This window comes from Chitinophaga sp. RAB17 (assembly GCF_052114225.1).
GTDB lineage: Bacteria > Bacteroidota > Bacteroidia > Chitinophagales > Chitinophagaceae > Chitinophaga.
Window position 1 is genome coordinate 864,798 of sequence record NZ_JBFREI010000002.1, and the last position, 230,686, is coordinate 1,095,483.

General features: G+C 43.7%; 185 protein-coding genes (2 of these 185 only partly in view). 95 read left to right on the forward strand and 90 right to left on the reverse strand.

Annotation, left to right across the window (positions count from 1 at the left end):
• The 7 genes from AB4Z08_RS09585 to AB4Z08_RS09615 form a co-directional block, all read right to left on the reverse strand.
• A protein-coding gene (locus AB4Z08_RS09585; protein ID WP_441573508.1) for an NACHT domain-containing protein crosses the window boundary here: on the reverse strand, positions 1–2,767 show its 5' portion. 1,160 nt of this gene lie to the left of the window's left edge; the window shows 2,767 of its 3,927 coding nt (coding positions 1–2,767); it begins with the start codon at positions 2,765–2,767; its stop codon lies off the left edge, out of view.
• A 348-nt stretch (positions 2,768–3,115) separates the two neighbouring features.
• Complete coding sequence (locus AB4Z08_RS09590) at positions 3,116–3,805, reverse strand: hypothetical protein (protein ID WP_441573509.1); 690 nt, start codon at positions 3,803–3,805, stop codon at positions 3,116–3,118.
• A gap of 126 nt (positions 3,806–3,931) precedes the next feature.
• Positions 3,932–4,609 (reverse strand): hypothetical protein, encoded by a 678-nt coding sequence (locus AB4Z08_RS09595; protein ID WP_441573510.1) that lies wholly within the window; start codon positions 4,607–4,609, stop codon positions 3,932–3,934.
• A 220-nt stretch (positions 4,610–4,829) separates the two neighbouring features.
• Complete coding sequence (locus AB4Z08_RS09600) at positions 4,830–5,507, reverse strand: hypothetical protein (RefSeq protein WP_441573511.1); 678 nt, start codon at positions 5,505–5,507, stop codon at positions 4,830–4,832.
• Positions 5,504–9,877, reverse strand: a complete 4,374-nt coding sequence (locus tag AB4Z08_RS09605) for a DUF6443 domain-containing protein (RefSeq protein ID WP_441573512.1) — start codon at positions 9,875–9,877, stop codon at positions 5,504–5,506. The genes AB4Z08_RS09600 and AB4Z08_RS09605 overlap by 4 nt, the downstream gene beginning before the upstream one ends.
• A 50-nt stretch (positions 9,878–9,927) precedes the next feature.
• On the reverse strand, positions 9,928–13,998 hold the full coding sequence (locus AB4Z08_RS09610) for a DUF5977 domain-containing protein (protein WP_441573513.1): 4,071 nt from the start codon (positions 13,996–13,998) through the stop codon (positions 9,928–9,930).
• Positions 13,999–14,028: 30 nt separating this feature from the next.
• Entirely contained in the window at positions 14,029–15,315 is a 1,287-nt protein-coding gene (locus tag AB4Z08_RS09615; RefSeq protein ID WP_441573514.1) for a hypothetical protein, read from the reverse strand.
• Between the two features lie 968 nt (positions 15,316–16,283).
• Between AB4Z08_RS09615 and AB4Z08_RS09620 the strand changes: the two genes are divergently transcribed.
• From AB4Z08_RS09620 to AB4Z08_RS09640, 5 genes are all read left to right on the forward strand, one after another.
• Positions 16,284–16,691: a recombinase family protein gene (locus tag AB4Z08_RS09620; RefSeq protein WP_441573515.1), complete on the forward strand. Its 408-nt coding sequence runs from the start codon at positions 16,284–16,286 to the stop codon at positions 16,689–16,691.
• Entirely contained in the window at positions 16,672–18,192 is a 1,521-nt protein-coding gene (locus tag AB4Z08_RS09625; RefSeq protein WP_441573516.1) for a recombinase family protein, read from the forward strand. The genes AB4Z08_RS09620 and AB4Z08_RS09625 overlap by 20 nt, the downstream gene beginning before the upstream one ends.
• Positions 18,193–18,334: 142 nt before the next feature.
• Entirely contained in the window at positions 18,335–18,775 is a 441-nt protein-coding gene (locus AB4Z08_RS09630; protein WP_441573517.1) for a hypothetical protein, read from the forward strand.
• 188 nt (positions 18,776–18,963) lie between these two features.
• On the forward strand, positions 18,964–22,776 hold the full coding sequence (locus tag AB4Z08_RS09635; RefSeq protein WP_441573518.1) for an ATP-binding protein: 3,813 nt from the start codon (positions 18,964–18,966) through the stop codon (positions 22,774–22,776).
• 11 nt (positions 22,777–22,787) lie between these two features.
• Positions 22,788–23,588, forward strand: a complete 801-nt coding sequence (locus AB4Z08_RS09640) for a hypothetical protein (protein WP_441573519.1) — start codon at positions 22,788–22,790, stop codon at positions 23,586–23,588.
• Between the two features lie 365 nt (positions 23,589–23,953).
• Here AB4Z08_RS09640 and AB4Z08_RS09645 read toward each other — a convergent pair whose 3' ends face one another.
• Genes AB4Z08_RS09645 through AB4Z08_RS09655 form a run of 3 tightly spaced genes read right to left on the reverse strand, consistent with a single transcriptional unit; the run spans position 23,954 to position 27,191 of the window.
• Complete coding sequence (locus tag AB4Z08_RS09645) at positions 23,954–24,898, reverse strand: hypothetical protein (protein WP_441573520.1); 945 nt, start codon at positions 24,896–24,898, stop codon at positions 23,954–23,956.
• Complete coding sequence (locus tag AB4Z08_RS09650; protein ID WP_441573521.1) at positions 24,899–25,981, reverse strand: AAA family ATPase; 1,083 nt, start codon at positions 25,979–25,981, stop codon at positions 24,899–24,901.
• A 16-nt stretch (positions 25,982–25,997) separates the two neighbouring features.
• The gene (locus tag AB4Z08_RS09655; RefSeq protein WP_441573522.1) at positions 25,998–27,191 is read right to left on the reverse strand and encodes a DUF262 domain-containing protein; all 1,194 of its coding nucleotides are present in this window, start codon (positions 27,189–27,191) and stop codon (positions 25,998–26,000) included.
• A gap of 691 nt (positions 27,192–27,882) precedes the next feature.
• Between AB4Z08_RS09655 and AB4Z08_RS09660 the strand changes: the two genes are divergently transcribed.
• Positions 27,883–28,461 (forward strand): hypothetical protein, encoded by a 579-nt coding sequence (locus tag AB4Z08_RS09660; protein WP_441573523.1) that lies wholly within the window; start codon positions 27,883–27,885, stop codon positions 28,459–28,461.
• 45 nt (positions 28,462–28,506) lie between these two features.
• Here the strand turns inward: AB4Z08_RS09660 and AB4Z08_RS09665 are convergent, their stop codons facing one another.
• Positions 28,507–32,454 (reverse strand): SMEK domain-containing protein, encoded by a 3,948-nt coding sequence (locus tag AB4Z08_RS09665; RefSeq protein WP_441573524.1) that lies wholly within the window; start codon positions 32,452–32,454, stop codon positions 28,507–28,509.
• A gap of 408 nt (positions 32,455–32,862) precedes the next feature.
• Between AB4Z08_RS09665 and AB4Z08_RS09670 the strand changes: the two genes are divergently transcribed.
• Complete coding sequence (locus AB4Z08_RS09670) at positions 32,863–33,063, forward strand: hypothetical protein (RefSeq protein WP_441573525.1); 201 nt, start codon at positions 32,863–32,865, stop codon at positions 33,061–33,063.
• Between the two features lie 18 nt (positions 33,064–33,081).
• Complete coding sequence (locus tag AB4Z08_RS09675) at positions 33,082–33,696, forward strand: helix-turn-helix domain-containing protein (RefSeq protein ID WP_441573526.1); 615 nt, start codon at positions 33,082–33,084, stop codon at positions 33,694–33,696.
• Between the two features lie 129 nt (positions 33,697–33,825).
• On the opposite strand, the gene AB4Z08_RS09680 is transcribed toward AB4Z08_RS09675, so the two are convergent.
• The 5 genes from AB4Z08_RS09680 to ubiE form a co-directional block, all read right to left on the reverse strand.
• Positions 33,826–34,986 (reverse strand): YifB family Mg chelatase-like AAA ATPase, encoded by a 1,161-nt coding sequence (locus AB4Z08_RS09680; RefSeq protein ID WP_441573527.1) that lies wholly within the window; start codon positions 34,984–34,986, stop codon positions 33,826–33,828.
• Between the two features lie 146 nt (positions 34,987–35,132).
• The gene (locus AB4Z08_RS09685; protein WP_441573528.1) at positions 35,133–36,461 is read right to left on the reverse strand and encodes a MutS-related protein; all 1,329 of its coding nucleotides are present in this window, start codon (positions 36,459–36,461) and stop codon (positions 35,133–35,135) included.
• A 173-nt stretch (positions 36,462–36,634) separates the two neighbouring features.
• The gene (locus AB4Z08_RS09690; protein WP_441573529.1) at positions 36,635–37,978 is read right to left on the reverse strand and encodes a dihydroorotase; all 1,344 of its coding nucleotides are present in this window, start codon (positions 37,976–37,978) and stop codon (positions 36,635–36,637) included.
• Positions 37,979–38,074: 96 nt separating this feature from the next.
• The gene (gene porT / locus AB4Z08_RS09695) at positions 38,075–38,776 is read right to left on the reverse strand and encodes a type IX secretion/gliding motility protein PorT/SprT (protein WP_441573530.1); all 702 of its coding nucleotides are present in this window, start codon (positions 38,774–38,776) and stop codon (positions 38,075–38,077) included.
• A complete protein-coding gene (ubiE, locus tag AB4Z08_RS09700; RefSeq protein WP_441573531.1) occupies positions 38,749–39,495 on the reverse strand; it encodes a bifunctional demethylmenaquinone methyltransferase/2-methoxy-6-polyprenyl-1,4-benzoquinol methylase UbiE in 747 nt (248 codons plus the stop codon). Before ubiE ends, porT begins: the two co-directional genes overlap by 28 nt.
• A gap of 76 nt (positions 39,496–39,571) precedes the next feature.
• On the opposite strand from ubiE, the gene yihA reads away from it, so the two are divergent.
• From yihA to AB4Z08_RS09725, 5 genes are all read left to right on the forward strand, one after another.
• Entirely contained in the window at positions 39,572–40,180 is a 609-nt protein-coding gene (gene yihA / locus AB4Z08_RS09705; RefSeq protein WP_441573532.1) for a ribosome biogenesis GTP-binding protein YihA/YsxC, read from the forward strand.
• 91 nt (positions 40,181–40,271) lie between these two features.
• Entirely contained in the window at positions 40,272–40,862 is a 591-nt protein-coding gene (locus AB4Z08_RS09710) for an RNA polymerase sigma factor (protein ID WP_441573533.1), read from the forward strand.
• Between the two features lie 69 nt (positions 40,863–40,931).
• Positions 40,932–41,900 (forward strand): FecR family protein, encoded by a 969-nt coding sequence (locus AB4Z08_RS09715; protein WP_441573534.1) that lies wholly within the window; start codon positions 40,932–40,934, stop codon positions 41,898–41,900.
• A gap of 19 nt (positions 41,901–41,919) precedes the next feature.
• Positions 41,920–45,270, forward strand: coding sequence for a SusC/RagA family TonB-linked outer membrane protein (locus AB4Z08_RS09720; protein WP_441573535.1), 3,351 nt, complete (start codon positions 41,920–41,922; stop codon positions 45,268–45,270).
• Between the two features lie 24 nt (positions 45,271–45,294).
• On the forward strand, positions 45,295–46,854 hold the full coding sequence (locus AB4Z08_RS09725; RefSeq protein WP_441573536.1) for a SusD/RagB family nutrient-binding outer membrane lipoprotein: 1,560 nt from the start codon (positions 45,295–45,297) through the stop codon (positions 46,852–46,854).
• A 63-nt stretch (positions 46,855–46,917) separates the two neighbouring features.
• Here AB4Z08_RS09725 and AB4Z08_RS09730 read toward each other — a convergent pair whose 3' ends face one another.
• The 13 genes from AB4Z08_RS09730 to AB4Z08_RS09790 form a co-directional block, all read right to left on the reverse strand.
• Entirely contained in the window at positions 46,918–47,304 is a 387-nt protein-coding gene (locus AB4Z08_RS09730) for a hypothetical protein (RefSeq protein ID WP_441573537.1), read from the reverse strand.
• Positions 47,305–47,315: 11 nt separating this feature from the next.
• Positions 47,316–47,804, reverse strand: a complete 489-nt coding sequence (locus tag AB4Z08_RS09735; RefSeq protein WP_441573538.1) for a hypothetical protein — start codon at positions 47,802–47,804, stop codon at positions 47,316–47,318.
• A 98-nt stretch (positions 47,805–47,902) separates the two neighbouring features.
• Positions 47,903–48,382: a hypothetical protein gene (locus AB4Z08_RS09740; protein WP_441573539.1), complete on the reverse strand. Its 480-nt coding sequence runs from the start codon at positions 48,380–48,382 to the stop codon at positions 47,903–47,905.
• 152 nt (positions 48,383–48,534) lie between these two features.
• Positions 48,535–49,008 carry a ribonuclease H-like YkuK family protein gene (locus AB4Z08_RS09745; protein ID WP_441573540.1) on the reverse strand — a complete coding sequence of 158 codons (474 nt, stop codon included), beginning with the start codon at positions 49,006–49,008 and terminating at the stop codon, positions 48,535–48,537.
• A 206-nt stretch (positions 49,009–49,214) separates the two neighbouring features.
• Entirely contained in the window at positions 49,215–49,592 is a 378-nt protein-coding gene (locus tag AB4Z08_RS09750) for a CoA-binding protein (protein ID WP_441573541.1), read from the reverse strand.
• An 18-nt stretch (positions 49,593–49,610) separates the two neighbouring features.
• On the reverse strand, positions 49,611–50,558 hold the full coding sequence (locus AB4Z08_RS09755; protein WP_441573542.1) for a TIGR01777 family oxidoreductase: 948 nt from the start codon (positions 50,556–50,558) through the stop codon (positions 49,611–49,613).
• Positions 50,555–50,926: a hypothetical protein gene (locus AB4Z08_RS09760; RefSeq protein ID WP_441573543.1), complete on the reverse strand. Its 372-nt coding sequence runs from the start codon at positions 50,924–50,926 to the stop codon at positions 50,555–50,557. Before AB4Z08_RS09760 ends, AB4Z08_RS09755 begins: the two co-directional genes overlap by 4 nt.
• A 55-nt stretch (positions 50,927–50,981) precedes the next feature.
• The gene (locus AB4Z08_RS09765; protein WP_441573544.1) at positions 50,982–51,395 is read right to left on the reverse strand and encodes a hypothetical protein; all 414 of its coding nucleotides are present in this window, start codon (positions 51,393–51,395) and stop codon (positions 50,982–50,984) included.
• A 57-nt stretch (positions 51,396–51,452) separates the two neighbouring features.
• Positions 51,453–51,959, reverse strand: a complete 507-nt coding sequence (locus tag AB4Z08_RS09770) for a GbsR/MarR family transcriptional regulator (protein WP_133806502.1) — start codon at positions 51,957–51,959, stop codon at positions 51,453–51,455.
• A 162-nt stretch (positions 51,960–52,121) separates the two neighbouring features.
• Complete coding sequence (locus AB4Z08_RS09775; RefSeq protein ID WP_441573545.1) at positions 52,122–53,786, reverse strand: pyruvate dehydrogenase complex dihydrolipoamide acetyltransferase; 1,665 nt, start codon at positions 53,784–53,786, stop codon at positions 52,122–52,124.
• Between the two features lie 118 nt (positions 53,787–53,904).
• A complete protein-coding gene (locus AB4Z08_RS09780) occupies positions 53,905–55,908 on the reverse strand; it encodes a DNA polymerase III subunit gamma/tau (protein WP_441573546.1) in 2,004 nt (667 codons plus the stop codon).
• A gap of 88 nt (positions 55,909–55,996) precedes the next feature.
• On the reverse strand, positions 55,997–58,114 hold the full coding sequence (locus tag AB4Z08_RS09785) for a M48 family metallopeptidase (RefSeq protein ID WP_441573547.1): 2,118 nt from the start codon (positions 58,112–58,114) through the stop codon (positions 55,997–55,999).
• 543 nt (positions 58,115–58,657) lie between these two features.
• Positions 58,658–59,824: a hypothetical protein gene (locus AB4Z08_RS09790; RefSeq protein ID WP_441573548.1), complete on the reverse strand. Its 1,167-nt coding sequence runs from the start codon at positions 59,822–59,824 to the stop codon at positions 58,658–58,660.
• Between the two features lie 62 nt (positions 59,825–59,886).
• On the opposite strand from AB4Z08_RS09790, the gene AB4Z08_RS09795 reads away from it, so the two are divergent.
• Both AB4Z08_RS09795 and AB4Z08_RS09800 read left to right on the forward strand, forming a co-directional pair.
• Positions 59,887–60,504 carry a hypothetical protein gene (locus AB4Z08_RS09795; protein ID WP_441573549.1) on the forward strand — a complete coding sequence of 206 codons (618 nt, stop codon included), beginning with the start codon at positions 59,887–59,889 and terminating at the stop codon, positions 60,502–60,504.
• A 9-nt stretch (positions 60,505–60,513) separates the two neighbouring features.
• Positions 60,514–61,029: a GNAT family N-acetyltransferase gene (locus tag AB4Z08_RS09800; RefSeq protein WP_441573550.1), complete on the forward strand. Its 516-nt coding sequence runs from the start codon at positions 60,514–60,516 to the stop codon at positions 61,027–61,029.
• A gap of 124 nt (positions 61,030–61,153) precedes the next feature.
• Here the strand turns inward: AB4Z08_RS09800 and AB4Z08_RS09805 are convergent, their stop codons facing one another.
• Positions 61,154–62,611 carry a DUF6600 domain-containing protein gene (locus tag AB4Z08_RS09805; protein ID WP_441573551.1) on the reverse strand — a complete coding sequence of 486 codons (1,458 nt, stop codon included), beginning with the start codon at positions 62,609–62,611 and terminating at the stop codon, positions 61,154–61,156.
• A gap of 333 nt (positions 62,612–62,944) precedes the next feature.
• Between AB4Z08_RS09805 and pnuC the strand changes: the two genes are divergently transcribed.
• Both pnuC and AB4Z08_RS09815 read left to right on the forward strand, forming a co-directional pair.
• Positions 62,945–63,598, forward strand: coding sequence for a nicotinamide riboside transporter PnuC (gene pnuC, locus AB4Z08_RS09810; protein ID WP_441573552.1), 654 nt, complete (start codon positions 62,945–62,947; stop codon positions 63,596–63,598).
• Between the two features lie 21 nt (positions 63,599–63,619).
• The gene (locus AB4Z08_RS09815) at positions 63,620–64,495 is read left to right on the forward strand and encodes a DUF4349 domain-containing protein (protein WP_441573553.1); all 876 of its coding nucleotides are present in this window, start codon (positions 63,620–63,622) and stop codon (positions 64,493–64,495) included.
• A 35-nt stretch (positions 64,496–64,530) separates the two neighbouring features.
• Here the strand turns inward: AB4Z08_RS09815 and AB4Z08_RS09820 are convergent, their stop codons facing one another.
• A complete protein-coding gene (locus AB4Z08_RS09820; protein WP_441573554.1) occupies positions 64,531–65,757 on the reverse strand; it encodes a metallophosphoesterase in 1,227 nt (408 codons plus the stop codon).
• Positions 65,758–66,099: 342 nt separating this feature from the next.
• Between AB4Z08_RS09820 and atpD the strand changes: the two genes are divergently transcribed.
• Positions 66,100–67,602, forward strand: coding sequence for a F0F1 ATP synthase subunit beta (gene atpD / locus AB4Z08_RS09825; protein ID WP_441573555.1), 1,503 nt, complete (start codon positions 66,100–66,102; stop codon positions 67,600–67,602).
• A gap of 8 nt (positions 67,603–67,610) precedes the next feature.
• Complete coding sequence (atpC, locus tag AB4Z08_RS09830) at positions 67,611–67,919, forward strand: ATP synthase F1 subunit epsilon (RefSeq protein WP_441573556.1); 309 nt, start codon at positions 67,611–67,613, stop codon at positions 67,917–67,919.
• Positions 67,920–68,421: 502 nt separating this feature from the next.
• Here atpC and AB4Z08_RS09835 read toward each other — a convergent pair.
• Complete coding sequence (locus AB4Z08_RS09835) at positions 68,422–68,979, reverse strand: YqgE/AlgH family protein (RefSeq protein ID WP_441573557.1); 558 nt, start codon at positions 68,977–68,979, stop codon at positions 68,422–68,424.
• A 971-nt stretch (positions 68,980–69,950) separates the two neighbouring features.
• Between AB4Z08_RS09835 and AB4Z08_RS09840 the strand changes: the two genes are divergently transcribed.
• Positions 69,951–71,324, forward strand: coding sequence for a sensor histidine kinase (locus AB4Z08_RS09840; RefSeq protein WP_441573558.1), 1,374 nt, complete (start codon positions 69,951–69,953; stop codon positions 71,322–71,324).
• Between the two features lie 15 nt (positions 71,325–71,339).
• Positions 71,340–72,152 carry a HesA/MoeB/ThiF family protein gene (locus AB4Z08_RS09845; RefSeq protein ID WP_441573559.1) on the forward strand — a complete coding sequence of 271 codons (813 nt, stop codon included), beginning with the start codon at positions 71,340–71,342 and terminating at the stop codon, positions 72,150–72,152.
• A gap of 193 nt (positions 72,153–72,345) precedes the next feature.
• On the opposite strand, the gene AB4Z08_RS09850 is transcribed toward AB4Z08_RS09845, so the two are convergent.
• Positions 72,346–73,230 (reverse strand): S66 peptidase family protein, encoded by an 885-nt coding sequence (locus AB4Z08_RS09850; protein ID WP_441573560.1) that lies wholly within the window; start codon positions 73,228–73,230, stop codon positions 72,346–72,348.
• Positions 73,231–73,387: 157 nt separating this feature from the next.
• Here AB4Z08_RS09850 and metG point away from each other — a divergent pair, with 157 nt between their 5' ends.
• From metG to lpxB, 8 genes are all read left to right on the forward strand, one after another.
• Positions 73,388–75,526: a methionine--tRNA ligase gene (gene metG, locus AB4Z08_RS09855; RefSeq protein WP_441573561.1), complete on the forward strand. Its 2,139-nt coding sequence runs from the start codon at positions 73,388–73,390 to the stop codon at positions 75,524–75,526.
• A 179-nt stretch (positions 75,527–75,705) separates the two neighbouring features.
• The gene (locus AB4Z08_RS09860) at positions 75,706–76,083 is read left to right on the forward strand and encodes a four helix bundle protein (protein ID WP_441573562.1); all 378 of its coding nucleotides are present in this window, start codon (positions 75,706–75,708) and stop codon (positions 76,081–76,083) included.
• A 26-nt stretch (positions 76,084–76,109) separates the two neighbouring features.
• Entirely contained in the window at positions 76,110–78,512 is a 2,403-nt protein-coding gene (locus AB4Z08_RS09865) for a 3-hydroxyacyl-CoA dehydrogenase NAD-binding domain-containing protein (protein ID WP_441573563.1), read from the forward strand.
• Positions 78,513–78,609: 97 nt separating this feature from the next.
• On the forward strand, positions 78,610–79,503 hold the full coding sequence (locus AB4Z08_RS09870) for an ABC transporter ATP-binding protein (protein WP_441573564.1): 894 nt from the start codon (positions 78,610–78,612) through the stop codon (positions 79,501–79,503).
• Positions 79,503–80,282, forward strand: a complete 780-nt coding sequence (locus AB4Z08_RS09875) for an ABC transporter permease (RefSeq protein ID WP_441573565.1) — start codon at positions 79,503–79,505, stop codon at positions 80,280–80,282. Before AB4Z08_RS09870 ends, AB4Z08_RS09875 begins: the two co-directional genes overlap by 1 nt.
• 84 nt (positions 80,283–80,366) lie before the next feature.
• Positions 80,367–81,143: a 5'/3'-nucleotidase SurE gene (surE, locus tag AB4Z08_RS09880; protein ID WP_441573566.1), complete on the forward strand. Its 777-nt coding sequence runs from the start codon at positions 80,367–80,369 to the stop codon at positions 81,141–81,143.
• Between the two features lie 97 nt (positions 81,144–81,240).
• Positions 81,241–81,546: a hypothetical protein gene (locus AB4Z08_RS09885; RefSeq protein ID WP_441573567.1), complete on the forward strand. Its 306-nt coding sequence runs from the start codon at positions 81,241–81,243 to the stop codon at positions 81,544–81,546.
• An 18-nt stretch (positions 81,547–81,564) separates the two neighbouring features.
• Entirely contained in the window at positions 81,565–82,668 is a 1,104-nt protein-coding gene (gene lpxB / locus AB4Z08_RS09890; protein ID WP_441573568.1) for a lipid-A-disaccharide synthase, read from the forward strand.
• On the opposite strand, the gene AB4Z08_RS09895 is transcribed toward lpxB, so the two are convergent.
• Positions 82,665–82,835 (reverse strand): DUF6728 family protein, encoded by a 171-nt coding sequence (locus AB4Z08_RS09895; protein WP_441573569.1) that lies wholly within the window; start codon positions 82,833–82,835, stop codon positions 82,665–82,667. The two genes, lpxB and AB4Z08_RS09895, sit on opposite strands and share 4 nt — an antisense overlap.
• A gap of 54 nt (positions 82,836–82,889) precedes the next feature.
• Between AB4Z08_RS09895 and AB4Z08_RS09900 the strand changes: the two genes are divergently transcribed.
• From AB4Z08_RS09900 to AB4Z08_RS09930, 7 genes are all read left to right on the forward strand, one after another.
• A complete protein-coding gene (locus AB4Z08_RS09900; protein WP_441573570.1) occupies positions 82,890–85,469 on the forward strand; it encodes a beta-mannosidase in 2,580 nt (859 codons plus the stop codon).
• Positions 85,470–85,471: 2 nt separating this feature from the next.
• Entirely contained in the window at positions 85,472–86,926 is a 1,455-nt protein-coding gene (locus AB4Z08_RS09905; RefSeq protein WP_441573571.1) for an alpha-L-fucosidase, read from the forward strand.
• Positions 86,927–87,153: 227 nt separating this feature from the next.
• Complete coding sequence (locus AB4Z08_RS09910) at positions 87,154–87,894, forward strand: response regulator transcription factor (protein WP_441573572.1); 741 nt, start codon at positions 87,154–87,156, stop codon at positions 87,892–87,894.
• A 149-nt stretch (positions 87,895–88,043) separates the two neighbouring features.
• Entirely contained in the window at positions 88,044–90,290 is a 2,247-nt protein-coding gene (locus AB4Z08_RS09915) for a RelA/SpoT family protein (protein ID WP_441573573.1), read from the forward strand.
• A 197-nt stretch (positions 90,291–90,487) separates the two neighbouring features.
• Positions 90,488–91,759 carry an adenylosuccinate synthase gene (locus AB4Z08_RS09920; RefSeq protein ID WP_441573574.1) on the forward strand — a complete coding sequence of 424 codons (1,272 nt, stop codon included), beginning with the start codon at positions 90,488–90,490 and terminating at the stop codon, positions 91,757–91,759.
• A 94-nt stretch (positions 91,760–91,853) separates the two neighbouring features.
• On the forward strand, positions 91,854–92,306 hold the full coding sequence (locus AB4Z08_RS09925) for a hypothetical protein (protein ID WP_441573575.1): 453 nt from the start codon (positions 91,854–91,856) through the stop codon (positions 92,304–92,306).
• 73 nt (positions 92,307–92,379) lie between these two features.
• Positions 92,380–93,624, forward strand: coding sequence for an anthranilate synthase component I family protein (locus AB4Z08_RS09930; protein WP_441573576.1), 1,245 nt, complete (start codon positions 92,380–92,382; stop codon positions 93,622–93,624).
• Here the strand turns inward: AB4Z08_RS09930 and AB4Z08_RS09935 are convergent.
• Positions 93,614–94,528: a TIGR01777 family oxidoreductase gene (locus AB4Z08_RS09935; protein ID WP_441573577.1), complete on the reverse strand. Its 915-nt coding sequence runs from the start codon at positions 94,526–94,528 to the stop codon at positions 93,614–93,616. The two genes, AB4Z08_RS09930 and AB4Z08_RS09935, sit on opposite strands and share 11 nt — an antisense overlap.
• A gap of 194 nt (positions 94,529–94,722) precedes the next feature.
• Here AB4Z08_RS09935 and AB4Z08_RS09940 point away from each other — a divergent pair, with 194 nt between their 5' ends.
• The 5 genes from AB4Z08_RS09940 (at position 94,723) to AB4Z08_RS09960 (ending at position 100,756) form a co-directional block, all read left to right on the forward strand.
• A complete protein-coding gene (locus AB4Z08_RS09940; RefSeq protein ID WP_441573578.1) occupies positions 94,723–96,243 on the forward strand; it encodes a hypothetical protein in 1,521 nt (506 codons plus the stop codon).
• Positions 96,244–96,258: 15 nt separating this feature from the next.
• Positions 96,259–97,236 (forward strand): hypothetical protein, encoded by a 978-nt coding sequence (locus AB4Z08_RS09945; protein WP_441573579.1) that lies wholly within the window; start codon positions 96,259–96,261, stop codon positions 97,234–97,236.
• 188 nt (positions 97,237–97,424) lie between these two features.
• On the forward strand, positions 97,425–98,117 hold the full coding sequence (purQ, locus tag AB4Z08_RS09950; protein WP_441573580.1) for a phosphoribosylformylglycinamidine synthase subunit PurQ: 693 nt from the start codon (positions 97,425–97,427) through the stop codon (positions 98,115–98,117).
• Positions 98,118–98,152: 35 nt separating this feature from the next.
• Positions 98,153–98,608, forward strand: coding sequence for a protein-disulfide reductase DsbD domain-containing protein (locus tag AB4Z08_RS09955; protein WP_441573581.1), 456 nt, complete (start codon positions 98,153–98,155; stop codon positions 98,606–98,608).
• Positions 98,609–98,713: 105 nt separating this feature from the next.
• Complete coding sequence (locus AB4Z08_RS09960) at positions 98,714–100,756, forward strand: protein-disulfide reductase DsbD family protein (RefSeq protein ID WP_441573582.1); 2,043 nt, start codon at positions 98,714–98,716, stop codon at positions 100,754–100,756.
• Between the two features lie 72 nt (positions 100,757–100,828).
• Here the strand turns inward: AB4Z08_RS09960 and hisS are convergent, their stop codons facing one another.
• Positions 100,829–102,178 carry a histidine--tRNA ligase gene (gene hisS / locus AB4Z08_RS09965; protein WP_441573583.1) on the reverse strand — a complete coding sequence of 450 codons (1,350 nt, stop codon included), beginning with the start codon at positions 102,176–102,178 and terminating at the stop codon, positions 100,829–100,831.
• Positions 102,179–102,199: 21 nt separating this feature from the next.
• Positions 102,200–102,637 (reverse strand): low molecular weight protein-tyrosine-phosphatase, encoded by a 438-nt coding sequence (locus AB4Z08_RS09970; protein ID WP_441573584.1) that lies wholly within the window; start codon positions 102,635–102,637, stop codon positions 102,200–102,202.
• 567 nt (positions 102,638–103,204) lie between these two features.
• Between AB4Z08_RS09970 and AB4Z08_RS09975 the strand changes: the two genes are divergently transcribed.
• From AB4Z08_RS09975 to AB4Z08_RS10070, 20 genes are all read left to right on the forward strand, one after another.
• Entirely contained in the window at positions 103,205–104,116 is a 912-nt protein-coding gene (locus AB4Z08_RS09975; protein WP_441573585.1) for a substrate-binding domain-containing protein, read from the forward strand.
• Between the two features lie 37 nt (positions 104,117–104,153).
• The gene (locus tag AB4Z08_RS09980) at positions 104,154–105,920 is read left to right on the forward strand and encodes a tetratricopeptide repeat protein (protein WP_441573586.1); all 1,767 of its coding nucleotides are present in this window, start codon (positions 104,154–104,156) and stop codon (positions 105,918–105,920) included.
• A gap of 161 nt (positions 105,921–106,081) precedes the next feature.
• Entirely contained in the window at positions 106,082–106,477 is a 396-nt protein-coding gene (locus AB4Z08_RS09985) for an NADH-quinone oxidoreductase subunit A (RefSeq protein ID WP_441573587.1), read from the forward strand.
• 24 nt (positions 106,478–106,501) lie between these two features.
• On the forward strand, positions 106,502–107,065 hold the full coding sequence (locus tag AB4Z08_RS09990; RefSeq protein ID WP_441573588.1) for an NADH-quinone oxidoreductase subunit B: 564 nt from the start codon (positions 106,502–106,504) through the stop codon (positions 107,063–107,065).
• 43 nt (positions 107,066–107,108) lie between these two features.
• Entirely contained in the window at positions 107,109–107,624 is a 516-nt protein-coding gene (locus AB4Z08_RS09995; RefSeq protein WP_441573589.1) for an NADH-quinone oxidoreductase subunit C, read from the forward strand.
• Between the two features lie 12 nt (positions 107,625–107,636).
• Entirely contained in the window at positions 107,637–108,857 is a 1,221-nt protein-coding gene (locus tag AB4Z08_RS10000) for an NADH-quinone oxidoreductase subunit D (RefSeq protein WP_441573590.1), read from the forward strand.
• Positions 108,858–108,889: 32 nt separating this feature from the next.
• Positions 108,890–109,393, forward strand: coding sequence for an NADH-quinone oxidoreductase subunit NuoE family protein (locus tag AB4Z08_RS10005; RefSeq protein WP_441573591.1), 504 nt, complete (start codon positions 108,890–108,892; stop codon positions 109,391–109,393).
• Entirely contained in the window at positions 109,393–109,605 is a 213-nt protein-coding gene (locus AB4Z08_RS10010; RefSeq protein WP_441573592.1) for a hypothetical protein, read from the forward strand. The genes AB4Z08_RS10005 and AB4Z08_RS10010 overlap by 1 nt, the downstream gene beginning before the upstream one ends.
• A gap of 66 nt (positions 109,606–109,671) precedes the next feature.
• Positions 109,672–111,036, forward strand: a complete 1,365-nt coding sequence (gene nuoF, locus AB4Z08_RS10015; protein WP_441573593.1) for an NADH-quinone oxidoreductase subunit NuoF — start codon at positions 109,672–109,674, stop codon at positions 111,034–111,036.
• A gap of 75 nt (positions 111,037–111,111) precedes the next feature.
• A complete protein-coding gene (locus AB4Z08_RS10020) occupies positions 111,112–112,200 on the forward strand; it encodes a 2Fe-2S iron-sulfur cluster-binding protein (protein ID WP_441573594.1) in 1,089 nt (362 codons plus the stop codon).
• A gap of 21 nt (positions 112,201–112,221) precedes the next feature.
• Positions 112,222–113,265, forward strand: a complete 1,044-nt coding sequence (gene nuoH, locus AB4Z08_RS10025) for an NADH-quinone oxidoreductase subunit NuoH (RefSeq protein WP_441573595.1) — start codon at positions 112,222–112,224, stop codon at positions 113,263–113,265.
• Between the two features lie 52 nt (positions 113,266–113,317).
• A complete protein-coding gene (gene nuoI, locus AB4Z08_RS10030; protein ID WP_441573596.1) occupies positions 113,318–113,821 on the forward strand; it encodes an NADH-quinone oxidoreductase subunit NuoI in 504 nt (167 codons plus the stop codon).
• Between the two features lie 59 nt (positions 113,822–113,880).
• A complete protein-coding gene (locus AB4Z08_RS10035; protein ID WP_441573597.1) occupies positions 113,881–114,375 on the forward strand; it encodes an NADH-quinone oxidoreductase subunit J family protein in 495 nt (164 codons plus the stop codon).
• Positions 114,376–114,434: 59 nt separating this feature from the next.
• Positions 114,435–114,752 (forward strand): NADH-quinone oxidoreductase subunit NuoK, encoded by a 318-nt coding sequence (gene nuoK / locus AB4Z08_RS10040; RefSeq protein WP_106527262.1) that lies wholly within the window; start codon positions 114,435–114,437, stop codon positions 114,750–114,752.
• Positions 114,753–114,806: 54 nt separating this feature from the next.
• Positions 114,807–116,705 carry an NADH-quinone oxidoreductase subunit L gene (nuoL, locus tag AB4Z08_RS10045; protein WP_441573598.1) on the forward strand — a complete coding sequence of 633 codons (1,899 nt, stop codon included), beginning with the start codon at positions 114,807–114,809 and terminating at the stop codon, positions 116,703–116,705.
• 33 nt (positions 116,706–116,738) lie between these two features.
• Positions 116,739–118,175 (forward strand): complex I subunit 4 family protein, encoded by a 1,437-nt coding sequence (locus tag AB4Z08_RS10050; RefSeq protein ID WP_441573599.1) that lies wholly within the window; start codon positions 116,739–116,741, stop codon positions 118,173–118,175.
• 62 nt (positions 118,176–118,237) lie between these two features.
• A complete protein-coding gene (locus tag AB4Z08_RS10055) occupies positions 118,238–119,611 on the forward strand; it encodes an NADH-quinone oxidoreductase subunit N (protein ID WP_441573600.1) in 1,374 nt (457 codons plus the stop codon).
• Between the two features lie 138 nt (positions 119,612–119,749).
• Positions 119,750–121,027, forward strand: coding sequence for an ABC transporter permease (locus AB4Z08_RS10060; RefSeq protein ID WP_441573601.1), 1,278 nt, complete (start codon positions 119,750–119,752; stop codon positions 121,025–121,027).
• Between the two features lie 49 nt (positions 121,028–121,076).
• A complete protein-coding gene (locus tag AB4Z08_RS10065; protein ID WP_441573602.1) occupies positions 121,077–122,390 on the forward strand; it encodes a gluconate:H+ symporter in 1,314 nt (437 codons plus the stop codon).
• 81 nt (positions 122,391–122,471) lie between these two features.
• Positions 122,472–123,575 (forward strand): D-TA family PLP-dependent enzyme, encoded by a 1,104-nt coding sequence (locus tag AB4Z08_RS10070; protein ID WP_441573603.1) that lies wholly within the window; start codon positions 122,472–122,474, stop codon positions 123,573–123,575.
• A 119-nt stretch (positions 123,576–123,694) separates the two neighbouring features.
• Here the strand turns inward: AB4Z08_RS10070 and AB4Z08_RS10075 are convergent, their stop codons facing one another.
• The 8 genes from AB4Z08_RS10075 to AB4Z08_RS10110 all read right to left on the reverse strand — a co-directional run bounded on the left by AB4Z08_RS10075 (position 123,695) and on the right by AB4Z08_RS10110 (position 131,193).
• Positions 123,695–124,096 carry a hypothetical protein gene (locus AB4Z08_RS10075; RefSeq protein WP_441573604.1) on the reverse strand — a complete coding sequence of 134 codons (402 nt, stop codon included), beginning with the start codon at positions 124,094–124,096 and terminating at the stop codon, positions 123,695–123,697.
• Between the two features lie 53 nt (positions 124,097–124,149).
• Positions 124,150–124,875 carry a hypothetical protein gene (locus AB4Z08_RS10080; protein WP_441573605.1) on the reverse strand — a complete coding sequence of 242 codons (726 nt, stop codon included), beginning with the start codon at positions 124,873–124,875 and terminating at the stop codon, positions 124,150–124,152.
• Positions 124,876–124,929: 54 nt separating this feature from the next.
• A complete protein-coding gene (locus tag AB4Z08_RS10085; protein ID WP_441573606.1) occupies positions 124,930–125,553 on the reverse strand; it encodes a rhomboid family intramembrane serine protease in 624 nt (207 codons plus the stop codon).
• A gap of 35 nt (positions 125,554–125,588) precedes the next feature.
• Complete coding sequence (locus tag AB4Z08_RS10090) at positions 125,589–126,464, reverse strand: hypothetical protein (protein WP_441573607.1); 876 nt, start codon at positions 126,462–126,464, stop codon at positions 125,589–125,591.
• Between the two features lie 161 nt (positions 126,465–126,625).
• Positions 126,626–127,072, reverse strand: coding sequence for a 50S ribosomal protein L9 (rplI, locus tag AB4Z08_RS10095; protein WP_079469410.1), 447 nt, complete (start codon positions 127,070–127,072; stop codon positions 126,626–126,628).
• A 6-nt stretch (positions 127,073–127,078) separates the two neighbouring features.
• Positions 127,079–127,351 carry a 30S ribosomal protein S18 gene (gene rpsR, locus AB4Z08_RS10100; protein ID WP_133806446.1) on the reverse strand — a complete coding sequence of 91 codons (273 nt, stop codon included), beginning with the start codon at positions 127,349–127,351 and terminating at the stop codon, positions 127,079–127,081.
• Positions 127,352–127,355: 4 nt separating this feature from the next.
• Entirely contained in the window at positions 127,356–127,706 is a 351-nt protein-coding gene (gene rpsF, locus AB4Z08_RS10105; RefSeq protein ID WP_245898643.1) for a 30S ribosomal protein S6, read from the reverse strand.
• A gap of 202 nt (positions 127,707–127,908) precedes the next feature.
• A complete protein-coding gene (locus tag AB4Z08_RS10110; protein WP_441573608.1) occupies positions 127,909–131,193 on the reverse strand; it encodes an Ig-like domain-containing protein in 3,285 nt (1,094 codons plus the stop codon).
• Positions 131,194–131,532: 339 nt separating this feature from the next.
• Between AB4Z08_RS10110 and htpG the strand changes: the two genes are divergently transcribed.
• Positions 131,533–133,362 (forward strand): molecular chaperone HtpG, encoded by a 1,830-nt coding sequence (gene htpG / locus AB4Z08_RS10115; RefSeq protein ID WP_441573609.1) that lies wholly within the window; start codon positions 131,533–131,535, stop codon positions 133,360–133,362.
• A 168-nt stretch (positions 133,363–133,530) separates the two neighbouring features.
• Entirely contained in the window at positions 133,531–134,328 is a 798-nt protein-coding gene (locus tag AB4Z08_RS10120; RefSeq protein ID WP_441573610.1) for a hypothetical protein, read from the forward strand.
• Positions 134,329–134,398: 70 nt separating this feature from the next.
• On the opposite strand, the gene recJ is transcribed toward AB4Z08_RS10120, so the two are convergent.
• Both recJ and AB4Z08_RS10130 read right to left on the reverse strand, forming a co-directional pair.
• On the reverse strand, positions 134,399–136,108 hold the full coding sequence (gene recJ / locus AB4Z08_RS10125) for a single-stranded-DNA-specific exonuclease RecJ (protein ID WP_441573611.1): 1,710 nt from the start codon (positions 136,106–136,108) through the stop codon (positions 134,399–134,401).
• A 63-nt stretch (positions 136,109–136,171) separates the two neighbouring features.
• Positions 136,172–137,137, reverse strand: a complete 966-nt coding sequence (locus AB4Z08_RS10130) for a polyprenyl synthetase family protein (protein WP_133806442.1) — start codon at positions 137,135–137,137, stop codon at positions 136,172–136,174.
• A gap of 314 nt (positions 137,138–137,451) precedes the next feature.
• On the opposite strand from AB4Z08_RS10130, the gene AB4Z08_RS10135 reads away from it, so the two are divergent.
• The 3 genes from AB4Z08_RS10135 to AB4Z08_RS10145 all read left to right on the forward strand — a co-directional run bounded on the left by AB4Z08_RS10135 (position 137,452) and on the right by AB4Z08_RS10145 (position 143,095).
• Positions 137,452–139,002, forward strand: coding sequence for an OmpA family protein (locus AB4Z08_RS10135; protein WP_441573612.1), 1,551 nt, complete (start codon positions 137,452–137,454; stop codon positions 139,000–139,002).
• 154 nt (positions 139,003–139,156) lie between these two features.
• Positions 139,157–141,109 (forward strand): KUP/HAK/KT family potassium transporter, encoded by a 1,953-nt coding sequence (locus tag AB4Z08_RS10140; RefSeq protein ID WP_441573613.1) that lies wholly within the window; start codon positions 139,157–139,159, stop codon positions 141,107–141,109.
• A 228-nt stretch (positions 141,110–141,337) separates the two neighbouring features.
• Positions 141,338–143,095: a glycoside hydrolase domain-containing protein gene (locus tag AB4Z08_RS10145; protein ID WP_441573614.1), complete on the forward strand. Its 1,758-nt coding sequence runs from the start codon at positions 141,338–141,340 to the stop codon at positions 143,093–143,095.
• Positions 143,096–143,228: 133 nt separating this feature from the next.
• Here AB4Z08_RS10145 and ftsZ read toward each other — a convergent pair whose 3' ends face one another.
• The 13 genes from ftsZ to mraZ all read right to left on the reverse strand — a co-directional run bounded on the left by ftsZ (position 143,229) and on the right by mraZ (position 160,007).
• Positions 143,229–145,082, reverse strand: a complete 1,854-nt coding sequence (ftsZ, locus tag AB4Z08_RS10150; RefSeq protein WP_441573615.1) for a cell division protein FtsZ — start codon at positions 145,080–145,082, stop codon at positions 143,229–143,231.
• 170 nt (positions 145,083–145,252) lie between these two features.
• A complete protein-coding gene (gene ftsA, locus AB4Z08_RS10155) occupies positions 145,253–146,656 on the reverse strand; it encodes a cell division protein FtsA (RefSeq protein WP_291922745.1) in 1,404 nt (467 codons plus the stop codon).
• On the reverse strand, positions 146,653–147,741 hold the full coding sequence (locus tag AB4Z08_RS10160) for a hypothetical protein (RefSeq protein ID WP_441573616.1): 1,089 nt from the start codon (positions 147,739–147,741) through the stop codon (positions 146,653–146,655). The genes ftsA and AB4Z08_RS10160 overlap by 4 nt, the downstream gene beginning before the upstream one ends.
• 26 nt (positions 147,742–147,767) lie before the next feature.
• A complete protein-coding gene (gene murC, locus AB4Z08_RS10165; protein WP_441573617.1) occupies positions 147,768–149,123 on the reverse strand; it encodes a UDP-N-acetylmuramate--L-alanine ligase in 1,356 nt (451 codons plus the stop codon).
• A 16-nt stretch (positions 149,124–149,139) separates the two neighbouring features.
• Complete coding sequence (gene murG / locus AB4Z08_RS10170; protein ID WP_441573618.1) at positions 149,140–150,231, reverse strand: undecaprenyldiphospho-muramoylpentapeptide beta-N-acetylglucosaminyltransferase; 1,092 nt, start codon at positions 150,229–150,231, stop codon at positions 149,140–149,142.
• Positions 150,232–150,271: 40 nt separating this feature from the next.
• Positions 150,272–151,468 (reverse strand): FtsW/RodA/SpoVE family cell cycle protein, encoded by a 1,197-nt coding sequence (locus AB4Z08_RS10175; RefSeq protein WP_441573619.1) that lies wholly within the window; start codon positions 151,466–151,468, stop codon positions 150,272–150,274.
• An 87-nt stretch (positions 151,469–151,555) separates the two neighbouring features.
• Positions 151,556–152,896, reverse strand: coding sequence for a UDP-N-acetylmuramoyl-L-alanine--D-glutamate ligase (gene murD, locus AB4Z08_RS10180; RefSeq protein ID WP_441573620.1), 1,341 nt, complete (start codon positions 152,894–152,896; stop codon positions 151,556–151,558).
• A 30-nt stretch (positions 152,897–152,926) separates the two neighbouring features.
• Positions 152,927–154,186 carry a phospho-N-acetylmuramoyl-pentapeptide-transferase gene (mraY, locus tag AB4Z08_RS10185; RefSeq protein WP_441573621.1) on the reverse strand — a complete coding sequence of 420 codons (1,260 nt, stop codon included), beginning with the start codon at positions 154,184–154,186 and terminating at the stop codon, positions 152,927–152,929.
• 87 nt (positions 154,187–154,273) lie between these two features.
• Positions 154,274–155,740 carry a UDP-N-acetylmuramoyl-L-alanyl-D-glutamate--2,6-diaminopimelate ligase gene (locus AB4Z08_RS10190; RefSeq protein ID WP_441573622.1) on the reverse strand — a complete coding sequence of 489 codons (1,467 nt, stop codon included), beginning with the start codon at positions 155,738–155,740 and terminating at the stop codon, positions 154,274–154,276.
• On the reverse strand, positions 155,741–157,849 hold the full coding sequence (locus AB4Z08_RS10195) for a penicillin-binding protein (protein ID WP_441573623.1): 2,109 nt from the start codon (positions 157,847–157,849) through the stop codon (positions 155,741–155,743). It abuts the gene before it with no gap.
• A gap of 288 nt (positions 157,850–158,137) precedes the next feature.
• On the reverse strand, positions 158,138–158,515 hold the full coding sequence (locus AB4Z08_RS10200; protein ID WP_441573624.1) for an FtsL-like putative cell division protein: 378 nt from the start codon (positions 158,513–158,515) through the stop codon (positions 158,138–158,140).
• 100 nt (positions 158,516–158,615) lie between these two features.
• Entirely contained in the window at positions 158,616–159,527 is a 912-nt protein-coding gene (rsmH, locus tag AB4Z08_RS10205; protein ID WP_441573625.1) for a 16S rRNA (cytosine(1402)-N(4))-methyltransferase RsmH, read from the reverse strand.
• A gap of 12 nt (positions 159,528–159,539) precedes the next feature.
• Positions 159,540–160,007 carry a division/cell wall cluster transcriptional repressor MraZ gene (mraZ, locus tag AB4Z08_RS10210; protein ID WP_106527296.1) on the reverse strand — a complete coding sequence of 156 codons (468 nt, stop codon included), beginning with the start codon at positions 160,005–160,007 and terminating at the stop codon, positions 159,540–159,542.
• 499 nt (positions 160,008–160,506) lie between these two features.
• Between mraZ and AB4Z08_RS10215 the strand changes: the two genes are divergently transcribed.
• The 9 genes from AB4Z08_RS10215 to AB4Z08_RS10255 all read left to right on the forward strand — a co-directional run bounded on the left by AB4Z08_RS10215 (position 160,507) and on the right by AB4Z08_RS10255 (position 168,493).
• The gene (locus AB4Z08_RS10215) at positions 160,507–161,337 is read left to right on the forward strand and encodes an outer membrane protein assembly factor BamD (protein ID WP_441573626.1); all 831 of its coding nucleotides are present in this window, start codon (positions 160,507–160,509) and stop codon (positions 161,335–161,337) included.
• On the forward strand, positions 161,306–161,647 hold the full coding sequence (locus tag AB4Z08_RS10220; RefSeq protein ID WP_079469388.1) for a DNA-directed RNA polymerase subunit omega: 342 nt from the start codon (positions 161,306–161,308) through the stop codon (positions 161,645–161,647). The genes AB4Z08_RS10215 and AB4Z08_RS10220 overlap by 32 nt, the downstream gene beginning before the upstream one ends.
• 102 nt (positions 161,648–161,749) lie before the next feature.
• Complete coding sequence (gene coaBC / locus AB4Z08_RS10225) at positions 161,750–162,973, forward strand: bifunctional phosphopantothenoylcysteine decarboxylase/phosphopantothenate--cysteine ligase CoaBC (protein WP_441573627.1); 1,224 nt, start codon at positions 161,750–161,752, stop codon at positions 162,971–162,973.
• Positions 162,966–163,895 (forward strand): DUF4835 family protein, encoded by a 930-nt coding sequence (locus tag AB4Z08_RS10230; RefSeq protein WP_441573628.1) that lies wholly within the window; start codon positions 162,966–162,968, stop codon positions 163,893–163,895. Before coaBC ends, AB4Z08_RS10230 begins: the two co-directional genes overlap by 8 nt.
• A gap of 83 nt (positions 163,896–163,978) precedes the next feature.
• Complete coding sequence (locus AB4Z08_RS10235) at positions 163,979–164,470, forward strand: DUF4296 domain-containing protein (protein ID WP_441573629.1); 492 nt, start codon at positions 163,979–163,981, stop codon at positions 164,468–164,470.
• Between the two features lie 18 nt (positions 164,471–164,488).
• Positions 164,489–165,181: a CoA transferase subunit A gene (locus AB4Z08_RS10240; RefSeq protein WP_441573630.1), complete on the forward strand. Its 693-nt coding sequence runs from the start codon at positions 164,489–164,491 to the stop codon at positions 165,179–165,181.
• A 34-nt stretch (positions 165,182–165,215) separates the two neighbouring features.
• Complete coding sequence (locus AB4Z08_RS10245; protein ID WP_441573631.1) at positions 165,216–165,872, forward strand: 3-oxoacid CoA-transferase subunit B; 657 nt, start codon at positions 165,216–165,218, stop codon at positions 165,870–165,872.
• A gap of 401 nt (positions 165,873–166,273) precedes the next feature.
• Positions 166,274–167,113, forward strand: coding sequence for an aminotransferase class IV (locus tag AB4Z08_RS10250; RefSeq protein ID WP_441573632.1), 840 nt, complete (start codon positions 166,274–166,276; stop codon positions 167,111–167,113).
• A 72-nt stretch (positions 167,114–167,185) separates the two neighbouring features.
• Positions 167,186–168,493: a cryptochrome/photolyase family protein gene (locus AB4Z08_RS10255; protein ID WP_441573633.1), complete on the forward strand. Its 1,308-nt coding sequence runs from the start codon at positions 167,186–167,188 to the stop codon at positions 168,491–168,493.
• A gap of 94 nt (positions 168,494–168,587) precedes the next feature.
• Here the strand turns inward: AB4Z08_RS10255 and AB4Z08_RS10260 are convergent, their stop codons facing one another.
• The 7 genes from AB4Z08_RS10260 to mqnB form a co-directional block, all read right to left on the reverse strand.
• A complete protein-coding gene (locus AB4Z08_RS10260; protein ID WP_441573634.1) occupies positions 168,588–169,736 on the reverse strand; it encodes a redoxin domain-containing protein in 1,149 nt (382 codons plus the stop codon).
• 6 nt (positions 169,737–169,742) lie between these two features.
• Positions 169,743–171,200 carry a RagB/SusD family nutrient uptake outer membrane protein gene (locus AB4Z08_RS10265; protein WP_441573635.1) on the reverse strand — a complete coding sequence of 486 codons (1,458 nt, stop codon included), beginning with the start codon at positions 171,198–171,200 and terminating at the stop codon, positions 169,743–169,745.
• Positions 171,201–171,211: 11 nt separating this feature from the next.
• Entirely contained in the window at positions 171,212–174,655 is a 3,444-nt protein-coding gene (locus AB4Z08_RS10270; RefSeq protein ID WP_441573636.1) for a SusC/RagA family TonB-linked outer membrane protein, read from the reverse strand.
• Between the two features lie 98 nt (positions 174,656–174,753).
• Positions 174,754–175,761 carry a FecR family protein gene (locus tag AB4Z08_RS10275; RefSeq protein ID WP_441573637.1) on the reverse strand — a complete coding sequence of 336 codons (1,008 nt, stop codon included), beginning with the start codon at positions 175,759–175,761 and terminating at the stop codon, positions 174,754–174,756.
• A 122-nt stretch (positions 175,762–175,883) separates the two neighbouring features.
• On the reverse strand, positions 175,884–176,492 hold the full coding sequence (locus tag AB4Z08_RS10280; RefSeq protein ID WP_441573638.1) for an RNA polymerase sigma factor: 609 nt from the start codon (positions 176,490–176,492) through the stop codon (positions 175,884–175,886).
• A 31-nt stretch (positions 176,493–176,523) separates the two neighbouring features.
• Complete coding sequence (locus AB4Z08_RS10285; RefSeq protein ID WP_441573639.1) at positions 176,524–177,321, reverse strand: 1,4-dihydroxy-6-naphthoate synthase; 798 nt, start codon at positions 177,319–177,321, stop codon at positions 176,524–176,526.
• Between the two features lie 27 nt (positions 177,322–177,348).
• Complete coding sequence (gene mqnB, locus AB4Z08_RS10290; protein ID WP_441573640.1) at positions 177,349–178,017, reverse strand: futalosine hydrolase; 669 nt, start codon at positions 178,015–178,017, stop codon at positions 177,349–177,351.
• Positions 178,018–178,131: 114 nt separating this feature from the next.
• Between mqnB and AB4Z08_RS10295 the strand changes: the two genes are divergently transcribed.
• The 3 genes from AB4Z08_RS10295 (at position 178,132) to fabD (ending at position 180,209) form a co-directional block, all read left to right on the forward strand.
• Complete coding sequence (locus AB4Z08_RS10295) at positions 178,132–178,545, forward strand: 6-pyruvoyl trahydropterin synthase family protein (RefSeq protein WP_441573641.1); 414 nt, start codon at positions 178,132–178,134, stop codon at positions 178,543–178,545.
• Between the two features lie 54 nt (positions 178,546–178,599).
• Positions 178,600–179,187, forward strand: a complete 588-nt coding sequence (folE, locus tag AB4Z08_RS10300) for a GTP cyclohydrolase I FolE (protein ID WP_441573642.1) — start codon at positions 178,600–178,602, stop codon at positions 179,185–179,187.
• Between the two features lie 131 nt (positions 179,188–179,318).
• Positions 179,319–180,209 (forward strand): ACP S-malonyltransferase, encoded by an 891-nt coding sequence (gene fabD / locus AB4Z08_RS10305; protein ID WP_441573643.1) that lies wholly within the window; start codon positions 179,319–179,321, stop codon positions 180,207–180,209.
• A 115-nt stretch (positions 180,210–180,324) separates the two neighbouring features.
• On the opposite strand, the gene AB4Z08_RS10310 is transcribed toward fabD, so the two are convergent.
• The 3 genes from AB4Z08_RS10310 to AB4Z08_RS10320 form a co-directional block, all read right to left on the reverse strand.
• Entirely contained in the window at positions 180,325–181,176 is an 852-nt protein-coding gene (locus AB4Z08_RS10310) for a GNAT family N-acetyltransferase (RefSeq protein WP_441573644.1), read from the reverse strand.
• Between the two features lie 73 nt (positions 181,177–181,249).
• Positions 181,250–181,717, reverse strand: a complete 468-nt coding sequence (locus AB4Z08_RS10315; RefSeq protein ID WP_441573645.1) for a GNAT family N-acetyltransferase — start codon at positions 181,715–181,717, stop codon at positions 181,250–181,252.
• An 11-nt stretch (positions 181,718–181,728) separates the two neighbouring features.
• Positions 181,729–182,865, reverse strand: a complete 1,137-nt coding sequence (locus AB4Z08_RS10320) for a serine hydrolase domain-containing protein (protein WP_441573646.1) — start codon at positions 182,863–182,865, stop codon at positions 181,729–181,731.
• Positions 182,866–182,968: 103 nt separating this feature from the next.
• Here AB4Z08_RS10320 and AB4Z08_RS10325 point away from each other — a divergent pair, with 103 nt between their 5' ends.
• From AB4Z08_RS10325 to AB4Z08_RS10340, 4 genes are all read left to right on the forward strand, one after another.
• On the forward strand, positions 182,969–183,460 hold the full coding sequence (locus AB4Z08_RS10325; RefSeq protein WP_441573647.1) for a DinB family protein: 492 nt from the start codon (positions 182,969–182,971) through the stop codon (positions 183,458–183,460).
• Positions 183,461–183,507: 47 nt separating this feature from the next.
• On the forward strand, positions 183,508–184,203 hold the full coding sequence (locus AB4Z08_RS10330; RefSeq protein ID WP_441573648.1) for an NUDIX hydrolase: 696 nt from the start codon (positions 183,508–183,510) through the stop codon (positions 184,201–184,203).
• An 84-nt stretch (positions 184,204–184,287) separates the two neighbouring features.
• Complete coding sequence (locus AB4Z08_RS10335) at positions 184,288–186,213, forward strand: tetratricopeptide repeat-containing sensor histidine kinase (RefSeq protein ID WP_441573649.1); 1,926 nt, start codon at positions 184,288–184,290, stop codon at positions 186,211–186,213.
• Positions 186,210–188,129 (forward strand): sensor histidine kinase, encoded by a 1,920-nt coding sequence (locus AB4Z08_RS10340; protein WP_441573650.1) that lies wholly within the window; start codon positions 186,210–186,212, stop codon positions 188,127–188,129. Before AB4Z08_RS10335 ends, AB4Z08_RS10340 begins: the two co-directional genes overlap by 4 nt.
• A gap of 87 nt (positions 188,130–188,216) precedes the next feature.
• On the opposite strand, the gene AB4Z08_RS10345 is transcribed toward AB4Z08_RS10340, so the two are convergent.
• The gene (locus AB4Z08_RS10345) at positions 188,217–189,230 is read right to left on the reverse strand and encodes a beta-ketoacyl-ACP synthase III (RefSeq protein WP_441573651.1); all 1,014 of its coding nucleotides are present in this window, start codon (positions 189,228–189,230) and stop codon (positions 188,217–188,219) included.
• A gap of 191 nt (positions 189,231–189,421) precedes the next feature.
• On the opposite strand from AB4Z08_RS10345, the gene ruvA reads away from it, so the two are divergent.
• From ruvA to AB4Z08_RS10370, 5 genes are all read left to right on the forward strand, one after another.
• Entirely contained in the window at positions 189,422–190,009 is a 588-nt protein-coding gene (gene ruvA, locus AB4Z08_RS10350) for a Holliday junction branch migration protein RuvA (protein WP_441573652.1), read from the forward strand.
• Positions 190,010–190,045: 36 nt separating this feature from the next.
• Complete coding sequence (gene sprA / locus AB4Z08_RS10355) at positions 190,046–197,311, forward strand: cell surface protein SprA (protein ID WP_441573653.1); 7,266 nt, start codon at positions 190,046–190,048, stop codon at positions 197,309–197,311.
• Positions 197,312–197,473: 162 nt separating this feature from the next.
• Positions 197,474–197,815 (forward strand): hypothetical protein, encoded by a 342-nt coding sequence (locus tag AB4Z08_RS10360; RefSeq protein ID WP_441573654.1) that lies wholly within the window; start codon positions 197,474–197,476, stop codon positions 197,813–197,815.
• Between the two features lie 64 nt (positions 197,816–197,879).
• Complete coding sequence (locus AB4Z08_RS10365) at positions 197,880–200,162, forward strand: TonB-dependent receptor domain-containing protein (protein ID WP_441573655.1); 2,283 nt, start codon at positions 197,880–197,882, stop codon at positions 200,160–200,162.
• Positions 200,163–200,166: 4 nt separating this feature from the next.
• Positions 200,167–201,381, forward strand: coding sequence for a sialidase family protein (locus AB4Z08_RS10370; RefSeq protein WP_441573656.1), 1,215 nt, complete (start codon positions 200,167–200,169; stop codon positions 201,379–201,381).
• A 104-nt stretch (positions 201,382–201,485) separates the two neighbouring features.
• On the opposite strand, the gene AB4Z08_RS10375 is transcribed toward AB4Z08_RS10370, so the two are convergent.
• From AB4Z08_RS10375 to dprA, 8 genes are all read right to left on the reverse strand, one after another.
• A complete protein-coding gene (locus AB4Z08_RS10375; protein WP_441573657.1) occupies positions 201,486–201,647 on the reverse strand; it encodes a hypothetical protein in 162 nt (53 codons plus the stop codon).
• Positions 201,648–201,795: 148 nt separating this feature from the next.
• The gene (locus AB4Z08_RS10380; protein ID WP_441573658.1) at positions 201,796–202,551 is read right to left on the reverse strand and encodes an SDR family NAD(P)-dependent oxidoreductase; all 756 of its coding nucleotides are present in this window, start codon (positions 202,549–202,551) and stop codon (positions 201,796–201,798) included.
• A 32-nt stretch (positions 202,552–202,583) separates the two neighbouring features.
• Positions 202,584–204,410 (reverse strand): gliding motility-associated C-terminal domain-containing protein, encoded by a 1,827-nt coding sequence (locus tag AB4Z08_RS10385; RefSeq protein WP_441573659.1) that lies wholly within the window; start codon positions 204,408–204,410, stop codon positions 202,584–202,586.
• Positions 204,411–204,576: 166 nt separating this feature from the next.
• Complete coding sequence (locus AB4Z08_RS10390; protein ID WP_441573660.1) at positions 204,577–207,195, reverse strand: PKD domain-containing protein; 2,619 nt, start codon at positions 207,193–207,195, stop codon at positions 204,577–204,579.
• Positions 207,196–207,213: 18 nt separating this feature from the next.
• On the reverse strand, positions 207,214–208,005 hold the full coding sequence (locus tag AB4Z08_RS10395) for an alpha/beta hydrolase (RefSeq protein ID WP_441573661.1): 792 nt from the start codon (positions 208,003–208,005) through the stop codon (positions 207,214–207,216).
• Complete coding sequence (lnt, locus tag AB4Z08_RS10400; protein ID WP_441573662.1) at positions 207,986–209,596, reverse strand: apolipoprotein N-acyltransferase; 1,611 nt, start codon at positions 209,594–209,596, stop codon at positions 207,986–207,988. The genes AB4Z08_RS10395 and lnt overlap by 20 nt, the downstream gene beginning before the upstream one ends.
• Before the next feature lie 164 nt (positions 209,597–209,760).
• On the reverse strand, positions 209,761–211,233 hold the full coding sequence (gene guaB / locus AB4Z08_RS10405) for an IMP dehydrogenase (RefSeq protein WP_441573663.1): 1,473 nt from the start codon (positions 211,231–211,233) through the stop codon (positions 209,761–209,763).
• Between the two features lie 153 nt (positions 211,234–211,386).
• A complete protein-coding gene (gene dprA / locus AB4Z08_RS10410; RefSeq protein ID WP_441573664.1) occupies positions 211,387–212,493 on the reverse strand; it encodes a DNA-processing protein DprA in 1,107 nt (368 codons plus the stop codon).
• A gap of 99 nt (positions 212,494–212,592) precedes the next feature.
• Here dprA and AB4Z08_RS10415 point away from each other — a divergent pair, with 99 nt between their 5' ends.
• Positions 212,593–213,393, forward strand: a complete 801-nt coding sequence (locus AB4Z08_RS10415; protein ID WP_441573665.1) for a 5'-nucleotidase, lipoprotein e(P4) family — start codon at positions 212,593–212,595, stop codon at positions 213,391–213,393.
• Between the two features lie 83 nt (positions 213,394–213,476).
• Here AB4Z08_RS10415 and AB4Z08_RS10420 read toward each other — a convergent pair whose 3' ends face one another.
• From AB4Z08_RS10420 to pckA, 5 genes are all read right to left on the reverse strand, one after another.
• The gene (locus AB4Z08_RS10420) at positions 213,477–213,938 is read right to left on the reverse strand and encodes a DUF1569 domain-containing protein (RefSeq protein ID WP_441573666.1); all 462 of its coding nucleotides are present in this window, start codon (positions 213,936–213,938) and stop codon (positions 213,477–213,479) included.
• Positions 213,939–213,959: 21 nt separating this feature from the next.
• Entirely contained in the window at positions 213,960–215,852 is a 1,893-nt protein-coding gene (locus AB4Z08_RS10425) for an OmpA family protein (RefSeq protein WP_441573667.1), read from the reverse strand.
• 183 nt (positions 215,853–216,035) lie between these two features.
• Positions 216,036–216,662 carry a 7-carboxy-7-deazaguanine synthase QueE gene (locus AB4Z08_RS10430; protein ID WP_441573668.1) on the reverse strand — a complete coding sequence of 209 codons (627 nt, stop codon included), beginning with the start codon at positions 216,660–216,662 and terminating at the stop codon, positions 216,036–216,038.
• 126 nt (positions 216,663–216,788) lie between these two features.
• Positions 216,789–217,676, reverse strand: coding sequence for a bifunctional methylenetetrahydrofolate dehydrogenase/methenyltetrahydrofolate cyclohydrolase FolD (folD, locus tag AB4Z08_RS10435; protein ID WP_441573669.1), 888 nt, complete (start codon positions 217,674–217,676; stop codon positions 216,789–216,791).
• Positions 217,677–217,904: 228 nt separating this feature from the next.
• Positions 217,905–219,506, reverse strand: a complete 1,602-nt coding sequence (gene pckA / locus AB4Z08_RS10440; RefSeq protein ID WP_441573670.1) for a phosphoenolpyruvate carboxykinase (ATP) — start codon at positions 219,504–219,506, stop codon at positions 217,905–217,907.
• A 324-nt stretch (positions 219,507–219,830) separates the two neighbouring features.
• Between pckA and AB4Z08_RS10445 the strand changes: the two genes are divergently transcribed.
• From AB4Z08_RS10445 to AB4Z08_RS10470, 6 genes are all read left to right on the forward strand, one after another.
• The gene (locus AB4Z08_RS10445) at positions 219,831–221,120 is read left to right on the forward strand and encodes an aminopeptidase P N-terminal domain-containing protein (RefSeq protein ID WP_441573671.1); all 1,290 of its coding nucleotides are present in this window, start codon (positions 219,831–219,833) and stop codon (positions 221,118–221,120) included.
• A gap of 142 nt (positions 221,121–221,262) precedes the next feature.
• On the forward strand, positions 221,263–222,027 hold the full coding sequence (locus AB4Z08_RS10450) for a CDP-alcohol phosphatidyltransferase family protein (RefSeq protein ID WP_441573672.1): 765 nt from the start codon (positions 221,263–221,265) through the stop codon (positions 222,025–222,027).
• A 114-nt stretch (positions 222,028–222,141) separates the two neighbouring features.
• A complete protein-coding gene (purS, locus tag AB4Z08_RS10455; protein WP_142683702.1) occupies positions 222,142–222,387 on the forward strand; it encodes a phosphoribosylformylglycinamidine synthase subunit PurS in 246 nt (81 codons plus the stop codon).
• A 115-nt stretch (positions 222,388–222,502) separates the two neighbouring features.
• Entirely contained in the window at positions 222,503–223,171 is a 669-nt protein-coding gene (rsmI, locus tag AB4Z08_RS10460; RefSeq protein WP_441573673.1) for a 16S rRNA (cytidine(1402)-2'-O)-methyltransferase, read from the forward strand.
• 78 nt (positions 223,172–223,249) lie between these two features.
• Positions 223,250–224,335, forward strand: coding sequence for a winged helix DNA-binding domain-containing protein (locus tag AB4Z08_RS10465; RefSeq protein WP_441573674.1), 1,086 nt, complete (start codon positions 223,250–223,252; stop codon positions 224,333–224,335).
• 66 nt (positions 224,336–224,401) lie between these two features.
• Positions 224,402–226,291 (forward strand): M1 family metallopeptidase, encoded by a 1,890-nt coding sequence (locus AB4Z08_RS10470; protein ID WP_441573675.1) that lies wholly within the window; start codon positions 224,402–224,404, stop codon positions 226,289–226,291.
• 48 nt (positions 226,292–226,339) lie between these two features.
• On the opposite strand, the gene AB4Z08_RS10475 is transcribed toward AB4Z08_RS10470, so the two are convergent.
• The 5 genes from AB4Z08_RS10475 to AB4Z08_RS10495 all read right to left on the reverse strand — a co-directional run bounded on the left by AB4Z08_RS10475 (position 226,340) and on the right by AB4Z08_RS10495 (position 229,404).
• Positions 226,340–227,332: a patatin-like phospholipase family protein gene (locus AB4Z08_RS10475; protein WP_441573676.1), complete on the reverse strand. Its 993-nt coding sequence runs from the start codon at positions 227,330–227,332 to the stop codon at positions 226,340–226,342.
• A gap of 36 nt (positions 227,333–227,368) precedes the next feature.
• Positions 227,369–227,935 (reverse strand): DinB family protein, encoded by a 567-nt coding sequence (locus tag AB4Z08_RS10480; RefSeq protein WP_441573677.1) that lies wholly within the window; start codon positions 227,933–227,935, stop codon positions 227,369–227,371.
• Between the two features lie 194 nt (positions 227,936–228,129).
• Entirely contained in the window at positions 228,130–228,339 is a 210-nt protein-coding gene (locus tag AB4Z08_RS10485) for a hypothetical protein (RefSeq protein WP_441573678.1), read from the reverse strand.
• A 12-nt stretch (positions 228,340–228,351) separates the two neighbouring features.
• Positions 228,352–228,798 carry a hypothetical protein gene (locus tag AB4Z08_RS10490; protein ID WP_441573679.1) on the reverse strand — a complete coding sequence of 149 codons (447 nt, stop codon included), beginning with the start codon at positions 228,796–228,798 and terminating at the stop codon, positions 228,352–228,354.
• A gap of 18 nt (positions 228,799–228,816) precedes the next feature.
• Positions 228,817–229,404, reverse strand: coding sequence for an RNA polymerase sigma factor (locus tag AB4Z08_RS10495; protein ID WP_441573680.1), 588 nt, complete (start codon positions 229,402–229,404; stop codon positions 228,817–228,819).
• Between the two features lie 89 nt (positions 229,405–229,493).
• Between AB4Z08_RS10495 and AB4Z08_RS10500 the strand changes: the two genes are divergently transcribed.
• Positions 229,494–230,375, forward strand: a complete 882-nt coding sequence (locus AB4Z08_RS10500; protein ID WP_441573681.1) for a cation diffusion facilitator family transporter — start codon at positions 229,494–229,496, stop codon at positions 230,373–230,375.
• Here AB4Z08_RS10500 and rsmG read toward each other — a convergent pair.
• On the reverse strand, positions 230,372–230,686 hold the 3' portion of the coding sequence (gene rsmG / locus AB4Z08_RS10505) for a 16S rRNA (guanine(527)-N(7))-methyltransferase RsmG (protein WP_441573682.1). It continues 315 nt past the right edge of the window; 315 of the gene's 630 nt are visible here — the last part of the coding sequence; its start codon lies beyond the right edge, outside the window; the stop codon is at positions 230,372–230,374. The two genes, AB4Z08_RS10500 and rsmG, sit on opposite strands and share 4 nt — an antisense overlap.

Sequence of the window (230,686 nt, forward strand, 5' to 3'; positions counted from 1 at the left end):
GCAAAAGCTTTGCAAGCAATGGGCTTAAGAATCCCAGATTGAGCTTTCTAATCATCTCAGCAAAGGAGGTAGGATTGAACACTAATAAATCATCCTTTCTGCCCATAAATGACTCAAACATTTTATTTTGGTCATTAATAGTGATTGGTCCGATCTGTTCAAATACAATATTAGCCATTTTGATATCGGCATCAGAACGGAAACCGAGAATTGGAAACGATTTTAAGAGCTTTAACCTGTTTTGTTTTAAGGTAGATATGTCATCCAATAGAAATGCTGCCTGGAAATATTCGCCTATTTGTAAACCTAGTCCATTTGTGTAGTTGATATTTCGGTGCGAAGCAGATGTCTGTTCTATACTGATTTTGAATTTATCGGGATCATAGTGCTTTAGTGCTGTTTTGATAACCTGTTTTAGATAAGTTTTATCCTTTTCTTCAAGTAATGCGTTTAGGTGTTGGAATTTATCAACCAGATAAGGAATTAATCCAGTATTATATAATTTTTTGTCCAGTACATAATAACCGCGCAGAGTTTGAAGGTTTATTGCTGCGTCATTTTTTTTTGGGCTCGATATTATTGGATCGATCGGATATTTATCAACCATATAGCTATATACTTCCGGATTGATGTTTTTTCGGACTTCTTCTTTGCTCTTCTGAATAAATTCTCTAGTGTTCCAGCTCCTATTCTCTATTATTTTAGATTCGATCTTCTGGAAATCCATCAGTGAGCAAGCGGAGAATATTTCATCTAGGTAATTTTCTGCGTTATCTATGAATTCATCCAGTTTTATTAAGGTGTCTACAAATTCAGTATTTTTTTTTATCAGATAGGATAAGGCGCCCGCGATAATCTCTCTTTTTTCATGTTCGAAATCTAATTGCTCAAAATACGCTGTAAAATAGTTATGAATAGCGTTGTCAAGGTCTGCAGAATCTAGATCTGCAACATATTGGTATAAATTGCAGTAACTGTTTCCTGGTAGGTATTGGTTGGGATTGGAAACACTTTTGGGGTGTTCAACAAGAAATGTATATAGTGCTAATAAATTTTGCTCGCCTCGCACGTTTTTAATTGCATGAGCGATATTGTCTAATCTCCTGCCTGATTTTAGAGATCGAATTAATAATTCAATAGACTCTTGGTTTTCAGATGCCAGATTGGACATTGGGATTAGGTACAAATTGAGTATATGATCGGGCTGCTCCTCAAAGTATGACATTAACTTAAGAATAGGGCCTTTGTCCTCAAAATCGACTAAAGCATAGAGAAGGGTATCATATAAGGGAGAGGATAGGCTATTTTCCAGTAGCTCACTTAAATAGGATATCCATTTTCTCCTGTTTGCTGTGCTTAGCTTCCCTTTGATATTTAAAGAGGATATGATATTGACCTGATTACATACAATATGAAAAACGGGTGGTGATATTTTACTCCCGGAGTATAAAGGAGTTAAAATTTCGCAATTACCAGATTGATAGAATTCGCTGATTGTGTTTCCGTGAGGAATATATTTGCCGCTAAGGGAATAGTAAGAGAAGCAGGTTGAGAAGATTTTCTCACTCGTCGAAATGTCAATTTTTGAATGATCTACAGATAATATTATTTCGATCAATTTTTCATTGATATTTTGCCATTTGTTAGCTTTTATAAATGAAAGCAGCGGGTCTATAAACAACGGCTCCATATCAATAGCGAAGTTTAGTACATCAATCCAATTGGGAATAATTATGTCAATTTGATCTTCAATCATTAGATCTGCGACTATTTGAAATCTATGCCCAAGTCGTAATAGTTCCTTTGCTGCTAAATACTCTTGAAATTCAGTGTGCTCAAACTTTAAGGAGGCTCCAGTGGTTTTCATGACCCTTTCCCATAAGTTGTCAAGGCTAATTGAGGTAAGCAGTATCTGATTGATATTGGAATTAGATTGGTCAAGGAAAGTCACAAATTCATCTTTGCTCACTTCATTGGTTTGATGAATTTCCATGGCCAGAGAAAGCCTTTCAAGTACCCTCTTTGCGATATAAGGATAGTTTTTATTGATTTCAGAAAGCTTGTTTTCACTTTCTAGTTTATAATAGATTACTTTTTCGAATAGTTCTGACTTTTTAAGATAGCTGATTTCCTCCGGTTTCTTACTATTGTAGATGATATACTTGCAAAATTCATCCAGATAACGAGGTGTTTTTAGGATAGAATGAGGAGTGCCTGCTTTTGTCTTTCTTATGATATTATCGATGTGTTCTTCCGTGAATCCGAGCCGTGATAATCTGTTAGTCATTAAATTGGCTATTTGCCAGTCATTAAAGGACAGTAGCCTGATATAGGTAAAATCTATTTCAGATATCAAATGCTCAATTTGAGATATATAGTGGATCCGGTTACTAATAATCAGCTTTAGCTCATGGTTTTTTCCATAGTTTAGTAATTCAATAAATGTTGGTATAGGCGTTTTGTTTTCATCCAGGGCATCATAGATAAGATACTGAACAGGAGTGTTGACAGCAATTTCTTTGCTGTCACTTCCTTCATACCTGATATTTGGAATTCTATGTAAATCTAAGTAATCTTTAATCTGCTTTATCAGGGTGGTTTTGCCATAGCCAGGTTCGGCGACAATGAAAAGATGGTTGTGGTCTAGTAGATTTTCTACACTGGTTTTGGTAGAATGGAAATTGTAACCTGACGAGTTAGCTTCTTTATCGAATAGTTCACTGAGTGTATTGTAGGCGTAGTGATATTGCTGGATAATAGTGTTCATTGAATGTATATAGATTACTTATGGCTTGGTTTGTATTACCTGTTTTAGAGACTGGTTGTTTTGTTGTCCTTTGTCGTTGCCCGTTTGATGTCATTTTGACTAACGGTGAATTTCTTTTTTATGGGAAATTGTCGTCTGAGACGATAATGACCATTACCTCAACATTTCGGCGAGTATTGTTTTTGAAGATCTCCTGAGTACTTTTCATAGAGCTTTGGAAGGATTAGCGGAATGAGTATAGGAATCACTACTATTAATATAAGATAAGTATATGATATTTCCGGGGCTGTTTTTTCAAAAGTGGAAGTTTATTCTTATGCAACCAGGAAAATGATTTGCTCGTTAGTTCTAATTACTACCAATAGATGGCAATGCGATTTTGAGTCGTTTCATTTCTTCAAGATTCATTTCTGGTGCTTTACTGTCGATCATTTTCCTTTCATAAAAATTAAGCAAATGATCAAGTTCAGGATTGCCATTTAGTTTGGCCGCAATTACTCCTCTGATCATTCGTCTGTAGTCGTTCATCATATGGACAATCCATTCATCAGGATGGCTGTTTGCTATTTTATCTATTGCAGGAATTTTGCAATTTGTCAGACAATAAGGTAAAGCAACCTTATTAAATTGTTTGATTAATGTCTCAGCAATTCCTGGAATATGATTTTCCTCAAAAATCAGTAAGTTCAAACTTTCATTTTTCTTACGAAATATCCCGTCTGGATTAGCGATTAACGAGGCAATTGAACTACCAATCGTTTTAAAATCTACGTCTTTTTTGAGTTCTGTGTTTACGGTAATTTGTTTGTAGTAAGCTTCAATAACCTTCACGTTTACCCAAATCATAGGTTCAATTTGAAAACCCTTAGCACCTGTACCTATTATTGTTCTATCGTATATTAACAATTCATACATAAATATATGATCCGGTTCGTTCCTGATCAACCATTGATTCTTCCATTCTGCTTTGAAGTTAAATTGTGCCCCTACTTTGGCAATAGATTCAATAGTTTTTTGCATTACCTCTTTCTTTGTCATAAACTATTCAATTTTAAACCGGACATCATTTTCCTATAAAATGCTGTAGAAACCAAAACTTATGTTTTGATTTCTACAGCATTACTACCTTATAAAATAGTCTGGATTCCTGAGCAAAATGTGCGGTTATGGAACGAGTTCAGATCTCTTCAATTTGGAAAGCTTAGCACTTTCTGAATTCTTTGAGATTTGGTTCATGAACAGATCTCTATTACGCACCTTTTCCTCTAGTGATTTGTACCATTGGTCAAATGGTCCGTAAATAAAATCAAATCCAAATGGCGGCCATGTAGGACCAACCTCGGATAATTCATCTAAAATTTTTTCCGTACGCTTCCAATCACCTAGATAAACTGAAGTAAATAACTTTGTTTCAAATGCATTTGCTTCTGGGATAGGCCCTCGTCTTCCTGTTTTTAGCACATCTGCTATCAATTCAAAAAGGTCATCAATGGTTACATCCTCATTTAAGGATATTACCTGATTAGAGGTGCAGTCAAATGCTTCATTCTTCCACTTCTCATTATCCTTGTAAGGAATATCTAATTGAAATCCATCTTTTCTCTTGATATCTTTAATAACCACCGGCGTTTCTAAACATTTATTTTCATCAACTTTCCATAAAGGGTAGATTACGAAATGCGGTCTATATTCATCAGTCCTTGGAAGTTTAATAATTTCAATACCTATAATATTCGGTCCTAAAATTTTATATAGTTTTACTTTGGTATAAGCTGTTAACTGAGGAAATCGTTCTAACCAGCTATTGGTTACCTGCCTTTTTTCTATACTACTAATGCTCATTGCTGTATTACATGGATTAAATTAGCAGTAAAATTATTTTTCCAGGAAGCTTTCCTTTGGCACTTAGAATTTAAACATAATTTCATAGTAGTTCGTTTCTCCCAGCTGATGTTAGATTTTGGCTAGTTCCCACTACGAAGAAAAATTGATTTTGCTCTATCGTAACCAAGTTCGAGTCTTAATTGCTGAGGATAAAAATTCATTACCGGTTTTACCTTCTTTAAGGAAGGAGTTCAGATCGCTTCAGTTTAGATAGTTTAGGGCCTTCCAAATTGCGAGATATTTGGCTTAAAAATAGATCTCTGTTGCGTACTTTTTCTTCTAAAGATTTGTACCACTTTTCAAACGAACCAAATTTAAAGTTAAAACCTGCAGGATTCCAATTACTACCGACCTGAAATAATTCATCTAAAATATTTTCCGTTAAGGGCCAATCTGATGCGTACACTGCTGAAAATAATCTCAATTCATAATTATTTGCTTCTGCAATAGGTACAGGGAAGCTCTTTTGTATTGCCAATTCAGCATATAGCATTAACTGGTGTAATGGAATGTTACGATCAAATGGAATAATTTGTTTCGATGTGGATTCAAAAGCCTCATTTTCCAATTTAGTATGATCAGCATAAGGAACATCAAATGGGCGTCCGTTTTTCCTTTCAATCTCAATCGATATCATTGGCATGTCAAGGCATTGAATTTCATTTTCTTTCCAAAGTGGATAAATTACAAAGTTTGGCCGATAATCTTCACTTCTTGGTATGCTTAATAATTCAATTCCAATAACAATCGGTCCTAAGACTTTATACAATTTATTTTGAGAATAAGCAGTTAAATCAGGAAAATGAGTTAGCCAGCTTGAAGTAATTTGTTTTTTTACAGCGGTGCTTATAGTCATAGATGAATTATTTCGATAGTAAAATTGGGGAAATTCCTTTGATATTTTAGCATTTGAGGAGTTTGCATGAATTGGGGTATGGTTTTTCCCGGATAGCCAAACTTCCAATCAAAAATAGTAGTGGATGATCGTTTGAATACATCAAAAATTCCTCTATCTCCAGCTCCGAAATTAAACTGTTTTCCATATTCAAATCCTCTACTTCCGAAAATATCTTCATATCGTTTTAGCAGGTCTGTAGCATATTTATGTTTCGCTGTTCCAGCTAATCTTCCAGTGCCTCCGACTGATCTTTCTGCTATTTCACCCGCCCTGGTAACCAATTGTAAATCTGTCAATGCAGTACGGCCGACTGCACTTCCACCACTTCCAACTGTTCCCCAAACGGTGGCTGCTGCTAGGGTCTTAACGACTCCGCTTGTAGCTAGTCCCTCCAGACCAAACGTTGCTACACCTGTAACTACAGGTTCTACATAGTCCGTAACAAATATAAAGGATTTTCGATACGCACCCCTAGCATCCCTAAACGCCTGGGCAGTGGTGTTATATGCCTCGAACTGGCGTTTGGGAAATCCTCTTTCAACCTCAAACTGTTGGTCAATAGGCTCATCAAGTGGATCTGCCTGCTTTATTTGTATTTTCTGGAGATCGTAATTGCGCTTGAATGCTTGTTGTCTTTCTACATAATTCCCAATCTGAACAAAACCATTTGTTGCAAAGGTTTTTATTGCCCCGTCGGTAATTATTTTATTCAAAGATTTGGCTACCCCTCCCCCGAGAACGGGATAGGTCCAGCCCCAGCCAACACCTTCTATAAATGCCCATATGGGATCATCCCCAAATGGATCAATGAAGGAAATTGGGTTATTGAGATTACTATTATAGGGGCTGATTCCAGGATAATTGTCCGAAGCGGGGTCCATTTGCCACCAACGACCAATTTGGGGATCAAGTGTCCGATAAAATGCGTCATACTGATTTAGTCCAAATTCAGTTGTCTGCTCTATACCATTGTAATTATTCCTATTCTCAACATAAGGGTTTTTTAATGCTTTGGAACTGATTCCAGCCATGGTGAGCCCAAAAGGGTAATAATGCGTTTCTTCCAGTAACGGTCCATTATTGTGAGCTACCACAATGTTATCAAAATATACATCCTGTACACTCTCATTGCTGGTATAGACATAAAAAAAGCCATCTTTTTTAATGACCATTCTTGATGTAGCCAATGTCTGCAACTGATCGGGGCTTCCTTGGACCTGGCGGACACCACTATTCTCGTCTACTATATTAAGCAGATCATCAAATAGTACATAGTTAAGGTAAGCTTTGGGAAGTGTTGGTTGGTTCTGGCTTGGATCCTTATCCCTTATGGCCTGATAGTTTGAGGACGTAAAATTTGTTACCAGTGGAGATCCTGGGCCTGTCCCATTGCCATGGGAACCATCCGATGGAGCGGTCCCCGTTGCAAATGCTTGTAGTAGAGCGGTCAGCATATTAGCAGCGGTAGTACTGGAAGTACTAGCTGCGGCTGACTTAAAGAATGCCTTTGCCCCAAGTTGAATGGTATCGCCTGCCATCACCCGTAAAACCAATGATGGACCGATTTTCTGTGTGCCAGATCCTGCGTTTAACTTGGCCACATAATCATTAGGGGAGGTTGTCCCATCCACCGGATAGCCAACCGGTTTGGGACTTCGGGTACTTTCAATATTGGAAAACAAGGCATTTTCTTTTGGAGAATTACCTGTTTCCATGGTAGCCGCATAGGTGGCCAGATTCGTCTCTTCGGTCAGGACCATCCGGGTATTGCCAAGATGATCGGCTATGAAATAATCATACACCAGTGCCACTGGCTTTCCGGTAGCATAGGTTGCCCTTACCCGGCCTTCACTATGGGGAAAATAAAGTAGACTATCATTCTGGTAAACAAAACCCTCTATGTAATCATAGGTTTTAATTCCCGGTGAGGTACTCGAAACATCTGTTACCTTTTTTCGCAACCTGTTCCCCATTGCATCATAGGTATATTCAATGTAGCCTTTCCCGAGTATGGTAAGACTATCAGGCAGATTCAAATAATTATAACGATTTGGACTTAACAGCCGGTTCATATCCAGGGTAAGGTTTCCATTTGGGTCATAAGCATAATCCTGCGATTCATTATTATTGATCTCCTTAAAGTCCCCTAACTTACTCTGTGGATCATTATTCTTATCGGTTACAAAAAACAATTTATTTGTATAAGGGATATAAGAATATTTAAGACTGTCAATGACTGCAATAGAAAGCCCCTTCATTCCTTTCTGCAACAACCCAGAAATATTTCCGTTGCCGTCATAGGCAAGACCCTTTACGGAAAAATCAACTTTATCGGCTGTCCAGGCAGTACTGCCCTGATTTTGTTGGGTAAAATCGGCTTTTAATATCCTGCCCGCTGTATCATAAGTATATCCAAATGCTCTTGAAATCCCGTCTCCCCGGCTTTTCCATTTTACGCCTGCGATACTACCATCGTACTGGCTGGCACTAAATCCATAATCATAGGCCAGATCTTCACCAAACCAGTTTGTTGTACTTCCGGCCGTATTCACAAAACTGCTGTTAATTGATTTTAGCTGTCCGTTAATATTATATTCAATGGACTGTGCCTCTTTGGGTATGGTCTTAGATATTATGTTACCCAACTCATCATAGCTGTAGCTGGCAATAATTCGGTTGGTAGACGCAAAATCATTTATTCTGGTGCTAATCTGGGTAACCCTTCCGGTTGAATCATAGTTCGTATTAGTGAGTATCCTGGTTTCTGGTGTAACTGTGCTATGTGGATTGGTATGACGTAAATAGCTACTTAACACTTTTCCGCTGAAATCATACAGGAAGGTGGTCGTTTGCTTTCCCCCGTATATGTTATCTGAAACTGTCTGTAATACCCGGCCTTTATCATTGTAATAAATGGTAGTGGTAAGCCATTGACTGGTGCCCAGTATCTTTGACTTGAGTCCGGTCATCTTGCCCATTACGCGATGACTAATACCGGTATTGGGCATTTCATAAAGGTTACTTCCTTTCTGTGGGGCCGAAAAATCCCCAGTCAGTGGTGACTGAACACCAGGAAAGGCATAATTGTCATCGTAAAAAAACATGCTCTGGTCAGAAAGGTTACCCACTGAAATAAAAGGGAAAGTACCGGGTGCTGCACCATCTACGCTGGTTTGCAATACGTCTCTGGAGGTGCCAGAAGAGTACAGAGAAATCTTTACCGGCCGGTCAAGGTTGTCAAAGTAGGTAAGCATCCATTGGGAATTTCCCTTTAGATTACCGTCACGTACAAGTACCAGCCTATCCCGCGAGTCGTATACCATTTCAGTGGAGTCTACACCTGGAAGTTTTCTAATAATGTTTCGCCCCTTAGAATCATAACGGTAGATCGTGCAAAGCCCTGCAAGGACATTAGTTGCGGACCAGGAAGGATATATCTGTGTTACCGCAAGCGGGGGAATGACAAATCTTAAGTTATTTAACTCATCATAAACAAAATAAGTACATAGCCACCCGGTATGTGATGGGCTGGGACTTGCTGCCAGCTGCACCTTCCTAAGAATGATCTTTCCTGACTTATCATAGTATTCTACTAACTGAGCGCCATTTTCAGCTACGGAAACAGATTCTGTCAACTGTCCGGCGCCGTAAACCTTCGTGGTCGCCGGAATTCCAGCTGAAATTTCCCAGATTCGCACTGAATCTGCGGTGGTATTAACGAAATTATACTGCTGCCTGTTTTTCTTGCCACCTTCATTCGCATAACTGTTTCCGGCCCCATAACTTTTTATTATCGAAGATGATGGAGCCTGTTCAAATACGGATTGATTATAAAATATGCTTTCGCCTTTGCCAGATGGATTCAGCACCGCATTTTGCATAAATGTCAGCTGGCTGTTGAATGGGCTACTTTTAAACTTTCCATCATTGGTAACCGCATCCGACTGTACGTATGGCAAATAATTTATTGGTTGCCTTCCATAGGCATCGTAAATAAGGGGCAGTACGATATCCTTTCCGGAACTACTGGCAGATTTTACCACAGACTGTAATGGGCGGTTTAAACCATCCGTATACACGGTGGATTGTCTGACCTCCTGCACTTTCCGTCCAGTTCCTGTAGCTGTAACAGCATCTGTTGTGGGCATAATGGGYTCCCAGGTCCGGATATAGTTTAAGGTAGGATTCTGATATGCAGAAGGCGTTGTAATTGGCGATGCTGGCGGTTGTGTTGCTGTCGTGGGACTAACTTGTCCATGACAAACTGAAAGCGTAAAATTGAAAATAACAGTTGCCAGCAAAAACCATTTTATATTAATAGAAAACATAGAATTCAATTTCAAGGTGATAGAATCGTAGCTAGATAAAGGAGAAAAGGCTAACAGGGCCTTTGTTCTAAAATTATCTTCTCACTATAAGTACCGTCCGGGAATTTATACCAGAATCCCGTCCTACACATATTTGGGACACCAGGTACCGGTTCAGTAAAATATGTTTTGACTCCAGCTACGCATTTTCCATTTATAACTTTATGATCAAATCCTTCATCAATTCCACAACTGCATTGGGTGTTCTGGTTGATATAGTTTTGTCCGTTTGCCTTGATATCTTCCAATGCCATTAAATTAGCTGCGTTTTTATCATCTGCTGTGTATTTCCCTACCTGTACAATATATAAACCTACTCCTGGTGTAAAACCAGGACCACATCCTACCTGCGTAAATTTTTGGGAGAGGGAATCGTTGGTATAAGACTTACCTCCACACATTTCAGGTTGACCAGCATAATTGTAACAAATACGTTGAAGGATATTGCCGTCCTGGTCGCGGATAAAACTAGGTCTACCCAGGTAGTCGTATTCTCTGGCAATGGTATTGCCATTCACGTCAGTTTCTGAGGTGGGACCAAACGTGGGATCATAAGTAAAAGTGGTCATGACTGCATCTACTGGATATATCCTCACCTCGTCTATGGCATCTCCATCCGAAAGTAGCATACCGTTGGTATAAGGCTTGGCGTTATAAAGCCATTTACCTGCCAACTGGTAGCGATAATCTACCCGATAGGTCCGCGCGTTTGGAATAGTGAAAGTAGGGGTATAGTCTCCAACTTTACAGCCTTTTCCCGCATATGGCTTAACGGCACCTGTATATGGAGTATCCTCAAATCCTTCGTAGCTAAATTCCGCTGCTGTGGCCGTGCCAGGGTCTGTAAAATAGGTGTATACTAATTTAAAGGAGTTGTATGGGTATTTTTTTAGAGCGGTAAGGGTGTAAGTTCCTGCAGGCAGATCTGCAAGGACTTGATATCGTGGAAAGCTATCTGCCCAGCTATTGTAATGATCATCCATTCTGAAAACTCTCCTTACATAACATAAAGTTCCCGTATAGCTTTTTACAGGAGATCCACCTGTTAATGTATAACTACACAGCGCACCGTCATAGGTCTGATAATCATCCAGGTGTAGATAGATGGTTCCCGGTTGGCTTAAAGTAATGGTCGCTGTCTTTGTTGTTCCATCTGTAATCAGCAAACTGTCATTGGTCACTATCCCGATGGTTCCCTTTTTATCGTTATGTGTAGCATGTGCATTATGCACATAGGCGGTGATCTTTTGCTTTTCATCGCCGGCCTGACTTCCATATCCCCATTGATATCCTACTTCAGTCCCTCCCTGATTAAAGGTATGTACCAGATTACCATCAGCGTCAAAGTTATTTACCTGCTGCTGTTTAATATAAGTAGGTATTCTATTGAGCGAAGTGCCCGTAAATGGACCTGTCACGCTTGCAGAAAGTGGAGTACTGCTTTGCAGTACGTGCAATTGCTCGGGTTTAATGTCTCCGTTAGATTGGAACTTATACTCCGTAACTGAAGCATCAATCAGCTTCTGACCTGTGGAATTGTTCTGTCGGACCTCAATGGCAATAGGTAGCGAAATCATATTTAGATCACTGAAAGCCTTATGCACAGGGAGTTTATTGTCATTATAGTCCTGTGGATAATAGGTAGTAGTTTCTATGGTGTCTCCAACACTGTTGACAGACTGAACTTTGGAAGGTAGAAGATTGGAGGGATTGTAGGTGTAGGAGGTGACCAACTGGGAGAAATTACCCGTACTGTCATAATCTCTTTTTGTCATGGATGTTAAACTGGTCCTGCCTAGTAATGAGGTATAGTAATCAGAATATAATTCAATACCTGAAGAATAGGTGGGGAACAGGTATTCGGCACACATCAGCACTGTCTTGGGTTTCCAAGCAATGCTGTAATTGCCCTGTACAATTGTTTGCGGACTATAGGAATAGGTAACATCGGATAAAAGCTTGTTACTTTTTGAATATTCCTGTATATGTTTTTGCAAGCCATAGACCCAGGGTAGACACCTGGATTTGGTAGCATAGGGCTGGCTTTGGGTTGGCACGGTGATCGGGAAATCATCCGGCGAAGTAAATTCATAGACCATTTTCCCTATGTTATTGGTGGTATCTCCTTCATACACCACAACACGTTTGTAAAGATGCGGCAGCTCGTTGTTCATGGCAGGATGGCGGCTGAAATCCTGGCTATTGGTGGCATCAAGTTGCACTAAGGAAGGTGGTGGAGTTAAAATATTACTGACCATCGCCACTACAATCATGCAGAACAGGTTTTGTGAAATCAATGCACTAAGCCCTTTTGCACCAACACCAGCCCATAAAGCATAAAGTATCGGTAAGGTGTTCGTAGTAAATGCTATACTGAAGGTAAGATTGCCTGCTTTAAAACCAGTACCAGCCGGTGGAAGGACAAACTTGGTGTAATTTGTTTCAGAATAAACAGGGGTTTCATAACCCCATCCAGAGGAACTACCATCTGGATTAATATATTGGTATTGTTTAATAATTTTCTTGGTGGTATCCACCATATCGTATAAAGTGGTCTGTTTTACCCGGATACCTCCAGAAAGTTTTCTTACGCCTGCGCTCATCGCATCATTGTTCTCATACTCGTATTGTAATTTACCTCCTGTTGGATACTGAATCGACTTGAGGGCTCCCATGAATGCCGCGGTTGATTGTGAAACCTGCCGGTTAATTACTGATGTCAAAACTTTTATACTGGTGAAACACTCATCAGCCGTATTGTAATTCTGTTCAAACGTATGACCGTTGGAGTATCCCCAATGGTCTCGTTCAAAAAGGGCACGTCCAGGTACGTAGTTATTAGCTGCCTTATTATAATAAGAAAAAGTAAATGGGGCGTCCGGAATGTTAAACTTTCCTGTTTTCTGGACGGTTTTTAAACATAACCTTGCATACTTATATTCATCTCCTACAAAAGAGAAGTTAAAAGGGCGTGTAGAATCTTTAAAGAAATATTCATATCCAAATTGGTATCCTGAAATGATATCGGAATCTTTTTTAATTACAATCTGTTTTAAAGCTTTTTCACCGGGGAGATCAGCTAACTCATCATCATGATAAAGCAGAGATACCATTGTCCTATTGTCAGGAAATGTGATATCTGTAAGTCGCTTCCTTGTACCGGAAAACCATAGCGGTAGACTTTGGGCAGCTCCTTTGGATTGCCCATCGGTGGTCGAAATTGTATAGATGCCTTCATATCCAATGAGGTACTGCATTTTATAGTCGGTGTAATTAAGGGTAATTTTGTGTCCTGAAAGCGGGTCTTTAATTTCTGTCAGATACCAGGCTGTTCTGACGGAATAGTCACTGACATCAAAATATGGGATAGCCACTGTTTGCCCCGATGTTGTCACAATTTGGCGGCCCTTTTTATATTTAATCAGGTTACTTCTTTCGCTAGCGCTGAACGTATACTTAATTCCGGATTCATCTGTGATAATAAATTGGCTGATAGTTGTAATTACGTTACCATCTTCCGGCACTGACAGCTCCCTTTTTTCAATTTTCAGTTTGGAATTATCCATAGGACGTATGGTTTGATCCTCCCATATGATAAACCTACCTGTCCTGCCACCAAACTGGAATTCAAATATATCCTGCTGTAGGTCTCGAAGCACATCAAAATCGGGTTGATATTCATCGTCTGAGGCGCCGGCTGGAACAAGAGGGACGTATCCGGCTTTAGGACCTATTGGTGTATTCCGGGGAAAATACGGCACCATGAATCCTACTCCTTGTTTAACACCACCATAGGTTCCCTCTTCCTGATCGTCAGGTTCACCGATGGTTCTTCTGACAATCATACCACCTGCCATTAGGTTCCAACCTAAGCCTACACTGGATGGAATTTGATTTACCAAGATACCTCCGCCACCTGCATAATTCAGGGAGATATCGAAAGATAACCTGCCACCATCATTGTAATTAAATATAGGTAGGCTGTAATTTGCTTTGCCGGTAGGAAGATCCACCTGCCCGAATGCCGTAATTGCCGTTGCAAATTGGAATAGCAGCGCTAAGGGATAACATTTGTGAAGCATAGTATTAGGTTTAACTTTTGAATTCAGGAATTAGAAATTATAACCGGTGCGGATCTTTATTGGATCTGTCCTTGGAACATGCTGATTATAGAGGAAATCAAAGAGCACCATTACATTCCCTTTTAGTTTACTGTTGATCTTATATTTTTTACTGATACCGACTAATCCGCTTTGTGTCCATTGCTGTCCAATGCCCTGTGGAATACCTGAATAACCTTGCTGGTAATTCTGTTCATACCCTCCGTTTAAATAAAAGGTCTTTTTTAGCTTCCAGTCAATAAAGGATCTGATTCCTATCCCCTGGCCGGTAAAGCGGATGTTATTTAATCCAGATCCTAGTCCAAGTTTATAGGCAAGGCCAATACCAACGCTACCATTTTCGTGAAATTTATAGGCGACCTGCCCTGCGAGATCACTGGTTGTTGGAAAAAAGTTATTGCTGCGTTGAAATTGTATATTGCTGCCAAACTCTAACCGCTGTGAAAAACTTTTTGTTTTCATCTCTTTGGGCTTGAAATCCGGCATTTCTGCGGCGTTGTCCAAATCGGGAAACTTACTTTTTAACTCATCAAACTTGCTGCGGGCTTCTGCCATCTGCTGACTCACTGCGGCGCTGGCATTGGGGCCGCTGCCAAGCCGCCCGGCGATAAGCTGCTCCACCTGGCTACGGGTTTGTAAGCCCTCCAGGCTTTGTGCGGAGGCAGTGGCACCTTGTATATTAAACAGACTGGCCAGCTGTGAATGCTTTTGCATGAATTCACTATAGGCAGGTAACTTCTTAATGACTTCCATTGCCTTCTGCTCTGCTTTCTTCTTATCCTTAAACACCTCTTTATAATCTTTGAGCTGCTGAGCATAGTAGTAAGCTTCCTTGTTCATTTTCTGCAGATCGTTTGTAAACCCAGTATACTGGCTCAGTTGCTCTTTTAGCAACTGTTTACGTTCCCGTATATATGCTTTTATCTGTTCTGCCTGTGCGAGTTTGTCTTTCAGATTGTCGACTGCCTTTAAGGACCCGTTTAGCTTACCCGTTATACCTTTAGATTGGGATAATAATTGTTTTGATTGTTTCAAAAATGCCAGGGAGTTACTCAAACTGTCAAGGTAAGGACCACCGTCTGAAGAAATAAGGCTCTCATATTTTGCCGCTTTTCCCTTAACTCTGGCCTTCATCCCTTCCATAGAAGCAATTGAGGTAGCAAACAGGTTATTAGCTTTCAGGGAGTCAATTCGCCCCAACCGGCGTTTCATCTCTTCCTCTTGCTTCAAAAACCGGCTCAACGCCTGTTCGCTGTGCTTGGAAACCTGTCGCTCCATTTTGTCGGACTTCTTCTTTACCTGCGAAAGATATTTCCCTAGTATAGTGTGCCGGTTTAGCAACATTGAATCCTGTGAAATAGCTACAAAAGAAATGCACAGTAGGCATGCGGATATTAGGACAGTTTTCATAAAACAGTCAATTTGCTAATATTGGGGAGATTTGGTTAATTAAGCCGATATACCTGTTATTTGTTTGCCTCAAACCCAGTACATAAGCAAAGCGATGCCATTACTTCCAGTAATAGAGGTAATTATTAACAGAGGTGAATTTGGACATAGCTATGTTATACCTGACTGCATTAAGAACAGTCACAGGGTTACTGGAGGACATTTGTATGCCATGTAGTACAGGGTAATAATAAACTCTCATTGCAGGTTTTTTATCGCGTATTAGGATAATTTCAGGAACTCTTATTGTTTCCTGTTAACTAAGTACAAAGCCTATCTAAAACTTCTATTTATGCTGGATGGGTAGTAATGCGATTTATTCAATGTATTAACCGGACGCCTGGTCCTTAACGCAACAAGGGACAATAATTAGGTATATACTGTTCCCTTGTCCTATAACAATCTTCTTACAAGATAAAACACAAAATTTAAATTATTGTCTATCCATAAAAAATGCGTATAAATACGGAAAAGGTCAACTAGATAAGTATTTGTTTGCTGTCCTAATCATTCTTCATTTTGTTGAGACAAAAATTGGTTTTCATAACGCATCCTATTTGCGTAGCTGGTAATGATTAAAAAACAGGAACATGGCCTCACCGGAAAAAAAACTACCGGGATGTAGCTATGGATATTTTTGTTAAGTCGCTATATACGTTCAATACGTTGATGGGGCAGTTTGCTTTCGATCAGATGTGCTTTAACTAAGGGATTGGATGAAGTAAAAGTTAGGTGTCGTGGGCATAAGGATATGCCTACCATTTTTTTAATCAAATTTCGATAACTTAATCAAAAAAATGAAAGATCCCATCAAAGTCGGAATCTGGATTCGTGTATCCACCGATATGCAGGTCAAGGACGAAAGTCCCGAGCATCATGAGCTACGAGCGAAGCACTATATCAATGCCAAGGGTTGGGATTTAGTTAAAATCTATCGTCTTGATGGCGTAAGCGGAAAGAATGTTATGAAACATCCAGAGACCCAACGGATGTTAAAGGATGTCAGAAGTGGAGAAATTAATGGGTTGGTTTTCTCCAAGCTCTCTCGTCTTGCACGAAGTACAAAGGAACTTCTGGAGTTCGCCGACATATTCAAATCCGCAAAAGCAAACCTGATTTCCATTTCCGAAGACATTGATACTAGCAGTCCGTCTGGGATGCTTTTTTTTTACGGTCATATCGGCGATGGCAGAATGGGAGCGTGAAGAAATCTCTAGCAGGGTTTCCTCATCAATTCCAATCCGAGCAAAGCTTGGCAAACCATTGGGAGGCCAGGCAATATTTGGATATTCCTGGCGGAACAAACAATATGTAATAAATGAGTCGGAAGCTCCCATTAGAAAGTTGATCTATGAGATATTCCTTCGGACGTTACGCAAAAAGACTACAGCCGAAGAGCTGAACAAACTCGGCTATCGTACCCGAAAAGGGGCGCGGTTTTCGGACACCACCGTTACAAGGTTACTAAGGGATACGACTGCTAAGGGAGAACGGATTGCCAATTATACCAAAACCGCAGAAGACGGAAAGCGGACCGTTCTAAAGCCCCAAAGTGAATGGACTATAACGAAGTGTCCCCAGATCATCTCAGAACAGACCTGGAATAAAGCAAATAGCATACTTGACGAACAGGAAAGAAAAAGTACACGCAATGGTAGAAAATCCGCATACCTATTGTCCGGCATCGTGAAGTGTTCATGTTCAAAGAAAATGTACGTTAAAAGTAATAAGATTTACCACTGTAGGGATTGTAGAGTAAAAATTACGGTCGGGGACATTGACGCAATATTTTGTGACTTTCTTTCTGATTGCATAAGTCATATCGACTTAGCGAAACTCGTCGAAAACTCCATCAATCTACTGGTTAGGAAGCAAGCTTTATTTAAAGAAATGATTAATGAAAAAATAGCTCTGGAAAAAACAAGACAGAAGCATATGGAAATGAGGATGGCCGGTGAAATTACAAGGGAGGATTTTGTTGGTAGCCTTCATCCTTTAAATACACAAGTTGCGCACCTAGAGGATTTTTTACAAAAGCTCCAGTCCGAAATGGATTTGGAAGTTCGTCAAATCAGGTTATTGGAAGACCAGGTCAAAGAAGCAAAGATTTTGGTAAAGAACTGGCCTGTACTGGATTTTGATAGAAAACGGTCTATCATCGAAACTATCACCAAACTCGTTTCAATCAGCGAAAAAGATGTTAGAATTGAATTTTCCGTCAATTTGAACAACCTTCTTAGAGGTCAAGATATCCAGTACAACGACTCCAGAGCCTCACCCGGTTTACTTTTTGATCGGAAGTTTCGGAAACGAACTCCTCATAAATACCCCGAAAATCCAGCGACCATTGGGGAACATATAAGAAAGAAAAGAATTGATAGTGGTCTGACCCAGGCAGAATTGGCGAAGATCCTCGATGTGAGTACTGACTGTGTAACTTATTGGGAAAACAACCGGAGCAAGCCCCAAATAACCTATTATCCCAGGATACATCTTTTTTTAGGTTTTTGTACAACTACGATCAATGAAACGAATTTTCGCGAACGTCTTCGAACCTATAGGTGGAAAAATGGGATTAGCTGCAAGGATATGGCACGTCTGCTTAAAGTCGATACTTCTACTGTACGAGCCTGGGAAAAGGGATTAAATATGCCTTCACAAAAAAGAATCGATGCGATAGATGCATTACTCCAGCAGCAACATTGAACAATGTACCGCAGCGGCAAGTGAAGCTTCCGGTTTATCAAAGCTGATGACCAAAGGATATATGGGTTCAATCTATTCAAAAGCATAGTCAATAAACTTTGAATTCTACAAATTAGCCTCGATACTAACAAGTCAACGCAACATGGTCTCCAGTAAAAAGAATTTTTATGAAATCTGTAAAAAGTGGCTTGGGAGCAAATTATCCATGATTATTTCCATTTTTATTTGGGGTGAAAGCGTTCATCAAAATGACATACATGCGTTGCCTTGTTTGCGATATGAGAGACGGCAGAAGAAACCCATGCCTATTTCCTATCCGGGAAAACCAGTTACTATTGGGGATCACATTAGGAAAAAACGCATGGAGTTAAAGTTAAAACAAAGTGATGTCGCTAAGATTTTAAAAGTTACACAAGACAGCATTTACAATTGGGGAAAAAACAGAAGTATTCCATTAGTTAAGTACTTCCCCGCAATCATTAAGCTTCTGACATATTTACCCTTTGAGGTTGATACCTCAATTATCGGAGGAAAGCTGAAGGATTACAGGTATAGAAACGGCCTTACTCAAGAACAAATGTGAAAATTAATTAATATAGATGAATCTACGGTATTTCATCGGGAAAAGGGGACCATGTTCCATTTCCTCGAATGTTACAGAAGTTAGAGCTGTTGTTTGAGGCAAAATCATCCGGGGCACAGGCAATCTAATGTGAATCATTGGATTTACTTCTACGAATTTGGTATCTTCGGCTATCTCATTACGCTTCTATGGATTCTATAAATTGGTCAAATTATAAGGAACAAGATTTCCTGCTTTTTTGTAATGCTCTTTTATCCTTTGAGATTGGAAAAACCTTTCAGGGTTTTTCGGCTTCCGGTAAAGATGGTGGGATTGATGGATTGTTTGAGGGAAGTTATGATGAATTCACAGGCAAGTTTAGATTTCAGTATAAGTTTCGTTCCGGAGTAAGAAGCCAAGCAGTATCCAATTTGAAGTCTGTTGTCAAAAAGGAACTCTCATTGATTAATGACGAGAATTACTTTGTTTTGGTTACAAATATTGAATTACTCCCGCAGGAAAAGAAAGAGTTAAAGGATGAGTTTGATAGTGAACTTCAGAAGCTAGGAAAAGAGTGTTCATGCTGGATTTGGGAGGGTACAAAATTATTTAATCTGTATTTGCAGTTTCCGCTGCTGGAACTCTGGCTTACTGACGGTTTCAATTCTGCTCAATTAAGAGAATATCCTATCGTCTTCAGCAAGTATTTAACACTAGAAGGTTTCAAGCCAGGTACATTTCATAATATGTTCATCGCACGTAGTGCTGATATCCTTATCCTAGAGTCTTTTCTTTCTGATGACCGTACCATTGCTTTGGTCACAGGGGAGGCCGGAATTGGGAAAACCCGCTTGGTTATAGAATTTTTCCGATCAATTATTGATGAAAGGGATGATTGGTCTGCATTGGTTTTACAAAATCGTAATATCGAATTTGATAAAATTCGCAAAGCACTCGCTGGAGACCGAAATTACGTGATCTTAATTGATGACGCACATACTTATTCACCTGAAATTATTGCCGATATAAAGCGCATTTGCGATGGGGCATCAAACAAAGTCAAACTAATTCTTACTGCTCGTAACCTAGAAGCATTCAAATCTCTGCAACTTCTGAAAGAGTATGAAAAGGATGAAGTTTTACAAGTGAGGTTGGATAACCTTTCAAGACCAGATACAGAGGAGTTGTTCAGGAAGTATATATCTGGTTCGAATTATGAGAATTTTATAACAGAACTCGTTGAATTATCATATGGTAAACCAATCCTAGTAATTGCAATGTTGCAGGCCATGTATGAGGGAATGCCAACGAGCGAAATACGTAAGAAAGGCTCCCTTCGTGGCTTTGTGACGGGCTATTTTGATAGCTTCTATAATGAACTTTCAACTTTAACAGGTTGGTCAAAACTTCAATCTAAGCGAATCCTACAGCATATTGTTTTAATTGAGCCACTTAACTATAGTGATTCAGTAATTGTTAAAAAAATAGCAGAAAAACATAATGTTCTAGGTGCTGATCTAAGTGTAGCACTTAAATTATTAATTGATAATGGATATGTTGATGGCCGCTGGGAGCAAAGCGTTAAGCCAGATTACTACAGTGATATAATTCTGTCTGAGATTGATCAAGAACATGTGGTGGATTTCCTTGCAGGGTTTCCCGAATTTTTTGAAAATATGATCATCAATTTAAGTAGTGTTGATGAGATATCAGGAGTCGAGACAAAAGCGTTAGATAAAATGCTCAATTCATATGTAGGTTACATTAACGGAGCAGATACCATAGAATTAGTTCATCGGGTGTTGAATACAGTAATAAAAATAGCTCCCTATAAGCCAGGGGTAGCTATTCAGGCTATTCAAAATTATCTAAATATTGTATCAATTCCTGAGCATGTTATTTACAGAGAGTTAGTCGAAATTGGGCAGTTTCCGAATTATTCCGGTGACAGCGGCCTTGCTAAAGTCCAAGAGTTGCTTGTGTTTCTTTTGCATTATTCCGAACATTATGATTTTGTGGTGCGTAAAGCTTTAATATTGTATGAGAGGACTGGTGAAACGAAAATTTCCAATATCTATGCATTCTCCAGGCGAGATGTGGCTGAAAAGTTCCGGTTCACCGCTCAACAATTTATTATACAGCATTTCAGTAAGAAAATAAAAAAATTGAGTGATAAGGAGGCCGCCTTTGCTACCAGCGCATTTAGGCAAATGCTTAACCTAGAATTTACTTTCACAGGTAGCAGTCCTTCAGACCGTTCTACCTTGATAATCACCACTGCCTACTTACCATCAACGGCCTCAGTTAAAAAATTAAGAAGGAGCATTATTGATCTATTCATTAAAATGTACGATCAATCATTGGCTCAAGTGGTGACATTCGAAATTTTAAAGGCAATCTTGGATGTTCCTAGAACAATTCTTTCTACGCAACGTAATGAAAAGCCATATGTGCAAAATGAGGAAATAGAAACTGTGTTTAATTTTTTGGAGCAGAAGGCTACGTTATTTGAATTATCGGAACGAAAAGAAGTACAGGATAAACTACATCTATACGAACGCTGGGGAATTGACACAGATTTACTTCCTCAGATCCAAAAAATTCAATTAAGGCTGCACCCCAAAAATCTTAGTGAGCAAATTTCGCAGCTTTTTACGAAAGCAGAAATTGACATCTTGAACCCGTTCGATAAAGATGGGCAAATGTCTGCAAAATGCGATGAACTAATTGCGATGAGCTCAAAAGAAGAAATGGCGGTCGGGCTAGCGTCGGCCTTAGAAGGGGAAGCTTATCCCCCGCACTTTTTTTCACCGTTTTTAAATAGAATGATCGATTCCCATCCAGAGTATGCCAAAGAATTTTACCTTCATATAACCCAGAATTCGCCAAAGCTTTTTGATTTATACGGCGCAACACTTTTGGGAGGTGCGTATTTTACTTTTAAAGACGAAGACTTTTATTGGGCGCAGGTTAAAGCGCTCCAACTGCGAGATACAGAGGCGGCGGATAATGTTTTATTGACCGTTTATGGCCGAAGGGTGCCAGGCATGACAACAATTCATGAAGCGGATACCGAGGTAATCATTAAGATTTTTAATAAAAAGAGGACTGCAAATAATTTTAGTTTAGCCAGTGGGCTTCAAAGCCTAATTGTCGCTGAGCATCCAGAAGCCATGCGAATTTGCAGAGAGTTTTTGAGTTTTGCCGGCCAACGAGAAGCTGGAATGTTTTTTATTTGGCTTTCCGACAACTCAAAGGCAGAGGAAGCGTTCCTCACAGATCTTGTGCTTAATCATACACAAAGATTCTCTCTTAGCTATGAATTAGAGCGAAGCCTGAACAGAGCACTAAAGTTCAGTGGATCAGATATAGTATTTGAATATTTGAAGAGTCGTTTTGACCTCCAAATGATGGTGTTGAAAACTCAAAATAAGCTATCCGGATATGAATATGTTCCTCCTGGAGATTACTCCCATTTATTTGATGACTGCTTGCCTGATTTGAAACAAGAGATGTTTTATAAGGCTGTATTGTGGTATCTGGAACTAGATGGTCCAACGGAAAGATATTTTGGTAAGGATTTATTGGAATATCTGCAACCGGGTAAGTCACTAAATGCAGAACTCATTAAATGGTATAGCTTTAAGGTAGAAGAAATAGGGAATGATCTAAAACTGATTGCTAGGCTTATGGAAACATGGTCAATTTTTCATATTAAAGATGAGAGTCTAGTGGATCTGGTTACGGAAACCTTTACAATCGCTCATGAATATAGCGATACTCAAGAAGAGTCGTATAAACTTGTTAGACAGGAGGGCTATCTTGCAATAACTACTTTGGGAGTCAAAAGTGGTGCAGTTGGGCAGCCGTTCAAGGTTGATCTTGATGTTCAGGCACTATTGAAAAATAAGATCACAACTATGCCCGACTATCTGCCAGCTACACTGTTCTTGAGAGATGTTTTGAAGGCGGTCGAAGCAGAAATTAATCAATCATTTGATAGAGATAATTTTATATGGTAAAATCTGTTAATTTGAGCAATTTCGCTGCGGCAAGAAACGCCCTGTTATCTGTAGTGAATCGGAAAATTTTGTCGTCAAAAATCACAACTGTAAATAAAGATATTAATAAGAAACTGGAGATCGAAATTAACGCTTTCAAAAGCCTTTTGGATGGTATAGAAGGGAAGTTTAGAAAGTGTGAAATGCTATACATCACCTATTTTGAAAACATCGATCATGCAGTACTTAGTGGAAACCCCGCCACATTGCCATATTTGATGGATTGTACATTTATCGATGGAACAGCTACTTTAAGGCAGGTTTTTGAGTGTGATGACAGATTGTTGTACAAAGAAATTATAGATATGAACTTTCAGAGTTTTATCCTGATGATTTCTTCTATTTACGAATGTCTAGTAACCTTATCGGAAGTCATGTTGAAAAAAGTGATTATTCACGGAAATAAGCCTCCACAAAGTTCTCCATTACATGATTATCGCACCTTTCTTAAAATTCTTATCAGTTTGGGTTATAGGAGAAATGATGAACTTAGTACTTGTATCAATGGTTTTGATGCGTATTTTGACGGTTATCTACTTACGATTTATAGCTTGCGGAACTCATTTGTTCATGGTTACAACCAGAATCTGGCTTCTGATACATTAACCTACAAAATTATTAGGTTTGAAAGCCATTTTGCTGCTACTTCGCCCTTGTTAAATGTTGATGTTTTTACCAAGGAAGTCTTAGATCGGTCTAGGGACTTTATAAATTCGCTTTACGGTACGTTAGCCCGAGCATCAAGCCACTATAGAAAATCCCTACCTGCATAAATTGCCAAGACAAAGAATATGTGATAAATTAAAACCACTGGAATTTCCGCAAAAGGAGACATCTATTATTGTGTACATTTCGGAAAATGTGGTTCTTCCCACTTTTGGTGGTAGCTATAAAGAACCTTCCAATTATTTGTGTTATATACACTCTGGGCTGCGATTGGGCGAGTTCACTTATAAATAGCAAAGCACCGGCCATCGTACATCTCGCAAATCATAGAAAAAACTAAAAAGTATGTGTGGGAAAAATGCCTATAGGCTATACACCCCAGGTTTCGAGACATTCAAAACGTAGCTTGGTACTGCCGACAGAGTATTGAGTTTTAAACTCAATAACTCGGTTTAGCGAAATGCATTGTAGACTACCTGAGTTTAATATCGTGAGAGTTCTCACCCTTGTAATCTTTTGTCGGATGTTTACGCCCGTCAAAAAAAGTGGTATTTGTCCATTTTCCGTGTCTGTTCTGAATTTCGAATTCTCCTTCTCCAAGATCTACCGAAATGTATACCTGCTCATTTGACATAGGATTGGAAAAGATTTTCCATATCGCCGCGCGACGATTATTTTTGCCAGTCACAATATAGTTGTAAACCCACCCATTCGCTTTCAAAACGTCTAATACTACCTTGGTATTTTTCGAACGCTTTTCCTGCATGCTTTCTTTCCCAGTGAAACTTGGATAACCAGCATCTGTCAAAATGTTGTCCGTTACCTCTTTTCTCCAGCATGGATTATCTGCCGGATCCCACCGCTCCCACTTAAGAATGATATCCTGACACAGTTTCAAAAAAGCAGCTTCGTGAGCAGCAAAACTCTCTGGATCATGCAGGTTCATGACAGTAATGGGCATAGTTTGCTCGCCTGCATCAGTCAAAATATACTTATCACAGTTAACAGTTGTCGTCCGAAATGGATCAACATCGAAACTTAACAAAGGCAAGTCACAAATGTGTGCATCCCTCATCGATGATGAACGTACACCGTCGAAGGAAACATCGATCAGTCTTCCATCTTCTGCGGCGGCAAAATCCTGGTCATAATGGCCATCAAAATGTTGCGTAGCGTTCGCCAGAAAACTATTTATTCGGCTTTTTTCATCCGGATCGTCTAAAGTATTTTTGTAAGCTTTGGCCGACATACCTGATGTTATTGCGAGATCTGAAAAACCTGAGGGAACGATTACCTGTTCAAGCTTGTAGGTTCTAGCCTTTAAAAAGGTGTCAATCAAAGTTTTTAATAATGGTCCCGGGTTTGCAACAACCACACCCTCCGGTGAAATTGAAAGCTCATTTAAAATGCAGTACATTTAATCGATCAATTTATCCAGGTTGTTATCCCATTCATCAAAAAATCCAATTGGCCAGCCGGTTAGTTTCCCATTAGGAAGCGCAGAGAGATTCCGATGGGTTTGATGCTCTTCATTTCCAACTATATCATAATTAAAAAAGTGAACTCTCAACAGATCCGAATCAACCTTTCCGTAACGCTGTGATCCTTTAATGATTACCCTGATACCGTTCACTACGTGATCGCTGTGGGTTTCTATGATTACTTGAACGCCGTTCTGGGCAACTAGTGCCAACAACATGCCGATTTTCGATTGAGCGGATGGATGCAAATGCGCTTCTGGATTCTCAATGATCAGCAAATCACCTTTCTTACAGATCAGAGCCGAAGTGATGACAGGCAAACTAAAGCTATAGCCAAAACCCACCTGCATTGCAGAAAAGTTACCTCCCTGAGCACCTTTGAAGCCGTAACTTAAATTCACTTCCTCCTTGTTATCAGAGCTAACCTTTGCAACTGCTTCGCGCCCTAGAATATCTCCTATCCAGGCATTCAGGTTTTCGTAAAAATCCAGAGATTCAAGCGAAGGATGCTTAACCGCATTAATTCCAATCTGTTCATTTCGATTGATTGCATCGAAAATATATACTGGTGTAGCCTCTCCCTGAATGCCAAGTTTGGTATTAAATACCCTTTCCGTCTTCCTGGAATATTGCCTTCTCGGTCCGAGGCGTTCGGCGCTGATGTAGATAAAATCTTTCTGAAATATATTTAGTCTTTGCCAATCTTCGTGTCCGGTGAAAACAACAGGGAGTTGACTGCTGTCGGAACTCGACGCATCAATATCCCAAACATAGGTTTTGTCATCATCTTCCACTTCGATTCCGACAGTTTTCGGATAAGCATTCGCATTACACAAGCTATCTGCGGACTGCAAATCTGTAAAGCTAAAGTTCCAGAGATCGACCTCTTTCTTTATTTGCAAAACGGTACTTGCATGACTCTGTTTAAGAAGCAGCAAACTTTGAATCACGCTGGACTTACCCATTCCATTGATTCCGGTGAATAAAGTGAGCTGAGCCAATTCGAACGGCTCATCCACGAAACACTTGAAGTTTTTAAGACGTATATGGCTGATCATTTAAAAATGCGTTGATAAAATTTTGAAGTTGTAAAAATCGAGTTCTGATTGCAGTCTTGCTGCCTGTCGTATCATTGATGGCTTTATACATCTGTTCAGAATTTAAAAAACTAGCTAGGCTTTCGTTGAAATTGATTTTATTGGCATTCAAGTACTCAAAATCGCGTTCACCTATCTGAACCAGATTCCATGATATCGTGTCAAATAATGCCTTGTTGGGTTGTTTAGAATATTCTGAACTACTTTTCTGCCTTCTGAAGCTCATGTTTCCAAAGAGCTGAAAAGATCTTTTCATCGAGCGCTTGAATAATTCCCTAATTTGCAAAAGATCATCATTTGTTGCCCTAAACAGAAGATTCATAGACCTGGATAGAAATAAATCCATTTTTCCATTGTATTCTTCGTAATTGAAAATTTGAAACGCAATAAATCTATTAACATATTCCCTGTCTACCATTCGTCTCGACGATACTTTACCTCCAGTCGCCAATATGAACTCCTCTGACCTGGCCAACTCTTTAGTTAACTCAGCCGGACCTCCCCGAAAAAAAGCATTCCGTATTTCCTGTCCGTTAAGCTTAAGTCCGCCGGTATTGATCCTCTTAAAAATATTATATTTTACTTCCGGGGGCGTGCCTGGATTGATGACATAACTGATGATCTCTGCATCATAAATCCGTCTTTTAAGTCTGGGCGGAAATAAGTCGTCTGAATACTTTAGCTTTTCACATTCATCTTTCAGGTATTCCAGGTCGGTCAGGCGAAACTCACCTTTTATAAATGATACGATGGTATTTAACCGTTGTAAACCATCTACAACCCTCCATGGCTTACGGCTACCGTCAAAATAGAACAAAGGAATGGGCAGTTTTATCATTAAAGATTCGATAAAACGACTCTTTTGAGGAGCATCCCACAAGTTTCTGTTGCGCTGAAGATCGTCCTCACCGTCAATATCCATTTCGTCCAATCGCTCTGAATCAGTATTTAATAGTGATCTGAGATCCTCAAAATCATCCTCTAAAATATCGAGATTGCTATCAGTCACCATTTGAATCAGCTCTCCCACCCGAAAGGTCTGCAGACGAATATTAACGTCATCAGGATCGTAAGACAGTTCTGCCTGTCCATCGTTATCCAACTTCCCTAAACGTCTTAAATTGCTTTCCAAATTTTTAAATTAAATACTAATATAGTTGATTAAAACGGCAAAACCAGCCAAATCTATTGCTATGAACGCTCAAATATAAAAACAAGATGTCGAAAATGCTTTAAATACTAACCTATATGTGTATTTCTTTGAATGCGATTCTTCTCCACTTTTGGCGGTAAGCCATAGGTTAGTTATAATCGTTTTTCAAAATGGTAATGAAAACGAATTTTTAGGATATATAAACTAAATAATTGTAAGGTTCTTTTAAAGGTACCACCGAAAGTGACGAAGAACCGAACTGCCCATTATTCTGGGTCAAAATGGCCGAAATACACATTTTAGGGACAGAACAAAATGAATGCGATCTCCTTGGATATTTTGATTTGTTATTAATATCATTGTTGTGAGAGCGTTAATTTTGGGGAGGTCAGTTGAAAGATTTATCTCCCCTTCTTTTTAACGCCGCATCAAACACAATTTATGTATTGAATGGAAATTACCCAGAGTTATGCACATCACAGTCCGCAACAGGCTGCACGTGAGTTATACTTTACATAGAAATAAATTATTTTTACTGCAACAAGCCCTAAATATTCAATGAATGTCTTTTAAATTACTCGCCAGTATCCGATTTCCCGAATTCCAAGACCTAAATCTGGTTGAAACGCAAATGGAAACGAAAATCCGCTCTTACTTTAATTTTTGATCTATGACTGTAATAAGAAAACCACATAATTTAGTAACTGCTTACTGGGACGATATTGAATATTTTCTGCAGCAGGCAGAGGCAGCAGAGGTATTAAAAGGGCCAGAACCAGCTGATATTCTTTTCCCTACCCAAAAACGTGGCATGCGGTTTACCATTTTGTCATCGTTCTTATTTTTAGAAGCATTTATCAATGCGGAATATTTTGATGAAATGGGTTTTAAGAACGGGCCTACATCAATGACAGAAACTCAGAAGTACGATCTGGATAATAGTATTATGAATACTTACTTTGACGATAAATGGTCAACCTGGATTGAAAAAATCTGCCAAAATGGGAAACAGAGTTTAAAAGGAACGAAGGAGTTTCAGGAAATAAGGAAATTGAAAGACTGGCGTAATCACCTGACGCACTATAAAATCCATAGCCTTTTACTTGTTGCCAGTGATATTGAAACTATTGAAAACGCAAGAGAAGCAGCAGCAATTGTTGTTCGGGTGCTACGATGGTATTACGTACTAACTCGGAAAGAAGTTCCCGAATGGATAAACAGAGATATCTTCAAAGTGCAGCCTAAATAGACTGACATGATTTCTTAGAATTAACGTTTCCTGATTCACGGTCGTCTATTGATCGAGGTCGATAAAATCTTCGATCTGCTTGGTTTGCACGACCGGCAGATGGTTGACTAAAACTTGGAATATTTTCCGCACTCTTTTTTCCGGCTCGGTTTTTTCGATCAATGAAAAGCCTTTTTCCTCCAGGTGACCAGGCGTATTAAAATCGTGCCTGTTTGTAATGAATTTTTGTCGCCAGAATTGTTCAAAATAAGGTATTACCTGGAAATTATAGAAAGCGGGTATCGTGTTCTGAAATGTCTTTTCCAGTGTGATCACATTAGCAAGTTGCAAGTTTGCTGCGTGCGTTGCATCCGCAAAGCTGCTTAGCAAAAAAGACCCTATGGCGTAAATAAAATCCTTGTTACTTCCGGTAGATTCGTTATTCAGATCTTTAAACTCCTCGTAATCTATTCTATCGATCATTATTGTTTCAAAGACTGATTTGGCATGTGTAAACTCCGTTTCATTGACTAGTAGATATTTATCATTTTCAAAAGCCGCGTTGATGTTGGCCTGAAATTGCTCCGGCTGCAATTCCCCGGTCACAATCCTTAGAGAAAAATCTAGCGCGGCCGGAAATAATATGAATAGATAAATGCCAAAATCATCATGTATAGAACGCGTTTTTTTCGCACGATCTAGCAATTCCCGGCCCTCTTTGCTGGCCGTATCGTCTTCAACTTTTTTAGAAAGGTCCTGATAAAATTTTTCAACTACGGCGAGTAAATTATAAGCCTGCCGATACTGCTTATCCTCAACCGGATAAAACACAAATTTCTGTATAATCGGTAGGAACTGAGCTTCTTCCAATGCAGTGCCCAGCTCCAAACTTTTGTAGGCCCATTTTTGGGCGTTGTCATGGTCAAATATCTTCTCAAAACCATCCGTCGCAATAGCGGCGACCATGAACTTCCGCTCTTCAAAATAAAAACCACCCGCTAACAATTTGTCATGATCCCTATAGAACAATCCAGGCTCGGGTACGACGAATTTTTCAGTTTCCCCGAAGTCCTTGCCGGAGCCGAATGTCAGCAATTGTAATACATATAGGATCGTGCTGCCGTAGCGGATAACAATAGCCTTATATTCGTCCGTATCCAGAAAAGCATTTAAAACTATTTCATACCCCTCTGCTAAAGTGTACAGCGCATCCTTAAACCCGCCGATACGGGCGAGCCCAATGGCTGCCTCTCCGTACATTTTCACTTTATCCTCTGCAACAATTAAAGGATTAGCTATTGCCATTTTCAGCGCGGCGACCGAATAAGACGAAGACAAAGCAGCATCTTTCTTAAAATATAGCTGTGAAACCGCCATATAATAGTCGAATTGCTCGATGTAAAAATCCGGCAGCTTTAATTTCAGCAAAGGTTCGGCATATTTGAAAGCCTGTTCTTCCTTATCATTAAAGTAGCACTGCCGGCTCAGCTCTGCGTAAACCAGAAATCGGTAAATATCAGATTTTGAAAGTAATTCTTCATAACCGGCATGGAGCGCAAGTGCTTGTTCAATATCTTTTTCCTGTTCTGCCAAATATTTAACTAAAAACCTGAGACCGTATGCAGCCAAAAGAAATAACCTGTGATCCACAGAACRGCTTATAATCTCTTTTAAAGTTGCTTTTACATCGCCCGCCTGCGTATAGGTCAACACGATGTTCCGGTAGATAGAAACACCTGCCATCGCATAGGCATCGTTGGTGACCGGGTCGGTAATTTGTTCCGGATAACCGCCCGGACTTAGCTTACCGAACCATTCCCGGAAATCTTCAATTGTAAATAACTGAGAAAATATCAGCCAAATGCCATTCAATAACCGGTCATCGACAAGCGGATTATCGTCTTTAAATAAATCCATAAAGTTCGTCATCTCCCTAAGCTTCTTTCCACCAGCTTCTATTGCTGTAAGCTCATCCATTGCACGCAATGGAGCTTGCTTAAAGTTCAGTTGGAAAAGAGCATTGTTTCCCAGATACCGGTAAAACAATCCAACGCCGTCCTGACATATGATTCTTTCCAGATCAGATTTAAGAAAAGCCAGCTCCTGATCCATTCCGGCGCTTATAGCAATCTGCGCGACACGGATCTGGACCTGGAAATTGGAAATCATATCATCAGGCAATGCTGCACGATACCAGTGCATGTCGAACCCCCAGTCAAAAAACACTTCAGGGGTTTTTAAAAATTCATGCAAAACCTGGATCAAAATCATTGCTGCACGATTGCTCTGGCCGGCTAAGGAGAAGTAAACGATCGCAGTGGATGCGTCTATTTGTGATATGTTTTTCTTTTCGATGATGTCTTTCGCCAGCTTTTCATAAATGGCCGCCTTTATATCTCCCGCGACATTGTCACCTAACTTCTTTATGAGGGGCGATACCCGGTATTGTCTTTCGCGATTTTCCTGCAACCAGGTTCCGTTAAGCTCGTTCAAACGCTCCCCGATACGATCTAAGACAGGCTCTATGGAGCCGACCAGATCAGCAGTATTTTTGTCAAAACTTCCGATCACATACTTTAACCGGTACAGTAGTTCCCTTGTCTGTTCATCTGTTGTAGCCTCCAGTAAGACAGCATAGGTAGAATGATTTGTTGATACGTCAAATTTGCCGGTGAAAATTGCGAACAGATCATCTTCATTAAACTTCCAGTCTTTTTGTGCCAGATACCTTGCCGCAGATCTTATGAGTAAAGGATGCCCCTCGGTCGATGTTGTTATCAAACCTTTTAATTCTGCACTCACTTCCTCATTTGCACCAAATGCGGTGAGCAAATCTGCTGTTTCATCCTGGTTGAAAGGAGGTATTTCTTCGTGTATGACAGGGAGGTCATTATCATCTGTCAGACTTTCCGGCGCCGGGAAATTTGAAGTGATCAACAACGAAGCACCCGCATCCAATATTTTACCGGATAAATAGCTAAAATGATTCTTAATTTTCCGGGCATCATTTAGTTGCGGCAGGTCGTTTAGTATGACTGTCGTATCAGGCAGATGTTCAGTTAAAATGGTAACCACAGCTTTAAAGCGGGAGCCCAGAGGAACCTGCACCTTCAGGCTGACAGACAATGCATTTAATATATGTTCTACCAATTGCTCTTCTTCAATGCCACGGCATTCTATCCAGAAAACGGAACCTGCCAGTTTTTGCGCAATAGCAACCGCCATGCTCGTTTTTCCCGACGACAAAGGGCCGTGTACCCACAATATCTCCTCCTGCAGCATTTCTATGTACCGGTCTGCAAGCTCAGCTCTCGGTACGAGATTTTTGATCAAAGGGATTTCAAAATCATCATCAAAAAAACTGCTGGATACATTTATTTCTACGGTTTCTTTGTTACCAGCTAATAATCTCTCAGATATCAGTTTTTGTATAGTTTCAATTCCTTTTGACTGCTGATCGATAACTGACGCCGGAAACTTTGGAGACAACTCTTTTTCAAGCAACAGCTTAACCTTATTAAACTTGATCAAATCCGCTTCTTTTTCGTAAATAGCGTCGATTTCTTTGATCAGATCTTCAGGATGTATAATATCTCTGGATGGATTAAAAGTTGCAAGTATTTCGCTTGGCTGCTTTGCTTTTTTGCCAAATTTAATTTTATGCGTGGCGTTTAGAATTAAAAATTTTACACCGGCAGTGAATGTTTTATCATACCCTTTGTCAACTACCGTCTTTAGGTTTTTAAAGACTTTACGATTGTCTGTTCTTGAAGTGATTTGAAATGCTACCTTTGAATTGACTTCATCACCAATATCCAAACCGGGAAAATTGGGATTTTCATCCGTATTCAGGTCTATTAAATCATAGCCGAAAATTAAATTCAATAACTGCCGGCAAAGGTGTTCAGAAACTTTGTTTATGTCAAAATATGATTCAGCATTGGCTAACCCGATTTCAGTTAGCCAAAGAGTTATCAGCTTCCGTATTTGAGTCATTTCAATGCTTCTATTCATAGTAATATTTTGCAATCCAGGAAAATTAAAGTAGGGTTATTTTATTAATCCTCGGGAATCCAGAAAATCAATATCGAGGTATTCAAATTCCTGAAATCGAAGCTAGGGAAATTTATCTGATTCTTTCAAAGCCAATCAATTGTAGAATCAGAAATGATAATCGTTGAAAGTTAATATAATCCAGTTGAAATCTAAAACACAATAGAATTGACGCTGAGCAAGAAAATCAATTCATTTTATTATCCAAGTACTCGCTACTTACTTTAGATAATTATAAAAACAGCCCCTCAATAGATTTTATTTCATAAGGATCATGGGCAATTTCAAATGCATTTCCTTCGCGACGCAGCGAAGCTCGTCGAAAACTCCATCAATCTACTGGGTAGAAAGCAAGCTTTATTTAAAGATATGATTAATGAAAAAGTAGCTCTGGAAAAAACAAGACAGAAGCATATGGAAATGAGGATGGCCGGTGTGATTACAAGGGAAGATTTTGTCGGTAGCCTTCATTCTTTAAATACGCAAGTTGTCCACCTAGAGGATTTTTTACAAAAGCTCCAGTGCGAAATGGATTTGGAAGTTCGTCGAATTGAGTTATTGGAAGACTAGGTCAAAGAAGCCAAGATTTTGGTAAAGAACTGGTCTATATTGGCATTTGAAAGAAAACGGTCTAAAAACGAAACTATCACTAAACTCGCTTCAATCAGCGAAAATGTTATTAGAATTGAATTTTCCGTCAATTTGCACAACCTTCTTAGAGGTCAAGATATCCAATACAACGACTCCAGCGCATCACCCGGTTTACTTTTTGATCGGAAGTTTCGAAAACGCACTCCTCAAAACTACCCCGAAAATCCAGCGACCATTGGGGAACATATAAGAAAGAAAAGAATTGATAGTGGTCTGTCCCAGGCGGAATTGGCCAAGATCCTCGATGTGAGTACCGACTGCGTTGCCTATTGGGAAAACAACCGGAGCAAGCCCCCAATAACCTATTATCCCAGGATACATCATTTTTTAGGTTTTTGTACAACTGCGATTAATGAAACCAATTTTCGCGAACGTATTCGAACCTATCGGTGGGAAAATGGGATTAGCTGCAAGTATATGGCACGTCTTCTTAAAGTCGATACTTCTACTGTACGTGCCTGGGAAAAGGGATTAAATATGCCTTTGACAAAAAAGAATCGATGTGATAGACGCATTACTCCAGCAGCAACATTGAACCATGTACCGCAGTAGCAAGTGAAGCTTCGGGTTTATCAATGCTGAAGACCAAAGGGTATAGTAGTTCAATATCTTCAAAAGCACAGTCAATAAATTTTGAATTCTACAAATTAGCCTCGATACTAACAAGTCAACGCAACATGGTCACCAGTAAAACGATTTTTGATGAAATCTGGGAAAAGTGGCCTGGGAGCGAATTATCCATGATTTTATCCATTTTTTTTCGGGTTGAAAGCGTTCATCAAAACGACAGGGGTTCATAGATGCCAGCAGCATGAAGCTCGCAGGAAAGTCAATCGCCGTTCTGGCCCTGGAAATGGTGACCTTTCTTTCTTCTACTGGTTGTCGCATTACTTCCAGCACTTTGCGTTTAAATTCCGGCAACTCATCCAGGAATAATACACCATTATGCGCCAGCGAAATTTCTCCGGGCTGTGGAATACTGCCTCCCCCAACCAGTGCAGCATCGCTGATGGTGTGGTGCGGAGAACGAAACGGCCGGTGTACAATCAATGAAGCGTGTTGTGGGAGCTTGCCTGCGACTGAATGTATTTTAGTGGTTTCCAGTGCTTCCAGCAGGGTGAGTGGAGGCAGGATTGTGGGCAAACGTTTGGCCAGCATGGTTTTTCCGGCTCCCGGCGGACCAATTAAAATAGCATTATGTCCACCGGCAGCAGCTATTTCCAGGGCACGTTTTATCTGGTATTGCCCTTTTACTTCGCTGAAGTCTACATCAAACTGGTCCTGCGTAATATAAAACTCATCCCTTGCCGGTACTACTGGCTGCAAGGTGTTGGGATCATTGAAAAAGTTAACGGCTTCTGAAATATGTGAAATGCCATATACTTTCAATCCATTCACCATCGCGGCTTCCTGTGCATTTTGTTTGGGGAGTATGCATCCCTGGAAACCATCTTTTTGTGCCTGCATAGCCATCGGCAAAGCACCTTTAATGGGCTGTATGGTGCCGTCCAGTGATAGTTCTCCCATCATCAGATAAGCTTCCAGATGGGTAGCAGGTATTTGCCCGGATGCCGCCATAATACCTGCTGCAATGGGCAGATCATACGCGGCACCGGCTTTGCGGATGTCAGCAGGCGCCATATTTACTACTGTCCGGGTTCGCGGCATGCGGAATCCCATACATTGGATAGTGGACTCAATACGCCGTTCACTTTCCTTTACCGCATTGTCCGGCAGGCCCACTATAAATAATCTGTTTCCCTGGGAAGATACATTTACCTCTATGGTAATGGTGATGGCATTAACGCCCTGTATGGCGCTGCCGAAGGTTTTAACAATCATATGGATGTTGGGTTAACGATGCGAAGATATTGAATTACGAATTACAAATTACGAATTACGGATTTGTGGGTAGATAAACGCGGAAATAATATTCGCATTTATCATCTACCCACAAATCCGTAATTCGTAATTTGTAATTCGTAATTCTACTTGATTTGCGTCAGCAAATCAAGCACCTTCTCTCTTTTCAGGATCAGGTACCCGATCTTTTCTTTTGCAATACCATCTTTCAGGAGGTAAGTAAAATGAAGGTCATCTTCTATAACAGTAGATTCAAAATACTTGAATTGAATGCGTTGCTCTGCGCTGAGATCTTCTGCTATTTCATAGAGGTGAGTAGATAAAATGAATAGGCAGTTGGTGCTTTGCAACAGTCCCCGGATAACCGCCAGTGAGCAGTTTCTGGCATCTTCCACATTGGTGCCTTTAAACATTTCATCAATCAGTACCAGCCAGTTTTTACCATTGCTGATCTGCAGAATTGTATTCTTGATACGTAATACTTCACTATAGAAATAGCTTTCTCCCTTGAATATATTATCCTGTACCTGTATGTTGCTGAAGATGCCATGAAAGAAGCTTAGCTCCATACTTTGGGCAGGTACACCCATACCTATATGCGCCAGAAATACGGCTACTCCTACTGCTTTGATAAAGGTAGTTTTACCCGCCATATTTGCTCCGGTAAGGAACATAAAGTGCGAAGCCTCATCCAGTGTTACATCATAAGCTACCGGCTCCGGAAGTATGATGTGATACAGCTGATTCGCTTTTACAACAGGTCTTGTACTATTGGAAAAGTTGGGGAAAATCAGGTTGTAATGCTTGATAGCTTTAGCCATAGCATAGTAGGCATCCAGCTGCTGGTAAAGGGTCACCAGCTCCGAGATCACCTTTGTATGTCTTTTCCTGATATAATTATCATAGCGCAGTATTTCTATGTAATTCAGTTTGCCTTCTTCGTCTGCTTTCAGAATATCATAGAAATCTTTTTTCGTTAACAGCTGCTGCGCCCTGTCCAGCAATGTTTTCAGTAATTTGGGGGTGTCATCTGAATTAAAAGCGTTGATAAAAGAACGGAATCCTTTCAGGAGGTTTACCAGCTGCGTGAAAGAGAATTTAATGAAACCAAAATCAGGTGCATACAATGTTTTATTGATCACTGCCTGTATGTACAACGACATCCCCTCTGTATTGGAGATGGGTTCAATCTGCGCTTCCATATAGTTTTCTACTACTACCACTGTGCCGTTGGAGATAATGGAGGGCCAGTTATTTTCCTGTTCCAGGATATACTGTAATGCCCTCTGCCGGTTTTGGATCGAGGTAATATCTTCTAATGGGTTGCTGAATAATTGGCGTAGGAATTCACGGCCTCCGGAAGTAGTGGTAAAATCAAGCCGGTGAAATAGGGAATACTCTTCGTCGCGGTTAAAAATAGACAGGTCGTAGTAGGATGTTTTGTCCAGTTGCATGCAGCGTCATTTTAGTGAATATACGGTGGAAGATGCAAGGATAGAAAAATTCCATAAGATTAGAAAGAAAAGCTGAAAGCAGAAAGTAAAAGGCCATCGAAGTGGGTGACTGACGGAGGTTCCGCAGGTATTATCCGCTTCGATGGCCTTTTACTTTCTGCTTTTAGTGCTTATTAGCGGCTAAATGCTAACCGCTGACCCAGTACATTTTCATTGAAAGCGCCGTCAGCATAGGCCAGGTGGCCGCTTACAAAAGTATGGGTGATGGCAGCCGGGAAGGTATGCCCTTCAAACGGGCTCCAGGCACACTTATAATAAATGTTCTGTTTGTTTACGTTGGTCCGGCCATTCAGATCTACGATGACGCAGTCTGCAAAGTAGCCTTCTCTCAAAAATCCTCTTTCCTTTATCTGGAAACAGATAGCGGGTGCATGGCTCATTTTCTCCACCACTTTTTCTATCGTGATATCACCCTGACGGGCATGTTCCAGCATCAGCAAGAGGCTGTGTTGTACCAATGGCACACCAGATGGCGCCTGCAGGTAGGGGAGTTGTTTTTCTTCCCAGGTATGTGGCGCGTGGTCTGTGGCAATAATATCCAGCCTGTCGTCCAGAAGCCCCTGCCACAGGGCAGTTTTGTTATCTGCCGCTTTAATGGCCGGGTTGCATTTGATCAGGTTACCATATTGTGCATAATCATCTGCTGTAAAATGAAGATGATGTACACATACTTCTGCGGTGATGCGTTTCTCCGCCAGTGGCAGCATATTGCTGAACAACTGCAGTTCGCGGGCAGTGGATATATGAAGAATATGCAGGCGGGCATTGTGCTTCTGTGCAAACTGTATAGCCACCAGTGACGACTCGAAACAGGCTTCCACATTGCGGATCAGCGGATGATCCGCAGCGGTGAGGTGATCTCCTTTTTCGCGCTGAAAAGTTTCCATATTGCTGCGGATGATTTTTTCATCTTCGCAGTGGGTCGCTATCAGTAATTCGCTGTTGGAAAAAACGGTTTCCAGGGTGAGGTAGTTATCAACCAGCATGTTGCCGGTAGAAGAACCCATGAATATTTTTACGCCGCAAACACTTTCTTTTTTGGCGTTTGTCTTCAGAATTTCTTCGACATTATCATTGGCAGCTCCCATGAAAAAGGAGTAGTTCGCCAGTGAATGTTGTTGGGCGATGATATATTTATCTTCCAGTAATTCCTGGGTGAGTGCAGCAGGCTTGGTATTGGGCATTTCCATGAAGCTGGTGGTTCCACCGGCTACGGCAGCGCGTGCTTCTGTATAAATAGTCGCTTTTTGTGTGAGGCCGGGTTCGCGGAAATGTACCTGGTCGTCTATTACGCCGGGCAGCAGGTGTTTCCCTTCTCCGTTAATTTCCGTGTATTGGCCGGTGACAGTGATATTAGGCGCTATTTTTTCAATGCGGCTGTTTCTGATCCATACATCCTGTACCGTGGTTTGTCCTTCGTTTACCACGGCTATATTCCTGATGAGGTAATTTTGCATGCCGCAAAAATAAAGAATTACGAATTAAGAATTACGAATTACGGAGTGGCATACGCGTTTACAATTATCGTAATTCGTAATTCTTAATTCTTTCCATTATCCTTCCAGGTGAATGGAAAATACAAACATGCGGGATTGCAGCTTTTCTACCACATTGGAGTATCGCAGGTTAGGGTCTTTTACGTGTACATTGCCGAAACCGTTGCTGATTTTGAATTCAGGCGCAAAGATGAAGCTTTCAAAGTAAAACTCAAATCCGGCGCCGGCTTCATAACCATAGTCGCTCTTTTTGATCTTTACGAGGTCGTCTGCCCTGCGTAGGCGGGCGTTGGAGGCCAGATCATAGTCGTATTTCAGGCCGGCGATGGTGTATACACGCATATTGCCGATACGGTCCGACTTAAATTTGATCTGTAAAGGGAAGCTCAGTAAAATAGATTCTATCTTTTTTTCGGTATCCTGTGGTTTGGGATAGGTGTCCCGGTAATATAGATTTTTGGATGCAAAGATGAGCTGCGGATTAAAGCGCAGATCGAAATGCTCGCTAAGCCTGGCATTAGCCAGTAATCCCAGGTTAAACCCCATTGTTTTCAATGGCTCTGCCACCATAATAGAGTCGCTCGCCAGGAAGGCAGGTGAATGTTCGAGTTTAAAATAGGACTGGTTTGCGGCCAGCGTAATGCCAAAGTAATAGGGTTTTGCATCATGTTCTATCATATTCATATTGGTTTGCGCCTTTGCAGGAAGCATTCCAACCAATAAAACGAATATCAGCGCGTAGCGCAGTAAATAGAACATATGCCGAATGTTAGCGTTTTGCATGTAACGGCCTGGAAACGGGTGTTAGTTAAAATAGTTCGCATTGCTTCACCCTGCGGAAACGCTTTCACAGATTCTGGCAGATAACTGTAAGCCGCCTGGCTCTTCGCTATCCATTTCCCGAGCAGCGGTGTAATATAACGAAAATACAAATTATATAATTGTTTAATAGGAAAAACTGTGGGATTCGAAAATTCAAGTATCACTAATTTACCCCCTGGTTTCAGTACACGATACATGTCAGACAGCCCCTTTTCCAGGTTTTCGAAATTCCGTACGCCGAAAGCCACTGTTATGGCATCAAACGTCTGGTCCGGAAAACTTATTGTCTCACTATCGCCGGATTGCAGCGTAATTTTATCTGCCAGGCCCAGTTTTTCGATCTTTTCCCGCCCATGAGTCAACATCCCCTCAGAAATATCAATGCCCACAATTTTTTCCGGATGAAGGTGCTTTTCGGCCATAATGGCAAAGTCGCCCGTGCCGGTAGCTACGTCCAGCATGAGTTTAGGCTGAAGTGACTTCAAATAGCCCAATGCTTTTTTCCGCCAGATAATGTCGATTCCGAGCGACATAAAGTGGTTAAGAAAGTCATAGCGATGAGCAATATCATCAAACATGGTCGCTATCTGCTCCTTCTTGCTTAATTTTGACCCTTCAAAGGGAACGATCTTCTGAACATTTACATTTTCTGACATAGTCCGCAAAGTTAAAGAAATGTAGTATGTAAATAAGGAGATACGGGTTTTTTAATGGAACAAAGCAAATATCATTATGGTAATTAAGTCAGCAGAATATCTTATCAGTAGTCCCGATTGGGAAAAATGCCCCAGTCCGACAATGCCGGAATATGCCTTTATAGGCCGTTCTAACGTGGGTAAGTCTTCTTTGATCAATATATTGGCCAACAATGAAAAATTAGCCAAAACCTCCGGTACACCCGGTAAAACACAGCTGATCAATCATTTTGCCATCAATAATGCCTGGTATCTCGTGGATTTACCCGGATACGGCTTCGCTAAAAGAAGTTTATCACAACGCCGCCAATGGCAGCAAATGATCGAAAACTACCTGCGCAAACGCACTAACCTGGTGAGCGTATTTGTACTGATCGACAGCCGCCACCAACCGCAGAAAATAGACCTGGATTTCGTTAACCAGCTCGGTGAATGGAATATCCCGTTCAGCCTCGTATTTACAAAGGCAGATAAAAGCACCCAGGCGGAAGTGAGCAAAAACGTAAAAACATTCCTCAACAAAATGAGGGAAACATGGCAGTTCCTCCCACCTAACTTCGTGACCTCTACCATAAAGAAAACAGGCAGAGACGCAATACTCAATTATATCGATGAAATGAATGCGCAATTCCGGGCCATTGCCTGATAAAAGCAGTCGCCCTCCTCTCTCCAATATTTTTTTATATTTGGTACTACTTGTTAAATGATGGCATTTTTTTACCCAAATACTTGTTGGCATGCTGGATGCAACAGATGAAATACTGTGTAAAAGGATAGTGGAGAGAGATCAGGAAGCCTTCCGGGAATTGTACGAAAAATACCGCGATCCCATATACGGCTATACCCTGAAACTTTGCGGCTTACCAGACGTGGCGGCAGATGCGGTACAGGAAGTATTTCTGAAAATATGGTTGAAGCGCGAACAACTCAACCCGGCTTTGTCTCTCCGGGCCTACCTCTTTACCAGCACCCGCAACTACGTATTCGACTACCTGAAAAAGGCGGTTCATGATAAAAATTTCCGCGAACATTTTCTGCAATTATATACAGAAGATACCGGCGCCATGGACGATATCCTCTATACCCGGCAGCTGGAAGTCATTAAAATGAATGCCATCTCGCATTTACCTGCCCAACGGCAGCGGATCTTCAAAATGAGCAAAGTACAGGGATTATCCAACCAGCAAATTGCCGATGACCTGGGCATCTCTGTCAATACCGTAAGAGACCAGCTGGTAAAGGCTTCCCGCTTTGTACGCCATTACCTGTATCAACACGCCGATATCTCTATCGTCATGGCTGTCTTTTGCCATATCTATCGGAACTAAAAAAAAATTTTCCTGCCGATCGTCTTTTAGATCATCCCGATCGTATTACTGTTATGTCAACGAGGAACAATGGAAGAAAAGAAGCATAGTGTAAAGGACCTTTTTATAAAACTAGCCGAAAGGAAATCTACACAGGAAGAGCGTTTGCGACTCATTGCCTGGTTGGAAAAAGATCCGGTGCCCAGTGAATTCCCGTCTGTGGAAGAACTGTTGGAAACCGGAAACGGACGGGTGATGCCGCCGGAAGCCGCTGCCAACGTTTTTAATACCATTATGCAGCACTCCCCGGCAACACCTGTGATCCCGTTATGGAAAAGAACCCGTTTCAGAATAGCGGCCGCCCTGATTCCCTTTGTAGGCCTGGCTTCCCTTGCTATAGTATACTATAGGGAGAAAGACAACCGCCGGCATTTTGTCAATAATACACGTCAGGTACAAACCATTCAATTGGAAGATGGTACCGTTATACGGCTCAATCAACGCAGTAGCATGGCCGTAAAGACCAATGACCAACGCCGCGAAGTATGGCTGGAAGGAGAAGCTTTCTTCACCGTTAAACACCAGGCCACACAACCGTTTATTGTGCACGCCGCCAACCTCGTGGATATCAGTGTACTGGGAACGGCCTTCAACGTAAATACCCGCAATGGCAATGCCGCTGTAGTATTGAACGAGGGAAGCGTAAAAGTAAATGCCGGTAAAACCGCATCCCTGCTGCTGAAGCCAGGAGAAATGGCTGCGTTTAACAACAACACCAGGGTGTTATCGAAACAGCCCGTAGATACCCTGTTTCAAACTTCCTGGAAGTACAACCTGCTGGCATTTAAAAGTCAAACACTAAAAACAGTAATGCAACAACTAGGTGAACAATATGATTATAAAGTAGCATTCGAAGCAGAAGGAATAGAAAACCTTCTCTTCACCGGATATCTTCCATCCGACAACCTGCAACAGGCGATCCTTACGATAGAACAGTCCTTTAATTTAAAATTCGTTTTACAGCACAAGATCATTTACGTGAATAACAAAAACCTTTAGAGACAACCAAAATTAAGTTATGAAAAGAGTTAAATCAATCAGTTTCCAACTGATAATGGTTACTGCTTTGTTATGCTGTCTGCAATGGACAACCGCACAGATAACAACAGCTGCCACCCGCGAAAACCACACCACGGCAGTGCCTTTGATCACGGTGATCAATGAACTGGAAGCAAAATTTGATGTCCGCTTCAGCTATAACACCAACCTGCTGAAAGGAAAAAGTATCCTGCTGCAAAGCACCAGTGTTTTTGAAGCAGATAACATTGAAGGAGGTCTGAATAAATACATCGCACCTTTGGGCCTGGTATGCAAAAAAATAGATGGCAAACTGTACGTGGTAAAAGCAGAAGATACCGGCAGTACTAAAACCAAATTAACAACAGTAATAGATGCGGCACAAAAGCAAACCGTAAAAGGTACGGTAAAGGATTCTGTCGGCAACGTATTGCCAGGCGTAATTGTACAGGTGAAAAGTACTTCGAAGGCAACGGTCACTGATAAAGACGGTCACTTCTCTATCGATAATGTAAACGATGGAGAGGTGCTGGTATTTAACCTCATGGGATACACGCCTAAAGAATATATCGTAAAAGGCGAACAAACCATTACCATCGTATTGAATGATCAGGCGATCAGCATCGACCAGGTAGTAGTCACTGCTCTCGGTATTAAACGTTCGGAAAAAGCACTGGGATACGCCGTGCAAAAAGTAAAAGGAGAAGCAGTACAAACTGTAAAGGGAGTAGACCTCGCCACTTCTCTCACCGGGCAGGTATCCGGCCTGGTGGTGAAAAATTCCACTGAATTTTTTGCCAAACCTACCATTGAACTGAGAGGCGAAGGAGCTTTGCTCGTAATTGATGGCGTGCCCTATGCCAACATGACCCTGCGCGATGTGCCTGCAGATGATATTGAAAGTCTTGATGTACTCAAAGGCCCCACTGCATCCGCATTGTATGGCTCCAGAGCTTCCGGCGGCGTACTCCTGGTAACCACCAAAAAAGGAACAGGCACCGGCTTGTCGGTGAATATCAACAGCAACACCATGCTGCAGAGTGGCTTCCTCGCTATCCCTAAATCACAAACTTCTTATGCCCGCGGACAGTACGGAGCAATTGATAACGACTACGTTTGGGGACCAAAATTAGATGTGGGCAACACCGCCAGGGATTGGAATCCGGCCACTAAACAATTTGAAGATAACAGGCCATTGACTTCTGCAGGAAAAGATAACCTGAAGAATTTTATGGAGCTGGGATTAATCACCAACAACAACATCAACGTATCCCAAAGTGGCAAGTATGGCAGTTTCCGCGCTTCCATGAACCACATCTACAATAAAGGACAATTTCCCAATGCTAAACTGAATATGTACAATTTCACCCTGGGGGGTGAATTGAAAGCAACAGAAAAGTTTAGCCTCGAAGGGCATATGGGCGTCAGCAAAAGAATAGCGCCGCAAACATGGGGTACTGGCTACGGTAACCAGGGTTACATCTATCAGCTCACCATGTGGACAGGTCCCGAATATGATATCCGCCAATACCGTGACTACTGGAAAGTGCCTAACAAAACACAAAACTGGATGTACACCAACTGGTACGATAACCCTTACCTGATTGCGTACGAGAAACTGGATGGAATTCAACAGAATACTACCAATGCCAGTTTGACCGCCAACTATAAATTCAATCCAGACCTGACCCTCCTGGTACGCCTCGGTTATGATGTATACAGCAATAAAGAAACGCAAACCAACCCAACAGCTAATATCTACTCTACAAGAGGTGGCTGGAACGCAAAAGGTTTATACGCTATTTACAACTCATGGGGCTGGAGTACCAATAACGATGCGATACTGAGCTATACCAAAAAAGTGGGTAACTGGAATTTTGATGCGATGGCTGGTGGTACTATTTATTACTATCAAAAAGAAGGATTAAACGCTTCTACTAAAAACGGATTGGTTTCACCTACCTATTTTTCATTGAACGGATCAGTGGAAGCACCTACGTTCAGCCCGTCCTATACCGCCAACCAGGTAAATAGCCTGTACGGAAGACTGGCAGTTAGCTGGAAGAATACCGTTTTTGTGGATGCTACTGGTAGAAACGACTGGAACTCTGCACAGCCGAAAGCAAACAGGGCTTACTTTTATCCTTCTATCGGATCAAGTGTGGTATTATCTGAATTATTCAAAATGCCCGCCTTTACTGATATGTGGAAAATCCGCGGTTCCTGGGCCACCTTTAAAACACCTGCAAATCCATATGCTATCAACCGTCTCTATAGCACCAGTACCGGTGTGTGGAACGGCGCCAATTCTGCCAGGTATCCCGGTAGTTTACTGGGAGACAATATCCTCCCAAGTTCACAACGTACCTGGGAAATCGGTACTGCCGCTTACCTGTTTAAAAAACGCCTGAATATAGATGTGGCCTACTTCAACAAATATTATTTCAACCAGCAGGAACTGGTGCCTATTTCAGGCAGCAGTGGATTTGAATCTACCCTGGTGAATACCGGCGAAACCTATGTTAGAAAAGGCGTAGAAATTACTGTCGGTGGTACCGTGATCAAAAACAAAAATTTCCAGTGGGTATCTACTGTTAACTGGTCTAATCAACATCGTTACTACGTAGAACTCGACTCTGTATATTCTGCTAAAAAGCCTTGGGTAAAAACAAAAGAAAGACTCGATGTAATGACCGACAACTACTGGTTAAGAGATCCTAAGGGTAATATTATTCACAACAATGGTATTCCGGTAGAAAGTGATTATGAACAATTATATGGTTATACAGATCCTGCTTTTAGTTTCGGGTTTATCAACACCTTCTACATCGGCAACTTTACCGTAGGACTCAATATCGACGGACGTATCGGCGGATGGATGTACAATTATATTTATGATAAAATGTGGGATTCCGGTACCAATCCTGAATCAGATAATCAGTATCGTTATGATGAAGTAGTGAAAGGCTTAACTAATTACGTAGGTAAAGGCGTAAAAGTAATCTCCGGTAGTGCAAGCTATGATAACTTCGGTAAGATCATCAGCGATACCCGTCAGTATGCAGACAACGATACCAAAGTGTCTTACCAGGATTATGCGCAGAACTTCAGGGGCGGTGATCGTGGTATTCAAAAGAAATCATTCGTAAAAGTGCGTGAACTGTCTGTAGGATACCGTTTCCCGGCCAGTAAGCTCGCTCATTCCGGTATTAAAAATGCATCTGTTTCCGTTACTGCCCAGAACCTGTTCCTCTTCACCAAATTCAAATTTTCAGATCCTGATGTGGACGATGAAAACCTGAATTCACCATCGCAGCGGATGATTGGGGTTAATTTCAAAATTGGGTTCTAATCTTTCATCATCAAAGTAAATCACATGAAAAATAATTCACTGAAATATATATTAGCGATCCCATTAGTGGCCAGCTTGATAGCGGGATGTTCTAAATTTGATAAGATCAATACCAACCCCAATCAAACAACACAGGTAGGTTCAGATCTGTTGGCTACCCAGCTGATCCTGAATGTCACAAGAAGCAGCATCAGTACCACTAAAGGATTTATGCAGCCCTACCTGTTGGGTAAATACCTTACCTGGGGAGAAGGACAGGAGAATTTACAGTATAATAAATTCGGGAGAAGCAACTTTGACCGGTTGCTGCAGTTGCGCAACATCCCGCCTATGGTGAATGCTGCTCTGGATGAAGAAGCCAGAAAATCATACAACGGCTTAGGTCACTTTATCCGGGCCTGGCAGTTTTTCCAAACTACGATGCAGGTAGGCGATATCCCTTATTCGCAGGCAGGCAAAGGTGAAGCGGAGAACATCATTCAGCCGGAATACGATACGCAGAAGAAAGTGTTCCTGGGCATCCTGAATGAACTGGATAGCGCTAACGCACTGTTTGCTGCAGGAAAAGATTTTGCAGGCGATCCCATATATAGCGGTAAAGTAGATAACTGGCGCAGGCTGGTCAACAGTTTTGAATTACATGTGTTGATGAACCTGTATAAAAAAACAGGTGATGCAGATTTGAAAGTGGTGGAACGGTTTAAAGATATCGTAGCCAACAGGCCATTGATGCGTTCTTATGCCGATAACTTTGCATTGACTTATACTCCTGCTGCTGGTCAAAATTATCCCTGGTCCGATGTGCCGGCGGGTTCAGGTAATTCATTTGTGAAATCGAATTATACCATGCTTTCGGCAACGTTAATCGCGCCGTTGAAAACATTGCAGGATCGCCGCCTGTTCTATTATGCAAAACCTTCTCCCGTAAAAATTGCTGCAGGAAAACTCCCCAGCGATTGGGATGCATATGTAGGGGCAGAACCATCCAACGCATTTTCTGCACTGCAAACCATGCGTGTATCCAAAGATTATTCTGATCTGAACAACCGTTATGTAAACCTGGTAAATGCAGAGCCGGTAAGCGTATTCAGCTATCCTGAATTGCAGTTTGTACTGGCAGAAGCCACTATACGCGGATGGATTTCCACCACGGCGGCTCAAACGTATTATGCAAATGGTATTACCAATGCCATGAAGTTTACAGCTGCCTACACACCAGATCAAGCTGATTTTCATCACAACATGAAAATGGATGATGCTTATATTCAGGCATACGTTACCTCCGTGGCACTCACTGGCAATATGCAAAATCAGTTGTCGCAGATCATTACACAGAAGTACCTTGCAGGCTTCCTGCAAGGCTGTAACTATAATGCGTGGTATGAACAAAGACGTACCGGCTTCCCGGCGTTTGTGTTGAATAGCACCACTAATCTGAATACACCAGGTACACAGTTCCCGGTAAGATGGTTGTATCCTGCCAACGAATTAAGCTATAACAATGCGAATATGGATGCTGCTATTCAACGGCAGTTTGGTGGAAGTGATAATGTAAATAGTGTGATGTGGTTGTTGAAAGACTAACATCTTTTATAAAACAGGAAGGCCCGCATCAGCTGATGCGGGCCTTCCTGTTTTATAAAAGTGCTATAATATTCTTTGATAGATGAGCCTCATTCCCTCCGGGTTTTTATCCCACACATAAAGCAGATTCTTTTTTATTTCGATATGATAAGAACTCTGGTTCCCAAGTTCGAGTTGCCATCTGGGGTCAGTATCGATGTTGGTCTGTACAACATTATAGGTAGTTGCTACCAGCTGTAAATCGTCTACCAGCAATCTGTATTCTCCATGCTGGATAATTAATTCCTGCTTGTTTGTTATCCTGGGTTCCTGTTCAATCATGTCGCCGTCTGCTTTTATAAGCAACCACTTTCCTTCAATTTTTATGGTAGAAGTATCCTCTTCTTTTTTTTTGCAGGAGGCAATAAGTATAAACAGCAGGAAAGTAGTTATCCAGTATTTAATTGTCATAGTAAATGGTATTAATTGGCCAATAACTTACAATTGGTAATGGTCTGATTTATTTTTTTCTGGAAATCATCCATGTAAGGCACGCTGGTACCGGTATCTATGGAGATTTTGGTGGTGTCGGCAGGTGTTTCCTGTATGTAGGTGAATGTTTCAAAAGAATTGTCTGCTGCACCGAGAAGACTATAACTGCTCACCAGTGTATCTGCTTTGATGGTTGTTTGCGGAAAACTGCTGAGGTATTGTTTCAGACTGTCATGAACATTACCGGGCAAAGTAGTGGTGTCACTTTTGTCTCCGGTATAAGTGATTTCATAGCTGGCATCAGCGGTGATCTGCAGCTTTTTGGTATGCGGAACAGGTACATTGCCGCCGCCGAAATTAACAAACAATGCATTACCCTTTGAAGAAGGTGGAGTGGTATTTCCGCCTTTGTTTTTACAGGCTGCAATACTGAAGGAAGCAATTAGCATTACTGCTACCAGTGATTTTGGTGATGTCATAATAAGGGTTATTTTATGTATAAAACGATGAATAAGGAAGCTGTTTAATTCCCGTAAGATTTAAACAGCCAGCCAGTATTAATTTCCTGCTAAAGGGTTTAAGGTCTTAATAGCTTGCAATTGATAATGGTTTGATTTATTTTTTTCTGAAACTCGTCTATATAAGGTACGACAATACCCTGATCTATGGAGATCTTAGTGGTATCGTTAGACTTTACCTCTACATAGCTGAATGTTTGGAAAGGCATGTCGTTTGCTCCTCTGCCACTATATTTAGTTGTTTGAGGATCCGCTTTGATGGCTGCACGTGGAAAGCTGGAGAGGTAGGGTTTCAAACTGTCATGAATATTACCGGGTAATTGAATGATTTCCTTTTTTTCTCCGGTAAACCTGATTTCAAAGCTGGCGTCAGCAGTGATTTGTAGCCTTTTATATGGGAACTCCTCAGATGCCGCTATCTGGCTGTTAAAATCAATAAAAAGCGCATCCCCTTTTGGAGTTATGTTATCTTTCTTACAGGCAACAATGCTAATGGTAGCTAACAGCAATATTGCTATCAGTGATTTTGGTGAGGTCATAAATAAAGGTATTTTATGTATGTTAAGCGTGGGAGCAATGGGAAAGTTACAATTAGGGGCAGGACTTGTACAGCTAGATAAGGGGAGAAAAAGCCACCTGACGTGGTGTCACGTCAGAAAAATATTTGAGAGAGGTACAAAAAACAGGCGCCTTAGTTCACTATTTTATTGGCGCAGCTGCTGCTGGCAAACGCTTCAGGTTTGGCTTTGAAGGCAAAGCCCATACCCAGGATATAACCCATTGCTTCGCGCAGGGCCAGGTTACTCTTGAACTGAGGATTGGTATTGATGTCTGCATGAACTTCCATGTCTACATTATATTCAGTAAACAGGTCACACAGTTCATACGCAATCTCAATACTCTTGCCTACTTCTACCAGCATGCGCTCTTTGATAGAATAGCGGTTTTTGGTTTTTTCATTGTGGATAAACATAAATCCGCCATGACCTTCCCGAAGGAAAACGATCACCGTAGCGAATTCAGTATCCACTCCTTTTACCTGGGAATCAGTGCCAATGCACACTTTCAGACGAAATCCCTTAGCGGTTTCGCGAACAATGGCTTGTCGTACTTCCTCCTTTACCGGAAGGTGGATGACCTCTCCATTAAATCTTCTCCATTGCATAAAATGTATATTAAAGGGTGAACATGCAAATTGGGTTATGCTATAATGCCTGCCTGTTGAAGTAATGCCATGCGTTTGGTGGGTCAACAATATGGGATGCGTTCATTGGGGGATAACAGCAATATATACGAATATACGAAAAAGCTGTTAGCAATTGCCAACAGCTGCACGTTAAAAAAATGAGAAGAAAGAAAGAGGAGATGTGGCTAAAACTGGCCAGTACTCAGCAGCACCAGTGTACAGGCTTCTACTGGTTGAATATTATGCTGCCTGGCAATAGCTTCCAGTTCCTCGTTTTCTGCACCCGGATTAAATATAATGCGGCGGGGTTGCAGCTGCAGAATATAGTCGTAATACGCTTTCTGTGCAACAGGATTCAGGTACATGGTAACGGTATCTACTTTCTCCAATGCCGGATGTTCTGTGATCACCGGGATTTCCCCAATCGTAGCCGCACGGCTCCCGATAGCCACTACAGGATGGCCTTTGGCGGTAAGTCTGTTCACGGCCATATTGCTATATCTTTCGGGATTGGGTGATGCACCCAGTACCACGGTGAGTTTTTTATCGTTGCTGGTTTCCATACCACTAATTTACGGAATTCAAAACAAGTGATAAGCATGCCAGGGCAGATGAGTCAGGATATCCTGGAACGCATCTTTTAACAACGGAAAGGTAAAAGTAAAACCTGCCTGTTGTGCCCTGGATGGTAGTACCCACCTGCTTTTCAATAGCAGTTCCGTTTCTGTGCCGATGAGGGCCGCTCCTATTTTTAATAAAGGTGCAGGGGCTGGCAAACCAAATGCGTGGCCGGTAGCAGCCCGCAACGATTGCATGAATACTTTATTGGTCACCGGGTTGGGAGCCGTGCAGTTATAAGTGCCGCTGCCCATTTCATTTTCGTATAGCCAGGCTATCATCCTGCATACATCTGTGATATGTATCCAGGTAAACATTTGTTTGCCACTACCCTGATAGCCACCCAGGCCGAACTTCGCCAGGTTCAGATAAGGCTGCATAACCCCGCCGGGCTGCCAGCCTAAGGTAACGCCTATACGTAGTATTGCTTTTCGTGTGTGCGGCAGGGTAATATCGTTGAAAGTTTTCTCCCATAATTTGCATACCTGAACCGAGAAATCATTGGCCATCTCCCCATTAAATTCATCCATGGGACGGTCATCCGCATGCCGGTATATGGTGGCGCTGCCTGCATTGATCCACACTTTGGGAGGATGTTGTAAGGTTTGGATGGCGGCTCCTAAAGCCTTGGTGGCGTTCACACGACTATCCAGTATGGCTTGTTTGTTTTTCGGGGTATAACGGCAGTTGACACTTTTGCCTGTGAGATTAATCAACAGGTCGGCATTTTCCAGTGCTGCGGACCATTCGCCGCCACTTATTCCATTCCAGGCCACATAGCTGATACGGCCGGCGGCAGGGCGTGGCATGCGGGTAAGGATAATGATATCGTTCTCCTCACCGAAATGTTCGATCAGGCTTTTACCAATGAAACCGGTACCAGCAGCGATGATGATGCATTTATTTTTCATGGTAATTTGTCGTTTTCAAGCGTTTCATAAAAAGTTAGCAACAGGTAGTAAATCATCAGCAAGGGTGCACAATATACCAGCCATAGCAGGCCAAACAGGGCAAAGCCAATGTCCATCACGCTGAGTACTATCAGGATGGCGCAGAGCATGAGTAGAGGAATCAATATCCAGTGATATATCTTCCTGAAAAATGAAATAGGAAACCCCTGGTGGATAATACAGCTGAAGAGCTGGTAGATGAAAGCAAGGGTCAGTACATGGCCGCCCTGACTATCATCAATGGAAGTAAAACATACAAAGGATAAAAGCAGGAGCAATACCTGAATAACAATATCAATGAGCAATAAAATTTTTTCTTTTCTTTCCATATTTCAGAATTTTCAGTAAAAACAGAAATATAGGCCCCAAAAAAAGCCCCTTCCGTCATGCTTTTTGACGGATGATTAAAAACAATCTTCTGATAGAAATGACAGCTATGCTGATGCAGAGGACCGGGAGTAGTAGGAATATGCCCCCGTAAAAAAAGTAGAAGGATACTAGGCGCAGCCCTCCGGATAATACTATAAAGTGAGTGAGGATCAGGGCTATCGACAGGAGTAAACTGAAGGCTAACAGGATAAGTTGCAGATAATAAAGTCCCTTGTGTGTGACTAGCTGCCGGCCTTCGAATATATGTATAAAGCTGCTGATGGTCTGCCACCCCAGCAGTACCCAATACAATTGATGGATAGGAAAATGAAAGTAATCAGAGAAGAAAAAGAGGTATACCCAGGCAAGGATACAGGCCGCAGCAAGAACGCCCTGTATGACTCCATCTGCAATAATAAACCATTTCATTTTTATTTTGTTAGTTCGGAATTTTCAGGAAAGAATGAAATATCGAAACAAAAAAAATTATTTGATGAGTTTCAGCAGGCTGCTATAGAACCAGTTTTCTTCTGATTTAATAAATGCACCGATTGTTTTATCGGTTTGTTGAGCAAACTTGGTAATGTTGGAGATGGAATCTTTGAAGGCTTTCATTTCTTTGTCTTTTGGATCGCCTTCTGCCTGCTGCAGCTGTAACAGTACTTTCATGATAGGATCCAGCTCACGTTTCTTTCTTTCGCGTGCAATATAGGTAGCTACTTTCCAGATGTCTTTTTCGGCTACAAAAAATTCCTTTCTTTCGCCAGGAATGAGGATACGTTCCACCAATCCCCAGTTAATAAGTTCCCGCACATTCATATTGGTATTACCACGGGAAATATTCAGTTGCTCCATGATATCATCTGCACACAACGGATCCGGCATTACCAGCAGTAACGCGTGAATCTGAGCCATCGTACGGTTAATACCCCACTGAGCGCCCAAAGATCCCCAGGTTTGGATAAACTGTGCTTTTGCTTCCACTAAGTTCATGTAGGTTGTAATTTATAGCGTTTGACAATTTACAGGGTCAAATGTATACCAAGTTTTTGAACTTTCAAAAGCTAATGAAACATTTTACGGCCCAATGACCGGATAACGCACAAAAAAGGCGGAGTGTATCACTCCGCCTTTCGTATAGCTATTATAATCAGTTTATACCAGCATGGTTACCGGATTTTCCAGGAACCCTTTCAGGGTAGCCAGGAAACGGGCGCCTACAGCTCCATCCACACTTCTGTGGTCGCAGCTCAGGGTCAGCTTCATGATGTTGGCTATTTTCACCTGACCTTTTTCCACAATTGCAGTTTCTGTGATATTACCTACTGCCAGGATCGCTGAATCCGGCGGGTTGATAATAGCAGTGAATTCATCGATACCGAGCATACCCAGGTTGGAGATGCTGAAGGTATTACCGCTGAATTCCTGTGGTTGCAGTTTCTTGTTTTTGGCTTTGTCGTACAGGCCTTTTGCATCGCTGGCAATCTGGCTCAGTGTTTTCTGATCAGCAAAGCGGATCACCGGTACAATCAGACCATCTTCAATAGCTACCGCAGAACCGATGTGTACATGCTGGTTCTGACGGATAAAGTCGCCCATCCAGCTGCTGTTGACCGCAGGATGCTGACGCAGTGCCATCGCAGAAGCTTTGATCACCATGTCATTGAAGGAAATCTTAACCGGAGAAATTTCGTTGATAGATTTACGTGCTTCCATGGCTTTATCCATATTCACATCTATTTTCAGGTAGAAGTGGGGAGCAGTAAATTTGCTTTCGCTAAGGCGTCTGGCAATAACCTGGCGCATTTTAGTCAGCGGAATATCTGTGAAGCCTTCCTGGCCAGCCGGAACAAAGGCAGGAGCAGCAGGTGCTGCACTGCTTGTGCTTTGAGCAGGAGTAGCTGCTTTGGCAGCAGGAACGAAGCTGTCTACGTCTTTTTTGATGATACGGCCACCATCACCGGAGCCAGGAATCTGGCTGATGTCGATGCCTTTTTCTTCCGCTACTTTCTTAGCCAGCGGAGAAGCTTTAACACGGCCGTCTGTATTACCGGATGCAACTGCAGCAGGAGCGGCAGGAGCAGTAGTGGTAGCAGCAGGAGCGGTACCGTTTTGTGAAGGCGCAGCAGCAGGAGCAGCAGTTTGTGCGGCAGGAGCTCCGGTTTCAGCAGCCAGTATAGCATCTACACTGGTGCCGGCTTTACCAACAATGGCAATGATACCGTTTACTTTGGCAGCTTCACCTTCTTTTACACCTATATATAATAAAGTACCGTCGGCATAACCCATTACTTCCATGGTCGCTTTATCCGTTTCCACTTCCGCCAGTACATCGTCATTCTTCACAACATCGCCTACTTTCTTATTCCAGGCAACTATTTTACCTTCTGTCATGGTATCGCTCAACAGCGGCATACGGATAACAGTCGCATTTTTCAGTGCTTCTTTTAATGCAGCATCATCAGCCGGTGCAGCAGTAGCAGCAGGAGCGGCCTGTGGCGCCGGTGCAGGTGTGGCTGCAGCAGCTGCAGGAGCAGCAGTAGCCTCTTTTTTATCTTCCAGCAGAGAAGTATAATCTTCCCCCGGTTTACCTACAATGGCAATAATTCCGTTTACCTTAGCTGCTTTTCCTTTCTCCACACCAATATACAGGAGGGTTCCTTCTACGTAACCCATCACTTCCATGGTTGCTTTATCTGTTTCCACTTCAGCAATAACATCGTCTGCCTTTACTGTATCGCCCACCTTTTTATGCCATTCCGCAATCACCCCTTCCGTCATCGTATCACTCAAAAGGGGCATTCTGATAACTTCTGCCATAGTGTTTTATTCAAAATTTTGTTCAAACCTACATGTTTTTGCGCAAAAACGCAAAGAAGGAATTGTAAACTGTTTAAAAATGTCTATCTATCGTTAATATTTAATTACAGTACCCGGATTAGAAATCCAGCTCCATATTAAGTCTGTCTTTCAGCTCTTTTACCATCGGATATTTTTCAGACATCTGCTGAAATTGTTCCCTGCTGGATAGCGGAGCAGGGCCGATATCCTGTGTTTGCTGACTTTCGTCCAGCTGTAGGGTAAGCACGATGGTAGGATTGTTAAATTTCTTTTTCAGGAACTCAGCAATCACCAGCTTCTCTTCTTCCATAAACCGGAATTGCACAATGTTCCTGCTTACAATGCCTACTTCTGTAGCGCCCAGCAACTTCAGCTGTGCCAGCTGTAAGTTACTCACCACCGTCATTTTGTTGGCTTGCCGGTACAGATCAATAAATTCTTCCCAGTACACAGCAATTGCTCCCATAGTGAGTGCGATAGACTGTACCTGGGTAGTAGTTTGCTGTTTCGCAGCCATCGCCTCTTTCATGGCGGCCAGTCCGGTTAATTTGCTGGCCGGTGTGGCTGCAGTGGCAGCAGGAGCCGCTGTTGCAGGCATGCCAGTGCCGGAGGCCGGCGCTGTTTGTACCGGTGTAGCTACTGACTGCTGTATTGGAGCTGTAGCTGCAACGGCTTGTGCCTGTGCACTTACCGGTGCTGTTGGTACCGGTTGCTGCTGCTGTTCTACGGGCAAAGTTCCGGGAGGTGTTTGTACTGGTGTTGCCGCTACCGGACTTTGTGCAGGTGCCGCGGGAGGGACTGGTGCCTGGCCGGAGGCTCCGGTATCTACCGTTAAACGGGCAGCAGGTGCCGATGCAATACTTTCAGTAGTAGCTGGTTTATCTATGATGGTTTTGGCCGTTACCGGCTGGGCAGCAGGTGCGCGCAGCTTCTGTGGTACGGAACCATCAGGTACTAATTTTTTTTTTGAAACCTCTCCGGTGCTGTCATCGCTGACCAGCGTTACCGCCTGTTGCAGATAACATAACTTGATGAGGGCCATTTCCACATGCAAGCGCTTATTACGGGCCATGCGGTAATTGATCTCTGTTTCATTGAGCAGGTGCAGGGCGGTGATCAGGTAAGCCGGGCTTATCTGACCGGATAACTGCTTGTAGCGCTCTTTCAGATTACCGGATACTTCTACGAGGTGAAGCGCCTTGTCTTCTTTACAGAGCAACAGGTTGCGCAAAAATTCCGCCCAACCGTTCAGGAAATTATCTCCTTCAAAACCTTTCTGCAAAATTTCGTCAAACAGGAGAAGCGCACTGGCTATATCCTGCTGTAATACGGAGCCCATTACCCGGAAAAAATAATCGTAATCCAGGATATTCAGGTGCTCCAGTGTATTTTGATAGGTAAGATGTCCGCTGGTAAAGCTAACAATCTTATCCAGTGTGCTCAGGGAATCACGCATACAACCATCCGTCTTCTGCGCCACCAGGTGCAGGGCATCGGTTTCTGCCTCAATATGCTCTTTGGTACAGATTTCCTGCAGATGGTCTACTGTATCCTGTATGGTGATGCGTTTAAAGTCGAAGATCTGGCAACGGCTCAGGATAGTAGGCAATATCTTGTGCTTTTCTGTGGTAGCCAGGATGAAAATCGCGTATGACGGCGGTTCTTCCAGGGTTTTCAGAAAAGCATTGAATGCCGAGGAACTGAGCATGTGTACCTCATCTATAATATAGATCTTATATTTTCCTGCCTGTGGTGCAAAACGTACCTGTTCCACGAGGGTACGGATATCATCCACTGAGTTGTTGGAGGCAGCATCCAGTTCATGGATGTTGAAAGAACTGCCTTCATTAAAGGATTTACAGGAATGACATTCATTACAGGCTTCCCCATCCGGCTGCAGGTTTTCGCAGTTAATGGTTTTAGCCAGGATACGTGCACAGGTGGTCTTTCCTACTCCGCGAGGTCCGCAAAACAGGAAGGCATGTGCCAGCTGGTTATTGCGGATGGCATTTTTGAGAGTGGTGGTAATATGTGCTTGTCCTACAACAGTTGAAAAGTTCTGTGGACGGTATTTACGGGCTGAAACGATAAAATTCTCCATATGACTGCTACGCTTTCGCGAGCGCCGAAAATACGCACAAATTCAGTAAGAGAAAAATGCACGGCAGGAACGGCGCTTTGACAGGGTATTATTCCCCTGGTTCTAACGTTAAAATAAATTCCAGGTAGGCCTTTTTTAATAATATGATTCCATTATTGTAATGTTCCATCATAGCAGAACTGATTTCATGCAGCTCCTGGATAGCTACATAATCGGGTATCATATCTTCCATAAAGGTACAGTCCTGCTGCCGGAATTTTTTTAGCTTCTCGTTCATTCCTTCCGGAAAGGAACTATAAAGGGGAGAGTTGCTGATGTTTTCTGTCATCATACGGAAACTCCAGCATTCGGCAGATAACTCATCAAAAAGTGCCGGCATCGACTCCATATCATGTTCGCCGGTATTAAAGAGTAGGCTGATGCAATGTATAATCCTTATCACCTGATCATTCAGCTGATGGCCGGTTTGCTGATATTGTAATATCTGAAGATATTTCTCTTTTAGCAGCTGGGCAACAGCTGGATTTTTTTGATGTGCAATGGTGTAGTGATAACGAAATGCTTTCTGGTCATGTGTCTGGAGCCATTCGTGTTCGGCAGATACTTTTTCCGATAGCATCCGTGCCAGCTGTCTGGCCCGGGCAGCACTGTATTTCTGTCCGTCAAATTCAAAATAGCGGGTCTGAAACTGCCCGCTGCTGATGGCCTGGAGGGTTTCTGCATCCTGGCGGTCACGGTAAAATGTCCGCATCCTCCCGATAATATCCGGATGATATATTGTTTGAATACCACAATTTTGGATTTCTTCCGGTAGCAGCAATTGGGTATATCCTTCGGTCATTTCGTTGAATGGCCGGTTGTCATAATAATCATTAAATACCTTAGGATATTCATATAGCCGGTGACGTTCAGACAGTTCCTCAATATAACTGGCCGGGCTGATTTCGGTGAATGTTTCCGCAGAAGGGAGAACGGTGAAATTATATACCAGCGCAGTCATTTGCTCCTGCAAACGCTCCGGTTCTCTAAATAAGCCCCAGGCACTGCTGCTGATTTGCCTGCATGACACATTCGCCTGCAGGTAATGCGCCTCCCGGTCTTCTCTTGTAAGATGGGACGTCCATTGCTCCCGTAACTGTACCCTGCTTTTCAGGAAGGTTTGAAAATAATTGTCTGTAATAACAGGTAGTCCGGCGCTGTCCAGTGCGAGGTGATTCTGGGCAGCATAGTAATGAATGAGGGCGCGTTGTACCCTGAAAATATTGGAAAACCGAACCGCCCTTTCCGCGAGGTCAGGTAGTTTATGAAAACAGTGGTCCAGGCAGTAGCTGCCCATTTCCAGGCGGCGTAAGCCGCTCACGGCGGTTTCAGTACTGGTAAGGCCCACTGCCACAGTATCAGTATAAAATTCCATTTCCCGGCTTAAAGTGAGGTACTGCCTGTTAATCAGGGAATATATTTTCCTCAGCACTAACTGCATGATATTCAGGATCCGGGTAGTAATATGGGCAAAGAAACTTAACAGGCTTCCACCATTGCTCCATCGTACTTCCATTTCCTCCCAGCGCTCATTTTCATATAGCATATTATACAACGTCTTATTTAAGGTGTATATATAGCTGCCCAGCTTCATACTTCGCTGTGAGAAATGTGTGAATTCATGTGCCAGTAACATTTTGAGTTCGCTGATATTCACACTATTGACAAGCCCCAACCCAATCTCCAGGTTTTTACGGGTAGGCCAGAACAAACTTAAAAAGCTGGAATTGTGAAAAACAGTTGCATTCATGTCGGGGACTACAAATATTTTCTTTGGGAAACGTATGCGTGTGTCTTTTACCAGCTGGGTAATGAAGTCGAATAAATCAGGATGGTTATCTGCAAAAATCTGGGTACGATATGGGTTAACTGCAGGACGCTTATTAAAAAGAAACTTGATGAGGAAAAACAATACCATCCCTCCCAGTAACACAAGACTAAGTCCTATGATGCCGGAAATCCAGGTAGGATAAGTGCGGAATAGTATTATACCTCCTGAAACAAAGGTCACCGCCAGGGCCACCGCTGTGAGCAATAGTACCACGTAAAGAATAAAGAACAAGACAACGCAGCTGATGGCTTTCATTATCTGTTGCCTAAATAATAACGTGGGCTGAACAAGTGCCAGATCCGCGTTCTCCGGGCACTCAGGATATAAGTTGGTCATAACAAAACATCAGGTTAGATACGATCGTAACAGCAAAAGGGATTTAAATGTATATAATATTCAGTAACTTCTTTGCCACTCTGAGGCTATCGGATATTTATATGGGTTGCTGAGCAGCCTTCCTGATTTGGTTTTTATGGGATTTTTCAAATGTATATATTTCATGATAATATATTAGTTGCCACATCGTCAATAGTTTTTTTTGAGGAAAAGTTACAGAAAGGTGTTTCTTCATTGCGAACGACAGTTATTCAGTAAAAATTGTCCTGATGACACTTTTTTCAACTGTATGTAATGGCATTTTTTCATTGTTTACCCTCAGAAATAACGGCCGGTAAAGGCGTCAGACTTATTTAAGAAGATCAAATACGGATAAAAATTCAGCAGGCAATGGTGAAGAAGTTTTCCGGAATACCAATTACCACTTTTATGCGTTACGATACGTGTGATATTTCCGCATAGCCGGACGCATTCCCGGAGCAGCTGATCAGTGGTAATATCCGGATGCAGGAGATATGCAACGCCTGCATCCGGATCACTTCTTTACCCCACCATTGGGTGCCTTTTATATGGAATAGTACGGTCGAATAAATAGCGGTAGGTAGTCAGCTGTCTGGAAGGAACTGCACCAAGATTTTCTGCTACATTCTGCATTCTCGGGTTAAAGTCACCGATCCACTGCATTTCATAATCTACATAATGTGCCATATCAGTCTGGATGAGCTTAGCGCCTTCTACAATCATATAGGCATCTATCCCTTTCCCCTGGAATTCCGGTATAATACCGAATATAATCCCTATCATTTTTTTGCAATAGCCGGTTTGTTTGAGCCACAGGAACTTCAGTTTTTGCAGGAGCCCAAATTTTCCATTCATATGCTTAATATACTGATTGAGATCCGGCAGGTTGAGCCAGATAGCAATTGGTTGCTCATGATGATATACAAACCAGGCGATCTTTTCATCCAGTAATGGCTTCATCTGCTTAAAAAGGGCGAGTACCTGTGCCTTTCCCATTTCCTTGCCACCGCCATGCTGTGCCCAGGCTTTGTTATATACTATACTGAAAGCTTCTGCAAATTTTGGGAGTTCATTTTTCCGGATATGTATCGCCTTATAAGCAGGATCTGCTGCAATATGAGCATGGCGTTCAAAAAACTTAGGTTGTAGCTGATCACTTACCTTCATTCCAAAGCAGATCTGGTTAAAGAAAAGCTGGAACCCGTATTGCTCAAATAAACGGATGTAATAAGGCGGGTTGAAATTCATGCAGTAAATGGGTTCATGAAATCCCTGTGTAAGTAGTCCCCACCAGTTATTGCGTTCGCCAAAGTTGATGGGACCATCCATAGCCCCCATACCTCTTTCCTGCAGCCATTGTTTGGCAGTGTCAAATAGTAAGTTGGCTGCCTCCTGGTTATCGATACAGTCAAAGAATCCAACACCTCCCACCGGACATTCGTCCCCTTTGTTTTTATATTTCTTATTTACAAAAGCTGCGATCCTGCCAATGGACCTGCCATTATCATCTTTTAAAATCCATCTGATAATTTCTCCATGACGGAATGCCTTATTTTTCTCTGGATCAAATACTATGTTTATATCCTTATCCAGCGGCCTTATCCATCCAGGTACATCTTTATTTAATATTACATGCACATCGAGAAACTGCCGGGCTGTTAGTTCATCGTTTACAATAATCAGTTGCATTGAGACCATTTGTACAAATGTAATAAAAACTGCATTGGCATTATTTTTTCTCCATCTAACACATGAAAAGAACTTACGTTTATCCCGCCATACTGTTGCTGTTGGTAGTTGTATTCGGCCTTGGCTATTGCCAGCAACAACGGCACGTACGCAAGGTATTGTCTGAAAACCAGCGCCTGTGGAACGAAAACCGCGATTTACGCAAAAGCCTGGATCAATTCGGGGCAGTAAACCAGCAGATTACCACCCACCAGGAAGTGCAGCAAAGAACAGCCGGACAGTTTATTGAGCGCCGGGCTTATTACCGTCGCAACTGGCAACAGTTTATCGCAGCAACAGCAGGAGACTACCGCACCGGATTGCTGGGAGGTATCAAAGACCTTAACATCACCGTAAATAATCAGACGGAATACGCCCTGGATAATGTGGTGGTTAAAGTTGAGTACATGCGTAATAACAATGAAATTTTTAAAACTGAACAATATACCATCAGTAATATTCCGGAGAAGGGAACACGTAGTATTGCCGCTTCTAACAGCCGAAAAGGGAGCAAGGTAAATGTGAAACTGATGAGTATTACCAGTCAGCCAATGAATTTTTGCTGGTCCGTTACCAAACCCATTCCTCCCGGAAATCCGGATCCTTTTGAATGCGTACCGTCTGCTAAGGATAATCAGTAACTTAGCTAAATGATTGATATGATACCCGTTACCATTGCTGATGAAGCAATAAAGGATTTGTATGAGGAAGCTTTTCCGAAAGCAGAAAAACGCCCCTGGGATTGGCAGCTGGAGCTGATTGCTGCCGGTAAAATCCAGGTACTGCGTATTGTAAAGGAAGAAACATTCTTCGCGGGGTTTGTGTTTTACTGGAAATTGCCGGCGTTTAATTTTGTTGAACACTTTGCCATTCACGCAGATGCGCGTGGCGGAGGTGCTGGTACACAGGTAATGCAGTTATTGGAAAAAAAGTTAGGTACGATTGTATTGGAGGTAGAGCCTCCTGCAACAGAACAGGCCATTCGCAGAATAAAATTTTATGAGCGGCTGGGCTATCAAACCTTTCCGGACACCTATGAGCAGCCATCCTATTACCCGGAATCTGGCCCGCTTACCCTGTGCCTGATGTATAAAGGGTTTCCCCCGGCAGCAGCCAATTTTCAGCAGGTAAAAGATCAACTCTATAAGTACGTTTATACAAAATAAAAAAGTACGAATGAAATGCCAGATAAAGGTGATGTCATCTCACTAAACATCATTTATTACTGGTTATCATTCGTACTTTTTTCTATCATGGAGGTCAATGCTTACACAGCATTAACGCCTGTTGTTATTGTCCCTGGCGCGGTACGCGTTGGCTCTGACCCTGCGGTTGTTCCTGTCTCTGCGGCTCTTGTCTCTGTGGCTCTTGTCTCTGTGGTTGCTGCTGCTGTTCTCTTTGTACCCGTTGCTGTTGTTGCTGTTGTTGTTGCTGTTGTCTCTGCTGTTGTTGCTGTTGCTCTCTTTGTACGCGTTGCTGCTGCTGTTGTTGCTGTTGCTGCTGTTGTTGTGCCCTTTGCTGTTGTTGCTGCTGTTGTTGTTGTACCCGCTGTATACGTTGCTGATCCTGCTGTTGTTGTTGCTGTTGTATCCTTTGTTGCTGTTGCTCTTGCTGTTGTACCCGCTGTATACGTTGTTGTTCCTGCTGTTGTTGTTGCTGTTGTCTCTGCTGCTGTTGCTGTTGATCATTTATTCTGTCTGGTGTAACCCTGGATGGTCTGTTGTAATTTCCAGGGGTATTATTTCCTGGCTGTGTGGTACTACCCGGAGTTACTCTTCCGCCGCCATTGTTATTGGCAGGAAAGCTACCATTGTTTACCGGTTGATTTGTTTCACGGCCCGGAACAACCCTGCCTCCATTATTGGAAGGGAAGTTGCCCGTATTGTTATTGCCTGTATTACCTGGTGTTACACGGGTAGGACGACTGTTATCTATTGACTGTACCGGCCTTGTACGATCAGCTTCACGGCCTCTCTGAATGGCGGCTGCATCCGGACGGTAAATTTGTAAACGGTTGTTGTCAACCCTTCCCGTACCAGGTCTGCTCATGTTTTCCACTCTTACAGGTCTCACCGCCTGACCGGAATAACGTTGCACATCGTTGGCGTTAGGTCCTGAATATACTCTGTTACCACGGTAATTATTGGTGTTATTGATAATAGTCGTGTTGTTAATAATCGTCACATTCCGGCTGTTATTAACGTAGTAGTTATTTATACGCGGACTGTTGATATATTGTCTTGGCACAAACGCCCAATAATTAGCAGGTGCATTATAAGAATACTGTGGTCCCATTGGCGCCCATCCATAATAGTCGCCACCGGTTCTCCAGCTTACCCACGCCGGACCCCAGTCATTGCCTGGTACCCACATCCAGCCCTGGAAATCATCAAATAACCAACGGCCGTAGTGGAAAGCAGCCCAACCCCATGAATAATCAGACATCCAGGTCCAGCCATAGTCTGTATAAACCCAGTGTCCATTCGTATAATAAGGTCTGAAATCGCGGCCGGCATTTGGTATCCATACCTGGTCATATCCGGGATAACTTACCCAGCGGCCATAAGGGCTCAACTCATCATAAAATGAAATGGAACCGCTTATTTGTACCTGCGGGCCAGATCCATAAGAAGAACCGTATTGATCATATTGATCATTGGAAACAGGTGCATAAGTAGATGCACAGCTGCCCAAAAAGAATGATATAAGTAACAGGGATACTCCTGTGTGTTTCATTAATCTGTTCATAACTCCTGTTTTTTAGTCCTGATAGGTTGTTTTATAGTAGACCCTGGAGATGTAATGAATGTTGTTGTGCGTAAAATTATTTTATCTCAACAAGCATTTTTTAATGGTTTCGAGTACTGTATAGATGGCGGCGTCATGTTTAAATGTTAAAGGAATTTGTTAAAATTTTTATAACGCTTCATGCTGCAGTTCACGCGCTATATACCTTGTATGACAAAAATGGTTCCAAAATAATATTCCGCTGTAATAGCTTGTCATACAGGGTTTAACGAAACACTTATGGGAATAATAAAACATTACTGTAATATTGTGACAGTTGATTTAATTTATAAGATGGCCTCATTTTTTAGTATTCATCATATCTTTTTTACCGCATTAGGATATTCGGTTAGTTACATAGAGTTTGTTGGCACCTTAACAGGGTTGCTATGTGTTTGGCTGGCGGCCCGGGACCATATTTTTACCTGGCCGGTAGGATTGATAAATGTGAGCTGCTTCTTTATTCTTTTCTGGCAGCTACAGTTATATGCAGACATGTTTCTGCAGATATATTTCTTTGCCACCGGCGTTTACGGCTGGCTTTTCTGGTATAGAAAGCAACCCGAGAATGAGCCGATATATGCTTTGGGAAACCGGCAACGATGGCTGCTGGGAGGAGCTGCTATCCTGCTTTCCGGGGCCATGGGCTTTATTATCAGCCGCCTGCATACCTGGTGGCCCGGCGTATTTGAACATCCCGCTGCTTATCCTTATACTGATTCACTGGTGGCCGTTTTAAGTGTATTTGCCAATATTCTGCTGGCGAAAAGAATCTGGGAAAACTGGCTGCTGTGGGTATTGGTAGATGTGGTGGCCACTATTATTTATTTTCAGAAGGGCGTCAAATTCCTCGGAATAGAATATTTCATTTTGCTCATCATCGCTACGCTGGGACTGATTAAATGGGTGAAAGCCTACCAGCAGCAATCCGTTTCCGCTAAACTATAATAATTCATAACACCATCACCTATGTTCACTACTAAGCAAAAATTCAGGCGTATAGCCGTTGTGTTTATCTCCATTTTTGTTGTAATGTTTCTTTTCAGAATTCTTTATGGCTATACCTACAAAGGATTTCAGTATGAGGAGACAGGAAACAATAGCTTTTTGTCTGGTATTGAAAAACAGCGGAAGAATTATGCGTCTGAAAAAGGAAAAGCATTTAGTACTTCAAACGCAGGTCCTGCCAGCGTTGCAGGTAATCAGAAATATGAAAAAGTAGCGAATGTACGATCTAAGTCATCGCATTTTACGGAAGATGAAAAACTACTTCACGGCACCATTAATAAGTTCGATGCAATTGTGCAGTATCAACAGGAGTCGGGTAATAAAGGCAACCGTGAAATCCAGTTACTGATTGGTGTTTTGCCGGAGAAGTTCGATTCCTTTTATCATGCAGCGCAGGAAATAGGTGTTATTAAATCCACAGAAATTACCAAGACGGATAAAACGAATGAATACCGCAAACTCAATGCGAAGAAGGTGTCATTAGAGCAATCGTTGGCTTCTCTGAACGAACTGAAGAAAAAAGACGGACGCATTGAAGATTTCATCAACCTGCATAACCGGATTTATGAGGTGGAAACGGAATTGCAGGGGCTGGGTGTGGAGTTAGGGAACTTTGATTCGGAGAATGAATTCTGCACGGTACAATTTTCTATGTATGAAGGGGCGGCTCAGAAATCTGTTGGTGGGGTGACCCGTGTGAAAGTAGCGCTGGAGTGGACGATTAAGTACTATGCGGTACTGGTGGCCAGCATTTTTATTGCGGCAGCTGCTGCCTGGATATTGCTGAAACTATTGCAACTGGCTAATGCGTTGATGGCCGCCAATAAAAAAGAGTAAAAAAATGCCGGAGCCATGGCTCCGGCATCCGGTACTTACACCGTGTATTCACCCACTTTAGTGCCATCGTCTTTCAGCATGGTAAGCACCAGGTGTTGCTGATCGGCTTTTATTTTTATGAGGGTCCTGTAACCATCTTTGGGGCCACCACCAATAATCAGCGGATATTCATGCTGTCCTTTGGCAGGGGCATATACGCCGTATTGGTGCGTATGTCCGCAAATGAGGATATCAATTTTATGTTTGTTGAATAGTCCGCCAAACAGTTCCCGGCAATGTTTCACGCCATGCCATTCGCCTGAATGATAATGAGGAATGTGCATCATGACTACTTTATGCTTTGCCTTTTTGAAAGCAGGACTTTGCAGTTGTTGTTCCAGCCAATGCGCCTGCTGCACCCGGTAGGCGTCAAAGTCAACGATGCCCGCATATACCGGGTGTTCATCTTCTTTGTCTTCTCCGGTATCCAGCACAATAGCGGATACAGGTCCTATTGTGAAAGTGAAATAGTTGCCATGGCCGGGGTTATCAAAATACTGATGCCATTCCCGGGCGTATTTGCCGCGGGTTTCATGGTTGCCGCGCACATACATAAAAGGTGTTTGGGTAGAAAAGGTATCGCCGCAGGGGGTAAGCATATGGTCGATGATCTGTTGTTCATCGGCCTGGTAGTCAAATACATCTCCATTAAAAAAAACAAAATCATAGGGATCGCTGCCGTTCAGGCCCATCAGGTGTGGGATGGAAGCGGGGCGGTCGTGAATATCGTTGATAATGACCCAGGACACTTCCTTTGCCTGCGGATCAGGTGCAGTGAAGGTGTAGGTATCGCTGCTGATGGTATCGCCGTAGGTGAGTTTATATGGCTCAAAGGAGACGATGTCTTTTGAGTAAACTTTATAGCTGTATTTTTTTCCGGGCTGCAGATGATCCAGTTCAATACGGTGCAGGCGGTTATTGGCGTCTACCAGTCCGTTGGTAACGGTATGTGCTTTCTGGTTCAGTTGGCCATCTGTGCCATATTCCACCCAGCTGTAACAGGGGCGTGAGGTAAGCCACATAACAGAAATGGTGTGTGGGCCGGGATATTGGAGATAAGGTTTGCAAAGGAAAGCATGATCGGGGGCGGCTACTTTTTTGTTGTCTGCCAGGATACCGGCTTTGGCGGCTGCGGGTACTATTCCGGTGATGCCCAATAATCCTGCTTTAGAAAGATTGCCGAGGAATGACCTTCGGGATTGTTCACTGTTTGTCTTTTTCATATTTATATATTGTATATATCAGGATAGTGGTTAAAAATAGTAAAGGAATTAAGAAAAGGAAGCTATTTTTATATGGATGGCGGTCTCCCGTTAATGGTTATTTATAAATATTAATTATTTATAATTTGATAGACTACGCTTTACATTGCAGGCGGCTAAAAGTTTATTAATGAGAAAAACGGTGAAAAATGGGGCGGGAAAAGGTTTTTTTTCGTCGTTAGCGTTTTGATTTTCACCCATTAACTCTTACCTTTGCGGCAAATTTTGGAAACTGTATGCAATGAATTGCTGCCGTTTTTGGAACAGTAACATTTTAGTATTTTTATAAACCTCTTTAAAAATATGCCTAACACAGGTAAGATCAAACAAATTATCGGTCCCGTGGTGGACGTGCATTTTGATGACAAATTGCCCGAAATCTACAGCGCATTGGAAATTACCCGCGAAAATGGTCAGAAGGTAGTATTGGAAGTACAACAGCACCTGGGTGAAGACAGTGTACGTACAGTGGCAATGGACTCCACCGACGGTATGGTTCGTGGCATGACTGTAGTTGATAAAGGCGCGCCTATTAAAATGCCAATTGGCGACCAGGTTAAAGGACGTTTGTTCAATGTGGTAGGTGAGGCGATTGACGGTTTGGGTGATATTGATGCGTCAAACGGTTATCCTATTCACCGTGATCCGCCAAAATTTGAGGATCTGGCTACTGAAACAGAAGTACTGTTCACTGGTATTAAAGTAATTGACCTGATTGAGCCATACGCTAAGGGTGGTAAAATTGGTTTGTTCGGTGGTGCCGGTGTGGGTAAAACTGTATTGATCCAGGAGTTGATCAACAACATTGCAAAAGGTTACGAAGGTTTGTCCGTATTCGCCGGTGTAGGTGAGCGTACCCGTGAAGGGAACGATCTGATGCGTGAAATGATCGAAGCTAACATCGTAAAATACGGTGATAAATTTAAAGAATCAATGGAACACGGTGACTGGGATGTTACCGCTGTAGATAAAGAATTACTGAAACAATCACAGGCTACGTTTGTGTTTGGTCAGATGAACGAACCTCCTGGAGCTCGTGCCCGTGTGGCATTGTCCGGTTTAACACTGGCAGAATATTTCCGTGATGGAGATGGTTCTGCAGGTAGTGGTAAGGACATCCTGTTCTTCGTAGATAACATCTTCCGTTTCACCCAGGCAGGTTCTGAAGTATCCGCACTGTTAGGTCGTATGCCTTCAGCGGTGGGTTACCAGCCAACACTGGCTACTGAAATGGGTCTGATGCAGGAACGTATCACTTCCACTAAAAATGGTTCCATCACTTCCGTACAGGCGGTTTACGTACCTGCGGATGACTTGACGGATCCGGCTCCGGCAACAACTTTCTCTCACCTGGATGCTACCACGGTACTGGATCGTAAGATCTCCGATCTTGGTATCTACCCTGCTGTGAGCCCGCTGGAATCAACTTCCCGTATCCTGTCTCCGGCTATCGTGGGTGAAGCTCACTATAACTGTGCACAGCGCGTGAAAATGATCCTGCAACGCTACAAGGAACTGCAGGATATCATCGCCATCCTCGGTCTGGATGAATTGAGCGACGAAGATAAACTGACGGTATCCCGTGCACGTCGTGTACAACGTTTCCTGTCACAGCCTTTCCACGTGGCAGAACAGTTTACCGGTCTGAAAGGTGTACTTGTACCTATCGAAGAAACTATCCGTGGTTTTAACATGATCATGGACGGTGAAGTAGATGAGTATCCTGAAGCAGCTTTCAACCTTGTAGGTAACATCGAAGCAGCTATTGAAAAAGGTAAGAAATTACTGGAATCAGCGAATAACTAATTAAGTCAATGATCCCGGTTTTGCCGGGATCATTACCCTTCACCATTTACGATCATAACATGCTATTAGAAGTATTAACACCAGAAAGAAAATTATATGCCGGAGAAGTGTACGGAGTACAACTGCCGGGCATTGACGGTTCTTTTGAAATACTGGATAAACATGCGCCATTAATTGCAGCTCTCGGAAATGGTAAAATGAAAGTGCTGACAGATAAAACCCGTGCAGAGTTTTTTACTATCAGTGGTGGATTCGTGGAAGTGTTGCGCAATAAGGCTACCGTACTCGTAGAAGGCGCTGTAGCAGTGGAGAAATAAGCATACCAGCAAAACATTATAATAACCAGGCCGGGTAAGATTACCCGGCCTTCGTTTTTGTCCTAACTATTCCAATCTTAGATGACCCGGTTATGAACAGGACTGTTCACCAGGATTTCCTCTCTATTCATCTATATACAATACATTACCTGAACGACTATACGAGATAGCCGCAGTTACATACTGTACATCAATAGACAGCCCTTATCAAGGGCTGAGTATATTACCTAATGAATATGCCTTTGACAATAAATGATTAGTATTCAGGTAAAATTCTGGTATCGGTCTATAGAAGAAGCAAAATGTTTCATAGGTTTTGCCTTCATAGGTGTATTCTTATCGGTTATTTACTTACCTGAAAACGGGTTATGTAATTGGTAATAATTAGCAATTACTTTAGCAAGATATTTAATTTGTTTTAAATAAACAGCATTCCTTCTGTTCATTTTTCACTTTAAACGGCGGGCTCCACCGATGTCGTTCTTATTCAGAATATTACCATTTAATTTAAGGAAGGATCAATTGGATAATTTGCCATCATGGCAAAGGTGCTGCCAAGGTTTTTGAGCGATTGCTGCCATATTTGCTGCTCTTTGGCATCGAATACCAGCGTTGCATCTGTCTGGGAAAGGATCCACGATTTCTCTTTCACTTCTTCCTCCAGCTGTCCTTCTGTCCACCCGGAATAGCCGATGAAAAACTTTACCTTTTCAGGGTCCAGCAAGCCTTTATTGAGCGCATCCACCACGTTATCGAACTTTCCGCCCCAGTAGATACCAGGGAGTATTTCCAGTCCACCGCTAATCAGCTCCGGATCCCGGTGAATAAAATGTATTGTGTCCATCTGCACAGGTCCTCCGTAATACACAGGCACATTGCCAATCAGCACTTCAGGAACGAGGTCACTGAGCGACTGGTCAAATAACTTATTGATTACGAAACCAAAACTGCCTTTTTCCTGGTATTCACAGAGTAATACTACCGTTCGTGCAAAATTTGGATCTTTCAGAAATGGATCAGCTATCAGCAAAATGCCGGGCGACAAAGTTACCATAGACATACAATTTTATAGCCTGTTCAAATTTAACTAAATGATTGAATAGTAAAGGAAAAAAAGGGATCAAGTTGAAAATTGGGTGGATAGCGTAAATTTTAAGCATAAATTTTAGTCTTTCTATAAAGAAAGAATGCAACTGGTAGCAACGCGAAAACCTGCATCACGGATGTTTTAGAAGAAATTTTATCTTAGTTGTTCCTCAATATTCTTTAAGATATCGTGCATTAAGAATCCCTATCATTATAGTCCACATTACCTGCAAAAGTGTATTGTTATTATGTTGGCTCTGACGAGCCTATGCTTGACACATGCTATGCACCTATAGAAGCATGGCAGAAGAGGTGGACTTGATGTGGACTTGAGGTGGACTTGATGCGGGGATGACACCACCGAATCGGAGGTCAAAATCGGCCATGGCAGCGCTGATGTAGCGAACTGTAGCTGCGAAAAGACATATGCTGTTTAAAGGAAGCAGGTATAAACGGTTTTTTTCATCAAAATATCTCCGGGAGAGGGGGATTTGAGAATGGCAAACGCGGGTCGAATGGCATTTAAAGCATATTGAAAAAAGATGGTCCCTGGTTTTCAACTTAATCCGGGAAAGGAGAGATAGGAAAAATAAAAAAAGGAGGCTAGAAAACCTCCTTACCATTTTATCAACCAAAATCTAAATCGCTTATGGAACGAATCCACATCGATGTATGTAGAAAGTTTAATTACTTTGTTATGATCTTGAACTAATCAAATTTAGTACCAAGATTCTGAAGCAAAGGTAAGGAAAGAAGCATTAATAAAATCAGCAGTGGCCAGTTAAAATTACGTTAAAGTAATGTTGTATTGCTGTTAATAAAGCTGCTTGCAATATCCCGCCCGGAATTTTGTATCATAGTTGCTATAGCAAACATCTTTTTTAACATATTTTACTATTTCTGTACACTTATCTTTGAGGTAATTTAAAGCCTGACAAAATTTACATGATACCACTGAAGAAAATTTTCCCCGTCATCGTTGTACTGATTACATTGTCCCTGCTTGGAATTATTTATATCCAGGTAAGTTGGATCAAAAGTGCCATACTCATTAAACGGGAACAGCTTTTTCAGCGGTCGGTCAGTATGGCTAACGGTGTATATAACGACATGATGCTGCGTCGTGATGCTGCTGTGGTGTTTAAGCTGGATAACACCCTTCCTAAAGAATCCTCGCCTTCAAAAGGGTTTAACCTCGATATGTCCCGAATGGGGAATAACGGCCCGGCCGTTAGTGACTTTTTTACTCCCCTGGAAGTAAAACATTGCATTGAGAACAATATGAGGAAAAATTACCTCGATTCCACAGATTTTGAATTCGCCATCGCGGGATCTGCTTCCGGATCGGAGTTCTTTACCTGGAAAATGCAGTCGCCGGGATTTGAAAAAATGTACCAGCAAAATGAGGCCGATAGTGTGAATACCCGTAAACAGTATAAACTTCATGTGATACCACTCTCCGGTCTCAATGATTCAAATGCCAGAGGCGAAAAGCTGGTTATCATCATGCCCTCAGATGATTCAATTGCGAAACAACTTGGGGTCATGATTACCGGAGGTATCCTGTTTACCATGATCATCATTATGGCCTTCGCCCTCACCATCCGGACCCTGCTGAATCAGAAAAAACTCTCGGAAATAAAGTCGGACTTTATCAATAATATGACCCATGAGCTGAAAACGCCATTGGCCACTATTTCCCTGGCAATAGATGCCATCCGGAATGAAAAAGTGATGTCCAAACCGGAAAAAATCCAGTACTTCTCCGGTATTATTAAGGAAGAAAATAAACGCATGAATAAGCAGGTGGAAAGCATCCTGCAATCTGCCCTCCTGGAGAAAGACGAAATAGGACTTAAGTTGCAACCAACAGATGTACATGCCGTTATCCAGCATACCACCGATAACCTGCAATTGCAACTGGCCGCCAAAAATGGGGTGGTAGATCTGCAACTGGATGCCATTAACCCGGTGATCAAAGCAGATGATGTACATTTCTCCAACCTCATCTTTAACCTGATGGATAATGCCATCAAGTATTCCAACGATCAGCTGGAGATAAAAATACAGACGCATAATACCCGTAAGAGCCTGTTTATAGTGATTTCGGACAACGGTATCGGCATGAGCCGCGATACTATTTCACGTATCTTTGAAAAATTCTACCGTGCCCACACAGGAAATGTGCATAATGTAAAAGGATTTGGTCTGGGACTCACCTATGTGAAGGCAATCGTAGACGCACATAAAGGAAAAATTAAAGTGGAAAGTACTGTTGGTAAAGGCAGTAAGTTTACCCTGGAATTTCCACAGGATTAGATAAAGGATAAGCACATGATACTTAGTGAAAAAGAAATACAGCATTTTAAACATCCTATTGCCGTTCCGGGCATGGGGATCAGTATGCAGGAAAAACTGAAAGAAGCCCGTGTGCTGGTAGTCGGTGCGGGCGGATTGGGAAGTCCCGTTATACAATACCTCAGCGCCAGTGGCATAGGCGTACTCGGCATCGCAGATTACGGTGTGATCAATGATGAAGATATGCACCGCCAGCCGGTATACCAGATGCAGGATATCCGCAAGCATAAAGCTAAAATGGCTGCCAGCAGGCTTTGGGCGGTCAACCCATATACCAAACATTATCCTATCCTCATGCAGGTAAAGCCGGAGTCGATCGGGATGATGCTGATAGGATTTGACCTGGTAATAGACTGCACCCAGCATCTGCCCACCCACCTGGTGATCAATGATGCCTGCCTGGTACATAACAAACCTTTCATCACCGGCGAAGTGCATAACTGGATGGCCTGGTTTGCCGGCTTTAATATGCCCATGCCGGATGGTACTGCTTCCGCTTCTTACCGCTGCGCGTTACCACTCACGGAAGATTACCGCAACTTTGATGCAGGGGCCATTGGTGCCACCCATGGTGCACTGGGCATGCAGATCGTATGCGAAGTCATAAAATATCTCATGGATGTTCCGGCGGGAATTGCCGGAAAATTGTATGGCATTGACTATCTCCATAATCAAACCCAGGTGCATGAACTGCAACCTGATACCGCTCTCATTGAAAGTACCCGCGCTGCTGGTATTCTCACTGCGGAAGAATATGGATTGGAGATTGTACCGGATGTAGAAGATTAACGCGGGTATTGTCTTACTCAGGATTATACTGATTTTGGTGATTACCGGATTTTTTCCTGTGATATTGAAAGATTTAAAAAGATTTGGGAAGACTTGAGCGAATGTATCCGCTTAAGTCTTCCCAAATCTTTTTAAATCAAAAAGTAAAATTCTGAAATCATCAACATCAGTATAATCCTGAGTAAGACAAAAATCAAATTTCCGATAATATCGTTTTCGCACCGATTTTCAGTTCGTGCTTCACCCCTAATTTCAGCGCATAATTGGCTGCCTGGTGTCCGCTCGGAAAACCAAAGCAAACAGGGTAGTCATACTCTTTAATCAGGTTGGTGATAATTTCATATTCTGTCTGACCAAAGGGAGTATCTGTTTCCTTGCCGTCCACGAAAGATCCAACCACAAGTCCGGCCAGTTTATCCAGCCATCCGGCGCGTTTCAGGTTATACATCATGCGGTCTATGTTATACCGGTATTCCCCGATATCTTCCAGCAGCAGGATTTTTCCTTTGGTATTGATTTGGGAATCGGTCCCCGAAAGATTAGCCAGCATAGATAAATTGCCACCCACCAGCACACCGGAGGTTTTCCCTTCCTGGTTCAGCGGATGCGCTGCGGCTGTATAGCGGTATGGCTTGCCTTTGAGGGCAGTAGCCAGACTATGTACATATTCGTTATCCACTGTTTCCGGAGTAATGCCGCTGCACATCATGGAATGCAGGGTAGCAATACCGAATTGGCGATGCACATGTGAGTGAAGGGTAGTGATATCACTGTAACCGCATAACCACTTGGGTTCCTTGCGGAAGCGCGTAAAATCCAGCTTGTCGATGATACACACCATGCCATAACCACCACGGCCAAAAACAATGGCTTTTATTTCCGGATCATCCAGCATATCCTGTAGTTCTTCCAGTCTCAGTTCATCCGGTGCGGAGAAGTTATGAAAGCTGGTGCCCGCAGTAATGCCGAGGTGCACGCGGTAACCCCAGGAGTTGAGTACATCTCTTGCGTACTCCGCTGCCTGCAGGTCCATTTTGCTACTGGAGCAGGTAATTCCGATCAGATCACCTTTTTTCAAATATGGCGGAATTTTTACCATTGTACCTTTTGTTTACCTTTGCAGATTAGTTAGCGTAAATTCAATCTTTATTCGCTGACTAAGGTGATAAATTGTAATGGTGATTCCAAAAACAATCACCTGATTTAAAGTTTATTTAAGCATTCGTTAAGAGAATATGGCAAAATTTAATAGATATTTAATAACTGCGGCATTACCGTATGCCAATGGCCCGGTGCATATAGGTCACCTTGCCGGCTGCTACCTGCCTGCAGATATTTACGTGCGTTATTTACGCTCCAGAAAGGCTGATGTAAAATTTGTTTGCGGAACTGATGAACATGGTGTACCTATCACCATCAAAGCGATGAAGGAAGGTGTGAGCCCGCAGGATGTAGTAGACAAATACCACAAAATCATAGGTGATAGCTTTGCCGCCATGGGCATCTCTTTCGACATATTTGCCCGTACCAGTGATCCTATTCATCACAAAACTTCCCAGGATTTTTTCCTGAAGATGTATAACGATGGCCTGTTTGAAGAAAAAGAAAGTGAGCAATATTTTGATCCGGAAAAAGAAATGTTCCTGGCCGACAGATATATTGTAGGTACCTGTCCCAACTGCGGTAACGATAAAGCCTATGGCGATCAATGCGAACGCTGTGGCAGAACCCTGAGCCCGGACGAACTGATCAACCCTCACTCTGCCCTGAGCAATGCACCATTGGTGAAGAAAACCACCAAACACTGGTACATGCCGCTGCAGAACTATGAACCATGGCTGAAGGAATATATTATCGATGGTCATAAAGAGTGGAAAAACAACGTGTACGGTCAGTGTAAAAGCTGGCTGGATAGCGGATTACAGAGCCGCGCCATGACACGTGACAGCAACTGGGGTATCAAAGTACCATTACCGGATGCAGAAGGAAAAGTGCTCTACGTATGGTTCGATGCGCCAATTGGTTATATTTCTGCTACCAAAGAACTCACCGAAAACTGGGCGGACTACTGGTGTAAAGACGATACCAAACTGGTACATTTTATCGGTAAGGACAACATCGTGTTCCACTGTATTATTTTCCCTGCCATGCTGAAAGCGCACGGTGGTTTTGTAGTGCCGGATAATGTGCCTGCCAACGAGTTCCTGAATATTGAAGGTGAAAAAGTATCCACTTCCCGTAACTGGGCAGTATGGGTAAATGATTATATCCAGGATTTCCCTGATCAGCAGGATGTACTGCGTTATGTACTCTGCGCTACTGCTCCTGAAACCAAGGATAATGACTTTACCTGGAAAGATTTCCAGGATAGGAATAACAGTGAACTGGTAGCCGTTTTTGGCAACTTTGTGAACAGGGCGATGGTATTGATGCATAAATTATGCGGAGGAAAAGTACCACCACTGCATGAGGAATTTATAGAAGATGCTGATCGTGATATCCTGAAAGAATTCGGACTGGCGAAAGAGAAGATAGAGAACAGCATAGAGAATTACCGCTTCCGGGAAGCACTGTCTGAAGTTATTGAGTTTTCCCGCAAAGGAAATATATATCTGCAGCAGAATGAACCATGGATACTGGCCACTGTACTTGAAAACCTGAAGAACGGAACCTGGAGCGAAAAGCATCAGAAGTATGAAGGGAAAAGTGAGGCGTATTTACGTGCCCGTATAGACATCTGTCTGCATATTGCTTTGCAGATGACAGCCAACCTGGCCATCTTCTCGCATCCGTTCCTGCCTTTTACCTCCAGGAAGATCTGTCATATGCTGAAAGTAGTGGATCGTATGCTGGAATGGGATAATGCGGGTAGCCAAAAGTTAGTAAATGTTGGTTACTCACTCCGCGAACCAGAACTGCTATTCAAAAAGATAGAAGACGACCAGGTTACTGCACAGGTACAGAAACTTCATGACGGCTTGAAATTGGCCATGGAAGCTGCCGCCGCTGCAGCTCCGGCAGTGGAAGAAGCGCCACCTGCTCCTGCCAAACCAGAAATCCAATACGATGATTTCGCCAAACTGGACCTGCGCGTAGGCACCATCTTACAAGCGGAAAAAGTTGCGAAAGCAGATAAATTATTAAAACTGCTGGTAGACATTGGTACTGAACAACGTACCGTCGTATCCGGTATCGCCATGCACTTTTCACCAGAAGAGATCATCGGCAAACAGGTAACCCTGGTAGCCAACCTGGCCCCCCGCAAAATGCGCGGTATCGAAAGCCAGGGAATGATCCTCATGGCCGAAGATAACGGGAAGCTGATTTTTGTAAACCCCGCCGAAGCGGTAAAACCAGGCAGCGGAGTAAACTGAGACAGCTTTTAGCTTTTAGCCATTGGCTGTTAGCAAGCGAAGAGGGATGGTGCAGTTTGTTTTTTGAGGCAGATAGATTTTAATGTAAGCATTATAGTAGGCCGGTACATTTTGTACCGGCTTTATTTTTATATTTATCATGTTATGATGTAGATGTTAACCCAATAACCATTAACCCAATGAGGAACTTCAGAAACCTGATTATTTGGCAGAAATCATTTGATCTCTCCCTAAAAATTTATGATCTCACAAAACTATTTCCTTCAGAAGAGAAATTCGGTTTGATAAGCCAACTCAGGAGAGCTGCAGTTTCACTTCCCAGTAATATTGCCGAGGGGGCTGCTCAACCGACAGACAAACACTTCAAAAGATTCCTGCTAATGGCCATCGGTTCCTCCTTTGAAATGGAAACCCAATTGTTAATCTCGAGCCAAATTTACCCTTCCCTCCAAAAAAGTATTTCAGAAATCATCCTCCCTCTGCTGATTGAAGTCCAAAAAATGCTAAATTCAATGATCAGTAAACTGACAACCGCTGTAAGCTCCGCTAAAGACTAACTGCTAACAGCTAAAAGCTAAAAGCTATGACGAGACACATCAACAAAGTAGCCGTTTTAGGCTCGGGAGTAATGGGATCAAGGATTGCCTGTCATTTCGCAGGCATTGGCGTACAGGTTTTGCTGCTGGACATAGCGCCCAAAGAACTGAATGACGCGGAAAAAAAGAAAAACCTCGCACTGGACCATCCCGCTGTGAAGAACCGGATCGTGAATGATGCCCTGCAGGCCGCCATTAAATCTAATCCATCGCCCGTTTTTACCAAAGATGTGATCAAACGCATCAAAACAGGCAACTTCACCGATGATATGAAGCGTGTGGCAGATGTAGACTGGATCATCGAGGTAGTAGTGGAAAACCTGGATGTAAAGAAGATTGTATTTGAACAGGTGGAACAATTCCGTAAACCCGGTACCCTCATCACCTCCAACACTTCCGGCATCCCCATTCACCTGATGACAGAAGGCCGCAGTGCAGATTTTCAAAAACACTTCTGCGGTACCCACTTCTTCAACCCTCCCCGCTACCTCCGTTTACTCGAAATAATACCTACTCCACATACAGATCCCGCTATCATAGATTTCCTCATGCACTACGGTGACCTTTACCTCGGTAAAACAACTGTATTGTGTAAAGATACCCCGGCATTTATCGCCAACAGGGTAGGCGTGTTTTCTATCATGGCCATTTTCCACATCATGCAGGAAATGGGATTGGGAATTGATGAAATAGACGCTCTCACCGGACCGGTAATAGGACGACCTAAATCAGCCACCTTCCGTACCGCAGATGTGGTAGGGATAGATACCCTCGTGAAAGTAGCCAAGGGCGTAATGGATAACTGTCCGCAGGATGAAGCTATCGGCATATTTAAAATACCGGATTTCCTGCAGAAAGTAGTGGAAAACAACTGGCTGGGAGATAAAACAGGACAAGGCTTTTATAAGAAAACAAAAGGTGAAGGCGGCAGTAAGGAAATCCTTACCCTGAACCTGCAAACCATGGAATACGGGCCTAAGCAAAGAGCGAAGTTTGCCAGCATCGATGCCGCTAAACCAGTGGAAGACCTGAAGCAACGTATTAAAATACTGAACGCCGCCACAGATAAAGCAGGAGAGTTTTATAAACAATTTCATGCTTACCTGCTTTCCTATGTATCACACCGCATCCCGGAAATAGCTGATGATCTTTATAAGGTAGATGACGCCATGAAAGCCGGCTTTGGCTGGGAGATTGGTCCATTCGAAACCTGGGATCTGCTGGGCGTGGAAGCATCCGTAAAGTTGATAGAAGAAAAAGGATTAACAGTAGCCCAATGGGTGAAAGATATGCTGGGTAAGGGTATCAAAACCTTCTACAAAGTAGATAACGGTAAGAAATTTTACTACGATGTAGCCAGCCAGGCTTACAAAACCTTGCCTGGTGAAGGACAATTCATCATCCTGGAAAATTTCTCCAATAATGTGGTATGGAAAAACAGCGCCTGCAGCCTGATTGATATCGGAGATGGCGTAGTTTGTTTCGACTGGAAAACAAAAATGAATACTATCGGCGGTGAAGTGCTGGAAGGATTGAATAAGGCGATAGACCGCGCAGAGAAAGACTTCCGCGGCCTGGTAGTTGGAAATGAAGGCACCAACTTTTCTGCCGGCGCCAATGTAGGCATGATCTTCATGCTGGCGGCAGAACAGGAATTTGATGAACTGGATATGGCGGTGCGCCTGTTCCAGCGCAGCACCATGCGTTTACGTTATTCCTCTATACCGGTGGTAGTAGCGCCGCATGCATTGACCCTGGGCGGCGGTTGCGAAATGTGTTTACATGCAGATAAAGTACAGGCTGCAGCCGAAACTTATATTGGACTGGTGGAACTGGGGGTAGGTCTGATTCCTGGCGGTGGTGGAACCAAAGAAATGACGCTCCGCGCCAGCCTGGAATATAAAGAAGGACGTATCGAGGAAGAGCCACTGAAAGATTACTTCATGACCGTTGCTACTGCAAAAGTAGCTACCTCCGGTTTCGAAGGATTTGATATGGGCGTACTTCGCAAAGGACATGATGAAATAACCATGAATCTCAGCCGCCTCATTGCAGATGCGAAACGCAGTGTAATAGCGCTGGCCGATGAAGGATACACCCGTCCGGTAGAGAGAACAGATATCAAAGTAATGGGTCGCGGTGCACTGGGTGCCTTACTGGCAGGCGTTTACGCCATGAAGTTTGGTAACTATATTTCAGAGCACGACCAGAAAGTAGCTAATAAACTGGCATATGTCATGTGTGGAGGAGATCTCACAGAAGCTTCCTATGTAAGCGAACAATACCTGCTGGACCTGGAACGCGAAGCCTTCCTGAGTCTCTGCGGTGAACGCAAAACACTGGAGCGTTTACAGAGTGTTATCAAAACAGGCAAGCCTGTACGAAACTAAAAACTGTTATTTTAATTTATGGGAAATGTAGTGAAGATTAGCCATAAGATCATTCGCTGCATTTCCCTTTTTATTCTACACTTTTATATTATTTCCCGTGCCAATTCTATCCTTACAAAACATTTCCAAAAAATACGGAACAGTACAGGCCTTGTCGGGTGTTTCCTTTGAAGTACCAACAGGCAGTGTCTTTGGTGTGCTGGGGCCTAACGGCAGCGGTAAAACTACCTTGCTGGGCATTGTGACCGATGTGCTTAAAGCCGATACCGGCAGTTTTACTTTATTTGATAAAACACCTACTGCCCGGGAACGCCGGCAGATAGGCACTTTGCTGGAAACGCCCAACTTCTATCATTATCTCAGCGGATATAAAAACCTGGAAATTTCCGCTGCTATCAAACAGCGGGGAAAAGATGATATCGCCCGCGTACTGGAGATCTGCGGTCTTACCCAACGCCAGCATTCTGCATTTAAAACGTATTCACTGGGTATGAAGCAACGGCTGGCCATTGCTGCAGTACTGCTGGGAGATCCGGAAGTATTGATCCTGGATGAACCTACGAATGGACTAGACCCCTCCGGTATTGCGGAGGTACGAAGCCTGGTGAGAAAGCTGGCGGATACCGGTAAAACAATTATCCTCGCGAGCCACCTGTTGGACGAGGTAGAGAAAGTATGTACACATGTGGCCATCATCAGGTCCGGAAAATTACTGTTGTCTGGTGCCGTGAATGAGGTGATCAGCCGCAACGATTATGTGGAGTTATCAGCCGCAGATAACAGTGCCTTACGGACTGCGCTGCTGCAATATCCCGGTTGTACAGGTGCTGAAATTACCGGCGGCATTATAAAAGCATCCTTTACCGTTTCCCCGGATGCGGCAGCCATCAACGGCTACTGTGCCAAACAGGGCATCTGGCTGAATCACCTGCAACTCCGTAAGAAAAGTCTTGAAACTGCATTCCTGGAAATCACTAATATCCCTGCCTGATGAAACAAATTATATATACCGAATGGCTGAAAGTAAAGAACTACCGTACATTCTGGGTAATGCTGCTGTTGGCACTCATCGTTATTCCTGCCGGCAATTTCATGGTAGCAGATAAGTTCAGTGACCTGAACTTCAAACAGCTGGGTAAACTGATAGGAAATCCGTTCAGTTTCCCGAATGTATGGCTCACCATGGCATCTATGAATAGTTATATCTCCCTTTTATTTGGTTTGCTGCTGATCATCCTGGTTACCAATGAATATACTTACCGTACCAACAGGCAAAATGTAATTGATGGTTGGGAAAGAAAAGAATTTGTATATGCCAAATTATTCTGGCTGGTAGCCATTTCTTTGACTACCCTGTTGGTGGCTACTGTAAGCAGTCTGCTGATAGGAATGATCTATGGTGATGCGCCCTTTACTTTCGAAGGGTATGAGTATATGCTGTATTACTTCCTGCAACTCAATGTGATGCTGACTATTGCGCTGTTGATAGGGGTGCTGGTAAAGCGCGCCGGACTGGGTATCGTGCTGTTTATTGCATATAACATGATGTTAGACCAGCTGTTATCTTTTTTCGTTAAAAGATATGTAGGCCCTGTTGGAGGGTTGTTACCCCTGCAAAGTGGAGACGAACTGCTGCCCTTTCCATTGCTTGGGAAGGTAATGCCTTACGTATTCCAGTATGATACGTATGTGTATGTAACTGCTATGATAGCTTATATCACATTAGGCATCTACCTGGTTTTCAGGAAAGTATTAAAATCCGATCTGTAGAAATATCCATATATTTCACATTCTTTTAAAGCGAAATGTTTGGGAGAGAGCTTAAATTTGTTGTGCAAAGCAAAAATGTGAATTATGGCTACAAAGGAACGTGTAATATTGGTAACGAATGATGATGGAATCACCGCACCGGGCATACGTGCATTGATAGAGGCAGTGAAGCCATTGGGAAAAGTGGTGGTAGTAGCGCCGGATAGTCCGCAGTCGGGCAAAGGGCATGCGATTACCATTGGTACTCCTTTGCGTTTGAACCAGGTAGATATTTTTGAAGGCATAGAAGCGTGGCAATGCTCCGGAACACCGGTAGATTGTGTGAAGCTGGCCCGCGATAAAATCCTGCACGGTAAGCCGGATATTTGTGTCAGTGGGATTAACCATGGCGCCAATCATTCGATCAACGTTATTTATTCCGGAACGATGTCGGCGGCTATGGAAGCAGCTATTGAAGGCATTCCTTCTGTAGGCTTTTCCTTCCTGGAATATAGCTATGATGCAGATTTTACCTTACCAAAGAAAGTAGCATACCAGGTGACCAGGCGTATGCTGGAATCTGATTTGCCGCCGGGCACCCTGTTTAATGTGAACATCCCGATTGTGAGCGAACAGGAATTTAAGGGGTTGAAAATCAGCCGGCAGGCAGACGCTAAATGGGTAGAGGAGTTTGATGAACGCCGTGATCCGCATGGAAAAAAATACTACTGGTTAACCGGTGAATTTAAGAACCGCGATACCGGAGAAGATACAGATGTATGGGCATTGGATAATAATTACGCATCTATTGTGCCGGTACAGTTTGACCTGACTAATTATTCGTTAAAAAAGAAGCTGGAAGCGGATTGGAAAGACCTGTGATCATGCAAAAAACAGAAAGCAAAAAGTTAAAAGCAAGCGCTTTCCGGCAAATGATAAACTAAAAGCTAAGCGCTAACAGCTAAACGCTATCATCAGTATGTTAAAAAAAGACAATCTTCCATTTGGGATTTTACTGGGGTTTTTAACTCCCCTTGCCGCGTTTTTCCTGTACTATTTTTTTGTAATCAGGTTACAGCATAATGACGTGGGGCTGGGACAATTTCTGGGTATCTTAAAAGATAACCGGCAGATGATTCCCAAGCTCACCAGCATTTGCCTGTTACTGAACGGGCTGGTATTTTTCCTGTATACAAGAAAACGGCTGGACATTACCGCCAAAGGTATTTTCCTGATGACCATGCTGTATGCGATCGGCATTTTGCTGCTTAAACTGATCAGATAATTTTTAATCTACACGAATTTGAAATATTACATTATTGCAGGAGAGGCGTCAGGTGATTTGCATGGCAGTAATCTTGTAAAACAATTAAGGCAGCTGGATACGTCTGCGGATATACGCAGTTGGGGTGGTGACTTGATGGAAGCTGCCGGAGCCCATGTGGTAAAGCATTACAAAGAATTGGCTTTTATGGGTTTCGTGGAAGTAGTAATGAATCTCCGTACCATTTTGCGTAATATAGATATCTGTAAAAAAGATATTGCAGCATTCAAACCCGATGTGTTGGTGCTGGTAGATTACCCTGGTTTTAACATGCGCATCGCAGAGTGGGGTAAACAACAAGGTTTTAAAATTGTCTATTATATTTCTCCGCAGGTATGGGCCTGGAAAGAAAACCGTGTAAAGAAGCTGAAACAGAGCGTAGACAAAATGCTCTGTATTCTTCCTTTTGAAAAAGCCTTTTATCACAAATGGAATTATGAAGTAGAATATGTGGGACATCCTTTGGTGGAAGTAATTAAAGCTGCCAAAGAACAACCTGCCGATGCTCCGTTGTCAGACAAGCCGGTGATCGCCGTATTGCCTGGCAGCCGTAAACAGGAAGTGAGTGTGAAATTACCTATCATGCTCACCATGGCGAAACACTTTCCGGACTACCAGTTTGTAGTGGCACAGGCGCCAAGCCTGGATGATCATTTCCTGGAAGCCCTGACCGGAGAGCACCCTAATGTGTCAATGGTAAAAGGGCAAACGTATAATTTACTGCGTCAGGCGAAAGCAGCCCTGGTAACTTCCGGCACGGCCACACTGGAAACTGCTTTGTTTGGAGTACCTGAAGTAGTGTGCTATAAAGGAAATCCCATTTCCTATTTCTTCGCAAAACGTCTGATCAAAGTAAAATACATCTCACTGGTAAACCTGGTGATGGATAAGCTGGTGGTGAAAGAACTCATTCAGCATGACCTCACCGAAGAAAATTTACTGAAGGAACTAACCGCTTTACTGAAGGACGAAGCCGCCAGAAGCCGCGTCATGAAAGATTACGCAGAACTATGGCATAAGCTGGGAGAAAAGGATGCTTCCCGCCGCGCTGCCGAAGTGATCTATGAATATGCCATCGCTTAGTGTCTCCTGATTAGCTTGATGATCATAATAATGATCGCCACTAAAAAAAGTAATAACGATATTCTGTTCATCCCATGCATCATTGCCACGTAGCGTGTTTTTGGTGCATTGGGATCCTTTTTGCCTATGTAGAGATACCTCAATATTTGTTGCCAGATACTTTTCATTTCTCAAAGATCGTAAATCAGTACTATTTTTGGTTCTTCTGAAAAATAAGAATCATGAAATATATACTGTTAACTGCTTGTTTGTTTTTGACCATTTTAACCAACTTAGCAGCGCAGGACAACGCGAACAATCCAATGGCATCGGGATGGGAATTTTCCCGTGCAGATGAAGGTATCTGGCGACCTGCCACCCTGCCGGGTACCGTACATACCGATTTGCTGGCATTGAAATTAATTCCTGATCCTTTTGTGGGGACCAATGAAAAGGCCGTGCAATGGGTGGATAAGAAGGACTGGCAATACCGCAAAAAGTGGAAGCTGAAAAAAGCGGACCTGAACTTTGATGTGGTGGAACTGGAGTTCAAAGGTTTGGATACTTATGCAGATGTATACCTCAACAACCATTTGATATTACAGTCTGCCAACATGTTTGTATCACATATCGTGAATGTGAAAGAATGGCTGGTAGCGGGTGACAACGAATTACGTATCCTGTTTAAAAGTCCGGTTAAAACGGATATGCCCAAATTTTTGCAGGACAGTATTATCTATCCCGCTGGTAATGATGCCAGCGATATTCCATTAAGCATATATGCCCGTAAAGCGCCCTACCATTATGGATGGGATTGGGGACCGCGCCTGGTTACTTCCGGTATCTGGCGTCCGGTATACCTGCATAGCTGGAACAAGGCAACGATCCGTGATGTATACTGGCAACAGGTAAAGCTGGATTCCGCACAGGCAGATATGCAGGCGGAAGTAACCATAGAAGCCGCTGTGGCAGGGGAGTACACGCTGCAGTTGCAGGGAAAAAATCCGCATGGATTACTGCCTGAACTGGCAAAAAAGCCGGTTAGCCTGCAGGCGGGTATCAATGTACTAAAGGTGCCATTCGTTATTAATAAGCCAATCCTGTGGTGGCCCGCGGGCATGGGAGATGCTTTCCTGTATGAGCTGCAGGCCAACTTGCAAAGCAGTAAAAGAACAATCACCACCAGTAAAAATAGTGTGGGACTGCGTACGATTGAAGTAGTGAATAAGCCCGATAGCCTGGGAGAATCATTTTATGTGAAAGTGAACGGGCGCCCGGTGTTCATGAAAGGCGCCAATTATATTCCACAGGATAACTTTCTGCCAAGGGTAACCGCAGCGAAACAGCGTAAACTGTTCCAGGACATGGTGGAGTCCAACTTCAATATGGTGCGTGTTTGGGGTGGTGGTATTTATGAAGATGACATTTTTTATCAGCTGGCAGATCAGAAGGGTATATTGGTGTGGCAGGACTTTATGTTTGCTTGTACCCTCTATCCCTCCGATCCCGCTTTCCTGGAAAATGTGCAACAGGAAGCAGCAGATAATATCAGGCGTCTGCGCAATCACGCTGCCCTGGCCTTGTGGTGTGGTAACAATGAAGTAGGTGTGGCGATTAAAAACTGGGGCTGGGAAAGCGGTTACGCCTATACGAATACGCAGTGGCAAAGCCTGTTGAGAGGGTATGATAAATTATTTAAAGAGATATTACCGCAGCAGGTGGCTACTTATCAGCCGGGCGCCTTCTACTTTCATTCTTCCCCTATCAGCAACTGGGGCAGGGTGGAGGACTTTACCAAAGGGGATAACCACTACTGGGGCGTATGGCATGGGATGGAATGGTTTGAAGCTTTCAATACACATATTCCCCGCTTTATGAGCGAATATGGTTTCCAGTCCTTCCCATCTATGGAAACCATTCGCACCTTTGCGACAAAAGAGGACTACGATATTTTTTCCAATGTGATGCAATCGCATCAGAAGAGCCCTGCTAAAGGGAATACCGCCATTAAGACCTATATGTTGCATTATTACCGGGAGCCAAAAGACTTCCCGTCTTTTGTATATCTGAGCCAGGTATTACAGGCCGAAGGGATGAAAATGGCCATAGAAGCGCACCGCAGGGCGATGCCTTATTGTATGGGTACCCTTTACTGGCAGTTGAATGATTGCTGGCCGGGTGCTTCCTGGTCGGGCCGTGAGTATAGTGGGCGCTGGAAAGCCCTGCAGTACTATGTAAAAGAGGCCTTTAAGCCCCGCCTGATATCCAATGTTATTGAAAAAGGGCAATTAAGTACTTATATTGTTACCGATGAATACCAGGGAGCAGTGAGCCTGATGATGACCGCAATGGATCTAAGTGGTAAAGTTATCTGGAAGGACGAATTGAAGGATATAGTATTAAATAGTAATGCCAGTGTCAAGGTACATGCGATCGATACCGCTGCTATTTTGAAGGGAAAAAAACCAACAACGATAATATTCTATACACAACTGCGAATAGACAATAAGGATATGGAGCGGAATATCTTTTACTTTGTTGCTGCGAAGGAGATGAATCTCGAAACACCACATCTGGAGGTAGTGACCAGCAAAGCAGGAAATGACAGGGAGGCTGTTTATATCCGTTTGAAGACAGATAAGCTGGCAAGGAACATCTGCCTGTCGCTGGACAATGCGTTGGCATCGGAACATTTTGAAGAAAACTATTTCGATCTGTTGCCCGGAGAAACCCGGACAATCAGGTTGCAAACAAAGCAACTGCCTGAAATAATTCAACAGGCATTGAAGATAACCACTTTAGAATCGTCTTATAAACATTGACAATGAAAAAATTCTGGATCGTATTAGGCTGTACATGGATGGCCATCAATGTCTGCAAAGCACAAAGCGAAGAGCATCCCTATGTACCTGAAACAGATCAGGCAGTTTTACAAAAGCTGGATGAATGGCAGGACTGGAAATTTGGGATGATCATGCATTGGGGACCTTATTCCCAATGGGGTGCCGTGGAATCCTGGAGCATTTGCCCGGAAGATGAAGGCTGGACGCAGCGTAAGCCGGCAGGGATTCCTTATTATGACTACCTGAAAAAGTATGAAGCACTGGGGAAATCATTTAACCCGGTGAACTTTAACCCCGAAAAATGGGCTAAAGCAGCAAAGGATGCCGGTATGAAGTACCTGGTATTTACCACCAAGCACCATGATGGTTTCTGCATGTTTGATACCAAACAAACAGATTATAAGATAACCGCCGCAGACGGTGCTTTCAGCAAAAATCCACGCGCCAATGTGGCGAAGGAAGTCTTCCAGGCTTTCCGGCAGGAAGGTATTCACGCAGGAGCTTATTTCTCCAAGCCCGATTGGCACACCGAATACTACTGGTGGAGCTATTTCCCGCCTAAGGATAGAAATGTGAATTATGACATAAAGAAATATCCGGAAAAATGGGACAAGTTCAAGCAGTTTACCTACAACCAGATTGAAGAACTGATGACAGGCTACGGAAAACTGGACATCCTTTGGTTGGATGGAGGCTGGGTACGTCCATTGAAACAGCAGACCAAAGAATCACTTTCCTGGAGTCAAACAGCTCCACAGGATCAGGACATAGACATGGGCAAAATTACTACCATGGCCCGCAGCCATCAGCCTGGACTGATTGTGGTTGACCGCAGTGTGCATGGTCCGTATGAAAATTACCGTACCCCTGAACAGGAAATTCCTGCAAAGCCACTGAGCTATCCATGGGAAACCTGTATGACTATGGGCAGCTCCTGGTCGTATGCACCTGATGATAAGTATAAATCAGTGAATACGCTGATCCACAACCTGGTGGACATTGTAGCGAAAGGCGGTAATTACCTGTTGAATGTGGCTCCTGGCCCTGATGGTGAGTTGCACGAGGCGGCTTATACTACCATGAAAAATATGGGAGCCTGGATGCATGTTAATGGAGACGCTATTTATGGCACCCGTGCAGTAGCGCCTTACAAAGATGGTAAAGTATGTTTCACCCGTAAAAAAGATGGTAGTGTGTATGCGATCTACCTGTTGGATGAAAATGAAAAATTACCGGCTGTAATTACCTTCAAAGGATTGACGCCTGCTAAAGGAACACGCTTACAGTTACTGGGAACTACCAATAAGCTGGTGTGGAAAACTACTGCTGCCGGAGTGGCCGTACAGGTGCCTGAATCTATTCGCCAGAAAGGCTTTCAGCATGCTGTTGCTATAAAGATATCAAATGTGGAAAAGCTGTTAATTGATGTGAATTAGTGTTGATAAATAAAAAAAAGAGATGGTCGCTTACCCGCGGCCATCTCTTTTTTGTTTTATAGACGGAGCGTGAAACTCATCCTGCTTTTTAGCTGATGAGTGCAGGCAACAAAACGCTTCCCGGCAAATCAAACTTCGGAAAAGAAGTAGCTGCTGTTGAAAGCAAAGTCCGTTTGTTAGTAACAAATGGGGAGTTCACAATCGGGAATATCACAAATGGTAGCTTTATGAACAGAAACCCAAGAGTCTTACTTGTTGAAGATGATAAAGCCTTTGGCGGCATAGTAAAACAGCACCTGGAACAGGCTGGCTATAATGTAGAACATTGTTATGATGGCGTGGATGCCTGGAATCTTTATGTCAGGAACCGCTATGATATTTGCCTGATTGACATCGTCATTCCAAAAATGAATGGATTTGAACTGGCTAAAGAAATCCGGAACAGCACCATGCTGACCCCCATTTTTTTCCTGTCGTCCGAAAGAACCCAGCCAGAAGACCGCATCAGTGGCTTTCAACTGGGAGGAGATGGCTACATGATAAAACCCTTCAGTTTTGAAGAGCTGGTAAAAAGGATCAAGGTGATCCTGAAATGGACCCGTCCGAACAGAACGGAGTTGCTGATCGGGCATAACCTGGGTACCTACACCTACCATTACCGGAAGCTGAAAATTTATGAAACAGAAAGTAAGCTGGTAAAAAGTAAGCTGTCGCCCATCGAAGCGAAGATGCTGCGGTATTTCCTGAGCCGTCCCAATATCATTGTGCAAAAAGATGAAGTACTGCTAAGGGTATGGGGAAAAGAAGATTTTTATGCCAGTCGCAGTATGGACGTGTTTATTGGCCGCATCCGGAAACAGTTGAAACTGGAGCCACGTGTGGAACTGGAAACAGTTTACAACGTTGGACTGCGGCTGAATGTGCCCGAGACATTACTGCCTGTTAAAATATGTGTTCCACTTACGTGACCTGCGAGTCATACAACTAACCTAAAACAATCATCGTTCCTGCCCTTTTCTGGTGTCATAGCCGGGAAAGGGCAGGACATTTATACCAAACCCCGCTTTTTCGCTCCCCGCTTTTCTTTCAGATTATATTAAATCGTAACTTTATTCCAATGGAAACAGTGGTAGTACAAAAATATAATTTAGACGAAGAGCAGGAAAAGAAAGAGATCGTTCGGCATTACCGTGCTTTATTAAGGGCATTAAAACCCCGTTTGAAAAAAGGCGACAGGGAGCTGGTACGTACTGCTTTTGAAATGGCAGCTGATGCACATAAGGAAATGCGGCGCAAATCCGGGGAACCTTATATCCTGCATCCGCTGGCAGTGGCACAGATTTGTGTGGAAGAGATAGGGCTGGGTGTACGCTCCGCTATCTGTGCATTGCTGCACGATACCGTGGAAGATACAGAAGTAACCCTGGAAGATGTTGCCCGCGAATTTGGTACCGAAATTGCGCACATCGTTGACGGCCTGACAAAAATATCTACCGTCATCGATTCCAGCACCAGTACCGCACAGGCAGAGAATTTCAAGAAAATATTACTGACCCTGGCAGATGATCCCAGGGTAATACTGATCAAACTGGCCGACCGGTTGCATAACATGCGTACCCTCGACAGTATGAGCCGGGAGAAACAGCTGAAGATCGCTTCTGAAACAGTGTTCATTTATGCGCCCCTGGCGCACCGTCTTGGATTATATAATATTAAATCTGAGATGGAAGACCTGGCCATGAAATATACCGAGCAGCAAACCTACCGGGAAATAGCCAGGCGGCTGAAGGAAACCAAACGTGAGCGTACCCGCTATATTAACGAGTTTATCAAGCCTATTAAAGAAGTATTGCAGGAAGAAGGGTTCCAGTTCGAGATCTATGGCCGTCCGAAATCGATCCATTCTATTCATAATAAAATCAAAACCAAAGGCGTAGCCTTTGAAGAAGTATACGATCTTTTTGCTATCCGTATTATCCTGGACTCCGCACTGGACAAGGAAAAGGCAGATTGCTGGAAAGTATATTCCATCATTACAGACTTTTATCACCCCAGCCCCGAGAGGACCCGTGACTGGCTCAGTAACCCCAAATCCAACGGGTATGAGGCTTTGCACGTAACAGTGATGGGGCCTAATGGTAAATGGGTGGAAGTCCAGATCCGCTCCAAACGCATGAATGATTATGCGGAAAAAGGTGTGGCAGCGCACTGGCGCTATAAGGAAGGTAGTGGGGCGTCTCCACAGCAGGAATCAAAATTTGATCAGTGGTTTACCCAGATCAGGGAAATACTGAACAACCCGGATTCCAATACACTGGACTTCCTGGCTGATTTCAAGAGTAACCTGTTCACAGAAGAAATCTATGTTTATACTCCCAAAGGGGACTTGAAAATATTGCCGGTAAACTCTACTGCACTTGATTTTGCTTATTCTATCCACAGTGCAGTGGGAAATAAATGTATCGGTGCCAAAGTGAATTATAAACTGGTGCCGCTGAGCCATAAACTGCGCAGTGGAGACCAGGTAGAGATTATTACCTCCAATAAACAAAAGCCTTCGGAAGACTGGCTGAATTTTGTGCTGACAGCCAAAGCCAAATCCAAGATCAAGGATGCGCTGAAGGAAGAAAAGCGTAAAGTGGCTATGGACGGGAAAGCGGCGTTGGAGCGTAAGCTGTCTCACATGAATATTTCTATCAATCAGCATAATATCAATGAACTGGTTCAGTTCTATAAACAACCTTCCCCGCTGGACCTGTACTACCAGGTAGCTGTCAAAAATATTGACCTGAAGGAGCTGAAACAGTTCAGTGTACTGGGCGATAAACTGGAACCCCCAAAACCGGTAAAGGTGCCGGATCATGTGCCGGAAGAGCACATCAAGCATCAGTTGCCTTCCAAAAAAGATGCGGAACTGATTATTTTCGGAGAAAGCTCAGATAAGATTGCCTATAAACTGGCCAACTGTTGCCGTCCTATTCCCGGAGATGATGTATTTGGCTTTATTACGGCCAGTGAAGGACTGAAAATACATCGTACCAACTGCCCCAATGCCGCACAGCTATTGGCTAATTATGGCCATAGGGTGGTGAAAACCAAGTGGGTGAAGAACCGTGAAATTTCTTTCCTGACTGGTTTACGTATTATTGGTATGGATGATGTCGGTGTTATTCACAAGATTACCAATATTATCTCAGGTGAATTGAAGATTAATATTTCTGCTCTTAGTATTGAGTCAAAAGAAGGCTTATTTGAGGGTTTGATTAAAGTATATGTGCACGACAAGGAGGAGCTGGATGAACTCGTAGAAAGGCTTAAAAAGCTGGAAGGAATTCAATCTATACAACGTCTGGAAGAATCCTGATGAAGCTTTTAGCTTTTGGCCATTAGCTGTTAGCTTTTAGTAAATGCAGCGAAGATTAACATAACTTCGTCTTCGCTGCATTTACTAAAAGCTAACAGCTAATGGCTAAAAGCCGACAAAATTTGTATTTGTTAATATTCGCCTTAATTTTGCGACTTCTTTTAAAGCAACAACCTCCGATAATTAATTAAATCATTATGGTAGACGTTTTGTTAGGCCTGCAATGGGGCGACGAAGGCAAGGGTAAGATTGTGGACTATTTTGCCGGCAGGTACGACGTGATTGCCCGTTTTCAGGGTGGCCCGAACGCTGGTCACACTTTATATGTAAACGGACAGAAAGTAGTATTACGTACAATTCCTTCCGGTGTATTCCATGAAAAGACCATTAATCTGATTGGTAACGGAGTGGTGCTGGATCCTGTGGCTTTCAAAAAAGAAAGTGAAGATATCTCAGCACTGGGTGTGGATCTGACAAAAAATCTGTTTATAGCGGAAAAAACGCATATTATTGTTCCTACGCATCGTGCGCTGGACAAAGCGTCCGAAATAGCAAAAGGTAATGATAAAATAGGCTCTACTTTAAAAGGTATTGGCCCGGCTTACATGGATAAAACCGGTAGAAACGGGTTGCGTGTGGGAGATGTATTATCACCGGATTTTAAGGATCAGTATGAAAAACTGAAACAGAAGCACCTGCAACTGTTGTGTCAGTATGATATAAATGAGTTTACAGAAGATATCGCCAACTGGGAAGCTGAATTTTTTGATGCGATTCCATTCCTACAGAAAATGAATGTGGTTAGTGGTGAATATTTCCTGAATGAAAAACTGAAAGCCGGTAAAAAAGTATTGGCAGAAGGTGCACAGGGAAGTATGCTGGATGTTGACTTTGGAACTTATCCATTTGTTACTTCTTCCAATACCATTTCTGCGGGTGTATGTACAGGTTTAGGTATTGCGCCGCAGTGGATCAAAGAAGTAATTGGTGTAACCAAAGCTTATTGCACCCGTGTTGGTGGCGGACCTTTCCCTACAGAACTGCATGATGCTACCGGTGAAAAACTGCGTAGTGCAGGTCATGAATTTGGCGCAGTAACTGGTCGCCCACGCCGCTGTGGCTGGATTGACCTGGTGGCATTGAATTATACCTGCATGCTGAGTGGTGTTACTCAGCTGGTTATGACCAAAAGTGATGTACTGGATGAATTTGATGAAGTTTTAGCTTGTACGGCTTACGAAATAAATGGTCAGCAAACGAAACAATTACCCTTCCAGTTAAACGGTCTGGACATTAAACCTGTCTGGGAGACATTTAACGGATGGAGCGACAAAACTTCTACCTGCAAGCAATTCAACGAGTTACCAGCAGAGATGAAAGCGTTTGTTGCAGCAGTGGATAGCTATTTGGGTGTGCCCGTGAAATACGTTTCTAACGGACCCGGACGCGATCAGATCCTAGAAAAGTAAAAGGAAAAAAAGTAAGGAAAAAAAACGGCAAAAAAAATTTGGCGAATAAAAAAAACTATTAAAACTTTACGGCAAAGAAATAAGGCAACCTATTATGAAATCAAAATCTGATAAAGAGAAAGAGACCAAAAAAACTACTTCTCCTAAGACTGCAAAAGACGCTCCTAAAGCTGCGGCCAAGCCTAAGAAAGAGGTGGATGATGATGATGAGGAAGATGATGATGAAGATGTGAAACCTTCCAAATCTGCCTCAAAGAAATCAGATAAGCCCGCATCTAAATCCAAACGTAAAGATGACGATGAGGATGGAGATGATGATGCTGACGATGATGGAGATGATGCTGATGACGCCTGGGAAAAAGGTGAAGATGATGACTATGATCCTGATTTTGAAGAATTTGACATGCCTAAGTCAAAAGGAAAACGCGGTCGTCCTGCCACCGGCACTAAAAAAGCCGATGATGACGATGATTTGGGCATCGATGATGAATTCAAAGACATGGATCTGTTCAACGATCGTTTTGATGATGACGATGATGATTTTTAAGCACTAAAACGCGATTGTTATCAGGATATTCCACACTTTTCCGGTTGATAATCAGAAAATATTTAAGCAACAAATGTTGGATTGGGGAAACCAGTTCAACATTTGTTGTTTTTTAGATAATAATAACTACGATTCTCCCTGGCACCAATACGAAGCCATACTTGCCGCAGATGCCTTACATACCCTCGAAGTAAGTGCAGGAAATGCTTTCCCGGCTTTACAGGCATTTTATCATACACATCAGGACTGGCTTTTTGGTCACCTGGCATATGATCTCAAAAATGAGACCGTGCCGGGACTGCAATCGCAGCACTATGACGGTATCGGCTTTCCTGATATGTGTTTCTTTGTGCCGCGGGTAGTTATGCAACTCCGGAAAGGACAGGTACATATTGGCGGAGAAGCCTTCAGTGAACAGGACGCCTACGCCGTGTTTACGGCCTGTTTACGTATGCCCGTTGACGTGGTACCCGCCCGCAACTCCGGTCTGCAGCCGCTGCGCAGCCGCCTCGATCATCAACGCTATATCGCCGCAGTGAAAGAGCTGCAGCAGCATATTCTTCATGGCGATTGCTATGAAGTTAATTTCTGCCGCGAAAACTACATGGAGGCGGTGAGTGTTCATCCACCGGCTTTATTTGCAAAGCTGAATGCATTGTCGCCCGCACCATTTGCGGTCTACTATCGTCTGCATGATCGCTACATGGCCTGTTCCAGCCCCGAACGTTTCATGCAGAAAAAAGGGGATACGGTGATTTCACAACCGATTAAGGGCACCAGCCGCAAGGATGCAGATCCCGCTATTGACTTACAACTACAGCAACAACTATTGCACAATGCAAAGGAACGCGCTGAAAATGTAATGGTGGTAGACCTGGTACGCAACGACTTATCCCATACTGCACTACAGGGTACCGTGAAAGTGACCGAACTCTTTGGCATCTATTCTTTTGCGCATGTACACCACATGATCTCTACTGTGGCGGCGCAATTGTCCCCACAGCTGCCTTTTACGGAAGTATTGCGCACCTCATTCCCCATGGGCTCTATGACAGGTGCACCTAAAATGAGGGTGATGCAGCTCATTGAGCAATACGAACAAACCCGCCGGGGGCTTTATTCCGGTGCAGTAGGCTATATTACGCCAAGCGGCGATTTCGACTTTAATGTGGTGATCCGCAGCATGCTGTATAATGCCGCTAATCAATATCTTTCCTTCCAGACCGGCTCCGCTATCACTTTTTACAGTGACCCGGAAAAAGAATGGGAAGAATGTTTACTGAAAGCAGCTGCCATGGAAAAAACCATTACTGGCTGAACAACTGCTCCATCGCCTCGTTGATGGTGGGATAGGAAAACTGGAAACCGGTTCTTTGTATTTTGTCTGCAGAAGCTTTTACACTCTTCAATACTTCGACGCTCATTTCTCCCAATGCCATTTTCAGCGCAAAGGCAGGCACGTAGGTGGTCATAAAGCTGCGTCCTTTCACTATTTTAGCCATACTGAGGATCAGTTCCCGGTTAGTCACCGGGTTAGGGCTTACAGCGTTATATATGCCTTCCAGCTTATCGTTGACGATCGCATTGAAGTATAATCTTACGATATCATGAATATGGATCCAGGGTACAAATTGTTCTCCGGAACCCAGCACGGTGGCAAATCCAAACCGGAGCGGTTTGTAGAATTCTTTTAATGCGCCGCCTTCCCGGCTCAGGACAATGCCTGTGCGAAAGATGACCAGCTTTTTATTTAATGCAGTTATTTTTGAAATGCTTTGCTCCCATATTTGGGTGGTACTGGCCAGGTAATCGGTATACGCCCGGTCTGTTTCCGTAAACACATGGTCTTTAAACTCTCCGTAGTAGCCTGTAGCCGAGGCGCTTATTACCTTCTTTATCTTGTTGGGGATTGTTTGCAGTGCGGTGAACAGCAATTCACTGCTCCTGGTGCGACTGTCAATAATTTCCTGTTTCCGGGCTGCTGTCCAGCGTTTATCGCCTACATTGGCTCCTGCCAGGTGTACTATATAATCTGCCTGTTGAATGGCTGCTTTGTCTATGGTTTGTGTTTCAATGTTCCAGGGGGCATATGTTACCGCCTTGTTGCTGCCTGTTTCCGGGCTCCTGCTAAGAATAATTACTTTATAGCCGCGTTCCAGCAGCAGCCGGGTTAATGCCGTCCCTATGAGTCCTGTTCCACCGGTTATAATAACGGTTTCCATTCAGTAATAGCTGATTTTTTAAAATAATTTAATAAAAATACACAATAAATCGGGCCTTTTGGAATTTATGTAAAGGCAGGACTTACCAGCTTTAAATTGACAACTTAATTTCTGAATTTTAATGTAAGTTTGAAAATGGTGCATGCAAATGTGCCATCTGCTTTATCATACATATCTGAAATCTATATTACCGCATGCATACGCTATACCGCCTACAGTTAGTATTATTGCTGCTTTTCGCCGGCACGGCAGCAATGGCACAGAAAATCACCTATTCAGAGCCGGAGAAAGATGACTACAAGAGCACTGAGTTTGAGATTATTGGTAAGGTAGCCGGTAATATCCTCGTGTATAAAACAGACCGGGGTGATTATGTTGTATCGGTATATGATAACACGATGCAGCTGAAAAACAGGGTGAAACTGGACTTTCTGCCCCGTAAGGTGATCAGTATGGACTTTGTAGCCTATCCTGACAAGGTGCTCATGATTTACCAGTTCCAGCGTAAAGACGCGGTATACAGCTTCTGTGCTACCATGTCGCCGGAAGCTACTTTCAGTGATGCACCGATCCTGATCGATTCTACCCGCATTGGCATCTATTCCAAAGAGAATAAGGTGTATTCTGTGGAAGTATCGGAAGATAAGAACCGCATCATGGTGTATAAGATCAACCAGGACCGGGAAGACAACAACGTGTTTTATACCTTCCTGTATGACAGCGCCATGAGCCTGGTAAACAATAGCCGCTTCTCTCTGCCAATGCAGAAAAAGCAGTTCCTGAGCAACTTTAACCTTACCAATACCGGTGACCTGATCTTTAATAAGCTGGAACGTACCTCTAACCGGGATTATGTGGTGAGCGGCAGTATGGTGGTTAAACGCGCACTGGTAGATAGTTTTGAAGCCAGCCCGATGGGATTCAAAGCGCAGCTGCTGGACGAGGTAAAAATGAAGCTTGATAACAATAAGCATACGGCACTGGTTACTGCTTTTTATTATAAACAGAAAAGAGGGAACGTAGAAGGCTTATACCTGTATAAGTACGACTATGGCAACTATAAAACGGTATATGAGAAATCGCAGGTATTTCCGGACGACCTGAAAGTAAATGCCCGCGGAGAATCCAGTACCAATGCTGCTTTTAATGACTACTTTATCCGTAAGATCATTAATACGGCCAACGGAGGCTTCCTGCTCACTGCGGAATCTTTCTCTACTTCCTCCCGCTACCAGCCCTGGAACCGGTGGAATTACATGTATGGCAGCCCATACAGTGGTATGTATGCCCCTTATTACTATTCCCCGTATTCTTCCATGTATTACAATCCTTACTACTGGAACAATTCACAGGGACTGCGTTATCACTATGATAATGTAGTGGTGTTGTCTTTTGATGACGAAGGCAATATGCAATGGAACAACTTTGTACACAAGAGCCAGTATGACGATAATGCAGATCTGTATTTATCTTACCTGATGGTAAACGTAGGCAGTGAACTGCGTTTCCTGTATAATGAGCTGGACAGAAGAAGTTATATGTTGACGGATGTAAGCCTGGCGCCGGGCGGTAAAGTTAACCGTATGCCTACCTTGCGCAACCTGGATAAGGGTTTTACCTGGATGCCCCGGTATGGAAAACAAATTTCCGGTCGTACTGTTGTGATACCATGTATCTACAGGAATTATATTTGCTTTGCTAAAATTGACTTTTAATCACACCTTTGCATTGTGATAAGATTTTTCCGTTCAGGCAATCCTCTTACGGTATTGCTGTTGTTAATATATACACTGCTCGTTAAGTTTTACTATCTGATTCATCCGTCTACCTATATGGCGGATGGATCGGAGGGGCTTTTGTATCACCTGCTGGTGAAATGGATGACCACTTTGGTGGGAAATAGTCCTTTGTTTTTTACATCACTGGCAGTGTTGATGTTATTTCTGCAGTCGTTGCTCTTCACCCGTATAATCAATCATCACCGGTTGTTTCCCCGGCCTACGTATTTGCCGGCGATGTGTTTCCTGCTTTTTACTTCCATGTTGCAAAGCTGGAACGTATTTTCCCCGGCTTTGCTGGTGAACCTGATTATGTTGTGGGTATTTACCAGCATAACGGAGTTGTATACACGTACTTCGGCCCGTGATGTGGTATTTAATATAGGTTTTGCGCTGGGGGTGAGTGGGTTGTTTTACTTCCCTTCTGTTATTTTTTGCTTTTTGCTGTTGGCGAGTATGCTGATTATGCGTGCTTTCAGGCTGGCGGAGTGGATTATTGCGTTGCTTGGGTTAATATGTCCGCTTTACCTGATGGGAACTTATTTGTTCCTTACCGGGCAGATGACATTGTTGTGGAAGATCCCGAATATCGGTGCATCGTTGCCCATGATTACAGATTATAAGGTATGGGGCGCCATGGTGGCCAGTTTACTCTTTTTTGTAATTGGGTGGTTGTTATTACAGCGTCCTCTTAAGAAAATGTTAATACAGGGCCGCAAGATATGGGCGGCATTGATTATATATGTAGTGGTAGCCATGCTGGTACCTTTCTTCAACGTACACTTTTCCGCTGCGTATTGGGTGCTGGCTGTATTGCCGGTTTCCATGTTTGCCGGTAATGTATTCTGGTCGGTCACCAACGATACTTTTGCCAACATTATCCACTTCATTACGCTGGCATATGTTATCGTAATGCAATATTTCAGCTGATTTCTCCATTTTAAGGGGCTGATTACCAGTAATTTGTTAAATCGGGACAAACGGCAATGGAAAATTGCGAACGGCGAAGTAATTTTGTCCTTTCCCAGTAGATTTGTCATTCGTGAAAATGATGATAAAAACATCGGGTAAAAACAGTTTTAAAGCATTATTTACACATAAACACAAAACATTTTCAGATGAAATTTGGCGTTGTCACCTTTCCCGGTTCTAATTGTGATCATGATATGATTGATTCCCTGCGTAATGACCTGGGACAGGAAGTAATAGAACTGTGGCATAAGGATAAAGACCTGAGCGCATTCAGCACAGAAGATTGTATCGTATTACCGGGTGGTTTTTCCTATGGTGACTACCTGCGTTGCGGCGCTATTGCAAGATTCAGCCCAATGATGCAGAGCGTGATAGAATTTGCCAATAAAGGTGGCCGCGTAATTGGTGTTTGTAATGGTTTCCAGGTATTATGTGAAGCAGGATTGCTGCCAGGCGTATTATTGCAGAACCAGCATCAGCAGTTCATCTGCAAAAATGTATATATGAAAAGTGAGAATACTACTGCATCCATTACTAAAGATGTGGCAGGCAGATCACTGATGATTCCTATTGCCCACGGAGAAGGCCGTTACTACGCGGACGACGCCACGCTGGATGAACTGTTTAAAAACAACCAGGTGTTATTCCGCTACTGCGATGAATTTGGCAATATTATTGAATCTGCTAACCATAACGGCGCCATCCGCAACATAGCAGGTATCTGTAACAAAGGAAGAAATGTCTTTGGTATGATGCCTCACCCGGAGAGGGCTACCAGTCTGGCTTTGGGTAATACCGATGGTCAGCTGATTTTACAGAGTCTGATCAACAACAACTAATAGATTAAATCAACCAACCAATTAAAAAGAAAAGCATGAAAAAATTATTAACAGTACTGGCTTTGTTCGCCTTGCCCATTCTGGCAAGCGCTCAGATCGAGAATCCGGTAAAATGGAATTTCACCGCCAAGAAAGTAAATGCAACGACCTACGAAGTACACGCCACTGCTACCATTGATGCCGGTTGGCACGTGTATGCACAGGAAGCGGGAGAAGGACCAGTACCAACTGCCTTCAAATTCGTAAAGAATCCACTGGTAGCCACAACAGGTAAAGTGGAAGAAGTAGGTAAACTGCACAAGTCATTTGATAAGAACTTCAACTCTGAACTGAAATATTACGAAAGCACCGTAGATTTCGTGCAGAAAGTAACCGTGAAAGGTAAAGCAGCTACTAAAGTAAAAGGATCAGTAGAGTTCATGGTGTGCGATGATCACCAGTGTCTGCCTCCGAAAGAAGTGGAGTTTGCCGTGAGTGTTGGAGGAAAATAATTTTGCATCCGGTAACTGATAACAATACTCATAAAACGAGTTCCTCTCAACAGGAACTCGTTTCTTGTTTTCTCAGATCTATATTATTTAAAGCCTATTGACTTTATGAAGCATCTGCTTTCATTTTTGATACCTGTCTTCGCCATTTTTGCGCTCAGCGCAAATGCGCAGGACGCCAGCCCGAAGCCTGTTAAATGGCAGTTTTCTGCAGAAAAGAAAAATGACCAGGAATATGTGCTTCACCTGAAGGGCACCATAGAAAAAGGCTGGTTGCTTTTTTCTACTACCATGGGAAATGATGATCCTAATACAAGAGTGGTGCTGGATAGCAGCGTCAAAGGTACTATTGCAGGCATCACGGAAAATGGTAAACTGGAAAACCGTAAGGAGCCTTTATTCGATAATCTTGAGATCAAATACTTCGAGAACGAAGTAGAATTACTGGCCAGCGTAAAGCTGACTGGCCCTGTAGCCCAACTGAAAGGAACCATTACCTATATGGTTCTGAAAGGGGAAGATGCAGTGCCTGAAGAAGAAACGTTTAGCGTACCAGTGGAAGCTTCTGCAGCTGCAACTGCTGCTGCTCCAACCGCTACCACTGGAGATAAGGCTACCGCAGCCGGTGCCGGTGATGTAGCTGATGATGATGCATCTAATAAATCGTTGTGGTGGATATTTATTGCGAGCTTTGGCGGTGGCTTTATCGCATTGATTACGCCTTGTGTGTTCTCCATGATTCCGATTACGGTGAGTTTCTTTACTAAACGTAGTGCTACCAGGGCGCAGGGAATAAAGAACGCATTTATTTATTCCCTGTCCATTATTGTTATTTATACACTGCTGGGCTTCCTGATCACAAAAATCTTTGGCGCAAGTGCACTCAATTCACTGGCCAGCAATGGTATCGCCAATATGATTTTCTTTGTGATCTTCCTGTTATTTGCCTTCTCGTTCCTTGGGGCATTTGAAATCAGTTTGCCCAGTTCCTGGGCCAATGTATCCGATTCGAAAGCGGGCATGAGCAGTATGGTTGGCATTTTCTTCATGGCATTGACCTTGGCGATTGTGTCGTTCTCCTGCACAGGTCCGATTTTAGGTAACCTGTTGGTACTGGCAGCCAAAGGAGGTAACTCCGGTCCACTGGTAGGTATGTTTGGGTTCTCGCTGGCATTGGCTATCCCATTCTCACTGTTTGCGCTTTTCCCTAGTTTGCTGAATAAAATCGGTAAATCCGGTGGATGGTTAAACGCAGTAAAAGTAACACTGGGCTTCGTAGAACTGGCATTGGCGCTGAAATTCTTCTCTAACGTAGATATGGCTTATCACTGGAATCTGCTGGATAGGGAAATATTCCTGGCATTGTGGATTGCTATTTTTGCACTGCTTACGTTGTACCTGATCGGTAAGCTGAAATTCAGCCACGACAGTGACGTACCTTTTCTTACTGTTACAAGGCTCTGCTTTGCGATTGTTACTTTCACATTCACGGTGTATATGATTCCGGGTATGTGGGGTGCGCCGTTGAAAGGTATCAGCGGATTCCTGCCACATGAAGGTTCTCAGGACTTTAACCTGAACAAATCGCTGGTAGATATACAGGCATCGCTGGAAAGCGGTGGCGGTAGCGGATCCGGTGGAAGTAATGTGAATACGGTGAAGCCTAAAAAGCTGGTAGATATTTTACATTCTGAAATTCCAGGCGTGGAAAGTCTGTTCTTCGATTATGAAGAAGCACTGGCGGCTGCAAAGGTAGCCAATAAGCCACTCATGCTGGATTTCACGGGACATACCTGTGTGAATTGCCGCAAGTTTGAGAAATCTGTATTGTCTGCTCCGGCGGTAATGAAGATTCTGCGCAATGATTTTATCGTAGCTTCTTTGTATACAGATGAGAAAACTTCTCTGCCTGATGAGGAAAAATATGTTAACAAATCAGGTGAAAAGGTGAGGAATATTGGAGAGAAGAATCAGGATCTGGAAGTGACCCACTTTAACCGTAATTCACAGCCTTACTATATTCCGGTGGATCTGGAAGGAAAGCCACTGGTGAACAAAGGATATGGTTATGATCCGAAAGAAGATGTAGATGCATTTGTGAAATACCTGGAAAACGCGAAAGCTGAATTTGCAAAACGACACGCTAAATAAGTTTAAATCACTATAAAAAGAAAGGCCGTTTGTTTCAAAACAAACGGCCTTTCTTTTTATAGTGATGATTTATCAGAAAGAATAATTCAGTAAATCGGCAGCGCTGATTTTATCCTGCTGGCGATTAGTCAGATTCTTCACGCTTATCATATTTTCCTGTAATTCGGATTCTCCCAGGATAATCACATAAGGTATACTTCTTTTATCTGCATACTTCATCTGTTTATCCATTTTGGCATTTTCATGGAATAACTCCGCAGCAATACCTTTCTTCCGCAATTGCATCATATATCCAAAAGCTGTACGGGCACTGTCTTCCCCAAGATTCAGGAATAATACTTTTGTAGATTGTTGTGCTGCTTCAGGGAATAATTGTAATTCTTCCAATACATCGTAAATACGATCTACCCCAAAAGAAATACCTACCCCGGAAATGCCTTTCAGGCCAAAGAGTCCTGTGAGGTCATCGTATCGGCCACCACCACCGATGCTGCCCATTTTCACGGTAGCAGGTGCTTTTACTTCTACAATCATACCGGTGTAGTAGTTAAGACCGCGCGCCAGGGTAACATCTATAATAGGTGTGGCATTAAAACTGGCATATCCCGAATTAATTACAAAGGATAATTCTTCTATACCTTTCAAAGCCGTTTCGGATGATTGCAGCAGTTCTTTTAATTGTGCCAGCTTTTCATCACTACTACCATCAATGGCCAGGAATTTCTCAATGGTGTCTATATCGGTATCAGTCAAACCTCTTTCCTGTAGCTCCTTTCTAACACCTTCAGCACCGATCTTATCCAGTTTGTCGATGGATATAGTAATATCTGTCAGCAATTCAGTCTTACCTATTACTTCGGCGAGGCCAAACAATATTTTGCGGTTATTGATACGTAGTTCATAACCCTGTAGTCGCAGTTTGGTGAGTACTGTATCATAGATCAACAACAATTCTACTTCATTCAGTAAAGAATTGCTGCCTACCACATCTGCATCACATTGGTAGAACTCCCGATAGCGGCCCCTTTGAGGCTTATCAGCCCGCCATACCGGCTGCATCTGGTAACGTTTAAAAGGAAGTGCCAGTTCATTCTGGTTCATTACCACATAACGTGCGAAAGGAATCGTAAGATCATAGCGCAATGCTTTTTCGGTCACTGCTGCCAGGAGTTCCCTGTTATCTTTTGCCTGGTGTGCTTTAGTATAAATATCTCCGTTGTCCAATACTTTGAACATCAGCTTATCACCTTCTTCTCCATATTTTCCTGTCAATGTAGACAAATTCTCCATCGCAGGTGTTTCCAGCGGTTGGAAACCGAATACCTCAAAGGTGTCTCTGATGGTTTGAAAAATGTAATTACGTTTTCTCACTACCACCGGGCCAAAATCACGGGTGCCTTTAGGAATACCGGGCTTTATCATCTCAAAAAATTATTAAAAGTTTTATTGTTGCTGGTCTGCAATGTTTTCACAGGCCTCATAAATCATTTTATATACTGGTGTAAACAGTGCGTCATCAAACCAGGGATCAGGTACTTCCTGTTGTTCCGGCAGCAGGAAGTGTACTTTCGCTTTATCGGCTTCATTGCGGGCCTTACGTAATACATCCGTATAATTGCTTCGGTCCATTACATAAATAAGGTCAAATGTATCAAAATCTGCGACCTGAAACTGTCTGCCACGGAGACCGGATATATCCACTCCATTTTTCCGGGCTTCTTTCACGGACCTGTGGTCAGGCGCATGGCCTATATGCCAGTTACCAGTACCGGCAGAATCAATTTCCCAATCCAGTCCTTTTTCCTTCGCCAAATGTCTCATAATCCCTTCTGCCAGAGGCGAACGGCAAATATTACCCAGGCAAACCATCAATATTTTCATGCGGATGAATATTTGAATATCAGGCCGCAAACCTACAAGATATTATGGAAATGTGCATTCATTTGCATCTTTATCATGAAAACAAGGATAAAAATCGGGGGATTTCCCGGATACAAAGCATAAATGGATGCAAATTGTAAAACACAGGAAATGATGAGATTTTAGATCGAAATATAACAACATGTTGAAAAAATGCCTCAAATTGCGGCTGAATAAGCAATAGGGTGCGGTTTTGTGGCAGTTTTTTAACATTCTTCTAAAATTCTCTTTGCCCGATTAAAAAATTTTTTTTTGTATAATTGTAATTCGCAACATGGAAACACACGAAGAACAAACAAGCAGACGACAGGAAAACAGGTATCGGCCAATGGGTGAGCTGATCAGAGGGATATTTTTTGTACTCTTTGGTCTGTTCGCAATTTTTGCGGAAAAACTGGGAATGGCACAGTTCCGTATATCCCCTTCAGCAATGAGTATAGTGGGTGCGGTGTTGATAACGTACGGCCTCTTTAGAGTTTATAATGGAGTAAGAAAACTTTTTTTTAACAGGAACTAAAGGGGGGTGATATGTTTTTCAGTTTTAGAAAGATGAATGCTGTATATTTAGCAGCAATTACTGTGATGGCCGCTTGTGGGCCTAATCCAAATGCGAAAAAATTAGATACAGCTACAGAAGGCACCATCCGCATCAGTGTGGATGAAACTTATAAGCCACTGATAGATTCTGAAATAAAAGTTTTTGAATCACTGTATCCGAAAGCGCATATCATCCCTACCTATAAACCGGAGGCTGAATGCTTTAAAGATCTTTTAAATGATAGTGCCCGACTGGTGATCGTTACCCGCGATTTCAACCAACAGGAGCGCGACTACTTCAAGCAAATCAAAATTACGCCTAACAGCCTTTTACTTGCCTGGGACGCGCTCGCACTGGTGGTGAACAAGGAGAACCCTGACTCCATATTAAATATGGAACAGGTACGCAGTATCATGAACGGCACAAATAAGGACAGGAAATGGCAACTGGTGTTTGATAATGCCAACTCAAGCACCGTGCGATATATCATGGACTCCATCAATATGGGTAAGCCTTTGCCAACTAATACTATGGCTGCTAAAACCAACCCGGAAGTGGTGGACTACGTGTCAAAAAACAAAGACGCAATAGGTGTGATAGGAGTTAGCTGGATCTCTGATCCTAATGACTCATTGTCAATGGCTTTTACAAAAAAAGTATCTGTAGTGAGGCTAAGAGCAGACAATGGTTCAGAATTTGTTAAACCATACCAGGCGTATATTGGTATTGGTACCTATCCATTGAAGCGCGGCTTCTTTTTCTGCCTGAAAGAACCTTATCACGGACTGGGCAGTGGATTCGCCACCTTTCTCGGCAGTTATGAAGGACAGCTTGTTATCAAGCAGTTCCGTTTGTTTCCGGCCAGATTGAATGTAGTATTCAGAGAAGCAAACCTTAAGTAGTAAAAAACACACAACTAAAACTAAAAAACCAGATTGCATGAACAAACGGAAAAGTTTAATCGTAGCATTGCTTTGCGCTGCATCTAGCGGTGCGATGGCCCAATCTGTGGAGGATGGATTAAAAGACCTGTATTATGGTAAATATCTGTCTGCCAAGCAGAATTTTGAGAAAGTGATTGCAGCAAAGCCTACGGAGGACAAAGCTTATTATTACCTCGGTATAGCGCAGCTTGGACAAGAAGATGTAGCAGGTGCTGCAGCTACTTTCCAGAAAGGTTTACAGGCAGTGCCTACCTCCGCTTTATTACAGGTAGGTATGGGCCGTATTGATCTGCTAAAGGGAGATGCCGCTGCAGCCAAAACAAAGTTTGACGCTGCCAGTGCTGCTACACAAGGTCGTGATGGCGATGTAGCCCGCGCAATTGCAGATGCCAGCTCAGAAATAAAAGGTGGTGATCGTGCTTACGCCCTGACTGTAATGGAAAAACTCCTGAACAATGAGGGACGCAAGAAAAAAGAACAATACACTGCTACCGCAGCTGATTATATCGAACTGGGAGATGCTTACCGCTTCCTGGGTGGTGAAAACGGTGGTAAAGCCATCACCACTTATGAAAAAGCACTGGAAGTAGATCCAAACAATGCAGAAGCTGTCATGAAAGAAGGTTTGGTGAACTACAATGCAAGGCTGAAAGCTGAAGCAGTAGCAGATTACACCAAAGCTACCAACATGGACCCTAAATATGGTCCTGCTTTCTACGAGCTGTTTCAATTCTACATCACACCTAAAAAGGATCAGTTATCCTGGGAAAATGCTGCTAAATACCTGGAGCAATACATGGCTGTAGCAGATCCGGCAGATAAAACAAAGAACCAATACCTGGGAGCTTACATCGCTTTCTTCAAGAAAGATTATGATGCCGCTATCAGCAAAGGCCAGGCTACCCTGCCAGGTGCTGATGAATTTTATCAGAACAAGCTGAACTTGCTGATTGGTGATGCTTACCTCCAGAAAGGTGATTCCCTGAACGCGAAAAAAGTGATGGATGATTACGCAACAAAAGTAGGTGACGCCAAACTGGACTCTAATGACTATAAGTTGTTGAGCACTATTTACATGCGCCTGAAATCCAGCGATTCCGCTACTCAGAACCAGTACAATGCCAAAGCATTGACTTACCTGGAAAAGTATGCGGGTGCTATCACTGCTAAGGATCCTGAAACCTTTATCCAGATTGCAGATCAGCTGAAAGCGGCCAGAAGTTACGCAGCAGCAGCAGAATGGTATGAGAAAGCAAACGAAATATCTCTTGCCAATAAAGTACAACTGCAGGCGATCGATTACTTCAACGTAGGTCACAACTACTACCTGGCTGCGGCAACCGCTAAGCCAGCAGATACTGTTCAACTGGGCAAAGCTGATGCTGCTTTCCAGAAAGTGATCGAAGCGAAACCTGAACTGGGTACTGGTTACTACTGGAGAGGTATGGCCAACTTTGTTAAAGATCCGCAGGCACAGGCTGGTGTTGCCAAGCCTTACTTTGATAAGTATATAGAAATGTCTGAAGCGGGCGATCCTGCAAAAGTTAAATCTACGCTGATCAATGCTTATACCTATGAGTTATTATATTACTACTTCAAGGAAGATAAAGGTAATATAAAGACATACGCTGATAAGCTGGCTGCTATTGATCCAAATAACGGTGCTGTTAAACAGATCACAGAAAACATGGCTGCCCGTGAAAAAGCGGCTACCAAGCCTGCTGCTAAACCAGCTGCCAAACAAGGCCAGAATAAGAAATAGTTATTAATTATATACGATATTAAAAAACCTCCTGTACCCACAGGAGGTTTTTTAGTTTCCGGTTGGTGAAAAAAGATAATATTTTAGACCCTAATAGATTTGATATTTGGTCAACTTACAGTATTTTTGCGCATTCGGACAATGTTTTTATCGGGAAGCTTATGTATACAGACACTGTATTTTTGTCAGCAACGACTACTCCTTCTAGCTATTTCCCTATAGTATTGCAACTTGTTGCAGCTTTAGGATTCGTAGGGATCACGATGTTAGCTACTCACTTTTTGGGTCCTAAACGCAAAACCAGCGATAAGCTTATTAACTTTGAGAGTGGAATCGAGCAAAAGGGCAATGCCCGGCAGCCGGTGGCCATCAAATACTTTCTTACCGCTATTCTTTTCGTGTTATTTGATGTGGAAGTCATCTTTTTCTACCCTTATGCTGTTAATTTCAGGGAACTGGGATGGGAAGGCTTTACTGCCGTGCTGATGTTTGTGGGCTTCTTTTTGTGTGGTTTTATCTACATCACTAAGAAGGGTGCACTGAAGTGGGAAGACTAATTTTAAATCTCTAAATTAAATCAAATGGCTCGTCCGGTTCAATATAATAACAAGGTGAAAACGGTGGAAATCCCTGAGGGATATTCCGGTGAGGGATTTTATGCCACATCATTTGACAAAGTAATAGGCCTGGCGCGTAAAAACTCCATCTGGCCTTTACCATTTGCTACTTCCTGCTGTGGTATCGAATTCATGGCCACCATGGCAGCTACCTACGATATGGCCCGTTTTGGGGCAGAACGTATGGCGTTTACACCCCGTCAGTGCGATTTGCTGATGGTAATGGGTACCATTTCCAAGAAAATGGGACCTATTGTACGCCAGGTATACCTGCAAATGGCTGAACCACGCTGGGTAATGGCCGTAGGTGCCTGTGCCAGCAGCGGTGGTATATTTGATACCTATTCTGTATTACAGGGTATTGACCAGGTAATTCCGGTAGATGTATATGTACCAGGATGTCCTCCAAGACCAGAAGGTATTATCGATGGTTTTATGAAAATACAGGACCTGGTAGGTCAGGAAAGTCTCCGCCGCCGTAACTCCGACAGATATCAAGAGCTGATGGAGTCTTATGGTATCAAGTAAGAGGGGGAATGGTTAATTGTAAATCGTAAATTTCAAATTGTTAATGTCTTTAACAAACGAACGCATACAGCAACGCCTGACGGAGAAGTTTGGAGATGTGCTTACCGGCTTTGAAGAGCCGTTTGGCCTGCTTACCCTCACCGCACAGAAAGATTATAACCTGAAAGTAATGCAATTCCTGTTTGACGATGAGGAATTGCGTTTTCGTTTTTTAACGGATATCACTGCGGTGCATTATCCTGATAGAAAAAATGAAGAGCTGGCAGTAGTATATCATCTGCATAACCTGCAGGATAATATCAGGCTCCGTCTGAAAGTATTCGCGCCAGTAGCCCAACCGGATGTGTTTACAGCTACCAAGCTGTATGAATCCGCCAACTGGATGGAGCGCGAAACTTATGATTTTTACGGGATCAACTTTGTAGGACATCCCAACCTGATACGCGTACTGAATGTGGATGAAATGACCTATTTCCCTATGAGAAAGGAATTTCCGCTGGAAGACTCCATGCGTATTGATAAAGATGATGAGATGTTTGGAAGAGGGGGAAATCTTTAATACAACCAGGTTATGTTAGATCAGAAACAACATATAAAACTGCCGGAAGGCTCTATAGAAAAAGATACGCAGACGCTTAACCTGGGTCCTACTCACCCGGCTACGCATGGCGTATTTCAGAATATTCTGGAAATCGATGGCGAACGTATTGTGAGCGCTGTTTCTACCGTAGGGTATATTCACCGTGCTTTTGAGAAGATCGCAGAACGCCGTCCCTATTACCAGATTACACCGCTGACAGATCGTCTTAACTATTGCTCTGCCCCTATCAATAATATGGGTTGGATACTCACCGTAGAAAAACTCCTGGGCCTGGAAATGCCTAAAAGAGTGGATTACCTGCGTGTAATTATCATGGAGCTGGCACGTATTGCGGATCACCTGATCTGCAGCTCCGTAATGGGAGTAGATACCGGCGCATTAACCGGTTTCGTTTACGTGATGACCTATCGTGAACTCATATACGAAATATATGAGGAAATATGTGGCTCCCGACTGACCACCAATATTGGTCGTATCGGTGGTTTTGAAAGAAATTTCACGCCAGCTGCTTTTGCTAAAATCGAGCGTTTCCTCAAAGAATATCCTGCTGTACTGAAAGAATTTGAAACCCTGCTTACCCGTAACCGTATCTTCATGGAGCGTACACAGGGTGTAGGTGGTATCAGTGCGGAAAGAGCGCTCAGCTACGGTTTCACAGGTCCTAACCTGCGTGCAGCCGGTGTGGATTACGATGTACGTGTAGCAAATCCTTACAGCTCTTACCAGGATTTTGATTTCTCTGTACCTGTTGGTACTACCGGTGATAGCTATGATCGCTTCCTGGTACGTAACGCAGAAATGTGGGAAAGTCTCAGCATTATCCGTCAGGCGATGGATAAACTGAAAACACTGCCGGATGATGTATATCATGCAGATGTTCCTGCTTACTACCTGCCTGAGAAACAGGATGTATACACAAAAATGGAAGCACTCATCTATCACTTTAAAATAGTGATGGGAGAAGCAGATATGTTACCAGGTGAAGTATATAACGCTGTAGAAGGTGCTAATGGTGAACTTGGTTTTTACCTGATCAGTGATGGTGGCCGTAGTCCTTACAGACTGCATTTCCGCCGTCCCTGCTTTATCTATTACCAGGCTTACGCTGAACTGGTACAGGGTGGTATGTTGAGCGATGCGATTGTGTGTATGAGTAGCCTGAACCTGATTGCAGGAGAGCTGGATGCGTAAGAATATTTTGAAGATTAAAGCTGATTAAAATAATGGCTGTGGTTCAATTTTCGGAAGAGAAACTGAATAAAGTAAAAGAAATCATTGCACGCTACCCGGAAGGGAAGCAGAAAAGTGCATTGATACCGGTGCTGCACCTGGCTCAGGAAGCATTTGGCGGATGGTTAAGTGCAGAAACAATGGACTACGTTGCAACATTACTGCAACTGGAATCAATTGAAGTATATGAAGTAGCTACTTTCTATAGCATGTTTAACCTGAAGCCGGTTGGTACCTATCTTTTTGAGGTATGCCAGACAGGTCCCTGCATGGTAAGTGGTTCCGATCAGATCATTGATTACATTAAAGGTAAACTGGGGATCGGCGTAGGCGAAACTACGGCAGACGGGTTATTTACCCTTAAAACCGTAGAATGTCTAGGTGCCTGCGGATATGCGCCCATGATGCAATTGGGTAAACATTACCGTGAACACCTGACGCCTACTAAAGTAGATGAAATTATCACAGAATGCAGATCTAAAGCAAACGCAAACTGATGCATCCGAAACATACCATATCCATACGTTTCAAGGAAATGTATCAGCGCCACAAACTGCAAATCGTAGAAGCTCTTTTGCTGGTGGGATTACTCACTGCATTATGGCGGATAGATAACTGGTTTGTTTCCTTTATTTGTGGTGTTAGCGCGGGCCTGCTGTTTTACAGACTGGCAGATCGCATTTCCCAACACGGCATACGTAAGGCATAAAAGATATACACAAAAATCTGTTGATGGGGCCGGGTTTACCGGAACCATTACACCATAAGGAAGAAAATGGGACGCAAATTACTGTTAGATAAAGCACATATAGAAGGCATCCGGTATTATGATACCTACCGGAGCAACGGCGGTTATGCTGCAGCTGAAAAGGCGCTGAAAACGCTGGGACCGGAAGGCGTACTGGAAGAAGTGAAAAAGAGTGGCCTCAGAGGCCGCGGTGGCGCAGGATTTCCTACCGGCCTGAAGTGGAGTTTCATCGCCAAACCAGAAGGTGTTCCCCGTTACCTCGTTTGTAACGCGGATGAATCAGAGCCGGGTACATTCAAAGACCGCTACCTGATGGAATTTTTACCCCACCTCCTCATTGAAGGGTTACTTATCTCCAGCTTTGCCCTCGGCGCTAACAGTTGCTACATCTATATCCGCGGTGAATATGCCTGGATTCCGGACATCCTGGAACAGGCCATTGCAGAAGCTAAAAACAAAGGCTGGCTGGGTAAAAATATCCAGGGAACCGGTTTCGATCTGGAAATATATGTGCAACGCGGTGCGGGTGCTTATATCTGTGGTGAAGAAACTGCCCTGATAGAATCCCTCGAAGGAAAACGCGGTAACCCACGTATCAAGCCACCATTCCCGGCAGTAAAAGGATTATGGCAATCCCCTACTGTTGTTAATAACGTAGAAACACTCGCAGCGGTGGTGCCTATCATCAATATCGGCGGCGATGAATATATTAAATACGGCACCGGCAAATCAACCGGTACCAAATTGATCTCTGCCTGTGGTAATATCAACAAACCCGGCGTGTATGAGATCGAAATGAATATCTCCGTAGAAGAATTTATTTACTCCGAAGAGTACTGCGGTGGCATCAAAAATAATAAACGCCTGAAAGCCTGTATCCCCGGCGGATCTTCCGTTCCGGTGTTACCAGCCAACCTGCTGCTTAAAACAGCGAAAGGCGAGACCCGTATGATGACCTATGAAAGTCTCGCTGATGGCGGATTTGCAACAGGTTCCATGCTGGGTTCCGGTGGTTTCATTGTAATGGATGAAGACCAGTGTATTGTACGCAATACGCTTACCTTTGCTCGTTTCTACCACCACGAAAGCTGCGGTCAGTGCAGCCCTTGCCGTGAAGGTACCGGTTGGATGAAGAAAGTACTGCAGAACATTGAGACTGGTAAAGGCAAAATGAGTGATATCGATTTGCTGTGGGATATTCAACGCAAAATAGAAGGAAATACCATCTGTCCGCTCGGTGATGCTGCTGCATGGCCGGTAGCAGCAGCGATACGCCACTTCCGAGATGAATTCGAATGGCATGTGGCTAATCCTCAGGAATCACAGACCCGCAATTTTGGTCTGGCACATTACGCAGATCCATTGCCATTGCCTGCACCAGCGGCTGTATAACGGGCATGCATATACTGAAATAAGGAATCAATATATAAATAAACGTTGCTCCCCGGGAGCACAAAAGATATTAAGATGGCGGAGGAAATAAAATTATTTAAGGTTAAAATCGATAACATCTCAGTAGAGGTGGAACCCGGTACAACCATACTGAACGCGGCCAGGAAGATAGGAGGAGAAATAGTGCCGCCGGCCATGTGTTACTACTCCAAGCTGCAGGGTAGCGGTGGTAAATGCCGTACCTGCCTGGTAAAAGTATCCAAAGGTTCAGATGCCGATCCACGCCCTATGCCTAAACTGGTGGCCAGCTGCCGTACTACCGTAATGGATGGTATGGAAGTGGCTAACATTACTTCTCCGGAAGTACTGGACGCACGTAAGGGGGTAGTGGAATTCCTGTTGCTCAATCACCCGCTGGATTGCCCGGTATGTGATCAGGCAGGAGAATGTCACCTGCAGGATCTGAGCTACGAACACGGAGCAGACAGCACCCGCTACGAATTCAAACGCAGAACTTTTGATAAAGTAGATCTCGGCGATCATATCAAATTACACATGACACGTTGCATCCTTTGCTACCGTTGTGTGTATACCGCTGATCAGCTTACTGAAAAACGCGAACATGGTATCCTTGGCCGCGGAGATGCTTCTGAAATCAGCACTTATATCTCCCAGTCACTGGATAATGATTTCATCGGTAACGTGATAGATGTTTGTCCGGTAGGTGCTTTAACAGATCAGACTTTCCGTTTCAAAAACCGTGTATGGTTCCTGAAACCGGTAGATGCACACCGTAATTGCGAAAATCCGAAATGCTGTGGTAAAACAGTATTGTGGATGCGCGGTGACGAAGTATTCCGTGTAACTGCCCGCAAGGATAAATACGGAGAAGTGGAAGCATTTATCTGTGATACCTGCCGCTTTGATAAAAAAGAAGCAAAAGACTGGATCATCGAAGGTCCACGCAAAATAGAACGTAACAGCGTTATTTCCCAGGGTCATTACGTGAACACCGTAAAACCTAAAGATCCGCTGGTGGAAGTATTGGACGGCAGACAACCTAAGCTGCTGTTTAATATTCACTCTGAAAGCCAGGTAAACAGACCGGATGTGGATCTCTCGCAGATCCAGGGCCCGGCTCACTCTGATGATTTTAAGAAGTAACAATCGTAATTACGTGTAAGTATGACCTTATTAAGCATAGATTGGTTTTTTATAATTGAAAAAGTACTCCTGATATCAGTGGTACTGGTACTTTCATTGGTAGTGGCCATGTATTCTACCTGGGGTGAAAGAAAAGTGGCAGCATGGATACAGGATCGTATTGGTCCTAACCGTGCCGGTTTTATGGGATTGCTGCAGCCACTGGCTGATGGTGGTAAACTCTTCTTCAAGGAAGAGATTATTCCTGCCAACTCCAACCGCTTCCTCTTTATTCTCGGTCCGTCTATTGCCATGTTGGTAGCCTGTATGACCAGTGCTGTGATTCCCTGGGGAGATAGCCTGGTAATTGCTGGTCGCACTGTTTCCTTACAGGTGGCAGATGTAAACATCGGTATCCTCTTCATTTTTGGTACTGTGAGCATGGGCGTATACGGTATCATGATAGGTGGCTGGGCTTCCAATAACAAGTTTTCCCTGCTGGCTTCTGTACGTGCTGCTTCCCAGATCATTTCCTACGAGCTGCCTATGGGTCTGGCTTTGATAGCCCTGCTGATGCTGACGGGCTCACTGAGTTTAAAAGACATCGTAGAGCAACAACGCCATAGCTTATGGAATGTATGTTATCAGCCACTGGGCTTTTTCATATTCCTGGTATGTGCTTTTGCTGAAACTAACCGTGCACCATTTGACTTACCGGAAGCAGAGAATGAATTGAATGGTGGTTATCACCTGGAATATTCTTCCATGAAACTGGGTTTCTTTCTGTTCGCAGAATATATCAATATGTTTGTCAGTTCTGCACTGATTGCTACCATGTATTTCGGTGGCTATGCTTTCCCGTATATGGATAGCCTGGGACTGGACGGTAACCTGTTGACTATTCTCGGATTCCTGGCACTGTTTATTAAAACATTGTGCTTCATATTTTTCTTTATGTGGGTACGCTGGACGGTTCCGAGATTCCGTTACGATCAGCTGATGCGTTTGGGCTGGAAAATAATGATTCCATTGGCATTGGTGAATATGCTGATCACAGGAGCGTTAATACTGGCACGTCAACATTAATATCATCTAATTAAATACACACAGATCGTGTGGATTAAATAAAGCATTCATTATGCAAGCATTAACAAACAGGGCAAAAGCAGTAGATCGCCGGCCGATGACCTTCGCAGAGAAGTTGTACATCCCTGCTATCGCAAAGGGCATGGGTATTACTTTCAAGCATCTTTTTCAACGTAAGGCGACGGTTAGTTTTCCTGAGAAAAAACGTGACTTTAGCCCGGTATTCCGTGGTTTACATGTATTGAACCGGGATGAGGAAGGACGTGAAAGATGCACTGCCTGTGGATTGTGCGCAGTAGCTTGTCCTGCTGAAGCCATTACGATGGAAGCAGCAGAAAGGAAAGAGGGAGAAGAAAATCTGTACAGGGAAGAAAAATATGCGGCAAAATATGAAATCAATATGCTGCGTTGTATTTTCTGTGGTTTTTGTGAAGAAGCTTGTCCTAAAGATGCGGTATACATGTCTGAAACATTTGCTCCGGCAAATTATCAGCGTAAAGGTTTCATCTATGGAAAAGATGATTTGCTGATTCCTCATCCGAAAGAGAACAAATAATATTATTCACAGCGCACATTTAGCTAAAAATACAATAGTCAAACATAGCAGAGATGGGAATGAGTATACAACAAATAGTTTTCATAGTGCTGTCGGTCATCGCGCTGGTTTCAGCGTTGGGCGTGGTATTGAGTAAGAATCCCGTGACGAGCGTGTTGTGCCTGATCGTAACATTCTTTACCATCGCCGGGCATTATATCATGATGAATGCCCAGTTCCTGGCAGTCGTGCATATCATTGTATATGCAGGAGCCATCATGGTATTGTTCCTTTACGTGATGATGCTGATGAATCTGAATGCTGAACTGGAGCCGCAGAAACGCAACTGGCTGAAATATGCAGGTGCTATCAGCGGTGGTGCTTTACTGGTAGTATTGGTAGCCGCCCTGCGGGATGCCAGCATGCCGGCATTGAGCACACAGGCTACTGATATCGGATTGATCAAAAACCTGGGTATGCTCCTGTTCAAACAATATGTGGTACCATTCGAGGTGAGCAGCATCCTGTTCCTCAGTGCAATGGTAGGAGCAGTAGTGATTGGTAAAAAAGACTAGCAACATGCGGGTATACGGGCTTCTCCGTAACTCGTAATTCGTAATTCGTAATTTATTTTATGCCTGTTCAATATTACATATTCCTGAGTATCGCCTTGTTTTGCATAGGTGTGATGGGTGTACTGATGCGCAGAAATGCGATCATTATTTTTATGTGCATAGAGCTGATGCTGAATGCGGTAAACCTGTTGATGGTAGCATTTTCCAAAATGTGGGCAGACGCAGGTAGGGTAGATGCCGGATCGGCACAGCTATTTGTATTCTTTATTATGGTGGTAGCAGCTGCGGAAGTAGCAGTAGGACTGGCTATAATTACTATGGTCTACAGAAACACACACTCAGTAGATATTAACATTCTTAACAGGCTGAAAAATTAATAATTCTGCTTTCTTAATTATTAAATTTTTCGACGTCGTAAATAGAATTGATAAATGATTAATCTAGTTTGGCTTGTACCATTTTTACCATTATTAGGTTTCCTGGTGAATGGATTGGGACGCAGATTTTTATCCAAGTCCCTGGTAGGATTTGTTGGAAGCGGCGCCGTATTGGCGTCCTTTGTGATTAGCTTATTAATATTCCTGGAAGTGAAAACTCCGGGATTTTCCGCACAGGTTGTCACCCTGTTTGATTTCATTTCTGTAGGTTCCCTGCATATTCCTTTCGCTTTCCAGGTTGATCAGCTGAGTGCCTTGTTCCTGCTGGTGATCACCGGCGTAGGTACCCTGATTCATATCTACTCTACTTCTTACATGCATGATGAAAGTGATGAAAGTTTCGCCAGGTACTTTGCCTATCTGAACCTCTTCATTTTTTCCATGCTGATCCTGGTGCTGGGCGCCAACTACGTAATGATGTTTATTGGTTGGGAAGGTGTAGGGCTTTGTTCTTACCTCCTGATCGGTTTCTGGTTTAAAAATACCAGCTATAATAATGCCGCTAAGAAAGCATTTGTGATGAACCGCATTGGTGATCTGGGCTTCCTGATTGCCATCTTCTTTATGATCACGCAGTTTGGCACGGTGACTTTTCCGGAAGTGTTTGCAAAAGCAGCTCCACTGGGCATGAACAACGGTATTATTACTGCTATTGCGATGCTGCTGTTTGTTGGCGCGATGGGAAAATCTGCACAGATTCCCTTGTATACCTGGTTACCGGATGCAATGGCGGGTCCAACACCTGTATCTGCACTGATCCACGCGGCAACGATGGTTACTGCTGGTATTTACATGATTGCACGCAGCAACGTGATCTACACACTGGCGCCACATATCCAAACGGTGATTGCGATCATTGGTCTGGCTACCGCGCTGTTTGCAGCATCTATTGCATTAAAGCAAAACGATATTAAAAAAGTACTGGCTTATTCCACAGTAAGTCAGTTAGGTTATATGTTCCTGGCCCTCGGTGTGGGTGCGTATGGAGCGGCGGTGTTTCACGTAATGACACATGCCTTCTTCAAAGCATTGTTGTTCCTGGGCTCCGGTTCTGTTATTCACGCGATGGGTGGTGAACAGGATATCCGGAAAATGGGTGGTCTGAAAAGATTTATGCCTACTACCGCCTGGACATTCCTGGTGGGCTGTCTGGCAATTGCAGGTATCCCTGGTTTCTCCGGTTTCTTTTCGAAAGATGAGATCCTCGCACAGGCGTATGCCAATAACCCGGTATTATATGTACTGGGCCTCATTGGTGCGCTCATGACAGCTTTCTACATGTTCCGCTTATACTATATTACTTTCTCCGGTAAGTTCCGCGGTACACACGACCAGGAACATCACCTGCATGAAAGTCCTTCTGCTATGACCATTCCATTGGTGATACTGGCAGTGCTTTCTATCGTGGGCGGTTATATCGGTTTACCGGAAGTATTTGGAACGAAGAACTGGTTGGCGGAATACCTGGAACCGGTTTTTGCACCTTCTGCTCCTTTTGCAGTAGCACATCATCTGTCGCATGGTACAGAATGGTTATTGATGGGTGTGAGCAGTGCGCTGGTAATTGTATTCATCCTGTTTGCACGTCAGAAATTTGCAAACTATGAAGACGCAGGTACAGAAAGTACCGGTTTTGCAAAAGTGCTCGAAAACAAATGGTATATAGACGAACTATATGATACTATCATCGTTAAACCGCTCTATGAACTGGGCCGTTTTTTCCGCGATACCGTGGAAAAGGCAGGTATAGACAGATTGGTAAACGGTGTAGGCCGTGGTGTACAGCTGGGTGGACAACGTATCCGCCTCTTGCAGAACGGACAGGTAGGATTTTACATCTTTGCCATGGTGATCGGTATGATCGTATTATTTGTGATCGGATTCTTATTATAAACCAATAGCAGAAGTTACAAGCGCAGATAAATTATGTTGACAGTTTTATTAATATTGATTCCTTTCATAGCAGGCCTTATCGCATTTGGTCTGAAGGGGTCCGGGCCAAAGGTACTGGGCATGATTTCATCGCTGGCAACAGTGGTGATCGCAATAGGAACCTGGTGTACCTTTCGCACTGCTCCTGACAGTCTGAACTTTGTTGCCAACTGGATTCCGCAGCTGGGAAGTCAATTCCGGGTAGGGTTAGATGGAATGGGGGTGATGCTTTGCTTATTGACAGCGATTGCTTCTCTGCTTGTTTTCATCACCATTTATAACCGCAACTACGAAAAACCTAACAGTTTTTATGGTTTGATGTTATTATCGCAGGCCGGCTTAACCGGTGTATTCACCGCTTTTGATGCCCTACAGTTTTATATATTCTGGGAACTCGCGCTGATACCTGTTTATTTCCTCTGCTCTTTATGGGGAGGAGAAAAACGTATAGCCGTTACATTTAAATTCTTTGTATACACTTTCCTCGGCTCCCTGTTAATGCTGGTAGGTATTATCTACCTGTATTCACTGACACCTGATCATTCTTTCAGCTGGGCTTCCTTTAGTCATTTACAGGTGAATCCGGAAGATCAGAAATGGTTGTTCTGGCTCTTTTTTGTGGCATTTGCCATCAAAATGCCCATCTTCCCTTTCCATACCTGGCAGCCGGATACTTACGAGCAATCGCCTACGCCTGTTACCATGATCCTTTCCGGTGTAATGGTGAAAATGGGTTTATTTGGTGTGATCCGCTGGTTGTTGCCGGTAATTCCGCAGGGTGCTGCGATGTGGTCTGATGTAGTGATTGTATTATGTATCATCGGTATCATCTATGCTTCCTGCATTGCGATGGTGCAGAATGATCTGAAACGTTTGATTGCCTATTCTTCAATAGCCCACATCGGTTTAATGTGTGCGGCTATTTTTGCTAATACAGAACAAAGTCTGCAAGGTGTAATGGTGCAGATGTTTAACCACGGTATCAATATCATTGGTTTGTGGATCATTGTAGAAGTAATACAGCAGCGTTTGGGTGTTAAGAATATGGATCAGCTGGGCGGAATGGCACAGAAAGCTCCGCGCATGGCTATCTTCTTCGTTATCATCAGTCTGGCTAACATCGGATTACCGCTTACCAATGGTTTCATCGGTGAGTTCCTGATGTTCAGCGGATTGTTCCAATATAATCACTGGTTCATGGCATTTGCCGGATTAGGTATTATCCTCGCTGCCGTTTATACCCTGGGTATGATACAGAAGGTAATATTCGGTCAGAGCAATGACTTAACCGAAACTACTACAGATTTACAGCCTGGCGAAACCCTGGCTTTGAGTCTGGTTGTGATCATGATCATAGTGCTGGGTGTTTATCCCAAACCCATGCTGGATTTGGTGAGCAGCACCACGGAAGTGGTAAATCAATTATTCTGATATTTAGTTGCTACTAAATAACAGGTGGAAAAATTTGTAACGGGGTTTTGTAACGCAAAAATATGAATGCACTAATTTCTACTGCTTTATCGGGCGTTGTACTGATGTTTGTTGGTTTATTTGTACGCAATAAGCAGCATATTAAATTTTTTGCCATCGCGGCCATCATAATAGCATTTATTGCTAACCTGGCACAGTATCCGTCTGTGGAGCTTGGCGGATATGTAATGTATGGCATGATAGAAGTGACCAAATTTGGTGTGATATTCAATGCGGTAGCATTGGGAGCCACTTTGTTATATTTCCTGTTATCAGGTAGTGAGTTTGAAAAGGTTGGAGAACATGTAGCTGATTATTTTGCCCTGATCTTCTTTATCCTGGCAGGTATTACACTGGCTGCCTCTTTCAGCAACCTGCTCATGTTATTCCTGGCAATTGAAATTATGTCTATCCCGCAGTATATACTGGCAGGGGCAGATAAGAAAAGCCTGAAAGGCAATGAAGCGTCCCTGAAATATTTCCTGATGGGAGCTTTCTCTACCGGTATCCTGCTCATGGGTATTACCCTGATTTATGGTGCAGCCGGTAGTTTTGATGTAGCTGCTTTAGGTTTAGGCGCTGAAAGCGTTCATCCGTTAGCGTTATGTGGCATCATTCTCATTGTATTTGCCTTATCCTTTAAAGTATCTGCGGTGCCGTTTCACTTCTGGACGCCAGACGTATATGATGGTTCACCTACTGTGTTTACTGCTTTCATGTCTACCGTAGTAAAAGCCGGTGGTTTTGTGGCATTCCTGCGGATGTTCCATACCAGCTTTGCCGGTGGTGCCATCAGCGAACACTGGACGCTGATACTGTCTATTATTACTGCGGCTACCCTGGTACTTGGTAACTTCAGCGCCGTGTTTCAGCAAAGTGTTAAACGTATGCTGGCATATTCCAGTATTGCACAAGCGGGTTTTATGCTTTTTGCAGTAGTGGCGATGAATAATATGGGTACACAGGGTATTATCCTTTATTCAGCGGCCTACAGCATAGCCACCATTGGAGTGTTTGCGGTACTGATGAAACTGAAGGATTATACTTTTGAAGGATTCAACGGACTGGCACGCAAGCAGCCTTTACTGGCGGCGGCAGTAGCTGTGTTCCTGTTTTCATTGGCAGGTATCCCTGTGACAGCTGGTTTCTTTGCGAAATACTTTGTACTGTCTGCTGCTATCCAGCATGGGCACTTGCTGTGGCTCGTGATACTGGCGGTGCTCTGCGCAGCCATCAGTGTGTACTATTATTTCCGCGTGATCATTGCCATGTATTTTAGAACAGGCGAACCGGAAGTGGAAAATATCTCCGGTGGTTTTAAAGCTGGCCTGATACTGACTATTGCGCTGGTACTGGTATTAGGACTGTTCCCGAATCTGTTATTATGCTGGTTGTAAACAATTGACAGCTAATCGTATAAAAGAGAAAGACCGAAGTATTACTTCGGTCTTTCTCTTTTATACGATTAGCCGTTCATCCCAAAAGGAATGGATTTAATAGCTATATTACATTAACTTTATAGGTAACCCGTCATTATGCAATCAAGAGATATTTTTTCACTGGCATATCGTTCTGTAACTGGCAATAAATTGCGCACAGGCCTTACTGTAGCTATTATCGCATTAGGTATTACAGTACTGGTAGGTATTCTTACTGCGATAGATAGCATGAAGAGTAGTATCTACAGCAGCTTTGCCAGTATGGGCGCCAACAGTTTTTCTATCCGTAACCGGGGGATGCAGGTGCATATGGGAGATGATGATAATAAAGCATCCAAAGGCAACAAGAATATTAAGAAAGTAAAGAAATCCAACAGTAATAAAATTATCACCTACCAGGAAGCGATTGCTTTTCGTGATCGTTATGATTTTCCGGCAACAGTTAGTGTTTCTTTCCAGGCTACCGGCATTGCTACGGTATACAAGGATGAGAAGAAAACGAATCCTAACGTACAGGTAATAGGGGGAGATGAACACTACCTGAAGATTTCCAATTATGAGATTTCACAGGGCAGGGATTTTAATACGCTGGATGTGCAGTCTGGCAGAAATGTAGCGATACTGGGCAATGATGTAGCACAGAAAGTGTTTGGAAAGGAGCTGAAAAATGTGGTGAACAGCACTATTCGCGTGGGAGATATCCGTTACCGGGTAATAGGAGTGCTGGCCACCAAAGGAAGCAGTAAAATGATGAGCGCCGATAATGTGGTCATTACAACGGTTAATAACACACGAAGAGTCTTCAACCGCCCCGGTGCCAGTTACCAGATAGGGGTGAACGTCAATGACATTAAGCAGATGGATGCTGCGCAGGGAGAGGCTATCGGACTTTTCCGCATTATCCGTGGGCTGGCTATAAATGAAGAAGATAATTTTGATATTAGTAAAAGCGATAGTATAGCGGAAATGTTGTTCGCCAGCCTGAGTAAGGTAAATTTGTTTGCCATTGTCATTGCGTTTATTACGCTTTTCGGCTCGGCTATTGGCCTGATGAACATCATGCTGGTATCTGTGGCAGAGCGTACCCGCGAAATAGGCGTCACCAAAGCCTTGGGCGCTACCAGCCACGTTGTGCGTACGCAATTCCTGTTTGAAGCCATTATTATCAGTGTAATGGGTGGTGTGATAGGCGTAATTATGGGTATGTTGTTAGGAAATATAGTGTCTGCCTTACTGAAATCATCCTTTATAATACCCTGGTTATGGATTTTAATAGGCGTAACTATATGCGCCGCAGTGGGATTGGTTTCCGGCCTTTATCCCGCTTATAAAGCCTCTAAATTAGATCCTATCATTGCGTTGAGATACGAATAATATTTTATTATCTTGTTGTTTTCCATGTTCATGTAAAACAGTAAGCCATATGCCCTTATTAATCGTTATTGCTGCTATTATTTTACTGGTCATACTGGTAACCTGGCTGCGCTTAAATACGTTCCTTTCTTTCCTGATAGTGTCTTTGCTGATGGGGCTGGCGTTGCATATGAATGTAACGGACATTACCCAGTCTATTCAAACGGGGATAGGTAAAACGCTTGGCTCACTGATTGTGGTCATTGTTTTTGGTAGTATGTTAGGCAAGCTGGTAGCGGAAAGTGGCGCAGGGCAGAAGATTGCAGGTGGCTTAATGAACCTGTTCGGACCAAAATACGTGCAATGGTCATTGATGCTCACCGGCTTTATTGTGGGTATTCCCTTGTTTTATAATATTGGATTTGTACTAATGGTGCCGCTGATTTTTACGGTGGCAGCACGTACCAAATTGCCGGTGGTATACCTGGGTATTCCTATGCTGGCCTCTTTATCTGTTACCCATGGTTATTTACCACCTCATCCTTCACCGACTGCATTGGTACAGCAGTTTCATGCTAATATGGGAATGACTCTTGTATTTGGAATTATGGTGGCGATACCTGCTATTATATTGGCAGGGCCGGTATTTTCCCGTTTTCTCAGGCATTACACGAATCCTCCGGGAAAAATGTTTGTGGGGGCTCCCATTCCGGAAGAGCAGTTACCTGGCATGTTTACCAGTCTTTTTGCGGCATTGTTACCTGTATTTTTACTGGCAGTAACAGCGCTGGTGAAAGTATTTGTCAGGGAAGATGATATCATTTATCATGTAGCCACCTGGTTGGGAGAGCCATTGATTGTGATGTTACTGGCGGTATTAAATGGTATGTATTTACTAGGATTGGGAAGAGGAATGCCGGCAAAAAAAGTAATGGGTATTATGGATGAAGCGGTAAGAGACGTAGCCGTTATTATTCTTGTAATAGGTGGTTCCGGTGCGCTTACACAATTATTGCATGATAGTAAGGTAAGCAGTTATATTGCTGATACCTTACAGAACATGCACCTGCATCCGCTGTTACTGGCCTGGGGTATTGCAGCTATTATACGGGTATGTATTGGATCTGCTACGGTAGCAGGGTTAACTACTGCCGGTATTGTAGCGCCTATGATAGCGGCTTCAGGTGTAAATCCTAATCTCATGGTGCTGGCTACCGGAGCAGGCAGCCTGATGTTTTCACATGTAAATGATGCAGGTTTCTGGATGTTCAAGGAATACTTTAACTTGTCAGTGAAGGATACCATCAAAACATGGTCGGTGATGGAAACGATTGTTTCTGTTACGGGTTTGATCGGTTGTTTGCTGTTAAGTTTGGTGGTATAACGGATAAGTATATACGTAATTATATTTCTTTTGTCTGCGTACGGGGAAACGATAAAAATAAATTGGTATAAATTTTTTTTCATGGAATGGTATCAGCTTACAAATGCCGCACAAATTGACTCTCCGGCTGTTGTTGTTTATAAGGATAGGGTAGCAGAGAATATTACGTTGCTAAAAACGATGATCGATGATGTGCAACGGTTACGCCCACACGTAAAAACAAATAAAATTGCGGAAGTGGCGCAACTAATGCAGGAGGCGGGTATACAGCGTTTTAAATGTGCCACCATTGCAGAAGCAGAAATGCTGGGAATGGCAAATGCTTCGGATGTATTACTGGCATATCAGCCGGTAGGGCCAAAGATTGTACGTTTACTGGAACTGGTACAGAAATATCCTCAAACATCCTTTTCGTGTATTGTAGATAACCCGGATGCAGCACTGGCTATCAGCGGTATATTTGCCGCACAGGGAAGGCGTTTGCCGGTATACATGGATTTGAATATAGGAATGAACCGCACCGGTATCAAACCTGCTGCAGCGGCACTGGAACTATATCAGTACCTGCATACTTTACCAGGAATAACACCAGTAGGACTGCATGCTTATGACGGTCATATTCATGATACGGAGATGGATATACGAAAAGAAAAATGCGATGCGGCGTATGCACCGGTAGCCTTGCTGGCAGAGCAGATAGTCGCCGTCGGCCTTTCGCAGCCGGTTATTATTGCCGGTGGTAGTCCCACTTTCCCCATACATGCAAAAAGGAAAGATATTCAATGTAGCCCGGGTACTTTTATTTTCTGGGACTGGGGATATGGCAGAAACTTGCCGGAGCAAGCATTTAAATGGGCCGCGCTGGTGATCAGCCGGGTAATTTCTGTCATCGATGAAACGCATATTTGCCTGGACCTGGGGCATAAATCGGTAGCAGCTGAAAGCCCGCAGCCAAGAGTACATTTTCTCAATGCACCGGCAGCAGAACCAGTATCACAAAGTGAGGAGCACCTGGTACTCAGAGTCACAGATACGACATTATATCCGGTAGGCACCATGTTTTATGGTGTACCACTGCACATTTGTCCCACAGTAGCTTTATACGAAAAGGCCTATGTGGCGGAAGGGAATACGGTTACAGCCAACTGGAGGATCGTAGCCCGCGACAGACAGATTATTGTTTAAGACACGAAAAGCTAAAGGCATAAAGCAAAAAGCTATTGAAGCGAATGATTAGAGCGGAACAATATCCACTTTATTCATTCGCTTCAATAGTTTTTTGCTTTATGCCTTTAGCTTTTCGCTCAGTAGTACAAGTTTGACAAAACATTTGTTTCATCATATGACTTTGGTTTCAAGCCAAGGTACTCTGTGTACTGTGTAAGCGTAAGCAATGGTTTTAATTTTGATTGCAGGCCATTTTGCATGCTGTTCATCTTGGTAGTATATGCTTTCAGATTACTTTGTTGCAACGGTTGAATAGCTATTTTTTGTTTTAAATAGCCTGTTACAATATTGAGTAATTTCGGCTTTTGTATGGCCGTTAGCTGCAGCGATTTATCCAGCTTACTTACAATGGAACTGGCCGTACCATCTATATTCATTGTAGGTGCCTGAAACAGCGTATTGACGGGTATATTCGTAGCAAATGCTGTATAGGAAAAGGTGAAGACCAGCAATAATCCAGAGGTGATCAGTTTTTTCATGTATAGCGTGGATTTGATTTTGGTGATTGCTATTTAAATATACTAAATAGTCTTTATTGCATCACCATTTTTACGTATTGTATTTGCGTGTTTCCTTCTTCATCGATGGTAATATATTCGGACAGTATTGTTTTGTTATTAATCCATTGCACCATACCCGGTCCCCAGTCAGTCAGGCTCACTTCTCCCACAGGTTTGATATCATTATTATTCACGGAAAACAGTTGAAATCCATTTGGATCAAAGGCAGCCACGAGGTCCATGGAGGAGGTGAGGAGATATTTTTTGTCGGGCGAAATAGCAGGAGCAGACCAGGTCATCATGGAGTCTCCGTTCAAGGCATTCACCAGTTCAAAAGCACTGCCTTCATAATAGGTAACAAAAAATCCTTTTCTTTTAATAACGGGATAATTGGCGGCATAGGTGTATCCGATATAGTCTTCTCCTTCGCTGCTATTGTTGGCCATCACTCTTTGTTTGCCATTTTGCAGTTGAATGGTGAGCCGGGTACCTTCCCGTTTTACGAGGGTATCTTTTGCCAGTACATCTGTTTCGTTGGAATCCACCGGAGGGAGGGGATATTTGTCAAAATCTTTTTTCTCAATAAAGTAGACAAAAAATGTTTTACTCCCCATCTGAAGGGTATCATCAGGGATATTATGAATGGCTGGTGGTGTAGAGTCGTTGGCTGCGGTAGTAGTATTGCCTGCCTGTTTATTTTTGCAGCCAAGTACCAGTATAGTGGCAGCACATAGCAGGAACCATAACTTATTCATCATCTTTTGTCGCATTTAAGTGTACAAATGTAAGTATTTAGACCTTTGTGAGGATGCTTAGACGGATAGTCTTTCTCCATCTGCTTTTGTTAAAGTGAAGAAGAAAAGATACCCGATAAGAGCGCCACTCAGAAAGCCAGCCAGGTGTGCCGCGTTATCCACTCCTTGCGAGATAACCGCAGCTATTACGTTTAATACTATAAATAAGCCTATATAAGCAAGGAAAGCCTTACGTGTTTCCCTGTGGAAGAGAGGAGTTGTCAGCAGCGCCAGAAACACCCCATAAATGCCAAAAATAGCTCCGGATGCCCCCACTCCAACAGCACTTTTATGAAACCAGATACTGACATAGTCGGATAAAAGGCCGGTAATGATATAAGCCCCACCATACCGGAGACTACGCAGTACAGGCTCCAGGAAAAAACCACCAATGAACAATCCCAGCATATTGGTAAAAAGGTGCCATAATCCGGCATGTAAAAACATACTGCTTAATAATCGCCAATACTCCTGATGATGGATGGTCAAAGGCCAGTAGTTGGCACCGCAGTGCAGGAGCTGTGTGCCATTTCCCCACCATATATCCATTCCTGTTAGGATGGTAAACAGGAACATTCCCACATTTATACCAATCAGCACCAGTGTAACCGGCATTTTTTTAAGTCGGTCTGTGATTTTCATCTCCTAAAAGTTAATGAAAAAACACCAATAACGCTTTACTCGTAGCGATATTCCATTATGAACTCGGTATCTATATCCTGTTTGGTGAAACCTACACTGTGCAGGTGCACCCATGCTCCGGTTGGATATCCGTTACCATTGTAGTTATAAGTGTATTGCACAACAGTGGAACGTTCATACTCCTGGAAATGTTGCTGATAGATGGATTTTTCCTTTTCTGTAATCTTCACCAGGGAAGGGTTATTGGTACTCAAATGTAGAAAGGCATTGTTAAGGTCTCCCATTGGGCTCAGGTGAATAACCGGTGCTACTGCATGGCTGATGAGCAGCTGGTTTAAAATCGGATGCATAGGATTAATAGAATCATCCCACTCATAGTGGGCGGTTCGCAAAGTAATCAGGGTATCTTTTTGCTTACCGGCAAAGGTATCAATGCAGATATCTTTCCGTTCAGGATTGCCCTGCTTGTAGTTCCAGCTGATCGCCTGCGTGGAATCAGAATATTTCATTACTTCAGGGAGGCCTTTTTTCCAGCGGATACTGGCAGAACGTAATGGACGCTCCTGGGCATCAAAATATTGTATGGCGGTAACATTACCCTCTTTATCCCAGGCAGTTACCGTGGCACGTTCCTGTATCTTGTTGGTGTTGGTATCCCGGCTGGATAATGTCATGCCGGTAATGCGGTGGGAGCTATCGTAAAAAAAGGTGCTGATGTTGGTATCATTCAACTGTTCATGATGCACCAGTTCCTGCAGATTGCCTGCAGCATCGTAGTGAAAAGTATATTGGGGAATACTGTCGCCACGGATACCAATAGTCGTCAGCCGGGGAACGGCTGCCTTGTATTTATTGGTACTACAGGCTGAAACAGTGATAACGATCAGTAAACAGTAGATAACATTTTTCATACTCATGGCGGAATAAGGGTATGAAAATACTAATAAGATTTGAGTTTTTCGGCGGTTGATTGGGATGCGGCATGAACGAAACACAAACGCGATCATGCTGACACAAAAAAATCCCGGACTGAATCAGCCCGGGAAGTTTCTTTTTCCAACAAGTTGGAATATTACTCAGCTACTACTTCAAATTCCAGTTCGGTTTCGTTGCCTTTACCGAAATCGAGGCGAGCTTTGTATGTACCCAGTTCTTTAACGTCATCCAGGATGTGGATGCGGCGACGGTCGATTTCATAACCTTTCTGTTCTTTAATTGCACGTGCAATCTGAACACCAGTTACGCTACCGAATATTTTACCGGAAGTACCGGTTTTAGCGCCAATTTTAACAGGAGAAGCTTTCAGAACTTCCACTACTTTCGCAATTTCAGCCAGCAGTTTCTCTTCTTTCACTTTCTGCACCTTCAGGCGTTCCTGCAGTTGCTTCATGTTAGAAGGGCTTGCTTCCACTGCAAATTTCTGAGGAATCAGAAAATTCCTGGCGTAACCATTTTTTACGCTAACCAGTTCATTCTTCTGACCCAGGTTATCTACGTCTTGTATTAAGATAATTTGCATAACTTCTTACTTTAAAAGGTCAGTAACATAAGGCAATAAAGCCATTTGACGAGCTTTCTTAATAGCCTGGGCTACTTTACGCTGAAATTTCAGGGAGTTACCCGTAATACGACGTGGCAACATTTTGCCTTGATCGTTCAAAAATTTCTTCAAAAACTCCGCGTCTTTGTAATCTACGTACCTGATGCCCAACTTCTTGAAACGGCAGTATTTCTTCTGACGTTTCTCGGTTTTTACGGCCGTTAAGTACTTGATTTCTTGTTTCGGTTTAACTGCCATAGTTTTAAGCTTCAGTGGTTTTAGATTCAGCATTTACGCCATGTCTTTTGCGGCCGTTGTAAGTAACAGCGTGCTTATCCAGCGCAGTAACCATGTGACGTAATACATTTTCATCGCGATTCAGCTGGATTTTCAGCTTCTCATTGAGGTCGGATGGCGCATTGTATTCCAGAACAACATACATTCCTGTAGTTTTCTTCCGGATAGGATACGCCAGTGATCTTAATCCCCAGGGATTTTCGTGCGTGATTTCTCCGCCGTTATCTTTAATGATATCAGCGAATTTCTTCTGGGCGGCTTTGTAGTCGTCCTCGGAAAGCACAGGGGTAAAGATCACCATCAATTCGTAGTTCATAATTCCCTGTTTTAAATGGTTTAATTAAAAAATTAGGACCGCAAAGATACTGAACTATTCCTTATTTCCACGCGATTGACCCGTTATTCCCCAAATATCTTGCGATGTATGTGTATTTTATTGATAGTCAGATGAATAGGATATAAAAAGCCGCCCCGGTGGCCCAGGGCGGCGTCTCGTTTGCATGGTTTTTTCAAAAAGATCAGTGGTTAACGAGAATCTTGCTAACCTGCACCTGTTCACCCGATTGTACCCGCAGGAAATAAATACCCGTTGGCAGCTGCCCTATATCAATAGTTTTATAATTTTTGCCCTTCATCAACTCTGTACGACCCTGGTAGCGGACACGACCTTGTACATCTATCAACTGCACATTTGCCTGTCCACCACGCGGCCAATCAATCCAATACTGCAATTGGCGACCAAATATACACCACAATAACTTCCACAACAGATCTTTATCAGCCATGAAAACCAATTTCACCGGACTGTACCGGATACTGCTATCCAGGCCCACTATTTTTAACCGGTATTGAGAAAATCCGAACCAGGGCTTCTCATCATAGGTAATATAGGCCGATGCTTCCCGTGTAGTGCCATGAGCCGCAATGGTATCTATCGCCTCATACGTCTGATAATTCCTGGAACGCTCTACCACAAAGTATTTACTGTTGATTTCATACGGTGTATGCCAGCTCAGCAATACCTTGCTGCCATCCCCTTTGGCATCAAAACCAGTGACAGGCAAAGGATTCGCCAATACCGGCAAGCTATAACGACTCATTACCGGGTAATGATCCGTAGTAGTGCTGCCATAACTGCTCACCAGTTTCTCTACCTGCTTTTGAATACTTGCAGAGCCTGCCAGGTAGGCCACACCTACTTCATTGGAAGCAATGACATTGTCAATAACTGAAGGGAAACTGATGGTAGATCGCTGCCCTGACAAACTTAACGGCAAAGTCAGCGGCCGGTAGTCACTGCTGTCATTCATGAAGTCGATGTAAGATGTGGTGCTATCCGGTAATAACTCCGTAGTGATGGTTTTAGACAAGTCATCATTAAAATCTCCCAACATAATAATATTACTATAAGGGTATTGAAGATCCAGGGTGTCCTTCAGTTCCTTTAAGCCATCCTTACGCCGGTGCCAGGAAGTAATTTTTTCCGGCTTGGTACCAGTATTGGCTTTGGCATGTAATAATACAAACTGTATCCGCGCCGAATCATTGTCCAGTTTGGCGGTGGCTTCCATCAGATAAGGGAAACGTCCTGAGGACCAGTTATAATAAGCATTGCTGCTGCCGCCTTTTCGTAGTATACCGTAGGTCCGGATCTTCCTGATCACAGCTGTTTTATATACAAAAGCCAGTTTCTGCGCACTCACATAATCCACATCTGTTAGGCTGTCGGCGTAAGATCCAAAATCGGATAATACATAACTATAACCCGGCAGCTGGGCTACCACTGCCCGGAAGCGCGCCGTGTCCACCACTTCTGCCAATGCAAATATGTCTGCATCCAGCTTTTTAAGTATGGTGGTCACATTCACCTGTTGCAGACTATCATTCGCAGGGTCCTGTGCCGGACTTCCAAACCATTCAATATTCCAGTTAACTACTTTTAAAGAGCGCAGCGAAGTACCGGATAACGTAATGTGATGGTCGGAGAAAGCCGTGCTGCTAAAGCTAAGCGTACCGCTGTAAGGTTGTCCGGTGGCTGCAGGAGCAAACTGTATATATACATCCTGCGGACCGGCATTAATGTCTGCCAGTGTAAAGGTTACCTGGTTGCTGAAGGTGCTGTCGTTGCGTGATATTTTGAAACCCGCAGGAGCACTGATATTCAGATCACTGGTAAAATCATTGGCCCAGAAATGAATGCTTTGCGCCTCCGATGTTTGCCCGGATTTCACATAATCGAAATCAAGTGTAGCAGGGCTACTGTTCAGGGTGGGCGCTGGTGCGGCAGTGGTATCTGTAAGCACAAAATCATCTATTGTCCAGCGTGCTGCCTGTACCGATGGACCTGAGGTATACACAAAAGCAACGTAAACACTACCTTGTTTGAATGGCGTAAGATTTATACCGGAAGATAATTTCCAGACATCACTGCCGGCATCAGGAAAGCGACCATTGATGGTCGTCCAGGTGGCCAGCCGCGGATCACCATTACCAGTATAGTTGGTAGACACACGGAGACTAAGGGATGGACCAGCAAAGGCAGTACGACTGCTGAATTGTAACAGTGGAAAATGTAAACTTGTCAGATCAAAAGCCGGAGAAATTAACCAGTCTTCATTCTCAACCGGACCTCCGCTATAGCCATTGATTTGTATGCCATTGCTGTTATTTTGACCAAAAGTGGTGCAGCCCCATAGTTGTGCCCCGCTTACACTATATTGGGTAAAACCTCCACTGAGGACACTACTGCCACTGGGTGTACAGTCGTTAAAGGAATAGCTGAGTTCCTGACTGCCGGTAGCAAAGCCCCATTGCGTGCTGTCGCTGATGCCTGCAAACGCATTGCCTGACAGGTCTTTTATTACACCGCTATCTGCTGTAATATAATAATGCCGGTTGGGCTGCAGTATTTTTTTAATAGTGAGTACATTATTATTAATGATTACCGCAGCATTATTTATAGCCAAACTGTCTGTTGTACCCGTGTTGCTGTTGTGCAGGAAAATGAATCCATTACCTGCCTGTATATTTTCGCTGAAGGTGATCTGGGGAGATGTTACAGGAGACACTCCCACCGCAGCATTGGCCGGAACCAGGTTGCTGATAACTGGTGAAGTAGTATCACTGCCAGATCCGTTTGCCAGAACGTTATCAATGGCAAATCCAGGTCTGGAGCCAGCTCCGCTGATTTGTCGGTTTACCCAGCGTAACTGCACCAATGCCTGGTTATTACAGGCGGGGGGTAACAGCACTGATTTATTGACAGCATGCTGTGGCAGGGTAACACCCGATCCGGTTTGTGTAATAGTGTCGTTCTGATAGGCTGTCTCTCCGATATTAATAAAACTACCGGTGTCGCCTATACGATATTGTACAATCACTTCATTTACGCGAGTGTTTGAATTCCCATCGTAAGGATTCCTGATAGTCATTACATCGTAACTCAGCTGCACATTTTGTTGCCCGCCTGTGTTGACAGAAAGTACCAGTGCATTATCCACACTGCCACTGTTTAAGAACCCAATTTTACCGGTGTAGTTGTATACACCATTAGCGGTGGATGATGCGCTGCCATTAGCTATTAGTGGTTTATCACCGGAAGGCGCCGCGGTATTAAAATTACCGGAAGGCGCACCGGTTAACAACCATCCCTGCCACCCATCCGGGTAGGTAGTGGCAGACGAAGGAAGGGCATCAAAATCCTGTTGATATGGCAATGGCCTTGCCCCAGGATTAGTTTGCCCAACCACGTTGTTGCAAATAAGAATACCAATAAATAATAAGGAGAATAGAGGTTTTTCCATAGTATGTTTTTAGAAAGGGGTAATCAGATTTCGGTATCTTAAATCTACGGAATTCATACCATCCTTCATATGATTTTTTTGTTAATAGTTAAGATCCTTAACTATATCATATTTTCATATGAATGCCACGCTTACTTAGGTTGGGTAACAAAAGAGGCAAATGGAAATAGCGGTCCCTCTTTTCTGATAAAATTTTGTGTGGACAAGTATAGGTTCTGTATATTCACAGCCTGCTGTATTTATATTTTATATTTTTTTAATTTGTGTCTTGTCATCTTGTCAGTATAACCCTGCTGGCACACACTTTGAAAAATGTTCACGAAAAAAATCAGATAACCAATGCAAAAAGGTGCAATACGTGTTCAAACAGAGAACATATTCCCAATTATTAAAAAGTTCCTGTATTCCGATCATGAAATTTTTATCCGCGAGCTGGTAAGTAATGCTGTGGATGCTACCCAGAAATTAAAGACGTTAGCCAGTGTAGGGGAGTTTAAAGGAGATCTGGGCGACATTGCGATTGATGTAAGAGTAGACAAGGAGAAAAAGACGATTACTATTGCAGATCATGGTATAGGTATGACTGCTGAAGAAGTGGATAAATATATTAACCAGGTGGCATTTTCAGGAGCGGAAGAATTCCTGAAGAAGTACAAAGGGCAAGAGAATGGTACCAATATCATCGGACATTTTGGTCTTGGTTTTTATTCCTCTTTCATGGTGAGCAGCAAAGTGGAAATCTTCTCCAAATCCTGGAGAGAAGATGCTGCAGCGGTTCGCTGGGAGTGCGATGGCAGCCCGGAATATGAACTGGAAGAAACCACCAAAGCTGACAGGGGGACCGAAATCGTGATGTATATCAACGAAGAAAGTGAAGAATTCCTGGAAGATGGCCGCATCCGTTCTATCCTGGAGAAGTTCTGTAAATTCCTGCCTGTTCCGGTTACTTTTGAAGGTACACAGATCAACAATACCAGCCCTGCATGGACTAAGAAACCAAGTGAACTGACCACAGAAGATTACCAGAATTTTTACAAAGAATTATATCCATACGCAGAAGCACCGTTATTCTGGATTCATCTGAATGTGGATTATCCTTTTAATCTTACTGGTATCCTGTACTTTCCGAAAATTAACAAGAGCTACGAGATGCAGAAAGATAAGATCAATCTGTACTCCAACCAGGTATACGTAACAGATGAGGTAAAGGACATTGTTCCTGAATTCCTGATGTTGTTGCATGGTGTGATCGATAGCCCGGATATTCCGCTGAACGTGAGTCGCAGCTACCTGCAGGGAGATCCGAATGTAAAGAAAATCAACGCACATATCACTAAGAAGGTAGCGGATAAACTGGATGAAATCTTCCGTAATGACCGTGTTTCTTTTGAAGATAAATGGGATTCTATCGGTCTTTTTGTGAAATACGGTATGATGACCGATGACAAGTTCATGGACAAAGCCAACAAATTCCTGATCATGGAAGATGTAGCCGGTGGTAAATTTTATACCCAGGAAGAATACCGTACTGCAGCGGCAGCACTGCAAACCAATAAGGAGCAGAAGCTGGTGGTGCTCTATGCTACCAACCCGGTACAGCAGGACAGTTATGTACAGGCTGCAAAAAATAAAGGCTTCCTCGTAGTGAAGATGGAAACCATGGTAGATGCCGCTTTCATCAACAATATGGAAATGAAGTGGGACAATGTTTCTTTCACCCGCGTGGATGCAGACATTGCAGATAATCTGATAGATAAAGACGAGAACAGCACCACTGTATTATCGCAGGAGCAGGAAGGTACACTGAAAGAATTGTTTGGTGCACAGGTTACCCAACCTAACATCAAAGTAGAAATGAAAGGTTTGAGTACTGATGCGCAACCAGTTATTGTTACCCGTCCGGAATTGATGCGCCGTATGAAAGACATGGCGGCTATGGGCGGTGGCGGAATGAGCTGGTATGCCAATATGCCTGACGAAATAAGTATGACGGTGAATGCGAATCACCCGGTATATACGCAGATACTGAAAGAAAGTGATAATACATTGCAACAGAAGCAGATAAAGAATCTGGCGGACTTGGYACTATTATCGCAGAATTTATTAACAGGAGCGGATCTTACCGCATTTGTCAATAGAAGCGTGGAACTGATGGGAGAAAGAAAGTAAAAAGTAAGATAACTGCACAATAAAAAAAGTATTTCATTTCCTGGTTTTTTAGTTTTTATTTGCAGCAACCCCTGAAACTGCATATAATATTAAATAAGGCAGGAGAAAAATATTGTAAAACCTATCCCCTGGCATATTGCCAGGGGATTTTTAGTTTATAGTAGTTATATGAAAAAAAGAACAATTAAAATTTTAAGCCATGTCATTGTGTTGAGTACGCTCGCACTTTTTTCCTGTTCGAAAACAGAAACCACACAGCCAGTTGCAACAAATCCACCGGTGACGACCACACCTGTAACGCCACCACCGGCAGGGGATACTTTTCCCCAGCAAACGGCCGGTATCACCATACAAAAAATCGATACAAAGGGTGGGAATATCAGTAACTATCTGCTATATATTCCGAGTACTTATAACAGTGAGAAAAGCCATAAGTGGCCGGTTGTTATTTTCCTGCACGGGGTTGGAGAAATGGGGAATGATATTAATGTACTGAGAAATGTAGGACTGGTAAGGGTTGTGAGTGGAAAACCTTTTGTGATGATTGCGCCACAATGTTTAAGCGGTTGGTGGAATCCACAATATCTTGATGTGCTCTATAAAGAAGTGCTGGCTAAGTATCATGTGGACCCCAGCCGGATTTATCTGACGGGTTTAAGCATGGGCGGATATGGAACATGGGATTGGAGTTCTGCTCATCCTGAGAAATTTGCTGCTATTATTCCAATTTCCGGAGGTGGGGATGTAAATCGTATGCCGGCGTTGAAAACGATGCCTACATGGGTTTTCCATTCAGCCGATGATCCAACTGTAAATGTGGAGAATTCGCGGGTGTTGGTGAAAGCCCTGAAAGCAATTGGAGGAAATGTACAGTATACAGAGTATCCTAATGGTGGCCATGATGCCTGGACACGTACTTACGCCAATGCCGATGTATATACCTGGTTGTTAAAGCAGCATAAATAATTGGTTGATTTTTATTCAGATATTTTACCTCAGGAGGGGCATTCACCGGAACAAAATATCTGAATAGAAATCAATTATTTCCGATTCTGATATCAATTACTTTTAGCTGGAGAGAGGTTTGACCGTTCCATTCATTTTCATCCAGTGAAAAGACCATGTCAAAAGGTTTTTTGCCGGCCATTACCGGGAATTTTTCCGCCATATAAAAACCAATCCCGGACATGGTGGGGCCATATCTCCCCTGTTTTACAGAAAATTTGATGTGTTCATCTTTTACAATCTTTGAATAACCGTTGTCTACAAGATTTCTGGCCAGGAAAACAGGGCGTAGATTTTCTGGTCCCAGGGGTTCAAATTGTTTAAGAATATTAAAAAATGCCGGCGTGATATCGGAGAAATGAATTTCTGAATCAATAACTATTTCCGGCACCAGTTGATCCGGGTGTATAGTTCTGGCCACTACTTCTTCAAAACGTTCCTGAAAAGCTTTTACATTTTCTGTTTTGAGGGTCATCCCTGCTGCATAAAAATGTCCGCCATAGTTTTCGAGCAAATCTTTACACTGGTGAATGGCTTCATATACGTTAAAGCCCATAACAGAGCGTGCGGACCCTGCTACCTTATCGTTTGATTGTGTAAGAATAATTGTGGGGCGATAGTAATATTTATCAATCAACCTGGACGCAACAATTCCTACTACTCCCTTGTGCCAGTGGGCCTGGTAGAGGACAGTTGATTTTCTGTTGGCAATGTCCACATCATTTTGCAGGAGCAAAATTGCTTCCTGGGTAATGGTGCTGTCAATTTCTTTTCTGTCGAAATTATCTGCGTGTAATACGGCAGCAATAGCGGCTGCTTTTTCCACATCATTTTCTATAAAAAGGTTGACCGCCTTCCGGGCATCATCCATTCTGCCGGCCGCATTCACACGTGGGGCAATCACGAATACGAGGTTGGCAATGGTTAACTTTTCTTTTAGCGCACTGAGGGTAATCAGCGCTTTGATGCCGGGCAGCGGATCTTCATTTACTTTTATGAGACCATGAAAAGCCAGTATCCTGTTCTCTCCGGTCATGGGAACAATATCTGCGGCAATGCTGGTGGCTACCAGATCGAGGAATTTATTGGCCTCGGCGGATGGTAATCCTCTTTTTTGAGCAAAAGCGCAGATCAGCTTATAACCGATACCACACCCGCTTAACTCTTTATAAGGATAGGGACAGTCTGCCTGTTTTGGGTTCAGAATGGCTACTGCCGGAGGTAATATGGCGTCGGGAAGGTGGTGGTCACAGATGATGAAGTCTATTCCCCATTCCTTGGCCACAGTAATATGTTCTATAGATTTAATGCCACAGTCCAGGGCTATAATCAGGCTGAAATCATTATCCCGGGCATATTCAATGCCTTGCATGGAAATACCGTAGCCCTCACGGTAGCGGTGTGGGATATAAAATTCAATATTGCTGTAGAGTTTCTGTAGAAAAGCGTACACAGTAGCTACTGCAGTGGTGCCATCCACATCATAATCTCCGTAAATCAGTATTTTTTCATGCTGGAAGAAGGCCAGTTCTATACGTGAAATGGCTTTATCCATATCTTTCATCTTCCATGGATCATGGAGATCTTCAAGCGTAGGGCGAAAAAATTGCCGGGCAGCCTCAAAGTTGGTTACACTGCGTTGTACTAATAACCGGCATAGCAACGGGTGTATACGCAATGATGACTGTAGTAACTGTTCCTGATTTGGTTGATATGCCTTTACTGTCCAGCGTTTTTGCATTATTTTATTTTAAAGGCTTAAGCTATCCGCTTCTTCCGCATATTACATTATTTTTTATTCTTTCTAAAATGTTCTGTCAGTTGTAAATCTAACAAGAGATTCCAGTCCGTTTCTGACAGCATTTTCAGGGAACTTATTTAAAATGGTAAGGGCTTCATCGCGGTATTCAAACATTTTTTGTCTGGTGTAATCAATCCCCCCGGATGCTTTTACCAGGCGGATGACTTCTTCTACGCGGTCTTTATCGGTATTGTGATTTTTTACTATGTTAATAATTTTCCTCCTGGTTTCTGTGGATGCATGTTCCAGCGTATAGATGAGTGGCAGGGTCATTTTTTTCTCGCGGATATCAATACCGGTAGGCTTACCGATTTTAGCGGAACCATAATCGAAGAGGTCATCCTTTATTTGAAAGGCGACACCTACTTTTTCTCCGAAAAGGCGCATTTGTTCCGTGGTGTGTTCATCATTGCTGCTGCTCCATGCGCCTGCAGCGCAGGCAGAGGCCAGTAATGAGGCCGTTTTGCGACGGATGATCTCGAAATAAATATCTTCCTTGATATTCAGTTTACGGGTTTTCTCAATTTGCAGCAATTCCCCTTCACTCATTTCTTTCACCGCTTCAGATAATATCTGTAAAGTTCGGAAGTCATTATTATTAAGAGATAGCAGCAGGCCTTTGGATAGCAGATAGTCGCCAACCAGCACCGCTATTTTATTTTTCCATAAAGCGTTGATAGAAAAGAGGCCCCGGCGTTCGTTGGCGTCATCCACCACATCATCGTGCACCAGTGTAGCAGTATGTAGCAATTCTACCAGTGCTGCTGCACGGTAGGTACTCTCCTGGATATTGTCGCTGAAAAGTTTTGCTGATAATAAAACAAACATGGGCCTGATCTGCTTTCCCTTGCGCTTCACAATGTAATGCATGATCCTGTCCAGCAATGGCACATGACTTTTTACTGAATCTGCGAACTTACTTTCAAAATCCTGTAATTCTTTACCTATCAGGTGTTTAATGTCATCCATGTATTAAATAAAAAAGGATTGCTAAGCTAGGTTTTATAAATCACATTTTAACATTTTGGCCTTTAATTTGTATATGGAGTATAACATTCCTTTAACATGAGGTAAAGATTCCTTTAACACGAGGTATGCATAAGTTTAACTTAACTGGATTTAAGGTATATAAATACTTTCATTTAAGCTCTAATATTGAAGGACTTATCAATGAAAATAATATTGCAAGAAAAATTTGTATATTCATTTATGATATTTACCTTTGCTAGGTAAAAAACGGGTTATTAGTAAATTTTTAACAGTTTTTAATAAAAAAAACAATTATGGCAAGCAAAAAGTACTTATTACTGGCAGGCGCTGTGGGTTTACTATCAGCATCTTCTAGTTTTGCACAGGTTCAACCAACCGGCTATGATGCTCTGGATAGCACCAAAGTGTCTAGCAAGCGTATGGTACAACAAAATAACTTCACGAACCACCAATCGAATTTCCCGGCGAAACCGAGAGATATGTGGGAACTGGGTTTTAGTGGTGGTTTACACCTGATTAGCGGAACTGTTCCTCCCCAAGCAGGTTTCGGTGGCGGTATCTCCCTGAGAAAAGCACTGGGTCACACTTTCTCCCTGAGAGCTGAGTACATCGGTTCCATTGATAAAGGTCAGGATTACAGACTGCGTCCTACTATCATAGCTAATGGTAATCCATGGGCTAAGACTGCGGCGCTGAACGGTGGTCAGATCATTCCGAACTACAAGTCTCAGAATCATCAGCTGTCTTTGGATGTGATCGCTTCCCTGAGCAACATTCTGTTCTACAGAGCTGAACCTAAAGTTAACTGGTATTTACTGGGTGGTTACTCTATCGTAATGGCTGATGTTGACGTTGATGCATTAGATGCTGCAGGTAACGGTTACAAATACGATCCAGCTAAACTGGGTGGTAAACGTTCTGATATCAAGAGTTATATCAAGAGTGTTCAGGACAAAAAGTACGAACAGAATGCTCCTTCACAGGGTAACAGAACTTCCATTGGCCGTAAGGATGACAACCAGTTGCTCCGTCACGCCCTGGATCTCGGTACTGGTGTAGCGTTTAAAGTTTCTAAACGTTTCAACATCGGTATTGAAGAAAAAATCACCATGCCATTTGACGCATACCTGGATGGATATGCTAATCCTTATGGTTCTTCTAAAGATTTCTATTCTTACACCAGCTTACGTCTGAACTTCAACCTGGGTAACCCAGCTAAACGTGTACAGCCATTATGGTGGATCAACCCACTGGAATACGCTTACAGCGAGCTGAGCAACCCACGTCACATGAAGATCCCAGCTCCGGTTCTGCCTGATGCTGATGGTGATGGCGTAACTGACCAATTCGATCGCGAACCTAACACCCCAGCAGGTGCACCAGTTGATTCTCATGGTGTTGCTAAAGATACTGATGGTGATGGCGTTCCTGATTTCAAAGACAAACAACTGATCACACCTACTTATTGCCAGCCAGTTGATGCTGATGGTGTTGGTAAATGCCCAGATCCAGAATGCTGCAAAAACATTGCTCCTGCAGTGACTTGCGCTAACCTGGTTCTGCCTAGCGTTTCTTTCAAAGGAAGCACTACCAAAGTTGGTAAAGATCAGGAAGCTATCCTGGCTTCTGTTGCAGCTACCCTGAAATCTAACCCATCTTGCAATGTCCTGGTAACAGGTCACGCAGGTGCGAAAGGTAAAAAAGGTGGTGTTGACCTGAGCAGCCGTCGTGTTGATTCAGTTATCGACTACCTGGCTGACAAACAAGGAATCGACCGCGGTCGTTTCATCAAACAAAACACTCCTGGTGAGTCTGGCACTGTTGATTTAGCTCCTGCTAACTAATCAGTATCACTCATTAAGATGATAACTAAAAAAATCCCCGCCCGTTCATTCGGGTGGGGATTTTTTTATTCACTAAACACTCCTTTACGATTTATTGTTGGAGTGTCAATATTTACCCCTAATTTTGAAGGCTTTTTAACCAACTTATTATTACGTGGGAATAAACATTAACAGGGTCTCCCTGGCAGGTCTCGTAGTAGCGCTCGGTATTATCTACGGCGACATCGGAACATCTCCACTTTATGTTTTCAAGGCCATCGTAGGGGGCAACCCCATCAGCGATCTGCTGGTGATAGGTGGTATCTCCTGTATCATATGGACACTAACCCTGCAAACCACCGTTAAATACGTTATCCTGACCCTCCGGGCAGATAATAAAGGGGAAGGTGGTATCTTTTCACTGTACGCGCTCGTAAGACGGCATGCCAGATGGACCGTTATATTCGGTATGATCGGCGGCGCGGCCTTACTCGCTGATGGTATTATTACACCTCCCATTACCGTCACCTCTGCTATTGAAGGGTTACGAACACTGGAAGTTTTCAAAGACCTGGGACAGCTGACTATCGTAAAAATAGTACTGACCATCATTACAGGCCTCTTCGTGATGCAACAGTTCGGTACCGTTTCTATCGGTCGTATGTTCGGCCCCATCATGGTACTGTGGTTTTCTATGCTCGGTATACTCGGCATTTCACACATTGCCGATGACCTCAGCATTTTTAAAGCTTTTAGCCCCCATTACGCTATTGAACTCTTAACTACTTATCCTAAAGGTTTCCTGATACTGGGTGCAGTATTCCTGTGTACAACAGGGGCAGAGGCCCTGTATTCTGACCTTGGACACTGCGGTAGGGGTAACATCAGGATTTCCTGGATTTTCGTTAAATCCTGTCTTATTTTGAATTATCTGGGCCAGGGCGCATGGTTGCTGACACAAAAAGGTCAGATTCTCCCTAAAGACCAGAATCCGTTCTTTACCATTATGCCGGAATGGTTCATCATTTTTGGTGTATTAATTGCCACACTGGCTTCCGTAATCGCCAGTCAGGCATTGATATCCGGGTCCTTTACCCTCATCGCGGAAGCCATGCGACTCAATCTCTGGCCGAAAATGCGGGTAAACTATCCAACGGAAATGAGAGGGCAACTCTATATTCCCGGTATCAATACGATGTTGTTTGTCGGTTGTGCGGCTATTGTAATGATCTTCCAGGAGTCTTCCAATATGGAGGCAGCTTATGGATTGTCTATTACCATTTGTATGCTCATGACCTCCTGTCTCTTTGCCTTTTACCTGTATACCAAACGAGTATGGGTCGGGTGGATACTACTATACCTGGTCGTCTATTTTACGATTGAATTCTCCTTCCTGTTTGCGAATGTTATTAAATTCATGCACGGAGGTTATGTTACAGTGATAGTAGCCGGTGCGTTATTCCTGGTGATGATTGTCTGGTTCAAATCCCGTAAAATCAAAAACCGTTATGTGGAGTTCGTGCGACTGGAAGATTATCTACCTATTATCCAGGAACTGAGTAATGATACATCAATTCCCAAATATGCCACCCACCTGGTATATATGAGCAGCGCGGATAACCCTAAGGAAATAGAACATAAGATCATCTATTCTATTCTTAATAAAAAGCCTAAACGGGCTGATATCTATTGGTTTGTACATGTGGATGTGGTAGATGAGCCTTATTTAAGTGAATATTCCGTACAAACAATTATCCCGAATGAAGTGATACGCGTGGAATTCCGCCTGGGATTCAAAGTGGAACAACGTATTAACCTGATGTTCAGGATGGTGGTGGAAGATATGGTTCGGAACAAAGAAGTAAATATCACCAGCCGTTACGAATCATTGAGTAAGAATAATGTAGTAGGAGACTTCCAGTTCATTGTAATGGAGAAGTTCCTTTCACATGATAATGATTTGCCTTTGTACGAAAGGATGGTCATGAAAATGTATTTCTTCCTGAAAAAGATCAGTTTATCGGAAGAAAGAGGCTTCGGACTGGATTCCAGCTATGTAACCATTGAAAAGTATCCTTTGGTAGTAGCACCTGTTACGAATCTTCAGCTGAAGAGGATTGTGCATTAAAATATTTAAGTTTTTACAGATGGGATTTTCAACGTGAACAACGTTTGAAAATCCCATTTTTTTTGAATATCGGCATTCCTGACGATATAATTTTTGATCATCCCTCCTGATTTCCACCTATCCCACAAATTGGATATTCCCATTTTTTTTATAGATATTGGGGTGTAAGGGAGCCGGTTTCTGTACTGGATATTGGTTCCAACTTCTGAAAAAAGCTAAATTTTAGTAATGGTGAACAAATTTTTTGGCGTGCTGGTAATGCTGGCATTGCAACAAAACCTATGGGCGCAAACAGCTCCTGGCAACGATTACAGGGAACTGCCCGATCCAAAACCTGTAAATAAAGCCTCCTGGGCCGCTGTTAATGACGCCCGGCTTCACGTAGCATTCGGTACTGCAGATACACGTTATGAAAAGCGAAATGCACCTGGTAACGACCTTCTCAGGGACACCTGGAAAGCCACTGCATGGAAAGGTGAGCGTATCCACACTCAATTGGTGATCTGGACAACTATTGCCCAATCAGCTGTTACTATTCAGGCGTCGGCCCTACAGGATAACAAAGGCCATCAGATTGGTGCTAATGCAGTAACAACTGGCTTTGTAAGATATGTAATGACCGATGGTTTGAATAAAGACGGTGGTGGCTGCGGATATCGCAAACCCGGGGAATTTGACTCTTCACTGGTAGCAGATGGCATCGACATCCTCAACAAAAGAGATATTGCCGCCAATAATACACAACCTGTTTGGTTGAGTATACAGATCCCTGCCAATACGCCAGCCGGTGTATATAAAGGCACTGTGAGCGTAAAAGGCGGTGCCACTGCGGTAAATATGCCTTACGAAGTAACGGTGTTGGAGCATACATTACCCGCTCCGAAAGATTGGAGCTTCCACCTGGATCTGTGGCAGAGTCCTTATGCGATAGCACGTGTATATGGCGTGAAACCCTGGAGCGAGGCTCATTTCAAGGCAATGAAGCCTTACATAAAAATGTTGGCAGATGCTGGTCAGAAAGTGATTACCACCACCATCATTTACGATCCATGGAATAGCCAAACGGAAGATATTTATGGCACTATGGTGAAATGGACAAAGAAAAAAAATGGGGGCTGGGCTTATGATTATACTATTTTTGATAAGTGGGTACAGTTCATGATGGATCAGGGTATCCGTAAGGAAATCAACTGCTATAGCATGATTCCATGGAATCTGAAATTCTATTATTATGATGAAGCTGCTGCAAAAGACACTTTCATTGTAGCCAAGCCAGGTACACCTGAATATAGCGCTCACTGGCAACCTATGCTGAATGATTTTGTGAAACACCTGAAAGCAAAAGGATGGTTTAATATCACTGCTATTGCTATGGATGAAAGACCTATGGAAGATATGCAGCAGGCGATGACCGTTATCCGTAAAGCAGATAAAGATTTCAAATTATCATTGGCAGGTTCTTATCATGCACCACTGGCCAATGAAATTCACGACTATTGCATTGCTTTGAGAGAATCATTTCCTGCAGATGTGCTGAAAGCACGTTTGGCGAAAGGTTTGCCGACTACTTTCTATACCTGTTGTACAGAAGGATTTCCTAACACTTTCACTTTTTCGCCTCCGGCAGAATCTGCATTTATGGGATGGCATGCTGCTTTGAAAGGATATAACGGTTATTTGCGCTGGGCATTTAATTGCTGGGTCGCAGATCCATTACAGGATTCCCGCTTCCGTAGCTGGTCAGCCGGAGATACTTATTTCGTATATCCGGGACCGAGATCTTCTATTCGTTTTGAAAGAATGGTGGAAGGTATACAGGATTATGAGAAGATAAGAATTCTGAGGGCCGAATTTACTAAGGCGAACAATACAGCAGCGTTGAATCAACTGAATACTATACTGAAACCTTTTGAGGAAGAAACGCTGAAAACCACTCCAGCAGCGGCTGTTTTAGATGTAGCCAAACAGGGATTGAACAGTTTATGATTTACAGTCGATATAACGGTAAAGGTTAAACGTTATTTATAATAATCTTCGCAATAGCGTTACTATAAAAAAAATCCTCCGGGGAACCGGAGGATTTTTTTTAACACAACTAAAAAACAATCAAATGTGTTCATCAATCGGGCTTTTTCCCATCTAAAAAGGTATTGATTGTATTAATTTCTGTATGATTATTTTGTCCGGGATCGCTCACGGTGTAATTAGAATAGAAATGCTCAGCGGAGCCGGCACCGTTATCCAGGTTTACATTTCTGCGCAGATAGGCGGGCACATTTTCCAGTTCCGCATTATTGTCCATGTTTTTCACATTGAAACTGATGCTGCGTAATTTGGCTACTCTCTCTGCCTGTTTGCGTTTCTGTTCTTCCAGATCTTCATATGCCTGTTGCATGGGTACTTCAGGAGGAGCTGGAGGTACATTTACGGCACCTTCATCTTCTTTATACACCATCTTCATTTCGGGAGTAGGTGTACCTGGTTCTACATATATATGAGACGGTCTGTTTAAATATCCTCCTGCCGCATTACCGGTTTGTGGCTGAATGATATTCACATTCGGCTGTTGGGCGTGTGCAGGTGGTATTTGTTGAACCGGCTGTTGAACAGGTTGTTGCTGTATTGGCTGCTGCATTTGCTGTTGTTGCATTTGCTGCAGTTGTTGTTGCTGCGCCTGTTGGATTTGTTGTTGTATCTGCTGCTGGTCAGGTTGCTGAGGTTGTGCTGGTGGTACCTGTTGGATATTCAGCACATAGTTCTGACGGGCAGGTGCAATGGGCGCCTGTTGTTGTGGCTGTGGTGGTGTATAAGCCATCACAGGTTCAGGATGTGTGATGACTGGTTCCATGAGACGTGGTGCCATCAGATCCTGTGGCTCCTGGAACAGCAGACCCTGTGCCTGTTGTACGCTCATTTTTTTTTCATCACCATCTTTCCCTAATTGCATTACAATTTTAGGTTCTACGCGCTCCGGGTTGGAGGGAGTGATTTTTTGCTGTGTGATTGGTTTTTGTTCAAAACCGGTAGCAATGATGGTTACACCCAGTTGCCTGTCCAGTGTCTGATCATAGCCCACACCCAGGATCACATCGCAATCTTCTCCGGCCTGGCTTTGTACATAGGCCTGGATAATATCCATTTCATCCAGTGTATGTTCAAATTCACCTTCAGAGGAAGAGATGTTGATAAGGATCCATTTAGCACCGCGTATATCGTTATCATTCAGCAACGGAGAAGTCAATGCGTCTTCGATAGCCCTTTGCGCACGGTTTTCACCTTCTGCCAGAGCAGCACCAAGAATCGCCACGCCACCGTTACGCATAACGGTACAAACGTCGGCAAAATCCACGTTGATCTGACCGGTGGAATTGATGACATCCGTAATACATTTGGCGGCAGTAGCCAGCACGTTATCTGCTTTTTCGAAGGCCGCCTTGAATTTCAGGTCGCCGAATTTCTGGCGTAATTTATCGTTGGAGATGATCAGCAGGGTATCTACATACTCTTTCAGGCGGGAAACGCCTTCGTCTGCCTGCAACATCCTTTTTTTACCTTCATAAGAAAACGGGGTGGTAACAATACCAACAGTCAAAATACCCAGTTCCTTACATATTTTGGCGATAATAGGAGCGCCACCGGTACCGGTGCCACCGCCCATACCGGCAGTAATGAAGGCCATTTTGGTATTTACCTCCAGTATTTTTTTGATTTCTTCAAAGGATTCTTCTGTCGCCTGTTTCCCTATTTCAGGATTCGCACCGGCTCCCAGCCCCTGGGTAAGGTGAGGTCCCAACTGAATTTTGTTGGGAACAGGGCTATTAGCAATAGCTTGTGCATCGGTATTGCAAATAATGAAATTTACCCCTTCAATGCGCTGGCTATACATATGATTCACCGCATTACTTCCTCCACCACCTATGCCGATGACTTTGATGATAGAAGATTTTTCCTTAGGAAGATCAAAATGTATCATGACTCTATACTTTTATGGGTTAGTACGATAAATAATAATGAACTATTAAGAATTAAGTGCGTATATGCTTTACTGTTACTATGGTTCATTTGTCCTGTCATTATTATTATCGGTTCTTAATTCTTATTATATTAACGTTTCGTTTTTGCAACAATTGCGCCATTTAACTTTTAAAGTTTTGCATCTTCTTCTTCTGTAAACATATCAATGATCTTTGTTTTCATTTTGTCTAAGAAGTTCTTTAATGACGCATTCCGCTCTTTTGCTTTCCTGTCCTGTATTTCCTGGCTGGTGGGGGCAGCTTCTTCTATCCAGTCGTCTGTTGGAGTAACTGACTGTGCAGCCTGTTCTTTGGCAAGATAGCTTGTATTAATTTTTACATAATTTTCTTCCAGTGCTTTACGATCATTTTCAAAATCATTGTATCCTTTCAGGATCAAGCCCACACAGGTAGCATACATAGGTTTGGTTAGTTCATCTATGTGACCACTTGCAAGGTGCTCATTGGGGAAACCTATACGGGCGCTTGCGCCGGTGGTGTATTCAGTCAGCTGTATGAGGTGTTTCAGTTGGGATCCGCCACCAGTGAGGATAATGCCGCCATTTAGCATTTTATTATCCATACCGATTTGCTTGAGATGATATACTACGAAATCGAGTATTTCACTCATCCGCGCCTGTATGATATGCGCGAGGTTCTTCACTGAAATTTCTTTGGGGCTCTGACCTCTTAATCCGGGAATGGTGATATAGGCATTGCTTTTAGCTTCATCTGCCAGTGCATAACCAAACTGCACTTTCATCTGTTCTGCCTGTGTTTTTAATACACCCAGCCCGTTTTTGATGTCATTGGTAATGTTTTCACCACCATAAGGAATTACTGCGGTATGTTTGAGAATACCTTCGTAAAACACGGCCAGGTCAGTGGTACCACCACCAATATCTACAATGGCTACACCTGCTTCAAAGTCCATGTCGCACATAACAGCAGCTGCAGAGGCAAGTGGTTGCAATACCAGGTCGCGGATTTTGAGACCTGATTTTTCCACGCTGCGGTTAATGTTGCGGATGGCGTTTTTATCGCCGGTAATAATATGGAAGTTTGCGCCCACCTTCACCCCAGACATACCAATAGGGTAGGTGATATTTTGCAAACTATCCACTATATATTGCTGCGGGATCACATCGATGATCTGATCACTCGCGGGAATAACTGTTTTGTACTGATCGTTGATCAGCTGGTCAATATCTTTCTGGGAGATTTCCGCATCGGTGTCGTTGCGCACAATATCGCCGCGGGTTTGCAAACTTTTTATATGATGACCGGCTATACCAACATATACTTCGTTAATCTCCAGGTTGGGGTTGGATGCATAACAATTTTCGAGTGCTTGCCTGATAGCTTTTATTGTTTGGTCAATGTTCAGCACCATACCGTGCTGCACACCAAACGATGTAGCTTTACCGAATCCCAGGATTTCCAGTTTCCCGTATTCATTCTTCCGTCCTGCAATGGCAGCAATCTTCGTAGTACCTATGTCGAGTCCTACAATGATGGGAGCTTCCTGATTCATGGCGTTTTTTGTTTTTTTGATGTGTTAACAGATTTATTCCCTGGCTTATACACTGCTTTAGGTTGTTGTTTGGCCGGCGCAGCAGCTACTTTTTCTTTCTTTGCCACTTTTACATGCTGCGTTTTAGCCTTTTCTTTAACTACCGGTGCCGGTTTCTTTTCCGGTTTTGCTGCTACTGTGTGCTCCGGTTTTACTGTTGCCGGTGTTTTTGCAGTAGAGTCTTCGCTGTCCGATATCGGCGGCTCATCCGGAGCTGTGAGTTTCAAACTATCCGTTTTGAAAACCGGTTGCAATGGAACTACGCCATCTTTACGGGTGCACACCACTTCATCGTCAAAGGCGATATTGATGCGCGAATAATTATTCCAGCCTACTTTATTCAATCCTTCTTTGTAAAAAGCCAACAGTTTGGTAAATTTCTTATCTATATCTATCCCTTCTCCGAAAGCGATGACCTGGTCTCCCAGTTTAGGTATGAACTCAAACCTGCGGTCTTCCGTAATCATTAGCTGTTCTACCTGTGCCATCCAGAAAGGATCATCACCAATATAACTTCCCAGATCGACGATCTGTGCGGTTAAAAGACTATCTGCCTTCTGCAGCTTTTCTGCATCTGTGGGAAAGCCGGTGAAGACAGGCACTCTGGCAGCATAACGACTTGATACCGGGATGTGTTCCCCGGCTCCATCGAGGTAAAAGCTATTCCCGGAAAAAGTGAATACCCGTGCTACTGGTTCGCGTTGCGTTACTTTGATATTCAGCTGCTGCCCGTTATCAAAATAAATCTCTGCATTCTTTACCCACGGATCCTGATCCACTATTGCTTCCAGCTGCGAAATGTTGATGTCGCCAATCCGTTTACCTACAGGATTCAGACTTTTATCTTTTGTGATCAGGGATTTTATATCCTTGGACTCAATAAAAAAGTTGTCATCTTTCCCTTCAAACTTCACCTGTATACCTTTGCACTTGCCGGCGTCTTTATCTTGTATAGCCGCTACCAGCAATACTATAAAGCCAGACAATGCCATTCCCCAAAGGAGAGCGATGCCCAGGCGTTTTAATATTGTGGTTGTTTTAGACAAGTATTTTAAAGTTTATGTGGTGATGTTTACTTCATTTTTAATTCGTTTGCAATCGGTTCTTTTAACTGATCGATGTCTCCTGCGCCGGCAGTAATCAGTAATGGGATATCTTTTGATCTTAAATATTCCACTACTTCTTCTTTCGGTATTATTTTTACAGGTACTGTCATTTTTGCTGCAATCATTTCGCTGCTAACCCCTTCAATAGGCAGTTCACGTGCCGGGTAGATAGGAAGCAGTATTACTTCGTCTGCCAGAGAAAGACTTTCCGCAAAACCATCTGCCAGATCACGGGTACGGGTAAATAAATGTGGTTGGAAAACAACTGTACATTTTTTACCGGGGAATAATGCTTTTGCACTGGTAATGAGTGCGCGCAATTCTTCCGGATGGTGTGCATAATCATCGATATATACCTGTCGATCATTTTTTACCACGTATTCAAACCTGCGTTTGATTCCTTTGAAATTAGCGATGGCAGATCTTATCTTATCAGCATCTATTCCCAGCAGGTGTGCTACTGTGATAGCTGCAACTGCATTTTCCACGTTGTGCATTCCGCCAATGTGCATGGAAATGTTGTCGATCATCCAATCCTGCTGCATTACATCAAACTCATATCCGCCATTGAGCATGCGGATATTGGCAGCGTAGGCATTGGCAGCATCGTTTTGTAAACTGTACAACAACTTGTTTGTTGCATTGAGCTCGCTATTCCGATGCAGGCCGAACCTAGCAATCAGCGTGCCATTGGGCTTAATATTGTGTGTATACTGAATAAAAGCGTCTTCCATTGCTTCCGGTGTGCCGTATATATCGAGGTGATCTGCATCCATGGCAGTTAACACCGCTACATCCGGACTTAATTTCAGGAAAGAGCGGTCATATTCATCTGCTTCAATTACAGCTACTTGTTTGTCGCTGCTCCAGAAATTTTTATTATAGTTCACGCTGATACCACCCAGGAAAGCATTACAGCCATACCCACTGTCGGTGAGCAGGTGTGCGATCATAGTAGAAACGGTTGTTTTACCATGTGTACCCGCTACCGTGATGGCAAACAATGAACGTGTAATTTCCTGCAATACATCACTGCGCTTTACCACTTCATAGCCATTATCCCTGAACCACTGCAACTCTGTATGAGCGGCTGGTATTGCCGGTGTATATACCACCAGGTTAGCTTGTTTATCTGCTGCGTTAATATCGTCTGTGTAATGGATTTGCATACCCTCTGCTTCCAGCTGCTTTGTAAGCGCTGTGGAAGTACGGTCATAACCGCTTACCTGCACTCCTTTTTCATTGAAAAAGCGTGCGATGGCGCTCATGCCAATACCACCGATACCGATGAAATAAACCCTTTGTATGTTATTCAAATCCATATATGCTGCTAAATCGCTAAATAATTTCCAATACCTGTTTTGCAATAACCATATCAGCGTTGGGATTACCCAGTTTACCAATATGATTTTCCAGCTGTTCCATCAGCGCCTTGTTTTGCAGGAGGCTGAACAACACGCTGCTTAATTGTGACTTTACTTCTTCGTCCTTAATGATTAAACCTGCCTGTTTGTTTACCAGGTTCATCGCATTGGAAGTTTGATGATCTTCCGCTGCAAAAGGATAAGGCACAAATATCACGGGCTTTTTCACGACACATAATTCTGCAATGGCCAATGCACCTGCCCTCGATAATACTACGTCTGCTGCTTTGTAGGCAAAATCCATCACGTTAATGAAGTCGTATACTTTTATGTGCGACTCATACGGTGCGGCAGCTGTTTTAGCGGTTTCATAATACGGCTTTCCGGTTTGCCAGATCAGCTGTATGTCTTTATCCGCTATCATTTTCAGCAAGGGTTGTAAGCCCTCGTTAATGGATTTAGCGCCTAAGCTACCGCCTACTGCAAAGATGGTTTGTTTATCAGTGCGCAAGCCAAAATGATGCAGGGCATCTTCTCTTGTTACGGCTGATTGCGAAATGTTGTTTCTGACAGGGTTACCGGTCATCACCAGTTTGTCTGCCGGAAAAAATTTCTCCATTCCATCGTATGCTACACAAATCTTCTTCGCCTTCTTACCTAATATTTTATTCGTTTTACCTGCAAAGGAATTTTGTTCCTGTATCAGGGTAGGAATACCATTTTTCTGCGCCCTGTTCAGCATCGGGAAGCTGGCGTATCCGCCCACACCTACTACTGCATCGGGTTGAAAGTTTTTCAGGATAGCCTTTGCCCGGCGCAAACTTTTCCAGATTTTATAAGGCAGCAATATATTTTTGAAGATATTACTGCGATTAAATCCTGCGATTTCCAATCCTTCAATTGGATAGCCTGCCTGTGGCACCTTCTCCATTTCCATTTTTCCGGTGGCACCTACAAATAGTATGTTGATGTCCGGCTGCAATTTTTTCAACGCATTCGCGATCGCTATCGCGGGGAAGATATGTCCCCCGGTACCGCCGCCTGCTATGATCACTTTGCGTTGCATATTATTATACTAATTACGATTGATGCTATATAAATACGTATTAAGCGACTGCAGCGTTTTCTGTACTCGCCATTACTCTTTCCAAACGTTCTTTTTCCGCCTGCTTTCCTTCCATTTCTTCCACATTTCTGGATACACTGAGGATAATTCCGATTGCCATACTGGTAAATAAAACAGAAGATCCGCCCATACTCACCAGTGGCAGGGTAACCCCTGTAACCGGGAACAGCTGCACATTTACAGCCATATTAGTCAACGCCTGTATCACCAGTGTAACGCTGAGCCCTACTGCCAGGAATGCACCAAAGGCATACGGACATCTTTTATAGATCCTGATACTTCTCAGTAATAAGATCATGTAAGCTGCCAGTATCAGGAAGGCGCCAAACATGCCATATTCTTCAATAATCGTTGCATAGATATAATCAGAATAGGCGTGCGGCAGGAAGTTACGTTGCGTACTATTGCCGGGTCCTTTACCTAAAATGCCGCCACCTGCGATAGCGATGTTGGCTTGTTGTACCTGGTAAGGCATATCTGTATGATCTCCATGCATGAAGTTGTCGATACGCTTTTCCCAAGTTTTGGTACGCATTTCCATGCTCGTCAGTTTGGCGACCATGAAAAGTAATACTACCAATACCGCGCCTGCAGCCACCATAGAAGCGAGGAACCTTAGAGGTACCCTGCCGATAAAACAGAGCAACATGCAGCTCGCGCCCAATAGTAGCGCCGTACTCATGTTGGCTGGCATGATCAATGCGCAGATGATGCCTACCGGTATAATGATCGGCAAAAAGCCTTTTTTGAAATCAGTGATCAGGTTTTGCCGCCTGGATAATTGCCTACTTACATACATGAAGATGGCTAATTTGGCTACATCCGATGTCTGGAAGGTGAGGTTAATGATAGGTAAACTGATCCACCTGCTGGCATCATTTAAATGCCGGCCGAAGGCCAGTGTATATACGAGTAACGGTATGGATACCAGGAAGCCTATCTGCGCCACGCGGGAATAAATAGTATAGTTCACGCGGTGTGCAAAGTAAATGATCACCAGGCCCATTACCAGTACGGTGAGCTGCTTCAGGAGATAATACTCCGTATGGCCGCCCCTTTCGCGGTAAGCGAGCGAGCCGGTAGCACTATATACAGCGAGCAGGCTTACCAGCGATAGAAAAAATACTATCGTCCAGATAACCTTATCGCCTTTTGTTCTATAGAGCAATCCGATCATTTTTAGCTTTTAGGTTTTAGCAGTTAGGTTTTAGCTTTCCTGCTTTTTGTTGTTAATTTCTGGTTTGATCCATTTATTCAGTAACTGTTACAATGCTTTTACTTCATCCTTAAATTTCCGGCCTCTGTCTTCATAATTTTTGAAGAGATCAAAACTGGCACATGCGGGAGACAGTAAAACAATATCTCCTTTGGTGGCCTGTTTAAACGCTTCCTGCACTGCATCATGCATACTGGTAGTATTGATCATGACCGGTGTATCTTTTGATAACGCAGCAAAGATGGGAGTGTTGTCTACCCCCAGGCAAACTATAGCCTTTACCTTTTCTTTTATCAGATCCCGGATGGCATCGTAGTCGTTGCCTTTATCCACACCGCCCATGATCAGGACAATGGGTTTATCAAAACTTTCCAGTGCAAACCAAACGGAGTTTACATTGGTAGCTTTGCTATCATTAATAAAATCGATTCCTCTTACGCTCGTCACATATTCCATCCGGTGTTCGAGGCTTTCAAACGAAGTAAGACTCTCGCGGATTTTCTCATTTCTAATATCCATGGTTCTGCCTGCAATTGCTGCTGCCATCGAATTATAAAGATTATGTTTTCCCTTTAGTGACAGGTCATACATGGACATGATAACCGGATCTCCGTTGACATCGATGTTCAACTGGTCGTTGGCAATAAAGCCGCCTTCTTTCAGTGGTTTCATGATGGTAAAAGGTATTGATGCTGAATAAATGGGTTGCTGCGCTAAATGTCGCATGATCTCAGGATCATCCATGCAGTAGATGAAGTAGTCTTCCGCTGTCTGGTTCATGGCGATTCTGAATTTGGAGGCTACGTAATTTTCCATTTTGTAATCGTAGCGATCCAGATGATCAGGCGTAATGTTCAGCAGGATGGCCACATTGGGTTTGAAGTCCTTAATGTCATCCAGCTGGAAGCTGCTGATTTCAATCACATAATACTCCGCTGGTGCGGTTGCCACCTGCCTTGCATAGCTGATACCAATATTTCCCACCATCGCCACATTCAATCCTGCGTTTTTGAAGATGTGGTAGGTGAGGGCCGTAGTGGTGCTTTTGCCGTTGCTGCCGGTGATGGCAATGATCTTTTTACCTGTCGAGAAACGGTAGGCCAGCTCTATTTCAGAAATCACGGGTATGCCTTTTTCGCGTACCTTTTTCATCAACTCCGACTTTTCAGGGATACCAGGGCTTTTTACAATTTCGTTGGCCTCCAGTATAACGTCCCAGGAATGATGTCCTTCTTCAAAAGAGATCTGGTTTACCGCCAGTTCCTGTTTATAATTATCTTTTATTGTTCCTCCATCAGACACAAATACATCATACCCCTGCTGTTTTCCCAGCAAGGCTGCTCCTATACCACTTTCTCCGGCTCCTAATATGATGAGTTTATGTTCCATTTCGTTTAGTCTTCGTTGTTAGTTTAAGTATTATCTCATTTTCAGTGTTGCAATAGCTACTACCACACACATGATGGTAATGATCCAGAAGCGCACTGATATTTTGCTTTCGTGATAACCTATCTTCTGGTAATGGTGATGCAATGGTGACATTTTCAGTATGCGTCTGCCTTCGCCATATTTTTTCTTCGTGTATTTGAAGTAGGATACCTGTAACATCACAGATAACAGTTCTACCAGGAATACACCACAGAAGATGGGTATCAGTAATTCTTTTCTTACAATAATGGCCAGAGATGCAATGATACCGCCCAGTGCCAGACTTCCTGTATCGCCCATAAACACCTGTGCCGGATAAGCATTATACCAGAGGAATCCGATGCAGGCGCCTACAAAAGCAGCAATGAATATGGACAACTCTCCCAGGTTAGGGATATACATGATGTTCAGGTATTCCGCAAACTGAATATTACCAGATACATAGGCGAAAATACCCAGGCCTACACCAATGATCCCTGAAACCCCTGTTGCCAGGCCATCCAGCCCATCTGTCAGATTAGCACCGTTGGATACAGCAGTAATAATGAAGATGACGATCAGTATATAGAGTATGAACGTATATTTTTCTGCTCCGGGAATCCAGGAGATCAGTTTTGAATAATTGAACTCATGATTCTTTACAAAAGGAATAGTGGTGATGGGCGTTTTAACATCCACGAACCTGTGTCCATCACGGGTTACACGCTCGGGATGGTTGGTGATCTGCCTTTCATAAGGTGCCAGTTTCTTTGCACCCATTACTTCACGGGACACTACTACATCGTTGTTGAAGTAAAGCGTACAACCAACAATCAGGCCCAGTCCTACCTGCCCCATGATTTTAAATCTTCCGGCCAGTCCTTCTTTATTCTTTTTAAATACTTTGATATAATCATCCAGGAACCCGATCAAACCTAACCATACAGTGGATAATAAGATCAGCCAGATATATACATTCGCGATTTGTGCAAAGAGTAACGTGGGTATAACGATCGCCGAAAGGATGATCAGTCCACCCATTGTCGGAGTTCCTTTTTTGGTATTTTCACCGGAAAGGCCCAGTTCACGAATGGTTTCACCGATTTGTTTACGTTGTAAAAACCTAATAATCCTTTTACCGAACAGCAATGAAATAACCAGCGATAGCAGTAATGCCATCGTTACACGGAAAGTGATATACTGAAACATACCACCGCCGATGACGCTGATCTTAAATTCTGTTTTCAGGTAATTTAAAAAATAATATAACATATGTTTTAGTCGTAACCAGTCCTCCGCTGTTCGGGAGACAGGCTTTTAAGTCATTGGATTATTAAGTATCTCGTTTCAGTTTTAATTTTATTTGTCCATCAGCTTCATCATCTCGAGCAGCACTTCTTTATCATCGAAGTGATGTTTCACTCCTTTGATTTCCTGGTATTTTTCATGTCCTTTACCGGCTACGAGAATGATGTCTTCTCTGTTAGCCAGGGAGAGTGCTGTTTTAATAGCTTCTTTCCTGTCGGTAATGGAAATGACTTTTCTTTTCAGATGAACGGGAACACCAGCTTCCATTTCATGAATAATCGCCACTGGATCTTCCGAGCGGGGATTATCAGATGTCAGGATAACGCGGTCACTGTTTTCAACGGCCACATCTCCCATGATAGGGCGTTTGGTGGTGTCTCTGTCGCCACCACAACCTACCACGGTGATCACCTGTTCGTTGCCTTTCCGCAGATTTTTGATGGTTGCCAGTACATTTTTTAATGCATCCGGTGTATGTGCGTAATCTACTATAGCAATGATTTGTTCTTTGTCTGAAATGATATAGTCAAACCTGCCTTCTGCGCCTTGTGTGTCGCTGAGTGCCTGTAAGACTTTCGCTTTATCTATGCCTAACAGTACCGCGGCGCCATAAACAGCCAACAGGTTATAGGCGTTGAATTCACCTATCAGACGGAAATGTACTTCTGTATCACCTACCAGCATTACGAGTCCTGTCAGATTATTTTCCAGGATCTTTCCTTTGAAATCAGCCAGGGTGCGGAGGCTATAGGTTGCCTTTTTTGCTTTGGTATTTTGCAGCATCACGGTACCTCTTTTATCATCGAGATTGGTGATGGCAAATGCACCTGCCGGGAGATTGTCAAAGAATGATTTTTTCACCCGGATATATTCATCAAAAGTTTTGTGATAGTCCAGGTGATCATGGGTAATATTACTGAAGATGCCCCCCGCGAATTTTAATCCTGCAATACGTTGCTGGTGGATGGCATGAGAACTTACTTCCATAAACACATACAGGCAACCGTCGTCTACCATCTGTGCCAGCAGGGCATTGAGGCTGATAGGATCAGGTGTAGTATGTGTGGCTGGTATAACGGTATCGCCTATCTGATTTTGTACCGTAGATAATAGTCCACAGTGATATCCCAGTTTGGTAAACAATCGGAACAACAGGGTAGCGATGGTGGTTTTCCCATTTGTACCAGTTACCCCTACCAGTTGTATTTTATGAGAGGGGTTATCATAGAAGTTACCCGCCATGATACCAGTGCTGTTAGCGCTGTTGCTTACCTGTATATAGCATACATTTTCAGATAATTGTTCTGGTAATGTTTCACAGATCACTGCTACAGCTCCCAGCCCGATGGCTTTTTCAATGTATATGTGTCCGTCCACATGTACTCCTTTCACCGCAATGAAAGCATCTCCGGCTCCGATGGACCTGGAGTCGGTTGTCAGGGCGTTGATGGTAATATCCGTATTACCATGCACCGCCAGGATGCTTACATTATACAATATGTCGCGCAGCGTCTTCATCTAACTCAGTTCTATTACGATTGTTTGTTCGTTTCCTATTTTAGTTCCGCCGGGGAGTGATTGAACTTTCACTTTTCCGGCGCCTTTTACTACTACCCGCAGGCCTGCGTTTTCGAGCAGGTACAGTGCGTCTTTCAATCCCATTCCAGTTACGTCCGGTACGGCGCCTTTTGTTTGCGCTACGGCCTGGAAGGCAATTTTACGATCTGTTACCCTGGCACTTACCCAGCTGTTGTTGGCTGGAGCAGTGCCTATTGGCAGTTGCAGGGTACCCAGGATTTGTTTCCATTCGCTGCCTTTTCCATTTTTCAGGGACAGCAGGGTATCCAGTTGCATTGTAGCCTGCATTGGTTTTTGTCTTTCCACTGCAATGGCATACAGTTTATCTGCCACTTCCCTAAACACGGGACCCGCAACGTTTGCACCGTAAAAGCGCAAAGCATGCGGTTTGTTTTTTATGACTACCACACAGGTATACTGTGGATCATTTGCCGGGAAATAGCCAGCAAATGACGACTGGTAGATTTTGTCTGCATATCCACGGTTGCCGTTTGCCACGAGTGCAGTACCTGTCTTCGCCGCGAAGTTGTAATAAGGAGTACGCAATTTCTTAGCGGTACCCTCTATTGGCACACCTTCCAACATCGCCTGTACCTGTTTAAGTGTGCTTCGGGAACAGATGCTATCCAACACTACAGTAGGCTCAAATTGTTTTACTACCTGGCCATATTCCTGAATGGAATTGACGAGGTAGGGTTTCATCATTTTACCGTTGTTAGCTACAGCATTGTATAACATGCAGGTTTGCAACGGGCTGATAAGCACTTCATATCCAAATGCCATCCATGGCAGGGAAGTATTGCTCCATGTTTTGGAGGCAGTGGTTTTAATCACTGGTCTTCCTTCGCCTATCAGGTCGATACCGGTAATTTGGTCGAGCCGTAATTTTTTCAAATGGGCGACAAAGTTATTCGGTTGCCGGTTATAGAACTGGTAGGCCAGTTTAGCCATTCCCACATTGGAACTGAGTTCGAATGCGTGTTTCACGGTTACATTCTGTGGGCCGGGATGCGGTTCGGAATCGAATACCGTTCTGCGTCCTACCTGCCAGTGTCCACCATCCATATTTACCATGCTATTCATGGTGGCGTATTTATCTTCCAGCACTGAGATAATGGTAGCCAGTTTAAAAGTGGAACCGGGTTCCGCTACCTGCAGTGCATAGTTCATATCTTCCCAGTAGCCGTTGCCATCGGGTTGTTTACCGAGGTTGGCAATGGCTTTTATTTTACCTGTTTTTACTTCCATGAGTATACAGGTACCGTGATCTGCTTCATTTTGCACCATCATATTCATGAGGGCTGTTTCCACGATATCCTGCATGTTTACATCGATGGTAGTAACTACATCGCGTCCATTTTCGGGTTCGATGTCGTAGCCATCCACGGGAACATAGGTACCTCCGGCAATGCGGCGCATCAGTCTTTTACCGGTAACGCCTTTCAGGTATTCGTTGTAGGTTCTTTCGATACCTACACTTTGAGAGTTTTCGCGGGCGAGCCCGATGGTTCTGTTAGCCAGCAGTTTAAATGGGTTGATACGCTTACTTTTAGATTCAGCGATCATACCGCCTTTGTTTTTGCCGAGGCGAAACATGGGGAAGCTGCGTAATTCCTGGTATTGATTAAAGGGTACGTCTCTTTTTAATAAGAAGTAGCGGTCCTTTGATTTATATCCTTCCTGCAGTAATTGTTTGTAGGCGATTTTGCTGCGATCAGCGAAAACTTCAGACAATTTGTAGGAGAGGGAGTCCAGGTTTTCCTTGAATATTTTTCCGTTTTTGTCGCGGAGGCCATCTGCGGCAAAATCTATACGGATGTCGAAATAAGGAATAGAGGTAGACAGCATTCTGCCTTCCTCGGAGTAGATGGTGCCTCTTTCTGCGTCCAGGGCAACGTATCCGGTATGGAGACTATCGGCCATGCTGCGCCAGTAGTTTCCCTGTACGTTCTGGATATAGAATACTTTCACCAGAATGGCCACGCCAAACAACATCATGCCGATCAGGCACAAATACACTCTCCACAATATGTCCTTTTTTACATCCACTTATTCATTTTATTAGCTTTTAGCCATTAGCTTTCAGCTTTTAGATTATGTTTTTGTCAGCGTTTAGCGATAAGCTATCAGCTGTTAGTTTATATTGCTTTAGCGATTAGTTTTTACATGAATGCCCTAAGTCGTGGTGACTGAGGGCTGAAAGCTAAAAGCCAAAGGCTAAATAGATACCTGACACTGGCTGCATTTGTATTTGAGATGCTTGCCATTGATTTGATTTACCAGCATCCCCGACCTGAGTTCAAGTCAGGCGGGCAGCGTCAGGCATCAGTGATAAATTCATTTTTCTGTATCCTTTTTCAGCACAATCTTTTGTGGAGGGGAGCTGAGTTGTTTAAGTCCCAGCGGCTCTACAGATTTACTGACTTCACTCATTTTGCTTCGAAACATGAGCTCACTTTTCACGTTGATGTACTCCCACTTCAGCTCTTTTATTTCTTTGCCAAGTTTGTTTATACGTCGGATTTTTTTTTCGGCGAGGTGACTGTTAGCAATATAGATCAGGGCCAGGAAAGCCAAAAAGCCGATAAAGGGCATGTTTTGCACCAACGCTCTGTAGTTGATGCGCAAACGCCATTCTTTTCGTTGTTCCGGAGGAATGTTGTTTTCTTCAGCCGGAATATCCTGGTTTGTTTCTATAGTTTCTTCCTGCAACACGCTCTATGCCTTTTTTTAAAATTGACAATATAAACCTGAACGCAAATCAAACAGATGTGTATAGGATAGGGTAGGATGTGGTGAGCGGTTTAATGCCGCGTCACGCTTGTTTTTCGGCCACCCGCAGTTTTGCACTTCTGGATCTTCCATTAAGCTTCAATTCTGCATCGCTGGCGGTAACCGGTTTTTTTGTGATTAATCTGAACAATTTAGGGGGTGTTTCTTTCGCAAACGGATCTTCGGGTGCTTCTTCAAAACTTCCTGTCTTCATAAAATTTTTCACCATCCTGTCTTCCAGCGAGTGGAAAGTAATGACGGCGAGTCTGCCTCCCGGTTTGAGTACGTTGGTAGCTTGCTCCAGTAAATCTTTCAGAGCGCCCAGTTCATCGTTAACGGCTATACGCAATGCCTGGAAAACCTGTGCCAGGTATTTTTGCGGGTTGCCTTTTACGATGGGCTGGATCACGGATTTGAAGTCAGTGATGGTGCGCATGGGGTGTGTTTTGCGCTGCTTTACAATTGTTTGTGCGAGGGTTTTGGCGTTGGTTACTTCTCCGTATTCCTGGAAAATCAGTTGTAACCGTGCTTCGCCCCAAGTAGCCAGCAATTGTGCGGCAGTAAATTCGGTTCTCGTATCCATTCGCATGTCCAGATCGCCATCGAAGCGAGTGCTGAATCCTCTTTCTGCTGTATCAAACTGGTGCGATGAAACGCCCAGATCTGCCAGTACCCCGTCTACCTGTTCTGCTTTATGTAATTTCAGAAAGCGTTGCAGATGACGGAAATTTTGTTGTACAAAGGTTACGCGTTCGTCTATGATCCTGTTTCGGTAAGCATCTTCATCCTGATCAAATACTATCAGTCGTCCTTTTTCACCCAGTTTCTCCAGTATGGCTTTCGAATGTCCTCCGCCTCCAAACGTGGCATCTACATAAATCCCTTCCGGGTTTATTTGTAATAGCTCCGTTGTTTCCTGCAGCAGAACGGGTAAATGATATTGTTGTTCGCCCATATGCTCCCCTCTTTAAATTGAAATGTTGTTATCTCCTCCTCCCATTACCTGTTGTGCCAGATCACTGAACGCTCCTGGTGAGAAATTTTCAAAGAACTCCTGGTATTTACCTTTATCCCAGATCTCGATTTTATTGGATGCTGCTGCCAGCACAATATCTTTTTCCAGATTAGCGTAGGAGAGCAGGTTTTTTGGTACCAGCAGTCTTCCTGCACTGTCTAACTCCAGAATGGTGGCTCCGTTTAGAAAGTACCGCCTGAATTCCCTTACTTTTGGGTCAAAGTCATTCAACTTGCTGATACGCTCAAAAATTGGCTGCCATTCGTTCATGGGATACAGGGACAAGCATTTTTCAAACCCTCGGTTAATCACAAACTGTCCTCCGGCCCCGTCTGATAACTGCTTTTTAAATCCAGCAGGTAAAAGAAAGCGTCCTTTTGCGTCCAGCGTCGATTCATATTCACCGAGAAATCCTGTCATACCATGGGGCAAAGTCCTTGAAAATCCATTTTCTAACACAAAATAACACTTTTTCCCACTTTTTAACGAAAAAATACTTTATAAATTTTTTCCACAGATGGGATCGCCTGCATAGGAGGCCCTTTGCTACCATTTATTCACTGATTGTGTGCATTGCAAAAGAATGTATGTGGATAATGTGTTGATAATAGCGACAGAGATGTTTATATTCTGTAAATCGCCTATCCTGCCTATCGTTCCTGAAAGTGATGTCGGGTGGGAAAATAGGGTGTTTTAATATTTATGCGTATGCTTTTTTTCTAATTTGAAACTTTTTTCGCTCATTTTTTATGTCAAAAAGGCAATTTTCCACACCCGGGTGGGAAAATTGTCAGCAACTCAGGTGGTGGTGGAAAACACCGCTTTCGACGATTTAATTCCCTCTTTTGCAAAATTTTAACAGCAATCAAAATCTCTCTGCCTTACATTTACATTTAATTCTTAATTTTGCCACTCTTTTATGCGGAAATTTTTATTGTACATCAGTGTTCTTGCGGTTATCGTATCTACCTCCTGTAATAACCAATTACGGAGAATAGAGAAAAGCAACAACTTTGAAAAGAAGTTGGACTACGCCAACCAGTTGTTCCAGAAGAAAAAATACAATACGGCGATAACACTCTACACTGACCTCGTACAGGTGTATAAGGGTACTGAGAAGTTTGAGCCTATGTATTATAATTTCGCATACTGCTCTTATTACGTGAAGGACTATGTTCAGGCGGCATTCCAGTTTAAGAATTACCTGGATCTGTTCCCTAACAGCCCCAGAGCAGTGGAAATTGACTATATGCAGGCCTATTGCTATTACAAGCAGTCGCCTAAAGTGTCACTGGATCAGACCAATACCATGAAGGCCATTGCTGCCATGCAAACCTTCATCAATAACTATCCAACCGCTGATAAAGTGTCGGAAGCCAACCTGGTCATAGAGTTGTGCCGTCGCAAGCTGGAAAAGAAAGAATTCTCCAGCGCCGAATTATACTATAACCTGGGCTTTTTCAAARCAGCCGGTATTGCCTTCAAAAACCTGATGCGCAACTATCCGGACTCTGATAAAAGCGATGGATACAAAGTAATGGCCATCAGAGCTTATTATAATTATGCTAAAAACAGTATTCCGGAGAGACAAAAGGAGCGCTACGCCACCGTTTTGGACGAATACCTGGACTTCGCGGATCACTACCCGAACAGCAAATTGAAGCTCGATGCCGAAAAATTTTATACCTTAGCGCAAAACAACATTAAAACACTGGATAATGAGCAAATTAAAGCGAAGTCTAACCAGTAGCCTTAATCCCTGGGTAGAAACCAAAAATACTACCGATATTAAGAACAGAACTGGTAATTTATATGAGTCTATTGCCGTGATAGCCAAACGCGCCAATCAGATCAATATTTCCGTGAAAGAGGAGCTCCATTCCAAACTGGAAGAGTTTGCCAGTCATACTGACAACCTCGAGGAAGTACACGAAAACAAGGAGCAGATTGAGATTTCCCGTTTTTACGAAAGACTGGCAAATCCGGCTATCCAGGCCACCCAGGAATTCCTGGACAGCAAAATTTATTTCCGCAAGAACGACGACGATTTGTTTAGCTAATCCGCCACACATTATTTTGTGAGGTTCGCGATTGCGAAAAATAAAAATATTAATTTCATGGCGGCAGAATGATTTCTGCCGCTTTTGTTTTTATATATGTCCATGGACGCTATTAAGATGCTACAAGGAAAGAAGATCCTGCTGGGGGTTTCCGGCAGCATTGCCGCCTATAAGGCGGCAACCCTGATCCGCCTGCTGGTAAAGGAAGGCGCTGAAGTAAAGGTGATTATGACACCTGCCGCTGCCGATTTCATTACCCCCCTCACCCTCGCCACTCTCTCCAGAAACGAGGTGCCGATGAATATCAGTGATCATAGCAGCTGGAATAACCATGTCGTGCTGGGCCGCTGGGCGGATGTGATGGTGATAGCCCCCGCTTCAGCCAACACCATCGCCAAAATGGCCCAGGGCCTTTGCGATAACCTGTTGCTGGCGGTATACCTTTCTGCTACCTGCCCGGTCATATTTGCCCCGGCCATGGATGAAGATATGTGGCATCACCCGGCTACCCGCGGTAATGTAGATAAACTTATCTCCTACGGTCATCAGCAAATACCCATCGCCTCCGGTGAACTTGCCAGCGGCCTGTTTGGTGAAGGCCGGATGGCGGAACCTGAGCAAATAGTCGCCTGGCTGCAACAACATCTGCCGAAGGCAAGCAATAACAACAAGCCCTTAAGGGGTAAAACGGTTATCGTTACAGCCGGACCTACCATCGAGCATATTGACCCGGTGCGCTATATCAGCAACCATTCCAGCGGTAAAATGGGAATCGCCATTGCAGAAGCCCTCGCAGATGCCGGCGCTAATGTACAGCTGGTACTGGGACCTACCTCCCAGCAAACCACCCATAACGGCGTAACCACCATCCGCGTGCAAACCGCCCAGGAAATGTTTGACCAGGTAACAGCCCGCTATCCCAATGCTGCGATTGTAGTGGCGGCCGCCGCAGTGGCAGACTACCGTCCTGCAAACGTGGCAGATAAGAAGATTAAGAAAGGGGAGGCACAATTACATATAGATCTCGAAAAAACACCCGATATACTCCGCTCACTGGGCGACCAGAAAGGACCACAGCAATTGCTGATAGGCTTCTCCCTGGAAACAAACAATGAAAAGGAATATGCCCTCAAAAAGCTACGGGAAAAGCACCTGGACATGATTGTAATGAACTCACTCGCAGACGCAGGCGCCGGGTTTAACTATGATACCAACAAAGTAACGCTGTTTGATAAAAACGGGAAAGAAACCAGTTTTCCGCTGAAATCAAAACAAGCCGTGGCACAGGATATTGTTTCCGCTATAATCGAATTGCAACATGCATAACCGTTTCCCGTTCCTCCTGCTGATGGCAGGCGCATTTGTATTATTCTGCTGCCGCCCCGTTCAGGCCCAGGAAATCAGAGCCAACGTATCTGTAGTGGCCGGCCAGGTACAGGGGGTAGATAAGAAAATATTTACTACCCTGCAAAATTCCATCCGGGAATTCCTCAATAATCGCCACTGGGCCAACGATGCCTTTACACCGGCGGAGCGGATAGAATGTAATTTTTTGCTCAATGTAACCGGTACCTCCGGGGCCGATAGTTATAAGGCTACCCTGACCATACAGGCCACCAGACCGGTTTATAACAGCAGTTATGTTACCAGTCTGCTGAATATCCAGGATAATAATGTGGTATTCCGCTATGTTGAATTTCAGCAACTGGAATACAGCGATACCCGCATAGTAGGCAACGATCCGCTGGCATCCAATCTCACGGCCATTCTTGCGTATTATGTAAATGTGATCCTGGGACTGGATTACGATTCTTTTTCACCACGTGGCGGCGATGTGTACTTCAAAAAAGCACTCAACATTGTCAATAATGCCCCGGATGGAAAGGATATCTCTGGCTGGAAAGCCTTTGAAGGGAACCGTAACCGCTACTGGCTGCAGGATAACCTCCTGAACGCGAAATTTCTGCAGTTCCATGATGTGATGTATCAGTATCACCGTCAGGGACTAGACGTGATGTATGATGATGTGAACAAAGGCCGCGCAACCATCCTGAATTGTCTGAATATGCTGTTTTCCATTCACCAGGACATTCCCAACTCCATGCTGATGCAAACATTTTTCAGCGCCAAAGGGGATGAACTGCAGAAGCTATTTTCCAAGGCAATGCCGCAGGAGCGAAGCCGTGCCGCTGAGCTACTGTCCCAGATGGACGTACCCAATGCACAGAAATATCAACAGATGAAGTAACAGCCATTGGCTTTTAGCAGTTAGCTGTCAGGTAAATCCTTCGCACTAAACTAAAAGCTGATAGCTAAAAGCTAATAGCTATAATGAATAACGTAATGATGAAATCCACCACCCTGGCTTTGTTAGTATTGTTTTTGTTCGCCTGTGGTGATGGTGATAATGTACCATCTAAATATCTGTCCAAGGAGAAAATGACCAGTATCCTGGAAGATATGTCTATTGCCGATGCTTACAGTAATGAGCAACAATTGTCACTCACCTATTCTCCGAATTATGATTCCGTAAGACAGGAAAAAGTAAAGATCTATTACAAACAGATACTGGATGTCCATAAAGTGACTGTAAAGGAATTTATGGAGAGTTATAAATATTATGAAAGTCATCCCAGCAGGTTAAAAGAAGTGATGCAAATGGTGCAGACAGATATCGCTGCCAAGAAACAGCGACTGGGTAACCCGATAGAAGAAAACGCACCCCTGCGCTTTCGTGTAAAGAGTCTTTTCCCGTATGCAGACAGCGTGCTGTTGTTGCCGAAGGCCGATACCATCCGGCCGTTTGTTAAGCGGCAGCCTTAATCTATAAAACACCAAAACATGAACAAAGTAGTAGCTAATGCCGACGAAGCCTTACAAGATATCCGGGATGGGGCGGTGCTGATGCTGGGAGGGTTTGGTTTGTGTGGGATTCCGGAAAATTGTATTACCGCCCTGGTAAAAAAAGGGGTGAAAAATCTTACCTGTATTTCCAATAATGCCGGGGTAGATGATTTTGGTCTGGGACTGTTGTTAAAAACACGGCAGATCAGGAAAATGATGTCTTCCTATGTAGGTGAAAATGCAGAATTTGAGAGACAGTTATTGGCGGGAGAACTGGAAGTAGACCTGATTCCACAAGGTACACTGGCCACCCGTATCCAGATGGCCGGAATGGGTATTCCTGCTTTTTTTACACCTGCCGGATACGGTACAGAAATCGCTGAAGGCAAAGAAGTCCGTGAATTCAATGGAAAACCTCACCTGATGGAACTGGCACTGCACGCAGATTATGCCATTGTAAAGGCATGGAAAGGTGATACCATGGGTAACCTGGTATTCCGCAAAACCACGCGGAATTTCAGCACTTCTATGGCTAGGGCAGGGAATATTACCATTGTAGAAGTGGAACACCTGGTGCAACCGGGAGAGCTGGACCCTGACCAGATCCACGTGCCGGGCATTTATGTGCACCGCATTTTCCAGGGTAGTAATTATGAAAAACGGATTGAACGCAAGACTGTAAAGATCTAGTTCATCAAATTCTCCACTCTTCAAATCTGATTTTATGTCGCTCGACAAATATGGCATTGCCAAAAGAATAGCGCAGGAACTGCAGGATGGTATGTATGTGAACCTGGGTATTGGTATTCCTACATTGGTATCCAACTATATCCCGGCAGGTGTTTCCATTATGCTGCAGTCTGAAAATGGGATATTGGGTATGGGCCCTTATCCGGCAGCGGAAGATATTGATGCTGATATGATCAATGCCGGTAAAGAAACCGTTACCTTACTGGCTGGCGGTAGCTTTTTCGATTCTGCGGAGAGCTTTGGTATGATCCGCGCCGGTAAAGTAGACCTCACCGTGCTCGGGGCTATGGAAGTTTCTGATAAAGGTGATATCGCCAACTGGAAGATTCCAGGTAAAATGGTGAAAGGAATGGGAGGCGCGATGGATCTCGTAGCTTCTGCCCGGAATATCATCGTGGCTATGATGCATACCAATCCCAAAGGAGAAAGTAAACTGCTGCCGCAATGTACACTCCCGCTTACAGGTGTTAATTGTGTGAAGAAGATAGTAACAGAGCTGGCTGTGATGGAAGTTACTCCAGAAGGATTTAAGTTGCTGGAACGTGCACCAGGTGTAAGCGTAGAAGAAATCCGTTCCAAAACTGCCGGTAAGTTGATTGTAGAAGGTGAAATTCCGGAGATGAATATCTAACCGGATAATTTACGTATATACGTTCCCGTGCCCTGCCTTCTTTGTTGGAACGCAGGGCATTCGTATTTTATAAAATAGTTGTTTTTACTATATGAATAATTTTAATATTTATAAGTTTACATGCTTGCATTGTTAATCTCATTTGTTTATTCGGAACTTACAATAGTTACTGTAGAAAGGATTTGATATGTCATGCTGCATCACCTATTCGTATACCAGCGAATTAGCAGGCTTGTAATGAATTGTCTAAGCTGAATGCTGGTGCCAGCTTCCACCGGATTGGTTTAAAATCAGATATTTTGTTTCAGCAATACATACTTACCTGAAACAAAATCCGGAAATCCCAAACTTCTGAAATCGCTAAATAATTGGTACCTTTCAACTTGCTAAAATAGTTCGAGGTGCAAGTTGGATTTCTTTGTTACAATGGTAAATACATTCCTGCGGCTGACCCGATTTTTACTGCCGACAATCGTTCTTTCAGATACGGGGATGGATTTTTTGAAACCCTGAAAGTATACCAGGGGAATGTATTACTGGCAGACCTGCACTTTGAGCGGTTGCTCGCCAGTTTACATCTGCTGCATTTTGATATTCCTACTCATTTTACCAAAGCATATTTTGTAAAGCAGATCATTGATCTCTGCAACAAAAATAATGTATCTCATATGGCCCGGGTGCGACTGGCTATATTTCGCTCTGATGGCGGTTTGTATGACCCTGTCAATAACCTGCCCAATTACATTATTCAATCCTGGGAATTAAGTAAAACTGTACTGGAATTAAATCAGAATGGCCTGGTAACGGATATATTTCCGGATGTGAAAAAGAGTTGTGATAAGTTATCGGCTGTTAAATCCAATAACTGCCTGCCTTATGTAATGGCCGCCATGTATGCCAAGCAACACCGGTTGAATGAAGCCATCCTGCTGAATCAATATGGCCGTGTGGCTGATAGCACCATCGCTAATTTGTTTATCGTACGGGATAAAATAATTTATACGCCACCGTTGACGGAAGGAGGCGTTTGTGGCGTGATGCGGAAGTACCTTCTGAAAGCAGAACTTCCTTTTAAAGTGCAGGAAAGACCCCTCGATATTGACGACCTCGAAAATGCGGATGAAATATTTTTAACGAATGCCATCTATGGTATTCGCTGGGTGGGCCTTTTCCGCGACAGCAGTTATGGCAATGCTACTGCTGCTATTTTACATGAAGTATTACATGAGGGAATGCTGTAAAAGCAGTTAGCCTTTGGCGAAATGCAACGAAGTGCCTCATACGGTTATCTCCGCAAAAAATATCTGATAAAGATGGAACAAAAAGTTAGTCTCTGCTGGTTTCGCCGTGATCTGCGACTGGAAGACCAGGCCGCTTTTTATTATGCTTTGCGCGCAGGAATACCGGTAGTACCGGTATTTGTTTTTGATACCAATATTCTGAATGATCTGGAAGATAAACAGGATCGCCGTCTTACTTTTATTCATGCAGTACTGGAAGAAATGCAGGAACAATTGCAGCAGGAAAACAGTTCACTGGATGTTTTTTATGGTACCCCTGAAGCAGCATTCGCACATTGGACTTCGAAATATTCCGTGGCCTCAGTGTATGCCAATCGTGATTATGAGCCTTATGCCAGAAGCCGGGATGCCGCTATAGAAAAGCAACTCCGGCAGAAAGGTATTTCATTTCATACTTATAAGGATCAGGTAATACTGGAAAAAAATGAAGTGCTGAAAGATAACGGCGAACCGTATACGATTTTTACACCCTACAGTAAAAAGTGGTATGATAAGCTGACATTTTTTTATCTCAAACCTTATCCCTGTAAAAAATATATTGCACATCTCCATCGGCAGCCATCCGTGAAAATTCCTTCACTGAAAGAGATGGGATTTGTGGCAGGGAAGCAACTATTTCCGTCGGCAGCGCTACCGGAAGCATTGATCAAACACTATGATACCACCCGTGATTTTCCTGCGATAAACGGTACTTCCCGGCTGGGTATCCATCTGCGTTTTGGTACTATCAGCATTCGGGCATTGATGCAGCATGCCATGCAACTCAATGCTACTTTTGCCAAAGAATTGATATGGCGCGAATTTTACCAGATGATCCTCTGGCATTTTCCACATGTGGTAGGAAGTTCTTTTAAGAGAGAGTACGATAAAATAGCCTGGCGTAATAATACGGTCGAATTTGAACGATGGTGTAAAGGTGAAACAGGCTATCCTATTGTAGATGCAGGTATGCGGGAATTGAATACCACTGGCTACATGCATAACCGGGTGCGCATGATTACTGCCAGTTTTTTAACCAAACACTTATTGATTGACTGGCGTTGGGGAGAAGCCTATTTTGCCGCGAAATTACTGGATTATGACCTGGCGGCAAATAATGGTGGATGGCAATGGGCGGCAGGTTCGGGCTGTGATGCAGCTCCTTATTTCCGCGTATTTAATCCAACACTGCAAACACAGAAATTTGATAAAGACTTGCAGTATATCCGTAAATGGGTACCTGAATTTGAAGGGTTTGATTATGTAAAACCTGTTGTGTTACATGAAGAAGCGCGGAAGCGTGCACTGGAAGTATATGGGAAGGCATTGAAGAAAGCATAAAGCGGAAAACAAAAAGCCATCCAGGCGATTGGTTTTAGCGGATACCCCGTTATTTATTCGCTTCGATGGCTTTTCGCTTTATGCTCTGAAACTATTACTTTAAAACGTCTTTCAATTTTTTGTCGAGTGCCTCATGCTCTTCTCCACCACCGCCATAGCGGGCAATGATCATGCCTTTGGGATCAACAAGAATTTGAGTGGGTAAAGAATGAATACCAAAATGATCGCTGGTATCTTCAGGATTTGGCAGGTTTTTGTTGCGCTTGTCCCAATCCAGGCCACGCAATACATGTTTCCATACGCCTATACCATCTTTTTCTACTGCCTTTCTCCACGCATCATGATTGCGGTCATCATCTGAAATGCTGATAATCTCAAAGCCTTTATCCTTGTATTGTTTGTACAATTCCAGCAGATGGGGATTACCTGCACGGCAAGGAACGCACCAACTGGCCCAGAAGTCGAGCAGCACATATTTACCCCGGAAATCAGCCAGATTCAGCGGTTGCCCGTTGATATCTTTTTTGCTGAAATTGAAGGCCATGCTACCAGGAGATCCCTCTTCCAGCTGTTTAATTTCTTTAGCTATCTTCTGTCCATCTTTGCTTCGCTGTAAAGTTTTGCTTAAACTATTGAAATAGTATTTGGCGGAATCCAGCGACATGCTCCCTACTTCAAAACGCATGAGGTAAAGGCTTAGGAAAGCGTTATGATGTTCCCGGATGAATTTTCTTGACAGTTGACTGTTGGTCTCGAAATAAGGTGCCAACTGTTCGCGGATAGCGCCGGCTTTGTCGTGGTCTTTTTCATTGCGTAAGGCTTCCAGCAGCGGTTTGTATTGGGCGGTAGCAGCTTCTTTTTCCAACTCCAGCTTTACATTATCCTCATTGCTCACAGAACCTTTCAGGACGGTGGTAGCAAGGTCTCCATTTTGTACGGTAATGGTCATAGCAGTAGGTTCCAGGAACAGATAAGCCTGTTCGCTTTTATCACCACTCATGTTTTGAGAGAGCCTGGCGGAAAATATACCGGGTGTTGGTTGGGGCATTACGCCGGCAAAACTGAACCTGCCGTTTGTTACAATGGAGCTATCGGTGATATATTTTTGACCATTGTTGTATTGCAGGTAGTATTTAGCAGGAGCATTTCCGCTAACGGTGCCGGATATACTGAATTTTTGTTGTGCAGCAGCCAGCTGTGCGATGACTAACGATAATGATAGTACGCTGATTATTTTTTTCATATACTACTATGGATTTTGTGTAAGATTAGGATTGAGTGTGATTTCTTCCTGTGGAATACGGAGTAATATTTTGTTACTGCTGGCTTCTATCGTAATAGGCCCACTGCCAACAGATGCATAATTTCTGACCATAGGTAAGCCATTCCTGAAATAGTCGAAAGCATTGTGGCCTTCGAAAGCCAGTTCTATACGGCGTTGCAGCAATATTTCATTAAAGAGTGCCTGGCCGGAAAGGGTTACGGATGGAAGCCCCGCACGGTTGCGGATGGTGTTCAGATCTGTTAAGGCAGCATCGTTATTACCCAGTTTAACATTGGCTTCTGCGCGATTCAGGTACACCTCTGCCAGCCTGATATAGCGGAAAGGTGATTTGCTAAAGAGGGCGGTATAGAGATACATGTATTTCACGGAAGCTATGGTATCTTTATCCAAACCAGGTGTTACATTTTTTATGTAATGTGAAGACCGCAGATCCTGTGGAGATACTAGTGACAACAGTGCGGAAGAAGGACGATAATAACCGCCTGTGTATCCGGACCTGGTTGGGTAAGCATATAACTGGCTGATAGATGAATTACCATAGTCCATGTTGCCTGCAAAAATATCTTCCCGGTTACTTTTGTTGTTACTGTTATAATACTGACGATAAGCGTTGTCCTGCAGCAAAACGAACTTGTTGCTGTTGATGACCGCTGTAGCATTCGTCACCGCTTTCTGGTTGAAGGGAGCTGCGGGCTGCTGAAAGGTGCCACCCATATACAGATAAGCACGCGACAGCAACGCCGTTGCGGCGATTTTACTGCCATAGCTACTGGATTTCTCCTGGTTGAACAATGGCATAGCGGTTTCGAGATCGTTTATGATCTGATCATACACGGCTTTCACGCTGGCGCGTGCCGGTTTAGCATCACTATTATTGGCAGCCGTGGTGATCAGCATTACAGCAGGGCTGTTGGCAGCATCCTGGTAGTATGGTTTGCCATATAACCGGACCAGGTTGAAGTACAGAAATGCCCTCATAAACAGCGCTTCTGCTTTCGCCTGCAGGATCACCGGATTTTGTTCATCTTTCGCTACGTTGTCGAGCAGCTTGTTGGCATGGAGAATAGCAAAATAACTTGCACGCCAGAAATTATATGTCCAGCTGTGATTTTTATCTGCTGAGTTGATATAATTAAATGCATCGCTGTTCATATTAGGGCCCAGGTCCAGGGAGTGGATATTGTTTCCCAGTGCTTCCGGCAGGAACATGGCCGTACCGCCATAGCCAAAGGCGTTGTTTTCCATGCCAACCCCAAGGGTCACCATAGGATACAGGGCCAGTGCGGCTTGTGCAAAACCGTCAGGTGTTGAAAATTGTGCTTTTTCGGTAATCACGTTATGAGGACGAAGATCATCCAGTTGTTTATTGCAGGCGCTTAGTCCAATGATGGAGCAAAATGCTGTTAATATTTTCCGATTCATGTGACAGTAGTTTAAAAGGTTACATTAAGACCAGCGGTGATACGTCTTGGGTTGGCATTTTCGATACCAATACCAGTAAAGCTGGAGTTGCCGATAGGAGCGCCTTCCGGGTCAGCACCTACATAATCTTTATGCTTGATGACAAATACGTTGTCCATACTCACGAATACGCCTGCACGTTGTGCGTGTAGTTTAGATAATGTCTTTGGGGATAGGTCGTAACCCAGTCGTATGTTACGCATACGCAGGTGGCTGGCATTACCGTATATGAGAGAGGAATTGCCGGTAAATACTCTCCAGTCATCCATCTTGCTACTGTATACATCCGGGTAGTTAGCATTTTTGTCGCCGGGTTGCTGCCATATTTTTTGAGATGATTGCCAGCTGACATTATTTCTGCCGCCAAAGGGAGCCGTTGGATCCTGGAAGTTATTGATCAGGCTCATAGCGGTATAGTTGCCCACCTGGAACCATATTTCTGCACTGAGCGAAAACTGTTTGTAAGTGAAGGTATTGGTAAAGCCACCAAAGAATTTCGGTGTGGCAGATCCCACCCGCTGAAAATTGCGTAGATCGCCATAATTGCCTATCCCTTCGACTATCTGTAGTTTTCCGGAAGCATCAAAGTTCTGGAATAGTGGTGCGCCATTATCCGGGTTTACACCTACATAACGAACGGCTTTAATGGTATTGATATCTTCCCCTTTATAGCGATAATAGGCACGGCTATAATCATCCAGCAGCGAATCGTTGTATAGTTTTTGTATGCTGTTTTTATTAAAGCTGATGTTTAAGTTGGTCGTCCAGCTGAAATCCCTGGAAACAATGTTCCGGGTGTTCAACATTAATTCCAGCCCTTTGTTCAGTACTTCTCCCACATTCTGATACTGTTGGAAAGAACCTTGTGCAGAGCCTACATACACCTGCTGCAGCAGATTTTTACTGAGCTTGGAATAGAGATCAGCGGTGAGTTCCACGCGGTTCCATAATCCCAGGTCAATGCCCAGCGTATTGTTGACTGTTGTTTCCCAGCTGATATTGGGGTTTTCCAGTTGTGTAATAGCGGAGCCTATCCCATTCTGATTATCATATGGAAAAGGACTGTTAGTACCATAGAGTGTTTGGTTCAGGTAGCCATCCCCTACATCCCTGCCGGAAGTACCGTGCACCACTCTCAGCTTCAATTGGTCTATGCTTTTTACATCTGCCAGAAAAGCTTCCCGGTTAATCATCCAGCCGGCACTGATGGCATAAAAAGTACCATATCTTTTGTTGCGGCCGAAGTTGGTGAATGCATCTGTGCGCAATGATGCCGCTGCATAATAGCGGGACAGGTAATTATAGTTTAGTTCACCGAAGGCAGAAAAGCTGGCCCGTTCGGCATAAGCACCAATTGGACGATAGGGGCGGCCGGATACATAGCTACTGATGTCACCGAAGTTTTTGGCGGCACCGGCATTCCGTTCACCTGGCAGCAGATTGTAGTAACCTGTGGTGGATGTTTCTGTATGACGCTTTGCCCACTCTGTTCCCGCCAGGAAGCTGAAGCTGTGGCTGCCGAACTGTTTGGAAGCATGAAGTGTATTGGTGGTAATGAAATTAAAGAAGCGTGAATCTGAAATCGAAAGGGTACCGTTCAAGCCTGATGCACCTGGTGCAAAAAGATAAGGGTAACCTCCATATTTTCCGGAGAAACTTCCTGGATCCAGATAGGAGTTACTATGTATATTGATATAATCGATGGTATTGGCGGTTTTAAGGCTTAGCCAGGGCAATATTTTGTAACTAAGCCATCCGGTGCCGGTAAAGTGTTGGTTGTCTGTAATCGCCGTATTGTCAAACTTTTGCTCTGCCGGGAAATTTTGTGTGTAAGTGGTATACGGCACTCCAAAATTGTCGGATTGTTTCACCGGTATACTGTCAGCCAATGAGCCATCTGCATTATAAGGTGTTACAAAAGGCTGCGTCATATACAGCGGTGGTAAGGCATTTCGGGTGATGGTTTTATCAATGATGGCACTGGTATTGATTCCTCCGGTTACTTTAGCCGAAAATTTTTGTTCGATGTTCAGGCGGAGGTTACGGCGGTCGAAGGTATTACCGAGCGTGATTCCCTTTTCTTTGTACCAATCAAGACCGGCATAGATGGTGGTTTTATCGTTGCCGCTTGTTAAGCCAAGGCTCACATCTGAAAAGTTACCATTGTCATACATCGCTTTTTCCCAATCAAAATCTTTTGATTTATCCTCATCTGTATAAATTCTTCTTTGTTGGATGAAGTCGGCCGCGGTGGGGAATTCCTGTTGAAGGGAAGGGGTTTCCGCCCATCTGTGTTCCATCATTTTATCCATCCACGCGATATTTTCTGAGGTATTCATAAACCGGATTGCCCGGTTTAGTTTGATAGCGCCATAGCGGGTGTCGAGTGTAACGTGTACACCGCTGTTTTGGCCGGCTCTTTTTGTGGTAACTACAATAACCCCCTGTGCTGCCCTGGAGCCATAAATAGCAGTGGATGCCGCATCTTTCAGGATGGTAATGCTTTCTACATCGGCAGGGTTTACCACATCCTGTAATGATTGTGAATTAGAGATGACGCCGTCCACTACGATGAGTGGTCCAAAGTAGGAGCTGGTGCCGGAAGGAAGAGAGGAAATGCCGCGGAGTAATACCTGTCCTTTGGCGCCTGCGCTGGCACTGGGTTCTACGATGTACATGCCGGTAGTTTTTGCTTTCAGCATAGACAGGATATTGGCAGATGATACAGAGCTGCGCAGTTGGTTACCAGAGATTTTTTGTACCGCACCTGTTAATTCTGCCGCTTGTTTATTGGTGTAGCCCATTACCACTACGCTTCCCAGGCTGGTGGCATCCTCTTCGAGAATAATATGGTTATCGGTACCGGATATGGTTTGTGTTTTAGCGCGATAGCCGATGCTGGAGATCATTACGGGGTGGCCGTCTTCTGTAGGGATGGCAAAAGTGCCGTTCGCATCTGTGACCGCACCTTTGCCGGTAATTACATCCCGGATGGTAGTAGCGGGTAGCGGCTGGCCTTTATGGTCGGTGATAATACCTTTCACCAGGGCAGGTGGCCTGTTTACGCCGGATGGACTATTCCGCTTTACTACACCGATCATATTGCCACTGAGTCTGAATTCAAGGCCGGACGCGGCCTCCAGTTCATACAGCAGCTCCCGGATATTTCTCACTCTGGAAGGGAGGGTAATATGTTGCGGGGGTAAAGTGCCTGCTACATAAAAGAATTTCACCTGGTAAGTGGACTCAATTTTACGAAAGGCTGCCTGCATGGAAATATCCTGCAGGGGAATTACTTTTTTTTGCTGCCCGTATGTGTGCATACTGGTTATCAATATCAACAACACCAAAGCTGGAAACTGCCATTTTATAGCAGTGCTTAACAGCGCACGGAGGCGCGCATAATTAAAAGTCATGCATCAGATTTTAAAATGTAATGGTTGATATGGTCACTACAGACGCCGGCAGTCTGCTGGTGATCCCGATTTCAGCGATTTTGGTGGAAACGCTTTTATTAAAATTGAATCGTTACTTTATCCGGTTGTATTTGAAAACTGCATCCGGCTGTGAAACAAAAAATGTTTAGTACTTTTTCAAGTTTATCATTATCGAAGGCTCCTGAGAACCGTTTGGCATTTAACAGATTTCCTTTTATCTCGAATGGTATTCCATACCAGTTTTCCAATTGAGTGATTACTTCCCGGACGCTGGCATTGTTGAATACCAGTTTCCCCGCTTTCCAGGTATGCACGGCAATGGTATCAAACGATTGCCTGGTCATTTCCTGTGCCGTTTCATTCCATCCGGCCTGTTCTCCTGGTGCAAGTATAATGGGGCTGGCTTTGCCGGAGTTTTCACTCACCCGCACTTTTCCGCTGAGCAGGGAAACGGTTGACTGTGGCTCGTATGGATATGATTTTACCAGGAAGGAGGTACCGAGTACAGTGGTTTGTATTTGTTTGCTGGTGACTACAAACGGATCATCTGTATTGCCTGTTACATCAAACAGGGCGGCGCCTTTTATCAATTCTACATGCCGGTGTTTATTCCCGTAATCAGAAGGTATCCTGACGGTGGTATTGGCATTCAGGAGCACAGCAGATCCATCTGGTAAAGTCAGCATTTTGCGTTGTCCCCATTCGCTGGAGTATACCAGGAAGGTAACTGGTGTAGTGTTGGGCTGCATTTTTTTCCATAGCATGGTAATGCCTGCGAGAAAAAGTACGGCGGCAACAGCCCGCCAGGCATAGTTTTGCCAGTTAATACGGCGTACCTGCGCCGAAGCCGTTGCTTTTACCGCCTGTTGCAGGCGGGTGAGCTGAGTGGCTTTGTCGCTTTCCGCTTCGCTGGTATTGATAGTATAATATAGTTCCACCGCTGCGACCACTTTCTCCCGTATTTCGGGATGTTGTGCGATGTAAGTTTCCCATTTCTCAATAGCTCCGTCGTTATTGCGCCGGATATATTGCAGAAAGGTATCATCGAGTAACAGATCTAATTCCGTCAGGTCCATTGGCTGCATTCCCATCCATTTTTAAAGTAGAGCGACAATCGTTTCCTTTTTACCGGGTGTGGACCGATAAATATTCAGATTTTGATATTTTTTATTTTAAGCGTGCTTTCTTGAAAAAAATCTAAGGGAATTTATAAGGGAAGTAACAGCAACAACATTCTCAAATTGAGTTTACCCGACTTGAGATCCTGTTCCAGTGATTGTTTGAGGGATTTCAGTGCTTCATACAAATGATTATAAACAGTACGGTGTGTAAGTCCGGTGATATCTGCTATTTCATCATAATTCCTGCCTTCATAAAAGCGGAGGTTAATTAATTCTTTCTGCCGTGGACTAAGTAAAGTAATCGCTTCCTGTATGCGTCCGATGGCTTCTTTATTTTGTTGCTGATGTATCAGCAGCTGTTCCCGGGAGGGTATGTCATCGCCGGGGTCCTGGTTTATCCACAACGATAATAGTCCGTTGTCTTTTTTCTCCTGTTGCAGATGTAGCAGCAGTTTGCGTTTGAAGGAGGTAATAATATAACTCCGTACGTTGGTAACGGTACCAAGGCCTTCTTTTTTCTCCCAGAGATAAAGAAAGACCTGTTGAATACAATCCTTCACCGGTTCGCTTCTCGCGCATATTTTCAGGCCCAGGAAAAGGAGCAGATGATAATACTGATCATACAATGCATATAACGCCTGCTCCTCTCCTTGCCGGAACCTGTTCCACAGGTCTGTATCCTTGTTTTCGATCATACCGCAACAAAAGAACGAAAAAACAGTTGGTTTAACGACCGATTTTTTTCGCAGCCGTCATCAGCGCTGCTACTGCTGCTTTTCCTTCATTACCGAGGTCAAGACTGAAATCATTTACATACAGGTCGATATGTTGCCGCATCACTGATTCGTCCATTTCCTGTGCATGTGATTTCACATACTCAGAGAGATGTGGATAGGTGGTGTAGCTATTTTGCAGGCTTTGGTGTATGAGTGCATCCAGCTGGGCACGGGTAGCTTCCGGTACATCTTTGCGGATAAAGATGCCACCCAGTGGAATGGGGTTGCCGGTAGTTTTCTCCCAGAATTCGCCCATGTCCATCAGTTTTACCAGGCCTTTGAGCTGATAGGTAAAGCGGTTTTCATGAATGATCACACCTGCATCTACATCGCCATTTAACACGGCATTTTCTATTTCAGAGAATACCATTATTTTTTTCTTCTTTGCTTCCGGAAACGCAATAGAGAAGAGGAGGTTAGCGGTGGTATTTTCGCCAGGAATAGCGATGGTCATGTTTTTGATTTCTTCCAGGGGAATATCTTTTTTGGCGATGAGCAAAGGGCCGCAACCACGTCCCAGTGCACTGCCACTATTGAGCAGCTCATATTGATCCTTCACTTTCAGGTATACGGCGAAGCTCAGTTTTGTAATCGATAGTTTACCCTGCAATGCCCAGTTGTTGAGCGTTTCCACATCTTCCAGGTGCGTATCAAAGGTGAAGTCCTGTGTGTCTATTTTGTTATTGACCATTGCATCAAAAATGAAGGTATCATTCGGGCAAGGTGAAAAACCTAAAGATAAATGCATATGCTATCAAAATTTTATTGTCTGTTGTTAAATGCCGGCCAGTGTTTGTACCGTTCTTACCAGTTCTTCGTTGAGTGTTTTTACCGCGAGGGGAATCTTCCATTTACTTTTATCCCTGATTTCCACATAATTAGAGAGACTTCTCAGCTGAAGGAAAGGAATATTTTCCAGCAGGCAGGCATAATGGAAGGCTGCACCTTCCATACTTTCTACATCGGGATCATATTTACCCACCAGTTTTCTGATGGTGGCTTCACTGCCGCTGACCAGGTTTACGCTTACACCGGTAGCGATAGGAAGGGGGGGCAGCTCTGGCAGGCCAGCAAATGTATTCTCCAGACAAGTGCCGGTGAACGGTGTTTGTGAAGGCTGCCAGAGCTGTATATCAAATAAATCTTTAAACTGATCATTGTCTTCTGCTCCCAGATCGGCCAGGTATTCCCGTTTCACGGTTACTACCTGTCCAAGCTCCCAATCGTGGCGGAAAGTGCCTGCGATACCCGCCTGAATGGCAATATCCGGCTTATGCAGGATCAGGTGCCGACCCAGACTGAAGGCAGTGTGCATCATACCAATCCCGGCAATGAGGATATCGATTTCGCAATTAGCGGCGGATAAGGTTGGGCGGTGTTGGTCCAGGAACTGTAAAAAAGGTTGTATTTCCAGTGTGGTAGCCGCGGTTACCATTAATTTCATGCCGTAAAAATACGGCAAAATTGATTGCTCCCCATGTAAAACAATTGACAGGAATTAGGATAATTTGGGGCTACTCATTTAATAGTGGTATTTTTGCAAAAATTTTTTGCAATAATGATTTATTTAACGCGAGTAGAAAACTTCAATGCTGCGCATAAGTTATCTAACCCGGCTTGGAGCAAAGAAAAGAACGAAGAAGTTTTTGGTAAATGCGCCAACGAAAACTGGCATGGTCACAATTACGAACTGCACGTCACTATAAAAGGTAATCCTGATCCGGAAACAGGTTTTGTATTCAATGCCAAGACATTAGGTGTGATTATCCGGGATGCTGTTATCGAAAAGATAGACCACCGGAATCTGAATATGGATGTAGATTTCATGGCAGGTAAGTTCACCTCAGCCGAAAACCTTTCTATTGCTATCTGGGACCAGCTGGCCAAACATTTGCCGGCAGATGTACAACTGCATTGTATTAAGCTCTACGAAACCCCTCGCATATACGTAGAATATTACGGAGGAAAATAGTGAAGACAGGTAGCGTATATGTCAGCCTTTGAAATTTGCTAAAATCATATAAGAATGGCGTATAATAAGATTGAAAGTTACAATGAAAAGATCACGTCCGGTCTTGTAGAAAATTATAAAGAATGCCTGCACCTGTTAGGAGAAGATCCGGACAGGGAAGGATTACAGAAAACGCCTGAACGTATGGCCAAAGCCATGCAATTTCTCACCCAGGGTTATCAGCAGGACGCTCGTGCCATCCTGGAGGGCGCAAAATTCACAGAATCCTATAGCGAAATGGTCATCGTAAAGGATATAGAAATATATTCTATGTGTGAGCATCATATGTTGCCCTTCTTCGGAAAGGCACACGTAGCCTATATTCCGAACGGATATATTACAGGCCTGAGCAAATTAGCCCGGGTAGTGGATGTATTCGCCCGCCGGTTACAGGTACAGGAGCGCTTAACACACCAGATCCTGGATGCTATACAGGAAACCCTGCAACCGCAAGGTGTTGGAGTAGTGATAGAAGCGCAACATCTCTGTATGATGATGCGCGGTGTGCAGAAACAAAACTCTATCACCACCACTTCCGCTTTCAGCGGCCAGTTTGAACATGGTGATACGAGGGCAGAGTTCATGAAACTGATTTCCAAATAACATAAAAGACAAACGATATAGGGATTTTTGCCGGCGTAAACCCGGCAGAAATCCCTAAATGTTTTTATAATTCTTTTACTTGTATATTTGGAAAATTATTAATTTGAAAAGCTAAAACACAATATATTAACATGAAGCATGCTTACGTATTTCCCGGACAAGGATCACAGTTTCCGGGTATGGGCAAAAATCTGTACGACACCAATGCAAAAGCTAAAGAACTTTTTGAGCAAGCCAATGAAATTTTAGGGTTCCGTATTTCTGATATCATGTTTAATGGTACAGATGAAGACCTGAAGCAAACCAACGTTACACAGCCCGCCGTATTCCTGCATGCTGTTATCGCTTTTCTTTGTACTGAACATTCACAGCCGGAAATGGTAGCGGGCCACTCCCTCGGTGAATTTTCTGCCCTGGTAGCTAATGGTGTATTGTCGTTTGAAGCGGCATTGCGACTGGTAGCTATCCGCGCCAATGCCATGCAGAAAGCATGTGAACAGCAACCATCTACCATGGCGGCTGTACTGGCACTGGATGACGCCAAAGTAGAAGAAATATGTGCTGCTGTTACCGCCGAAACCGGCGAAATAGTAGTACCTGCCAATTATAACTGTCCTGGTCAACTGGTAATATCCGGTACCATCAAAGGTGTGGAAATTGCCTGCGAAAGAATGAAGGCTGCCGGTGCCAAACGTGCATTAGTATTGCCGGTAGGAGGCGCTTTCCACTCTCCGTTAATGGCATCTGCCAAAGACGAATTGCAGGCAGCTATCGATACCGCTACTTTCAATACACCTACCTGCCCTGTTTATCAGAACGTAGCAGCTGCAGCGGTAACCGATCCTGCACAAATCAAACAAAATCTGATTGATCAGTTAACAGGCGCCGTAAGATGGACACAATCCGTTCAGGCAATGATTGCTGATGGTGGACATGAATTCACTGAAGTAGGCCCTGGTAAAGTATTACAGGGACTGATCCAGAAAATTAATAAAGAAACCGTGGTAAACGGAATTAACTGATACGGCAGCTTTTAGCCATTAGCTTTTAGCAAAATGCAGCGAAAATAAAAATGCAGCGGAGATTAAGCAATACTTAATCTCCGCTGCATTTTTGCTAAAAGCTAAAAGCTAATGGCTATAGGCTTAACGCCATCTCATACTGCGATAAATAATGTGCCAGGCCGGCCTGGTTAAGAAATGTACCTATTTCCGGGAAATGTTCATCAATATTGATGATCGTCATAGGACCTTCCAGTACCTCGGCTGCATGCTGTAATAATGCAGTACCTATTCCTTGTCTGCGGAAACCAGGGTTTACAGCAATGTTTCGGATTCGCCGTGTATCTCTGTGTACACTGATATATCCGGCGGTTTCTCCATCTGCTATTGCTTCCCAGGTAATGGTAAATGCACCTTCTCTTTGAATACTGCTCATAGTATTAGACCAGGAAGGCGTCATATCCATAAACGTTGATAACAAGTTCCAGTCGGGTGTTTTATTTTCTTTTATGGAGATGTCTGCCGCGGGTTTACGCATATCCACCTCGCCTTTGAATGAGTGGATGACGCGGGTTTTATCGAACCCACTGTTTGTATAGGCTTTGATGGCTGGCAGATTGGTGCTGATTACTTCCAGTATTATTTTCCGGATACCTTGTTCCTGGTAAACCGGTATAAACTGTGAGTACATTTTTTGCACCAGATGTTGTCCACGATAAGTTGGTATTACGCCGGTACCTCCATTGTATAAAATGGTAGGATGTACCAGGTTATCTACTGCGTGTAAAATGAAACCACCAAGTTCTTCTCCTGCGAATGCGCCAATGGAATAATTGCGTTGCAGATTTTCTCCCTGCATCTTTTGTTCCATTATAGAAGGTGTAAGGTGCAGGGGCACTATATAATCGCTGAAAGCCGCGTTGAATGTGTCGCAGAGAAGAGGCGTGGTAACGTTGTGAAGGGTTCGGAAATCGTTAATAAAAATCATAGCGAAATGGTATGTCATCAATATTAGCAATGATTGATGACATACCCTCCCGGAATTTTATGAGCGGAAAAAATTATTGCAATTCTATGCTGACATTAATCCACTCAGGATCAAATTTGGTGGTATATTTTTTATAGAAATTAATGGCAGGTGTATTCCATTCCAGTACCTGGAACATGATGCCACTAAATTGTTTTTCTTTCGCTTCTTTCATTAGTTCGTCAAAGAATAACTTACCAATGCCTTTGCCTCGCCATTTTTCTGTTACGATAATATCTTCCAGGTACATCCGACATCCTTTCCAGGTGGAGTAGCGGATATAATAGAGTGCCATTCCGTGTATGACTTCCCGGCCATTGATTTCTGTAGTCGCTACAAATGCTTTCCACACCGGTTGGGTGCCGAAACCCGCTTCTTCAAAATGTTCCAGATTTACCGTTACCTGCTCCGGTGCTTTTTCATATTCAGCCAGCTCACGGATCAGTTCCATCAAACGCGGACAATCTTCTTTTCGTGCAACCCTTAACGTTATATCTTCCATATCTGTAAATATTAATCGAGTGAATCAGCTATCTGTTTTAGTATACCGGGCCACCAGTCTGTTTTACCCCAGTGCTTACCGAAACGTACTATCACAGCTTGTTTGCGGGGGCAAATGTAAATGAACTGCCCTTTTGCTCCTAACGCAAAATAATCAAAATTGTGCGGATCCACCTGTTGGCCCCACCACAGGTATTTGTAATAACCGGATGAGCTGCCTGTCCATTTACACAGGGGAGGGGATAGCCGGGAGAGATATTTTTGCGTATCGGCTTTAAGCACCGGAGGACTCACAGATTTCTCCAGCCATGCTGCGGGGATCACCTGTTTGCCATTGAAGGCCCCGTTTTGCAGGTACAAGGCCCCGAAGCGTACAAAGTCCATGGCGATAGCATTGAACCCGCTTTCCATTTTCGCAAATCCTGATGCGCGGCTGTCCATGCTCCAGGAGGCATCTGCGGCAGCACCAATATGCCGCCATATTTTTTCCTGGAAATATAAAGGCACCGGCTGCCCCGTGGCTTTTTCCAGGATCATACCCAGTAAAATGAGGTTGTAGTTGTTGTAGTGATATATACTACCCGGTGTTTCTACCAGTCTGGCTTTCAGTGCCTGTTCCCTTAGATGGGTCCCGTAATAGATCCGGGCGTCATCCGACCAGGGCGTTACGCCTTCCCGGTACTCCAATCCGGAACACATTTGCAACAGGTGCGCAACGGTAATATCCCGGAGCCCCGGAACATCATATGAAGGTATATATCTCCCTACAGTATCCTGTATACTATGGATGGCGCCTTCTTCCAGGGCAATGCCGGTAAGGGCAGATACCATAGATTTAGCGACAGAGAAAGAGGTGTTGATGGAGTTGGAGGTATAACCATTAAAGCAGGCATCCAGTAGTATGTTGTTTTGCTGCATTACAATGCAGGCGGTGGAACCGGTTTGCGTCAGTAAATCAGATAGCAGCACCTGCTGTGGTCGTCCATGGTAAGTATGCGTAATGGTGCGTTCTTTCCAGCCGGACCGGGCATCTTCAAAATTCCTGACAACACCGCCACGCCGGATCGGGGCATTGGGAAAGTGCCGGTAGTCGGTTATCTGCGGGATGTTCCTGATGATGCACCTGCTTAGATAGGTAAGCGTATTCATGGTCTCGAGATTATAGGGAGGGCAAATATCGTGTGCTAAAATGAAAAACAATATTGTAATTTGTAGGATGTTTACTGCGGGATTGCATTAATCTTTTTTTTACATGAAAAATATGCTGGTGCACTATACTTCTTACAACCACTGGGCTAATCAACAGTTGGTAAAGGGGTTGCTTAAACTAACGGAAGAACAGCTGGACGAACCGCTGGGTGCCGGTTTTTCGACGGTACGTGCTGCTGTTTACCACTTGTGGCAGGAGGAAAGTAGCTGGTATCAACGATTACAGCTCACAGAGAAAACAACGGATCCTACTATTGGCTTCAACGATTCTTTTGCCGTGGCCTGTGCCTCCTGGCTAAAACAATCGTTGTTGCTGGAAGAATGGGTCGGGAAAGCTAACCAGGTGAAGTTGAATCATACCATTGCCTATACACTCAAAAAGAGTGAACATTATAAAATAGCCGTTCAGGACGTTATTATTCAGGTATGTAATAATAGTACCTTTTACCGGGGACAACTGGTATATATGTTAGGACTATTAGGTGTCAATAAAATACCTGTTACCGATTACAGTCGTTTTAAACCTAAAAAGTAGGTCGATTTTATTATTTTTACCGGATATTCTGCCTTTAAAATTCCTTTATGAATGCTGCTTCTTTTTATGCTAAAGCCCCTAAACACCTGGTGGCAGTAGATTGTATCATCTTCGGTTTTGATGAAGGCCGGTTGAAGTTATTGATCATGCAACGTAAGGTAGCTCCTATGGCCGGCGAATGGTCGCTGGTAGGAGGCTTTGTACAGGAAGATGAAAGTACGGATGAAGCGGCTGGCCGTGTGCTGGAACATACAACCGGTTTGGATGATATTTATATGAACCAGCTGCATTGCTATGGCAATGTAAACCGCGATACGGGCGCCAGGGTAATATCTGTTGCTTACTATGCACTCATACGTATTAAAAACCACGATAAGCCGTTGGCCAGAGAACATGGCGCGCACTGGCTGGAGCTACACGAAATACCCCAGCTGATCTTCGATCATGGCAAAATGATTGAAGATGCATTGGCGGCCCTCCGTAATAATGCACAATTCCATCCCATAGGTTTTGAACTGCTGCCGGAGAAATTTACCCTCTCACAACTAAGAAGTCTCTACGAAGAAATTTATCAGAAAACACTGGATAAACGCAACTTCCGTAAGAAAATATTATCCCTGGATGTAATGGAAAAACTGGAGGAAAAAGACAAAACATCTTCCAAAAAAGGAGCACATCTATACCGCTTCGATCCTGAAAAGTATGAAGCACTGAAACGTAAAGGATTGGTGTTTGAAATCTAAGGGCTCAAAATGAACAAAATGGATGGCAGTCAGCACCGTAAATAAAACTATTTTACGGATTGTTGATTCCCAATTATGGTATGGATGCGCCATGCAGGCCTTTGTTGTCTGCTATTCCTTTCAAAAACATTGTGCGGGCAGCATAATGACATTACAGCAATTAAGCATGCGTTATCGGGGATAACGGATAGTACGAAGTATGTGGATGCGCTAAACAGGTTGTCGTCCCTGTATCTTCCCTGTCAGCTGGATAGCAGTGGAGGGTATGCAAAAACGGCTAATGACATCGCCACGAGGATACGCTACGACAAAGGCCATCGGGACGCCTTACGTGGCCTGGGCCGGTATTATTCCCTGCGCCCCCACCGTTACCTGTCTTTTTTATTTTATGATAATGCATTAACAGCCTGCCGCGCTGCCGGCGATTCAACAGGTGTGGCGGTATCGCTGATGAACATCGGTACCTATTATCAATACCAGGGCAAACATGCGGAAGCACAAAATTATCTGAACAAGGCATTGAAAGTAACCTGGGCACCCGGGTTGGATTCTGTGCGGGCATGGGTGCTGGTGAACTACTACCTGGTGAATGCGGGAGATACGGCAGCACTGGCATTCGCACAAAAGGCGCTGCAACAAGCCGTGGCACTCACTGCCAGGTATCATGACCGGTTAGGGATGCTGTATGTGCAATTATTTGAAGCCCATGAAGATCTCCGGGCTGGAGAAATAAAGAAAGCAGAAGAGAGACTGAAAAAAGTAATATGGGTAGCCGACAGCGCAGGACTTAATTACATTGCCATGTATGCCTGTGCACAGTTAACAGGTTACCGGATCTGGCAAAGAAAAGCGGATTCCTTGCTGTATCAGCAGCAATCAGTCAACTATGCGGTGGCCGGTGGATATACCGGGTTAATGCTGCCAGTGGTCACTACCTTGTTTAATTGGTACCAGCACCGGAAAGATGCCCGACATGCCGCTGTGTACAGCCGGATGGCCCTGCATATTATGCAACAGCAACAGGAAGATATGCAGGCAGGAGAGGCCGATTATCTCGCTTATAATTTCGGGGATGAGCTGATGGACTCTTTGAAAATGCAGCACCAGTCGCAGCGTGAACAATTGGAACATACCCAAACGACTAACCATTTCTGGTACTACCAGCTCATCATCATCGCCGCCATCGCCATACTACTCGTGATATTGCTGACGTATTTTATCCGGGCTTACCGGCTTTCAAAGATCAACAGCGCCAGCATGGCCACGTTGCAGGAAGAAATCCGCAAAGGAAATAAAGCATTACAGGAGAGTGATGATTTCAAGAATAAGCTAATCTCAATGATCGCACATGATTTCAGAACACCTCTGCACAACATTGTTAATATTACCGGGTTTATAGATGAAAAAGCGCTCACCGTAACAGAGGCAGCGGAGATGATCCTCGAGGTAGAACAAACCGCTACTACCACCCTGGGGGTATTTGAAGAAATATTAAAATGGATACGTACCCAACTGTCGGGCTTTGTATATCATCCGGAAATATTTTTGCTGGCAGATATGATCCGTGCAGTAACACAAAGTTTACAGCATTTATTAAACGAAAAGAAAATACAACTGATAACAGATATCCCGGAAGGAACAACTGTGTTGGCCGATTTTGAAATGCTGCAATTCATTCACCGGAATTTTTTACACAATGCCATTAAATTTTCGCCTGAAAATGGCGTAATAACGATTAAGGCTATACGTAATAATAGATGGCTGACAGTTTCCTTTACAGATGAAGGTTCGGGTATTGATGCAGTGGTATTTCCATTGTTGTTTGCCTGGAACAGCAAAGCCTATGAACAGGAGCGATCCGGCAAGGGCGCCGGCCTGGCGTTGATCATCTGTAAAGATTTTATGGATAAAATGGACGGAGACATTAATGCACAAAATAATGAACAGCAAGGGAGTACTTTTTATTACCGGCTCCCGGAATCGTTGAAAAGCGCACCAGGCGAGAAATGAGAAAAACCTCTACTGAAGCACGTTATAAGCATAAATTAGCAGCCTTATGGTTAGCTATTGCATGGCTATGTGCTGTATACAATGCAAACGCGCAAAGCCCGCAACTGTCTGAATTGTTACAGGAGCTGAAAACAACGAAGGACAGCAGCCATTATGTGAATACGTTGGGCAAACTGGGCGCGCTGTATATGATGATCAATATCGACAGCAGCTTTATTTATGCCATCAGAACATATGAAGTATCTGACAGACTGCATGATAAAAAAGGTTTGGCTGATGCCTATGATGTGTTGAGTTTTTGCTTTGCGCTGAGAACAGATTTCAACATTGCCGGTATCTATGCATACAGGGCATTGCAGTTACATAAATCATTGTCTGACAGTGCGCGTATCTGCAAAACCCTGAGTAACCTGTATCTCTACTACCGGAATATGGGCAGACAGACAGATGCCAACAATTATTTTTACGAAGCCTTTAATATGGCCAGCCGGCTACCGCCCTCAGCAGATTCGATGTACAGTATACTGCTGGTAAATTATGCGATGCGGTTTTATAATGATACTACCCGTAAGGACTCCGTACAATGGGCATTTCGAACCGCACGGCGTATTTCAGAAAAATACCCCCGTAGCCGCCTGCCATTATATATCGACGCCTATGAGGCGGATACGCTGGTAAAACAGGGACGTGGAAAAGAGGCGGAGGTAAGGATGAATCAGCTGGCTAATGAAGCATTGAAGCGAGGGTTGCTATATGTGGCGATGGATATATATAATCGCATGGAAAACTACCACGGGATGGGATATACGATAGACTCTACCCACTACCGGGAGCTATCTTATGAACTGGCTAAACAAGCAGGTTGTATAGAATTAAATCTTGCCACCATAGCCGGTTTATATGACTACTACCGGCTGGAAAATGATACGGCCAAAGTGAATTATTATAGCGGTGAAATCATGCGGATGGCCGCTCAACATCGTTATCAGCCCGACCGGGATGGGGTGAATTATATCGATTATTTTTTAAAAGAACAAGCCTTACGGCAACTCTCCAAAAGCAACCTGCAACAGCAGCAGGAACTGGAAAAGGGGCGAATTAAAAAACGGAACAGCCAGTTTGTGATAGCAGGGTTATTTATTATAGTGATCCTGTTATTCATATTGCTTTTCAGCCGTTATCAGCAATACAGTGCATCACAGGAGCAGGAACGGAAATTGTCAGATAGTTATGCCGATATTTCGCTGAAGCGCGTAGCGCTGCGGGCCAATGATGAGTTTAAGAATAAGCTGATTACGATTATTGCCAATGATTTCAGGGCCCCATTGTATTACATTTCAAATGTAGCGGGGCGGTTAAAAGATCATGAAGAAGACCCTGTGACCATGACTGCGCTGATAAAGAAGATAGCAGATGTTTCCGGTAGTACATTGTGTGTTTTTGATAATATCCTGAAGTGGATACGCCTGCAGTTAGCGGGATTTGCGTATCATCCTGTCCCATGCCGGTTGTATGATGCGATACAGACCGTGCTGAAACCTGTGTATGCCGTTATTACGGAAAAATCTCTGGTAGTGGTGAACCTGGTACCGGAGGACTTTACCTTAACTGCAGATGGAGAAATGCTTCGCATGGTGCATCAGCACTTATTGCGGTTATCTGTACATTATGCCCGGCCGGGAAGTTTGCTCATTGTTTCTGCCTGGAGAAGTGAAGGACTGACATATAGCCGCATCATTGCAGATACCGGCGTAGATGCGGCTGCCATTATAAAAACTTTGTCGGACTGGCAGCAGGATATGTACGCACTGAGTTATGCTATTACAAAAGACTTTATAGATAAAATGAATGGTGGCTTACAGGTAACGGAGAGTGAGGGGAAATACCTGGTATTTACGGGGATATTGACGGGATAATATAAATTCCGGATGCCCGTACTGCGTTTCTGGAGAATTTCTTTCTGAAACAAAGTATGGGCATCCGGAAATCAAAAAATGCTATTTTTATTTTTTTCCGTATTGATCGCCATCGTATGCCCAACGGATATAGTTGGCTCCCCAGGTAAATCCGCCACCAAAGGCCGCCATCATGATGTTGTCGCCTTTTTTGAGGAATTTTTCATAGTCCCACAGGCACAAAGGAATAGTACCGGCAGTGGTGTTACCATAGCGGTGAATATTCATCATTACCTTTTCATCGGGAACGTTGATATACTGGGAAGTGGCTCCAATGATACGTTTGTTGGCCTGATGAGGTACCAGCCAAGCGATATCTTCCGAGGTCAGGTTGTTACGTTCCATGATGTCTTTTGCTGCACCTGCCATGTTGGAAACCGCATATTTAAACACCATTTTGCCTTCCTGGTATACGAAGTGTTCACGGCTGTTTACTGTTTCAACAGTTGCGGGTTTAACAGAGCCTCCGGCCTTCATGTGAAGGTATTCACGGCCATGGCCATCACTTTTCAGGATACTGTCAATTAAGCCATATCCTTCGGTGTTGGCTTCCAGCAGTACGCCGCCGGCGCCATCGCCAAAAATGATGCAGGTAGTCCTGTCGGTATAGTCAATGATGGAACTCATTTTATCAGCACCAATTACCATTACCTTTTTGTAACGGCCACTTTCAATGAAGCGGGCACCGGTGTCCAATGCGTATAAAAAGCCTGAGCAAGCAGCACTGATATCGAAGCCGAAAGCATTTTTAGCACCGATTTTATCGGTTACTACGTTGGCTGTAGCAGGGAAGGTCATGTCCGGGGTAACAGTGGCCACAATTAACAGATCAATTTCTTCCGGAGAAATGCCTCTCTTGTTGCAAATTTCAAGAGCTACCGGTACACACAGATCAGATGTCCCTTTCCCTTCTCCCTTCAATATCCTCCTCTCTGAAATGCCCGTCCGGGTTATTATCCAGTCGTTTGTTGTATCTACTAATTTTTCTAATTCCTGGTTGGTTAGCACGTAATCGGGAACATACCCACCCACCGCTGTAATAGCGGCCGTTATTTTATTCATATAAACTAAATATGTGTTTAAAACGAGGCGTAAAAATACGATATAAACGTATATTTCCTAAAAAAGTCGAATATGATGAACTTTAAGGATTGACAATCCGTTAAAAGTTAGCATCTTTGCCCCGGTTTACCCGAAATACATTATTAATCAATTTCCGAAAGTTTAATTAAATTACTGAACCTTTACCTTGTATGATTGCTTATCTGAATGGAAAATTGGCGTATAAGTCACCAGCCCTTGTTCATCTGGATGTGAACGGAATCGGTTATGAAGTACAGATTAGCCTCAATACATATTCCAGGATACAGAATATGGAAAGTTGCAAACTGTTAACCTTCCTCCAGATTAAAGAAGATGCGCATACGCTGTATGGTTTTTTTGAAGAGGCAGAAAGGAGTCTTTTTCTCCTGCTGATAAGTGTTTCAGGTGTAGGGGCCAATACCGCCCGAATGATGTTGTCATCTTTACAACCAGAAGATATACAACGTGCTATCATGATGGAAAATGAGCGGATGCTCGAAAGCGTGAAGGGGATCGGCGCTAAAACAGCCAAAAGAATAATACTCGAACTGAAAGATAAAATAACGAAACACAAGGATACCGGAACACATTTATCTGCTACTGTAAACAATACAATGCACGAAGATGCGTTAAATGCTCTGATAACTCTAGGCATAGCCCGGAACATGGCAGAATCGGCAATTCAGAGAGTTATGAAAAATGAGCCACTATTGCAAAACTTGGAAGAGCTCATAAAGAAAGCCCTGAAAAGTTTATAATAAATACATAAAATCCTCTATAAAAACCTATTTTTCTTGGCAAGAAAAACATACTATGGTGCTTTTGCCGTGATAGCAATTGTATCCTTTATCATTGTTGACACTGCCGCTAGGGATCGTTCTGGGAATCTGAAATTATCAAGAAGGAGCTGGAAGCCGGATACCACCATTACAGGTCAAACCAAAATCGATACTACCGGAAAAAAAGATACCTTGAAATACCCCCTTCAGGACAGACGCGGCCCCAATATAACGGATCCGGGGTCCAGAAGTGGTATTGATCTGAAGGATCCCGCAAATATCAACAAAACAGTAGAATACGATCCCGTTACGAAGCAATATACGGTTACCGAAAAAATCGGTAATCAGTACTACCGTAACCCTACCTACATGAGCTTTGACGAGTTCTATAAACTGCAGTCCCACCAGAGTGAACAGGACTACTGGCAAAAAAGAGCCAGCGCCCTGGGTAACCTGAACCAACGCAGCAATGGTCCCGCACTGTATAATGGCAATAACCTCTTTGACCGCATCTTTGGCGGCAGTAAAGTAGATATACGCCCCCAGGGTAGCCTGGACCTCACCTTCGGCTATCAGGGCCAGAATATCAAAAACCCCGTACTGGTAGAACAAGCCAGAAAGAATGGCGGGTTTAATTTTGATATGGGGATCAACATGAACGTAGTAGGTAAAATCGGGGATAAACTGAAACTGATCACCAACTATAATACCCAATCCCAGTTTGATTTTGAAAACCAGGTAAAACTTGAATATACCGGCTATAATGATGAAATTATCAAGAAAATAGAAGCTGGTAACGTTAGCTTTCCCCTGCGTAGCTCCCTGATATCCGGGATCCAATCACTTTTCGGGGTGAAAACACAGTTGCAGTTCGGACGCTTAACCGTTACAAGTGTACTCTCCAATCAGAAATCACAGAAGCAAAATCTCATGCTCAAAGGCGGTACCCAGGTACAAGACTATAACCTGAGAGCAGATGAGTATGAAGACAACCGCCACTTCCTTTTGGCCCAATTCTTCCGTGATACCTTCAATTATGCCATGTCTAACCTGCCAATCATCAGGTCACTGACAAATATTACCCGTATGGAAGTATGGGTAACCAATAAAACCGGGGCTACTACCCAAACGCGTGATATCGTGGGTTTAATGGACCTCGCAGAACAGAACCCTTTTAATAAAACAGCGATACACGTTAATACCACTTCCAAACTGCCGGACAGAGGAACAAATGACCTGTATTCCAATCTGATCCGCGATCCGATGAGCCGGAATACCGGAACGGTCGTCAGCCGATTGCTTGCCTTAGGCTTGCAACCGGTTTCGGAATTTGAGAAAACATTTGCCCGCAAACTTGATTCTACGGAGTACATCTATAATAAACAACTGGGTTTCATCTCCCTTAACCAACAATTACAGGCCGATGAAGTGTTGGCAGTCGCCTATCAGTATACCTACAATGGAAGGGTATACCAGGTGGGTGAATTTTCGCAGGATGTGCCTCCGGACCAAAACAACAGTGCCAATCAGCCTGTTCTGTTCCTCAAATTGCTGAAAGCAACATCTGCCCGTCCTACCTTGCCCATATGGGACCTGATGATGAAGAATATTTACGCCACCGGCGCCTTCCAGGTAAATAAGGAAGATTTCCGGATGGATGTATACTATAAAGATCCTGGCGCAGAAGGCCGTCCACCCAGTGATAAACGTTATATCCCCGATGCAAAGGGAGATTTCGCCGGTGCCCCTATCATTACCATTCTTAATCTCGACCGATTGAATAACCAGCTGGATCCGCAACCAGATGGGGTGTTCGATTACGTGGAAGGATATACGATAAACTCCCTGACCGGTAAAATCATGTTCCCGACACTGGAACCTTTTTCTGCCGGCCTTAAAAAGGCGTTCGGCGGAGATGCGGCACTGGAAAAGCAATACCTCTATAATGTACTGTATGACTCCATTAAAGTGGTGGCCCAGCAGTTCCCTCAGCTGAACCGATATGTGATACGTGGTTCCTATAAATCCGCCAACTCCTCGGAAATTAACCTGGGCTCTGGTACCACCATCCCGCCAGGCTCTGTTACGGTGACCGCCGGCGGCCAGCAACTGCGGGAAAATGTGGATTACATTATTGATTATAACCTGGGCAGACTGAAAATTATTAACGGCGGGGTGCTGAACGCTGGCGTACCTATTAATGTACAGTTTGAAAATAATGCGCTATTCGGGCAACAGGTCCGCAACTATTTTGGTACCCGACTGGATTATATCGTCAATGATAAATTAAGTTTGGGCGGTACAATCGTGCGCATGAGTGAAAGACCTTATTACCAGAAGGTGAACTACGGAGAGGATCCGATTAAAAATACCATGGTAGGGTTGGATGCGAACTATGCTTCCGAATGGAAAGGATTAAACCGATTCCTGGATAAATTGCCGAACTATACCAGCTCTTCTCCATCTAATATATTGTTTACCGGTGAGGTAGCCCGATTGTTCCCCGGACATAGTAAGCTGGTGAATGAACCTGGCAGCAAACAGGGTACAGCTTATATAGATGATTTTGAGGGCGTGAAAAGTGGATACGACCTGAAGTTCCCGGCAACCAGCTGGGCGCTGGCCTCTACACCTAAAGGAGCAACAGATGCCTCCGGTAGGGTGATGTTCCCGGAAGCAGAATTGAATAATGTGCTGGATTACGGAAAAAACAGGGCAAAATTGGCCTGGTACATCATTGAACCTACCCTTCAATTACCGAAATCACCAAGTCTGCCATCAGGGATTACGATAGATGATCAATCCGACCCCCGCTCGAGGTTAGTATATCAGAAAGAAGTATTCAAAAACAGGTCTACCGACTTCGGACAAAGCCAGTTGAGCACCCTTGATCTGGCCTATTATCCTACAGAAAGAGGCCCCTACAACTTTACCAACAATCCAATCATGATGAACCGGGATGGTTTGCTGGCAAGACCGCAAACCCGCTGGGGGGGTATCATGAGGGCGATCGATAACAGTGATTTTGAAACTGCGAACATTGAATATATTGAGTTCTGGATACAGGATCCATTTATTAAACAGCCGAACAGTTCCGGTGGTGCGATGTACTTTAACCTTGGTAACGTATCTGAAGACATCCTCAAAGATTCCAAGAAATTCTTTGAAAACGGGATGCCTGATCCGCGCCAGGATCCTAATAAGATCGATTCTTCCAAATGGGGCCGTTTACCTAAATTCCAGCAGCAGATCACCCAGGCATTTGATAATGATCCTAATATCCGCAGTTACCAGGATGTGGGTTACGATGGTTTGAAATCACAGGACGAAGGCGCCTTCTATAAAACATACATGGATACACTGCGGATGAATTTCGGAGGTAGCCCTGTATATAACCAGGCGGTGCAGGATCCGGCCAATGATGATTACAAACATTATCGTGATCCGACATATAATGGAATGAACATTCTGCAGCGCTATAAAAGATATAGCAATCCGGAAGGCAACTCTCCGGTATCTGATCCTAAATCAACTTTCTCCTCTGCCGCCACCAACATTCCTGAATCAGAAGATCTGAACAGGGATAATACCATGAATGAAACAGAGGAATACTTCCAGTATAGAGTGGATATGAAACCTAACATGCAGGTAGGTACCAACTTTATTGTGGATAAGATAGAGGCAGATGTAACCTTACCCAATAATCAGAAAACAACAGAAACCTGGTACCAGTTTAAAGTACCATTGAACCAGTATAACGCGAAAGTGGGTAACATACCGGATTTCAAATCCATCCGTTTCATGCGTATGTTCCTGACCGGCTTTACGGATTCCGTGATTGTACGTTTTGCCAAACTGGAACTGGTACGCAACCAATGGCGCCGGTATATGTACGAGCTGCGTCCGGGCGATCCGATTCCATTGGATAACTCTACTACCTTTAATTCTTCTGCTGTTAATATTGAAGAAAACTCTTCCCGTACACCTATTCCTTATGTGTTGCCTCCGGGAGTAGTAAGACAAAATACAATCAGCACCAACAATACTACACTGCAACTGAATGAGCAGTCTTTGTCCGTACAGCTTTGCAACCTGAAAGATGGTGAAATGCGTGCTCTCTACAAAACGCTGAATATGGATCTGCGTCAGTACAAAAAACTGCAGATGTACATACACGCGGAAGCTGTAGGTGCTGCTACTGCCCTGAAAGACGGACAGATGCAAGCCGTGATCCGTATTGGTAGCGACTTTGTAAGTAACTATTATGAGTACCGCATTCCGCTGAAAGTAACAGACTGGAATGGTCCTAAAACCGCTTTGGACATCTGGCCGGAACGTAATAACATGGAACTGGTGATGTCTCAGCTCAGTGCACTGAAGCAGAAACGTAATATGTGTGATTCCTGCTCTCCGATACTGCCTTACCCGGCAACACCAGTAGCCGATCAGTATGGAAACTTTATGACGGTAGTGGGTAATCCTAGTTTGGGTGACGCCCGCACCATGATGATAGGTATACAAAACCCGAAAGATGATGGACAGCCACACTGCGCTGAGGTATGGCTGGATGAACTGCGCCTCTCTGATTTTGATGAGAAGGGTGGTTATGCTGCGCTCGCCAGGGTGGATGTACAACTTTCCGATTTAGGTACCATCTCGGTTTCCGGTAATATGCATACCGCTGGTTTCGGAAATATTGATCAGCGCGTAAATGAAAGATTCAGGGATAACTTCCTGCAATATGATGCAGCTGCTAACCTTGATCTTGGTAAACTATTACCAAAGAAAGCAGGTATCTCTATTCCGGTATATGCCGGCTACTCACAATCCGCCAGCAATCCGGAGTATGATCCCTATGACCTGGATATTAAACTGAAGGATAAAATGAGCCTGGCCAGAAACCGCGCGGAAAGAGATTCTATCCGGAAAAATGCCCAGGATTTCACTTCTATCAAAAGTCTGAACTTTACCAACGTCCGGAAATTAAATCTCGGAGGTGGTGGTAAACGACACCTGTGGGATGTGGAAAACTTTGACCTCAGTTATTCCTTCTCCCAGATATTGCGGCATAATCCGTTGATCCAAAATGATATGCTCACGAAGCACCGTGGAGGATTAGGGTACAACTACGCCGGTCAGCCGCATTACCTGGAGCCGTTTAAGAAACTGATCAAAAGTAAATCGCACTGGCTGGATCTGATCCGAGACTTCAACATTAACTATGTACCGGCTATCCTGAGCTTCCGGGTAGATATATCCCGGCAGTTTGGTGTTACCCGTGTACGCAACGTAGGTGGCGATGTTAAGTACCAGCTGCCCGAAACCTATAATAAATACTTTACGTTCGACAGATATTATACGGTGAAATGGGATCTCACCCGCAGCATCAATTTTGAGTTCAACGCAGTAAATAACGCACGTATTGATGAGCCAAACGGCCGTTTAGATGATGCAGCGAAGAAAGACACGGTACGCAGGAACTTCTTCAAAGGTGGGCGTAACACCAACTATATGCACAACGCCAACTTCACCTATACGCTGCCTACCTCCAAATTCCCGGCACTCAACTGGACCAATATCGCATTTGGCTACAGCACGGAATACCGGTGGACGGGCGCTTCACAGCTGGCATTGTACCTGGGGAACGCGATAGAAAACACACAGCAGAAAACACTGACAGCAGAATTCAAGTTTACAGAGCTCTATAACAAGTCGAAATTCCTGCGACAGATCAATGCCCGCAAACCACAGACGAACAACAACAATAACAATAACCAGAACAACAAAACTGCGGCTAATCAGCAAAACCAGAATCAACCTGCCCCCGATGAAATATCGCCATGGGTGAAAGGATTGCTGAAACCGCTGATGATGCTGAAACGGATTGGATTTAACTATAACGAAAATGCAGGTACCCGTTTGCCGGGGTATATTGACAGTACCAAAATTATAGGTATGAACTGGGCCACCATGGCGCCAGGTCTCAATTTCGTATTTGGTTATCAGCCGGATAGAAAGTGGTTGGACAAATTTGCACAAAAAGGACTGATTACGCCGGACACCTTATTTAATATACAGGCCCAGCAACAGTTTACGCAGAGATGGGATTTGCAGGCCCAATTGGAACCGTTGAACGATTTGCGCATAGACCTGACCATGACCAAGTCGTTTACCAAAACGCATACGGAATTGTTCAAAAATCTGACAGATCCGAGCAACTTCCAGCACCTGAGTCCATACGATGCGGGCGGTTTTGAAATCACCTACATTGCTATCAAAACCATGTTTGGTAAAATCAATACATCGGATGGTATTTCCAATACCTTCCGGAACTTTGAAGCTTACCGTAACCAGATCTCAAAAAGATTAGGTGCCATCAACCCATACAATAAAGATCCGGGCGTACCAACAGGAGATCCTAAAGATCCAAACTATGCATATGGTTATACCAGGTATGCACAGGATGTACTGATACCAGCATTCCTGGCCGCATATACCGGAACATCGCCCGATAAGATAGCCCTGTTGAAACAAGGAAATGATAACGTGAAAAGCAATCCTTTCAGTAATTATATTCCTAAACCCAACTGGAACATCACATATAATGGGTTGACCAAGCTGGAACCTTTCAAGTCCTTCCTGACCAACTTTACTGTCAGACATGCTTATACGGGTTCACTTAGTATGAACTCCTACAATACTTCTATGTACTTTGAAGATCCGCGGCTCACCGGCTTCCCGGCGTTCAGGGATACCGTATCCGGAAATTACTTCCCTTATTTCCTGGTACCTAACCTTACGCTGACTGAGTCCTTCTCTCCGTTGCTGGGAGTGGACCTTACATTCGTAAATAGCCTGAATGCCAGGGTGGAGTTCAGAAAGAGCCGTTCCCTCAGCTTGAGTCTCATTGATTACCAGCTGACAGAAGTACGTTCCAGTGAAATTATTATTGGAGCAGGCTACCGTGTAAGAGGGGTACAATTACCTTTCTCCTTCAGTAGAAATGGTGGAAAGAAACTGCAAAACGATATGAACTTCAGACTGGACCTGAGTTTCCGGGATGATAAAACCGCCAATAACCGGTTGGATGCAGATTTATCTATTCCTACCAGCGGGCAGAAAGTAATAGGTATATCGCCGTCTATTGACTATGTGGTGAATAACAGGTTGAATCTTCGTTTCTTCTATGACAGAAGACAAACTATACCAGTAATATCTACTTCTTACCCGATTACCAGTACCAGCGGAGGTATTACGTTCAGGTTCGTATTGTCGCAATAGAAATAATTAAGAATTAAGAATTACGGGACTTGCATATGGATAGTGAATACAGTAGATTATATTCACGAATATCTATATACAAGTCCCGTAATTCTTAATTCTTAATTCGTAATTATTTCCTAGGTTTGCGGCGTGAAAGGGTTCGCTATTATATGCATATTTATGGGGTTGTTGCTGCAGAATTTCAGCAGAAGCCTTATTGTGATGCAGTTTAAGGTGAACCAGTCTTATATAGCCAGTGCGCTTTGTGAAAACAGAGACAAGCCTCAGATGCACTGTAATGGTCGCTGTCATCTTAAGAAAGAGCTGGATCGGGATGCACGCCAGGACCAGAATAATAATAACAATAAAGAAAAATATGAAGTGATGTTTGTAGAAGCGATCCAATCGTTTGATGCAGCACCACTACCTGACCAGATTACATTTATTTCTTTTTATAAGGCCCCTCACCCGGATACACTGGTATCATCTGTTTTCCACCCGCCCCAGTCAGTAGTTTCCTGACATTCCTTTATACTACCTGACTAACTCTGTTTGCTTACAGCGAACAGTAAATTATTTTATTTACATGAAACAATGTTGTTTACTCATCATTGCGTGTATAGCTGCGTATAGCAGTAATGCACAGCAATTACATGGGCGTGTGGCTGATGTGCAAACCAAAGAAGCTTTACCTGGTGTGAATGTAAGACTGTTGCATGCTGCAGCAGGCTGCAATACCAATGCACAGGGCAAATATGAATTATCTGCGCCAACTACCGACTCTATTGAAATATCTTATATCGGCTACATCACCCGGCAGATATCCGTTGATGCTGCCGCGCATTTGCCGGTGATTTATCTCCAGCAAAGAACTACCAATCTGAATGAGATCATCGTTTCCTCTTCCCGGGACAAGCAGGAGCGGACAGCCGTTCCTGTGGCCATTAGTACCATCTCTGCCCAAACATTGAGTGATGCCAAAGCCACTACCCTGGACCAGGTATTAAATAAGGTAAGCGGGGTTTATATGGTAGATCTGGGTAACGAGCAGCATACCATGGCTATCCGTCAGCCTATTGGTTATAAAAGCCTGTTTTTGTATCTGGAAGATGGTATACCTATCAGAACAATAGGAGACTTCAATCATAATGCGCTGATAGAAATTAATATGGCTGCATTGAGGAATATTGAAGTTATTCGCGGACCCGCCTCTTCTTTATATGGCAGCGAAGCAGTAGGTGGCGCTGTGAATTTCATTACTGCCTCGCCTACGCTGGTACCTACTGCCAAAGTGCAACTGGAAGGCAGTAACTGGGGATACAGAAGAGCTGATTTCAGTGTATCCAATACCGTTAAAAAAGTGGGTTTTGCAGTCAGTGGCTATTATGCCAATCAAAGCAATGGCTACATGGATCATAGCGACTTTCATAAGCTGGCATTAACGGCGAAAGTAGATTACCAGGTCAATGAAAAAACGAAGTGGACCAATGCTGCCACCCTGATCAATTATAAAACGGATCAGACAGGCGGTCTTGATAGCACCCGTTTCTTTGAGAAAAACTACCGCAATTTCCAGACGTTCACCTACCGCGAAGTGAAAGCATTACGTATACGCAGCACCCTGGATCATGAATGGAACAGCAGCAACCATACTACTTTTACTGGCTTCTTCCGCAATAATACCATCGGGCAAAATCCCTTTTATGCGATACAGGATGTGAGAGGTACACAAAAAGCAAATGGGCAGATCAATAAGGATGGATTTAACAGCTATGGCATTATTGTACAGCACAAGAAACAATTTCACTGGAAGGATGCCGCATTGATAGCGGGTGTGAGTGCGGATTACAGCCCTGCTACTTATGTGGCGGATTATATTGCGATCACAAAAGATGCAGCGGGTTATTATGCCAGTTACCGGCAAACAGATTCTTTATTAACTGATTACCGGGTAGGATTGCTTAACAGTGCCGTATATACGCAATTTGAATTTTCACCGATACAACAAATGAGGGTGGTGGCCGCGTTGCGCTATGACCGCATGGATTACAATTTTGAAAATCATTTAACACCATCTGCATATACCGGCGCGCCCAGCGAGCGTAATAATTTTAATGCGCTCACACCTAAGCTGGGACTTACTTATAACCTCGGTAGTAACCGGGGTTTGTATGCCAATTATAGTGTGGGGTTTGCACCGCCTAATATCTCGGAATTATATACCGGTGTTAAAGTCCCTGTATTGAAATCTGCTACTTATCAGAACTATGAGGCAGGTGGCTGGTTTGGATTTGCCAACCACAAAGGATATGCGGATCTGAGTATTTACCGTATGAATGGCAGCAATGAAATTATCAGTGTGAGAAATGCTGATGGTGTTTATGAAAACAGGAATACCGGTGCTACTACGCATAGTGGCATAGAGTGGAATGTAAAATATGCACCTGTTAATAGTCTGCTGATACGCAGCAGTGGTACATATGCGGAACATCTTTTTAAAGCTTATGCAGATGGGAGTAAAGTATATAGTGATAACCAGATGAATGGTGCACCTAAATGGATAGCCAATACAGAAGTTACCTGGAAGCCGGCTGTACTGAAGGGTTTCAGGATCGGCGCAGAGTGGCAGCACATAGGAAAGTACTTTATGGATGCCGCTAATACTTCAGTGTACAATGGGTATGATTTATTTAATGCAAGGGCAGGATATGCATTTAAAGGATTTGAATGCTGGCTCAACTGCATGAACATTGGAGATCAGTTGTATGCCACCACTGCAGAGAAATCTGCCTATGGAAAAACATACAGGGTTGGCCCACGGCAGACGTTCAATTTCGGCGTTGCCTATACATTTACCGGGAAAAATTAAAGAGATGAAACCAATTGCAGCCGCGATATTGTTGTTGTTGACACTATCCTGCCATCGCAGCGGGATACAGCCGGAAGGACCGGTAGTAGTATCACATGCAGGGAAGGATGCTTCCTGTCCTTTTATGACGAAAGATACAGATGGGCATCCGGTGATTAGCTGGGTGGAGAAAGATAGTAGTGCAGACACGGGCCTGATGTATTATGCAGTATCTAACGATAACGGGCATACGTTTTCTGAACCGGTTGTCATTCCGGCTACTACGGGTGTTTTTCCGCATGATGAAAACCTGCCGAAGCTGTTGTTTAAGCCGGGCGGTACTATCATTGCGTTGTTTGGGGTAGAGGCGAATGATCCGCGTAACAAGTATGCAGGTAAAGTTATGTACACACAGTCGTTTGATCATGGCAAAACCTGGCAGACGGCGGTGCCGCTGGTAACGGATACTGCGGGGTATGATCAGCGTTATTTTGATATGGCTTTATTGCCCACAGGAGAGGCGGCAGCTATCTGGCTGGATAATAGGAAGCAAACTAACGAGGAAGGATCAACGCTTTATTTTGCGGTAACAAGCGGGCAAAGTGGTTTTCAATCTGCGATGCCGGTAGCAACTACCATTTGCCAGTGTTGCCGTACTAAAATGTATGTAGCTGATAATGGCAATATTCATCTTGCCTACCGGGATATTATCAACGATTCTATTCGGGATATGGTACACCAGGTATCTACCGATGGAGGCCAATCGTTTTCTACGCCGGTGCGCATCAGTGCGGATAACTGGGTCGTGAATGGTTGTCCGCATACAGGGCCAACGCTGACCGCCAATAGCACCGGGTTACATTTCGCCTGGTTCACCATGGGTGGTGGACAGGGAGCGTTTTACTGCCGTTCTGCAGATAACGGTCAAACCTATACGCAAAAGGAGTCCCTCAGTAAAGCGCCGATGGCGAAACATCCACAGATGACGACCGTAAATGATCAGATCCTGGTAGTATGGGATGAACCTGTAAAATGGAAAAATGATTTTAACAGCAGGGTAGGCTTTCAATACAAATCGGCTGATGGTAAAACGATAACGGCAGGTCTCCTTACCGCTGATAGCAGCTATGCAAATTTTCCCGTGATCAGTGCGGTGGGAAAGGACAAAGCACTGCTGGCTTATAAAAAACGTAGTGGAAACAGGAGTGAAGTGGTGGTAACCAGGTTAGATGTGCAATAGGCTTTATTAGCGGGTATCCTGACTAAAAATAAATTGGGATGTAGATGATTTTCAGCCACCGTGGTTCATTGAAAAATACCTACATCCCAAATTCTAAAAAATTCTCAGCTGTAACCCAAAGAAAAGCCTTTTTGTCCGGCCCAATCTTTACGTGATGCCCAACGACCGTAGTTACCTTTACGGGAGCTACCAAAGTAAAGGCGCCATCCTTCTTTCCACGTGGGATAGTACAGACGTAACAAGTACATAGTGATAAATGTAAGCATAGGGATATGGTTTCAATGTTTAGGATAGTCAGTTAGTTTAGTCGCATTGGCATAAATTTTTTGCTACTATAGCTATATGTGTGCAAAAAATATATAAATGTTTCCAAATATAATAACTCCCGTCGCAACATCAAATCACATCTATGTGTTATTTTTTATCTATGTAGTAAGCATTGGCTTGTTGCAAAGGTGTCATTACCAGATCATTAATACAAACGTGTGGTGGCAGGGAGGTACAATAGTATACCACGTCTGCTACATCCTGTGGTGTTAATGGAATAAAGCCTTTATACACCTCTTTCGCCTTTTCTTCATCCCCTTTAAACCTTACCAGCGAAAATTCTGTTTCTGCAGCACCGGGGTGAACGGCGGTTACTTTTATACGATAAGGGAGTAAATCAATCCGCATACCCTGGGAAATAGCGTCTACAGCGGCTTTGGTAGCACAGTAAACATTGCCTTTGGCATATACCAGTTTGGCGGCAGTAGAGCCAATATTGATGATATGGCCGGTCGTACGGGAACGCATCCACGGAATAACGGTACGGGATACGTATAACAGCCCTTTAACGTTGGTATCTATCATGGCATCCCAGTCATCGGTACTTCCTTCGTCAATGGTACTTAATCCGGCTGCCAGACCTGCATTATTTACGAGGATATCAATTTTCCTCCATTCTTCCGGAATATTGCCTAAAACGGCTTTTACTTCCGCTTCATTTCTTACATCAAAATTTAATGCCAGAACATTTACACCAAATTCCTGTGTGAGCTGTGTTTGAAATGCATCCAGTCTTTCTTTCCGCCGTCCGGTTATAATCACATCATAACCTTTACCGGCATACGTAGTTGCACATGCCTGGCCAAAACCGGCAGTCGCTCCGGTGATAAGAACAATACCCATGAGATGTAATTTTTTATGCAATTTACAAAGGATCAGCGGATCAACGTTACGGTTCCTTTTCTCATGATTTCTTTGCCCGTAAAATCTGTTCCCTGTAGTATCCAGATGTACGTGTCCACCGGGGCCGGAGCACCCCTGAAAGTACCATCCCATCCGGTACGGAAATCTGTGGATGCATAAATTTCCACTCCCCACCGGTTATATATGCGGAAGAATTTGTAGGCGGTAATACCTACGGGAATAAACCGGAAATGATCATTTTGCCCATCACCATTAGGAGTAAAGGCATTTGGCACATACATTTCCGGTCCGGTATAATATTTTACGCTCACTGTTGCATACCCAAAACATCCCTGCTGATTGGATACACGGAGTTTAAAAGCAATGTCGCGGTTGTAGTTAAGTACGGGATTCGCGATGTTTGGATTGGTCAATCCGTCTGAAGGTATCCACGAATAAAAGTCACCACCGCTGCCCTGCATTACCAGCGGTTGTCCCCTGGCTAGTATGGTATCGTGTCCTGCGAATGGATTGACTTCGTATATCCGTATGTTTTTTGTGACGGTTTTTTCGCATTGTTTATCAGTCAGCAGGGTCAGTGAAATCGTATATACGTCACCTTTAGTAAAGGTATGCTGGAGCGATCGTTGTATGCCGGGCGTAACAACACTATCTGTAGTACCGAAATCCCATACATGGGAAGTAATATTTCCATACTGGTAAGAGGACGTATCATTGAACTGAATGAGATCACCTCTGCAGATTCCAGTGGAGGTAAATCCGGCTTTCAGTCCGGGGTAGTTGTTGACAGTACCCACTGCGCTATCTGTGCAGGCGAGTCCGGGGTTCACCACCATTTTTACTTTGTATACACCGGTATCAGGATACTGGTGGTAGAACATCGTTTTATTATCGGTAAGGGTATCGGTGCCATCACCAAAAGTCCAGTAATAGGTAGATGAATAACCCGCTACGCTGGAATTGCTGATAGGAACATGTAATGCAGGATCATCTGTACAATTATTCAGCACGGATGGAAAAGTGGCAGTGATCCTGGTTTGACAGTTAAATACCGTCAACAATATGTCTTTGCTATGTGTGCCCAGGAATTTTTTTGTAAACGGATCGTATTCATTCACGCACACAGTTATTACATACTTTCCCGGTTTATTGGGTGTGCAGGTAATCAGGCCCTGAGCAGAAATGGATATGCCCGGGCTGCCACCCATTGGATTGCTACCCGAATAAGGTGGTATATACCGTACAGTGGAGTTATAGGGAGGTGGTGTGGTAGATGTATTTTCATTGGTGCTGGAACCGTCTGTTAACGCACTGCAAAGATTGTAGGTCAAACTATCACCATCTTCATCATACGCGGCGTAGTCCAGCGTAAAGGGCATAGCACTGCAAATAATAATGGATGTATCCTTATTGAAATAAGCGCTGTTGTTATTCGGTCTTGATTCAGTACCAGGAATAGTGGTATAATAGGTAGAACCTTCATGTTCTGAGTCATAGATATTGTTCAGGTTTTCACCGCGGCAGCACCGTTGTGACGCAACGTAATAGCCGCCGGGAACAGGTGCCAGTTCTATCACTGCGGTATAGAAGGCTACTTCCAGGTGTTGTGCCTGTGGTGCCAGGCAAGGATTTTTCAGCGTATCAATGAGTGGACGTGTTTCAGAAATGTAGAGATATACAGAAGATAAAACTTTGGAACCGTTGGAAGTAAATACGTTAGCTGTTACAGGGTTCTCGAATCGGTCGATACAACCTTGTCGCTCGCCACAGGTAAAATCTGCGTCGCGGTACAACTTGAGGGTGATGAGATAACGGTAGCGTGTATTATCTCCGCTCATTCCTAATGTTTTATAAAAAATTTCGCCACCAATAATGTGATATCCAGCTGCGAAAATAGGGAACAAAAAGCAGCTCAATACCAGTAATACTGCTCTCTTCATGATTGGGGGTACTGCTCTCTGAATTTAACAAAAAAAGAGCAGATCCGGTTCATTTCGGACAACTTTATCTTACGAGTGTGACGGTACCTTTACGTTGAACAGTATTATTGTTGATATCCTTTCCTTGCACTACCCAAACATAGGTGCCAATGCCGGCAGTCTGACCATTCACTGTTCCATCCCATCCCTGAAGATAAGCCGTGGTGGAGTATATTAGCTTGCCCCAGCGATCAAATACGCGGAAAAATTCCATCGTTACAATACCTACCGGCAGTGGGCGGAAAATATCATTTAATCCGTCTCCGTTGGGAGAGAATGCATTAGGTATATAAATATCCGGCCCTTTAATAAAGCGGACGAAAATATTGTCGGTGCCGGAACAACCTTCCTGCGTATAGGCGGTAACGGTATATGTAATGTCATGGTTATACGTAGTAACCGGATTATAAATACTACGGTTGTTTAATCCGTCTGGCGGCATCCAGGTATAGCGTACGCCCCCGGTGGCATTGAGCTGAAATGGGGTGTTCAGCATAATAATGGTATCGTTGCCGGCAAAGGCATGCACTTTGGGCACTACTCTTACCAATGTACTGGCGGTAACCGGTTTGGGGCATCCGAGTGTATCCGTTACAGTTACTGTGAATAAAGTGGTATCCAGGGGGTGTGCTATGGTTACCGGTGAAGAAGCGTTATCCACATAAAAGGCTGGCGACCAGCGGTAATAGGCGCCCCCGGTAGCACGCAGCGTTAAAGGTACACCAAAACAAACAGTGGTATCAGGAGCGGCGGTAGCTTTAGGAGGGTCTACTACTTTAAGACTAACGGTATCGGCCCCACGACATGTACCGAGTGCTACCTGTACTTCGTAGGTTTGTTTAGGTGGAGCAGGTATCACGTACACATCAGGATTAAACGATATAACGCTATTCCTGGTCAGGTCTGTCCAGCGGTAGGTATACAAACCATCGGCGGTAGTTTCCAAATGAATCTCATCATTTGTACACACCGTGCTGTCAGCAATTGTTTTCACATGTATGGTCGTTCTTACATCTACCAATATATCTTTATCGTTCACACATCCCTGGTTATCTACAAAAGTGACTTTATAAGTGGATGTACGTGGAGGAAATACGATAGGATCAGGTGTGTTGGGATTTAGTATAAAGTAGTTGTCCGGTGTCCAGTTAAACTTGCCTGGTAACGTGCTGTTGGCCCACATATGCAAACTGTCTTTGGCGCATAGTAAGGTATCTGAAGTGGCATTAAATGGAGGCTTGTCGTAAATAGTAATCGGATTGGTAATGGTTTGTTCGCATCCTTTGTCATTGCGCACATAAAGCTTTACATCATATTTTCCGGGTGTTTTATACAGGTAGTTGGGGTTTGCCGCATTGGTGGTGTCTCCATTGCCGAAATCCCACTTATAATAGGCAATACCTCCGGCATCTGAGCGGGTAGGGGAAGAGTTAAATTTTGTCTCCTTATTCGAACAAAAGCCAGCAGCTGTAAATGCCGCTTTCAATACCGGGTACGCATACACGAGCGCGATGGCACTGTCGCCACAGTTACTGTTTTTATCTACCCACATCTTCACTGTATATAAACCTTCTTTGGCGTAAGTATGCGTGAATGCAGCAGTACTGTTGGTAGACAGTGTGGTGCCATCTCCAAAGTCCCAGAAGTACGGTTTTCCAAGTGTACTGTTATTGGTGAAGGTGACGGTCAAACTGGTGCAGTCGTTGTATTTATCAGGCATGGAGGCGGTCACCTGTTTCACACAGGTAGTCACGTTAATATGAAAATCTTTACGCAGGGTGCCTATCTGTTTACCATTGCGAAACTCTTTTACACATACCGTCACCACGTATTTACCCGCTGTGGGGGCAATGCCTGAAATGATCCCGGTTTTGGGATCTATGGTGACAGTTGATCCAAGTGGACTGCCACCACTGAACGGCGATATGTAGGAAACTTCCTCATAAGGTGGATTTTCCGCAGGAGGAGGTATGTTGTTATCGCCCGTAAGTGCTCCGCCTTTGAAAGCATCACAGAATTCATAGGCGAGGGAATCGTGATCCTGATCTGATGCAGAGAAGTCGTAGGTGAATTTTTTACTGGCACATACCAGGGTGGCTTCTTCCTTATTGAATGTTGGACTGGAGTTTATTATTTGTACGTTGTCGATTTTACCTGGGATGTCAATATAATAAGTGGCACCGGTGCCTACATCGGGGCTGTTGGGGAGAGGCTCTGCTATTATATTGAGCATGAACGGATCGCGGCAGCAACTTGAAAAAGCGATGGTGTAACCATTGTCGTTGGCAGGTATCGTAATGTTGGTTGTAAATGTTCCTATCTGGTAACAGATCACCGGAGGATTCACAATGCAGGGGTCTATCTGCGCCAGGTTTTTCTCCTCAAAACCTGAGCGGGTGATTTGATAATCAGCGAGCTTACTATAATTTTTTTTGTCGAAGGCAGAGAGGTAAACAGCATCGGGCATTTTGGCTATCCGGGGGCCATTACCGCAGATACGATATAATTTCAGGGTGATCGTATAGGTAATCATGTTACCATTCCTGCTTACAAACTTATAGTATACCTGTCCGCCTATAATATGACTGGCCTGCGCCACCAGGGCACACACCATGCATAGCAGGATGGCAAGTAGTTTTTTCAAAACATGCGATTTTTATGATTATAGTTGACAAAACGCTGTAAACTGTTCCAATATCACATTACTCTCTGTTGCTATTTCCCACATACCCATGTGCCCCACATTTTCAAAAATATGAATGCTGCTGATCCGTGGTAAAGTTATTTGCGGTAACACGTTATCCAGCGGCACTGCATTATCATCTTTCCCGATCATAAATAATACCGGTACCCGAAGCCCTTTCAGTACCCCTGTTCTGTCCGGACGGGCGGCCATTGCCTCGTAATACGCTATCAGCGCCGGAAGCTGGCATTCCATCCCCATTTTCACATATGCATCTACCTCAGATGGCAGGGTGCTTTTGGTAGCAGGGCTAAACATATTTGGCAATGTTTGCCGTAAAAATGTTTCTGCTCCATATTGTTCCATCAGTTTAACAGACTTTCGTCTGCCTTCTTTTTTCTCTTCACTGTCTGCTTTGGCAGTAGAATGAAAAAGTCCCAATCCTTTTACAACGGAAGGATATTTTTCTGCTAATGCCAGTGCAATATAGCCACCCATAGAGTGACCGATAATAACTGCATCACTGATATCTTCAGCTAACAGGATCGCATATACGTACTCCGCCATGGATTCAATAGTCAGTGGTGAAGACAGTGGCGATACTGCCGTTCCCGGCAAATCCGGAATAATGACGCGATATTGGGTTTTAAGCTGCGTAGTTTGTATGTTCCAAAGTCCTGAGTTCTCTGCAAAACCATGTATAAGCACTACCGTTGCGCCCTGGCCTTCATCCAACCAGGTGATGTTTCCGTTATTGATTGATTTCCGCATGTTTTAAACCGGGAATAAATCGTGAAATAAAAGCATGTAACAGGAACAAGATACAAAATATTAATGCCGCTTTCGACACCAGATCGCCATTTTTTACATAGAACGTAATACCCGTCCTCGGTGTTACAGTTGCTTTAAAAACAGCTTGCTGCCAATAGGCTTGCGGTTGATGAATATTACCTGCCGGATCAATAACTGCTGATATACCGGTATTTGCGCAACGTGCTATCCAACGACGGGTTTCAATGGCGCGAATCCGGGCATATTGTAAGTGCTGTCGGTGACCTTCTGTATTGCCCCACCATCCGTCGTTGGTGATAATGACTAATAAATTGGCCCCGGGTTTAATGTGCGTGGCCATATAATTGCTAAATACTGATTCATAACAGATTACCGGGAAAACGTTGATGCTGTCTGCAGGATTGGTAAACATTTCCACGCCAGGCATACGGCCATAGCTGCCGGAAATACCACCGAAATCAAGCGCTACGCTTTGCATGAACGATAAGTAACGTACATAGGGCACCAGTTCGGCTCCAGGTACCAGTTCATATTTATGGTAAACCTGTATACTTTTGGAAGTATCTATCTGAATGGCACTATTATACGCATCCCAGCGGGTACCGTCATTCAGTGTTCTGGCGGTAACGGGGATCTCTTCTGTACTGCTGTAATGTTTCAGTGTAGCGGCGCCACTGATCAGTTTTGCTTTAGGGTATTTGCGCAGCATTTCCCGGATGGCCATTACTTCCGGTTGATAGTTCAGTTCATTTTCCCAGGCGCCCTGTGGAAACAACGCAGTTTCCGGCCAGATAATATAACGGGTATTGCTATCCGCTTTTTGTTCCGTGAGCCGCAAAAATTTTCCCAGTTGATCCACGGCAGATCCTGCACTGAATTTTTCATCATAGGGATCTATGTTGGGTTGTACAATCACTACGGCTGTTTTCCGCGCAGGATCATCGGGAGTGGGTGCAATAAAAGCAGAAATAATCAATGGTAAACCAATCACTGCTGCGGGCTTCCATATTTCACGTAATACCTGCTTCCACGAAAAATCGTATAGGCGGGCACGTTTCCATACATTATAGATAAGAATATTGGCGCAGAGTACCCAGAAGGTACCACCACTGGTGCCCGTATATTCGTACCATTGTATCCATCCGGGACGCAGTGCAAAGGCATGACCCAATACCAGCCAGGGCCAGCTGAACTCCCAGGTCTGATGAATATATTCAAACGTTAACCAATATACGATTAAGGCAAAGTAAGCTACGGGCTCAGGTAATTTTCTACGGGTATTTTTAAAGCCCAGCCAGGGAATGCTCATGAGCAATGCATTGAAGCAGTTGGCAAATACACCACTCATGGGCAGGGTAGTATTACCTACCCACCAGGTAGAAGCTACGTTCCATACCAGGAAGGTGCTGAACACAAGACCGAAATATTTCCAGCGATGCTGCACTTTTTCGCTGATATACAACAATGGGGTAAATGCAACGAAAATAAGCGGCGTAAGCGGCATAGTAGGCCAGGCAAGCCAGAATATTAAACCACTCAGAATGCTTAACAGCAGGTAAGGCTTCTTCATTAAAAAATTACGAATTACGAATGACGAATGACGGAATATAGCGAAGATAAGCGCGGAATACCTTAAAACAAAAACGCCCGGTACTTTAGTACCAGGCGTTAATTTTATATTAACATAAGAACTCCGCTTATATGCGTAATTCATAATTTATAATTCGTAATTACTTATCTGCTATAGTTAGGTGCTTCTTTGGTGATTACCACATCATGCGGGTGGTTTTCTTTTACAGTAGCAGCTGTAATTTTTACAAACTGTGCACCCTGTAATGCCTTGATATCTTTAGAACCGGTAAGACCCATACCAGCTCGTAAGCCGCCTACAAACTGCTGTACTATTTCAGACAGCATACCTTTGTATGGAACGCGGCCCACAATACCTTCCGGTACCAGTTTCTTAATATCATCTTCATCCTGGAAGTAACGGTCTTTACTGCCTTCCTGCATGGCTTCAATAGAACCCATACCACGGTAGGATTTAAATTTACGTCCTTCGTAAATAATAGTTTCTCCGGGGCTTTCTTCCACACCTGCAAAGATAGATCCTGCCATGATGGTAGATGCACCTGCTGCGAGGGCTTTTACCATATCACCGGTATAACGGATACCGCCATCGGCAATTACCGGGATACCCAGTTTTTTCAGTGCATCCGCAGCTTCCATTACAGCAGAAAGCTGTGGGAAACCTGCGCCTGTTACAATACGGGTGGTACAGATAGAACCTGGTCCTACCCCTACTTTCACCGCATCTGCACCTGCCTGTGCCAATGCCAGTGCACCTTCTGCAGTAGCTACGTTACCAGCAATCACCTGCAGTTTAGGGAAAGCTTTCTTTAATTTTTTGAGGTTGTTTAATACCGCAATAGAATGACCATGGGAGCTATCCAGGCAAACTACATCCACACCTACATTCACGAGTGCCTGTGTGCGATCCAGCAGATCTGCAGTGATACCGAGTGCAGCACCTACAAGTAAACGGCCGAATTCGTCCTTTACAGCGTTAGGATAGCTGGTTAACTGCAGAATGTCACGGTAAGTGATCAGCCCTGCCAGTTTACCCTGTTTGTTTACTACCGGTAATTTTTCGATTTTATATTGCTGGAGAATTTTTTCTGCCTTTTTCAGGTCAGTGCCTTCTGGTGCAGTGATCAGGTTTTCACTGGTCATTACCTCTTTTACAAGGCGTTTTTTATTCTTTTCAAACCGTAAGTCCCTGTTGGTGAGGATACCTACCAGCTTGTTATTATCATCGATAATGGGAATACCACCAATACCGTTTTCCTTCATCAGTCTTAACGCTTCACCGATGGTGGCGTCTACTTTCAGGGTAACGGGATCTATGATCATACCGCTTTCGCTACGCTTAACGCGTCTCACCATTTCGGCTTGTCGTTCGATGCTCATGTTCTTGTGGAGAATACCTATTCCACCTTCTCTCGCCAATGCAATAGCCAGCGTGGCTTCAGTAACAGTATCCATCGCTGCAGATACCATTGGTATATTCAGACGTATGTTTTTTGTTAATTGCGTAGAGAGATTTACTTCTTTAGGCAGAACTTCAGAGTAGGCCGGTACCAGGAGCACATCATCGAATGTAAGTCCGTCAGCTACAAATTTGGGTTTAGATTTTCCCGCAGGCATGATGCAACTATTAATCAGTTAAAAAATAATTGCACGCAAATGTACACCTTTTTAGCTAATAGAAAAAATATTAGCTTTTAGCCTTTAGCTTTTAATGTTTTTTGTTAATATAATATTAACAATGTACTCAGGCCTTTCTCCACCTGCCAACAGCTAAATCAGCTCGTAGAGCTGACCCGGCAGACTGCGGAGTACACTTTGCATCTCCAGGTTGAACACAGCGGTAGCTACCTGGCTGCCCGATAAACGGGTTTGCAGGTACAATTCTTCCAGGTGCCGCCGCGACTTTTCCCGGAAAAGCGACATTATCAGCTGTTCATCTGCTGTTAACTCCGGAAACAGCCCCGGTTGCACTACGCCGGAAACAGATGGACGCGGGGTGTCCTGCCAGCCCATCAGCTCCAGTACATCAGCAGCGCCCGTGAGTAGTACAGCTTTGTTATGTTTGATCAGGTAGTTACAGCCCGCCGACTGTGGATCATTCAACCTGCCCGGAATACACATCACATCCCGGTTATAGCCGTTGGCCAGATCCGCTGTGATGAGTGAACCGCCCCTCACCCCGCTTTCTATCACAATAGTGGCATCACTGATGCCAGCCACAATCCGGTTGCGCTTGGGAAAATTTTGTTTATCCGGCAGGGTCTGGCTCATAAAGTCGGTTAGTAAACCGCCCTGCTCCAGCATTTCCACGGCCATTTGCTTATGCGCAAGCGGATATATCCGGTCCAGCCCATGTGCCAGCACGCCAATAGTAGGCGTTTGCTCTTTTAAGGCGGTTTTATGGGCGATCATGTCTATTCCATAGGCGAGGCCACTTACAATGGTGATACCGGCCGCAGCGAGCTCCTTTACCAGTGTTTCGCATATAGCGCGCCCGTAAGGGGTAGGGTGCCTGGTACCCACTACATTAACGATCCGGGGTGGATTTAAGATGGCACTGCCTTTATAATACAACATCGCAGGATTGTCGTAACAATGAAGCAGCCGTTGTGGATAGGCCGGATCCGTACAAAACAGCGGTTGTATCCTGTATTTTTCTATGAAATCAATTTCGGCAGCTATGGGCGCGAAGTCACGAAAATTGCAAAGCGCTGCCGCCCGGATACTTCCCACCGTTTCAATTTTCTCCAGTTCATATTTTTTAGCTTTGAATATGTTGCCGGCGCTGCCAAAATGTTCCAGCAGCTTTTTGATAATCACATCACCGATCAGGGGAATCCGGGTTAATGCGATCTGATACATTAATTCCTGGGGCATAACAAACAATATTTCCGCATAATTTACAATTTTCTCATGGCACTTTTTGTGGGCCACATGATTTATTTTTGCAGCCACTAACGGATAATTTTTATGAAGATGAAATGGCTACTGACAGGAGTACTGATGATCGGGTTGTTTGCCTGTAAAACCACCCAGCCGGTAACAGAAAAAAGTACCGCTACTGCACTGATACCGGGCGGTCCGGCATGGGCTGCTTTGTGGCAGCAACAATCCGGTGAATATAAAGCCCTGTGCCTGCAGGCGTATCAGCTGGCAGCATTAAGACTGGACCAATACCTCTCTACTAAAGGCAGCAAACCGCTGGCTGTAGTAACAGACATAGATGAAACGGTACTGGATAACAGTCCTTACTCAGTACATCAGGCATTGGCCGGTAAAGGATACGATGATAAAAGCTGGATGGAATGGACCGCGAAAGTTGCTGCCGACACAGTTCCCGGCGCCCCGGCATTTTTTAAATATGCTGCTTCCAAAGGTGTAAAAGTATTTTACATCACTAACCGCGCAGAAAGCGAGAGAGCCGTTACCCTCCAAAACCTGCAGCGCTACCAGTTTCCGGATGCAGATGATCAGCACCTGCTGCTGAAAACAACCACGTCTGGTAAAGAACCCCGCAGACAACAGGTATTGCAGCAATATGAGATTGTGATGTTGTTTGGTGATAACCTCGGTGATTTCGCAGCGATCTTCGATAAAAAACCGGTAGATGAAAGAAATAGTGTAGCACTACAATCAGCTGCCAGCTTTGGTAGCCGCTTCATTGTATTACCGAATCCCATGTATGGCGATTGGGAAGGAGCGTTGTATAATTTTCAATATAAACTCACTACTCAGCAGAAGGATTCCATCATGAAAAGCAGGTTGAGAAATTACTAAGTAATAATGATAATATTGAAGGCCGCAAAGAGCAGGTAGATGCAGCTTTGCGGCCTTTTATGTTTGTGGTGACAGACTGGATACTACAACATCCCGAACTGTCTGAAATGATGCAGAAAATGTTTTCTGTGAAATGCTTTCCATTCTTCATAATCCAGCATACCAAATATATGATGCACCGTTTTCTGCGTTGGATGCTGTTGGAAATATGCATCAAAATCACTGATTTCATCGAGCAGGTATTGCCTGGCTATCACCAGATTGTCTGAATGAGGAGGTGGTGGTACATCGCCCTGTAAGGGAGAAGGCAGACTACGCTGCATTTCCATTTCACTATACAGGAATTGTTTGTATCGTTCTATTTTTTCAGGTGGTGTTAAAATAGCTAACGTCTCATGCTTGTTGCAGGAAAATGCCATCGCAAGCCCCAGGTGTTCGAGCATTTGCACCGCATTCATTTTCCCCCATTCGGGTACCGTAGTTTCGTGTAGCCGTGATAGGTAGTTGTCAAGTGAAGCGGCGGTTAAGAATTCTGATGCATTCATAACGGATGATGATTTGAATGATTACAAGCTGATGATCCTGAATACCGTACGTCTGTTATCTGCTCTACCCTCTTCGGTGTCATTTGTGGCAATCGGGTCACTTTCGCCATAGCCCTTTGCAGCAAGACGTGCAGCAGCAATACCTTTCTCGGTTAAGTATTTAACGACTGATTTGGCGCGGTTTTCAGACAGCACCTGGTTGTCTTTATCTGTGCCTATGTTATCAGTATAACCATCAATTTCAATTTTAATGGTTGGATTGTCCTGAAGTAAGCTGACCAGTTTATTCAGCTCTGTAACAGATGCAGGTTTAAGTGTGTATTGTTTGCTGTCGAAGAAAATATTGTGCAGTACAATACTGGCATTGGCGGCCAATGGTTGCAGTGGAATATTTTTTTCGAACGGCACACCGGGATTATGATCTTTCAGTGAAAAATTATCGGAGTAAAAGAGATAGCCTTTTCTGTTCACGTGCATGGCGTAATCTTTTCCTACCGGCAATGGTGCCAGGTAGTCACCGTTGTCATTGGTTTTTACGGTAGCAATGCTATAGCCGCCCTGCAGGTCTATTATATCAATGCTGGTAGCTAAGCGGGCATGTGTGAGGGTATCATACACGTAGCCTTTTACATATAACGTTTGCAGTGGGCGGGCTTCCGGATATAGTTCAAACCGGTAGATATCCAGGGCGCCACGGGTATCCGAACGATCGGATGCGAAATAGGCGGTTTTACCGTCGGCTTCTACTACCAGGGACGCATCTTCATCGATGGTATTGATAGGGTAACCGAGGTTGGTAGCTGGTCCCCAGCTGCCGTCCGGTTGCCGCCGGGAATAGAAAATATCGAGTCCGCCATAGCCGGGATGACCATTGGAGGCAAAGTAAAGCGTTTGTCCGTCTGCGTGAATAAATGGAGTGGTTTCCCTGCCGGCGGTGTTAATATTAGGCCCCAAACGTTGAGGAATACTCCATTGTCCGTTTGGCTGCCGGTTGGTTACAAATATATCTGCACCATTATCTGATGTTTCACGTGCAAAATAAAGTGTTTGTTTGTCGGTGCTGAGACTGGGTTGTGATTCCCAGTCACGTGTGTTGATGGGCGATCCAAAATTCTTTGGGGCGGTCCATCCCTGAGCCGTTTTTTCCGAGTAATACAGATCGCAGCTGCCTTTGCCTTCTGGAAATTCGCAGCCTGTGAATACCAGCATGGTACCATCTTGTGAAATGTTTTGTGCGCCTTCATTGAAAGAGGAGTTTACAGGTTCACCCATGTTTTGTGCCGTTGACCATTTATTGTTGTCCCGGTACGTAATATAAAAATCTTCATTACGGCCATTTACGCGTCTTGTGAAGATCAATGTTTTACTGTCAATGGTAAGGGAGGGAAAGTATTCCGGATCTTTGCTATTCACCGGATCACCCAGGTTTTCCGGATGAAAAGGAACGGTCTGACGGCTGTTGTTTACTGCAAATTCATAATTCGCTTTCAGCTTTTCTGCATTGGGACTTTTTGATTTTATATTGGCAAGATATTGTGTGATTAACTGTAACGCCCCTACGAAATTTCCGGTGCCTGCCATTGCCCGTGAGTAGGCTACAGATACAGGCCGCAGGCCGCTGCTATCCAGTTGCTTTAATTTTTCAAAAGCAGTGACAGCCGCTGCATAATCTTTCAGCTCTACATAACACAATCCCATTTGTCCATATGCATCTGTAAAGTTAGGTGCGGCTTTGATGGCTTCCTGCAGAAAAGTGATGGCGGTTTGTGTCTGGTAAATTCTTACGGCATCAATTGCACGGTCGAAGCTGGCTTTTGCTTTTTTAGGAGCAGTTTCATAGGTAACTGTCTGGGCCTGCATTTGCATCCCGATGCCCAACAGGCAACCCAGTATTAACAGGAAGGTTTTTTTCATAGAATGTATTCGCTATGTAATTAACGAAATTCTATCGAAAAATAGTGTAGCGATTTAGCTTTTAGCTTTTAGCCATTAGCTTTTAGCAAAAATGCAGCGGAGATATAAGTACAGTGATTAACACATGCTCATATCTCCGCTGCATTTTTGCTAAAAGCTAATGGCTAAAAGCTAAAAGCTATTCTACGGTACATTAATATATTTATGGATCTGCAGGGACATGGTCCATTGCGGGTTATCTTTGATATACTCCGTAATAAGTGGTGTCATTTCCGCGCTGCGTTCCCATTCAGGTTGCAGGTACAGTTTACAGTGTTTGCCGGCGAGGGCAGCATATTTCTCTGCCCAGGCAAAATCTGTTTTGTTGAAGATGACTACTTTCAGTTCATGGGCTACTTTACAGATTTCCGGTAAAGGCGCTTTGAATTTTTTGGGAGATAAAGTAATCCAGTCCCAACTTCCGCTGAGAGGTGAGGAGCCGGATGTTTCTATATGTGTTTGAAAGCCTTGTTTATGTAAGGATTTGGTGAGGGTATCCAGGTTGTGTAGGAGGGGTTCACCACCGGTTATCACCGCTATGCGGCCTGGATAGGCGGCAGCCTCTGTTACGATATCATTTACCGGCACTTGCGGATGCTTGTCAGCATCCCAGCTATCTTTTACATCGCACCATACGCAGCCAACATCACAGCCTCCCAGCCTGATAAAATAGGCTGCCCTGCCCTGGTGGAAGCCTTCCCCCTGAATGGTGTAAAAACGCTCCATCAGCGGGAGGGTACTTGTTTTAATATTTGTAGTTATTACTGACATGACTTACTTCACAAAGTTCCGGTTTTTTTACCACCGGTAACACATTTAATAAAAGCTAACGGCTAAAAACACAAAGCGCTTTTCCTCCGCGTGCTAACAGCTGACAGCTAAAAGCTAACGGCTGTCTCAATTCATACTTCCTTTCAAACCGATGGTGGCGTGATAGGTATTCTTGAGTAAAGCGGCTATTGTCATAGGTCCAACGCCACCGGGAACGGGGCTGATGTAGCTACATTTAGGCGCCACTTCATCAAATTTAACGTCTCCTTTCAGGCGGAAGCCACTCTTTTTGCTGGCGTCTTCCACACGATTAATACCTACATCCACAATCACAGCGCCTTCTTTTACCATATCGGCGGTCACAAAATCCGGTTTACCGATGGCGGCAATAATGATATCTGCCTGCCGGCAGATGTCGGCCAGATTATGGGTATGCGAATGTGTGAGGGTAACCGTGCAGTTACCTGGATTGGTATTGCGGCTCAGCAAAATGCTCATCGGTGTACCTACAATATGGCTGCGGCCTATCACCACGGCATGCTTGCCTTTGGTAGGAATATTATAATGTTCCAGCAGCAACATAATACCATATGGTGTCGCCGGAATAAAGGCAGGTAAGCCACTTACCATTTTACCAACGTTCATGGGATGGAAGCCATCTACATCTTTGCTGGGATCGATGGTGTTGATTACCAGTTCTTCGTTGATATGTTTGGGTAAAGGTAATTGAACGAGAATGCCATCTACATCCGGATTTTCATTCAGCAGAATGATCTGGTCCAGCAGATGTTTTTCAGAAATTTGTGCATCAAACCGGAGGAGGGTAGAATTATACCCGCATTCAGCGCATGATTTTACTTTGGATGCTACGTAGGTTTCACTTGCCGGATTATTACCTACCAATATGGCTGCCAGGTGAGGGACTTTTTTACCAGCGGCCTTTAATTCAGCCACCTGAGCGGCTAATTGGGCTTTGATAGCCTCAGAAACTAGTTTACCGTCTAAAATTTGCATGTGCAAAGGTAAGGAAAACTGTGATTTGATAGTGCTGATTTGGGGAGAAGAGCGTTGGGGAGTGGCCGAAGTCCAGCAAAACAAGCTCCGGTAAAGGAACTTGCTTTGCTCAGGCATTGCGCCTGTCAGGAACTTACGTATTGTTTAGTGGAAATTATAAGGCAAAACTTAAATATAAATCTTCTTATTGATATATGCAAAAGAAGACCAGATCACAGGTATTTATGCTTAAATTTTTGGTGCAGCATCCAGTATTTCTTTGTCGGCTGCCGCGGCATATTTTTCAAAGTTGCGGATAAATTGTCCGGCAAGATCAGTTAACTGCGCATCGTAAGCACCTTTGTTTTCCCAGGTATTGCGCGGATCCAGGATACTATCTGGTACACCGGGGCAATTATCCGGAATCTGAAATCCGAAAACTGGATGTGCATGGAAGGTTGCTTTATCAAGCTGTCCGTTTAATACGGCAGTGATCATGGCGCGGGTATAACTGAGTTTAATGCGATTGCCGGTACCATAGGCGCCGCCTGTCCAGCCAGTATTGATCAGCCAGACATTTACGTTGTGTTTACGCATTCTTTCTCCCAGCATCTGTGCATACTGTGCCGGATGCAATGGCAGGAAAGGTGCGCCAAAACATGCGCTGAAAGTGGATTTGGGCTCGGTAACACCAGCTTCTGTACCTGCTACCTTAGCGGTATAACCAGAAATAAACTGGTACATCGCCTGTCCGGGCGACAGCCTGGAAATAGGAGGTAACACGCCATAAGCGTCGCAGGTAAGGAAGAAAATATTCTTTGGAATGCCTCCTACTGAAGGTTCCTGAGCATTGTCAATATAGTGCAGTGGATAGGACACACGGGTATTTTCCGTAATGGTACTATCTGTATAATTCACGGTATGTGTGCCGGGGAAGAAGTTGATATTCTCCAGCATGGCACCTTCGCGCACTGCATGAAATATCTGTGGTTCCTTTTCTTCAGAAAGATCAATACATTTTGCATAACAACCGCCTTCGAAGTTAAACACACCGGTATCCGTCCAGCCATGTTCATCATCTCCTATCAGCTTACGTGCAGGATCTGCGCTCAGGGTAGTTTTGCCGGTGCCGCTCAAACCAAAGAATATAGCAGTATCACCTTTCTCGCCAATGTTGGCAGAGCAGTGCATGCTCAGCACATTTTTGTTATGAGGTAATTCATAATTCAAAATGGTGAAAATACCTTTTTTGATTTCTCCGGTGTAGGCACTGCCACCAATGATGATTATTTTTTTGGTGAAGTTTACTACAGAGAAGTTCCGCTGCCGCGTGCCATCAGTGGCAGGATCAGCTAAACAGCCAGGGGCTTGAATCACCGTCCAGTCGGGATGCATGTAATCCAGTTCTTCTTCTGAAGGACGGAGAAACATGTTGTAGGCAAATAAACTGGACCAGGGCAGTTCACTGATGACTTTAATGTTGACCCTGAAATCATCGTCAGCACAGGCATAACAATCACGTACCCACACCTCTTTACCGGTGAAATAACGGGTGATTTTACTGTATAAACGATCGAAATTTTCTTCAGAGATAGGGAGGTTGAAATCGTTCCAGTTTACGGTGTCCGTTGTGATGTTGTCTTTTACAATGAATTTGTCTTTCGGGGAGCGACCGGTATATTCACCGGTGTTAACAGCCAGGGCCCCAGTGTCAGCATATACCCCTTGTTTACGGGCGATGGTTTGTTCCGCCAGTTTTTCGGGTGAAAGTTGGTAATAAACGTTAGCCACGTTCTCTATGCCAAGTCCCCGTAAGTCAGCAATAGGATTCCTTACGCTACTCATTTGCATAAAAGCAAGATTGTTTTGGTGTAAAAGCAAAACTAGCGATTTTTTGATATTGTCAAATTTTATCGGTGTTATACCATCAAAATTTAGAAATTAGTAACCGTTTTTGGGGTGGTTATTGCGATATCTTCAATATGCGGGTGTTTCATTGCAGGATTATCAAACTAAAAAGCGGATAATATAGCATTACCTATCCGCAAGGAAATATTAGTACGATTTTGTCATTTTATACAGCAGATATTAACCAATTTGATGATTCAGTGTTGAGCAATATTTCTACCTCCGAAATTTTACCTAGGTTTGAAACCTCATTTGAAATTAAGAGATATGAAGAATTTGCCCTTAGATCCGCAGCTGTTTGTAAAGAACCGCCAGCGTTTTGTGGCTAAAATGAAGCCGCAGTCTATCGCTATTATCAACTCCAATGATGAACTGCCCACCAATGGTGACGCCTTGCATAAGTTCAAGCAGAATTCAGATCTGTATTGGCTGACAGGTATTGATCAGGAGGATACGATGGTGGTATTGTTTCCCGATAATCCGGATCCTAAATACCGTGAGGTATTGGTGCTGGTGCGACCTAACGAGTTAAAGGAAAAGTGGGATGGTCACAGGTTGCGCAAAGATGAAGCATATGCCGTATCCGGCATGTCTACCGTAGTTTGGCTGGATAGCCTGGATGCATTATTACAGCAATGGATCAACGATGCGGCCAACATCTACCTGAACACCAACGAAAATAACCGTAAGTCAAACCTGGTACCGGTAAGAGATTACCGCTACGCACAGGAAACAAAAGAACGTTATCCGCTGCATAATTATCTGCGTGCTGCTGTTATCTTCAAAGAACTGCGTGCCGTAAAAACACCGGAAGAAATCAAGGTGATGCAGGAAGCGATGGATATTACTGAAAAAACTTTCCGCCGTTTACTGAAGTTCATCAAACCGGGTGTATGGGAACATGAAATTCATGCAGAAATTATGCACGAATTCCTGCGCAACCGCTCTGCTGGAGAAGCCTATGGCTCTATCATCGCTTCCGGCGATCGTGCCCGTACCCTGCACTATGTATCCAATAACCAGGAATGTAAAGATGGGGAAGTTATCCTGATGGACTTCGGTGCAGAATATGGTGGCTACAATGCGGATCTTACCCGTAGTGTACCTGTAAACGGCAAGTTTTCGCCACGTCAGCGCCAGGTATATGATGCCTGTCTGCACCTGCACAACTATGCCAAATCTATCCTGCGTCCGGGTATCACCATCGCTAAGTACCATGAAATGGTAGGTGTGGAAGCAACAAAAGAATTTATTAAGCTGGGTTTACTCACAGAAGAAGAAGTGAAAAACCAGGACCCTGAAACACCGGCATACCGCAAATACCTGTACCATGGCATCTCTCACCATCTGGGGGTTGATGTACATGATCTGGGACCTTCTTTCCATCAGCCTATTCCGGAAGGAGCAGTGATGACCATTGAACCCGGTATTTATATTGAAGAAGAAAAACTGGGTATCCGCATCGAAAACAATATCTGGCTTACAGCGGAAGGTAATGTGGACCTGATGAAGAATATTCCGATCACGGCCGATGAAATAGAGGCGCTGATGAAATAGAATTTCAAATTACGAATTACGAATTACGGGATTTGTGAGTAGATAATAAACGTTGATCTTTGCGTTTACCATTTACTCACAAATCCCGTAATTCGTAATTCGTAATTCGTAATTCGTAATTTGCACTAAATCTTTCTATTAAATGAAGCAACTACCCAATATTCTTACCCTATGTAACCTCTTTTGCGGGGCACTGGCTATTATCTGCATCTTACATGCACCTGAATACCGCGCGGAGATTAACGGTGCCGACTATACGATTCTAACACCGGAGCCGGTATACTGGGCTTCTGCATTGGTAGTACTGGCAGGTATCTTCGATTTTTTTGATGGTATGGTAGCCCGGCTGCTCGGTGTATCAGGGCCTATGGGCAAGGAGCTGGACTCCCTGGCAGATGTGGTGACTTTTGGCGTAGTACCCGGTATGATGTTATACAGACTGCTCCGCAGTGCGTATTTTCAACAACCGGATGTTTTTGATGTATCTATCTTTAACCTCGCTCCGGCCTTGCTGGTGCCTTGTTTTGCGGCATATCGCCTGGCTAAGTTTAATATAGACACCCGGCAGTCAGAAAACTTCATCGGGGTGCCTACCCCTGCAGTAGCTTTGCTGGTGGCTTCTTTTCCATTAATCCTTTTATTTAATCCTTTTAACCTGGCGCATTGGTTCCAGAACATCTGGGTACTGTATATCACCATCGCATTGCTGTGTTACCTGATGATTGCAGAAATTCCAATGATCAGCCTGAAATTTAAAAGTAAGCGCATCGCAGACAACTGGCCACGGTTTTTACTGATCGGATTAACGATACTGAGCATACCTTTCCTGAAATTCGCTACCGTACCATTTATATTTATCTGTTACGTAATATTATCAATAGCAGTACCTCCAAGAATTACAAATTAAGAATTACGAATGACGGATTTGTGGGACGATTTCGGTCTATATCCCCACAAATCCGTAATTCGTAATTCTTAATTCGTAATTTTTGAGTAGGTTTGCGGCAAAATTTCTAGCACAATGACTTTTACTGCACATATCAATGTGATGCCACTGAAAGAATTATTAGATCCGCAAGGAAAGGCGGTGATGAGTGGTCTCAAGAACCTCGGCCTGGGCCAGGTACAAGATGTACGTATTGGTAAACACATTACTCTGCAAATTGAAGCCGCCAGCCAGGAAGAAGCAAGGCAGATCGCTGAAAATGCCTGCCAGAAGCTGTTGGCAAATCAGGTAATGGAATCTTTTGAAGTACAAATACAATAATTAATTACGAATTGGGAATTACGAATTACGGGATTGGTGGGGAGATTCATAAGAAGATACCATCAGGTCTCCGCACAAATCTCGTAATTCATAATTCGTAATTCGTAATTACATTATGAAATTATATCTCGTTCCATCTCCTATCGGCAACCTTGCCGATATTACCTACAGGGCTGTCAAAGTACTCGAAGAAGCAGATCTGATTCTGGCGGAAGACACCCGTACTTCCAGCGTTTTGCTCCGGCATTACAATATCACTAAGCCCGTTACGGCTTATCATCAGCATAACGAGCACAAGATAGTACAGCACCTGCTGCAACAAATGCAGGGAGGCAAAACGATGGCCCTGCTCACCGATGCCGGTACGCCCGGTGTATCTGATCCCGGATTTTTACTGGTGAGAGAATGCAGCCGTGCCGGTGTCCCGGTAGAATGCTTACCCGGCGCCACTGCCTTTGTACCCGCACTGGTGAACAGCGGTATCCCCATGAACCGCTTTGCCTTTGAAGGCTTCCCTCCACTCAAAAAAGGCCGCCATACTCTTTTTACAAAACTCGCTACAGAAGAACGTACCATCGTTTTTTACGAGTCGCCCATGAGGCTGGTAAGAACCCTGGCCGACCTGATTCAATACTTCGGACCAGACCGCCCCTGCTGCGTTAGCCGCGAACTCACCAAAATGTTCGAGGAAAATAAACGCGGTACCCTCCAGGAAGTTCATGACTACTACGCAGAGAAAGGTGTGAAAGGAGAAATTGTGCTCGTGGTACAGGGCGTCGAATAATTATTTTAGTAGGGCGGAAGCTGTTGACACACCGTTGTCATCCATGTGTTGTTGTTTTGCACTACAAACCATTTACCCATGCTAGTTACCGATATCGCTGCACAACGATTACTCCATCAGCAACTGATCCATACTTCTTTTAAAAAACCAGCTGACATCGTTTCCTTTTTTGGCGCTATGCAGGCCCAGGAACATGCACATAGCAAATGGGGCATTGGTGTACGACTCCCCGGCACCACAGATGCCGCAATAGAAAAGGCGCTCAGCAATAAATCACTGATCCGCACCACGGTATTCCGCGGTACCCTGCACCTGGTAGCAGCTGCAGATGTACGCTGGATGCTGCAACTCATCGCTCCCAATATGAAAACACGCATGGGAAGCATGAAAAGACAGCTGGGCATGGATGATGCCTTACTCCATAAAACAAATCAGCTGATCATCAAAGCCTTGCAGGGAGGCAATCACCTCACCCGTAAAGAACTCACTACCCATTTACAGGAGAAAGGTATTGCCACCGATGATCATCGCATGAATCATATTATTTATCACGCTGCCCTGGAAGGAATCATCTGTAATGGCCCTCTTAGTGGTAAACAATTCACCTATACACTCCTGGATGAGTGGTTGCCGGCATCTGCCTTGCTCAGCAGACAAGATGCGTTGATCACACTGGCCCGCCGTTATTTTATCAGCCATGGCCCGGCCACACTGGCCGATTTTGCCCAGTGGTCAGGATTATCTGTAACGGATGCCCGCACAGGTCTGAATGGTGCGCAGGAACACCTGCAGGCACAGGAAATAAACGATACTACTTATTGGATGGCGCCTGGCAGGAAGAAAGCTGTTCCGGATACCCACTTATTACTCCCCGCTTTTGATGAGTACTTTATCGGCTATAAAGATCGTAGTACCCTGATAGACATGCAGTTCGCCAAAAAGGTAATGACCATCAACGGCATTTTTAATCCTATTATGGTGCACAACGGACAGATCATCGGCACCTGGAAACGTGCTTTCAAAAAAGATAGTGTAACCGTTACCGTTGAATCATTTAAGCCACTCAAAAAAGCAGCACTGAAAGCCTTTGAGCCGGCAGCACAGCAATATGCAGACTTCCTGGGTTTAACCCTCACTGCATTCACCGCGGCGGATCTGAAATAACCGGAGTCAAAACATCAAAATACCCAAATGATGTTTATTTTAGCTGTTTAATCAAAAAGAAACGGAATGAAGTATCGGGTTACAACAGGGAGCTGTCTGGCCATCGCTATGCTGGCAGGCAGTTGGTTACAACTAAGCGCACAATCTGATCGCTGGCAACAGCGGGTGAAATATACCATGGATGTGAAAGTAGATGCGCCAGCCAATCAATTCAAGGGACAACAACACCTTGAATACTTTAACAACTCCCCCGATACGTTGAAGAAAGTCTTCTATCACCTTTACTGGAACGCCTTTCAGCCTAACAGCATGATGGACGTGCGTAGCCGCGAGCTTGGTAAAATAGTGATCGGAAGAGACAAAAAAGGCAATGAGCGTCGCGACTGGGACGGCCGGGTACGTGACCGCATCTCCGAACTGAAGCCTGATGAAATTGGTTATCAGAAAATTATTTCCCTGAAGCGTGATGGTAAACCGCAGGATTTCAAGGTAGTGGAAACGATCCTGGAAGTGCCGTTGGATAAGCCGATCCTGCCACATTCAAAGGCCATATTTGATATGGAATTTGCTTCGCAGGTGCCGGTACAGATCCGTCGCAGTGGTCGCAATAACGCAGAAGGAGTGGACTTCTCCATGTCACAGTGGTATCCTAAGATGTGTGAATATGATTACGAAGGATGGCATGCCACTCCTTATATTGCCCGTGAATTTTATGGCGTTTGGGGCGATTATGATGTAAAAATCACTATCGATAAAAAATATGTAATAGGCGGTACCGGTTACCTGCAGAACCCCAACCAGATTGGCCATGGGTATGAAACACCCGGTGTGAAAGTAAATCAACCTGCCGGTAATATGCTTACCTGGCATTTCATTGCGCCGAATGTACATGACTTCATGTGGGCCGCAGATCCGGATTACAAGCACATTACCCAGAAAGTAGATGGCTTTACGGCGCATTTCTTCTATATCGATAATGAGCATACACACGATACCTGGCCTCAGCTGGCAAAGATGATTCCTGCTGCCTACGCCTACATCAAAGCACATTATGGTGCTTATCCGTACGAGCAATATTCATTCATTCAAGGTGGAGACGGCGGTATGGAATACCCTATGGGCACGCTGATCATGGGGAATGGAAAGATGGATGGTTTATACGGCGTGGCGATGCACGAATGGATGCACAGCTGGTACCAGGGAATGCTGGCTACCAACGAAAGCCTGTATCCATGGATGGACGAAGGGTTCACCACTTTTGCGGAAAATAATGTGATCCATAATACGATCGATTCTCTGAAAGGGAAAAACGCCCTGGAAGATTCTTATGCAGGTTATTTTGCATTGGCCAGAAGTCCTTTCGAGGAACCAGCTACCACCCATTCTGATCATTATAACACTAACTACGGCTACAGTCTTACTGCTTACTCCAAAGGTGCCGTATTCCTGGAGCAGCTGGGCTATGTGATTGGTGCTGCCAACCGCGATGCAGGTTTGTTAAGCTACTACAAAGAATGGCGCTTCAAACACCCGAATGTAAATGACTTTATACGTGTGATGGAAAAGCAAAGTGGCATAGAACTGGACTGGTACAAACAATACTTTATCAATTCCGTAAAACACATTGATTATGGTATTGATAGCGTATTTGAGAGAAACAATAAAACTGTTGTGCGCCTGCGCAGAGTCGGATATATGCCGATGCCGATAGATTTTATGGTGACAGATAAAAAGGGCAATAAAGAACTGCACTACATTCCATTGTCTATTATGTATGGAGAAAAGCCAAATGAAAATCCGGCTGTAAAACGTATAGTCGATCCCGTTTGGTACTGGACAAATCCTGTTTACGAAGTGGAACTGAATATTCCGCTGACCGACGTCAAAGAGCTGGAAATAGATCCCAGCCAGCGTATGGCAGATGTGGACCGGAGCAATAATAAAGCAGTATCCTAAGATATATGAGACGGGGCTGATACCAATCAGCCCCGTTTTTTAAGATTTTTATTTTCCCCGCATGATTTCAGCGGCGCTTCTTTCTCCTGCTTCCAGCATCTCCTTCATGGCAGCGGGAACAAACTCCAATCCTCCCATATGTACATCCAGCGCCTGTTGTGGCCGGATAATATGTAAGGTTATCGCTTTCTTTTCATGGAAAGGATTTACAGGAACATCGAAATAATCATCTACGGCAGTTATCCCGGCCGCTTTCATTTTATTTTTTACTGCTTCGATATAGGTGAGTGAATCATTGATAAAACCGGATAGCTGCAGTCCTGCCATTTCGTTGGTAGTATGATCTACCTGTCTTTCCAGTATATCCAACAGATTTTTAAAGTGCAGGTCTTCTTCTCCTGGTATTTCGGGCGTAAGCAGGATGGCATAAATAGTGGTAGCACCTTTATCTATAGCCAGTTGGATGGGATTGTAGTGTGCGCCACCTCCGTTGGTAAATTGCTGTACATGGTCTGGCAGTGAAGCTACTTCCACTGGCGGCATAAACACGGGCATACTACAGGATGCCAGTACTGCTTCGCGGAAGGTATAGTTGTCGTGAAGTGATACAATGTCGTAGTCTTTTTTTACGGCGTCATTACTACGGGGAGAGAAGTAAGTAGTACGGTTTGTTTGCAGGCATTTTCCGGCTACAAATACTTCTTCCTGTAACTGCTGGAGCGCGCGAAACCTGGCGTCTGTAAAGATATTGTTGATTTTATGTGTTAATGCGGTGGCATTATACAGCGAATTATTTTGTGGAAATCGCTGCATCATGGTGCTGGTGTTCACGATATCTATGGTGCTGTTGCTGGTAAATAATTTTTCGAGCAAATTAATTTCGCCGAGGGCAGCGAGTGGTGCAATGAGGGCGCTGGTACCGGTTCCGCAAAAAAGATCAAATGCAATAGGAGGATGTTGTGTATATAAGTATTTGAGGGCGCCAACAGCAAAAGCGCCCCGGGAGCCGCCGCCGCTGATGACTAACGCAGTGGTAGCCATGATGATTTTTTAGGTAGGGACAATTTAATTAAAAAATCAAAATATAAGTTGCTGCAATTGGTTTTGCCAGGTATGGCCCTGCAGTTCCTGATCTTTTAATTTAGAGAGATGGTGCTGATTGTGATGTGCGATGTAATACAACATTTCCCTGATGGTAATTTTTCCTAACAGGGGATGTGGCAGACGATATTTATCCAGGTCAGTTTCTGACCAGGTGAGGAGTTTATCTGATAATTTTATTTTCTGAAGAAGAAAACTCTGCAGCAGTGCCGGACGCTGGGCCTGATAAATCACGCCTGGCTGATAGGCCCTGCCTGCCTTGAAGCCATTGTTCAATGCATGTTGATAGTCGGCTACCAGTTTATCGTAGGGGCGTGAGGGTGACTGGCTGATGCCGAAATAGCGCAGGGTAACTTTGGGAAATCCCAATGCACTGCTAATGGGCCTGATAGATTTGGTAAGATGATCCAGTTGTTGACCAGCCGACCATTTACCGTATGGAGAAGCGGTAAAACGTATATCCGGCAGCGTATTGACAAAATCTACGAAATTGTCGAAGCTTTTATTGAGAAGAGATTGGATCTCGTGCTGGTTCAGGTACATAGGAGCGAAATTTAGAGGGTTCAGAAACACATTTCCAGACATTTTATTCAATATACCCGGGCCACTGCATTCTCTTTGAAGTTACGTCAGATTTGCGAGGCGGCCAATAGCTTTTTACATATTAAAAAGTTAAATGTATAGTAAATCGGCTGGTTGGCCCGGGAATATTGATGTACCGTTAATAAAAACTTAAATTATTCCAGTACCTGGCACTCAAAGCCCTTTTTTTGAACGAATTCTATAATAATATCCTCTTCCACCTGTAAGTCGGCAATGCGTAATACTTTATCGCAATCGTCCAGATCTACATGACAGGACCCAACCGGGAAGCTGGATGCTATGGCCTGGATCATCTGCTGACGGTCTTCCAGGCTGTCTATATTGGTTTTGAATATACCTATCATCGCACAATATTTTTAGTGTGATTCTTTTTCTTCGTTTTTCTGATCATCGGGTCCCTTCCTGGTATCATTGGTATCATCTGACCAGTACCTTTCCCATTCCTCGCGTCTGGTTCTACCAAACCCGGGTCTGCAGCGGTTGCGGAGCGCCTCTTTCATTCTATCCTGTTCTTCGGGTGTCATATGGGACATTTTTTGACGGAGTTTCTCTTTCCATTCGCGGCCCCGGTTCCATTTGTCGTTCCAGGAGTTATGGTGATTATGCCAGCCAAAAAGGAGTTTACCTAATAAAAGGAGACCTAATGCCTGCCAGTAGGAGATCACCGGACCATGAAACAGTTCAGGGATCAGACAGTTCCACAATTGCATGGTGGCAAATCCCACCGCTACCATAAACACTATCCCGAAGACAATGAACTTGGCGATGCGTCCTCCATTTCTTCTGCCGTATTCGTTTCTCATATCTTTAATAATTTAAAATCAGTCGTTTAAAAATTCGTTGTACAGTTCTGTCAGGCGTTCCCGCAGGAACAGTACAGCATAGCGTTTGCGTGACAGCAGGGTATTTACCCCAATGCCGGTTTCTTCGCTCATTTCTTTAAAAGATTTACCTTCCAGTTCATGCTGTAGAAATACCTGTCTTTGATCCGCCGGCAGCTCACCAATGGCTTGCATAATGGCTTCAGACATGATTTTCTTCATCATAGGCGTATCTGCCTCCTGGTTTTTGTCGGAAAGTAATTCGGGGAGAAATAATACTTCTTCGCCTTCTATCTCGCGAGTATAGTCAGAAAAAGGAGTTTCTTTCTTTTTACGGAACCAATCGGTGATCTTGTTGCGGGTTACGGCAAACAGCCACCCGGTAATGGAGTCTACCTGGCTTCCCAGTCTAAGGTATTCGGTGAATTGATAGAAAACATCCTGTAAAATATCCTCCGCATCGGACGCATTATTTACCCGTTGCCGGATAAAATGCAGCAATCGCTTGCGTTCCTGCTTCACGGCTGCCTGTATGCGTTCGTTTTGCTCTATGGCCATGATGTTATTTGTAAGGACCAGCTGTTTCATCTTAATAAGGATGACGAAACAACGGCGAGGATATTTTATAATTACAGAAAAAAATCTGTTTAAATTACAGAACAGGAAATCAGTCCTTTATGCATGATCACGCTCACAATCCGGGCTCTGGTCTGGATGGCACCAAGGTTAACCGGGCTTTCATATGGGGAATTACCCTTAACCTGATTTTTGTGGCGGCAGAATTTATAGCCGGTTTTATCACCCATTCCCTGGCGCTCATGGCCGATGCCGGCCATAATCTCAGCGATGTGGCCAGCCTGGCCCTGTCACTCCTGGCTTTCCGCCTGGCTAAAATAACGTCCAACCCAGGGTATACGTATGGATACCGCAAAAGTACAATACTTATTTCCCTCTTTAACGCCATGCTCTTACTGATTGTAGTCGGTATTATAGGATATGAGGCTATCCGCCGCTTCAGTGAGCCTTACGAAGTGCAGGGAACGCCTATCGCTATTGTTGCCGCCATTGGCATTGGTATCAACGCATTTACGGCCTGGTTGTTTTTCAGGGACAAAGAAAAAGATCTCAATATTAAAGGAGCTTATCTGCATCTGGCGGCGGATGCCTTGGTGTCTTTAGCGACCGTTGTAGCTGGCATTGTTATCATCTACACAAAGTGGTATTGGCTGGATCCCCTGTTGAGTATCATTGTAATGGTAGTTATTGTATTGGGTACCTGGGGACTGCTAAAAGATAGTTTACGCTTGTCTATGGATGGGGTGCCAAAGAATATTGACCTGCAGGAAGTAAGGAAAACAGCCCTGGCAGTGAAAGGGGTGCAGGATATTTACCATATTCATGTGTGGGCGCTCAGTACAACAGAAAATGCACTCACCGCCCAGGTGAAAGTTGATCCGCAACTGGATGCTGCCGGAACAGAAGCATTAAAAAAGGAACTGCGTCATGAACTTGAACACCTGGGCATTCGCCACTCTACACTGGAAATCGGGTATTTTTAGCTTTTAGCCAATACCACAAATTTCTCCTGGAAGCTTTCTTCCGGGAAGATATCATATACTTTCAGCAACTTTGGTTTTAAGCCACTGTCCGATATTTCCTGGGCCAGGTCGCCGCCTTTCAGGCAAATTAAGCCCTTCTCGAATTGCTTGCCGGGTACTACCGACTTTTTCAGTACGGGTTTACTCCAGCGCCAAAGGTCGCCCAATGGGGCCACCGCACGGGAAACAACAATATCAAATTTGCGGTTCTTGATATCTTCAACCCGGCTATGCGCTGCTGTCACGTTTTTCAGCTGCAGCGCTTCCGCTAC

Coding starts and splice junctions, on each gene's coding strand:
- AB4Z08_RS09590 (WP_441573509.1), bottom strand. CDS start 3,805: ATGACAAAGAAAGAGGTAATGCAAAAAACTATTGAATCTATTGCCAAA.
- AB4Z08_RS09595 (WP_441573510.1), bottom strand. CDS start 4,609: ATGAGCATTAGTAGTATAGAAAAAAGGCAGGTAACCAATAGCTGGTTA.
- AB4Z08_RS09600 (WP_441573511.1), bottom strand. CDS start 5,507: ATGACTATAAGCACCGCTGTAAAAAAACAAATTACTTCAAGCTGGCTA.
- AB4Z08_RS09610 (WP_441573513.1), bottom strand. CDS start 13,998: ATGCTTCACAAATGTTATCCCTTAGCGCTGCTATTCCAATTTGCAACG.
- AB4Z08_RS09615 (WP_441573514.1), bottom strand. CDS start 15,315: ATGGAGCGACAGGTTTCCAAGCACAGCGAACAGGCGTTGAGCCGGTTT.
- AB4Z08_RS09620 (WP_441573515.1), top strand. CDS start 16,284: ATGAAAGATCCCATCAAAGTCGGAATCTGGATTCGTGTATCCACCGAT.
- AB4Z08_RS09625 (WP_441573516.1), top strand. CDS start 16,672: ATGGCAGAATGGGAGCGTGAAGAAATCTCTAGCAGGGTTTCCTCATCA.
- AB4Z08_RS09630 (WP_441573517.1), top strand. CDS start 18,335: ATGGTCTCCAGTAAAAAGAATTTTTATGAAATCTGTAAAAAGTGGCTT.
- AB4Z08_RS09635 (WP_441573518.1), top strand. CDS start 18,964: ATGGATTCTATAAATTGGTCAAATTATAAGGAACAAGATTTCCTGCTT.
- AB4Z08_RS09645 (WP_441573520.1), bottom strand. CDS start 24,898: ATGTACTGCATTTTAAATGAGCTTTCAATTTCACCGGAGGGTGTGGTT.
- AB4Z08_RS09660 (WP_441573523.1), top strand. CDS start 27,883: ATGACTGTAATAAGAAAACCACATAATTTAGTAACTGCTTACTGGGAC.
- AB4Z08_RS09670 (WP_441573525.1), top strand. CDS start 32,863: ATGATTAATGAAAAAGTAGCTCTGGAAAAAACAAGACAGAAGCATATG.
- AB4Z08_RS09680 (WP_441573527.1), bottom strand. CDS start 34,986: ATGATTGTTAAAACCTTCGGCAGCGCCATACAGGGCGTTAATGCCATC.
- AB4Z08_RS09685 (WP_441573528.1), bottom strand. CDS start 36,461: ATGCAACTGGACAAAACATCCTACTACGACCTGTCTATTTTTAACCGC.
- AB4Z08_RS09690 (WP_441573529.1), bottom strand. CDS start 37,978: ATGCAAAATTACCTCATCAGGAATATAGCCGTGGTAAACGAAGGACAA.
- porT (WP_441573530.1), bottom strand. CDS start 38,776: ATGTTCTATTTACTGCGCTACGCGCTGATATTCGTTTTATTGGTTGGA.
- ubiE (WP_441573531.1), bottom strand. CDS start 39,495: ATGTCAGAAAATGTAAATGTTCAGAAGATCGTTCCCTTTGAAGGGTCA.
- yihA (WP_441573532.1), top strand. CDS start 39,572: ATGGTAATTAAGTCAGCAGAATATCTTATCAGTAGTCCCGATTGGGAA.
- AB4Z08_RS09710 (WP_441573533.1), top strand. CDS start 40,272: ATGCTGGATGCAACAGATGAAATACTGTGTAAAAGGATAGTGGAGAGA.
- AB4Z08_RS09715 (WP_441573534.1), top strand. CDS start 40,932: ATGGAAGAAAAGAAGCATAGTGTAAAGGACCTTTTTATAAAACTAGCC.
- AB4Z08_RS09720 (WP_441573535.1), top strand. CDS start 41,920: ATGAAAAGAGTTAAATCAATCAGTTTCCAACTGATAATGGTTACTGCT.
- AB4Z08_RS09725 (WP_441573536.1), top strand. CDS start 45,295: ATGAAAAATAATTCACTGAAATATATATTAGCGATCCCATTAGTGGCC.
- AB4Z08_RS09730 (WP_441573537.1), bottom strand. CDS start 47,304: ATGACAATTAAATACTGGATAACTACTTTCCTGCTGTTTATACTTATT.
- AB4Z08_RS09735 (WP_441573538.1), bottom strand. CDS start 47,804: ATGACATCACCAAAATCACTGGTAGCAGTAATGCTAATTGCTTCCTTC.
- AB4Z08_RS09740 (WP_441573539.1), bottom strand. CDS start 48,382: ATGACCTCACCAAAATCACTGATAGCAATATTGCTGTTAGCTACCATT.
- AB4Z08_RS09745 (WP_441573540.1), bottom strand. CDS start 49,008: ATGCAATGGAGAAGATTTAATGGAGAGGTCATCCACCTTCCGGTAAAG.
- AB4Z08_RS09750 (WP_441573541.1), bottom strand. CDS start 49,592: ATGGAAACCAGCAACGATAAAAAACTCACCGTGGTACTGGGTGCATCA.
- AB4Z08_RS09755 (WP_441573542.1), bottom strand. CDS start 50,558: ATGAAAAATAAATGCATCATCATCGCTGCTGGTACCGGTTTCATTGGT.
- AB4Z08_RS09760 (WP_441573543.1), bottom strand. CDS start 50,926: ATGGAAAGAAAAGAAAAAATTTTATTGCTCATTGATATTGTTATTCAG.
- AB4Z08_RS09765 (WP_441573544.1), bottom strand. CDS start 51,395: ATGAAATGGTTTATTATTGCAGATGGAGTCATACAGGGCGTTCTTGCT.
- AB4Z08_RS09770 (WP_133806502.1), bottom strand. CDS start 51,959: ATGAACTTAGTGGAAGCAAAAGCACAGTTTATCCAAACCTGGGGATCT.
- AB4Z08_RS09775 (WP_441573545.1), bottom strand. CDS start 53,786: ATGGCAGAAGTTATCAGAATGCCCCTTTTGAGTGATACGATGACGGAA.
- AB4Z08_RS09780 (WP_441573546.1), bottom strand. CDS start 55,908: ATGGAGAATTTTATCGTTTCAGCCCGTAAATACCGTCCACAGAACTTT.
- AB4Z08_RS09785 (WP_441573547.1), bottom strand. CDS start 58,114: ATGACCAACTTATATCCTGAGTGCCCGGAGAACGCGGATCTGGCACTT.
- AB4Z08_RS09790 (WP_441573548.1), bottom strand. CDS start 59,824: ATGCAACTGATTATTGTAAACGATGAACTAACAGCCCGGCAGTTTCTC.
- AB4Z08_RS09795 (WP_441573549.1), top strand. CDS start 59,887: ATGAAAAGAACTTACGTTTATCCCGCCATACTGTTGCTGTTGGTAGTT.
- AB4Z08_RS09800 (WP_441573550.1), top strand. CDS start 60,514: ATGATTGATATGATACCCGTTACCATTGCTGATGAAGCAATAAAGGAT.
- AB4Z08_RS09805 (WP_441573551.1), bottom strand. CDS start 62,611: ATGAACAGATTAATGAAACACACAGGAGTATCCCTGTTACTTATATCA.
- pnuC (WP_441573552.1), top strand. CDS start 62,945: ATGGCCTCATTTTTTAGTATTCATCATATCTTTTTTACCGCATTAGGA.
- AB4Z08_RS09815 (WP_441573553.1), top strand. CDS start 63,620: ATGTTCACTACTAAGCAAAAATTCAGGCGTATAGCCGTTGTGTTTATC.
- AB4Z08_RS09820 (WP_441573554.1), bottom strand. CDS start 65,757: ATGAAAAAGACAAACAGTGAACAATCCCGAAGGTCATTCCTCGGCAAT.
- atpD (WP_441573555.1), top strand. CDS start 66,100: ATGCCTAACACAGGTAAGATCAAACAAATTATCGGTCCCGTGGTGGAC.
- atpC (WP_441573556.1), top strand. CDS start 67,611: ATGATCCCGGTTTTGCCGGGATCATTACCCTTCACCATTTACGATCAT.
- AB4Z08_RS09835 (WP_441573557.1), bottom strand. CDS start 68,979: ATGTCTATGGTAACTTTGTCGCCCGGCATTTTGCTGATAGCTGATCCA.
- AB4Z08_RS09840 (WP_441573558.1), top strand. CDS start 69,951: ATGATACCACTGAAGAAAATTTTCCCCGTCATCGTTGTACTGATTACA.
- AB4Z08_RS09845 (WP_441573559.1), top strand. CDS start 71,340: ATGATACTTAGTGAAAAAGAAATACAGCATTTTAAACATCCTATTGCC.
- metG (WP_441573561.1), top strand. CDS start 73,388: ATGGCAAAATTTAATAGATATTTAATAACTGCGGCATTACCGTATGCC.
- AB4Z08_RS09860 (WP_441573562.1), top strand. CDS start 75,706: ATGAGGAACTTCAGAAACCTGATTATTTGGCAGAAATCATTTGATCTC.
- AB4Z08_RS09865 (WP_441573563.1), top strand. CDS start 76,110: ATGACGAGACACATCAACAAAGTAGCCGTTTTAGGCTCGGGAGTAATG.
- AB4Z08_RS09875 (WP_441573565.1), top strand. CDS start 79,503: ATGAAACAAATTATATATACCGAATGGCTGAAAGTAAAGAACTACCGT.
- surE (WP_441573566.1), top strand. CDS start 80,367: ATGGCTACAAAGGAACGTGTAATATTGGTAACGAATGATGATGGAATC.
- AB4Z08_RS09885 (WP_441573567.1), top strand. CDS start 81,241: ATGTTAAAAAAAGACAATCTTCCATTTGGGATTTTACTGGGGTTTTTA.
- AB4Z08_RS09895 (WP_441573569.1), bottom strand. CDS start 82,835: ATGAAAAGTATCTGGCAACAAATATTGAGGTATCTCTACATAGGCAAA.
- AB4Z08_RS09900 (WP_441573570.1), top strand. CDS start 82,890: ATGAAATATATACTGTTAACTGCTTGTTTGTTTTTGACCATTTTAACC.
- AB4Z08_RS09905 (WP_441573571.1), top strand. CDS start 85,472: ATGAAAAAATTCTGGATCGTATTAGGCTGTACATGGATGGCCATCAAT.
- AB4Z08_RS09910 (WP_441573572.1), top strand. CDS start 87,154: ATGAACAGAAACCCAAGAGTCTTACTTGTTGAAGATGATAAAGCCTTT.
- AB4Z08_RS09915 (WP_441573573.1), top strand. CDS start 88,044: ATGGAAACAGTGGTAGTACAAAAATATAATTTAGACGAAGAGCAGGAA.
- AB4Z08_RS09920 (WP_441573574.1), top strand. CDS start 90,488: ATGGTAGACGTTTTGTTAGGCCTGCAATGGGGCGACGAAGGCAAGGGT.
- AB4Z08_RS09925 (WP_441573575.1), top strand. CDS start 91,854: ATGAAATCAAAATCTGATAAAGAGAAAGAGACCAAAAAAACTACTTCT.
- AB4Z08_RS09930 (WP_441573576.1), top strand. CDS start 92,380: ATGTTGGATTGGGGAAACCAGTTCAACATTTGTTGTTTTTTAGATAAT.
- AB4Z08_RS09935 (WP_441573577.1), bottom strand. CDS start 94,528: ATGGAAACCGTTATTATAACCGGTGGAACAGGACTCATAGGGACGGCA.
- AB4Z08_RS09940 (WP_441573578.1), top strand. CDS start 94,723: ATGCATACGCTATACCGCCTACAGTTAGTATTATTGCTGCTTTTCGCC.
- purQ (WP_441573580.1), top strand. CDS start 97,425: ATGAAATTTGGCGTTGTCACCTTTCCCGGTTCTAATTGTGATCATGAT.
- AB4Z08_RS09955 (WP_441573581.1), top strand. CDS start 98,153: ATGAAAAAATTATTAACAGTACTGGCTTTGTTCGCCTTGCCCATTCTG.
- AB4Z08_RS09960 (WP_441573582.1), top strand. CDS start 98,714: ATGAAGCATCTGCTTTCATTTTTGATACCTGTCTTCGCCATTTTTGCG.
- hisS (WP_441573583.1), bottom strand. CDS start 102,178: ATGATAAAGCCCGGTATTCCTAAAGGCACCCGTGATTTTGGCCCGGTG.
- AB4Z08_RS09970 (WP_441573584.1), bottom strand. CDS start 102,637: ATGAAAATATTGATGGTTTGCCTGGGTAATATTTGCCGTTCGCCTCTG.
- AB4Z08_RS09975 (WP_441573585.1), top strand. CDS start 103,205: ATGTTTTTCAGTTTTAGAAAGATGAATGCTGTATATTTAGCAGCAATT.
- AB4Z08_RS09980 (WP_441573586.1), top strand. CDS start 104,154: ATGAACAAACGGAAAAGTTTAATCGTAGCATTGCTTTGCGCTGCATCT.
- AB4Z08_RS09985 (WP_441573587.1), top strand. CDS start 106,082: ATGTATACAGACACTGTATTTTTGTCAGCAACGACTACTCCTTCTAGC.
- AB4Z08_RS09990 (WP_441573588.1), top strand. CDS start 106,502: ATGGCTCGTCCGGTTCAATATAATAACAAGGTGAAAACGGTGGAAATC.
- AB4Z08_RS09995 (WP_441573589.1), top strand. CDS start 107,109: ATGTCTTTAACAAACGAACGCATACAGCAACGCCTGACGGAGAAGTTT.
- AB4Z08_RS10000 (WP_441573590.1), top strand. CDS start 107,637: ATGTTAGATCAGAAACAACATATAAAACTGCCGGAAGGCTCTATAGAA.
- AB4Z08_RS10005 (WP_441573591.1), top strand. CDS start 108,890: ATGGCTGTGGTTCAATTTTCGGAAGAGAAACTGAATAAAGTAAAAGAA.
- AB4Z08_RS10010 (WP_441573592.1), top strand. CDS start 109,393: ATGCATCCGAAACATACCATATCCATACGTTTCAAGGAAATGTATCAG.
- nuoF (WP_441573593.1), top strand. CDS start 109,672: ATGGGACGCAAATTACTGTTAGATAAAGCACATATAGAAGGCATCCGG.
- AB4Z08_RS10020 (WP_441573594.1), top strand. CDS start 111,112: ATGGCGGAGGAAATAAAATTATTTAAGGTTAAAATCGATAACATCTCA.
- nuoH (WP_441573595.1), top strand. CDS start 112,222: ATGACCTTATTAAGCATAGATTGGTTTTTTATAATTGAAAAAGTACTC.
- nuoI (WP_441573596.1), top strand. CDS start 113,318: ATGCAAGCATTAACAAACAGGGCAAAAGCAGTAGATCGCCGGCCGATG.
- AB4Z08_RS10035 (WP_441573597.1), top strand. CDS start 113,881: ATGAGTATACAACAAATAGTTTTCATAGTGCTGTCGGTCATCGCGCTG.
- nuoK (WP_106527262.1), top strand. CDS start 114,435: ATGCCTGTTCAATATTACATATTCCTGAGTATCGCCTTGTTTTGCATA.
- nuoL (WP_441573598.1), top strand. CDS start 114,807: ATGATTAATCTAGTTTGGCTTGTACCATTTTTACCATTATTAGGTTTC.
- AB4Z08_RS10050 (WP_441573599.1), top strand. CDS start 116,739: ATGTTGACAGTTTTATTAATATTGATTCCTTTCATAGCAGGCCTTATC.
- AB4Z08_RS10055 (WP_441573600.1), top strand. CDS start 118,238: ATGAATGCACTAATTTCTACTGCTTTATCGGGCGTTGTACTGATGTTT.
- AB4Z08_RS10060 (WP_441573601.1), top strand. CDS start 119,750: ATGCAATCAAGAGATATTTTTTCACTGGCATATCGTTCTGTAACTGGC.
- AB4Z08_RS10065 (WP_441573602.1), top strand. CDS start 121,077: ATGCCCTTATTAATCGTTATTGCTGCTATTATTTTACTGGTCATACTG.
- AB4Z08_RS10070 (WP_441573603.1), top strand. CDS start 122,472: ATGGAATGGTATCAGCTTACAAATGCCGCACAAATTGACTCTCCGGCT.
- AB4Z08_RS10075 (WP_441573604.1), bottom strand. CDS start 124,096: ATGAAAAAACTGATCACCTCTGGATTATTGCTGGTCTTCACCTTTTCC.
- AB4Z08_RS10080 (WP_441573605.1), bottom strand. CDS start 124,875: ATGATGAATAAGTTATGGTTCCTGCTATGTGCTGCCACTATACTGGTA.
- AB4Z08_RS10085 (WP_441573606.1), bottom strand. CDS start 125,553: ATGAAAATCACAGACCGACTTAAAAAAATGCCGGTTACACTGGTGCTG.
- AB4Z08_RS10090 (WP_441573607.1), bottom strand. CDS start 126,464: ATGAAAAATGTTATCTACTGTTTACTGATCGTTATCACTGTTTCAGCC.
- rplI (WP_079469410.1), bottom strand. CDS start 127,072: ATGCAAATTATCTTAATACAAGACGTAGATAACCTGGGTCAGAAGAAT.
- rpsR (WP_133806446.1), bottom strand. CDS start 127,351: ATGGCAGTTAAACCGAAACAAGAAATCAAGTACTTAACGGCCGTAAAA.
- rpsF (WP_245898643.1), bottom strand. CDS start 127,706: ATGAACTACGAATTGATGGTGATCTTTACCCCTGTGCTTTCCGAGGAC.
- AB4Z08_RS10110 (WP_441573608.1), bottom strand. CDS start 131,193: ATGGAAAAACCTCTATTCTCCTTATTATTTATTGGTATTCTTATTTGC.
- AB4Z08_RS10120 (WP_441573610.1), top strand. CDS start 133,531: ATGAAAAAAAGAACAATTAAAATTTTAAGCCATGTCATTGTGTTGAGT.
- recJ (WP_441573611.1), bottom strand. CDS start 136,108: ATGCAAAAACGCTGGACAGTAAAGGCATATCAACCAAATCAGGAACAG.
- AB4Z08_RS10130 (WP_133806442.1), bottom strand. CDS start 137,137: ATGGATGACATTAAACACCTGATAGGTAAAGAATTACAGGATTTTGAA.
- AB4Z08_RS10135 (WP_441573612.1), top strand. CDS start 137,452: ATGGCAAGCAAAAAGTACTTATTACTGGCAGGCGCTGTGGGTTTACTA.
- AB4Z08_RS10145 (WP_441573614.1), top strand. CDS start 141,338: ATGGTGAACAAATTTTTTGGCGTGCTGGTAATGCTGGCATTGCAACAA.
- ftsZ (WP_441573615.1), bottom strand. CDS start 145,082: ATGATACATTTTGATCTTCCTAAGGAAAAATCTTCTATCATCAAAGTC.
- ftsA (WP_291922745.1), bottom strand. CDS start 146,656: ATGAATCAGGAAGCTCCCATCATTGTAGGACTCGACATAGGTACTACG.
- murC (WP_441573617.1), bottom strand. CDS start 149,123: ATGGATTTGAATAACATACAAAGGGTTTATTTCATCGGTATCGGTGGT.
- murG (WP_441573618.1), bottom strand. CDS start 150,231: ATGCAACGCAAAGTGATCATAGCAGGCGGCGGTACCGGGGGACATATC.
- AB4Z08_RS10175 (WP_441573619.1), bottom strand. CDS start 151,468: ATGATCGGATTGCTCTATAGAACAAAAGGCGATAAGGTTATCTGGACG.
- murD (WP_441573620.1), bottom strand. CDS start 152,896: ATGGAACATAAACTCATCATATTAGGAGCCGGAGAAAGTGGTATAGGA.
- mraY (WP_441573621.1), bottom strand. CDS start 154,186: ATGTTATATTATTTTTTAAATTACCTGAAAACAGAATTTAAGATCAGC.
- AB4Z08_RS10190 (WP_441573622.1), bottom strand. CDS start 155,740: ATGAAGACGCTGCGCGACATATTGTATAATGTAAGCATCCTGGCGGTG.
- rsmH (WP_441573625.1), bottom strand. CDS start 159,527: ATGGGCGAACAACAATATCATTTACCCGTTCTGCTGCAGGAAACAACG.
- mraZ (WP_106527296.1), bottom strand. CDS start 160,007: ATGACAGGATTTCTCGGTGAATATGAATCGACGCTGGACGCAAAAGGA.
- AB4Z08_RS10220 (WP_079469388.1), top strand. CDS start 161,306: ATGAGCAAATTAAAGCGAAGTCTAACCAGTAGCCTTAATCCCTGGGTA.
- coaBC (WP_441573627.1), top strand. CDS start 161,750: ATGGACGCTATTAAGATGCTACAAGGAAAGAAGATCCTGCTGGGGGTT.
- AB4Z08_RS10230 (WP_441573628.1), top strand. CDS start 162,966: ATGCATAACCGTTTCCCGTTCCTCCTGCTGATGGCAGGCGCATTTGTA.
- AB4Z08_RS10235 (WP_441573629.1), top strand. CDS start 163,979: ATGAATAACGTAATGATGAAATCCACCACCCTGGCTTTGTTAGTATTG.
- AB4Z08_RS10240 (WP_441573630.1), top strand. CDS start 164,489: ATGAACAAAGTAGTAGCTAATGCCGACGAAGCCTTACAAGATATCCGG.
- AB4Z08_RS10245 (WP_441573631.1), top strand. CDS start 165,216: ATGTCGCTCGACAAATATGGCATTGCCAAAAGAATAGCGCAGGAACTG.
- AB4Z08_RS10255 (WP_441573633.1), top strand. CDS start 167,186: ATGGAACAAAAAGTTAGTCTCTGCTGGTTTCGCCGTGATCTGCGACTG.
- AB4Z08_RS10260 (WP_441573634.1), bottom strand. CDS start 169,736: ATGAAAAAAATAATCAGCGTACTATCATTATCGTTAGTCATCGCACAG.
- AB4Z08_RS10265 (WP_441573635.1), bottom strand. CDS start 171,200: ATGAATCGGAAAATATTAACAGCATTTTGCTCCATCATTGGACTAAGC.
- AB4Z08_RS10270 (WP_441573636.1), bottom strand. CDS start 174,655: ATGACTTTTAATTATGCGCGCCTCCGTGCGCTGTTAAGCACTGCTATA.
- AB4Z08_RS10275 (WP_441573637.1), bottom strand. CDS start 175,761: ATGCAGCCAATGGACCTGACGGAATTAGATCTGTTACTCGATGATACC.
- AB4Z08_RS10280 (WP_441573638.1), bottom strand. CDS start 176,492: ATGATCGAAAACAAGGATACAGACCTGTGGAACAGGTTCCGGCAAGGA.
- AB4Z08_RS10285 (WP_441573639.1), bottom strand. CDS start 177,321: ATGCATTTATCTTTAGGTTTTTCACCTTGCCCGAATGATACCTTCATT.
- mqnB (WP_441573640.1), bottom strand. CDS start 178,017: ATGAAATTAATGGTAACCGCGGCTACCACACTGGAAATACAACCTTTT.
- AB4Z08_RS10295 (WP_441573641.1), top strand. CDS start 178,132: ATGATTTATTTAACGCGAGTAGAAAACTTCAATGCTGCGCATAAGTTA.
- folE (WP_441573642.1), top strand. CDS start 178,600: ATGGCGTATAATAAGATTGAAAGTTACAATGAAAAGATCACGTCCGGT.
- fabD (WP_441573643.1), top strand. CDS start 179,319: ATGAAGCATGCTTACGTATTTCCCGGACAAGGATCACAGTTTCCGGGT.
- AB4Z08_RS10310 (WP_441573644.1), bottom strand. CDS start 181,176: ATGATTTTTATTAACGATTTCCGAACCCTTCACAACGTTACCACGCCT.
- AB4Z08_RS10315 (WP_441573645.1), bottom strand. CDS start 181,717: ATGGAAGATATAACGTTAAGGGTTGCACGAAAAGAAGATTGTCCGCGT.
- AB4Z08_RS10320 (WP_441573646.1), bottom strand. CDS start 182,865: ATGAATACGCTTACCTATCTAAGCAGGTGCATCATCAGGAACATCCCG.
- AB4Z08_RS10325 (WP_441573647.1), top strand. CDS start 182,969: ATGAAAAATATGCTGGTGCACTATACTTCTTACAACCACTGGGCTAAT.
- AB4Z08_RS10330 (WP_441573648.1), top strand. CDS start 183,508: ATGAATGCTGCTTCTTTTTATGCTAAAGCCCCTAAACACCTGGTGGCA.
- AB4Z08_RS10335 (WP_441573649.1), top strand. CDS start 184,288: ATGCGCCATGCAGGCCTTTGTTGTCTGCTATTCCTTTCAAAAACATTG.
- AB4Z08_RS10340 (WP_441573650.1), top strand. CDS start 186,210: ATGAGAAAAACCTCTACTGAAGCACGTTATAAGCATAAATTAGCAGCC.
- AB4Z08_RS10345 (WP_441573651.1), bottom strand. CDS start 189,230: ATGAATAAAATAACGGCCGCTATTACAGCGGTGGGTGGGTATGTTCCC.
- ruvA (WP_441573652.1), top strand. CDS start 189,422: ATGATTGCTTATCTGAATGGAAAATTGGCGTATAAGTCACCAGCCCTT.
- AB4Z08_RS10360 (WP_441573654.1), top strand. CDS start 197,474: ATGGGGTTGTTGCTGCAGAATTTCAGCAGAAGCCTTATTGTGATGCAG.
- AB4Z08_RS10365 (WP_441573655.1), top strand. CDS start 197,880: ATGAAACAATGTTGTTTACTCATCATTGCGTGTATAGCTGCGTATAGC.
- AB4Z08_RS10370 (WP_441573656.1), top strand. CDS start 200,167: ATGAAACCAATTGCAGCCGCGATATTGTTGTTGTTGACACTATCCTGC.
- AB4Z08_RS10375 (WP_441573657.1), bottom strand. CDS start 201,647: ATGCTTACATTTATCACTATGTACTTGTTACGTCTGTACTATCCCACG.
- AB4Z08_RS10380 (WP_441573658.1), bottom strand. CDS start 202,551: ATGGGTATTGTTCTTATCACCGGAGCGACTGCCGGTTTTGGCCAGGCA.
- AB4Z08_RS10385 (WP_441573659.1), bottom strand. CDS start 204,410: ATGAGCGGAGATAATACACGCTACCGTTATCTCATCACCCTCAAGTTG.
- AB4Z08_RS10395 (WP_441573661.1), bottom strand. CDS start 208,005: ATGCGGAAATCAATCAATAACGGAAACATCACCTGGTTGGATGAAGGC.
- lnt (WP_441573662.1), bottom strand. CDS start 209,596: ATGAAGAAGCCTTACCTGCTGTTAAGCATTCTGAGTGGTTTAATATTC.
- guaB (WP_441573663.1), bottom strand. CDS start 211,233: ATGCCTGCGGGAAAATCTAAACCCAAATTTGTAGCTGACGGACTTACA.
- dprA (WP_441573664.1), bottom strand. CDS start 212,493: ATGCCCCAGGAATTAATGTATCAGATCGCATTAACCCGGATTCCCCTG.
- AB4Z08_RS10415 (WP_441573665.1), top strand. CDS start 212,593: ATGAAATGGCTACTGACAGGAGTACTGATGATCGGGTTGTTTGCCTGT.
- AB4Z08_RS10420 (WP_441573666.1), bottom strand. CDS start 213,938: ATGAATGCATCAGAATTCTTAACCGCCGCTTCACTTGACAACTACCTA.
- AB4Z08_RS10425 (WP_441573667.1), bottom strand. CDS start 215,852: ATGAAAAAAACCTTCCTGTTAATACTGGGTTGCCTGTTGGGCATCGGG.
- AB4Z08_RS10430 (WP_441573668.1), bottom strand. CDS start 216,662: ATGTCAGTAATAACTACAAATATTAAAACAAGTACCCTCCCGCTGATG.
- folD (WP_441573669.1), bottom strand. CDS start 217,676: ATGCAAATTTTAGACGGTAAACTAGTTTCTGAGGCTATCAAAGCCCAA.
- pckA (WP_441573670.1), bottom strand. CDS start 219,506: ATGCAAATGAGTAGCGTAAGGAATCCTATTGCTGACTTACGGGGACTT.
- AB4Z08_RS10445 (WP_441573671.1), top strand. CDS start 219,831: ATGAAGAATTTGCCCTTAGATCCGCAGCTGTTTGTAAAGAACCGCCAG.
- AB4Z08_RS10450 (WP_441573672.1), top strand. CDS start 221,263: ATGAAGCAACTACCCAATATTCTTACCCTATGTAACCTCTTTTGCGGG.
- purS (WP_142683702.1), top strand. CDS start 222,142: ATGACTTTTACTGCACATATCAATGTGATGCCACTGAAAGAATTATTA.
- rsmI (WP_441573673.1), top strand. CDS start 222,503: ATGAAATTATATCTCGTTCCATCTCCTATCGGCAACCTTGCCGATATT.
- AB4Z08_RS10465 (WP_441573674.1), top strand. CDS start 223,250: ATGCTAGTTACCGATATCGCTGCACAACGATTACTCCATCAGCAACTG.
- AB4Z08_RS10470 (WP_441573675.1), top strand. CDS start 224,402: ATGAAGTATCGGGTTACAACAGGGAGCTGTCTGGCCATCGCTATGCTG.
- AB4Z08_RS10475 (WP_441573676.1), bottom strand. CDS start 227,332: ATGGCTACCACTGCGTTAGTCATCAGCGGCGGCGGCTCCCGGGGCGCT.
- AB4Z08_RS10480 (WP_441573677.1), bottom strand. CDS start 227,935: ATGTACCTGAACCAGCACGAGATCCAATCTCTTCTCAATAAAAGCTTC.
- AB4Z08_RS10485 (WP_441573678.1), bottom strand. CDS start 228,339: ATGATAGGTATATTCAAAACCAATATAGACAGCCTGGAAGACCGTCAG.
- AB4Z08_RS10490 (WP_441573679.1), bottom strand. CDS start 228,798: ATGAGAAACGAATACGGCAGAAGAAATGGAGGACGCATCGCCAAGTTC.
- AB4Z08_RS10495 (WP_441573680.1), bottom strand. CDS start 229,404: ATGAAACAGCTGGTCCTTACAAATAACATCATGGCCATAGAGCAAAAC.
- AB4Z08_RS10500 (WP_441573681.1), top strand. CDS start 229,494: ATGCATGATCACGCTCACAATCCGGGCTCTGGTCTGGATGGCACCAAG.